The organism is Corynebacterium faecale, from assembly GCF_030408735.1.
In the GTDB taxonomy this organism is placed as follows: Bacteria; Actinomycetota; Actinomycetes; order Mycobacteriales; family Mycobacteriaceae; genus Corynebacterium; species Corynebacterium faecale.
This window is the reverse complement of the sequence record NZ_CP047204.1, coordinates 1,728,935-1,959,620: the sequence shown is the minus strand read 5'-3', so window position 1 is coordinate 1,959,620 and position 230,686 is coordinate 1,728,935. Positions and strand designations below refer to the sequence as shown.

202 protein-coding genes, 7 tRNA genes, 1 pseudogene and 1 riboswitch (2 of these 211 cut by a window edge) are annotated in these 230,686 nt (G+C 60.3%); of the genes and pseudogenes, 130 read left to right on the top strand and 80 right to left on the bottom strand.

Annotated features, from left to right (window positions below):
* From hisI to CFAEC_RS08900, 7 genes are all read left to right on the top strand, one after another.
* Positions 1–353: the 3' portion of a phosphoribosyl-AMP cyclohydrolase gene (hisI, locus tag CFAEC_RS08930; protein ID WP_290279854.1), read on the top strand. It extends 16 nt beyond the left edge of the window; 353 of the gene's 369 nt are visible here — the last part of the coding sequence; its start codon lies beyond the left edge, outside the window; the stop codon is at positions 351–353.
* Positions 354–424: 71 nt separating this feature from the next.
* Positions 425–1,093 (top strand): TIGR02234 family membrane protein, encoded by a 669-nt coding sequence (locus CFAEC_RS08925; RefSeq protein WP_290276118.1) that lies wholly within the window; start codon positions 425–427, stop codon positions 1,091–1,093.
* Positions 1,094–1,170: 77 nt separating this feature from the next.
* Positions 1,171–1,956: an indole-3-glycerol-phosphate synthase gene (locus tag CFAEC_RS08920; RefSeq protein WP_290276115.1), complete on the top strand. Its 786-nt coding sequence runs from the start codon at positions 1,171–1,173 to the stop codon at positions 1,954–1,956.
* A gap of 168 nt (positions 1,957–2,124) precedes the next feature.
* Positions 2,125–3,075 (top strand): prolipoprotein diacylglyceryl transferase, encoded by a 951-nt coding sequence (gene lgt, locus CFAEC_RS08915; RefSeq protein ID WP_290279853.1) that lies wholly within the window; start codon positions 2,125–2,127, stop codon positions 3,073–3,075.
* 234 nt (positions 3,076–3,309) lie between these two features.
* The gene (pyk, locus tag CFAEC_RS08910) at positions 3,310–4,734 is read left to right on the top strand and encodes a pyruvate kinase (RefSeq protein WP_290276114.1); all 1,425 of its coding nucleotides are present in this window, start codon (positions 3,310–3,312) and stop codon (positions 4,732–4,734) included.
* 147 nt (positions 4,735–4,881) lie between these two features.
* Positions 4,882–5,781, top strand: a complete 900-nt coding sequence (locus tag CFAEC_RS08905) for a VOC family protein (protein WP_290276113.1) — start codon at positions 4,882–4,884, stop codon at positions 5,779–5,781.
* A gap of 116 nt (positions 5,782–5,897) precedes the next feature.
* Positions 5,898–8,471, top strand: a complete 2,574-nt coding sequence (locus CFAEC_RS08900; RefSeq protein WP_290276111.1) for a glycosyltransferase family 1 protein — start codon at positions 5,898–5,900, stop codon at positions 8,469–8,471.
* 38 nt (positions 8,472–8,509) lie between these two features.
* Here the strand turns inward: CFAEC_RS08900 and CFAEC_RS08895 are convergent, their stop codons facing one another.
* Positions 8,510–9,790 carry an amidohydrolase gene (locus CFAEC_RS08895; protein WP_290276109.1) on the bottom strand — a complete coding sequence of 427 codons (1,281 nt, stop codon included), beginning with the start codon at positions 9,788–9,790 and terminating at the stop codon, positions 8,510–8,512.
* Positions 9,791–9,835: 45 nt separating this feature from the next.
* Positions 9,836–11,170 (bottom strand): DUF4921 family protein, encoded by a 1,335-nt coding sequence (locus CFAEC_RS08890; protein ID WP_290276107.1) that lies wholly within the window; start codon positions 11,168–11,170, stop codon positions 9,836–9,838.
* Positions 11,171–11,200: 30 nt separating this feature from the next.
* Here CFAEC_RS08890 and CFAEC_RS08885 point away from each other — a divergent pair, with 30 nt between their 5' ends.
* The gene (locus CFAEC_RS08885; RefSeq protein WP_290276105.1) at positions 11,201–11,599 is read left to right on the top strand and encodes a hypothetical protein; all 399 of its coding nucleotides are present in this window, start codon (positions 11,201–11,203) and stop codon (positions 11,597–11,599) included.
* Positions 11,600–11,611: 12 nt separating this feature from the next.
* Here CFAEC_RS08885 and CFAEC_RS08880 read toward each other — a convergent pair whose 3' ends face one another.
* A complete protein-coding gene (locus tag CFAEC_RS08880) occupies positions 11,612–12,712 on the bottom strand; it encodes a glycerate kinase (RefSeq protein WP_290276103.1) in 1,101 nt (366 codons plus the stop codon).
* A gap of 474 nt (positions 12,713–13,186) precedes the next feature.
* On the opposite strand from CFAEC_RS08880, the gene gdhA reads away from it, so the two are divergent.
* Entirely contained in the window at positions 13,187–14,530 is a 1,344-nt protein-coding gene (gene gdhA / locus CFAEC_RS08875; RefSeq protein WP_290276101.1) for an NADP-specific glutamate dehydrogenase, read from the top strand.
* Between the two features lie 79 nt (positions 14,531–14,609).
* Here gdhA and CFAEC_RS08870 read toward each other — a convergent pair whose 3' ends face one another.
* A complete protein-coding gene (locus tag CFAEC_RS08870) occupies positions 14,610–16,136 on the bottom strand; it encodes an ABC transporter ATP-binding protein (protein ID WP_290276098.1) in 1,527 nt (508 codons plus the stop codon).
* On the bottom strand, positions 16,133–17,767 hold the full coding sequence (locus tag CFAEC_RS08865; RefSeq protein ID WP_290276097.1) for an ATP-binding cassette domain-containing protein: 1,635 nt from the start codon (positions 17,765–17,767) through the stop codon (positions 16,133–16,135). The genes CFAEC_RS08870 and CFAEC_RS08865 overlap by 4 nt, the downstream gene beginning before the upstream one ends.
* A 165-nt stretch (positions 17,768–17,932) precedes the next feature.
* Between CFAEC_RS08865 and CFAEC_RS08860 the strand changes: the two genes are divergently transcribed.
* The 17 genes from CFAEC_RS08860 to CFAEC_RS08780 all read left to right on the top strand — a co-directional run bounded on the left by CFAEC_RS08860 (position 17,933) and on the right by CFAEC_RS08780 (position 43,334).
* The gene (locus CFAEC_RS08860) at positions 17,933–18,736 is read left to right on the top strand and encodes a DivIVA domain-containing protein (RefSeq protein WP_290276094.1); all 804 of its coding nucleotides are present in this window, start codon (positions 17,933–17,935) and stop codon (positions 18,734–18,736) included.
* A 152-nt stretch (positions 18,737–18,888) separates the two neighbouring features.
* Positions 18,889–19,434 (top strand): YceD family protein, encoded by a 546-nt coding sequence (locus CFAEC_RS08855; RefSeq protein WP_290276092.1) that lies wholly within the window; start codon positions 18,889–18,891, stop codon positions 19,432–19,434.
* The gene (rnc, locus tag CFAEC_RS08850) at positions 19,431–20,183 is read left to right on the top strand and encodes a ribonuclease III (protein ID WP_290276090.1); all 753 of its coding nucleotides are present in this window, start codon (positions 19,431–19,433) and stop codon (positions 20,181–20,183) included. The genes CFAEC_RS08855 and rnc overlap by 4 nt, the downstream gene beginning before the upstream one ends.
* Positions 20,167–21,024, top strand: coding sequence for a bifunctional DNA-formamidopyrimidine glycosylase/DNA-(apurinic or apyrimidinic site) lyase (gene mutM, locus CFAEC_RS08845; protein ID WP_290276088.1), 858 nt, complete (start codon positions 20,167–20,169; stop codon positions 21,022–21,024). The genes rnc and mutM overlap by 17 nt, the downstream gene beginning before the upstream one ends.
* A gap of 30 nt (positions 21,025–21,054) precedes the next feature.
* Positions 21,055–22,509: an alanine/glycine:cation symporter family protein gene (locus tag CFAEC_RS08840; protein ID WP_290276086.1), complete on the top strand. Its 1,455-nt coding sequence runs from the start codon at positions 21,055–21,057 to the stop codon at positions 22,507–22,509.
* Positions 22,510–22,693: 184 nt separating this feature from the next.
* On the top strand, positions 22,694–24,544 hold the full coding sequence (locus CFAEC_RS08835; protein WP_290276084.1) for a lipase family protein: 1,851 nt from the start codon (positions 22,694–22,696) through the stop codon (positions 24,542–24,544).
* Positions 24,545–24,615: 71 nt separating this feature from the next.
* Complete coding sequence (locus CFAEC_RS08830; protein ID WP_290276082.1) at positions 24,616–24,903, top strand: acylphosphatase; 288 nt, start codon at positions 24,616–24,618, stop codon at positions 24,901–24,903.
* Between the two features lie 14 nt (positions 24,904–24,917).
* Entirely contained in the window at positions 24,918–28,445 is a 3,528-nt protein-coding gene (gene smc / locus CFAEC_RS08825; protein ID WP_290276080.1) for a chromosome segregation protein SMC, read from the top strand.
* Between the two features lie 183 nt (positions 28,446–28,628).
* Positions 28,629–32,009, top strand: coding sequence for a hypothetical protein (locus CFAEC_RS08820; protein WP_290276078.1), 3,381 nt, complete (start codon positions 28,629–28,631; stop codon positions 32,007–32,009).
* A 130-nt stretch (positions 32,010–32,139) separates the two neighbouring features.
* A complete protein-coding gene (gene ftsY, locus CFAEC_RS08815; RefSeq protein ID WP_290276076.1) occupies positions 32,140–33,837 on the top strand; it encodes a signal recognition particle-docking protein FtsY in 1,698 nt (565 codons plus the stop codon).
* A gap of 548 nt (positions 33,838–34,385) precedes the next feature.
* Positions 34,386–35,702, top strand: a complete 1,317-nt coding sequence (locus CFAEC_RS08810) for an ammonium transporter (protein WP_290276074.1) — start codon at positions 34,386–34,388, stop codon at positions 35,700–35,702.
* 96 nt (positions 35,703–35,798) lie between these two features.
* Positions 35,799–36,137 (top strand): P-II family nitrogen regulator GlnK, encoded by a 339-nt coding sequence (glnK, locus tag CFAEC_RS08805; RefSeq protein ID WP_290276071.1) that lies wholly within the window; start codon positions 35,799–35,801, stop codon positions 36,135–36,137.
* 24 nt (positions 36,138–36,161) lie between these two features.
* Positions 36,162–38,240 carry a [protein-PII] uridylyltransferase gene (locus tag CFAEC_RS08800; RefSeq protein ID WP_290276069.1) on the top strand — a complete coding sequence of 693 codons (2,079 nt, stop codon included), beginning with the start codon at positions 36,162–36,164 and terminating at the stop codon, positions 38,238–38,240.
* A gap of 98 nt (positions 38,241–38,338) precedes the next feature.
* The gene (gene ffh, locus CFAEC_RS08795; RefSeq protein WP_290276067.1) at positions 38,339–39,970 is read left to right on the top strand and encodes a signal recognition particle protein; all 1,632 of its coding nucleotides are present in this window, start codon (positions 38,339–38,341) and stop codon (positions 39,968–39,970) included.
* 122 nt (positions 39,971–40,092) lie between these two features.
* Complete coding sequence (locus CFAEC_RS08790) at positions 40,093–41,505, top strand: MFS transporter (protein WP_290276065.1); 1,413 nt, start codon at positions 40,093–40,095, stop codon at positions 41,503–41,505.
* A 54-nt stretch (positions 41,506–41,559) separates the two neighbouring features.
* Positions 41,560–42,468 carry an ABC transporter ATP-binding protein gene (locus CFAEC_RS08785; RefSeq protein ID WP_290276063.1) on the top strand — a complete coding sequence of 303 codons (909 nt, stop codon included), beginning with the start codon at positions 41,560–41,562 and terminating at the stop codon, positions 42,466–42,468.
* The gene (locus tag CFAEC_RS08780) at positions 42,465–43,334 is read left to right on the top strand and encodes an ABC transporter permease (RefSeq protein WP_290276061.1); all 870 of its coding nucleotides are present in this window, start codon (positions 42,465–42,467) and stop codon (positions 43,332–43,334) included. The genes CFAEC_RS08785 and CFAEC_RS08780 overlap by 4 nt, the downstream gene beginning before the upstream one ends.
* Positions 43,335–43,368: 34 nt before the next feature.
* Here the strand turns inward: CFAEC_RS08780 and CFAEC_RS08775 are convergent, their stop codons facing one another.
* Complete coding sequence (locus CFAEC_RS08775) at positions 43,369–43,845, bottom strand: ankyrin repeat domain-containing protein (RefSeq protein ID WP_290276059.1); 477 nt, start codon at positions 43,843–43,845, stop codon at positions 43,369–43,371.
* 291 nt (positions 43,846–44,136) lie between these two features.
* Between CFAEC_RS08775 and rpsP the strand changes: the two genes are divergently transcribed.
* Entirely contained in the window at positions 44,137–44,655 is a 519-nt protein-coding gene (rpsP, locus tag CFAEC_RS08770) for a 30S ribosomal protein S16 (RefSeq protein ID WP_290276058.1), read from the top strand.
* 167 nt (positions 44,656–44,822) lie between these two features.
* Here rpsP and CFAEC_RS08765 read toward each other — a convergent pair whose 3' ends face one another.
* A complete protein-coding gene (locus tag CFAEC_RS08765) occupies positions 44,823–45,224 on the bottom strand; it encodes a cupin domain-containing protein (RefSeq protein WP_290276057.1) in 402 nt (133 codons plus the stop codon).
* A 171-nt stretch (positions 45,225–45,395) separates the two neighbouring features.
* Between CFAEC_RS08765 and rimM the strand changes: the two genes are divergently transcribed.
* The 7 genes from rimM to CFAEC_RS08730 all read left to right on the top strand — a co-directional run bounded on the left by rimM (position 45,396) and on the right by CFAEC_RS08730 (position 53,014).
* The gene (rimM, locus tag CFAEC_RS08760) at positions 45,396–45,908 is read left to right on the top strand and encodes a ribosome maturation factor RimM (protein WP_290276056.1); all 513 of its coding nucleotides are present in this window, start codon (positions 45,396–45,398) and stop codon (positions 45,906–45,908) included.
* Positions 45,909–45,935: 27 nt separating this feature from the next.
* Positions 45,936–46,811: a tRNA (guanosine(37)-N1)-methyltransferase TrmD gene (trmD, locus tag CFAEC_RS08755; RefSeq protein ID WP_290276054.1), complete on the top strand. Its 876-nt coding sequence runs from the start codon at positions 45,936–45,938 to the stop codon at positions 46,809–46,811.
* Positions 46,812–46,851: 40 nt separating this feature from the next.
* On the top strand, positions 46,852–47,586 hold the full coding sequence (locus CFAEC_RS08750; RefSeq protein ID WP_290276052.1) for a DedA family protein: 735 nt from the start codon (positions 46,852–46,854) through the stop codon (positions 47,584–47,586).
* A 98-nt stretch (positions 47,587–47,684) separates the two neighbouring features.
* Complete coding sequence (locus CFAEC_RS08745; protein ID WP_290276049.1) at positions 47,685–48,056, top strand: hypothetical protein; 372 nt, start codon at positions 47,685–47,687, stop codon at positions 48,054–48,056.
* An 85-nt stretch (positions 48,057–48,141) separates the two neighbouring features.
* On the top strand, positions 48,142–50,031 hold the full coding sequence (locus tag CFAEC_RS08740) for a heavy metal translocating P-type ATPase (protein ID WP_290276047.1): 1,890 nt from the start codon (positions 48,142–48,144) through the stop codon (positions 50,029–50,031).
* A 39-nt stretch (positions 50,032–50,070) separates the two neighbouring features.
* The gene (locus tag CFAEC_RS08735; protein ID WP_290276045.1) at positions 50,071–50,616 is read left to right on the top strand and encodes a hypothetical protein; all 546 of its coding nucleotides are present in this window, start codon (positions 50,071–50,073) and stop codon (positions 50,614–50,616) included.
* A gap of 61 nt (positions 50,617–50,677) precedes the next feature.
* Positions 50,678–53,014, top strand: coding sequence for a Tex family protein (locus tag CFAEC_RS08730; protein WP_290276042.1), 2,337 nt, complete (start codon positions 50,678–50,680; stop codon positions 53,012–53,014).
* Here CFAEC_RS08730 and CFAEC_RS08725 read toward each other — a convergent pair.
* The 5 genes from CFAEC_RS08725 to CFAEC_RS08705 all read right to left on the bottom strand — a co-directional run bounded on the left by CFAEC_RS08725 (position 53,011) and on the right by CFAEC_RS08705 (position 56,795).
* Complete coding sequence (locus CFAEC_RS08725) at positions 53,011–54,078, bottom strand: ThiF family adenylyltransferase (protein WP_290276041.1); 1,068 nt, start codon at positions 54,076–54,078, stop codon at positions 53,011–53,013. The genes CFAEC_RS08730 and CFAEC_RS08725 overlap by 4 nt on opposite strands.
* Positions 54,079–54,864: a thiazole synthase gene (locus CFAEC_RS08720; RefSeq protein ID WP_290276039.1), complete on the bottom strand. Its 786-nt coding sequence runs from the start codon at positions 54,862–54,864 to the stop codon at positions 54,079–54,081.
* Positions 54,865–54,868: 4 nt separating this feature from the next.
* Positions 54,869–55,069: a sulfur carrier protein ThiS gene (gene thiS, locus CFAEC_RS08715; RefSeq protein ID WP_290276037.1), complete on the bottom strand. Its 201-nt coding sequence runs from the start codon at positions 55,067–55,069 to the stop codon at positions 54,869–54,871.
* Entirely contained in the window at positions 55,066–56,148 is a 1,083-nt protein-coding gene (gene thiO, locus CFAEC_RS08710) for a glycine oxidase ThiO (RefSeq protein WP_290276034.1), read from the bottom strand. The genes thiS and thiO overlap by 4 nt, the downstream gene beginning before the upstream one ends.
* The gene (locus CFAEC_RS08705) at positions 56,145–56,795 is read right to left on the bottom strand and encodes a thiamine phosphate synthase (RefSeq protein WP_290276033.1); all 651 of its coding nucleotides are present in this window, start codon (positions 56,793–56,795) and stop codon (positions 56,145–56,147) included. Before CFAEC_RS08705 ends, thiO begins: the two co-directional genes overlap by 4 nt.
* Positions 56,793–56,906, bottom strand: a riboswitch (TPP riboswitch). (Overlaps the previous gene by 3 nt.)
* A 221-nt stretch (positions 56,907–57,127) precedes the next feature.
* Between CFAEC_RS08705 and rplS the strand changes: the two genes are divergently transcribed.
* A complete protein-coding gene (rplS, locus tag CFAEC_RS08700; protein WP_290276032.1) occupies positions 57,128–57,469 on the top strand; it encodes a 50S ribosomal protein L19 in 342 nt (113 codons plus the stop codon).
* Positions 57,470–57,835: 366 nt separating this feature from the next.
* Here rplS and CFAEC_RS08695 read toward each other — a convergent pair whose 3' ends face one another.
* Complete coding sequence (locus CFAEC_RS08695) at positions 57,836–58,177, bottom strand: helix-turn-helix domain-containing protein (protein WP_290276029.1); 342 nt, start codon at positions 58,175–58,177, stop codon at positions 57,836–57,838.
* A 73-nt stretch (positions 58,178–58,250) separates the two neighbouring features.
* The gene (locus tag CFAEC_RS08690; protein WP_290276027.1) at positions 58,251–58,613 is read right to left on the bottom strand and encodes a type II toxin-antitoxin system RelE/ParE family toxin; all 363 of its coding nucleotides are present in this window, start codon (positions 58,611–58,613) and stop codon (positions 58,251–58,253) included.
* 198 nt (positions 58,614–58,811) lie between these two features.
* On the opposite strand from CFAEC_RS08690, the pseudogene CFAEC_RS08685 reads away from it, so the two are divergent.
* Positions 58,812–59,460: pseudogene (locus CFAEC_RS08685) on the top strand (IS5 family transposase); the annotation flags it as partial.
* A gap of 166 nt (positions 59,461–59,626) precedes the next feature.
* A complete protein-coding gene (locus CFAEC_RS08680; protein ID WP_290276025.1) occupies positions 59,627–59,791 on the top strand; it encodes a hypothetical protein in 165 nt (54 codons plus the stop codon).
* A gap of 388 nt (positions 59,792–60,179) precedes the next feature.
* Here the strand turns inward: CFAEC_RS08680 and CFAEC_RS08675 are convergent, their stop codons facing one another.
* Positions 60,180–61,238 (bottom strand): CNNM domain-containing protein, encoded by a 1,059-nt coding sequence (locus tag CFAEC_RS08675; RefSeq protein ID WP_290276022.1) that lies wholly within the window; start codon positions 61,236–61,238, stop codon positions 60,180–60,182.
* A gap of 3 nt (positions 61,239–61,241) precedes the next feature.
* Complete coding sequence (locus CFAEC_RS08670; RefSeq protein ID WP_290276019.1) at positions 61,242–62,660, bottom strand: hemolysin family protein; 1,419 nt, start codon at positions 62,658–62,660, stop codon at positions 61,242–61,244.
* Between the two features lie 237 nt (positions 62,661–62,897).
* Between CFAEC_RS08670 and CFAEC_RS08665 the strand changes: the two genes are divergently transcribed.
* Positions 62,898–63,494 (top strand): hypothetical protein, encoded by a 597-nt coding sequence (locus CFAEC_RS08665; protein WP_290276017.1) that lies wholly within the window; start codon positions 62,898–62,900, stop codon positions 63,492–63,494.
* Positions 63,495–63,499: 5 nt separating this feature from the next.
* On the opposite strand, the gene CFAEC_RS08660 is transcribed toward CFAEC_RS08665, so the two are convergent.
* Positions 63,500–65,269 (bottom strand): ABC transporter ATP-binding protein, encoded by a 1,770-nt coding sequence (locus tag CFAEC_RS08660; protein WP_353960106.1) that lies wholly within the window; start codon positions 65,267–65,269, stop codon positions 63,500–63,502.
* 106 nt (positions 65,270–65,375) lie between these two features.
* On the opposite strand from CFAEC_RS08660, the gene lepB reads away from it, so the two are divergent.
* From lepB to CFAEC_RS08625, 7 genes are all read left to right on the top strand, one after another.
* On the top strand, positions 65,376–66,221 hold the full coding sequence (lepB, locus tag CFAEC_RS08655) for a signal peptidase I (RefSeq protein ID WP_290276016.1): 846 nt from the start codon (positions 65,376–65,378) through the stop codon (positions 66,219–66,221).
* Between the two features lie 79 nt (positions 66,222–66,300).
* A complete protein-coding gene (locus tag CFAEC_RS08650) occupies positions 66,301–66,981 on the top strand; it encodes a ribonuclease HII (protein ID WP_435384282.1) in 681 nt (226 codons plus the stop codon).
* Positions 66,978–67,283, top strand: a complete 306-nt coding sequence (locus tag CFAEC_RS08645) for a DUF2469 domain-containing protein (protein ID WP_290276013.1) — start codon at positions 66,978–66,980, stop codon at positions 67,281–67,283. The genes CFAEC_RS08650 and CFAEC_RS08645 overlap by 4 nt, the downstream gene beginning before the upstream one ends.
* Positions 67,284–67,439: 156 nt before the next feature.
* On the top strand, positions 67,440–67,808 hold the full coding sequence (locus CFAEC_RS08640; RefSeq protein ID WP_290276011.1) for a YraN family protein: 369 nt from the start codon (positions 67,440–67,442) through the stop codon (positions 67,806–67,808).
* Positions 67,795–69,318: a YifB family Mg chelatase-like AAA ATPase gene (locus tag CFAEC_RS08635; protein ID WP_290276009.1), complete on the top strand. Its 1,524-nt coding sequence runs from the start codon at positions 67,795–67,797 to the stop codon at positions 69,316–69,318. The genes CFAEC_RS08640 and CFAEC_RS08635 overlap by 14 nt, the downstream gene beginning before the upstream one ends.
* Complete coding sequence (gene dprA, locus CFAEC_RS08630) at positions 69,315–70,532, top strand: DNA-processing protein DprA (protein ID WP_290276008.1); 1,218 nt, start codon at positions 69,315–69,317, stop codon at positions 70,530–70,532. Before CFAEC_RS08635 ends, dprA begins: the two co-directional genes overlap by 4 nt.
* A gap of 309 nt (positions 70,533–70,841) precedes the next feature.
* On the top strand, positions 70,842–71,732 hold the full coding sequence (locus CFAEC_RS08625; RefSeq protein WP_290276007.1) for a tyrosine recombinase XerC: 891 nt from the start codon (positions 70,842–70,844) through the stop codon (positions 71,730–71,732).
* Here CFAEC_RS08625 and CFAEC_RS08620 read toward each other — a convergent pair.
* The gene (locus tag CFAEC_RS08620; protein ID WP_290276005.1) at positions 71,680–72,204 is read right to left on the bottom strand and encodes a M23 family metallopeptidase; all 525 of its coding nucleotides are present in this window, start codon (positions 72,202–72,204) and stop codon (positions 71,680–71,682) included. The two genes, CFAEC_RS08625 and CFAEC_RS08620, sit on opposite strands and share 53 nt — an antisense overlap.
* A gap of 480 nt (positions 72,205–72,684) precedes the next feature.
* On the opposite strand from CFAEC_RS08620, the gene rpsB reads away from it, so the two are divergent.
* The 5 genes from rpsB to CFAEC_RS08595 all read left to right on the top strand — a co-directional run bounded on the left by rpsB (position 72,685) and on the right by CFAEC_RS08595 (position 77,309).
* Positions 72,685–73,545 carry a 30S ribosomal protein S2 gene (gene rpsB / locus CFAEC_RS08615; protein WP_290276004.1) on the top strand — a complete coding sequence of 287 codons (861 nt, stop codon included), beginning with the start codon at positions 72,685–72,687 and terminating at the stop codon, positions 73,543–73,545.
* Positions 73,546–73,758: 213 nt separating this feature from the next.
* A complete protein-coding gene (gene tsf, locus CFAEC_RS08610) occupies positions 73,759–74,586 on the top strand; it encodes a translation elongation factor Ts (protein WP_290276003.1) in 828 nt (275 codons plus the stop codon).
* Between the two features lie 301 nt (positions 74,587–74,887).
* A complete protein-coding gene (gene pyrH / locus CFAEC_RS08605) occupies positions 74,888–75,619 on the top strand; it encodes a UMP kinase (protein WP_290276002.1) in 732 nt (243 codons plus the stop codon).
* Between the two features lie 67 nt (positions 75,620–75,686).
* A complete protein-coding gene (frr, locus tag CFAEC_RS08600; RefSeq protein WP_290276001.1) occupies positions 75,687–76,244 on the top strand; it encodes a ribosome recycling factor in 558 nt (185 codons plus the stop codon).
* Positions 76,245–76,415: 171 nt separating this feature from the next.
* On the top strand, positions 76,416–77,309 hold the full coding sequence (locus tag CFAEC_RS08595; RefSeq protein ID WP_290275998.1) for a phosphatidate cytidylyltransferase: 894 nt from the start codon (positions 76,416–76,418) through the stop codon (positions 77,307–77,309).
* 74 nt (positions 77,310–77,383) lie between these two features.
* Here the strand turns inward: CFAEC_RS08595 and CFAEC_RS08590 are convergent, their stop codons facing one another.
* The gene (locus tag CFAEC_RS08590) at positions 77,384–77,806 is read right to left on the bottom strand and encodes a LapA family protein (protein ID WP_290275996.1); all 423 of its coding nucleotides are present in this window, start codon (positions 77,804–77,806) and stop codon (positions 77,384–77,386) included.
* A 214-nt stretch (positions 77,807–78,020) separates the two neighbouring features.
* Here CFAEC_RS08590 and rlmN point away from each other — a divergent pair, with 214 nt between their 5' ends.
* From rlmN to CFAEC_RS08575, 3 genes are all read left to right on the top strand, one after another.
* Positions 78,021–79,118 (top strand): dual-specificity RNA methyltransferase RlmN, encoded by a 1,098-nt coding sequence (gene rlmN / locus CFAEC_RS08585; protein ID WP_290275994.1) that lies wholly within the window; start codon positions 78,021–78,023, stop codon positions 79,116–79,118.
* A 119-nt stretch (positions 79,119–79,237) separates the two neighbouring features.
* Positions 79,238–80,035, top strand: a complete 798-nt coding sequence (locus CFAEC_RS08580; protein WP_290275992.1) for an ABC transporter ATP-binding protein — start codon at positions 79,238–79,240, stop codon at positions 80,033–80,035.
* Positions 80,032–81,615: a hypothetical protein gene (locus CFAEC_RS08575; RefSeq protein WP_290275991.1), complete on the top strand. Its 1,584-nt coding sequence runs from the start codon at positions 80,032–80,034 to the stop codon at positions 81,613–81,615. Before CFAEC_RS08580 ends, CFAEC_RS08575 begins: the two co-directional genes overlap by 4 nt.
* Before the next feature lie 156 nt (positions 81,616–81,771).
* Here the strand turns inward: CFAEC_RS08575 and CFAEC_RS08570 are convergent, their stop codons facing one another.
* A complete protein-coding gene (locus tag CFAEC_RS08570; protein WP_290275989.1) occupies positions 81,772–82,200 on the bottom strand; it encodes a DUF2631 domain-containing protein in 429 nt (142 codons plus the stop codon).
* Positions 82,201–82,561: 361 nt separating this feature from the next.
* Here CFAEC_RS08570 and dxr point away from each other — a divergent pair, with 361 nt between their 5' ends.
* From dxr to ispG, 3 genes are all read left to right on the top strand, one after another.
* Positions 82,562–83,746 (top strand): 1-deoxy-D-xylulose-5-phosphate reductoisomerase, encoded by a 1,185-nt coding sequence (gene dxr / locus CFAEC_RS08565; protein ID WP_290275986.1) that lies wholly within the window; start codon positions 82,562–82,564, stop codon positions 83,744–83,746.
* Between the two features lie 86 nt (positions 83,747–83,832).
* Positions 83,833–85,047: a M50 family metallopeptidase gene (locus CFAEC_RS08560; protein ID WP_290275984.1), complete on the top strand. Its 1,215-nt coding sequence runs from the start codon at positions 83,833–83,835 to the stop codon at positions 85,045–85,047.
* Positions 85,048–85,190: 143 nt separating this feature from the next.
* Positions 85,191–86,372, top strand: coding sequence for a flavodoxin-dependent (E)-4-hydroxy-3-methylbut-2-enyl-diphosphate synthase (gene ispG / locus CFAEC_RS08555; RefSeq protein WP_290275982.1), 1,182 nt, complete (start codon positions 85,191–85,193; stop codon positions 86,370–86,372).
* A gap of 94 nt (positions 86,373–86,466) precedes the next feature.
* Here the strand turns inward: ispG and CFAEC_RS08550 are convergent, their stop codons facing one another.
* Both CFAEC_RS08550 and CFAEC_RS08545 read right to left on the bottom strand, forming a co-directional pair.
* A complete protein-coding gene (locus tag CFAEC_RS08550) occupies positions 86,467–87,180 on the bottom strand; it encodes an ABC transporter ATP-binding protein (protein ID WP_290275980.1) in 714 nt (237 codons plus the stop codon).
* A gap of 26 nt (positions 87,181–87,206) precedes the next feature.
* The gene (locus tag CFAEC_RS08545) at positions 87,207–88,202 is read right to left on the bottom strand and encodes an FtsX-like permease family protein (protein ID WP_290275977.1); all 996 of its coding nucleotides are present in this window, start codon (positions 88,200–88,202) and stop codon (positions 87,207–87,209) included.
* Between the two features lie 111 nt (positions 88,203–88,313).
* Between CFAEC_RS08545 and CFAEC_RS08540 the strand changes: the two genes are divergently transcribed.
* From CFAEC_RS08540 to CFAEC_RS08520, 5 genes are all read left to right on the top strand, one after another.
* Complete coding sequence (locus CFAEC_RS08540) at positions 88,314–89,546, top strand: sensor histidine kinase (RefSeq protein ID WP_290275975.1); 1,233 nt, start codon at positions 88,314–88,316, stop codon at positions 89,544–89,546.
* Positions 89,521–90,153 carry a LuxR C-terminal-related transcriptional regulator gene (locus CFAEC_RS08535; protein ID WP_290275972.1) on the top strand — a complete coding sequence of 211 codons (633 nt, stop codon included), beginning with the start codon at positions 89,521–89,523 and terminating at the stop codon, positions 90,151–90,153. Before CFAEC_RS08540 ends, CFAEC_RS08535 begins: the two co-directional genes overlap by 26 nt.
* Before the next feature lie 56 nt (positions 90,154–90,209).
* Positions 90,210–92,066 (top strand): penicillin-binding transpeptidase domain-containing protein, encoded by a 1,857-nt coding sequence (locus CFAEC_RS08530; protein WP_290275970.1) that lies wholly within the window; start codon positions 90,210–90,212, stop codon positions 92,064–92,066.
* Between the two features lie 74 nt (positions 92,067–92,140).
* Positions 92,141–93,016 carry a type I methionyl aminopeptidase gene (map, locus tag CFAEC_RS08525; protein ID WP_290275969.1) on the top strand — a complete coding sequence of 292 codons (876 nt, stop codon included), beginning with the start codon at positions 92,141–92,143 and terminating at the stop codon, positions 93,014–93,016.
* A gap of 2 nt (positions 93,017–93,018) precedes the next feature.
* Entirely contained in the window at positions 93,019–94,506 is a 1,488-nt protein-coding gene (locus CFAEC_RS08520) for a cobyric acid synthase (protein ID WP_290275966.1), read from the top strand.
* On the opposite strand, the gene CFAEC_RS08515 is transcribed toward CFAEC_RS08520, so the two are convergent.
* From CFAEC_RS08515 to CFAEC_RS08495, 5 genes are all read right to left on the bottom strand, one after another.
* A complete protein-coding gene (locus CFAEC_RS08515) occupies positions 94,446–95,201 on the bottom strand; it encodes a hypothetical protein (protein ID WP_290275964.1) in 756 nt (251 codons plus the stop codon). The genes CFAEC_RS08520 and CFAEC_RS08515 overlap by 61 nt on opposite strands.
* A 193-nt stretch (positions 95,202–95,394) precedes the next feature.
* A complete protein-coding gene (locus CFAEC_RS08510; RefSeq protein ID WP_290275962.1) occupies positions 95,395–95,775 on the bottom strand; it encodes a hypothetical protein in 381 nt (126 codons plus the stop codon).
* Positions 95,776–95,818: 43 nt separating this feature from the next.
* Complete coding sequence (locus CFAEC_RS08505) at positions 95,819–96,160, bottom strand: hypothetical protein (RefSeq protein ID WP_290275960.1); 342 nt, start codon at positions 96,158–96,160, stop codon at positions 95,819–95,821.
* Positions 96,161–96,584: 424 nt separating this feature from the next.
* Positions 96,585–97,994 (bottom strand): mycothione reductase, encoded by a 1,410-nt coding sequence (gene mtr / locus CFAEC_RS08500; RefSeq protein ID WP_290275958.1) that lies wholly within the window; start codon positions 97,992–97,994, stop codon positions 96,585–96,587.
* A 373-nt stretch (positions 97,995–98,367) separates the two neighbouring features.
* Positions 98,368–99,420 (bottom strand): alpha/beta hydrolase, encoded by a 1,053-nt coding sequence (locus tag CFAEC_RS08495; RefSeq protein ID WP_290275956.1) that lies wholly within the window; start codon positions 99,418–99,420, stop codon positions 98,368–98,370.
* A gap of 408 nt (positions 99,421–99,828) precedes the next feature.
* On the opposite strand from CFAEC_RS08495, the gene mqo reads away from it, so the two are divergent.
* From mqo to CFAEC_RS08480, 3 genes are all read left to right on the top strand, one after another.
* The gene (gene mqo / locus CFAEC_RS08490) at positions 99,829–101,331 is read left to right on the top strand and encodes a malate dehydrogenase (quinone) (RefSeq protein WP_290275953.1); all 1,503 of its coding nucleotides are present in this window, start codon (positions 99,829–99,831) and stop codon (positions 101,329–101,331) included.
* 381 nt (positions 101,332–101,712) lie between these two features.
* Entirely contained in the window at positions 101,713–102,333 is a 621-nt protein-coding gene (gene cobO / locus CFAEC_RS08485; RefSeq protein ID WP_290275951.1) for a cob(I)yrinic acid a,c-diamide adenosyltransferase, read from the top strand.
* Positions 102,327–103,439 carry a hypothetical protein gene (locus CFAEC_RS08480; protein ID WP_290275949.1) on the top strand — a complete coding sequence of 371 codons (1,113 nt, stop codon included), beginning with the start codon at positions 102,327–102,329 and terminating at the stop codon, positions 103,437–103,439. The genes cobO and CFAEC_RS08480 overlap by 7 nt, the downstream gene beginning before the upstream one ends.
* Here the strand turns inward: CFAEC_RS08480 and CFAEC_RS08475 are convergent.
* On the bottom strand, positions 103,424–104,899 hold the full coding sequence (locus CFAEC_RS08475) for a protein adenylyltransferase SelO (RefSeq protein WP_290275946.1): 1,476 nt from the start codon (positions 104,897–104,899) through the stop codon (positions 103,424–103,426). The genes CFAEC_RS08480 and CFAEC_RS08475 overlap by 16 nt on opposite strands.
* A gap of 41 nt (positions 104,900–104,940) precedes the next feature.
* Here CFAEC_RS08475 and cobA point away from each other — a divergent pair, with 41 nt between their 5' ends.
* The 3 genes from cobA (at position 104,941) to CFAEC_RS08460 (ending at position 107,822) form a co-directional block, all read left to right on the top strand.
* Positions 104,941–105,729 carry a uroporphyrinogen-III C-methyltransferase gene (gene cobA / locus CFAEC_RS08470; RefSeq protein WP_290275945.1) on the top strand — a complete coding sequence of 263 codons (789 nt, stop codon included), beginning with the start codon at positions 104,941–104,943 and terminating at the stop codon, positions 105,727–105,729.
* Positions 105,730–105,949: 220 nt separating this feature from the next.
* On the top strand, positions 105,950–107,056 hold the full coding sequence (locus CFAEC_RS08465; protein WP_290275942.1) for a magnesium chelatase ATPase subunit I: 1,107 nt from the start codon (positions 105,950–105,952) through the stop codon (positions 107,054–107,056).
* A 19-nt stretch (positions 107,057–107,075) separates the two neighbouring features.
* Positions 107,076–107,822 carry a vWA domain-containing protein gene (locus CFAEC_RS08460; RefSeq protein WP_290275941.1) on the top strand — a complete coding sequence of 249 codons (747 nt, stop codon included), beginning with the start codon at positions 107,076–107,078 and terminating at the stop codon, positions 107,820–107,822.
* Here CFAEC_RS08460 and yaaA read toward each other — a convergent pair.
* A complete protein-coding gene (gene yaaA / locus CFAEC_RS08455; protein ID WP_290275939.1) occupies positions 107,812–108,570 on the bottom strand; it encodes a peroxide stress protein YaaA in 759 nt (252 codons plus the stop codon). The genes CFAEC_RS08460 and yaaA overlap by 11 nt on opposite strands.
* Before the next feature lie 263 nt (positions 108,571–108,833).
* Between yaaA and CFAEC_RS08450 the strand changes: the two genes are divergently transcribed.
* Positions 108,834–110,600: a proline--tRNA ligase gene (locus CFAEC_RS08450; protein WP_290275937.1), complete on the top strand. Its 1,767-nt coding sequence runs from the start codon at positions 108,834–108,836 to the stop codon at positions 110,598–110,600.
* A 98-nt stretch (positions 110,601–110,698) separates the two neighbouring features.
* Here the strand turns inward: CFAEC_RS08450 and CFAEC_RS08445 are convergent, their stop codons facing one another.
* The 5 genes from CFAEC_RS08445 to CFAEC_RS08425 form a co-directional block, all read right to left on the bottom strand.
* Positions 110,699–112,441: a dipeptide ABC transporter ATP-binding protein gene (locus tag CFAEC_RS08445; protein ID WP_290275935.1), complete on the bottom strand. Its 1,743-nt coding sequence runs from the start codon at positions 112,439–112,441 to the stop codon at positions 110,699–110,701.
* Positions 112,438–113,475 carry an ABC transporter permease gene (locus CFAEC_RS08440; protein WP_290275933.1) on the bottom strand — a complete coding sequence of 346 codons (1,038 nt, stop codon included), beginning with the start codon at positions 113,473–113,475 and terminating at the stop codon, positions 112,438–112,440. Before CFAEC_RS08440 ends, CFAEC_RS08445 begins: the two co-directional genes overlap by 4 nt.
* On the bottom strand, positions 113,468–114,394 hold the full coding sequence (locus CFAEC_RS08435) for an ABC transporter permease (RefSeq protein ID WP_290275931.1): 927 nt from the start codon (positions 114,392–114,394) through the stop codon (positions 113,468–113,470). Before CFAEC_RS08435 ends, CFAEC_RS08440 begins: the two co-directional genes overlap by 8 nt.
* 233 nt (positions 114,395–114,627) lie before the next feature.
* The gene (locus tag CFAEC_RS08430) at positions 114,628–116,235 is read right to left on the bottom strand and encodes a peptide ABC transporter substrate-binding protein (RefSeq protein ID WP_290275930.1); all 1,608 of its coding nucleotides are present in this window, start codon (positions 116,233–116,235) and stop codon (positions 114,628–114,630) included.
* Positions 116,236–116,750: 515 nt separating this feature from the next.
* On the bottom strand, positions 116,751–117,590 hold the full coding sequence (locus tag CFAEC_RS08425) for a DUF4439 domain-containing protein (protein ID WP_290275929.1): 840 nt from the start codon (positions 117,588–117,590) through the stop codon (positions 116,751–116,753).
* Between the two features lie 88 nt (positions 117,591–117,678).
* Between CFAEC_RS08425 and rimP the strand changes: the two genes are divergently transcribed.
* The 9 genes from rimP to CFAEC_RS08380 all read left to right on the top strand — a co-directional run bounded on the left by rimP (position 117,679) and on the right by CFAEC_RS08380 (position 127,536).
* A complete protein-coding gene (rimP, locus tag CFAEC_RS08420) occupies positions 117,679–118,227 on the top strand; it encodes a ribosome maturation factor RimP (RefSeq protein ID WP_290275928.1) in 549 nt (182 codons plus the stop codon).
* Positions 118,228–118,254: 27 nt separating this feature from the next.
* A complete protein-coding gene (gene nusA, locus CFAEC_RS08415) occupies positions 118,255–119,253 on the top strand; it encodes a transcription termination factor NusA (protein WP_290275927.1) in 999 nt (332 codons plus the stop codon).
* A 334-nt stretch (positions 119,254–119,587) separates the two neighbouring features.
* Positions 119,588–119,842: a YlxR family protein gene (locus CFAEC_RS08410; protein WP_435384281.1), complete on the top strand. Its 255-nt coding sequence runs from the start codon at positions 119,588–119,590 to the stop codon at positions 119,840–119,842.
* Positions 119,843–119,947: 105 nt separating this feature from the next.
* On the top strand, positions 119,948–122,896 hold the full coding sequence (infB, locus tag CFAEC_RS08405; protein WP_290275924.1) for a translation initiation factor IF-2: 2,949 nt from the start codon (positions 119,948–119,950) through the stop codon (positions 122,894–122,896).
* Between the two features lie 242 nt (positions 122,897–123,138).
* Positions 123,139–123,588: a 30S ribosome-binding factor RbfA gene (gene rbfA, locus CFAEC_RS08400; protein WP_290275923.1), complete on the top strand. Its 450-nt coding sequence runs from the start codon at positions 123,139–123,141 to the stop codon at positions 123,586–123,588.
* A gap of 5 nt (positions 123,589–123,593) precedes the next feature.
* Complete coding sequence (locus CFAEC_RS08395) at positions 123,594–124,592, top strand: DHH family phosphoesterase (protein WP_290275921.1); 999 nt, start codon at positions 123,594–123,596, stop codon at positions 124,590–124,592.
* Positions 124,593–124,610: 18 nt separating this feature from the next.
* A complete protein-coding gene (locus CFAEC_RS08390) occupies positions 124,611–125,981 on the top strand; it encodes an MATE family efflux transporter (RefSeq protein ID WP_290275919.1) in 1,371 nt (456 codons plus the stop codon).
* A 102-nt stretch (positions 125,982–126,083) separates the two neighbouring features.
* Positions 126,084–126,890, top strand: a complete 807-nt coding sequence (locus CFAEC_RS08385) for a metallophosphoesterase family protein (RefSeq protein WP_290275918.1) — start codon at positions 126,084–126,086, stop codon at positions 126,888–126,890.
* Complete coding sequence (locus CFAEC_RS08380) at positions 126,880–127,536, top strand: 4'-phosphopantetheinyl transferase family protein (protein WP_290275916.1); 657 nt, start codon at positions 126,880–126,882, stop codon at positions 127,534–127,536. The genes CFAEC_RS08385 and CFAEC_RS08380 overlap by 11 nt, the downstream gene beginning before the upstream one ends.
* 10 nt (positions 127,537–127,546) lie before the next feature.
* Here the strand turns inward: CFAEC_RS08380 and truB are convergent, their stop codons facing one another.
* Complete coding sequence (truB, locus tag CFAEC_RS08375; RefSeq protein ID WP_290275914.1) at positions 127,547–128,440, bottom strand: tRNA pseudouridine(55) synthase TruB; 894 nt, start codon at positions 128,438–128,440, stop codon at positions 127,547–127,549.
* A 31-nt stretch (positions 128,441–128,471) separates the two neighbouring features.
* Here truB and CFAEC_RS08370 point away from each other — a divergent pair, with 31 nt between their 5' ends.
* From CFAEC_RS08370 to CFAEC_RS08355, 4 genes are all read left to right on the top strand, one after another.
* Positions 128,472–129,497, top strand: coding sequence for a bifunctional riboflavin kinase/FAD synthetase (locus CFAEC_RS08370; protein WP_290275911.1), 1,026 nt, complete (start codon positions 128,472–128,474; stop codon positions 129,495–129,497).
* A 70-nt stretch (positions 129,498–129,567) separates the two neighbouring features.
* Positions 129,568–130,518, top strand: coding sequence for a nucleoside hydrolase (locus tag CFAEC_RS08365; RefSeq protein WP_290275910.1), 951 nt, complete (start codon positions 129,568–129,570; stop codon positions 130,516–130,518).
* Between the two features lie 164 nt (positions 130,519–130,682).
* The gene (gene rpsO, locus CFAEC_RS08360) at positions 130,683–130,952 is read left to right on the top strand and encodes a 30S ribosomal protein S15 (RefSeq protein WP_290275908.1); all 270 of its coding nucleotides are present in this window, start codon (positions 130,683–130,685) and stop codon (positions 130,950–130,952) included.
* A 291-nt stretch (positions 130,953–131,243) separates the two neighbouring features.
* Positions 131,244–133,505 carry a polyribonucleotide nucleotidyltransferase gene (locus CFAEC_RS08355; protein WP_290279851.1) on the top strand — a complete coding sequence of 754 codons (2,262 nt, stop codon included), beginning with the start codon at positions 131,244–131,246 and terminating at the stop codon, positions 133,503–133,505.
* A 73-nt stretch (positions 133,506–133,578) separates the two neighbouring features.
* On the opposite strand, the gene CFAEC_RS08350 is transcribed toward CFAEC_RS08355, so the two are convergent.
* Positions 133,579–134,256, bottom strand: a complete 678-nt coding sequence (locus CFAEC_RS08350; protein WP_290275906.1) for an AMIN-like domain-containing (lipo)protein — start codon at positions 134,254–134,256, stop codon at positions 133,579–133,581.
* A 192-nt stretch (positions 134,257–134,448) separates the two neighbouring features.
* Here CFAEC_RS08350 and dapB point away from each other — a divergent pair, with 192 nt between their 5' ends.
* Positions 134,449–135,195 carry a 4-hydroxy-tetrahydrodipicolinate reductase gene (dapB, locus tag CFAEC_RS08345; protein WP_290275904.1) on the top strand — a complete coding sequence of 249 codons (747 nt, stop codon included), beginning with the start codon at positions 134,449–134,451 and terminating at the stop codon, positions 135,193–135,195.
* 62 nt (positions 135,196–135,257) lie between these two features.
* Positions 135,258–136,010: an FAD-dependent thymidylate synthase gene (gene thyX / locus CFAEC_RS08340; RefSeq protein WP_290275903.1), complete on the top strand. Its 753-nt coding sequence runs from the start codon at positions 135,258–135,260 to the stop codon at positions 136,008–136,010.
* Positions 136,011–136,066: 56 nt separating this feature from the next.
* Here the strand turns inward: thyX and CFAEC_RS08335 are convergent, their stop codons facing one another.
* Positions 136,067–136,231, bottom strand: a complete 165-nt coding sequence (locus tag CFAEC_RS08335; protein WP_290275901.1) for a hypothetical protein — start codon at positions 136,229–136,231, stop codon at positions 136,067–136,069.
* Positions 136,232–136,489: 258 nt separating this feature from the next.
* Here CFAEC_RS08335 and dapA point away from each other — a divergent pair, with 258 nt between their 5' ends.
* The 5 genes from dapA to CFAEC_RS08310 all read left to right on the top strand — a co-directional run bounded on the left by dapA (position 136,490) and on the right by CFAEC_RS08310 (position 144,928).
* On the top strand, positions 136,490–137,395 hold the full coding sequence (gene dapA / locus CFAEC_RS08330; protein ID WP_290275900.1) for a 4-hydroxy-tetrahydrodipicolinate synthase: 906 nt from the start codon (positions 136,490–136,492) through the stop codon (positions 137,393–137,395).
* A 2-nt stretch (positions 137,396–137,397) separates the two neighbouring features.
* Positions 137,398–139,503: a ribonuclease J gene (locus tag CFAEC_RS08325; RefSeq protein ID WP_290275899.1), complete on the top strand. Its 2,106-nt coding sequence runs from the start codon at positions 137,398–137,400 to the stop codon at positions 139,501–139,503.
* A 67-nt stretch (positions 139,504–139,570) separates the two neighbouring features.
* Positions 139,571–140,191 carry a TIGR03085 family metal-binding protein gene (locus CFAEC_RS08320; RefSeq protein WP_290275897.1) on the top strand — a complete coding sequence of 207 codons (621 nt, stop codon included), beginning with the start codon at positions 139,571–139,573 and terminating at the stop codon, positions 140,189–140,191.
* 90 nt (positions 140,192–140,281) lie between these two features.
* On the top strand, positions 140,282–143,359 hold the full coding sequence (locus CFAEC_RS08315) for a DNA translocase FtsK (protein ID WP_435384224.1): 3,078 nt from the start codon (positions 140,282–140,284) through the stop codon (positions 143,357–143,359).
* Between the two features lie 414 nt (positions 143,360–143,773).
* Positions 143,774–144,928 carry a TerC family protein gene (locus CFAEC_RS08310; protein WP_290275895.1) on the top strand — a complete coding sequence of 385 codons (1,155 nt, stop codon included), beginning with the start codon at positions 143,774–143,776 and terminating at the stop codon, positions 144,926–144,928.
* Between the two features lie 248 nt (positions 144,929–145,176).
* Here CFAEC_RS08310 and CFAEC_RS08305 read toward each other — a convergent pair whose 3' ends face one another.
* Positions 145,177–145,470, bottom strand: a complete 294-nt coding sequence (locus CFAEC_RS08305; protein WP_290275894.1) for a YciI family protein — start codon at positions 145,468–145,470, stop codon at positions 145,177–145,179.
* Between the two features lie 138 nt (positions 145,471–145,608).
* Between CFAEC_RS08305 and pgsA the strand changes: the two genes are divergently transcribed.
* The 4 genes from pgsA (at position 145,609) to CFAEC_RS08285 (ending at position 148,291) form a co-directional block, all read left to right on the top strand.
* Positions 145,609–146,232 (top strand): CDP-diacylglycerol--glycerol-3-phosphate 3-phosphatidyltransferase, encoded by a 624-nt coding sequence (gene pgsA / locus CFAEC_RS08300; protein WP_290275892.1) that lies wholly within the window; start codon positions 145,609–145,611, stop codon positions 146,230–146,232.
* A gap of 5 nt (positions 146,233–146,237) precedes the next feature.
* Positions 146,238–146,798: a CinA family protein gene (locus CFAEC_RS08295; RefSeq protein WP_290275891.1), complete on the top strand. Its 561-nt coding sequence runs from the start codon at positions 146,238–146,240 to the stop codon at positions 146,796–146,798.
* Positions 146,799–146,855: 57 nt separating this feature from the next.
* A complete protein-coding gene (locus CFAEC_RS08290; RefSeq protein ID WP_290275890.1) occupies positions 146,856–147,179 on the top strand; it encodes a helix-turn-helix domain-containing protein in 324 nt (107 codons plus the stop codon).
* 275 nt (positions 147,180–147,454) lie between these two features.
* On the top strand, positions 147,455–148,291 hold the full coding sequence (locus CFAEC_RS08285; RefSeq protein WP_290275888.1) for a PspA/IM30 family protein: 837 nt from the start codon (positions 147,455–147,457) through the stop codon (positions 148,289–148,291).
* Positions 148,292–148,437: 146 nt separating this feature from the next.
* On the opposite strand, the gene CFAEC_RS08280 is transcribed toward CFAEC_RS08285, so the two are convergent.
* The 3 genes from CFAEC_RS08280 to CFAEC_RS08270 form a co-directional block, all read right to left on the bottom strand.
* Entirely contained in the window at positions 148,438–149,049 is a 612-nt protein-coding gene (locus CFAEC_RS08280; protein WP_290275886.1) for an energy-coupling factor transporter transmembrane component T family protein, read from the bottom strand.
* Positions 149,049–149,738 (bottom strand): energy-coupling factor ABC transporter ATP-binding protein, encoded by a 690-nt coding sequence (locus CFAEC_RS08275; protein ID WP_290275884.1) that lies wholly within the window; start codon positions 149,736–149,738, stop codon positions 149,049–149,051. Before CFAEC_RS08275 ends, CFAEC_RS08280 begins: the two co-directional genes overlap by 1 nt.
* 107 nt (positions 149,739–149,845) lie before the next feature.
* Complete coding sequence (locus tag CFAEC_RS08270; protein ID WP_290275881.1) at positions 149,846–150,460, bottom strand: biotin transporter BioY; 615 nt, start codon at positions 150,458–150,460, stop codon at positions 149,846–149,848.
* Between the two features lie 105 nt (positions 150,461–150,565).
* Here CFAEC_RS08270 and CFAEC_RS08265 point away from each other — a divergent pair, with 105 nt between their 5' ends.
* The 3 genes from CFAEC_RS08265 (at position 150,566) to recX (ending at position 152,922) form a co-directional block, all read left to right on the top strand.
* Positions 150,566–150,781 (top strand): DUF3046 domain-containing protein, encoded by a 216-nt coding sequence (locus tag CFAEC_RS08265; RefSeq protein ID WP_290275879.1) that lies wholly within the window; start codon positions 150,566–150,568, stop codon positions 150,779–150,781.
* A gap of 248 nt (positions 150,782–151,029) precedes the next feature.
* Complete coding sequence (gene recA / locus CFAEC_RS08260) at positions 151,030–152,160, top strand: recombinase RecA (RefSeq protein WP_290275878.1); 1,131 nt, start codon at positions 151,030–151,032, stop codon at positions 152,158–152,160.
* 117 nt (positions 152,161–152,277) lie between these two features.
* Entirely contained in the window at positions 152,278–152,922 is a 645-nt protein-coding gene (recX, locus tag CFAEC_RS08255) for a recombination regulator RecX (protein ID WP_290275876.1), read from the top strand.
* Between the two features lie 127 nt (positions 152,923–153,049).
* Here the strand turns inward: recX and ccsB are convergent, their stop codons facing one another.
* The 5 genes from ccsB to CFAEC_RS08230 all read right to left on the bottom strand — a co-directional run bounded on the left by ccsB (position 153,050) and on the right by CFAEC_RS08230 (position 158,091).
* Positions 153,050–154,063, bottom strand: a complete 1,014-nt coding sequence (gene ccsB / locus CFAEC_RS08250) for a c-type cytochrome biogenesis protein CcsB (protein ID WP_290275874.1) — start codon at positions 154,061–154,063, stop codon at positions 153,050–153,052.
* Positions 154,064–154,169: 106 nt separating this feature from the next.
* A complete protein-coding gene (locus CFAEC_RS08245) occupies positions 154,170–155,849 on the bottom strand; it encodes a cytochrome c biogenesis protein ResB (protein WP_290275872.1) in 1,680 nt (559 codons plus the stop codon).
* 98 nt (positions 155,850–155,947) lie between these two features.
* On the bottom strand, positions 155,948–156,763 hold the full coding sequence (locus CFAEC_RS08240) for a cytochrome c biogenesis CcdA family protein (RefSeq protein WP_290275871.1): 816 nt from the start codon (positions 156,761–156,763) through the stop codon (positions 155,948–155,950).
* Entirely contained in the window at positions 156,760–157,374 is a 615-nt protein-coding gene (locus CFAEC_RS08235) for a TlpA family protein disulfide reductase (RefSeq protein WP_290275869.1), read from the bottom strand. Before CFAEC_RS08235 ends, CFAEC_RS08240 begins: the two co-directional genes overlap by 4 nt.
* Before the next feature lie 141 nt (positions 157,375–157,515).
* Complete coding sequence (locus CFAEC_RS08230) at positions 157,516–158,091, bottom strand: CueP family metal-binding protein (protein ID WP_290275867.1); 576 nt, start codon at positions 158,089–158,091, stop codon at positions 157,516–157,518.
* 394 nt (positions 158,092–158,485) lie between these two features.
* On the opposite strand from CFAEC_RS08230, the gene CFAEC_RS08225 reads away from it, so the two are divergent.
* The 5 genes from CFAEC_RS08225 to CFAEC_RS08205 all read left to right on the top strand — a co-directional run bounded on the left by CFAEC_RS08225 (position 158,486) and on the right by CFAEC_RS08205 (position 163,645).
* The gene (locus CFAEC_RS08225) at positions 158,486–159,208 is read left to right on the top strand and encodes a response regulator transcription factor (protein ID WP_290275865.1); all 723 of its coding nucleotides are present in this window, start codon (positions 158,486–158,488) and stop codon (positions 159,206–159,208) included.
* A complete protein-coding gene (locus CFAEC_RS08220) occupies positions 159,205–160,359 on the top strand; it encodes a sensor histidine kinase (protein WP_290275864.1) in 1,155 nt (384 codons plus the stop codon). The genes CFAEC_RS08225 and CFAEC_RS08220 overlap by 4 nt, the downstream gene beginning before the upstream one ends.
* A 72-nt stretch (positions 160,360–160,431) precedes the next feature.
* Positions 160,432–160,749, top strand: coding sequence for a heavy-metal-associated domain-containing protein (locus CFAEC_RS08215; RefSeq protein ID WP_290275863.1), 318 nt, complete (start codon positions 160,432–160,434; stop codon positions 160,747–160,749).
* A gap of 32 nt (positions 160,750–160,781) precedes the next feature.
* Positions 160,782–162,965, top strand: coding sequence for a copper-translocating P-type ATPase (locus tag CFAEC_RS08210; protein WP_290275862.1), 2,184 nt, complete (start codon positions 160,782–160,784; stop codon positions 162,963–162,965).
* Positions 162,966–163,063: 98 nt separating this feature from the next.
* The gene (locus tag CFAEC_RS08205; RefSeq protein WP_290275860.1) at positions 163,064–163,645 is read left to right on the top strand and encodes a YdhK family protein; all 582 of its coding nucleotides are present in this window, start codon (positions 163,064–163,066) and stop codon (positions 163,643–163,645) included.
* 124 nt (positions 163,646–163,769) lie between these two features.
* Here CFAEC_RS08205 and CFAEC_RS08200 read toward each other — a convergent pair whose 3' ends face one another.
* From CFAEC_RS08200 to gluA, 4 genes are all read right to left on the bottom strand, one after another.
* Complete coding sequence (locus CFAEC_RS08200; protein ID WP_435384223.1) at positions 163,770–164,720, bottom strand: amino acid ABC transporter permease; 951 nt, start codon at positions 164,718–164,720, stop codon at positions 163,770–163,772.
* On the bottom strand, positions 164,720–165,406 hold the full coding sequence (gluC, locus tag CFAEC_RS08195) for a glutamate ABC transporter permease GluC (protein ID WP_290275859.1): 687 nt from the start codon (positions 165,404–165,406) through the stop codon (positions 164,720–164,722). Before gluC ends, CFAEC_RS08200 begins: the two co-directional genes overlap by 1 nt.
* 111 nt (positions 165,407–165,517) lie before the next feature.
* Entirely contained in the window at positions 165,518–166,402 is an 885-nt protein-coding gene (gluB, locus tag CFAEC_RS08190; RefSeq protein WP_290275856.1) for a glutamate ABC transporter substrate-binding protein GluB, read from the bottom strand.
* A 69-nt stretch (positions 166,403–166,471) separates the two neighbouring features.
* Complete coding sequence (gene gluA, locus CFAEC_RS08185; RefSeq protein ID WP_290279848.1) at positions 166,472–167,200, bottom strand: glutamate ABC transporter ATP-binding protein GluA; 729 nt, start codon at positions 167,198–167,200, stop codon at positions 166,472–166,474.
* A 292-nt stretch (positions 167,201–167,492) separates the two neighbouring features.
* Here gluA and miaB point away from each other — a divergent pair, with 292 nt between their 5' ends.
* Both miaB and CFAEC_RS08175 read left to right on the top strand, forming a co-directional pair.
* Positions 167,493–169,142, top strand: a complete 1,650-nt coding sequence (miaB, locus tag CFAEC_RS08180; protein ID WP_435384222.1) for a tRNA (N6-isopentenyl adenosine(37)-C2)-methylthiotransferase MiaB — start codon at positions 167,493–167,495, stop codon at positions 169,140–169,142.
* 116 nt (positions 169,143–169,258) lie between these two features.
* Entirely contained in the window at positions 169,259–169,942 is a 684-nt protein-coding gene (locus CFAEC_RS08175; RefSeq protein WP_290275854.1) for an Rv2732c family membrane protein, read from the top strand.
* Here CFAEC_RS08175 and CFAEC_RS08170 read toward each other — a convergent pair.
* Positions 169,939–171,024: a GNAT family N-acetyltransferase gene (locus tag CFAEC_RS08170; protein WP_290275852.1), complete on the bottom strand. Its 1,086-nt coding sequence runs from the start codon at positions 171,022–171,024 to the stop codon at positions 169,939–169,941. The two genes, CFAEC_RS08175 and CFAEC_RS08170, sit on opposite strands and share 4 nt — an antisense overlap.
* 16 nt (positions 171,025–171,040) lie before the next feature.
* Entirely contained in the window at positions 171,041–172,399 is a 1,359-nt protein-coding gene (locus CFAEC_RS08165) for a DUF349 domain-containing protein (protein ID WP_290275850.1), read from the bottom strand.
* Positions 172,400–172,600: 201 nt separating this feature from the next.
* Here CFAEC_RS08165 and CFAEC_RS08160 point away from each other — a divergent pair, with 201 nt between their 5' ends.
* The 3 genes from CFAEC_RS08160 to dapF are packed head-to-tail and all read left to right on the top strand — an operon-like array spanning position 172,601 to position 175,008.
* Complete coding sequence (locus CFAEC_RS08160; RefSeq protein WP_290275847.1) at positions 172,601–173,236, top strand: hypothetical protein; 636 nt, start codon at positions 172,601–172,603, stop codon at positions 173,234–173,236.
* Positions 173,230–174,135, top strand: coding sequence for a tRNA (adenosine(37)-N6)-dimethylallyltransferase MiaA (miaA, locus tag CFAEC_RS08155; protein WP_290275844.1), 906 nt, complete (start codon positions 173,230–173,232; stop codon positions 174,133–174,135). The genes CFAEC_RS08160 and miaA overlap by 7 nt, the downstream gene beginning before the upstream one ends.
* Positions 174,136–174,168: 33 nt before the next feature.
* The gene (gene dapF, locus CFAEC_RS08150; RefSeq protein ID WP_290275843.1) at positions 174,169–175,008 is read left to right on the top strand and encodes a diaminopimelate epimerase; all 840 of its coding nucleotides are present in this window, start codon (positions 174,169–174,171) and stop codon (positions 175,006–175,008) included.
* Between the two features lie 153 nt (positions 175,009–175,161).
* On the opposite strand, the gene CFAEC_RS08145 is transcribed toward dapF, so the two are convergent.
* Together CFAEC_RS08145 and CFAEC_RS08140 are read right to left on the bottom strand one after the other, a co-directional pair.
* Complete coding sequence (locus tag CFAEC_RS08145; protein ID WP_290275842.1) at positions 175,162–175,716, bottom strand: hypothetical protein; 555 nt, start codon at positions 175,714–175,716, stop codon at positions 175,162–175,164.
* A gap of 154 nt (positions 175,717–175,870) precedes the next feature.
* Complete coding sequence (locus CFAEC_RS08140; protein WP_290275840.1) at positions 175,871–176,629, bottom strand: hypothetical protein; 759 nt, start codon at positions 176,627–176,629, stop codon at positions 175,871–175,873.
* A gap of 185 nt (positions 176,630–176,814) precedes the next feature.
* On the opposite strand from CFAEC_RS08140, the gene hflX reads away from it, so the two are divergent.
* The 3 genes from hflX (at position 176,815) to CFAEC_RS08125 (ending at position 180,568) form a co-directional block, all read left to right on the top strand.
* Positions 176,815–178,395, top strand: a complete 1,581-nt coding sequence (gene hflX / locus CFAEC_RS08135) for a GTPase HflX (protein ID WP_290275839.1) — start codon at positions 176,815–176,817, stop codon at positions 178,393–178,395.
* 138 nt (positions 178,396–178,533) lie between these two features.
* A complete protein-coding gene (locus CFAEC_RS08130) occupies positions 178,534–179,829 on the top strand; it encodes a uracil-xanthine permease family protein (RefSeq protein ID WP_290275838.1) in 1,296 nt (431 codons plus the stop codon).
* A gap of 214 nt (positions 179,830–180,043) precedes the next feature.
* Complete coding sequence (locus tag CFAEC_RS08125) at positions 180,044–180,568, top strand: GyrI-like domain-containing protein (protein WP_290275836.1); 525 nt, start codon at positions 180,044–180,046, stop codon at positions 180,566–180,568.
* A gap of 153 nt (positions 180,569–180,721) precedes the next feature.
* Here CFAEC_RS08125 and CFAEC_RS08120 read toward each other — a convergent pair whose 3' ends face one another.
* The 4 genes from CFAEC_RS08120 to CFAEC_RS08105 form a co-directional block, all read right to left on the bottom strand.
* Entirely contained in the window at positions 180,722–180,991 is a 270-nt protein-coding gene (locus CFAEC_RS08120; protein ID WP_290275834.1) for an HPr family phosphocarrier protein, read from the bottom strand.
* A 181-nt stretch (positions 180,992–181,172) separates the two neighbouring features.
* On the bottom strand, positions 181,173–183,260 hold the full coding sequence (locus CFAEC_RS08115; RefSeq protein ID WP_290275832.1) for a PTS fructose transporter subunit IIABC: 2,088 nt from the start codon (positions 183,258–183,260) through the stop codon (positions 181,173–181,175).
* A 12-nt stretch (positions 183,261–183,272) separates the two neighbouring features.
* On the bottom strand, positions 183,273–184,247 hold the full coding sequence (locus CFAEC_RS08110; protein WP_290275829.1) for a 1-phosphofructokinase: 975 nt from the start codon (positions 184,245–184,247) through the stop codon (positions 183,273–183,275).
* Complete coding sequence (locus CFAEC_RS08105; protein WP_290275827.1) at positions 184,244–185,014, bottom strand: DeoR/GlpR family DNA-binding transcription regulator; 771 nt, start codon at positions 185,012–185,014, stop codon at positions 184,244–184,246. The genes CFAEC_RS08110 and CFAEC_RS08105 overlap by 4 nt, the downstream gene beginning before the upstream one ends.
* 354 nt (positions 185,015–185,368) lie before the next feature.
* On the opposite strand from CFAEC_RS08105, the gene ptsP reads away from it, so the two are divergent.
* Positions 185,369–187,075 carry a phosphoenolpyruvate--protein phosphotransferase gene (gene ptsP / locus CFAEC_RS08100; RefSeq protein WP_435384221.1) on the top strand — a complete coding sequence of 569 codons (1,707 nt, stop codon included), beginning with the start codon at positions 185,369–185,371 and terminating at the stop codon, positions 187,073–187,075.
* A gap of 34 nt (positions 187,076–187,109) precedes the next feature.
* Here ptsP and CFAEC_RS08095 read toward each other — a convergent pair whose 3' ends face one another.
* The 3 genes from CFAEC_RS08095 to lexA form a co-directional block, all read right to left on the bottom strand.
* Positions 187,110–188,075 (bottom strand): 1-phosphofructokinase, encoded by a 966-nt coding sequence (locus CFAEC_RS08095; protein WP_290275823.1) that lies wholly within the window; start codon positions 188,073–188,075, stop codon positions 187,110–187,112.
* Complete coding sequence (gene sugR, locus CFAEC_RS08090; RefSeq protein WP_290275821.1) at positions 188,072–188,851, bottom strand: transcriptional regulator SugR; 780 nt, start codon at positions 188,849–188,851, stop codon at positions 188,072–188,074. The genes CFAEC_RS08095 and sugR overlap by 4 nt, the downstream gene beginning before the upstream one ends.
* Positions 188,852–189,157: 306 nt before the next feature.
* Positions 189,158–189,913: a transcriptional repressor LexA gene (gene lexA / locus CFAEC_RS08085; RefSeq protein ID WP_435384220.1), complete on the bottom strand. Its 756-nt coding sequence runs from the start codon at positions 189,911–189,913 to the stop codon at positions 189,158–189,160.
* Between the two features lie 879 nt (positions 189,914–190,792).
* Between lexA and nrdR the strand changes: the two genes are divergently transcribed.
* A complete protein-coding gene (gene nrdR / locus CFAEC_RS08080) occupies positions 190,793–191,248 on the top strand; it encodes a transcriptional regulator NrdR (RefSeq protein ID WP_290275819.1) in 456 nt (151 codons plus the stop codon).
* Between the two features lie 17 nt (positions 191,249–191,265).
* On the opposite strand, the gene hrpA is transcribed toward nrdR, so the two are convergent.
* On the bottom strand, positions 191,266–195,174 hold the full coding sequence (gene hrpA, locus CFAEC_RS08075; protein ID WP_290275817.1) for an ATP-dependent RNA helicase HrpA: 3,909 nt from the start codon (positions 195,172–195,174) through the stop codon (positions 191,266–191,268).
* A 161-nt stretch (positions 195,175–195,335) separates the two neighbouring features.
* Here hrpA and CFAEC_RS08070 point away from each other — a divergent pair, with 161 nt between their 5' ends.
* Positions 195,336–196,529: a DUF2189 domain-containing protein gene (locus tag CFAEC_RS08070; RefSeq protein WP_290275815.1), complete on the top strand. Its 1,194-nt coding sequence runs from the start codon at positions 195,336–195,338 to the stop codon at positions 196,527–196,529.
* Positions 196,530–196,695: 166 nt separating this feature from the next.
* On the opposite strand, the gene CFAEC_RS08065 is transcribed toward CFAEC_RS08070, so the two are convergent.
* The 3 genes from CFAEC_RS08065 to CFAEC_RS08055 all read right to left on the bottom strand — a co-directional run bounded on the left by CFAEC_RS08065 (position 196,696) and on the right by CFAEC_RS08055 (position 201,530).
* Positions 196,696–197,688, bottom strand: a complete 993-nt coding sequence (locus CFAEC_RS08065) for a hydrogen peroxide-inducible genes activator (RefSeq protein WP_290275813.1) — start codon at positions 197,686–197,688, stop codon at positions 196,696–196,698.
* Between the two features lie 203 nt (positions 197,689–197,891).
* Positions 197,892–200,432, bottom strand: coding sequence for a DEAD/DEAH box helicase (locus CFAEC_RS08060; RefSeq protein ID WP_290275810.1), 2,541 nt, complete (start codon positions 200,430–200,432; stop codon positions 197,892–197,894).
* 138 nt (positions 200,433–200,570) lie between these two features.
* Complete coding sequence (locus tag CFAEC_RS08055; RefSeq protein ID WP_290275808.1) at positions 200,571–201,530, bottom strand: PAC2 family protein; 960 nt, start codon at positions 201,528–201,530, stop codon at positions 200,571–200,573.
* Positions 201,531–201,938: 408 nt separating this feature from the next.
* Between CFAEC_RS08055 and CFAEC_RS08050 the strand changes: the two genes are divergently transcribed.
* A complete protein-coding gene (locus CFAEC_RS08050) occupies positions 201,939–203,087 on the top strand; it encodes a DUF4192 domain-containing protein (RefSeq protein ID WP_290275806.1) in 1,149 nt (382 codons plus the stop codon).
* Between the two features lie 22 nt (positions 203,088–203,109).
* On the opposite strand, the gene galE is transcribed toward CFAEC_RS08050, so the two are convergent.
* The 6 genes from galE to CFAEC_RS08020 all read right to left on the bottom strand — a co-directional run bounded on the left by galE (position 203,110) and on the right by CFAEC_RS08020 (position 208,888).
* Positions 203,110–204,096 carry a UDP-glucose 4-epimerase GalE gene (galE, locus tag CFAEC_RS08045; RefSeq protein ID WP_290275804.1) on the bottom strand — a complete coding sequence of 329 codons (987 nt, stop codon included), beginning with the start codon at positions 204,094–204,096 and terminating at the stop codon, positions 203,110–203,112.
* Positions 204,096–204,788 (bottom strand): metal-dependent transcriptional regulator, encoded by a 693-nt coding sequence (locus CFAEC_RS08040; RefSeq protein WP_290275803.1) that lies wholly within the window; start codon positions 204,786–204,788, stop codon positions 204,096–204,098. Before CFAEC_RS08040 ends, galE begins: the two co-directional genes overlap by 1 nt.
* Before the next feature lie 455 nt (positions 204,789–205,243).
* Entirely contained in the window at positions 205,244–206,239 is a 996-nt protein-coding gene (locus CFAEC_RS08035) for a sigma-70 family RNA polymerase sigma factor (RefSeq protein ID WP_290275800.1), read from the bottom strand.
* A gap of 213 nt (positions 206,240–206,452) precedes the next feature.
* Positions 206,453–206,887, bottom strand: a complete 435-nt coding sequence (gene dtd / locus CFAEC_RS08030; RefSeq protein WP_290275798.1) for a D-aminoacyl-tRNA deacylase — start codon at positions 206,885–206,887, stop codon at positions 206,453–206,455.
* Positions 206,887–208,443: a DUF7782 domain-containing protein gene (locus CFAEC_RS08025; RefSeq protein WP_290275795.1), complete on the bottom strand. Its 1,557-nt coding sequence runs from the start codon at positions 208,441–208,443 to the stop codon at positions 206,887–206,889. The genes dtd and CFAEC_RS08025 overlap by 1 nt, the downstream gene beginning before the upstream one ends.
* Positions 208,433–208,888: a DUF3099 domain-containing protein gene (locus CFAEC_RS08020; protein ID WP_290275793.1), complete on the bottom strand. Its 456-nt coding sequence runs from the start codon at positions 208,886–208,888 to the stop codon at positions 208,433–208,435. Before CFAEC_RS08020 ends, CFAEC_RS08025 begins: the two co-directional genes overlap by 11 nt.
* A 120-nt stretch (positions 208,889–209,008) precedes the next feature.
* On the opposite strand from CFAEC_RS08020, the gene CFAEC_RS08015 reads away from it, so the two are divergent.
* The 4 genes from CFAEC_RS08015 (at position 209,009) to CFAEC_RS08000 (ending at position 213,181) form a co-directional block, all read left to right on the top strand.
* Complete coding sequence (locus tag CFAEC_RS08015) at positions 209,009–209,248, top strand: DUF3039 domain-containing protein (RefSeq protein WP_290279845.1); 240 nt, start codon at positions 209,009–209,011, stop codon at positions 209,246–209,248.
* The gene (locus tag CFAEC_RS08010) at positions 209,245–210,960 is read left to right on the top strand and encodes a DEAD/DEAH box helicase (protein WP_290275790.1); all 1,716 of its coding nucleotides are present in this window, start codon (positions 209,245–209,247) and stop codon (positions 210,958–210,960) included. The genes CFAEC_RS08015 and CFAEC_RS08010 overlap by 4 nt, the downstream gene beginning before the upstream one ends.
* A gap of 144 nt (positions 210,961–211,104) precedes the next feature.
* Complete coding sequence (locus CFAEC_RS08005) at positions 211,105–211,707, top strand: hypothetical protein (protein ID WP_290275788.1); 603 nt, start codon at positions 211,105–211,107, stop codon at positions 211,705–211,707.
* 121 nt (positions 211,708–211,828) lie between these two features.
* A complete protein-coding gene (locus CFAEC_RS08000) occupies positions 211,829–213,181 on the top strand; it encodes a DUF418 domain-containing protein (protein WP_290275786.1) in 1,353 nt (450 codons plus the stop codon).
* 91 nt (positions 213,182–213,272) lie between these two features.
* On the opposite strand, the gene CFAEC_RS07995 is transcribed toward CFAEC_RS08000, so the two are convergent.
* Both CFAEC_RS07995 and ppgK read right to left on the bottom strand, forming a co-directional pair.
* Complete coding sequence (locus tag CFAEC_RS07995; RefSeq protein WP_290275784.1) at positions 213,273–214,772, bottom strand: RNA polymerase sigma factor; 1,500 nt, start codon at positions 214,770–214,772, stop codon at positions 213,273–213,275.
* Between the two features lie 477 nt (positions 214,773–215,249).
* Positions 215,250–216,002 (bottom strand): polyphosphate--glucose phosphotransferase, encoded by a 753-nt coding sequence (gene ppgK / locus CFAEC_RS07990; protein WP_290275782.1) that lies wholly within the window; start codon positions 216,000–216,002, stop codon positions 215,250–215,252.
* Between the two features lie 123 nt (positions 216,003–216,125).
* Between ppgK and CFAEC_RS07985 the strand changes: the two genes are divergently transcribed.
* A complete protein-coding gene (locus CFAEC_RS07985) occupies positions 216,126–216,983 on the top strand; it encodes an inositol monophosphatase family protein (protein WP_290275758.1) in 858 nt (285 codons plus the stop codon).
* A 164-nt stretch (positions 216,984–217,147) separates the two neighbouring features.
* Positions 217,148–217,438 carry a DUF4193 domain-containing protein gene (locus CFAEC_RS07980; protein WP_290275756.1) on the top strand — a complete coding sequence of 97 codons (291 nt, stop codon included), beginning with the start codon at positions 217,148–217,150 and terminating at the stop codon, positions 217,436–217,438.
* 89 nt (positions 217,439–217,527) lie between these two features.
* On the opposite strand, the gene CFAEC_RS07975 is transcribed toward CFAEC_RS07980, so the two are convergent.
* Positions 217,528–218,079, bottom strand: a complete 552-nt coding sequence (locus CFAEC_RS07975) for a DUF3093 domain-containing protein (protein WP_290275754.1) — start codon at positions 218,077–218,079, stop codon at positions 217,528–217,530.
* A gap of 125 nt (positions 218,080–218,204) precedes the next feature.
* Between CFAEC_RS07975 and dut the strand changes: the two genes are divergently transcribed.
* From dut to dxs, 4 genes are all read left to right on the top strand, one after another.
* Positions 218,205–218,660, top strand: coding sequence for a dUTP diphosphatase (dut, locus tag CFAEC_RS07970; protein ID WP_435384280.1), 456 nt, complete (start codon positions 218,205–218,207; stop codon positions 218,658–218,660).
* Between the two features lie 144 nt (positions 218,661–218,804).
* Complete coding sequence (locus CFAEC_RS07965; protein WP_290275749.1) at positions 218,805–219,611, top strand: DUF3710 domain-containing protein; 807 nt, start codon at positions 218,805–218,807, stop codon at positions 219,609–219,611.
* A gap of 93 nt (positions 219,612–219,704) precedes the next feature.
* Positions 219,705–220,946 carry a class I SAM-dependent RNA methyltransferase gene (locus tag CFAEC_RS07960; protein WP_290275747.1) on the top strand — a complete coding sequence of 414 codons (1,242 nt, stop codon included), beginning with the start codon at positions 219,705–219,707 and terminating at the stop codon, positions 220,944–220,946.
* Between the two features lie 205 nt (positions 220,947–221,151).
* A complete protein-coding gene (gene dxs, locus CFAEC_RS07955; protein WP_290275745.1) occupies positions 221,152–223,071 on the top strand; it encodes a 1-deoxy-D-xylulose-5-phosphate synthase in 1,920 nt (639 codons plus the stop codon).
* A gap of 27 nt (positions 223,072–223,098) precedes the next feature.
* Here dxs and CFAEC_RS07950 read toward each other — a convergent pair whose 3' ends face one another.
* Positions 223,099–224,310, bottom strand: a complete 1,212-nt coding sequence (locus CFAEC_RS07950) for an HRDC domain-containing protein (protein WP_290275742.1) — start codon at positions 224,308–224,310, stop codon at positions 223,099–223,101.
* Between the two features lie 22 nt (positions 224,311–224,332).
* Positions 224,333–224,950 (bottom strand): DUF3000 domain-containing protein, encoded by a 618-nt coding sequence (locus CFAEC_RS07945; protein ID WP_290275740.1) that lies wholly within the window; start codon positions 224,948–224,950, stop codon positions 224,333–224,335.
* Positions 224,951–225,260: 310 nt separating this feature from the next.
* Between CFAEC_RS07945 and hemQ the strand changes: the two genes are divergently transcribed.
* Positions 225,261–225,980 carry a hydrogen peroxide-dependent heme synthase gene (gene hemQ / locus CFAEC_RS07940; RefSeq protein ID WP_290275738.1) on the top strand — a complete coding sequence of 240 codons (720 nt, stop codon included), beginning with the start codon at positions 225,261–225,263 and terminating at the stop codon, positions 225,978–225,980.
* 117 nt (positions 225,981–226,097) lie between these two features.
* Here the strand turns inward: hemQ and msrB are convergent, their stop codons facing one another.
* From msrB to CFAEC_RS07920, 4 genes are all read right to left on the bottom strand, one after another.
* On the bottom strand, positions 226,098–226,514 hold the full coding sequence (gene msrB, locus CFAEC_RS07935) for a peptide-methionine (R)-S-oxide reductase MsrB (RefSeq protein WP_290275736.1): 417 nt from the start codon (positions 226,512–226,514) through the stop codon (positions 226,098–226,100).
* Positions 226,511–227,854, bottom strand: coding sequence for a glycosyltransferase family 87 protein (locus tag CFAEC_RS07930; RefSeq protein ID WP_435384219.1), 1,344 nt, complete (start codon positions 227,852–227,854; stop codon positions 226,511–226,513). The genes msrB and CFAEC_RS07930 overlap by 4 nt, the downstream gene beginning before the upstream one ends.
* 47 nt (positions 227,855–227,901) lie before the next feature.
* Positions 227,902–228,594, bottom strand: a complete 693-nt coding sequence (locus CFAEC_RS07925) for a pyrimidine reductase family protein (RefSeq protein ID WP_290275734.1) — start codon at positions 228,592–228,594, stop codon at positions 227,902–227,904.
* A gap of 715 nt (positions 228,595–229,309) precedes the next feature.
* A tRNA-Val gene (locus CFAEC_RS07920) sits at positions 229,310–229,381 on the bottom strand.
* 367 nt (positions 229,382–229,748) lie between these two features.
* On the opposite strand from CFAEC_RS07920, the gene CFAEC_RS07915 reads away from it, so the two are divergent.
* The 7 genes from CFAEC_RS07915 to CFAEC_RS07885 form a co-directional block, all read left to right on the top strand.
* A tRNA-Gly gene (locus tag CFAEC_RS07915) sits at positions 229,749–229,821 on the top strand.
* 41 nt (positions 229,822–229,862) lie between these two features.
* A tRNA-Cys gene (locus CFAEC_RS07910) sits at positions 229,863–229,933 on the top strand.
* 10 nt (positions 229,934–229,943) lie between these two features.
* Positions 229,944–230,018 (top strand) — tRNA-Val (locus CFAEC_RS07905).
* Positions 230,019–230,051: 33 nt separating this feature from the next.
* A tRNA-Gly gene (locus tag CFAEC_RS07900) sits at positions 230,052–230,124 on the top strand.
* A 36-nt stretch (positions 230,125–230,160) separates the two neighbouring features.
* Positions 230,161–230,235: transfer RNA gene (locus tag CFAEC_RS07895), tRNA-Val, on the top strand.
* Between the two features lie 33 nt (positions 230,236–230,268).
* Positions 230,269–230,341 (top strand) — tRNA-Gly (locus CFAEC_RS07890).
* 268 nt (positions 230,342–230,609) lie between these two features.
* Positions 230,610–230,686: the 5' portion of a copper resistance CopC family protein gene (locus tag CFAEC_RS07885; RefSeq protein WP_290275731.1), read on the top strand. Its footprint extends 538 nt past the window's final position; the window shows 77 of its 615 coding nt (coding positions 1–77); it begins with the start codon at positions 230,610–230,612; its stop codon lies beyond the right edge, outside the window.

The window sequence follows — 230,686 nt, the reverse complement described above, 5'->3', positions numbered from 1 at the left end:
CGGAGTTTGAGCTTGATCCGGCCATTGCCAACCGCCTCAAGTTCAACGACGCCGGGCTCATCCCGGCCATCGTTCAGGCCACGGATACCCGTGAAGTCCTCATGATGGCCTGGATGGATACCCACGCGCTTGCATACACCCTGGCCACCCGCAGGGGCACTTACTACTCCCGTTCCCGTGATGAATATTGGATCAAGGGGCTGACATCGGGCAATGTGCAGGAGGTGACGGGAGTGTCCCTGGATTGTGATGGTGATACCGTCCTGGTCACTGTCCACCAGACCGGAGGCGCCTGCCATACCGGCGACCGCACCTGCTTCGATGCAGACACCCTGCTGGGGCCGTCGGCGTAGCACGTCGATAAGCATCTGGCAGCGGGGCGTGCCACCGCACGCCGCACAACACAATGAGCAAAGGAATCACTATGAAACCCCGCGTGCTGGCAGCCTTGATGATCGGAGTTGGCGCCCTCGTGGTCTGGATCAGCTCCCGGATGAACTGGATCACGGTGGAGGCGTTCGATGACAAATCGGGCAGCTCCACCCAGTCGATCGTGGGAGCCGTGTGGTCCACGGAGATCATGGCTCTGGCGCTCGTCCTGGCTGCGGCGTGTGTGGCGGGATTGGTGCTGCGCAGCCTGGGCCGACGCATCATCGGTGTCATCTCAGCCGCAGTGGCCATCGCTGCGAGCCTGTCCCCGCTGTCGCTGCTGACCGGGGAGGCCACCGCCGAGGATGCAGAACGCGCCCGGACGCTGCTGACCTCAGGAGTGGCCAGCCAACAAGCCAACTCCGGCACCCTGTTGTCGGAATGGGCGGGGATCACCGATGTGAGCAATCATCCACTGGCTGCTGTGGTGGCGTTGATCGGTTGCGCGCTGGCCCTGTTCGGTGGTGTGCTGCTGGCCATGCGTCCCGGTACTGATCCGGCACAGGCGAGCCGCTATGAACGCCGTCAGGCGCGGGCAGAGAAGATCCGGACGGACCTGGAGACCGCACCCGATTCTGGACGTGTGATGTGGGACGCACTTGATGAGGACATTGATCCCACTGACGCTTCCGGGGGTAGTGGTAAAAGCACTGGTCGGAGCTAGAAACCGGAGACCTGATTTCTTAAGCCACCTGCACTCGGGATAACCTTATTCCTGCATGTGTAGGAAGGAGGTCGGGCATGGTTACAGTTGATAACCGCATTCTCCAGGATGTCGCAGCAGAAGTTGCGGCACGTGAGGAGAAGGTGTCGTTTCAGAATGTGAAGGCGAAGTCGCGGTCATCCAGTACTCCGGAAGTAATTGATGTCCGGTCGGTTCTCCTGCGGTCTGGCTGCAATGTGATTGCCGCCTTCGACCGAGTGGCCTCGGATTTTGCTGATCACCACAACCCAGTGGATTTCGCCGCACGTGTCGAGGAACTCGGGGCGGCGATGCTCAGCTACACGGTTCGGCGGGGACAGTTCGCCACGGCGGTGAAGGATATTGAGGATATCCGGTTGGCGGTGACGCTCCCTTTATTACTCGACGATCTGATCATTGATCCCTATCAGATTCACGAGGCGCGCGTGATGGGCGCCGATGCACTGCCACTCGCGGTCTGGGCCATGGATCAACACAAACTGGAATCACTGGTGGACCGCACCGAGGCCCTGGGCATGAGCGCCTTCGTCGAGGTGCGCAACCCCGATGAGGCCCGTCGTGCGGTGGCAGCCAGAGCGTCCGTGGTGGCCGTGGATGTGACCGGCTATCACGGTCCTAAAACTCTGCCCGAGGCCTTCGCGGGAATCTGTGAGGTGCTGCCGAAGGAGACGGTGCGTCTGGTGGTGGGGGGTTGTTGGACACCCAGGGAGTTGATGGCCTACGCCCGTCACTCCGCCGATGCCATCTACGTGCCACACAACCCGCTGGCCGCCACCAAATCGTTGGTGTCCGCCGGCATGCACCCCGCCTGCCCGTCACGCTGAAACCTGCTTATCGACGCCCCATCAGTCCACCCTGGTGGCGCCCCCAGCGGGCACCACGGTGGACTGGTGGTGGGGGCGCAGTCGCTCCCCGGGCGGGTGGCATTGCTAAGTTAGTGCTATTCATATTCTAGAATTCCGCACTGACACGTGACGAGGTTTGAAACAACTGTGGATGTCATGACACTGGCAGCAATCCCATCTCCACCCCAGGGCGTATGGCACCTGGGTTCCTTCCCGGTCCGTGCCTATGCCATATGCATCATCGTGGGCATCATCGTGGCCATCTGGCTCACCAGGAAGCGGTATGTCGCGCGTGGGGGCAATCCCGAGGTGGTGCTGGACGCCGCCATCGTGGCGGTTCCCGCAGGCATCATCGGCGCCCGGATTTACCACGTGATTACCGACAACCAGAAGTACTTCTGTGAAACCTGTGACCCGGTGGACGCCCTGAAGATCACCAACGGCGGTCTGGGTATCTGGGGAGGCATCATCCTGGGTGGCCTGGCCGTGTGGGGGTACTTCCGCTACAAGAAGCTGCCGCTCGGACCGTTCGCGGACGCTGTTGCGCCGGGCATCATCCTCGCCCAGGCGATCGGCAGGTTGGGCAACTGGTTCAACCAGGAGCTCTACGGCGCCGAGACCGATGTCCCGTGGGCATTGGAGATCTACTACCGGGTGGACGAGGACGGACGGTTCTCCCCGGTAATGGGCCGTTCCACCGGTGAGGTCATGGCCACCGTGCATCCCACCTTCCTTTATGAACTGTTGTGGAATCTGCTCATCTTCGCCCTGCTCATCTGGGCCGACCGGAGGTTCCGCCTGGGGCATGGGCGCGTCTTCGCCCTGTACGTCGCAGGTTATACCCTGGGCAGGTTCTGGATTGAACAGATGCGCACGGATGAGGCCACGATGGTGTTCGACATGCGTATCAACACGCTGGTGTCCGCGGTGGTCTTCATCGGTGCGGTCATTGTCTTCTTCCTGCTGAAGAAGGGGCGCGAATCGCCGGATGAGGTCGATCCATTCCACCAGGCGGCTCTCGCGGAGATGTCCGCAGGCGACATGAATGACGGCGATCCGACAGGGGGCGGGAGGAGATCACCCCGCTCCGAACATTAGATGTGACCATTATCGCCTGACTGCTTTTGTGGGCGATAGCGCACTGTCCGGTTGGTTTTGACAGTGCCCGATCTTGGGGTGATTTCGCCATGTCATCGGGTTATCCCGCCACTTTCGGTGGTGCTGTTCAGGTCTCCCCACGGTACTTATGCAGTGCGTACAGCTGATGAACTGCTGGCCAACTATCCGGACTCGTTGTAGCCGGTGGGAAGGGAAAGGGTTAGGCTGGTCAGTGTGGAAAGACGAACGAAGATTGTATGCACCCTTGGCCCGGCGGTTGCCAGCGCAGATGGAATTCTGCGACTCGTTCAGGACGGCATGAATGTTGCCCGACTGAACTTCTCCCATGGCGATCACCCTGATCATGAACAGAACTACAAGTGGGTCCGCGAGGCCACTGAAAAAACCGGTCGTGCCGTCGGCATTCTGGCTGACCTGCAGGGCCCCAAGATCCGTCTTGGGCGCTTCAAGGATGGCCCCACGGTATGGGAGACCGGTGAAACCGTCCGCATCACGGTCGATGAGGTGGAGGGCACCCATGACCGTGTCTCCACCACCTACAAGAACCTGGCCAGGGATGCCAAGCCAGGTGACCGCCTCCTGATCGATGACGGCAAGGTCGGCCTTGTCTGCGTGTCCGTCGAGGGCAATGACGTCATCTGCGAGGTCGTTGAAGGCGGCCCGGTCTCAAACAACAAGGGTGTCTCCCTGCCGGGCATGGACATCTCCGTTCCGGCGCTGTCCGAGAAGGACATCACCGACCTGCGTTTCGCGCTGAAGCTCGGCGTCGATTTCATTGCGCTCTCCTTCGTTCGCTCCCCGGCTGACGTTGAACTGGTCCATGCCATCATGGACGAGGAGGGACGCCGTGTCCCCGTTATTGCAAAACTGGAGAAGCCGGAAGCTGTCGCAGCACTTGAGTCCATCGTCCTGGCCTTCGACGCCGTGATGGTTGCCCGTGGTGACTTGGGCGTTGAGGTGCCACTGGAAGAGGTCCCGCTGGTTCAGAAGCGCGCCATCCAGATTGCCCGTGAGAATGCCAAGCCGGTCATCGTGGCCACCCAGATGCTTGACTCCATGATTGAAAACTCCCGTCCGACCCGCGCCGAGGCATCTGACGTTGCCAATGCGGTTCTCGACGGCGCAGATGCCGTGATGCTCTCCGGTGAGACCTCCGTGGGTAAGGATCCACACAACGTGGTCCGCACCATGTCCCGCATCGTCCGTTTCGCAGAGACCGACGGCCGCGTTCCGGATCTCACCCATATTCCACGCACCAAGCGTGGTGTCATCTCCTACTCCGCACGTGATATCGCCGAGCGGCTCAATGCCCGCGCACTGGTGGCGTTCACCACCTCCGGTGACACCGCCAAGAGGCTTGCGCGTCTGCATTCACATCTGCCGTTGCTCGTGTTCACTCCGGATCCGGATGTTCGTTCCCAGCTGGCGCTCACCTGGGGTACCCAGACGTTCCTGTGCCCGAAGGTGGATGACACCGACGATATGATGCGTGAGGTTGATCGCGCACTCCTGGCCATGGATGAGTACCAGAAGGACGACATGATGGTTGTTGTCGCAGGTTCCCCTCCCGGAGTGACCGGTAATACCAACATGATCCACGTCCATCTCCTGGGTGAGGATACCCGGGTTCCGAAGTAGATTTTCCCCTGCACTGGGCGCTGACAATCTTTGTCAGCGCCTTTTGTGTTTCCTGATGCTGCGTGAATTGCTTGACATGTCAACTAAATGGGCGTATAACTATAACTAACACCACAGCAGCAGTCAGCGAGAAGAGAGATAATCATCATGAGCACCCTGGAAAAGAACATCAACTCCGCAACCCACATGGACGCCGTCACCCTCCACGTCGGCGACCTGGAGAATATGTCCTCCTACTACGCAGCCATCCTGGACATGGATCCCATTGAAGAGAAATCCCGGGGCAGGGAAGTGCACCGGGTGCTCGGGCGCAACGGAGTACCACTGATGAGGTTGATCGCCACTCCGGACCTTCCGGGTGTTGATCCCCGCCAGGCAGGTCTTTATCACACCGCCTTCCTCTTCGAGACCCCTGCGTCCCTCGCGGCTACCGTTTACCGTGCAGCGCAGGACACGCGATCCAGCTTCGTCGGTTCCTCTGATCACCTCGTCTCCGAGGCGTTCTACTTCACCGATCCGGAGGGCAACGGCATCGAGCTGTACTTCGACCGGCCACGCGACGCCTGGACCTACACCGGCAACGACGTGGATATGGCCACGATCTACCTGGATCCGAACGCCTATCTGCAGAAGCACATGGACCAGAACATTCTGAATTCCACCTCGATCCAGCCAGCCACCATCGGACATGTCCACCTCCAGGTCGGTGACCTGAACCAGGCCTCCAACTTCTATATTGACCGCATCGGATTCGAGCGCACCACCTCCATCCCGGGTGCACTGTTCACCTCCGCCGGCGGATACCATCACCACGTGGCCATGAACACCTGGCATTCCGGTGGGGCTGGACCACGGGCAGCCACCCTGGGGCTTGCTGAGGTCTCCATCCTCGTGCCGGAGCGCAATGATCTGGACCTGCTTGTTGCACGGCTGGGGGACTGGGAGCACTCCGATAATGGAACCTCCATCATCATGAAGGATCCATGGGGAACCCCGGTGACGGTTTCCCTACCGGGAGTAACCACCGAAGAACTCCTCGAACGCTGAAAACCCACCGGTACGGAGGTGAACACCATACTCTCTGCCCCCGTAATTTCCTCCCTATAGGAATTGTGCAGCGATTCCGGTAGCAGGAGCGCCAAGTTCGGGCTAGGTTTGAGGGCGTGAAATCAGTAGGCACAATCCAGTTCAGTAATCAGCTCCCGACACAGCTTGAACCTCTGGTTCAGCTCGCGCACAATCTGCGCTGGTCCTGGCGGGAGGAAACCAAGCAGCTGTTCCGTGACATCGATCCGGAACTGTGGGGCAAGCTCAGCGAAGATCCCAAGCAGATGCTCCTCCAGGCACCCGCATCCCGTCTCCGCCAGTTGGCCACCGATGACGAGTACCTGGGTCGTATCAACGATGAGTCCCAGAACCTCAGCGACTACCTCAATGTCCCGCTCTGGTACCAGCAGACAGCTGGCAAGAAGGATTCCACCACCAACCCCATCGCCGCGTACTTCTCCATGGAATTCGGCATCCACCCGAGCCTGCCGATCTACTCCGGCGGACTCGGCGTCCTGGCCGGCGATCACATGAAGTCCGCATCTGATCTGGGTGTCCCACTGATCGGTGTCGGCCTGCTCTACACCCACGGATACTTCACCCAGTCCCTGTCCGCCGACGGCTGGCAGCAGGAGAAGTACGAATACCACGATCCGCAGCAGCTGCCGATCGTGGCTGTCACCGATAAAAACGGTGAGCAGGTCAAGGTCTCAGTCGCTTTCCCTGAGGGCCGCGAGATGAAGATCGCGCTGTGGGTGGCTAACGTCGGCCGCATCCCGCTGCTTCTGCTGGACAGCAACCTCGAGGAGAACCCAGAGGACATGCGTTCTGTCACCGACCGTCTCTACGGTGGTGACTCAGAGCACCGCATCAAGCAGGAGGTGGTGCTCGGTGTCGGTGGCGTCCGTGCCGTCGATGCATTCTGTGAGGCCCGCGGCCTGACCCGCCCGGGGGTTGCACACCTGAACGAAGGCCACGCAGGCTTCCTCACCCTGGAGCGCGTCCGTCAGCGCATGGAAAAGGGAATGGACTACGAGGCAGCCTTCGAGCAGGTCCGTGCCTCCAACATCTTCACCACCCACACCCCTGTTCCCGCTGGCATCGACCGCTTCGACATGTCCATGGTCCGCCGTTACCTCGGCGATGGACTCCCTGAAGATCAGCGTCTCTGCCCAGGTGTCCCAGTGGACAAGGCCATCGAGCTGGGCCGTGAGGATGACCCCTACCGCTTCAACATGGCGCACATGGGTCTGCGTTCCTCACAGCACGCCAATGGTGTGGCCAAGCTGCACGGTGATGTCTCCCGTGAGATGTTCGCCAACCTCTACCCGGGCTATGAGCCTGCTGAGGTTCCGATCGGCCATGTCACCAACGGTGTCCACCTCCCAACCTGGGTGAAGCCAGAGATGCTCGAGCTCATCGAGCGTGTCTCCGGCGGCGTTGACCTCGCCATCGCGGACAGCTGGGACAACGCGGACGCCGTGAGCTCCGAGCGGATCTGGGAGGTGCGCAACAAGCTGCGTGCCGACCTGGTTGATGTTGCCCGCGAGGCCACCAATGACTCCTGGGCCACCCGTGGACACAATGAGGCTCAGCTCGGCTGGACCCGTCGTGTCCTCGATCCAAACATCCTCACCATCGGTTTCGCCCGTCGTGTCTCCACCTATAAGCGTCTGACCCTGATGCTGCGCAACCCGGAGCGCCTGCGGTCCATCCTCCTCAACGAGGAACGCCCAGTCCAGTTCGTCATCGCCGGCAAGGCACACCCCCATGACATGGGCGGCAAGAAGCTGATGCAGGAGATCGTCCAGTTCGCAGACCAGGCCGGCGTCCGTGACCGCTTCCTGTTCCTGCCGGATTATGACATCAACCTTGCCAGCTACCTGATCTCCGGTACCGATGTCTGGCTGAACAACCCGGTCCGCCCACAGGAAGCCTCCGGCACCTCAGGCATGAAGGCCGTGATGAACGGTGGCCTCACCCTGTCCATCTCTGATGGTTGGTGGGATGAAATGCCACAGGAGGAGACCGGTTGGACCATTCCGACCGTGGAATCCCCTGACTTCGAGTACCGCGATCACCTTGAGTCCCAGGCGCTCTATGACCTGCTTGAGAACGAGGTTGCACCGCTGTTCTACGACCGCGATGAGAACGGTGTTCCACAGGGTTGGCTGGACCTGGTCCGTCGCTCCTGGACCATCCTGTCCCCGATGGTCACCTCCACCCGCATGGTCCGTGACTACACCACTGACTACTACCGCCCGACCAGGCACCAGGCTGAGCTCATCTCCAAGCCTGAGGCTGCCGGTGCCTATGCTGAATGGCTGAACACCGTGAAGAAGGAATGGCAGACGGTATCCCTGTCCAACCTGCGTTTCGGTGAAACCAGCGTGGAGCAGGATGCACACGCATCCACCGAGGTTGAGGTTGAGATCTCCGTGGAGGCATCCAAGGGTGAACTGCGCGAAGAAGACATCTGCGTTCAGGCCATCCTCGGAGCGACCGGCGACAACGGTGAGCTCATTGATCCGATCGTCTACGACATGGTCAATACCGGTGGCGACACCTATTCCGTGAAGGTCTGCCGTGATCTCCCGGGACGCTTCGGTTACACCGCGCGCGTGATCCCATGCAACGACATGCTGGTCAACGCCGCTGAGACCGGCCTGATCACCTACTACCAGGCATAACCCACGCGGTTCACGGTAGAGGGGGAAGCGGTTCGCAGTTACTGCGGACCGCTTCTTTTCGTAGCACCCAGATAAGTCAGAACCGCTGCCGCGGCCGCAGTGGTGGCAGCGGAAACCGTGGGTTCGAAATCCGGCACGAAGTCACCCATGTGATTGGCAGGGACATCCTGGGCAACACGGTCGGCTGCAACGGCCCGCGCCCAATCCCCAGCGGGGGTGGCCCCGATGGTCCAGTACAGATACGGACTGTTCAGCGCCATCGGGATATTCGGGAAATCCTCCGAGGCCGTCCACCGGTCACCGGTGAAGGAAGCAGGACCGAACACCTCATCAAAGGTGGGGCGGACGCGGGCGAACACTTCAACATCATTGTCGGTCAACTCACCGTGGGCGAAGTATTCAATGACCGGTTCGTGCTCGATTCCGGAAGCCAGGCACTCGCCCCGCACCACCCGCTCAATGGCGCGGTACACCTTCTTCTTGACCGTGTCATTATAGAAACGACAATTGAGCACCAGCCGGGCCTCACTCGGGATGGTGTTGTTGGAGTTTCCGGACTGCAGGGTGCCCACGGAGACCACGGCGAAGTCCTCTGGAGATACCTCCCTGCCCACGATGCCCTGGAGGCGGACCACGATCATGGCTGCGACATACGTCGGGTCAATGGAGTTGTGGGGCATGGATCCGTGTGCACTACGCCCCTGGATACGGATGTCAATGGAATCACAGGCTGCGAGTGCCGCGCCGGGCATGCTCATCACAGCACCGGCGGGGCCGGGCACCACATGCTGGCCGAAACACACATCAGGACGTGGGATCTTGTCCACCAGGCCGTCGGCAACCATGGCATTGGCACCACGGGCGTTTTCCTCCGACGGTTGGAACAAGGCGATGAAAGTGCCCTCCCAGGCGTCACGTCGTTCGTCGAGAAGCGCACAGGCCCCGAGCAGGGCCGTGGTGTGCATATCATGGCCGCATGCGTGCATGACCGGCACGTTGTTGCCGTTGAGGGGACGCACCCGCGTTGATGCCCAGGGCAGGCCGGTGGTCTCCTTGACCGGCAGGCCGTCAAAATCCGCGCGCATCAACGCGACCGGGTGGTTCTCATGATCACCGTTGCGGAAGATCGCCACCACACCATAACCACCCAGCGGTGAGATGATCTCACAATCAAATCGCTTCAACTGGGTGAGGATGGTGCGGGATGTCTCCATCTCGAATCCGGAGAGCTCCGGGTGCTCATGCAGGTCCTGGTAGACAGCCTCCTGCCAGGACAGATCGACACCATGGTTGCGCAACAGATCGGAGATATAACTCATACAGCTGATAGTAGGGCAATCGCACCGATAGGTCGGTGGGTGGTCCTAGTTCTGCAGCAGTGGATTGTACTTCAGACTGTTTCGTTCCACGGAGCATTCGGTGGCGATCTTCATATCAGCATCGATGGCACCTTCGTCCCGCAGACGGTACAACTCCTTCACCACACGATCCCGGACATTCTGAGGTGAGAGGGTATTGAGGTAGATCTTGGTGCCGCCCTCGAACCCGGCGAGAGTGGAGACACGCCACTTGATCATCACGCGCCAGGGCATCGGCATATCCACATCGATCGGTTTGTGCTGCCACTCCTCATTACAGGGAACATCGGGGCCGGTGGCGGCATGACAGGCATGGATGAGATCACTCATGCCGCGAATCTCCTCCCTGGACTGCAACCACGGTTCAGAGGTGGGGGACTTGGAGTAGATCTCCAGGGTGGGGTAGCGGTGCCCGAACCCGGCGAACGCCACGGCATGGTCATTCTCAGCGATGATGAGGTTGTGATAACCGGCGTAATCCACTGCCCACTCGTTGTACATATTGGGATTGCGACGCAGGTGAGCCAGCTCCACCTCATTCTGGTGTCCGCGTTCATCAATAGCAACGAGCTGCTTGTGGAGGTGGTCGAAGGACGCACCTGCTGGTTTCAACCAGTTCTGGAACACCACCACATAGGGCGCATAGCGGTTGCTGGCGTAGAGGGCGCGGATCCCGTCGACCGTGAACCGGATGAACGCCTCATGCTCCTCTGCCGTGAGCGTGCCAGACGACGCCAGCTGGGAGCTGTCAGTGGCGTCTTCGGTGAAATGGCGCCTGGCCACGATCACATCGTGCCCGCCGGAGAAATAGCCCGGGGCCTTCCCCAGGAGCTCCGCTTCGGTGAGCACGGTCGGGTCCTCACCGGCGGCATTCATGCGGGTACGGATAATGGCCAGGACGTGATCACGCCCTTCAGGATCGGCGAGGTAGGTGGCCATCCGCATGGCTGTATCCGGATCCATCTCGAATCCGAAGTTCTTGTTCCAATATTCATAGGTGACGATCTCGAACAGGTTGGGCACCCGTCGGAACTCTGCTGTCGTGCTGTGCAGATCGCCCGGCAGGACCCCGGGCAGGATGGTGAATCCGCCGTTGCTGTCCTTGACCATGCGGGTTTTCTCCGGGGGAGTGGACAGCTGTTTATCAGCGCAGAAGGCGCAATAGGTGGTGTGATCGTCTGCGGTCAGCGCAACCGGGTTGGAAGCGGAATGTGACAGCGGCCGGTTACCCCGTCCCGGCACCGTCCACACCTCCGTGCCGGTGAAGGGGTGAACCTGCTTGATGGTTCCATCCGCCATGGTGCGGATGGGGGTGGGTTGGGTGCTGAATGGGCTGTTCATGACTAACAGGTTATTGGCTAGTGTGATGTCATGCCGAAGATTCAATTTGATGTTCTCGTCCCCAATGACCAATCTATCGATCTCGCGGGGCGATTCACCGCAGTATCGGACTTCATCATCTCCAAGGGATTGATGGATTCCGGCCTCGTCATCCACGATCCAGTGGCACCCGTAGCCGGGGAAGTGGAGGAACAGTTGCGCCAGACCTACCGGGATGAACACGAGGATCTGGAGCTCGAGGAGGCTTCAGTCAACCGCTATCTCATCGAAGTGGACGGTGTGAAGGGATCCGTCAACCAGATCACCATGATCTTCGCCCGCCTCCTGACCCCACCTGCTGACCTGCCCAAGGACGCCTTCCTCCTTGAACAGGAGCTGCTGTATGAGGTACCCGCCCAGTACCCATGGACGGTGGAGATCCTCCGCTGATCAGCGGATCATTCAGCCACGGGAGATGAACTGCTCCGCGATCTTTCGTCCTGCGGTACGCAACTGGATCGACACATCAGCGTGGTTCTCCAATTCGACGGGAATGACTCCAACGGGTATGTCTCCGTCGATCTCTCCGGCGGCCACCGCCAGGGGGACCCCGGCCGCGTGGGCGAGGCCGTGGAGGGTCCCCACCACCTTTCCGGTGTAGGACTGGGCATCAAGTCTGCCCTCACCGGTGATGACCAGATCAGCGCGGGGAATCATCTCCTCGAGGCCGGTGGCACGTGCGATCAGGGGCGCACCGGGCAGCACATGAATGTGGTCATCGGAACCGTGGAGCAGAGTGGACAGCCACGTCAGGCCGACAGCGATGCCACCGGCGGCACCCATCCCAGGCTTGGTTCCGTCAACGCCGAGAACGTCGCACATGTGGGTCAGGCCCGCATCGAGCACCTCCACCTCATCCGGGGTCGCACCTTTTTGTGGTGCGAAGACCCGGGCGGCTCCGTCAGGGCCGGTGGCTGGGGCGGAGACATCGGTGAGCAGGATCCACTCTGCTGCGCCCGCCGGGATGTTGAGCATTGCGGTGTCGATGTTATCCAGACTGGCCAGGTCGACTCCACCTTGGCGCAGGCTGTAGCCCTCCCTGTTGCGTAAAACCGCGCCGAGGGCCACGAGGATGCCGCTGCCGCCGTCAGTGGTCGCTGTGCCGCCGAGGCCGAGTGTGATGCGTGTGGCGCCGCGGCTCACCGCATCTGCAATCAGCACACCGGTGCCATAGGTGTCGCCCGTGGTGGGGACTGGATTGTCTGCCACGGCTGGCAGTCCTGATGCGGCGGCGACGTCGATGTAGGCGGTGGCGGTTTCCTGATCGAGCGTGTAGCTGGCCTCGGTCAGGCGGCCGGCGGCATTGGTGGTGGGGAGCGTGATGGTTTCACCACCGAATACAGCGGCCGTTCCCTCACCGCCATCGGCCATGGGGGCCAGGATGATCTCAGCGTTGGGGAGTACCTCACGGATGCCTTCAGCCAGATGGGTGCTGGCCTCAGCCGCTGTTGCCGTTCCCTTAAAGGAATCCGGTGCGACGATGATGGTGGGAGTGGCTGTCATGAAGTGGTGTGCCTTTCATCTCAAACGGCGGTTTCCTACAAACCCTATCGTCTCAGGCAATCAGCTCCGCACACGCGGTGCTCCCCGGGGTGGCGGTTATACAAGTGTGGTGTGATCAGGCGATGTCAGTGGTATTAGAACCAGTGGGGGAAGAGGTTTCATATGCCGAGAGGGGAAAGTTGACGGGTTTACTTATTTCCCATGGATGTCGAGAGGCGAAGGGGCGGGGTTTCTCGGGTACTGTAATTTTATTGCCTTTGTGGTCATATCGTCATCAGGCTGACATAATTAGACGTGAGGACTGACCTGCCACTTGGGCATCTGTGAGCCAACTCTCATGGCAGGGAGTTGCTCTTTTAGCCCTCCGTGGTTTAAAACTATTAACCGTTAGGTATGACAAGCCGTGCAGGTGCGCAGCTGAAATTTCATCGCAAATTCAACTGCCCGCAGTGCCGAGATGGGAACGTTGAATTCATGACTGTAGATGAGCAGGTCTCCAACTACTACGACATGCTGCTGAAGCGCAACGCCGGTGAGCCAGAGTTCCACCAGGCCGTGGCAGAGGTTCTCGAATCTCTCAAGATCGTCCTGGAGAAGGATCCCCATTACGCCGATTATGGTCTGATCCAGCGTCTCTGCGAGCCGGAGCGCCAGCTGATCTTCCGCGTCCCTTGGGTTGATGACAATGGCAAGGTGCAGGTCAACCGTGGTTTCCGAGTCCAGTTCAACTCAGCTCTGGGTCCGTACAAGGGTGGCATCCGTTTCCATCCTTCTGTGAACCTGGGCATCGTCAAATTCCTCGGCTTTGAGCAGATCTTCAAGAACTCCCTGACCGGTCTGCCCATCGGTGGCGGCAAGGGTGGATCCGACTTTGACCCCAAGGGTAAGTCCGAGCTGGAGATCATGCGCTTCTGCCAGTCGTTCATGACCGAGCTCCACCGCCATATTGGTGAATACCGCGATGTTCCCGCCGGTGACATCGGAGTGGGCGGCCGTGAGATCGGTTACCTCTTCGGCCAGTATCGTCGCCTGGCCAACCAGCATGAGTCCGGCGTGCTCACCGGAAAGGGACTGACCTGGGGTGGATCCCTGGTCCGCACTGAGGCCACCGGCTTCGGCGCCGTCTACTTCGTGCAGGAGATGATCAAGGCCGAAGGTGAGTCCATCAGCGGCAAGAAGGTCATCGTTTCCGGTTCCGGAAATGTTGCCACCTACGCCATTCAGAAGGCACAGGAACTCGGTGCCATCGTGGTGGGATTCTCCGACTCCAGTGGTTGGGTCTCCACCCCGAACGGTGTGGATGTGTCCAAACTCCGCGAGATCAAAGAGTCCCGTCGCGCCCGTGTCTCCGTCTACGCCGATGAGATCGAGGGCGCAGAGTACCACACCGAGGGTTCCATCTGGGATCTTGCGGCTGATATCGCCCTGCCCTGCGCGACTCAGAATGAACTCGACGGCGACAACGCACGCACCCTGGCGGACAATGGCTGCCGCTTCGTCGCGGAGGGCGCGAACATGCCGTCCACCCCGGAAGCCATCGAGGTCTTCCGTGAGCGTGGCGTCCTGTTCGGACCTGGCAAGGCCGCCAATGCCGGCGGCGTGGCCACCTCGGCTCTGGAGATGCAGCAGAACGCCTCCAGGGATTCCTGGAGCTTCGAATACACCGATGAGCGCCTCCACCGCATCATGAAGAACATCTTCGCGTCCTGCGCTAACACCGCCAAGGAATATGGACACGAGAAGAACTACGTGGTCGGTGCCAACATCGCCGGTTTCCGTAAGGTCGCCGACGCCATGCTCGCACAGGGTGTCATCTAGGAACCCACACCTTCCTGACCAACAGCGCCGCCTCCCCAGTGGGGAAGCGGCGCTGTTGGGTTTTTCGTGCTTGCAGGTCTCAGGCCAATTCGATCACGCGATCCACTCCAGCCAGCGCAGCTCGGCGATGGGCAATGATGATCACGGTGGTATCTTCCAATGCAGACAGCGTTTTGGATAGTTCGGCCTGGTTGAGGGCATCCTGGTGGCTGGTGGCCTCATCCAGGATCAGGACGCGCGGGCGTCGCGCCAGTGCACGGGCGAGGCACACACGCTGACGTTGTCCGCCGGACAGTGCTACCGAATCGGTATCCAGTCCCACATCGCCGATGGAGGCCGCCCTCATGGCCCGCATGGCCTCATCCTCGGTGAGCGAGGTATTACCCACCCGGAGATTGTCCAACACCGTGCCACGGAACAGCGTGGAGGTCTGCTCCACGAAACAGACCGCGTCTCGCAGCTGTTCCAGGGAGACGTCCCTGACCTCGACTCCTCCGAGGAGGACCTGCCCATCGTCCACGTCGAGGAGACGGACCAGGGTGCTGGCCAGGGTGGATTTACCGCGGCCACTCGGTCCCACCAGTCCAACGTGTTCTCCTGCGGCCACGGTGGTGGTGAACTTCTCCAGCAGCGGTTGCCCGAATCCGAGGGTTACGTTGTCCCAGACGATGTCGAGTGGGCCATCGGGGAGTGCCACGGGTGTGGGAGTATCCGGGATGGTCACCGGAGCGTCGAGGATCGCGTAGAAACGCTGTGCACTGCCCAGCGCGGTGGGAAGGGTCCTGGCGAAACCCTCCACGGCATCCAGTGCCGGTGCCACGGCGAGAACCAGGATCGCCGCCACGACATCAGCGGTGGCCACCAGGATGAGTGTTGCCGTGATCCACGGCCACACCAGGGCCACTCCCTGTCGGATGCCCACCCGCACCCCCTGCGCTGTGACCGCCTGATCCAACCCTTTTTCGAGCGAGGTCAACTGCCGCAGCCGGTTGTCTTCCGCACGGTGTGAGCGGATCTCCAGGCGGCCCGCGGCATCCTCGGACAGATGCTGTGAGATTGAACTGCGCAAAGAGGCTTCTCCCGGCCCCGATGGAGCCCGCCCGGCAACCGGGATCACCCACCCGATGATGATGCCCACGCATCCGATGAGGCCGGCCATGGGATCCAGGAGAAACAGGGTCACCGTGGCCATGACGCTCAGTATCGCCGCCGTGACCGCGGGGCCGATCGTGTGGGCGAAGAACACCTCGATCGCATTGATGTCCCGGGTGGCCACAGCTAGAACGGCACCGCTACCTGACCTGACGCGTGGGGTACCTTGACGGACCAGGGCGTCGTAAAGCTCGACGCGCATGCGGGCAAGCAGAGTGAACGCGGCTCGGTGGCCGCATACCTGCTCGCCCCAGCGGCTCACTGCCGCGAGAAGCGCCAGGATGGACATGATGGCCCCGAGTGCCAGCAGGGAGATCTCTGCGTCAGTGGCAAACACCCAGGCGGGTACGAGAATGAGACCTGCGGTCCCCAGCTGGCTGAGCAAACGCAACATCGCGGATGCGATGAGCGTGCTTCGTACAGGAATGGCGGTTCGGAGCAGTCTGTTGATCATTGTTCCTCCTCCAGGATTCGGGTGAAGAAGCCGCCCTGAGCAGCCACATCCGCGGGCGGGCCGAATGCCTTGACCCCGCCGTTGTCCAGAACCATCACCAGATCGGCGTCGAGTGCCTCTGCTGGTCGGTGGGTGATTTCGATCAGGGAGATGCCGGTGCTCCGTGCGGTTGACCGCAATAATGCGGCGTTGTCGGTATCCAGATTGGCGGTCGCCTCATCCAGGACAATCAGGCTTGCCCCCTTGACCAGGCCGCGGGCCACGGAGATGCGTGCCGCCTGACCACCGGAGACTCCGCGTCCGGTTTCACCGATCTTCAGGTCCATCGGCAGGTGTGCATGTTCCAGGATCTGTCCTGTGCGGGTGGCATCCACACCCCGACCAGCCAGGTCCAGATTGCTGGCGAGCGTGCCCGAGAACAACGTCGCAGACTGCGGGACAAAGGCCACTGAACTGCGCAGATCACCGGCGGTGCAGACGGTGCCTCCGATGCGGATGCGTCCGGTGGATCCCTGGAGACCGGCCAGCGCCAGGGCCAGTGAGGACTTGCCGGCTCCACTGGGGCCGACGATAGCCAGGTGGGCGCCCTGGGGAAGGCCAAAGGAGACATCGTCGATCACGGTGTGACCACCGCGCGTGACGGTGAGGTTTTCTACGTCGACTGCGCCGTCTCGGAGTACACCCTCCGGGTTACCCGTGGGAGCAACAACCGGATTGTTCAACGCGGAGCGAATGGTGGCGAGAGAAGCCTTCCCCGCAGCGCCGGTGTAGAACGTCCGACCCATGCGGTTGACCGGATCGATGAGGAGGCGAGCCAGCAACACCACGGAGATGGCCTCACCGATGCCGAGCGTGCCGGTACCAAGGCCGTAGAGAGCCATGACGGCAGCTACCGCAGTGGTGGCGAGCCCGAAAGCACCATCGGTGACCAGGATCATCAACTGGTTGCGATACAGCAGACCCATGACCTGGGCACGCATGCGTTCGGCCATCGTGCGAATCCGGGCGCGTCGGTCACCGGTGGCATTGAGGATCATGGTGGTGCCCAACGTGCGCACCGATTCCAGGAACACACCGGCCAACTGGCCGGAAGCCCTGCCGTACCCGGCCCCTGCACCACGCAGCGTGCGAGTGGCCCAGCCCAGGATCACCGGGATGATGAGCATGCCCACGGACAACGCGGCGGCGATCGGCCACGACACGGCCCCGCCCAAGACCAGCAGCACCACCATCGGTGCGATCAGGGCAGCGAAGTAGGGGCCGAGGAAGAGCACCGTATACGTGGACGCCTTGGCGGTGGCATCGGTGGCTTCGGTGATCACCTGGGCATCATCGCGTGATGTATCCGGACCCAGCGACAGGCTGGCCCGAGCCAGACGCTCCCGCCACTGCGCCTCCTGTCGCGCACGGAGCCTCCCCGGCAGGATGTTTTCCACACTCAGGAGGGCACCTGCCAGCAGAGCGGAGATGCTGGTCAGAGCGAGGACGCCACCAGCGGGAGAATCGTTTAGCTGTGCGTCAATGACACCACCGAACCCCAGAATCATCAACGCCATCACTGCGGTGCGGATCGTGATCAGGGCGGTGAGTATCCAGCCGACCCGGGGGAAGTCCCTCAGAAGTGAACGCACAATGCGCACATCCTTTCACAAAGAAGAGCTTGCCCCGATCAGGTTAGCCGGTGGGGTGGACACGGACCCAGCTGGCAGGAAACCTTCAGGAATATTGGTGCATTCACAGCCACTGATCGGCGTTGGGCACGCACGGGCCCCGGGATTCTGGGTAGTGTTAAAGCCATGTACAAAGTCTTCGAGGCACTTGATGCACTAGTCCATAACGTCGAGCGCGCCTATGGCGTCCCCATGACCTCCAACTGCGTGGTTCCACGCCAGGACATGCTCGTACTCTTGGATGACCTGCGTGACGCACTGCCCACCGAACTCGATGACGCTCAGGATGTACTCGATCATCGTGACGGCCTGATCCGTGAGGCGGAAGAACGTGCGCGCGCGATCCTCGAGGATGCCGAGATAGAATCCCGGGATCTGCTCCAGCGGGCCACCGATGAGTCGGATGCCATGGTCGAGGATGCCACCAACCACGCCAATTCCGTGGTGGCGAAAGCCAATGACACCGCTGATCGCACCGTCACCGATGCACGACGTGAGGCGGATGCACTCACCGAACGTGCCCAGGCAGAATGTGATCGCCTTGTCGCTTCCGGCAATGATTCCTATCGCCGTGCCGTCGCCGAGGGGCAGGCTGAGCAGGAGCGGCTGATCAGTGAAGCGGAAGTGGTCCGCCGCGCGAATGAGGAAGCCCACCGGATTGTCGATGGCGCCCACGCCGATTCCAACAAGCTGCGCAATGAATGTGACGAGTACGTCGATTCCAAACTTGCCGAGTTCGAGACCTCCCTGTCCACCACCCTGCGGAGTGTCTCCGCGGACCGCACAGCACTGCGCCGCGGTGCCGGAGCAACCGGCCCCGCACGTGAGCCACGCGAGCCACGCGATGCCCGTGACTCCCGGGAAACCGCAGGCCGCGACTATGAACGCGAGTACGACCGCGAGCCCCGATCCTACGAGCGGGACTACTGAGCCACCTGACGCCACCCCCAGCCACTCTTAAAACACAATCAGCCACCCACTTCTAGCAGACCCCACGCAACGGGCCGCAGGCTTCCCGCCTGGCAGGTCAGCTCACCGCGATGCAGTCGGTGTCCCGGGGTGCGGGTAGGATCACCCAGGTCATGAAATCTCCTTTTGTATTTGATGTCGCAGCGCTGCTGCGCGGTAGCGGTATCCCAGAAAACATCCAGCAGTCAGGCCCCAGCCCGGCGCGTATCGGTCCTGAGATGATCGCTATCCCCGAGGGCGGCACCGTCGATGTAGACGCCCATTTCATTCCGCTCGGTGGAGGAATCTCCGTGCAGGCAACCATCCAGGCCCAGCTCCTGGGTCAGTGTTCGCGGTGCCTGCGTGAGCTCACCCCGCACACCAGCCTCAATATCTCCGAGGTGTTCGCAGTCGATGATGATTTCATCACAGGTGAACTGGCCGAGGACGAGGACGAGCTGCCACAGGTCCACCAGGATTCGGTGGATCTCCTGCAGTCCGTCATTGACGCAGCGGGTCTGAACCTGCCGTTCAACCCATTGTGTACTGAACTCGGATTCGATTCCTGTGATGACAGTGATGTCCCCGCACCGGATGGCACGGTGGACGCAGCGGGCAGGGCCGAAGACGGCGACGACCCGGTTGATCCGCGTTGGGCAGGCCTGGAGAAGTTCCTGTGAGCAGGAAAAGAAGCCGTCTGACCGGTGTTGATGCCCTGGAAGAGGCATTTGAGGCGGTTGACCATTCTCTTCTTCTGGAGCGCCTCGGCGTGGAGATCAAACGTGATCTTCTCATCCTGGCATTAACCCACCGGTCTTTCGCCAATGAGAACGGGATGCTCCCCAACAACGAGCGCCTGGAGTTCCTGGGTGATGCCGTGCTCGGTCTCTCCGTGGCCAACCGGCTCTATGAGCTCTACACCAGCAGCCCTGAGTCGGATATCTCCAAGATGCGTGCTTCCATCGTCAGTCGTTATGGGCTGGCTGATATCGCACGTGATATTGGTCTGGGTGAGTTCATTCTCCTGGGTAAGGGCGAACTGCTCACCGATGGACGCAGCAAGGAATCCATCCTCGCCGATACCACCGAAGCCCTCCTGGGCGCTATTTTCCGCCAGCATGGTTTCGAGGTCGCCCGCGATGTGGTGTTGCGTCTGTTCCATCACAAGATCAACCATGCATCCGCGAAGGGTATCCACCAGGACTGGAAAACCACCCTTCAGGAAGAACTTGCGCATCGGAAGAAGCCGATGGCGGAGTATGTCTCCACCTCGGTGGGGCCAGACCATGATCTGGTGTTCACCGCGAGCGTGACCCTTGAGGGTGATGAAATGGGCAGGGGAGTGGGCCCCAATAAGAAATTGGCTGAGCAGGAGGCCGCCCGACAGGCGTTCCTGAAGCTCAAGGAGAAACGTGCCGGAACTCCCTGAAGTTGAGGTTGTCCGTCTCGGATTGGACAGCCACCTGGTGGGGCGCACCATCGTGAGCGCCTCCGTGCTCTATCCACGTGCCGCCAGGAACCAGGTCGGCGGCGGGCGGGAGATCGAGGCTAATCTCACCGGCTTGAAGGTCAGTGCGGCCCGGCGGCGGGGAAAATTTCTGTGGCTGGAACTCGATGAGCCCACCGACGCCACCCCGACGGGATTGGCGCTGCTGGTCCACCTTGGCATGAGTGGACAGATGCTGGTCAAGTCCCCCGACGCGGAGCCCAACCGGCACCTGCGCGCGCGGATTGAGCTTGACGACGCCAATGAGGTCTGGTTCGTTGACCAGCGAACCTTCGGGTACTGGTGGCTCGGTGAGCTTGTCGACGGTGTCCCTGCCAGGCTTTCGCACATCGCCCCGGATCTGCTCGAAGAGGGTATTGACATACCCGCACTCGCAGCCACCCTCAAAAGCAAGAACACAGAAATCAAACGCCTCCTGCTCAACCAGGAGATTGTCTCCGGAATCGGAAATATCTACGCCGATGAAATGCTGTGGGAGGCGGGGATCCATCCACGGCAGCAGGCTTCCAGAGTATCGCTGAAGCGGTTGACGGCACTGCTGGAAACCGGCCGTGAGGTGATGCTCCGGGCCTTGGATCAGGGCGGGACGAGTTTTGATGCACTCTATGTCAACGTCAACGGCAACTCCGGATATTTCTCCCTGTCCCTCAATGCCTATGGGCAGACGGGGAAACCGTGTGCACGCTGCGCAAACCCGATCACTCGTGAAACATTCATGAACCGGGGAAGCCACTTCTGCAATCGATGCCAGAAAGTGTTTTAACTCACTGCGTTGATACGGTAGGTTTTCCGTATGGAATCCGTACTCAATGCTGTTACCGCAGTAAATGACAAACTCTGGCTGGTCGTTATCGTCGTGCTGGTCGGTTCGGGCATCTGGTTCTGCGCCACCACCCTTCTGGTGCAGATCAGATACATACCGGACATGTTCAAAGCAATCGTGGAGAAACCCTCCGACATCTCCGAGGGGCAAAAAGGCATCTCGGCCTTCAAAGCCTTCACCATCTCCGCCGCCTCGCGCGTGGGCACCGGAAACGTTGCCGGTGTGGCCATTGCTGTGGCCGTGGGTGGACCGGGTGCAGTGTTCTGGATGTGGATGATCGCCATCATCGGGGGCGCCACCAGTTTTGTGGAGTCAACCCTGGCACAGGTGTACAAGGTCCGGGACAAGGACTCCTATCGGGGTGGCCCGGCCTACTACATGACCAAGGCTCTCAACTGGAGGTGGCTGGCGGTCATCTTCGCCATCCTTATCTCTGTGACCTATGGCTTCGTATTCAACGCGGTACAGGCCAACTCCATCTCCGCTGCGGTAACCAACTCCTTCAGCACTGACGGCATGATGGCCAAGTGGATCGTCGGCCTGGTGCTGGCGGCACTGACCGCGGTGATTGTCTTCGGCGGTGTTCAGCGCATCGCCAGTGTCACCCAGGTCATTGTCCCCGTCATGGCGGTTCTCTATATCGCGATCGGTCTGATCGTGGTGGTCATCAATATCGGTGAGGTGCCGGCCATGCTCACCTCGATCGTCACCCATGCCTTCGGTATCCGTGAGTTCGCCGGTGCCACCCTCGGTGCGGTGATCATGCAGGGTGTCCGCCGTGGACTGTTCTCCAATGAGGCCGGTATGGGTTCTGTCCCGAATGCTGCCGCCACCGCATCGGTCTCCCACCCTGCCAAGCAGGGCCTGATTCAAACCCTGGGCGTGTATTTTGACACCCTGGTGGTCTGTTCCATCACCGCCTTCATCATCTTGTTGGCCAAGCCCGACCTGTATGAGTCCGACGGCGGCATGGAACTCACCCAGAACGCACTGGCCAGCTCGGTGGGTGAGTGGGGCATCCACTTTTTGACCGTGGTGATCATCTTCCTGGCGTTCTCCTCCGTCATCGGTAACTACTACTACGGGGAATCCAACATCGAGTTCCTGACCAACAACCGCGCCTACCTGCAGGGCTTCCGGGTCCTGGTCACCCTGTGTGTCCTGGGTGGCGCCATTGGTTCCGTGCCACTGGTCTGGGCACTGGCGGATGTATTTTCTGGTCTGATGGCCATCACCAACCTCGTGGCTGTGGTGCCATTGACCGGAGTGGCACTGGCTGTCCTGCGTAATTTCGCCCGTCAGCGCAAGCTGGGCCTGGATCCGGTATTCCACCGCGATGATGAGGAGATCAGAGGGCTCCGTGGCTGGGAGGGGATGGAATGCTGGGACGGGTCCGACCCCATCACCGTCAGAAAACCTCAATAACCGACTAGTCAACCGGCTGGTCAATGGAGCAGAGTACCGGAGGATATAAATTCCCTCGGCACTCTGCTTTTCACCAGGGGGGCTTTTTACCATGGGTGGAAAGCGCCCATGGTGTTTCCATGCCGTCAAATATGCTTGAAGGTACTTTTCCTCCCCTGATCGAACTCTGAATGGAAGGCTTTTCGTGGCTGAACAAACGGTTCTCCTGTTCCTGCATGGTGTGGGGACGGGAGATCTTCAGGACAACTGGCGAACCCGCCTGTCGGAGACTCTCGTAGGTATCGGCTTCCCCGCCCTCGACGAGGCGGAGACCCTGTCGCCGAAGTACAGCGATGTGTTGTTTGACGCCGATGAAGGCGTCACACTCCCTGAGATCACCATCAAAAACCCCTCCCGCGACGTGGCAAAGATCAAACGGAGGGAATTTGAGCAGAGCATTTCAGCCATGGAGTACCGGCTGGGGCGACACAACAGGGGTGGCGGTGGAGCCCTCACCAACGCCGTGGTGGATTTCGCGGTCGGTCTGCCCTGGTTTCGTCAGGCCCGCAACTACCTCTCCAAACCACATGTCCGGGCTCAGGTACTCAGCTGCATCCTGCAGCAGATACCGCAGTCCGGCTCCGTGGTTATCGTGGGCCACAGTCTGGGCTCGGTGATCGCTGCGGACCTTCTCAGGCGTCTTCCTGAGGAGGTTCAGGTCGTGGGGCTGGTGACGATCGGTAGTCCCCTGGCCAATGGCAATTTCAACGTGGATAAGTTGAAGGATGTCTTGCAGGAACCACCCGGGAATCTGGACTGGTGGGTGAATTTTTGGAGTGGCACCGACCCGGTGGCCGCCAAACGCGGGGTGTCCTCGGCGTTTCCGTGGATGCTGGATTTTCTCATCCACACCTCACCGGCCCCCGGCGCGGCGCATTCTGCCGCTCAGTACCTTGCTAATAAATCGGTGGCTGAAGCTATTGGGTTTGGTCTGTTCGGGTCGCGTTCCAAGGAGATTGTGGTTGCTGAGAAGGGAGTGGATATCGCACTCGATGAGCCTGAGCTGCTGGCTGTCCAGGCCCTGCGCTATTCCCACCTGATCAAACACCAGCTGAAGGGAGATGAGCTGAACCGTTATTCGGGCGCACTGCGACAGGTTCAAGCAGGACTCATTTCGGACCTCAAAGTCAGGAGTCATGAGGGGAATAGACCCATCCCGGGGGACATTTTGTCCCTGGAGTTTGATTTCCTTGATCCCCATGCGGAAGTACCTGAACCCCGCCCCAACCGGTATCTGTCCGGGGAGGAGGCTGTTCCACGTATTCTCGCGTTGGCTACCGAGAACCTGATCCGCCCTTTTGAGATCACCATCAAAGAGGAGGTCCGCTTGCGGGCCCTGAAGGATCTCACGGCGGAAATGGGGTTGGGAAGCCAATTCGGTGACCACGTGTTCAGCGCACTGAAAACTGCCAATAAGGTACTTTCACCAGGTAACCGCAGGCAGTGGGTCAAGTGGGGAGCATTAGGGGCCGGCGCGGTGGCCATCGTGGCTGCGAGCGGTGGCCTTGCTTTGGCTGCGGCCCCGGGTCTGACAGGTGCTGCTGTGATCACCAGTGCGCTGGCCAGTTTCGGGCCGGGCGGAATGGTCGGTGGCCTGCTGACTGCGGGCACACTGGTGTCTGCTGGTGGCGGGAGCATTGCCGTGGGGATGTTGAGCCCGAGCACCTCTGCGGAGTCCATGGAGGCGGTGGTGGAATATCAGCTGGCCATCGTCATTCTCCTGCAACTGCAACAACTGGAACAGGATCCCACGATCTGGAGTGATCTCACACAGACGGAGAGGAAACTACGCCGTGAGAAGGAACGCGTTGATGAGTTCTCTGATGAGCAGGCCCCCACCGTGATTGAACTGAAGCGCAAACTCGCAGCAGTGGAGAAGGCGCTCAAGTATATGACGGACAATAGGTTAGAACCAGGCGTTATCCCAGAAGAGCCAGAGGAACCAGAAGCCCCCCGATTGAAGATGATCGCCCCGAAGCTTCTCCGAGGGAGATGAGTTCGTCCCACACCCGTTGATACGCCATAGAATCGGGGGTATTTCAGAGAGCACACGTGAAAGGCTTCATCATGACTGACCAGACCCGTCTCACCGCTTTTGTCCACGGCCATGTCCAGGGCGTGGGTTTCCGGTGGTGGACCCGATCCCAGGCTTTGGCACTGGGATTGACCGGTTCTGCCACCAACCTTGATGATGGCCGCGTCTGTGTGGTTGCAGAGGGCCCCGAGGACCGGTGCCAGGAACTGCTCACCCGACTCAAGGAAAAACCCAGCCACCATAACCGGGTAGGAAAAGTTTCCACGGTGATCGATCAGTGGGGCGAGCCGCGTGGACTGGAGGGCTTTGTTGAACGCTAGACTTTGAAGCCGATATGTATCTGAAATCGTTGACGCTCAAAGGGTTTAAGTCCTTCGCATCTGCGACGACCCTGAAATTCGAACCAGGCATCTGCGCCGTGGTGGGTCCCAATGGCTCCGGCAAGTCCAATGTTGTTGATGCACTCGCCTGGGTCATGGGGGAGGGTTCAGCGAAAACCCTGCGTGGCGGCAAGATGGAGGATGTCATTTTCGCCGGCGCCGGTGACCGTAAACCACTGGGCCGTGCAGAAGTCACCCTCACCATCGACAACACCGATGGTGCACTGCCCATCGAATACACGGAAGTGTCCGTCACCCGTAGGATGTTCCGTGACGGTGCCAGCGAATATGAGATCAATGGTTCCAGGGCCCGGCTCATGGATATCCAGGAGTTGTTGTCGGATTCGGGTATCGGCCGGGAAATGCACATCATGGTGGGGCAGGGGAAACTCGCTGACATCCTGGAATCCCGCCCGGAGGAACGACGCGCCTATATCGAAGAAGCCGCAGGTGTACTCAAACACCGCCGCCGAAAGGAGAAGGCCCAGCGCAAACTCCAGGGGATGCAGGTCAACCTCGATCGTCTCATGGATCTGACCGAGGAGCTGCGCAGGCAACTTAAACCACTGGCCCGTCAGGCTGAGGCCGCGAGACGGGCGGCCACTGTCCAGGCGGATCTCCGGGATGCCCGTTTCCAGATCGCCGGTTTCGAGATCGTCCGGTTGTCAGAAAAGCTCGAGACCTCCACCGAGCGCGAGAAGATGATCCGTGAGCAGGTGGCAGCCGCTGAAGAGGCACTCGAGGATGCGTCAATCACCCAGGCTGAGTTGGAGACCGAACTGGCCGGGGTCACCCCACTGGCAGAGGCTGCACAACAACTGTGGTTTGACCTCTCCTCCCTTGCCGAGCGTGTCTCCGCCACCCTGCGTATCAGTGCGGACCGCGCGAGTTCTGGTGCCGTGGACACCGCCTATGCCGGCCAGGATCCGGAGGAGTTGCTGTACCGCGCAGAGCAGGCGGACCGTGACTTCGAGGATCTGCAGATGCAGGTGGACATGGCCAGGGACCGACTCGACTCCATCCGCGAGGAGGCGGAGTCACGCGCCGCCGAGGCGGAAGAGGCCGAACGTGAACACCTGGCGCAGGTCCGGGCCATCGCCGACCGACGCGAAGGGGTGGTCCGGTTATTGGCCGGTGAGGAATCCCTGCGTGCCAGGTTCCAGTCAGCAGAGGATGATGCACGGCGGTTGAGCGGGGATCGTGATGAATTTCTCGGACGCATCCTTGAAGTGGAACGCGAACAGCGTGCGGCCACCCAGCGTCAGAGGGAGATCATCTCTGAACGCGCACCCTTGGAAACCGCCCACAGGCAGGCACAGAAAGAGGCGCAGACGGCAGAGACCCGCCTGGAGGAACTCCGTGATCAACGCGGCAGCCTGGAGCGGGATGTCTCCCGTCTGGAATCGCGCATTGACACCCTCAACCAGAACCGCCCCCGCTCCAGGGCAGCGGACGTGGTGGACTTCCCACAGTTGGCGGGATTGATCCGTGCAGAGAAGGACGTGGACACGGCGTTGTCCGCAGCGCTGGAGGCCCATGCGGAGGCGCTCGTGGGCGAGGTGGGGGAGGGGGTCGTCGATAAGCTCCTTGAAGCGGGCGTGCCGCGCACCGTCATCGTTGAGGGCCAGGGCTCGGGAGGTGCCTGGCGCCTTGATGCGACCCTGCCCGCCGGAGTGACCTGGTTGCTTGACCACGTGGTGTTGGATGCGACGGTCTCCGCGCCGGTCAACCGGCTGCTCGCGGACGTTGTGCTTGTCGACGCCACCCCCACCGCACTCGAGGTGGTCGCAGGAGATCCACGCCTGAGGGCGGTCACCAGGGAGGGCGTACTCGTGGGCGCCGGGTGGGTGCAGCTCGGCACCGGAACCTCCACAGTGGAGATCACCGCGCAGATCGAGACCGCCCGGAAGGAACTGGCCGCCACCGCCCGCACACTCGACGATATCGCCGGAACCTTCGACGGTGCCCGACTGACCGCCGAGAACACCCGTGTTGAAGTCGCCGCACACACCGCGGCGCTGCGCGAACTCGACCTGGCCCTGGACAACGTGAACCGTGAACTCGGACGCCTGGAAAAACAGCGCCACGCCGTGGAGTCGGAACGCGCACGGCACCTGGAACGTCTCACCGCTGCGGAAAACCGCCGGGAGGAACTGCGGTCACAGCTCGCCGAGATCCGTGACCGGCTCTCCCGGGTCGAGGAAGATGCCGAGGTCGAGGAGCCATCAACCCAGGACCGCGACACGGCAACCGCTGCGCTCGCCCAGGTCCGCGCCATGGAGATGGAGGCACGTCTCGCCCTGCGCACCGCGGAGGAGCGCGCTGGGCAGGTCCGGGGCAGAGGTGACGGCCTGCGACGCCAGGCTGAGCATGAGCGGGAGGCGAAACTGCGTCATGACAAGGCTGTGGAGGCGCGGCGGCAACGCACGGAACTGGCTGCCACCGTGCACCGGGGGGCCCGCGATGTTGCGGAACGGGTCTCGGAGGCACTGGTGAAGGCTGCGACGGACCGTGATGCCCGCGCCCGGGAGAAAGCCTCACTGACCGCTCAGGCTGCCCGCGCCCGTGATGCCGTGAACGCCGCACGCCATCAGCTGGGGCGGCTCAGTGACAACGCCCATGCCATGGAACTGGCCCGGTCGCAGGCACAGATCCGCATGGAGGAGTCGGTGGCCAAGATCACCGAACAACTCGGTATCCCGGTGACGGATCTGCTCCGTGACTACACCCCGGATGAACATTTTGACGAGAAGCATCAGCGGGCCAGGCTGAAACAGGCGGAGAAGGACCTGGCCTCTCTGGGAAAGGTCAACCCGTTGGCGCTGGAGGAGTTCAAGGCCCTGGAGGAGCGCTATGATTTCCTGTCCACCCAGGTCAATGACGTGGAACAGGCCAGGACTGATCTCAACGGGGTGATCGACGACGTGGATGCCCAGATCCTGCAGCTGTTCACCGATGCCTGGCAGGATGTGGAACGCGAGTTCCCGAAGGTGTTCAACACTTTGTTCCCGGGTGGCGAGGGGCGTCTTCTACTCACCGACCCCACTGACATGCTCACCACGGGTATTGAGGTGGAGGCCCGCCCACCGGGCAAGAAGGTCAAGCGGTTGTCCCTGCTGTCCGGCGGTGAGAAATCACTGACCGCACTGGCCATGTTGGTGGCCATCTTCCGCGCCCGCCCCAGTCCGTTCTATGTGATGGATGAGGTGGAGGCCGCACTGGATGATGTGAACCTGCGTCGTCTGATTGCCCTGTTTGAGGAGCTGCGCCGGGACTCCCAGCTCATCGTGATCACCCACCAGAAGCCCACCATGGATGTGGCCAATGTGCTGTATGGCGTGACCATGCGTGGTGACGGCGTGACCCGTGTGATCTCCCAGCGCATGGAACGTGCCGGGGATATGCCGGTGCGTGGTCCCGTGATGGATGAAGAATCCCCCGCGGATGTGATGACGCTGGACACTCTCGGCCAGAGTGTCTGAACGGGCCTGCATCTGGTGACTGTGGGCTTGGTTACGTGACCTGGTGGGCCAAGGATCCGGGGCCTGCTCCCGGCGCGTTGACCCCGCCTGACGTGGGGTAAGGTGAAAGGGCATTTCAATGGCGCCTCTGCGCAGTCATTTCAGTTTCAATTCGGGACGCGGTTACGCGGGGAGAGTGTATTTATGCCTGGTGGCATTGCCGATTTCAATGATTCTTTGCTCGGATGGGCATCACAGACGGAGCTGGAACTGACCCAGCGTCTGAGGGGAGTGGACTACTTCGCCCAGGCGCAGCTCCGAAGCGATGAACTCGAGCGCATTGACCGTTTCTACGGCACCTTCCTGTCGCGTCAGCTGGCCGCCGGTGCCAATATGGCGGAACTTCTGGATATGACCCCGGGACTCACCGTGGCCACCCTGGTCTCACGTGCCGCCCGCATTGTTGATCCACAGGATTTCTTCGACGAATACTTCGGCGGCCTGGGCCTGGAACCGGAGCATTCCGCAGTGCTGGAATCAGAGGTGGAAAAACTCCTGGTCAAGGTGGGACTCACCGTTCCAGCCGATGAGGCAGACCCCATCGCCGTACTTTCGCTGCACTGTGGTGTCACCGGCAGGGAGGTGGCGCCGGTGCTCACCGAGGTGGAAACCGGCACCGAGGACTTCCCCTTCATGTTCGATACCCTCAGGCGGCTGGCCCCGGAGTGGGCTGAGGAGCTGCTCGGCGGTGTCCGTGCCCTGTGTGACTTCGCTGAAACCCATCCGACCTCCTGGTCTGATCGTGAGCGTGAGATCGCCCTCCCTGCCATGGTTGATGAGCTCTTCGTGGCGGAACTGCGTGAACGTCCGGTGGGTACCGCGGATCGTGAGAACTCGGTGGGTGTGGCCCTGCGTGAGCTGCGTCCCCGTCTGATCCTGGATGCAGAACGCCGCAAGGTGTGCCTGCGTCTCCCCGAACAGCGGGTCACCGATGGTGAGGTCTCCTGGCGGGTCAGCCTGGAGGGCACCACCCGGATCTACAGCACGGGACGTGCCTGGGGTGATACCTCCGGATATTCGGAGGCCCTCGATGTGACCGTGGAACGTCAGATCCGTGAAACCACCGTCACGGACACCACCAACCAGATCACCTGGGTGGTTCCGGTGGTGGACTTCACTGATCCGGTTCTGGTGTTCTCTGCGCGGGGTGAAAACCTCACTGACAAGGTCTCTCTGCACCACCAGGAGATCTATGTTCTGGCTCCGTCTGAATCCACCCTGGAAGATATTGTCACCGGGGAGAAGGTGCCTGTGCTCGACTCGTTTGAGGTCGAGGGTTGGTCCTCGTGGACCTGTTCCCGTGTGGACGCCCGCGGGTTGGCCTCCCTGAAGGTGAACAAGGAGGTGCGGTGCATTGATCCCCGCAGGCGGGTGGCCTTCCACCATCCGCAGCAGGCGTTGATCCCGCATGTGCGTTCCACCACGGGCCTGGCTGTGCATGCTGAATCCCTGATCGCGGAGTTCCCACCCACCCTGAGTGGCCGTGATGAGACCTGGATGCTCGCCATTTCCGCCTTCGCCGGTGTGGGCAGCGCCGGTGATGAGATCGCGGATCCGGAACCCCTGGAGGTTCCCGCCGAGGGTGGCGTGTTCTACATCTTTGATCCGGAGGCCTATGACGCACCCTGGGTCGGTGAATACCTGATCCGTCTGCGGGGGCCCCGCAATGAATCCTTCCGCCACGAATACGCCATCGTGGAGGGCATGACCACCGAATTGGAGATGGTCGGCGCGGACAGCTCCTTCCGTATCCCCACCACCGCTGGCCTGTCCGAGGCCACGCTACGTGTGCGTTCCGGTGAGAAACATTTCACGGCTGAGCCACGCGTGGTCGGGGTCGGAGCCACCGAACCTAATGCCAACTTCGTGGTGACCACCGATGAGGGTGACCAGATGCCCCTCCGGTTCGTGCCACCGCAGATCGCCATCGAACTACCCCTGACCACTGAACCACCGATGTGGCGTGTCACACGCACCGTGTGCCGCCCCCGCGACCTGGACGGTGGTGGTGAGCTGCGTATCCGCACCGGTGTCAATGTTGGTGATCCCCGGATCAGTGTGCGTAACCACCACGGTTCCCCGCTGCGCACCATCAAGATGACCACTCCGGACAATGGCCGCACCTGGGTCGCGCCCATGAAGGAGGTGGCCGCCAGTACCCTCGTTGTGCCCCGGGGCTCCATCGAATTCGACTGGACGGAACTACGTGCTGACCGTCGTCTCAGCGTGACCATCGCGGTACTGGACAAGGTGGAGCATTCCACCGGTATCACCATCGAGGGTTCCGAACTCGTCTTCGATGAGTTGGCCGCCGGACGCAGGTTGGGAGCCTGGATCTGGCCGACCACCGCGCCGTGGATCCGTGCCGTTGAGGTACCGGTGACCAGTGACCGTGTCGAGCTGCCCGAATCGCTGGTGGGTGCCGGTCCGTTGTTGGTGCAGCTGCATGTCGCGGATCGTTTCACCACCCTGCTCACCCCGCTGTCACCCGGTATCACCGCCGTGACCGTGGAGCAGGAGGGTTTCTACGCCAACCAGCCTGAGGAGTTCGCGCAGCTGTCCGCGTTCTTCGGTGGAGTGGTGGAAGAACCACCAGTATCTGAGGCTGTGGTCCCGGCGCTGTGGGATGTGTCCCATATCTGGTCTGAGCAGGGCAACACCGAACACCTGCCGGTGGTGAACACTGCCCTGCGTGCGCATCCGGCGGCGGCCCTGAAGGGCCTGTCCGCATCCCTGGTTCCGGCGCATGCCCTGCCCGGTAAGGTGATTTCCTCCGGTCTGGCGGCCTCGCCGTTCACCACGGACACCCCGGCCACCGAAATTCACCGGACCGCGTGGATCGGCACCCTTCAGTTGCTTGGTGCGCTGCCCGGGGCATTCCGGGAAGCGGAGGAGGTGGGCAACCGAACCCCGCTGTTGCCGATCCTGTCGCAGTTGGAGGAGGTGGCGGGCAGGAATATCCTCTCCACCCTGGCCACCGGCCGTGACTCCACGCTGGACACCGCCTGCGTGGACCAGTCCACCGTGGCGATCGCCAGCATGAATGAGACCCAGCAGGCCGCTCTGCTGGAGATGTTCTTCAGCAATGCCGATATCGTTCCGGGTCCCCTCATGGCGGATAACACCCGGTTGATGGCTGTGTTCGAAACCTTCAAGAAGCGGGAACAGCTCAACGAGGTCCTGCAGGCCGAGGGCCTGATGAAGACCGCTGTTGACCTGCTCCGTGCCATGCGGGGTACACAGCGTCAACTGTATTCCTCGGCCCGTATCCGTTTTGACAAGCTCGACGGTGTGGACACTGAGAAGCCGGAGAACATGTGGGCGCTCACCCCGGTGGTGTCCCTGGTATTCGCCCTGTCATCCCGTCTGCATGCCCACGAGCTCATCGGCAAGACCCGGACGCTTGACCGCGCTGCCGCTGGATGGGGCAGGATCGCGGATCTGGTTCCGGATCTGGTCACCGGTGACCTGATTTCTGCAGAGGCCATGGTGCTCGGTGTGACCAACCCGGGCCTGGTGGACTAGATAAATCCCCCAGCCAGCTTCAATCTCCCCGCATGCGGTCGCACACTGCATGCGGGGTTTTTGGCATCTTCGGCAGGAAAAGCGTGGGCTGTCGATGTGCGCCGAGGGGAAACCTGCCACTATAGAGGGCATGGATACAACCTTTTGGATTGTTGGACTAGTAGCCCTCCTCATTCTGGTGATCATCATTGTGCTGATTGTCGGAAAGAAACGAGGCGAATCAAAGACGGTTAGTTTTGAAAAACCTGCTGAGGAGGAGAAGAAACAACTCACCCAGCAGGAGAAATCCGGTAACTATCAGGCGCAGGGCGGTTTCAACTTCGCTCCGGCCCAACCTGATGAGCAGAAGGAACCGGTGCTCCGTGATGATCAGAAGCTGACTGCACCCAGCCCGATCATCCCTGCGCCGATCCCCACCCCGGAACCAGCCCCGGAGAAGGAACCCCTGGTTGTCCCGGAGCCGCCTCAGCAGCCTGAGTCTGAGGCCACCGAGGAAACCACCCCGGTCAATCATCCCGTCGAGGCTAAGCCGGAGGAGAAGGAAACCGACGCTTTCCCCGTCCAGGAGGATGCCCTGACCCCGGAGCCTGAGGTGGTCGAGGAAGAGGTGGTCGTCGTGGATGAGCCAGACGATGTGGCCGTCGAGCCTGAGGCCGTGCCGGAGGAATTGTCCGTGGATGCAGCTGCGGCGCTTGCTGAGGCTCCGGAGGAGCCGGTTGAGGAACCTGTCGAAATCCTGGCGGGGCCGGAGGAGGAAACCCCGGCTGAGTCCAACGCCGTGCAGGACGAGGCTGTGGAGGCGGCCGAGGCTGCTCAGGTGACCGCGGAGTTCGCTGAGGCTGCCCGCGAACAGACCCCGGTTCCGGATGTGGCCCCTGAGCCGGCACCCGAGCCACTGGATGAGATCGCACCGGCTGCGGGGCGTATCGGCAAGCTGCGTGGACGTCTGGCACGCTCGCAGAATGTGTTCGGCAAGTCCGTGCTGGGAATCCTCACCGCCGGTGAACTGGATGAGGATGCCTGGGAGGACATCGAGGCGATGCTCATCAAGGCGGACCTGGGAACCACCATCACCATGCGTGTGGTCGATGAGCTGCGCGACAAGATCGCCGCGCACGGTGTGGGCAGCGAGGCTGAGGCGCGCGCGATGCTGCGCCAGACGCTTATCGACGCCTGCCGTCCCGACCTTGATCGTTCCATCCGGGCCATGCCGTATGAAGGCAAACCAGCGGTCGTGCTCGTAGTCGGCGTCAACGGCACGGGCAAGACCACCACCACCGGCAAGCTCGCCCGCGTCCTGGTGTCCATGGGGCATAAGGTGCTGCTGGGTGCAGCTGACACCTTCCGTGCAGCGGCTGCTGACCAGCTGGAGACCTGGGGTCGTCGCGTCGGTGCCACCACCGTCCGCGGCGCCGAGGGAGCCGATCCGGCCTCCGTTGCCTTCGATGCTGTGGCCAGAGGCGTGGAGCAGCAGGCTGATGTCGTGCTCGTTGACACCGCGGGCCGCCTGCACACCTCAACCGGCCTGATGGATCAGTTGGGCAAGGTCAAGCGTGTGGTGGAGAAGAAGGCACCGGTGGATGAGGTTCTGCTGGTCCTGGATGCCACCGTCGGCCAGAACGGTATGCAGCAGGCGCGGATCTTCCGTGATGTTGTGGACATCACCGGTGTGGTTCTGACCAAGCTGGATGGCACCGCCAAGGGCGGCATCGTGTTCCAGGTTCAGGAGGAACTGGGTGTTCCGGTCAAGCTCGTCGGCCTCGGTGAGGGTGCCGATGACCTCGCTCCCTTCGAGGTGGAGGGCTTCGTGGACGCCCTGCTGGGTTAAGAGGTTCCGCAGGCTTATAACCCGGTGGAGGGCTGGTTGAGGGGGGAAATATCTCCCGGATAACCAGTCATCCACCGGGTTCTTTCATGCGCGGGGAGGAGTGACTGCTCAAGGGGGCAGTGGGGTGAAGGTAGGGGAGACCGGGTGGGTGATCACCGATGTTGGGCTGTGGGCGACACTTTGGCCACAGCCCAACATCTGTTTCCTGGCACCACGGAAACCATCAGGTTCCGGCTGGTCTCACAGCGTTCAGGGCCGGGAAACTTAAAAGGGGATAACCCCGGATTACCCTCCTGTGCCTGAGTTCACATATGGGCATAAATACCTGTTGAGCAATCGAATTGGCACGCCCAGGGGCGTGGGCGCTGCAGAAATGGATTCTGTAGAGCTATCGAAACTCTTTCTATAGATCTATAGTTAAACCAGGATATGCGGCGCTGGCCAGCGCTAACCCCGTGGTTTCTCCCACCGCGAAAAACGGCGTGCTGTCACGTTCCGCATAACCGCCCATCGGACACTCGACCCAAGATTCAAGGAGGTCACCTGACATGACCGCTGAACAGATCGCTGCTACATCGGGAAATGCGTCGTGGATGCTCATATCCGCGTCACTGGTCCTGCTCATGACACCGGCGCTGGCATTGTTCTACGGGGGGATGTCCCGCCAGAAATCCGTCCTCAACATGATGATGATGTCCTTCGGCACACTGGGTGTGGTCTCAGTGGTGTACATCCTGTGGGGTTGGTCGATGTCGTACGGCACCCAGTCGCTGGCCGGGATCGTGGCCAATCCCTTCGAGATGCTCGGGCTGCGTGACTCGATCACCGATGCCCAGGGCAACTACCTGGAAGGAGCCTCCGGGTACGCGAATGTCATTGACATCGGCTTCCAGCTCACCTTCGCCGTGATCTCCACGGCATTGATCTCCGGTGCGCTCGCTGAACGCGTGAAGTTCTCCACCTGGCTGACCTTCACCGCTCTGTGGTCCACCTTCGTCTACTTCCCCCTGGCACACATGGTCTGGGGTGGGGGACTGCTCGCCCACAACGAGGTGGGTTTCGCGGCATGGCTTTTCGGGGTCACCGACGGTGAGGCCACCATCGCACCCATCGACTTCGCAGGCGGCACCGTGGTGCATATCTCCGCGGGTACGGCCGCACTCGTGCTTGCCCTGATCATCGGGAAGCGCAGAACCTTCCCGACTGTGGCGGCACGACCACACAACCTTCCCCTCGTCATGCTGGGCGCAGCGCTGCTGTGGTTCGGGTGGTTTGGTTTCAATGGTGGATCCGCCTTCGCCGCTGATGGGCTGGCGGGGCTGGCCTGGATCAACACCACCGCCGCCACAGCCGCCGCCATGCTGGGCTGGCTGGCCGTTGAACGACTCCGCGATGGACACGCCACGTCTCTGGGCGCAGCTTCCGGTGTGGTCGCCGGCCTGGTCACCATCACCCCGGCTGCGGGTGCCCTGACTCCCGTGACCTCCCTGATCCTCGGTGTGATCGGCGGTGGACTGGCCTGCCTGGGCGTGGGCCTGAAGTACCGCTTCGGCTTCGATGACTCACTGGATGTGGTGGGTGTCCACCTGGTGGCGGGCCTGTGGGGAACCATCGGGGTGGGCCTGTTGGCAACAGATACCGGCTGGTTCACCGGTGGTGGCACCGAGGGCTTTAAACTCTTTATCATCCAGATTGTCATCGCGCTGGTAGCCATGGTGTTCGCAGCCGTGGTCACCGGGATCATCGCCGTCATCCTCAAGGTGACGATGGGGTGGAGAATCGATGGGGACAAGGAGCAGCAGGGTATTGACACCACCGAACACAGAGAATCCGCCTATGACACCGCCGGACCGGAAATTCGTTAGATTCGAAGGACGGCACAGGTTAACAACCTGTAGGTAGCCGCCTGCGGGCGGCAGGCACCGTCGACAAGCATCATCAGAACTCCAGGAGCACAGGACATGAAACTGATCACCGCCATCATCAAGCCCTTCACGTTGACCGACGTCAAGGAGGCCCTCGAACAGGTGGGCGTGCAGGGTATGACCGTCACCGAAACCCAGGGTTTCGGCCAGCAGAAGGGGCACACCGAGGTATACCGCGGCGCTGAGTACGCCGTGGATTTCGTACCCAAGGTCAAAATTGAGGTCATCGTCGCTGATGATCAGCTCGCCGAGGTCACCGAAGTCATTGTCAACACCGCCCGCACCGGAAAGATGGGCGACGGCAAGGTCTGGGTCACCCACGTGGAGGAGCTCATCCGCGTGCGCACCGGCGAACGCGGCAACGACGCACTCTGATTCCACAAGGGACCCACCCATCGCATGAATGATCCCACCCAACTCCGGAGCGACACCGAGACCGCAACCCTGGCACTGCTCGGATCCCTCATACTGCCCGCCGGCACCGCGCTCGCGGCCACCGGGTCGCTCGCCCGCGGGGAGATGACACCCTATTCCGACATTGATCTGATCCTGCTGCATCCCGCCGGCGTCACGCCGCCGGGTGTGGAGGATCTCTGGTACTCGATCTGGGATGCCAAGAAGCGGTTGGATTATGCGGTGCGCACTCCGGCGGAGTGCGCGGAGATGATCTCCGCGGATTCCACAGCGGCGCTGGCCATGCTGGATCTCCGCTTCATTGCCGGGGGCCGGGAGCTTTTCGACGACACACGCACCCGCATCATCACCAAGTGGCGCCGTGAACTCCACCGTAATTTCAATGCGGTGGCCGACACCGCCATCGCCCGGTGGCGTCGGTCGGGTCCGGTGGTGGCCATGACCCGGCCGGATCTGAAACATGGCAGGGGAGGGCTGCGCGATTATGAACTGATCAACGCGTTGGCGCTGGGGAACCTCTGCGATCTGCCCAGGCTGGATGAGCAGCACCGGCTCCTGCTTGATGTGCGCACCCTGCTGCATGTGCATGCGCGACGCTCCCGGGATGTGCTGGACCCGGAGTTCGCCGTTGATGTCGCCCTGGATCTGGGCTACACCGACCGTTATCATCTGGGCCGGGAGATTGCCGATGCAGCCAGATCCATTGATGACGCCCTCAATGATGCCCTCGCCACCGCCCGTGGACTTCTTCCGCGCCGCACCGGGCTGGGATACCGCACCGCCCAGCGGCGCCCCTTAGACCTGGACGTGGTGGATATCTCCGGCACCATCGGGCTCTCCCGCAATGCAGACCTCACCGATCCTGCCCTCCCACTGCGTGTGGCCGCAGCCTCGGCCAAGACAGGTCTGCCCGTCGCCGAGGCCACGTGGAAAAGACTCACAGAGTGCCCCACGCTGCCCGATCCCTGGCCGGCCGCTGTTGCCGGTGACTTCTTCCGTGCGCTCTCCAGTCCGGAGAACTCACGGCGTGTGGTCAAACAGATGGACCGTCACGGACTCTGGGCACGTTTTGTTCCGGAGTGGGATAACATCCGTGGCCTCATGCCCCGGGAACCCAGCCATGTGTCCACCATCGATGAGCACAGCCTCAACACCGTGGCCAACTGTGCGTTGGAAACCGTCGCGGTTGCCCGTCCTGACCTGCTGCTTCTGGGAGCGCTTTACCACGACATCGGTAAGGGGACATCACGGCCGCATGAACAGGTCGGCGCGGAGATGGTGGCACGAACCGCCCGCCGGATGGGCCTGAACCTGCGTGACCGGGCGTGTGTGCAAACTCTTGTCGCGGAACACACCACCATCGCACGCATTGTCCAACGGATGGACCCGTACTCCGAGGAGGCGCTGGATATCCTCCTCGACGCAGTACGTTTTGACCTGGTCACCCTGAACCTGCTCGAGGTGCTCACCGAAGCAGACGCCCGGGCCACCGGCCCGGGGGTGTGGACACCGACGCTGCAGCGTGCGCTCGGTGCGGTGTGCTCCCGCGCCCGCAGACGGCTTGTCGACGTCCGACCCACCGCCCCCATGGTTGCTCCCCGTCAGGATATCGGACTGCGGATGAGGCACGGGGTGCCCACCGTCTTCTGGCACGGTACTGATCTCCGACACATCATGAGTGTCATCGCAGCCAAAGGTTGGATGATCGATAACAGCAGGATGATCGTCGACGGCCTGTGGCACTGTGAATTCGATGTTCGCGCGAACGGTCCTCAGGATTTCGATCCGCAGTCCTTCCTCCAGGCCTTGAAATCCGGGGTGTACTCGGAAGTGCCCGTCCCGGAACCGGGTATCACCGCCACCTTCTGGCATGGCGACACCGTGGAGGTGCGGACCAGACTCCGGACCGGGGCGATCTTCGCCCTGCTGGGTGCTTTACCTGAGGTGTCGTGGATCTCCACGTCCACACCGGGTGCCACCCTGGTGATCCAGGCAGCACTGCGCCCCGGGTTTGACCGGGTGACGGTCGAACGGGATATCAACCGGGTCCTGGCGGGTAGCTGAGCCGTGGAAACCACCAGCTGACGTGACCTGGGTGGGGATGACCGGCTACCATAGGGGGATTAGAAACCCCGCACTCTAGAACCACTGGGAGTTCATTCGTGTTTGAGTCACTGTCCGATCGGTTGAACAATGCCCTCAAGGGCCTTCGCGGCAAAGGCAAGCTCACCGAGGCAGACATCAATGCAACCGCACGTGAGATCCGGCTTGCCCTGCTTGAAGCCGACGTCTCGCTCACCGTCGTGCGATCCTTCATCAACCGCATCAAGGAACGCGCAGTTGGCGCCGAGGTCTCCCAGGCGCTGAATCCCGCCCAGCAGGTCATCAAGATCGTCAACGAGGAACTGGTCAGGATCCTCGGTGGTGAGACCCGCCGCCTGCAGCTGGCCAAGAACCCACCGACCGTGATCATGCTCGCCGGTCTACAGGGTGCAGGTAAGACCACACTTGCCGGAAAGCTCTCCAAGCACCTGGCTGCCCAGGGACACACCCCGATGCTGGTCGCCTGTGACCTGCAGCGACCAGGTGCGGTCCAGCAGCTTCAGATCGTGGGTGAGCGTGCAGGTGTCACCACCTTCGCACCGGACCCCGGCACCAGCATCGACTCCTTCGAGCACGAGATGGGCACCAGCCACGGCGACCCCGTCGCTGTCGCCCAGGCAGGCATTGAAGAAGCCAGGCGGACCCAGCATGACATCGTGATCGTGGATACCGCCGGCCGTCTCGGCATCGATGACACGCTGATGACACAGGCCCGGAACATCCGTGACGCCGTCAACCCGGATGAGGTCCTCTTCGTCATCGATTCGATGATCGGTCAGGACGCCGTGGACACCGCGGAGGCCTTCCGCGATGGTGTTGATTTCACCGGTGTGGTGCTCACCAAACTTGATGGCGATGCCCGCGGTGGTGCGGCGCTGTCCATCCGTGAAGTGACCGGCAAGCCGATCATGTTCGCCTCCACCGGTGAGAAGCTCGAGGACTTCGATGTCTTCCACCCTGAGCGCATGGCCAGCCGCATCCTCGGCATGGGCGATATGCTCTCGCTCATCGAGCAGGCCGAATCCGTCATGGATCAGGACAAGGCTGAAGCCGCAGCCAAAAAGCTGGGGTCCGGTGAACTGACCCTGGAGGACTTCCTCGAGCAGATGCTCATGATCCGCCGCATGGGTCCGATCGGCAATATCCTCAAGATGCTGCCCGGTGGCAAGCAGATGACCGATATGGCGGACATGGTGGATGAGAAGCACCTGGACCGCATCCAGGCCATCATCCGCGGCATGACCCCGGCGGAGCGCGATGATCCCAAGATCCTCAACGCCTCCCGTCGCAAGCGTATCGCCGGTGGTTCCGGTGTGACCGTCTCCGATGTGAATCAGCTGGTGGAGCGGTTCTTCGAAGCCAAGAAGATGATGGGCAAGATGGCTGGCCAGTTCGGCATGGGTCCAGCCGGACGCAGCGCCACCAAGAAGCAGGCGAAGGGCCGCAAGGGCAAGAACGGCAAACGCAAACCCGCGAAGAAGGGCCCAACCCAGCCAAGGATGCCGATGGGTGGCATGCCGGGAATGCCAGGTATGCCGGGCATGCCGGGCATGGGTGGGCCCGGAATGCCTGACCTCGCGGAGCTGCAGAAGCAGCTCGGTGGGGCGGGTGGCGGTATGCCGGGTATGCCGAAGCTGCCGAAGGGTATGGAGAACATCGATCTCAACAACCTGGACTTTGGCAAGAAATAGCCCGCACGCCGGGTGAACCCAAGCGGGGCACTGATGAGGACTTCCTCATCAGTGCCCCGCTTTCACCTGCCCGTGGGTCTATATTGAATAGGTCAATCAAGTATGGAGGGCTTCACGTGGCGGTGGCACGGACACTGGATGAACTGAGCGGCAGAGGCAGGACGATTCTGCTCTACACCTGCTGTCTGAGCGTCTTCATCGTCAGCATGGATGGCTATGCCGTCAGCGTGGCGCTGCCCGCCATCGGTGAGTCACTGGACGCCAGTGTCTCCCAGTTGCAGTGGGTACTCAGTGCGTATTCGTTATCCACCGCAGGTTTCCTCATGCTCGCCGGATCTGTTGCGGACCGGATCGGCCGCCGCAGGGTGTTCCAGTTCGGGTTGTCCATGTTCACCGTGGGTTCCCTCCTGAGTTCCCTGGCTCCTAATGCTGAGATCCTCATCGCAGCCCGTGTTCTGCAGGGCCTGGGTGGCTCCATGCTCAATCCGGTCGCCCTGTCGATCATCTCCAACACCTTCACCGAACCGGGAACCCGGGCACGGGCACTGGGCACCTGGAGCAGCGTGATCGGTGTATCGATGGCACTGGGACCACCCATAGGCGGGCTCCTCGTTGATCTGATCAGCTGGCGGGCCGTATTCTGGCTCAACATCCCGATCGCGATCACAGCGATTGTGCTCTCAGCCAGGTTCATCCCTGAATCCAAGGCCCGTACGCACAGGCGTCTCGACCCACCGGGACAGATCCTGATGATCCTCTTCCTTGTGGGGCTCAATATCGCTCTGATCCAGGGTGGTGCGCTCGGTTGGGATCATCTCCTGGTCCTTGGCGCCTTCGCGCTGGCAGGCATATCGATCGGCGCATTCATCTGGTGGGAGAACCACACCGACGAGCCTTTGTTGGCACCGGCGTTCTTCCGGTCCAGGTCCTTCAGCGTGGCTGTGATCTCTGCGGTGCTGGCCTTCATCTCCACCACGGGCACCCTGTTCAGCATCACATTGTTTCTGCAGGATCTCCGCGGGCTCACCCCGATGGAAGCCGGGCTCATGCTCCTACCGCTGGCCGTGATGGTGGCGATCTTCTCCCCGGTATCCGGTCGGCTGGTGGCAAGCTACGGTCCCGCCCCCTCGCTCATGATCGCCGGAGCAGTCATGTCTGTTGGAGGTTTTCTTCTCACCTTCTTAAGCGCCAGCACCCCACTGTGGTATCTGGGACTTGCTTTTGCGGTGTACGGGGTCGGTTTCGGAATTGTGAACACCCCGATCACCAACGCTGCCGTATCCGGACTCCCCAGGGACCAAGCCGGTACCGCAGCGGCCGTGACCTCCACCGCGAGGCAGGGTGGAAACTCCCTTGGCGCAGCAATCTTCGGTTCCATCCTCCTCGCGGGGATGGGGGATACTACGTCCACTGATCCTTCCCAGGCCTGGACCCCGTTGTGGTGGATCGTCACCGGCGTGGGGCTGGTCATACTGCTGTGTGGCTGGTTTGTAAGGAGTCGCCCCCGTGAGCAACAATCAGAGGTAGTACGTTAATCACAGGTGGAAGACACGAGGATGGCTTTCCCTGAAACCTCTTGAGAAGGTGGCATGACTACGATCCTGCGAGTTGAAAACCTGGTGAAGAAATACGGCGAGAATGTCGCCGTGGATTCTTTGAGTTTCGCTGTTCAAAAAGGATCGGTATTTGCGTTCCTGGGGGAAAACGGGGCAGGAAAGACCACCACCATCTCGTGCCTGACCGGCATCATCACCCCCACCTCCGGTCAGGTTGAGATCCTCGGTCAGGGGCCGTCTGCCCAGTCAATCGGCGTGGTATTCCAGCAGTCAGTGCTGGACCCGCTCCTCACCGCCCGCGAGAACCTGGAATCACGGGCGCGGTTATACCCGGGGGTTGATGGCATGAGGATTGATGAGGTGATTGACCGCATCGGTATCACCGGCTTCGCCGATCGCCGATACGGACTGCTCTCCGGTGGCGAGAAGCGCCGCACCGATATCGCCCGGGCACTGCTGCATAACCCGGTTATCCTCTTTCTTGATGAGCCGTCAGCCGGTCTGGATCCGCGATCCCGGCACCAGGTGTGGGAGACGATCAACTCCCTGCGCGATGATGCCGGCCTGACCGTGTTTTTGACCACACATTATATGGAGGAGACCGAATTGGCGGATGATGTCCTCATCATCGACGGTGGCCGGGAGGTTGCAGCTGGCACACCCATGCAGCTGCGTGCCCAGTATTCACCTACCCAGCTGGTACTCCGCACCGACCATCCACGATGGGTGGCCGCACAGCTGCCGGGCCGGGAGGTCACCATTGACGGTGACCGCGTCAGGGTGGTGGTGGACGACGGACTCGAGGCTGCCCGGATCGCGCTGGGCCTGGATCATATCCTCGATGTGGAGATCCGCCATGGATCCATGGATGATGTTTTCCTCTCAGTTACCGGCACACCCGGAACCCATGTATCCGGACCTGTCGCAGGAGTGGCATCATGATCTGGTCATTGACACGCCGCCACCTGATGTGTTTCTTCCGAGACCGTTGGGCGGTGTTGTTCTCCGTGTTGGGTGCACTCGTCCTGTTTGTCCTCTATGTCCTCTTCCTGGGCAAGATGCAGATCGATTCCCTCTCGGAAAGCCTGCCGCCTGAAGCCCGCGATGACGTTTCCACCTTCGTTCTCAACTGGGTGTTCTCCGGAATACTTGTCACCTCCGCGATCACCGTGCCTCAAGCAGGGCTCGGCGTGTTGGTGGAGGACCGCACCCAGGGCAGGGTGAAGGATTTCCTGGTGTCCCCGGTGAGCCGGATGCAACTCACCTTCTCCTATATCCTCGCGGCGATCATCATCACCATGGTGATCCTCACCGTCGAGGTGGTGGTCGGGGTCACCGCGCTGACCCTGCTGGGGCATGCCACGCTCACCCTCAGCGGTCTGGTGGAGCTGTACGGCGTCCTGATCCTGCTCACGGCGGCGTTCTCCGGGATCGCCGCGTTCCTGGTGACCCTGGTGACCTCGCAGGCGGCGATGTCCGGTCTGGCCAGTCTGGTGGGTACGCTGGCTGGCTTCCTGGCTGGTGCTTATATCCCACCGCTTGCGCTGCCGGACATGGTGATCAACTTCATGAACATCATGCCGTTCGCCCCGGCTGCCATGCTCGTTCGAGGACCTGTTGCAGAACCAGCCCTGGAAGGGGTGGGTTTCCCACCGGAGATGTTCGAGGAACTGCAATTCGGATACGGCACCCGCATCGACTTGTTTGGAACTGAGATCACACCGTTGATGACCGTTGCCATCATCGCGGCCTGGGGCCTGGTCTTCGGTGGCATCGCCATGTCCCGCATGCGCAGCGTCATCCGCTGATACACACACTGCCAGCGGATGGGGAGGTAGTGCTTCACATCAGATCATCGGGACTTACACCGTTGATGTCCCGGTGCCGGGGATTTGCTCCGGCGCGGAGCAGAACCTCCACCACGGCGGAGTCGGGAAGATGATTGGCGGCGGCGTGCCACAGGGGAGTGCGGTGCTGACTGTCCAGGGAATCCACAGGAGCACCAGCATGGATGAGGATCTCCACAACACCGTCATCACCTGCCACTGCGGCCAGGTGTACCGCGGTGGTGCCCTGTGGATCTGTCAGGGTGGGGTCTGCGCCGAGATCCAGCAGGCGGGCGACCACCATCAGATTTCCCGCCTCAGCGGCGCGCATGAGCACAGTGCGGTCGTGGTCATCGCGGGCATCAGGGCCGGCGTTGGTGAGGAACCTGCCAATTCCGGTGAGGTCACCGGTGAGCATGATTTCATCAAAACGTCCACCATCGACATGGTTGATCAGGTTATGGTCATCATTACCAGAGGCAATTGGAAGCACACTAAGGAATCTACTCGTTGAGCGGGATGCACGCACGTGTCTGAAAAACCTCACACCGCGGCATTTTCGATGTGAATCACGGGGATTTCGTTTTCTGTTTGTCAACCGCTAAAGTTGTTTAGGTTGTCTGCGCCCGGATGGGTGCGGCATCACCAAGACTTTCCTGCGTCATACCGCCAACGACCCCGGTCGTCCGGTGTAGTCACACGCAGGTTAAATAAGAAGGGTTGAACCGGCTCACCGACAAGAGGTGGGTGTCTGTACTGCCCAGTGACCACGTGAGGAAAACACATGGCTGTCAAGATCAAGCTCCAGCGTCTCGGAAAGATCCGTACCCCGCACTACCGCGTTGTCATCGCTGATGCACGCAACAAGCGCGACGGTAAGGTCATCGAGAACATCGGTATCTACGAGCCGAAGCAGGAGCCATCTGTTATCAAGATCGACTCCGAGCGCGCTCAGTACTGGCTCTCCGTTGGCGCACAGCCAACCGAGTCCGTTGCTGCACTGCTCAAGGTGACCGGTGACTGGCAGAAGTTCAAGGGCATCGATGGCGCCGAGGGTACCCTGCGTGTCGCCGAGGAGAAGCCATCCAAGCTTGAGCTCTTCAACCAGGCTCTGGCTGAGGCCAACAACGGTCCTACCGCTGAGGCCATCACCGAGAAGAAGAAGAAGGCCCGCGAGGAGAAGGAAGCCAAGGAGGCAGCTGAGAAGGCTGCTGCTGAGAAGGCTGCCGCTGCAGAAGCTGCTGCAGAATCCACCGAGGCTGAGGAAGCTCCAGCTGAAGAGGCTGCTTCCGAAGAGGCATAAACCCTGCCCAGCTTAAAACCCGTTCCTCCCTTCGTGGGTGGAATGGGTTTTTGCGTTCCTACCCTTGATAAAACCTGCATAACGTCACAGGAATCCCGGACTTATGGGGTGTTTTCCCGCGAAGCTTGTGACGTAATGCAGGGCCGGGAAGGTCCGGGCCGTCACCGCTAGGCCGAGACCGGATTTCCTCCTGTGACTACCTGGTTTACCGTGCCCCCCCGCTCACCGGTGAGGAGACTGACCAGGATGGTGGCGGGTTCCGTGGCTTCCGGGGTTGCCTGAACATGATGGGGGATTCCCTCCTCCAGATGCAGCAGCATGCCTGCCTCCATGCGCAAGGTGGTTCCCTCGACACTGAAATCCACCTCACCGTTCAGGCACTGGACAGTGATGGGGTACGGCGCACTGTGGTCACCGAGGACCTGGTCGGGGGAGAAGGTGAAACTGATCATATCCACACCATCTGCCTTGAGGATGCGTCTGGTGGCGGGGAGCTTGCGATCCGTGTCCGGGACCGCGCTGGCTTCTGGGAGGTTGACCGTGGTCAGACCTTCGATGTCGGTGCTCATGAGATGTGGGGTGTCCTTTCATCCTGGCTGCAATGGAGTGGGCTTGAGTGCCCACGATAGTCTTTAACACGGATCGACTGCGGTTAAATCATCCCGGATGGGAGCCGTCGGTTTCTCACTTGGTCGGGCGGACTGCCACTATCAGCCCCCGGTGGCCTAGAATTTCTACCCATGACAGAAGAGCTGCAGATCGGCAAAGTGATCAAGTCCCACGGCATCCGGGGGGAAGTTGTGGTTGAGGTGACCACGGACGATCCTGATATCCGTTATGCCCTGGGCGAGGTGCTGCAGGGGCGGCAGGCGGGTAAGGAACATACCCTCACCATCGATGGTGCGCGTGCACACCAGGGGCGTCTGTTGGTGAAATTCCGTGAAGTTGCAGACCGCAACACAGCCGATTCTCTTCGTGGCACCCGGTTCTTCGCCGCCCCCATGGAGCGCGAGGACGGCGATGATGAGGCCTACTACGACCACGAGCTCGAGGGTCTGCGCATCATCCATGAAGGTGCGGATATCGGTGTGGTCACCGGTGTCATGCACGGGCCTGCCGGTGAGATCCTGGAGGTGGAATTGGCATCGGGCAAGGAGGTTCTCATCCCGTTCGTCCATGCCATTGTTCCGGATGTGGATCTGGAGGAGGGGACCGCCACGATCACCCCGCCGGAGGGCCTGTTGGATCTGTAGTCAAAGCCACCGGAGGTCATTGGTAGATTGAATGCCGTGACTAGTGCCAACGACAATGCCGATACCCGCCGCCTCCGCCTGGACGTGGTGACCATCTTCCCGGAATACCTGGATCCGCTGCGCCATGCCCTGCTGGGTAAGGCCATCGAGGATGATTATCTGGAGGTGGGGGTGCATGATCTGCGTGGCTGGGCCACCGGTGGGCACAAGTCCGTGGATGATACACCTTATGGCGGTGGCCCCGGCATGGTGATGAAGCCGGATGTCTGGGGCCCGGCACTCGATGATGTCGCCGCTGGCCGGGTGGCTGGCTGGCAACTGGAGTCCGCGACCCCGCACAGAAACGTTGCGCGCCACGACGAGCTGGCGGGCGTCGACAAGCACTCTTATGAGGGCGAGGATGCAGATTTACCGCTGCTGCTGGTGCCCACCCCGGCGGGGGCGCCGTTCACGCAGGCAGATGCGCAGGCGTGGTCGAATGAGCGCCATATCGTTTTTGCCTGCGGCCGGTATGAGGGCATTGACCAGCGCGTGATCGATGATGCGCGCAACCGGTACCGTGTCCGGGAGGTCTCCATCGGTGATTATGTGCTCATCGGCGGTGAGGTGGCCGTGCTGGTCATCGCTGAAGCCGTGGTGCGCCTGATCCCCGGTGTGCTGGGCAACCGCCGCTCGCACGAGGAGGACAGTTTCTCAGACGGGTTGCTCGAAGGCCCGTCCTACACCAAACCACGCACCTGGCGCGGGCTGGACGTGCCGGAGGTGCTGTTCTCCGGCAACCACGCCAAGGTGGACCGGTGGCGCCGTGACCAGTCCCTGTTGCGCACCCAGCGGGTGCGGCCTGAGCTTCTCGACGCCGTGGATCTCACCGCGCAGGACCGCACAGTCCTCGGACTGGACTAACATCAGCGCAGTTACCACCATCAACCTTTAAGGACCACGTGTGACCGAGAAGTCAGAAGACACCGCAGAGCACGGCGAAAACCAGTCCACCGGGGAGCCCACTGAGGCCCCTGCCCAGGATCTGCCCACGTTCCTCTCCAACCCGGGGAAGACGGACATCGCGCTCTTCATTGCGCTGATGGCCATGGGTATCTTCGCAATTGCCCTGATTCCCCTGCGTGCCTGGTTGCTCTCGCATCCGCTGGCCTACACCTTGCTGGTGGGTGGTTATACCAGCGCCGTGGTCGGTGGGGCCAACGCATCGGTGGGCAATGGCGTGTTCTGGGTGTACCTCCTGTGCACCGTGGTGGGCGCCGTGAAGTTCATGCCCATCTACTGGCTCATGGGCAGGCGCTGGGGCATGGAGTTCATCGAGATGTCGCTCCAGTACATGCCGCGTGCCCACCGGGTGTTCAAGAATGCCGTGGAGAAGGAATCACCCACGATGTATAGGTGGGTCCTCGGCCTGATCCCGGTGGGGTATCTGCCCGGTCCGGTGCCTGGAACTATTCTCAATGCCGTGGCGGGTCTGCTGAAGATCGGGCTGTCGGTGATGCTGGCCTGGAATGTGGTGAGCATCCTCGTGATCAACGGTCTGATGATGTGGCTGGGTTATACCTTCGGTGAAGAGGTGCTGGAGGTGGTCAATGTGATCAACCGTTACCTGTTGTGGATCACCCTGGCCCTGGTTGCGATCGCGGTACTCCGGGCCCGTAAGCAGGCAAAGAAGATATAGGAAACTTTGCGGAAGACCCAGTCCTGAACCCCTGTTGTGGGATCAGTGGGCAGGGTACGGTTGGCACTATAAAAGCACCAGCTGAATGGAGTCCTGCGATGCGTGTAGTTTCCACTGACCTCAATATCCTCATCCGACCTGAGGAATGGACCAGGGCGTTAACCGCCATGCCGGATGGGTTGAAGAAGGTCGGGTATAACGTCTCTGAGATCCATGCGCAGCCCGTTGATCTCACCTGCGAACCGGATAATATGCTGGTCACCCATTTCGCCCAGACCGAAGGTTACCCACCCATCGTGGAGGTGCTCCACCGGGTGGTGGTCAATGGTGAGTCCAACGCTGATCTCAAGGATCTGACCCAGTTCGTGGTGAAGTCGCTTCCCAAGGGTACGTATTGGTACGGGACCTCCCTCGAGGGCGCCACCCAGCCAGGTGTGACCGCGTCATGCGCATGGCAACATGGCAATTAGTCGGAGGGGTTCGATGGACATAAATCCCATAAGGTAATCCTATCCAGGTTGGTGAGGGCGATTTTCGGACGCTATGCTTGGGGGTATGGGCACCGCTACCAAACTCCAGGTCCACCATCTTGAACAACCCAACCGTTTCCGTGATTTCTTCAGCTCCCGGGATGGCGTCATCGCCACCGCCACACTGGTGGCGATCGCGGTTTACCTCATCCTCCGTTTTGTCCTCGGGCTGGAGGGGTTTGCCGCGTCCTGGCCTCTGATGGCGATCATCATTGGCGGCGGCATCCCCTTGGGTATGGATGTGATGAAATCCGCCATCGCCACCCGCGGTGGGGCGGACACCCTGGCGGCGGTGTCCATCATCGCCTCGGTTCTGCTCGGGGAATGGTTGGTGGCGGCCATCGTTGTGCTGATGCTCTCCGGTGGTGAGGCACTGGAGGAGGCGGCCTCCAAGAGGGCCTCGGCCACCTTGGACGCACTGGCCAGGCGTGCTCCCCAGATCGCCCACCGCAGACTGAGTGACGGCACCACGCAGGACATCGCGATCGATGATGTCCGAATGGGCGATGCACTGGTGGTATTACCCCATGAACTGTGTCCGGTGGACGGCGAGGTGATCTCCGGACATGGCGCGATGGATGAGTCCTATCTGACCGGTGAGCCCTATGTGGTGAGTAAATCCGAAGGGTCCGAGGTCATGTCGGGTGCCATCAACGCTGATGACGCCCTGGTGATCAGGGCGACCGCCCTGGCAGAGGACTCCCGCTATGCCACCATCGTGGGTGTGCTGCGTGAGGCGGAGATGAACCGTCCGCAGATGCGCCGGCTCGCTGACCGCCTGGGGGCGTGGTACACCGTGTTGGCACTGGCGATGGGAGCGATCGGCTGGATCATTTCCGGTGACCCCACCCGTTTCCTGGCGGTGGTGGTGATCGCCACGCCGTGTCCGCTGCTCATCGGTGTACCGGTAGCCATCATCGGTGCGATCAATCTGGCTGCCAAGCGGGGCATCATCATTAAGAACCCGGGCATCCTGGAAGAAGTGTCCAAGGTGGATACCGTCATGTTCGATAAGACAGGAACCTTGACATATGGGCGCCCCAGGATCACCCACTTCCAGACAGCTGAGGGGTTGGACGATGATTATGCGCTGTCGCTCGCTGCAGCCGTGGAACGCTATTCACGCCACCCGCTGGCCACGGCCATCGTCGCCGAGGCGGATGACCGGGGCGTTGAGACGCTCCTGGTCACCTCCGTGTCAGAGAAACCAGGCCAGGGTCTCACCGGAATGGTGGACGGGCATGAAATCAGATTAACCAACCGCAAAGGTCTGTCGGACTCATCGTTTCTCCCGCAGGACCAGGCGGGCATGGAGTCGGTGATGCTGATTAACGGCCAGTTCGCCGCCTTCATCCAGTTCCGCGATGAACCCCGGAAATCAGCAGCTGATTTCATCTCCCACCTGGGCAGGAAACACGGAACGACCGAGACCATGATCATCTCCGGTGACCGCGCCTCCGAGGTGGAATACCTGGCGGGCAAAGTGGGCATCGACACCGTCCACGCGGGTGTCAGCCCCGAGGGGAAACTGGCTCTGGTCCGTGAACACAATGAGCATGGCTCCACGATGTTCCTCGGCGACGGCATCAACGATGCCCCCGCGATGGCGGCGGCAACCGTGGGGGTGGCCTTCGGTGCGGGATCCGATGTGACCATCGAGGCTGCTGACGCGGTGGTGCTGGATTCCTCCCTGGAACGCCTGGATAACCTGATCCACATCGGCAAACGCATGCGACGGATCGCGTTGCAGACCGCGATCGGGGGCATGGTGTTGTCCTTCCTCGGCATGGTGCTGGCGGTATTCGGCTGGCTCACCCCGCTCATGGGGGCGATTGCCCAGGAGATCATCGATGTGGTGGCCATCCTCAACGCCGCACGCGTGCCCTTTACCAAGGATAAACTCAGCGATTTCTAATCCCGTGGCGGATCGAGGGGGGGACTGTAACCTTGAGCAATGACACGTCCCTTCTCCCTTGCAGCCAGTGCGGCATGCGCAGTATTGGCACTGACTGGGCTCACCTCCTGCGGCAACCTCATCACAGCCGATGTCCGGGGCGAGACAGCCTTTTCTGTGAATGACCGTGGTGAGTTGATCGTTCACGTGATCACCTGTGAGTACGCCGTGACCGAGGTCCACATCGTGGCGGGCCGGGAGCACCTGCGGGACAGTGAGGTCAACCCCACCCTGGGAACCGTGGTTGCTGATCAGCCACAACAAGGGACCTTAGCCGTGAACATGAACGCCCCAGAATCACCCTGGAGTGTGGGCCAGTCCCTGGAAGCCAGGGAGAGTCCCGACCTGCTCATCATTTCGTCCGTGAGAACCGATGGGTCGGTTAAGGGCAAGGATGAGGCCATCCCACAGGTATCGGCCACCATGACTGACATCATGGCGCTGGCACCCGGAGAGGTGCTGGTCAACGAGTGGGTGGGCGGGGATGAACTGATCCGCAATGTGGCCATTGCCGAAGCTGATCTATCCGCCCCCTGTGGGTTCTAACCACGCCAGGTGATCCACCCACCCGGGCGTGCACCCCGCACTCCACGCTAGAATCGCCAGAATGTCAGTGATCTCAATTCCCAGCGCAATCGCCCGCGAACTCGGTGTCAGGGAGGAGCAGGTGGTTGCGGCCATCAAGCTTCTCGACGAAGGGAACACCGTCCCCTTCATCTCCCGTTACCGCAAGGAAGTCACCGGCGGTCTGGATGACACCCAGCTGCGACAGCTGGAGGAGCGCCTGACCTATCTCCGTGAATTGGAAGACCGTAAGCAGGCAATTCTGACTGCAATCGAGGAGCAGGGCCAGCTCACCGAGGACCTGCGGGCACTGATCCTCGGGTGTGAGACCAAGGCCCGCCTGGAGGATCTCTACCTGCCGTTCAAGAAACGACGCAGGACCAAGGCGGATATCGCACGGGAGGCCGGTCTGGAAGAGTTGGTGGATAAGCTCATCCACGCCCCGGCAACCGATGCATCTGATGCGGCCAGTTCCTTCATCACCGAAGGTTTCGAGGACACCAAAAAGGTCCTGGAGGGGGCCCGAGCCATCCTCATTGACCGCTTCGCCCTGGACGCTGACCTCGTGGGTGGGGTGCGTGAACAGATGTACAAACGTGGCTCCATGACCGCTTCCGTGGTGGCAGGAAAAGAAACTGAAGGGTCCAAGTTCAAGGACTACTTCGAATTCAATGAATCCTTTGAGTCCCTGCCCTCACACCGCATCCTGGCGCTGCTCCGCGGTGAGAACGAGGGAGTGCTCCAACTGAACCTGGATGCAGGGGAGGACACCCTGTACGAGGGCATGATTACGGACCGTTTTGATCTGGACACCTCCCGCTCCAGCTGGCTGGCTGAAGCAGTGCGCTGGGGTTGGCGCACCAAGCTCTACGTGTCCTCCAGCCTGGATGTACGCATGCGCCTGAAGGAAAAAGCCGAGGCCGGGGCACTGGATATCTTCGCCACCAACCTCCGTGATGTGCTGTTGGCGGCCCCCGCAGGTCAGCGCGCCACCATCGGTCTGGACCCGGGTTTCCGCAATGGTGTGAAGGTGGCTGTGGTGGACTCCACCGGTAAGGCACTGGATACCACGATCGTCTACCCGCATCAGCCACAGAACCGGTGGACCGATGCGGTGCAGGAACTGGCGGGCCTCTGCGCCACCCACGGAGTGGAGTTGATGGCGGTGGGCAATGGCACCGCCTCCCGTGAGACCGAGAAGCTCGCTAGTGAGGTTGCTGACCTGATCAAACAGGCCGGCGGTACCCGCCCCACCCCGGTGGTGGTCTCTGAGTCGGGTGCCTCGGTGTATTCCGCCTCCGGGATTGCAGCCGATGAGTTCCCCGACATGGATGTGTCCCTGCGCGGTGCAGTCTCGATTGCCCGGCGCCTGCAGGATCCTCTGGCTGAGCTGGTCAAGATCGAACCCAAAGCCATCGGCGTGGGGCAGTACCAGCATGATGTGAACCAACATGCTTTGGCCAAAACCCTCGACGCCGTGGTCGAGGATGCCGTGAACGCAGTCGGCGTCAACCTCAACACCGCCTCCGCACCACTGCTCACCCGGGTGGCCGGTGTCAGTTCCACCCTGGCGAATAACATCGTGGCCTACCGCGATGACAACGGGGGTTTCACCTCCCGCAAGGAATTGAACAAGGTGCCGCGCCTGGGACCGAAGGCCTTTGAACAGTGCGCCGGCTTCCTGCGTATCAATGGGAGTAAAGACCCACTGGACGCCTCCGCGGTGCACCCCGAGGCCTACCCGGTGGTGCGTCGCATCGTAGAGGCCACCGGAGTGGGGATGGACAACCTCATCGGCAATTCAGCCCTGCTGGCCACACTGCGCCCAGCTGATTTCGCCGATGAGAAATTCGGCATCCCGACCGTGACCGATATCATCGCGGAGCTGGATAAACCAGGCCGTGACCCGCGCCCGGAGTTCAAGACCGCCACCTTCAAGGAAGGCGTGGAGAAACTCTCCGACTTAAACCCCGGCATGATCCTCGAGGGAACCGTGACCAACGTGGCAGCCTTCGGGGCCTTCGTGGACGTGGGAGTCCACCAGGACGGACTTGTCCATGTCTCCGCGATGAGTGACAAGTTCATCTCCGACCCGCATGAAGTGGTCCGCTCGGGCCAGGTGGTGAAGGTCAAGGTCATGGACGTGGATGTGGACCGCAAACGCATCGGTCTGTCACTGCGCCTGACCGATGAACCCGGCGCGCCCGCACCGAAGCGCAAGAACCAGAATTCAGGCCAGCGCCGTGACAAACAGACTGACAACCGTTCCGCCGGCAGGGCGGGGGACCGTGGCGGGCAGGGGCAGCGTCGACAAGCACAGCCAACGCCTGCGGGTGGCGCGATGGCCGACGCACTCAAACGCGCCGGGCTTGGGCGTTAAACCAACCCGTTGATGCCACCGGGCAGGTTGAGCAGCTCATGATCCAGGTCCGAGTACTGGTCACAGAAGGTTGCGCTGCGCACACCGGAGGCGCAGTGCACCACAACGCGCCGGGCATCCCCGAGTGCCTGCTCAACCGTTTCCCGGCCAGAGATCGCCGAGAGCGGCAACCGCACCGGTGTCAGCTCAGCCAGTGAATCATTGAGCAGATACTCATGGGGCTCACGGATATCCAGCAGGACTGCCGCGCCGGAGCGGACCTCATCCAGCAGCTCTGTTGGAGTCGGCCCGAGGGCACACACCGCATCGGCATAGGTCGCCTGTAGTTCCGTCACCCGGGGGCGCGCCGGGTCAGCGGTCACGGTGAAGCTGCGGGTGGTGGCGGTCAGGGCATCGTAGCTGAGCATCCGTCCCGGTTGGGTGGGTAAACCAGCGAGGAACTTGATGGTCTCGGTGGCCATGAGCGCGCCGATGATGGCGGTGGTGGCACCGAGCACCCCGGCGGTGGCGCAGTCGGGGATGGAATCACCGGTGGGTTGGGCGGGGAAGAGATCACGCAGCCCCACACCATCGGTGAAGAGACAGATATCACCGCGGAAGCGCAGCACCGTGCCCCAGACCAGGGGAGTGCCGGTGATCTCTGCGGCATCCGCCACGAGGTATTTGGTGGTGAAGGAATCAGAGCCATCGAGGACCAGATCAACCTCACCGAGCAGCTCCACCGCGTTTTCCACGGTCAGCCGCTTCTGCAATGGGGTGACCGTGATGTCGGGTTGAAGTTCGTGCAGACGCTGCGCCACCACCTCCACCTTGGGCCGGCCCACATCGGAGGCACCGAAGAGGATCTGGCGGTGGATGTTGGTGATGTCCACGGTGTCATCATCAATGACGGTGATGTGCCCGACCCCGGCAGATGCCAGTGATTGCATGGCGGGACAACCCAGGCCACCGCCGCCGATGACCAGCACGTGGGCATTGTGCAGGCGTTCTTGCTGCCAGGTTCCCCAACCAGGCAGGGCGAGTTGGCGGGCGGTGCGGCGCAGTTCGGTATCCGGAAGTGTCATCTACAGCACCTGATCCGACCAGGACACCAGTCCATCAAAACTAGAGGAGGCCACGGCATGGTCGCGTTTGGGGATGCGCCCGGCTGTGCGGGCGAGGTGTCCGGCATCCACGGCTAACCGCATCGCGCGGGCCATGGTCACCGGGTCCTGACAACGGTTGACCGCAGACGCCAGCAACACGCCATCGCATCCGAGCTCCATCGCGAGTGCCGCATCGGAGGCGGTACCCACGCCGGCATCCAGGAGCACCGGCACGGTCGCGCGCGAACAGATCAATTCAATATTGTGCGGGTTGAGGATGCCCAGGCCGGTGCCGATGGGGGAGCCCAGGGGCATGACCGCGGCACATCCGACATCCTCCAGGCGCTTGGCCACCACGGGATCATCGGAGGTATAGGCCAGGACAATAAACCCTTCGGCGACCAGTAGTTCGCAGGCGTCGATGAGTTCAACCACATCGGGGAGCAGGGTGTGCTCATCGGCGATGACCTCAACCTTGACCCAGTTGGTGCCCAATGCTTCACGGGCAAGTTTCGCGGTGATGACAGCATCGCGGGCGGTGCGGCACCCGGCGGTGTTGGGTAGCGGTGCGATGTTGAGACGCCGCAGCATCTCGAAGACGGATTCACCACCATCCCCGGCGGTGGCGGCGTGACGGCGCATGGCCACCGTGGTCAGTTCCGTCCCGGAGGCAACAAGGGAATCTTCCAGCATGGCCATCGAAGTGGCACCACCGGTGCCCATGATCAGGCGGGAGTCAAAGGTGCGGTCGGCGATGGTGAGCATCTGTTCAGCCTCCCTGGACGGCGGTGAGAATATCGATGGTGAGGCCGCTTTCGAGGTCGCGGTTCCACTGGGAACGGGGCACCACGTCACCGTCGACGGCCACGGCCACGCCGGCCTCGGGAAGCCTGCCGAGGGTCTCCTCGACCAGGCCCTCCAGCGTGGTGGCATCGGTGGTCACGGACTGGTTGTTCACGGTCAGGTTCATGATGAAACTCCTTGCTTTGAAACAGGTTTATGGTGTCGGTGCGGGTGGCAGGCGCGCAGGTCAATGCCTGGATCGCGGCCCTCCACCAGCGCCAGGGTGGCATCTGCGGCCAGCGCCGTCAGTAGGATCCCGTGGCGGAAATAGCCGGTGGAGATGATCAGCTGCTCATCCACCCTTCCCAAGTAGGGGAGATCATCCGGGGTGCCCGGGCGGGCCCCGGTGGTGGCCTCTAGGAAATCGCACTCCTCAATGCCGGGCACCAGGCGGATGGCATCACGCAGCAGATCATGCACGGCGCTGGCACGCGGGATGGGACGGTTATCCTCCCGCGAGGTGGCACCGATGGCGAGTGTGTTATCAGTGCGTGGGATGAGATAGACAGGCCGATCCTCCACGAAGCCGCGCACCACGCGGGTGAGCAGGGGCTGCAGATGATCAGGAACACCCAGGCGCAGGATATCGCCGTAAACCGGGCGCAAGTGGAGTCCGGGATACAGCTCGCCGGCACCCAGACCATTGGCCAGTACCACCTGTTCATCATCGGGCAGCGCGGTGGCGCGTTCCCGCACTACGGTGACGCCGAGGTTGTGCAGCGCATCCAGCAGTGCTGTGGCGAACATCCGCGGATTAACCTGGTGATCTCCCGGGATCAGCACGGCTCCAGCCAACTGGGGACTCAGCGCCGGTTCCAGTGCGCGTGCCTGACGCACCGGCAGGCGCTCAACCGCCATACCGTGGGTGGCCTGGTAGTCCGCCAACTCCGATAGATGCGCTGAATCCGCCCGGTCCGCGGCCACCACCATGGTGCCCTCCCTCCGGTACCCGGTGGGCAGGTCCGTGTGCTTTGCGACGACCTCCAGCAGCCCCGGATACAACTCCGCCGAGCGCACCATCAGCGGAAACAGATCCTCCTGCCGGTAGACCACCTCAGCCACAGGTGCGAGCATGCCACCGGCGTGATGGGTGGCCCCGGATGCGGGGGAGGGATCCATCAAGGTGACGGTGTGCCCGGCATCCGCCAGACGCAGGGCTGACGCCAGACCAATGAGCCCTCCGCCGATAACAGTGACGCTGCTCATCGGCTTCCCGCCTCGAATCCGGTGAGTAGGCGCCTAGCATAGGCAGTGGGATCATCAGCATCCATGAGTCCACGGACAACGGCCAGACCGGCGACTCCGGTGGCAGCGAGGGACTGGGCATCATCGGCGGTGACATCGCCGATGGCCACCACCGGTACCCGTGACAGCCTCACCAGTTCGCGGTAACCCTCGATGCCAAGGGGCGTGCGGCCGGAATCCTTGGTGGGGGTGGGGCGGAAAGGTCCGGCACCGATGTAGTCGATCGCATCGGCGAACTCATTGGCCTGCTCCACCAGCTCGCGGGTGCCGGTGGTGAGGCCGATGAGGGCATCCTCGCCGAGCAGCGCACGGATATCGCGGACATGCAGGTCATCCTGCCCGACGTGCACCCCGTGGACCGGGAGTCCGCGGCGGCGCAGGGCCAGGGCGATGTCCACGCGGTCGTCGACAAGCACATGGGCGGTATCGCCCACCGCACGGGCGACGGCTTCGGTCAGCGCATGGAGATCGCGCGCGGAGATGGGTTTGCTGCGCACCTGCACCATCCGGGCTCCACCGGCAACAGCCTTGCGGGCCACGTCCACGACATGCTCCGTGGATCCGTGGCCGGTGATGAGATAACACTGCAGATCAGGGATGGGTCGCATGGGACCAGCCTCTCTTCCTTCGCTGGTGCTAACCAGACAGGTTCATACGGTTCTCGCGCGGAACTGCAGCGCGATCTCAGCCTGATACCTCAGGCACCCGTGGGGGTTTGGCCCTTCAGTGTAGATGATCCGATGGTGGCGGAGGGGATTTGGCATTGCCCTGAGAACATGAAAGAATATCCAGGTTGACTGTGCATATCGCTCTGCCTCATTTGAGGTTGCGGTACGTGGCAGCGGCGCAAAACTGAAACGGATACGAACCGGCCGAGCGCCCCACATCAGGGGAAGTGCCGCCAGGCTCCTCTTTCCCTTGACTGTCAAAGGACATTTTCATGAACATTCTGGATAAGGTCGACTCCGCATACCTGCGCGACGACGTTCCTGCTTTCCGCCCCGGTGACACCCTCGACGTTCACGTCAAGGTCATCGAAGGCACCACCACCCGTACCCAGCTCTTCAAGGGTGTTGTCATCCGCCGTCAGGGCAGTGGTATCCGTGAGACCTTCACCGTGCGTAAGGTTTCCTTCGGTATCGGTGTCGAGCGTACCTTCCCGGTTCACTCCCCGAACCTGGAGTCCATCGAGGTCATCCGTCGTGGCGATGTTCGTCGCGCCAAGCTGTACTACCTGCGCGAACTGCGCGGTAAGGCTGCCCGCATCAAGGAGAAGCGCTAATCAATAGCGTGAGGTCACTGAATTAAACCCCATTGACCAGCCCCCGGTTCATCACCCAGCGTGAGAACCGGGGGTTTTTTCCTGCTCCATCCCGCCAAATAGGAATATGCCTAAGAATGCCCCCTCGTCTGAACACATCAGGTGGGGGGATCAGCGCGGCGAACTGGTCCCAGAGGGAGGGGCGATGATGGATGATGGAACGGCTACGCTCGAGTGCTCCTGAGACATGTACGTTTTCCTGGTCGAATCCGTATGTGCCAGGCCTCGTGCCTGCTCTTATCCACACCACCCCGTAACCCCAAAGGTTAAACGACAAGCTTAGAGAAGTCTCGCATGAAGGGGGATCCCAGGCTGTGTCTTTAGGTGTTATTTGGCGTCTGCCAGACCTTCCTGTTCCTCTTCGACCGGGAGAGTGACGGTGCTTCCGTCGGCTCGCTTAACGGTGAGCTCGAGGCTGCCGCCGAGAGCCTCAACATACTTCTGGATGGTGGACACTCGGGCTGAGGTGAGGTGACCGTGCTCCATCTGGGAAATCCGGTTCTGTCCTACCCCGATCTTTTTCGCCAGGGACTCTTGGGTGAGACCAGAATCCTCGCGGAGGGTGCGGAGGCGATAGGCCCTGGCGTCGGCGTACATGCCGGCCTTGATCCGATCGATGTTTTCGCGATTGCCGGGGCGGCGTCGATGCAGGTCATTGAGTGAAGTCATGGGGTTCTCCTTAAGGGCTATGGGGAAGCGGTATCTGTCATCGGGTGGGGCAGGGTGTTTACGCAGGTAACTGTTAGCTGCCTTTCTTGAGTTGCTTGAGGTGGTGGTCAAATCGTTCATCCGCGAGGGGAATGTTCTTGCTGTACCACTTATTCCATTGGCCGGTCTTGTCTCCGGCGACCAAGAAAATTGCTTGCCGGTGGGGATCGAAGGCAAATAAGATCCTGATGTTCTTAGCGACTGATTTTTTACGGGGCCGCAGCTCTTTCATGTTCTTGTGTCTGGATTGCGAGATGGTATCAACGAATGGACGGCCGCAGGTCGGCCCCTGCTCGGCAAGGTACTCAATGGCGGCAAGCACTGCGTCATAGACGTCGTCGCTGAGCGAGTCCAGCCAAGTATCAATGAAGTCGGTTCGGATTTCCCAGCTTGCCATGCTGCCAGGTTATCAGTCAGAGATGATATCAGCAATAACTGATGATCGTCCTAAGCTGCCAGGAACGGCTTAGAGATCGCGCGGACAGGGCTCCAGGCGGGGTAATGAAATAAGGCAAGCACGAGGCCTGGTAGATAAGAATTCGACCAAGAATTCATCATTATCCAGGAGCACTCGAGCGTGGCCCTTCCACCATTCATCTTCGACAAACTCATCCACGTCCTGGTGTTCGGTGTCTCCTATGCCAAGATCGCTGATTCGACCTGTTCGGCCACCACCTTGCGCACCCGTCGGGATGAATGGATCACCGCTGGGATTTTCGAGAAGCTGGAGCAGATCTGCCTAGAGTCCTACGACAGGATCGTCGGGCTGGAACTCTATAACCTCAGCGTGGACGGGTGCATTGTTACAGCCCCGTGTGGTGGTGACGCAGCCGGGAAATCCCCGGTTGACCGGGGAAAACAAGGAACGAAGCGTTCGTTGATGGTTGATGGCAACGGTATCCCGATCGGGTGTGTGATCGCCGGGGCGAACCGGAATGATTCACCCTTGTTGGCCCCGACGTTGGAGAAACTCGACCGCTTCGGGTTTCACCTGCCCGAGGAGATCACCGTGCATTTAGATGCCGATTACGACTCAAGCAAGACCCGCAGCCTACTCACTGAACTCGGCTGCGATTGGGAGATCAGCACCAAGGGTGAGCCCTTGCAGGCTGGTGCCCGGTGGGTGGTGGAGCGGAGGACTTCCTGGCATAACCGGGGCTTTAAAAAGCTGCTGGTGTGCACCGAGCGTCGTACCCTGGGTCATCGAGGCGTTTATTGCGTTAGCGAACGCGGTGATCATCGTCTATTGATCAACCCGATTAAGGGCAGTTAACCCGCCGTGCTCTTTTGGCAGGTAAAAAGTCGGCCAAACACAATCACAGGCCTTAACTTATTGTTGTGGCAGGCCGCCGGGGCTGAGACTTCTGAATATGGATACCCCTTCACTAACTCAGTGTTGGCTTCAGCCTCATGTTCGACCCATCCAGGTTGATGATCTCTGCGCCATCCACAATCCGATTCAACAATGACTCCGCCACGACCTTGTCCGCCATCGTCAGGGTCGCTGGAGATCAGGAGAGAATCAAGGAGCTCCCGGCGATTGCGGGCGGCAATCCGCTCATCGTCGTTGTCTAAAAAGATCAAGCCCTGGTTGGACTGTGGGAGGGATCAAAAGGTTCCCGTTCCATCCCGCAAAAATCCCGCACCAGCGCGCAAACACCACGGTTCAGGCGACCAGGGCAACCCGGGTGACCACTCTTGACCTGGTGTTTCACAAACCCCCAGGTCAAGAAAGCGGATCCAAAGATCAAGGAGAAGCGCTAAACATTGCGCTGATGATCAGCACAGGCATGGCGGCTGTGGCTTCCTGACCTGCCCTGCATCAGGCCCCCTGTTTCCTCTGGATTTTATTCGGGGAGACAGGGGGTTTTCTATTGTGGTTTTACGCGCACCTTGGAGAATGAGAAACAGGCCCATGCGTGGGTGGGGTTTTAATCCACCGACACATGGGCCCGGCATGTTGTTAGCCCCGGCGGTGCCCAGGTGAGCGGTCGAGTTGTTTCTCAATGCTCGGCCACAGCTGCCTGAGGATGTAGTCCCAGGTGATCACACCGCGGACGGTATAACCATTGTTGACGGTGATGACCACGGCGAGCTGTTCGTTCTCGGCGCGCATCCTATCCAGGGCTTCCTGGATGGTGGTGGTCTCCGGAAGGGAGAGCGCCGGCCGGGACCATTCAACTGCGGCTGCAGTACTGTCCGCCAGGAGTGTGTCTCGTGCATGCACCACCCGGGGAACATCCCAGGAAGGGTCATTGAGCAGCACACGCAGCTGACCGGTGGTCTTGGCGGCGATCTGGATATCGTGGACCGTCGCCGTGGCGGGCAGGATGTTGACTTCATTGCCGGGGGAGTCGGTGGCCTGACCGATGGTGGTCAACTCCAGCTCGATGACACCGGCGATCTGGGTGGCGGATGCATCATCGAGGGTGCCTGTGAGGCGGGAATGCTCGACGAGCATACGAAGCGTGTCGGCATCGTAGCCTCGTGCGGCTGCCCGCTCCACCGGTTTCTCACCGGTGGATTCCACCAGGCGGTTGGCGATGCGGTTGATCCAGGCCAGCAGTGGACGGAAGATGTTGATGAATCCACGGGCAGGCAGAGCGATGATCTTGATCGCGGATTCGGGGTGGGTGATCGCCCAGGACTTCGGAGCCATCTCACCGATCACCAGGTGGAGGAAGGTGACAACGAACAGCGCCAGGATGAAGGCGATGACATCGGCCACGGCGAGGGGAACCCCCAGGGCCTCAAAGGCTGGCATCATCGAATAATGAACCCAGGGTTTGGTGATCGCACCCAGGGCAAAGGTACAGACGGTGATACCCAGCTGGGCACCGGCGAGCATGAGGGTTAGTTCGTTGAGGCTGCGCAGAGCCGCGCGGGAGGATGCGGAGGTTTCCGCGGTTTCCTCCAGGCGGTTGCGCCGGGCGGCGAGCAGGGCGAATTCAATGATCACGAAGAATGCGGACAGCGCGATGAGCAGGATGGTCGCGGGAAGTGCGATATACCAGTCAGTCATGAGTTAGCGACCCTCCTCGGTGTCAGTAGTTTCCGGTTCATCTGAATCAGTCCGGTCATCAGTGGTTGAAGCATGTTCGATCAGGTTGAGCCGGACACTCGCCGGGACGTGGCGTTCGATCGCCTCGATCTTGATGCGGAGGATACGCAGGGGTGGTTCGCTACTTTCAATGAAATCGTCGGGTTCGGCGGCCAGTTCGATGTCGTGGATCTCTCCGGCCTCAACAAGGCCCCCGGCATGGGACAGGACAAGTCCGGAAATGGTTTCAAAGTCACCTTCGGGGAGGTCATGCCCGATGACACGTTCAACCTCATCGAGTGGGATATCGCCGTCGACCAGCCACTCGTGATCACTCATGGGTGTGATGTCCTCGGAGTGGGGGAGATCGTGTTCGTCGGTGACATCACCCAGGATCTCCTCAGCCAGATCCTCCATCGTGATGATGCCGATGAAGCCACCGTATTCATCAATGACACAGGCGAGTTTCTCTCCCTGTGTTGTCAGCTCATCCACCACATCCGGGAGGGTCATCGGTTCAGGAACCACCACCGCTACCCGGAGGAGCTCGGTGACCGGGGTGGTGTCCGGCAGGTCGGTATCCAGGACGTCAAGGAGATGGAGAACTCCGAGCGGGATGTGTTCATCATCGATCACGGGATAGCGGCTGTGGGCGCTGGCCATCAGATCCCGTGCCTCACCGATGGTGGCAGCGGGGGTCAGCACGTCGGTGCGTGACCGGGGGATCATCGCGTGGCCGACGTTTTGATCAGGGAAGTCCAGCAGGCGATCCAACACGAGGAAGGTCCGGTCATCCAGATCACCGCTCAGGCGGGAACTGCTGACAATGTGCTCCAGGTCTTCCGCTGTGGCGGAGGAGTCAATATCCTCGACCGGTTCGATCCGCAGGAGGCGCAGCAGGGCGTTGGAGGAGAGATCGAAGAACTTGATCATCCATCCGGTGAGCTTCAGGTAGATCGAGGTCGACGGGGCCAGGGCAAGGGAGGATTTCATCGGCGCGGCGATGGTGTAGTTCTTGGGGAACAGCTCACCGAAGATCATCTGCACGATCGTGGATAAGGTCAGTGCCAGGATGGTGCCCACACCAACGGACACGGCAGTGGGGACTCCCACACCGCCGAGTAGGACGCCGAGGCTTTCGCCGACCAGTGGTTCCGCGATGAAACCCACCAGCAGACCTGTAACAGTGATGCCCAACTGGGCACCGGAGAGCATGAAGGACGTTCGGTCAGTGATGGCCAGTGCCTGGGATGCCTTCTTATCCCCTGATTCAGCACGGGAGCGCAGCTGAGTTCGGTCTACGGACATGTAGGCGAATTCCTGGGCCACGAAATAACCGTTGATAACGATGATGACCGCGATCACCAGTATGCCGAAGAGCAGGGTGAGAACAGCGCCTACCATGATGTCACCCGCCTCAACACGTCAAAATCACTGTGGGCGGGCCAGATAGATCGCTCGGGGGGCTCCATAGGGAGGAGTAACCTCTTTTTCTCTTGTGCAGGGAAACAGGCAGATCCATGGGGGTCAGCCTGTCGGGATTGCGACTATTTTACACAAAAGTTTCTATTGGGTGCAGTGGAATAAAAAGTCAGTGGTCACTGGCCACCGATGCCCGCCCACATCACTAGTCTGGAATGCATGATCATTGCAGTAGAGGGGCCGAGCGCCGCGGGCAAGACCACGTTCTGCCGGGGTCTGGATCAGACTTTCGTGGCGGAATACCAGGCCACCGGTAAGGAGCCCGAAGGTGAAGGCATGCAGGTCCAGGCTCATTATTGGACGAATGTGAATACCACGCGGTGGAACAGCGCCAGGTCGTTGGAGAGCGAGACCGGTCTGGCCTACTGTGATTCTGATCCCATGAAGCTGCACTATTCGTGGTCTCTGGCACGGATCGGCGAGGATTCCATCGAGCGCTTCGAGTTCGAATGCACTCTGGTGCGGGAGGCGATCGTGGAAAAACGCATCGGCTTTGTTGATGCGGTGCTGGTGGATTTCCCTTCCCTGGACACGCTGACCAGGCAGAAGGACAATGACGCCACCCGGAATCGTAAATCCTTTGACCTGCATGCCCGTCTCACTGATCCACTGCGTGAATGGTATGACGCGCTGGAGAAGGCGGATCCCGGCCGGGTGCACCCGTGGGACGTTGATCTGGACGCGCTGCGTCCCAGGCAGCGCCGCTATGACGCGACGCTTCTCGACGCCCTCCTGGCCAACCTCCCCTCCCTCTGAGGGAATTAACCGTCCAGGAGTTGGCGGGATGCCAGATCCTTGTAGATAGGGCTGGTGGACAACAGTTCCGTATGGGTACCGGTGGCAGCCACACGCCCCTCATCAATCACGATGATCTGATCAGCGTCTGTCACCGTGGACAGCCGGTGGGCCACCACCACGAGGGTGCGGTCCTCGGCGATGGCATCGATGGAATCGAGGATCAGCTGTTCGTTGTGGGAATCCACTGCACTGGTGGGTTCATCGAGTAGGAGGACAGGGGTGTCCATGAGAAGCATGCGGGCCAGTGCCAACCGCTGCCGTTGACCGCCGGACAGGCTGAGGCCACGATCACCGAGGACGGTGTCCAACCCATCCGCCTCCTCGACCCGGGAACGTAGATTCACCTGGTCCAGGGCCTGCCAGCAGCGATCATCGGTGGCGGCTGCGGCACCTAACTGGAGATTTTCCCTCACCGTTCCGGACAGCACCGCGGCTTCCTGTTCCACATATCCAATGATGCTGCGGATAGAGGCTCTCGACAGTTCGGCGGTGTCCTGGTCACCCAGCAGGATCCGACCTGAATCCACATCGTAGAACCGTTCGATCAGGGCGAGGGTGGTGGATTTACCCGATCCGGAAGGCCCGACAAAGGCGGTTTTCTTACCCGCCGGGATGTGGAAGCTGACATCCTTCAGCACATCCGTGTGACCGTCATAGCTGAAGGTGACGTGGTCAAAGGTGATGTCGCGTGCCGGCCGGGCAGGTGCCCCGTGGGTGGATTCCGGTTCCTCGTCCATGATCTCCGAGATGCGCTCGATGGCACCCATGGCTTGGCGTACCGTGGTGATGGCGCCGAAGATCTGTCCCAGGGGCATGGACACCATGAACAGGTACAGCACGAAGGAGACCAGGTCGGCCACCGTGATCTCACCGGCGGCCACCCGTGCACCACCAATTCCCAGGACCACCAGGAAACTACCCTGCATGGCCAGGCCTGTGGCGGGGCGGAGAGCTGCACCGATCTTCGCCACCACCACGCCCATATCAAAGGCCTCCCGGGCATCGGCATTCAATCCATCCTCCACCCGGGGTGCTGCGCCGGTCGCGCGGATCGTGCGGATGGCACCCAGTGCGCGGTCCATGTCAGCTCCGAGTTCACCCACCGCTGCCTGGGCCTTCTTGGTGTATTTCTGAATGAACCTGGATACACCGATCACCACCACCATGGTGAGCACAACCACGCCCAGGACGATCCCCAACATCATCGGATCAATCAGCGCCATGAGGATGATTGCGCCGACCATCATCACTGAGCCACCGATTGCGTCGATAAGCCCACCTGTAAACGCAGCACGGATGAGGGTGGTGTCAGACCCCAGCCGTGTGACCAGGTCACCGGCACGGTGACTGTCGTAGACCGGGATCGGCAGGCGGAGCATGCGGGCCACCAGCTGTTTTCTTGTGCTCAGTACAGCCGCCTCGGCGGTCAGGGTCATCACATAGAGCTGGAGAGCCGTCACCACGGATGACACCACCAGCAACCCAACGAGCCCCCAGACCAAGGGGGCGATCGGTGCTTCGTTGATGCGGGAAATGATGGTGTTGATCAGCATCGGCTGGAGCAGTGACAACACCGCCCCCAGCACGGATAACCCCAATGCCAGCGACAAGGCACCTTTGTGGTGGGCGAGCATGGTCAAGAGCACCCGGAACGGTGAGCGTTGGGTCATGGTTTCGGTTGTCATCCCAGCTGAACTCATGGGTGCAGACGAAGAAGAATCGTTGGTGGACACAGCTGATCAGTCTACGTGTCCAACCTGGGAGGGCCTGCGGGGTCCCTGTCGGTGTCCTTGCGTGGCTTGAGCAGTGATGATCGGTGCGCTGCTAGAGTGAGACATCGTGACTGATCTTCCTGGTGCATCCAACGCTGACGATTCCTCCCGCAACCCCGCCGAGGGAGAACGGGCAGAAGGCCGGTCCCGTAATTCAGGATCAGCGAACAGCGGCAGTACGCGCGCCGGGAAGTCCGAAGACGGTGCCAAGGCGAAGTCGACCCCGTGGTACATCGAGATCCCGATCGTGGTGGTGCTCACCCTGGTGCTGATCTTCGTGCTGCAGACCTTCGTGGGTCGGCCCTACATGATCCCCAGTGGATCGATGGAACCCACCCTCCACGGTTGTGAGGGGTGTACTGGTGACCGCATCATGGTGGAGAAGGTGTCCTACTATTTCACGGATCCGGAACCGGGTGATGTGGTGGTGTTCAAGGGTACTGATTCCTGGAATGTCGGTTTCACCACCCAGCGTTCCGATAATGCAGCCGTCCGCGGCCTGCAGAACCTGGGTTCCTATGTCGGCCTGATTGCCCCGGATGAAAATGATCTGGTCAAGCGCATCATCGCCACAGGTGGACAGACCGTGTCCTGCCAGGAAGGTGATCCAGGTGTGATGGTTGACGGGGCTGCGGTGGATGACAGCTACACCCTCCAGCCGCTGCAGTATCCGGTGAACCCCAATACCGGTTCCGAGGCTTGCGGTGGTGACTACTTTGGTCCACTCACCGTTCCTGAGGGCAATTACTTCATGATGGGCGATAACCGCACCAACTCCCTCGACTCCCGCGCCCACATCGGCGATGAGCACCAGGGCACCATCCCGGAGGAGAACATCAAAGGCAAGGTCCAGTTCATCTTCCTGCCGTTCAGCCGCATCGGTGGCGTGGATAACCCGGACATCCAGGGTTAAAAACCTGCTTATCGACGCCCCACCTCCCGCACCTTTAACTCATATCTTCTAACCAGATTGGTGGTCCAGCTTGGCAACGCTGCGTCGCCTGAAGCAGCTGCGCACCTTTGAGGTTGCGCTGTCGCGCCACGGGCTGGGGCCCGTCGCCGGTGTTGATGAAGCAGGCCGTGGTGCCTGCTGCGGTCCGATCACCATCGCCGCCTGTATCCTCCCGGACAACCCGATTGCGGAGCTTGCCGCGCTGACGGACTCCAAGCAGCTTTCTGCCGGGCTGCGGGCCCAGCTGATGCCCCTGGTGAAAAAACATGCTCTGGCCTGGTCAATAATAAGTATCTCCGCTGCAGACATTGATAATTCTGGGATCCAGCATGCGAATATCTCCGGCATGCGGCGGGCGGTGGCAGGGTTGTCGGTGCGCCCCGGATATGTCCTGACCGATGCCTATCAGATCCCCGGATTACCCTGTCCGTCCCTGCCGGTCATCGGCGGGGATGCGGCGGCGCGGTGTATCGCTGCAGCCAGCGTGCTGGCGAAACAAACCCGCGATGAGATCATGATCGGAATGTCTGTGGATTATCCCGAGTATGGTCTGGACGGGCACAAGGGATACAGCACCAAGGTGCACATGGATGCGGTGCGCCGTCACGGCGCAAGCCCCCAGCACCGTTATAGTTATGCAAATGTGGCGAAAGCGCACCGCGAATGGTTGCGTGATCGCCCTCTGACGCAGGCGGATGAACAGATGGAAGGTGGAGTATGAGCGCTGAGGAACTCGACAATTATGAGGCCGAGGTTGAGCTGTCGCTGTACCGCGAATACCGCGATGTGGTCAGCCAGTTCTCCTATGTTGTGGAAACTGAGCGACGCTTCTACCTGGCCAACGCCGTACAGCTGATCCCTCACAACGACGGCAAGGATATCTACTACGAAGTCCGCATGTCGGATGCCTGGGTATGGGACATGTACCGCTCTGCCCGCTTCGTGCGCTATGTCCGCGTGATCACGTACAAGGATGTCAATATCGAAGAACTGGACAAGCCGGACATCATCATCCCGGAGTAAGTTCCAGCTCTTCCTGTCAAGCCCCGCAGGGTTCTGCCTGTGGATGAATCGCACTCATCCCCAGCCCACCTGTGGGGCTTTTCCCATGCCCTTGTGCGTCACAGGTTATCTGCGGTGAGATCAGGGCACATTAACTGATCGACAAGGGGGAATGAGATGCACACGAGCAATAATGATTTAGGTGCGGTGGGGGAGAACCTGGTGGCCGCCCGGTATTTCCGGCAGGGCTATCAGGTGCTGGAACGCAACGTCCGCTATCCATTCGGCGAGATCGATCTCGTCGTCGAGGACCCCGATGGCACCACGGTTTTCGTGGAGGTGAAAACCAGACGGGGTGAAGGATTCGGGGTCGCGGAATCAGTGACACCGAGGAAACTCTCCCGGATGAGACACGTCGCTGCAGCCTGGCTGAAGGGGAAACCATATCGGGACATCCGCTTCGATGTGGTGACCGTGAGGGTTGAACCCCACACCGGCCACTTTGTGGTGGACTGTTTTGAGGGGGTCACCCATGGCGCTCGGTAGATCACTGACCACGGCACCGTCTGGAGTGACAGCGATGGTGGTGACAGTGGAGGCCAATGTCGGCCCCGGTCTGCCGGGAACCTTCGTGGTGGGCCTGGCAGATGCCTCCATCACAGAAAGCCGTGACCGTATCAGGACAGCGGTGGCGAACAGCTCGTTGGCCTGGCCCAAAACCAAAGTCATCATCAGCCTATCCCCGGCATCGGTGCGAAAGAGTGGCTCCCACCTCGATCTGGCCATGGCGGTTGCCGTTCTGGCGGCGCAGAGTAAGGACCGGGATTTTCAGCGGAACGCCGCAGCCACCATGTTTCTGGGAGAGGTGGCACTGGACGGAACCCTGGTCCCCGTCACGGGTATCCTGCCGGCGCTGCTCGCTGCCCGTGACACGGGCGTGGACACCGTGGTGATTCCCGCGGGTAACCATGCAGAAGCCGGTTTGATGGATCAGCCGCGGGTATATCTGGCGGACAACCTCCGGGATATTGTCGGTTGGTTGGATGGACTGGTGGATCTGGATCAGGCTCCGCGGCGCCTGGAACTCCCTTCGGAATCACACCCCGATATGCGTGATGTGGTGGGGCAACCGGAGGCCAGGTTCGCAGCTGAGGTGGCTGCGGCCGGGGGCCACCACATGATGATGCTGGGCCCTCCGGGTTCGGGGAAGTCGATGATCGCCCAGCGGCTTCCCGGTCTCCTGCCCCCCCTGGATGAACAACAACGCATTGAGGCCACCGTGGTGCATTCGGTGGCAGGCAGGACTTTCGACGGCCCCGTACTTCAAGCACCGTTCGTGGCTCCACACCACAGTGTGAGTAGAGCTGCACTGTTGGGCGGGGGATCGGGTAACCCCCTGCCCGGTGCAGTCAGCTTGGCTCATCATGGAGTCCTGTTTCTGGATGAGGTCAGTGAGATTCCAGCATCCATCCTTGACACCCTTCGCACGCCCTTGGAGTGCGGCACAGTCCGGATAGTCCGCTCCCGGCAGGACATCACCTTCCCCGCCAGTTTCCAGCTGGTCATGGCGGCCAATCTTTGCAGATGTGGGGCTGAGCAACCCACCGACTGCACCTGCACCGGATCAGCCCGCGCGAACTATCTCAACAATCTCTCCGGGCCACTTCGGGATCGTCTGGATCTCATGGTACAGACGCATGCCCGCGGTGCAGTCCTGAGTAACACCGGGGAGGAGGCCACCGCGCCGATCGCGGAACGGGTGCGGGAGGCCAGGCATCGACAAGCAGTCAGGTGGTCGCGCGCCGGGTTGCGCGACACGGTCAACGCCACCGTCGACCCACACCGCCTGAGGCGGGAATTCCCGGCTGATGAGGGGGCCATGGCGTATCTCGGGGTGTTCCTGGCTGACGGGGCGGTCTCCCAGAGAGGCGTGGACCGGGCTTTGAAACTGTCCTGGACCCTATGTGACTTGGAGGGCGGGGATCGCCCGAACCTGGACCATGTGGCGCGGGCACTTCAATTGCGTGGAACCACCAGCCTGGAGGTAGTGGCATGAGCGCCACCATCACCGACCGGCTGAAGGCCTGGGCATACCTTTCCCGGGTGGTGGAGGGGCCGAGTGCCCATCTCCACTACCTGCTCACACAGGGCAGGGACCCAGAGGCGATCGCCCACGGGGTCCGTCACCGGGAGCCCTGGATCGGGGATCTGCTGAAAGAAACAGCCTCCCGCCATGACTGGGATACCGCTCAACAGGATCTGGAGAAACTCCTCGCGATGGATGGGCGCCTCATCACCCCGGAGGACCGGGAGTGGCCCACGGCAGAATTTGATCATGCCTTCGGGTTCGCGGCATCAGGGATGAGCGAGCATGTCCGCACCTACCAGGAGGATGCCGTGCCACCCCATGCGCTGTGGGTGCGCGGCAGGGACCTGCAGTCATTGACCTCCCAGGCTGTGGCCATCGTGGGCACCCGAGCAGTCAGCCACTATGGCCGGGATGTCACGCGCATGATGGTGGACACCCTGGTGCCCCACCAGTGGACGATCATCTCGGGGGGCGCGCTCGGGGTGGATACCGTCGCCCATACTTCTGCGGTGCACGCCGGGGGAAGCACGGTGATGGTCGCCGCATGCGGACTGGACCGGTCCTATCCGGCGCGCAACCAGGCGCTTTTTAATGAGATCGTGCAGAAGAAGGCCGGGGCGATCATCAGCGAGTACCCACCGGGGACCCCTCCACAGCGTCATCGGTTCCTCACCCGTAACCGCCTGGTGGCGGCGTTGTCACAGGGCACGGTGGTCACAGAGGCGGCCTGGCGCTCTGGTGCCTTGAATACCCTCAGTTGGGCTTCAGGGCTGGGGCGGGTGGCCATGGCCGTGCCCGGGCCGGTCACCACCGCCGGTTCGCTGGGGTGCCATGAGAGAATCCGGACGGGGCAGGCAGAGATGGTGTGCAGCGGTGATGAGGTTCGTTCACTGCTCGGTGCCATCGGTGGCCTGGATCCGCATGAACAATATGAGCTCAACTTTGCCGCCAACCCCATTCAGGGACTGAGCCGGAATGAATTGCGTGTCTTTGATTCATTGGGATCTCTGCCCAGGGAGGTGAGCGACATCGCCTCCGATACCGGGCTGTCCCTCGCTCTGGTGGTTCACCTTCTCGTGGAATTGGATAAACGGGGTGTGATCACCCGCGAAGGCACCAGGTGGGGCAGGGTGGTTCCTTCCGGCGGAGAAGCGCCAGGTGACAGGGCTATAGGGGACTGAGATTAATTTCGGGAAAAGGCTTGCGGAGGTCACTCACGCACATTAAAGTATGTGAGGCAAGCCTAAGTGAAGTTCTCTGGGGTTCGGGCTGGTTCCCTGGAGAATGCAGTGACCGCCCCTGTCGAGGTGGGGGCGCAACACGCTAGGGTTGTGCAGTATGGGTGAGTCAGAAGTGAAGGCGGCATGGATCGTGTGTCCCGTGTCGCCTTCCACCATTCTTGAAGCCAAATTTGAAACTATGGTTGAAGCTTTGTTCGAAGCGGGGAGCGGGCATCGGGAACGGGCAACCCGGTACAGGGTGGTGAGCCCATGACCGCCGCACCTGAATCCACCCAGATGCTCACCGCCATTGATGATTTCTGTGACTACCTCACGCTCGTCGTCGGCAGATCCGAGGCGACGGTGCGGGGATATCGTTCTGACCTGCGCAGCCTGGCGGCATCGATCCAGGACCTGAGTTCCTTTACCCTGAGCAATCTCCGCGCATGGCTCGGGCAGGCCGTGGAGGAAGGCAAGACCCGGGCAACGCTCGCGCGCCGTACAGCGTCCGTGAAATCATTCTCCACCTGGGCTGTGAAGAATGGCTTCATTGACACAGATGAAGCCGCCCGCCTGGTATCACCCCGGGTCAGCCGGGACCTCCCTAAAATTCTCGGGCAGACCCAGGCCGGCGAGTTTGTGGCGAATGCGGCGTCATCGACTGAAGAGGAATACCGCCGTGACTCCGCGATCCTTGAACTGCTCTATGCCACCGGCATGCGCGTGTCGGAGTTGTGCGGTCTGGATCTGGATGATGTGGACCGTCACCGCAGAATGGTGCGGGTATTGGGCAAGGGCAATAAGGAACGTATGATCCCCTTCGGCGAGGCTGCTGATGACGCCGTGGGGCAGTGGCTGGATGTGCGTTGTCAGATGGCCAAGGTTGATGATGCCCTGTTCGTGGGGGTTCGCGGCAAACGGATCGATACCCGCCAGATTCGGCGCATCGTGGACCGTGCTGCAATGGTGTCGGGAGTGGATCACCTCTCACCCCACTCACTGCGTCACACCGCGGCCACCCACCTTCTTGATGGTGGGGCGGATCTCCGCCAGGTCCAGGAAATGCTGGGGCATTCCTCCCTGCAGACCACACAGATCTACACCCACGTCAGTTCCCAACGCCTACTCGATGCGTTCCGGCAGGCACACCCACGGGCGTGACGGGTTTCAGCCGGATGGTCGGGGTGGGAAGTAATCCGATCGGATTGATGTACTCCCCGTCGATGCGCGCACCCCATTGCAAGCCGGGGTAGGGCGTGGTCGGATGCCCCAAAGAGCCAATCCTCTGCTTTGCGACGACCCGGTCCCCGGTGGAGACGTGGGCATGAACCGGTTGGTAGGTGGTTCTCACTCCGTCATCATGATCAATGGACACCGTCGGGGTGCCCACCACCACGCCGGTGAAAGCAACCACGCCGCCGCCGGCGCTGAAAACATCCGCACCGATGTCCAGGGGGAGATCGACCCCGCGGTGTCCGGGTAACCAGTTGAACTCCGGTTTATCAAAGGCTCTGATCACGGTTCCTGCCCGTGGCAGTCCCGAGGTGGGATTGACGTAGGTGGAGGGCGTGCCGGAAGGCCCCGAGGTGCCTGACGCCTCAGAGGTGGGGATTGTGAAAAGTGCGCCAGTCATGAGAATCAGCACCGCGGCCAGCGATGCGCAGGATTTTCTACCAGGGTGTTCCAGTCGTGCCTTTGTGTGCAGGGTCGGTGGTCTCCTGTTTTTCATGATCTGAGCATCGTCTGAAAATGGGTTCTTGGCACCATGGCGTTTCCCGCCTGTGGATAATGAATCAGTTGTGACGGATGGGAATTGGCCTGGAATGGGTTATCCACAGCCCTTTTTTCATCGTTTGGAAGTGCAGGTCAGCCTGTGTAAACTGTTTCCAGCAGTGTGCCCGGATTGTCTGCGTTCATGCGTATGGCGATCCAGCTTCATTGACTACGCGCGGTGGCATTTTTGGAGGTCTCTTCAAAAGCCCAGCTCAACCAGGTCCCACAGCACTCTCGGGTGTACGGGTGTTGAGTAGGTAACCCATCGCTAGGGTGCAGGATTAAAACCTGCACAAATCTTTCAAAACCGAAATTCAAGACTTAAAGAAAGGGGCTTACCATGGCAGTTGTAACCATGCGAGAGCTTCTCGATGCTGGTGTGCACTTCGGCCACCAGACCCGCCGCTGGAACCCGAAGATGCGTCGTTTCATCTTCACCGAGCGCAACGGCATCTACATCATCGATCTCCAGCAGACCCTGACCTACATCGATCAGGCCTTCGAGTTCGTCAAGGAGACCGTTGCCCACGGCGGCACCGTTCTGTTCGTAGGCACCAAGAAGCAGGCTCAGGAAGCTGTTCAGGTTGAGGCGGACCGCGTTGGTATGCCTTATGTGAACCACCGTTGGCTCGGCGGAATGCTGACCAACTTCCAGACCGTTTCCAAGCGTCTGCACCGCATGAAGGAACTCCAGGCAATGGACGCTGCTGAGGGTGGCTACGATGGCCGCACCAAGCGCGAGACCCTCATGCTCACCCGCGAGCGCACCAAGCTGGAGCGCGTCCTCGGCGGTATCGCCGAAATGACCCGCATCCCTTCCGCTCTGTGGATCATTGACACCAACAAGGAGCACATCGCTGTCTCCGAGGCTCACAAGCTGAACATCCCGGTTGTTGCCATCCTGGACACCAACTGTGACCCTGACGTTGTTGACTTCCCGGTTCCGGGTAACGACGACGCCATCCGCTCCACCGCTCTGCTCTCCCGCGTCATCTCCACCGCTGTGGAAGAGGGCAAGAAGGCACGCGAGGAGCGCCAGCTGGCCGCCGCACGCGAAGCTGCAGGCGAGCCAAAGGGCGAGGAAGCACCAGCAGAGGAAGCCGCTCAGGCTGAGACTGCAACCGAAGCTCCGGCTGAGGCTCCAGCAGAGGTTGCAGCAGAGGTTGCAACCGAAGCTGCACCGGAGACCGCAGCTGAATAAGCTGTAGTACCAGCTGCACTTTCTCAAGGCCCCCACGACGATGGAACTTTTCACCTAAAATTTCATGCGGCGTGGGGGCTTTTGTGCAGCCCTCCGCACACCCGTTGAGTGATACATGTACGATCACGTGAAGACGGGCAGGTATGGGGCCGAGTGCCCTGACCTAAGCTTGTAAAGCATTAATTATCCATACATAAGGAGGATCGCCCCCTAATGGCGAACTACACCGCTGCGGATGTTAAGAAGCTCCGCGAACTCACCGGTTCCGGCATGCTCGACTGCAAGAAGGCACTGGAGGAGTCCGCTGGCGACTTCGACAAGGCTGTTGAGATCCTGCGCATCAAGGGTGCCAAGGACGTGGGCAAGCGCGCAGAGCGCAACGCCACCGAGGGCCTGGTTGCCGTCTCCGGTAACACCATGATCGAGGTCAACTCTGAGACCGACTTCGTGGCCAAGAACGATGACTTCAAGAACTTCGCCGCGAAGATCGCTGAGGCTGCCGCTGCAGCCAAGGCCAACTCCGCTGAAGAGCTTGCTGCTGTCGACGTTGATGGACAGTCCGCACAGGATGCACTCCAGGAATTCTCCGCCAAGATCGGCGAGAAGCTCGAACTGCGCCGTGCAGTCACCCTCGATGGTGACAAAGTCGCTGTTTACCTCCACCAGCGTTCCGCTGACCTGCCACCGGCAGTCGGCGTCCTGGTTGCTTTCTCCGGCGAAGGCGAAGAAGCCGAAGCTGCTGCCCGTCAGGCTGCCATGCAGATCGCTGCTCTGCGTGCGTCCTACCTGACCCGCGAGGACGTCCCAGCTGACGTCATCGAGAAGGAGCGCTCCATCGCCGAGCAGATCACCCGCGACGAGGGCAAGCCTGAGCAGGCTATCCCGAAGATCGTCGAGGGACGTCTGAACGGCTTCTACAAGGAGAACGTCCTGCTGGAGCAGGCTTCTGTTGCTGACAGCAAGAAGACCGTCAAGGCTATCCTGGACGAGGCTGGCGCCAACGTCACCTCCTTCGCCCGTTTCGAGGTCGGCCAGGCTTAAGCTCCTCGCCACTTCACTTTGACCATGTCTTTGTGAATGAAGGCATGAACCCGGATCCCGGATTCATGCCAGCAATCAGCCCCGCGCATCAATATCCACCCGATGCCCGGGGCTGAATTGTATGCATCTTTCCCCGGCACCCACCATGGTGATCTGGGAAACGGCTGCACCTGTCCTCCGTTAAGCCGGAGACACTGTAAGATTAGGACCCAGAAATAGGGAACACTGTCGAAGTGTTCCCCAGCGACGTACAGGAAGCCACAAAGTCCTGTCCATCCATCAACCGAAGGAGAACACCCCGGTGACCACCCCGAGTGAAGAACCCCGCACCAGCTACAAGCGCGTGATGTTGAAGCTCGGAGGTGAAATGTTCGGTGGAGGAAAAGTCGGCGTTGACCCGGATGTGGTGGACAACGTCGCCCGTCAGATCGCCGAGGTGGCCAAGAGCGGCGCAGAGATCGCGGTCGTCATCGGTGGCGGTAACTTCTTCCGTGGTGCTGAGCTGCAGCAGCGTGGCATGGACCGGGCTCGTTCCGACTACATGGGCATGCTCGGAACTGTGATGAACTGCCTGGCTCTCCAGGACTTCCTCGGTCAGCACGGGGTGGACTGCCGCGTCCAGACCGCCATCAACATGGCTCAGGTCGCGGAGCCATATCTGCCGTTGCGCGCGGAACGCCACCTGGAGAAGGGCCGTGTGGTCATCTTCGGTGCCGGCATGGGTATGCCGTACTTCTCCACTGACACCACCGCCGCGCAGCGTGCACTGGAAATCGGTTGCGATGTCCTGCTCATGGCCAAGGCCGTGGACGGGGTCTACAGCGCCGACCCACGCACCAACCCGGATGCTGAGCTTTTCGACGAGATCACCCCGAAGGAAGTCATCGAGAAGGGCCTCAAGGTCGCCGACGCCACCGCATTCAGCCTCTGCATGGACAACAACATGCCGATTCTGGTGTTCAACCTGCTGACAGATGGCAACATTGCACGTGCGGTCAACGGCGAGCGTATCGGCACACTGGTCGAGTCCTGATAGATTTACCAATGAACATGGCTTCCGCAAGAAGTCTCTCAACTGCGAAGGCACAGGAGAAAAGCTAATGATCGATGAGATCCTCTTCGAGTCCGAAGATCGTATGTCCAACACCGTGGAGCACACCCGCGAGGACCTGATCACCATCCGCACCGGTCGCGCCAACCCGGCGATGTTCAACCGCGTCACCGCTGATTACTATGGCGTGCCCACCCCGATCACCCAGATGTCGAGTATCTCCGTACCGGAGCCCCGCATGCTGCTGATCAAGCCCTATGAGATGACTTCCATGGGGGCGATTGAGAATGCCATCCGTAACTCGGACCTCGGCGTCAACCCGACCAATGACGGCCAGGTTCTGCGTGTGACCATTCCCCAGCTCACCGAGGAGCGCCGTAGGGACATGGTCAAGATGGCCAAGGGTAAAGGCGAGGACGGAAAGATCGCCGTCCGCAATATTCGCCGTAAAGGCATGGAGCAGCTGAAGAAGCTCCAGAAGGACGGCGACTTCGGTGAAGATGAAGTCGTGGCAGCAGAGAAGGAGCTGGACAAGGTCACTGCACGTTATATCGAGCAGGTCGACGAGATCGTGTCCAGGAAGGAAGCCGAGCTGATGGAGGTCTAGGGACCGACATCACCTCACGGAATAATCCGTCGTTTCATCGTCCGCCGAGACGGGGGAGCGACGCTTTATTCTGTCGGGCCACCCCTCACCATCAGCCAGCATCAGGAGGGCGGGGGAGCCCACTCCGGCACTAGCTGCCATCAGAGACTCACAACGAACGAGGAGAACCCCATGAGTGATCCGGAGCATCATCACCGGACCATGCGGATGCCCAAACCCAAAAACAGTGCGGGCAGAGACCTGAAGGCCGCCATCGGCGTAGGCGTGGGCCTCGCTCTCCTGGTGGTCGTGGGCATCCTGCTCAGCCCATGGGGTTGGTATCTTCTCGTTGCAGGCGCCATCGCTGTGGCCACCTGGGAGGTGGGTGGCAGGCTCAAGGAGTCCGGGTATCACCTCCCCATGCCGATCATGATCATCGGTGGGCAGGCGATGGTGTGGTTCTCGTGGGCGTTCGAAACCTCCGGAATCCTCTCCTCCTATGTGGCTACGGTTCTGGTTCTGATGTTCTTCCGGATCTTCTACAATGGTCCGGAAAAGGAAGCGAAGAACTACCTGCGTGACACGTCGGTAGGAATTTTTGTTCTCACGTGGATTCCGCTTTTCGGAAGCTTCGCGGCGATGTTGTCCCTTATGGAGAACAATGATGTGCCGGGGATCTTCTTCATTCTCACCTTCATGCTGTGCGTGGTGGGCTCTGATGTGGGTGGCTATATCGCAGGTGTGTTCTTCGGCTCGCATCCGATGGCGCCAGCGGTCAGCCCGAAGAAATCCTGGGAGGGTTTCGCCGGCTCGATCCTGCTGGGTTCGGCCACGGGAGCCCTCGCCGTGCACTTCCTCCTCAATCACCACTGGTGGCTGGGTGTCATTCTCGGCATCTGCCTGGTGATCTGCGCAACCCTGGGTGACCTGGTGGAATCCCAGTTCAAGCGGGATCTGGGTATCAAGGACATGTCCAATCTGTTGCCCGGCCACGGAGGGCTCATGGACCGTCTCGATGGCATGCTGCCCTCGGCTATGGTGACCTGGCTGATCCTGAGTGCGGTCAGCAGCTCCTACGCGGGTTGAGTTCACCTCACCGCCCAAGGGGGCCTACACGGGAATTAATCCGGTGTAGGCCCCTTCGTCATGGTCATAGTGTGTCAGGACAGAACCTTTTCCATCTTTTTGATTTTGCGTTTGTACTCGAACATCCGGACGCCGCCCACAATGGCCATGATCAGCGCCCCGGTGACTGCGCACAGCAAGAAGCCAATGCCTGCGGGGAATTCAAATGACCAGGTGAATATGTTCATTTCCACGGGGTCCTGATTCTGCAGGATGAATGCCAGCAGGATGATCAACAGCAGGGCACCCACGACCAGTGACACCCAGGTTCCACCGGCCACGGTGCGGGTGGAACCGGAACGCGCATCTGATTTCGGTTGCTTGGGTTCGCTGTTTGGCTGGTTCTCCTCCCTGATGGCGGGGACCGCCGGGGTGTGAGGGGTGACGGTGGGGTCCGGATCGAGACCGGGACCGGTTTCGGGCAACGGCTCGTTGGTGCGTCCTGGTTCAGTAGTCATAGTCCTATTGAACTCCCGGTTTATGGGTTCCGCCACATATTCCCCCCTATTGATATTGAATTGATTGATAGTGAGGTGGGTCGTCGACAAGCACAGGCCGCCTCAAGCGGCCACCGCGCGGTGGAACCGGATCAGGTCACACCGCCGGCCCTGCGGTGATCCTGCCCGCGGAAGTTAGACTGTTGGGCCACCGACGTGCAACAATGGGATCATTATGGCTACACCCTTACCATTGGTATTTTCTGCCCCCAAGCGCGGTATGCCACCAGCTCACTTCGCTGATCTCTCCGATGAACAACGGATCGAGGCGCTTTCTGAACTAGGCCTGCCCAAATTTCGACTGAACCAGATCGCCCGTCACTACTACGGCCGTCTTGAAGCCGACCCGACCACCATGACTGACCTGCCTGAAGCGGTCCGCTCCAAGGTCAAAGAGGCCCTGTTCCCGACGCTGATGGAACCTCTGCGCGTCGTGGAGGCCGATGATGAGGACACCCAGAAGACGCTGTGGAAACTCCACGACGGCACCCTTCTGGAGTCTGTGCTCATGCGCTACCCGGACCGCGCCACCCTGTGTATCTCCTCGCAGGCGGGTTGTGGCATGGCCTGTCCATTCTGCGCCACCGGTCAGGGCGGCCTCGACCGCAACCTGTCCATCGGCGAGATCGTGGATCAGGTTCGCAATGCCGCCGCCACCATGCATGCCGAGGGGGGTCGTCTCTCCAATATCGTGTTCATGGGCATGGGTGAGCCCCTGGCCAACTATAAGCGTGTGGTCTCCGCAGTACGTCAGATCACGCAGCCGTCTCCGGAGGGTTTCGGCATCTCCCAGCGCAGTGTCACCGTGTCCACCGTCGGTCTGGCTCCGGCCATCCGCAAGCTTGCCGACGAAGACATGTCCGTCACCCTCGCGGTATCCCTGCACACCCCGGATGATGAACTCCGCGATGAACTCGTCCCGGTGAACAATCGCTGGTCTGTCGCCGAGGTTCTGGATGCGGCACGCTACTACGCTGATAAATCCGGTCGACGTGTTTCCATCGAGTACGCCCTGATCCGGGATATCAATGATCAGGATTGGCGCGCTGACATGCTGGGTGAGAAGCTGCACAAGGCGCTCGGTTCCCGGGTCCACGTGAACCTCATCCCGCTGAACCCGACCCCGGGTTCCAAGTGGGATGCATCCCCCAGGGACCGCCAGGAAGAATTCGTCCGTCGCGTCATCGCCAAGGGCGTTCCGTGCACGGTGCGGGATACCAAGGGCCAGGAGATCGCGGCAGCCTGTGGGCAGCTCGCGGCTGAGGAGAAATAATCCTTTTATCCTGATTATCCGCCGCTCATCTTCGGGCAGGCGCTGGTAATCTCGGGCGGGACTATCCATCACGTGGGTAGTCCCGCCCGATTGTTGTTTGATGGAAAGCTGATGAGCTGATGACTGATCCCACCACCCAGGCACTCGCCGTGAGAGATCTGACCAAGATATACGGGAATCAAGCCGCGGCGGACAGCATTAACCTGGACATTCCACGGGGTGCCATTTACGGCATCGTTGGCCCCAACGGCGCAGGAAAAACCACCATGTTGTCCATGGCCACCGGCCTGGTGCGCCCGACCCGTGGCGCCGCATGGGTTGCAGGTGCCAACGTATGGGAGAGCCCGTTGCGCGCCAAGCGTGCAATGGGGCTGCTTGCCGACGGCCTGCCCATCTTCGACCGACTCACCGGCCGCGAACTCCTTAGTTATGTGGGAGCCTTACGCGGGCTTGAGGAGACGGTGATCCAACAACGCAGCGCCGAACTTCTCCAGGCACTGGGTCTTGCGGATGCGGGATCAAAGAGAATCGTTGATTACTCAGCAGGCATGACCAAGAAGATTCTGCTCGCCCAGGCCCTGCTGCACAACCCCGAGGTACTGATCCTGGATGAGCCACTGGAGGCCGTCGATCCCGTGTCAGGTCGCCTCATCCAGGAGATCCTGCGGAATTTCGCGGCAGCCGGTGGCACCGTGGTGTTGAGTTCCCATGTGATGGAACTGGTCGAGGGGTTGTGTGACCACGTGGCCATCATCAACCAGGGGCACGTGGTGGTTGCTGGACATGCCGATGACGTCCGGAGTGGACGATCCCTGACCGACGTGTTCGTGGACATCGTCGGAGGCGCAGCCCTGGGGGAGGGCTCACTCTCGTGGCTCGGTACGCGAGAGGACCGCGGCGAGGGGGAATCCCGGTGACCGGTACACTGCTCAAACTTCAGGGCACGATGTGGAAGCGGACTGTCTCCGGTAACAACGCCGCCATCACCATGATCGTCCTGGTGTCCATCTATGGACTCATCGGACTCCTCAGTTTCATGGTGCTGCTCGGTCAGGGATTGTCTGAAGGTTCGATGGGGATACTCGCCGGCATCGTGGCGTCCGGAACCATCGCGTATGCCATCGCCGCCATCATGTGGCCCTCCGGGGAGGGGCAGCTCGCTCCATCGTCTTTCGCCATCATGCCCCTCGCAGCCAGGGATATCCTCCCGGCGATGGCGGTGGCCACCCTGATGCAGTCGCGGGGAATCCTCGCGGTGATCTGCACGGTCACCACGGCGGTGGTGGCGTTGCTGATCTATCCACCGGTGATGATCCCGGTGGTGTGGGTGATGTTGGCCTGTGCTCTGGTGATGACGCTTCTGCTGGGGGAGCTGGTCAGCTCGCTCGGCTCCAGTTCCTCATCCAGGGTCAGTCGGGAACGCACCAGCCTGTATGCCTCCCTCGGCTTCATGCTGGTGATCGTGGCTTATCAACTGATGACCAGCCAGGGTGCCTCGACACACGTGGATACCTTCGGCCAGATCGTCAGGTGGACCCCCTTCGCTTCGGCTGCCGGTGTCATCGAGGCTGTCGCAGCAGGGCACTGGGTGATGGCTGCGGTATTTTTCGTTCTGACAGGGTTATATCTCGGCCTGGGCATCCGGTTGTGGGTGACGTTGATCAACCGTGCGTTGACGGCGCCCCTGGACAACGGAGCCACGTCGGTCAAAGAGCGGAAAGCGCACACAGATCCCCGGGCGGGTCGCCTGATTCCTGCGGCGTTCCCCCTGACTCCTTTCTGGGCAGTTTATTTCCGCTCCCTGGTTTACCTGGTTCGTGATTCACGACTTCTGACATCGCTGATCATGTTCCCGATGCTCGCAGCGATCTTCCTCGTGCAGAGTTTCACGATCGAATCCTTCATCATCTACCTCGGCCTCATCATCCTGGCGATATTCGGAGGGGCTGTCGCCACGAATGATTTCGGATATGACGGCCCATCCACCTGGCTGAACATCGTGTCCGGTGCTTCGAGCCGCACCTTATTGATGGGCCGTCACCTGGCCCACATGACACCCGTGACCGTTGGTGTACTCCTGTTCGCGATCCTCACCCTGGTGATCGGTGAAGATGCATATCTCAGTCTGCTCATCATCGTGATCGCCGTGGGGGTACTGGCCACCACGGCAGGCATTGCGCTTGCAGCCACCACCTTCAACCCATTCGCCACCGCAAAACCCGGTACCAGTCCCTGGGGCGACCGCAGTGGGTACTCAGGTGCTGCGTTCGTTTCTGCTTTTGCCACCATGCTGCTCGGATGGATTCCGTCCCTGCCGGCCATCATCCTCACCATTTTCGGGTATTCCGCTGGCGTCACCTGGGCTGTGGTCCTCGGTCAGCTGCTCGCGCTCGCCCTTCCGGGTGCGTTCTACGCCCTGATGATCCGACTGTGTTCCAGACGGGTGGATGCCGGGATGCCCGAGATCTTCAACAAGGTGAAAAGCCACGTGGGATAGTGGGACAACCCCCGGGTGCACCATGCCACCCCTGGATCTGTCAGTATCTTCTCCAGCGGTGGTGCGGCGACCTCGGTGGGTTCCAGCGGGGGCGGGGCAGCAAAAAAGGAGCCTGATGGGAATCAGACTCCTTGAAATGCCAGCTAAGAGAAGTGTTTACTTCTTCTCCTCCAGGCGCAGGTGACGAACGCGCTCAGGATCAATGTTGACAGAACGCAGCTGCGCATCAGTCAGCTCACCCCAGGTGCCGGACAGTGTGCCCTGGTCGTAGGACCAGTCAGGCTCAACATGTCCGACAGGCTTGTTGCGAGAAGTCAGGGTACGAACCTGGGAAAGCTTTGGCTCGAAGAGGTGAATGAGAAGGCCGATGGCGATCAGTGCGGCGAAGGCATTCAGCCAGATGGTCTCAACGTGACCCTGGTGGTTACCGAAGTTCATGCCGAGCAGGAACAGCACCGATATCCAACCGGAAATCTGAACGGCATTGCGTCCGATGTCATGCCAGCCCCATGCGGCCGATGGCTCATCAAGGGTGGAGACACCGTTGTAGATCTCAGGCTCAATCTTGTGGGAGGAACCAGCCACGTCATACTCCTTCATTCGCGCACCGCACATGAAAACCGGCGCGCACCTACAGAATTGGTTTTACTTCGTTCATGTTCTCATATTTCCCCTGGCGACGCTAAAAAACGGGTAGGGCAGATATCGTTGCGAACTGGGCCAACAGCAGTCTTCTGCTGGGCTTTTACTAACAGGGGTCAAGAACCCCTCCCTAAGTATTGCCCCAAACGGGTGTAGTGCATTGTGAATTAGGCAGGCAGTGACTTTCACACCAGTGCATTCACTCTGTGGTGCGTGACTGATGAGCAGCGTCAATTTTGCGCAGCAGGATGTCGCTCCGACAACTACAACCAGATGACCACTGGATCCAGGAGAGGGTGCAAGAATGGTCATCGTGACTACTAAAATCCTCATCCTCGGCAGCACCGGCTCCATTGGAACCCAGGCGCTGGAGGTCATTGCAGACAACCCAGACCTGTTCACCCTCGTTGGGATCGCTGCGGGCGGATCCAACCCCGCCCTGGTGATCGAACAGGCCCGCGCCTTCCAACTCTCGCCCCAGCAGGTGGCGGTGGCGGGGGAGCAGGCAGCAGCGGAGGTGGGTCGCGCGCTCGGCGGTACCGTCATCGACGGGCCTGATGCAGCGAGGATCCTCGTTGAATCCACCCAGGTGTCCAACCCTGCTGATACGGTTCTCAACGCCCTCGTTGGCTCCCTGGGGCTGGGAGCCACCCTGGCCACCCTCAAGTCCGGTGCGAAGCTGGCACTGGCAAACAAGGAGTCACTGGTGGCCGGCGGTGATTTCGTGATGTCCCAGGCCGCACCAGGCCAGATCATCCCGGTTGATTCGGAGCACTCCGCGATGGCGCAGTGTCTGCGCAGCGGTACTGCCGATGAGGTTGCCCGCATCGTGCTGACCGCCTCAGGTGGGCCTTTCCGGGGTTGGACCAGGGAGGCGATGTGGGATGTGACCCCGGAGCAGGCTGCTGCCCACCCAACGTGGTCAATGGGGCAGATGAACACCCTGAACTCAGCGACGTTGATCAATAAGGGACTAGAGCTGATTGAGGCCACGTTGCTCTTCAACACTGATCCCGATCTCATTGATGTCTCGGTGCACCCCCAGTCGATCATCCACTCCATGATCACCTTCAAGGATGGCGGGACAATCGCACAGGCATCGCCTCCGTCGATGAAGCTCCCGATCGCACTGGCCATGAACTGGCCCCACCGGGTCACCGGGGCTCAGCACGCACTTGATTTCACGCAGGCGCACACCTGGACCTTCGAGCCTGTGGATGACGTTGCCTTCCCCGCGGTGCAGCTGGCCAGGCAGGCCGCCAAGATGAGAGGAACCTTTCCTGCGGTCTATAATGCCGCCAACGAGGAGGCGGCTGCGGCCTTCCTTGGTGGACGGATTCGCTTTCCCCAGATTGTGGATGTGGTGGAGGAGATACTCCAAGGGGCTTCCCAGTTTGCTGGTGTATCCTCAAATCTCGATGACATCCTGGCCACTGAGGTAGAGGCCCGTGCACGGGCCAACCAGTTGATCGACAAGCTGGCGGATTAAATTCCGCGGGCTCCACGACGCCTGAACCGCGCACGATCCTGCCCAGGAACCAGAACCAGACAGTAGTTAGTAAGGAGCTCCACCGCGTGGCAGCCTATCTCGCCGGTATGGTGCTGTTTTTCCTCGGCATCGCAGTAACCATCGCGCTTCATGAGTGGGGCCATTACATCACCGCCCGCATGTTCGGGATGAAGGTCCGGCGCTTCTTCATCGGTTTCGGCCCCAAAGTTTTCTCCGTCCGCAGAGGCGAGACGGAGTACGGCGTGAAAGCAGTCCCGCTCGGTGGATTCTGCGAGATCGCAGGCATGACCGCGCAGGATGTCCTGGAGCCGGATGAAGTGAACAGGGCCATGTACCTCAAGCCCTGGTGGCAGCGCATCATCGTGCTGTCAGGCGGCGTGATCATGAACATCCTGGTGGGTTTCGTGGTTCTCTACGGGGTCGCCGTGAGTTCGGGCATTCCCAACCCGGATGCGGACTTCACCGCCACTGTCGCTTCGGTGCAGTGTGTGCCGGACAGTCAGCTCGATGCCTCCACCCTGTCGGACTGCATCGGCACCGGTCCCGCCGGTGAGGCGGGGGTCCGGGAAGGTGACCGGATCCTGGCGGTCGATGACCGGGATGTGGCCACCTTCCAGGAGGTTCGCGATACCGTATGGTCGCTGCCGGGCGAGACGGTCACACTCACCATTGAGCGCGGACAGGAACTTGTCCGCCTCCCTGTCACTGTCGACGAGGTCACCCGGTTCAATGCCGCCGGCCAGGACGTGACCGTGGGGGCCATCGGTGTGACAAGTCAACCGCCGACCGATGTGTACAAGAAATTCGGCCCGGTCGAAGGTGTGGGAGCAACTGCACGTTTCACCGGCGACATGATTGAGGCCACATTCGAAGGGTTGATGGCGTTCCCCGCCAAGATCCCGGGTGTTGTTGCCTCCATCTTCGGTGCTGAGCGTGATATCGAGGGGCCGATGAGTGTGGTGGGGGCATCCCGCATCGGCGGTGAACTTGTCGAGCGCTCCATGTGGGACATGTTCATGATGATGCTCGCCAGCCTGAATTTCTTCCTTGCCCTGTTCAACCTGGTTCCGCTGCCACCACTGGATGGCGGCCACATCGCGGTTGTCCTCTATGAGCGCATCCGTGACTTCTTCCGGAAACTGCGTGGCAAGACTCCCGGCGGCCCGGCGGATTACACCCGCCTGATGCCGATCACCGTCGGGGTCGCTGCATTGCTGCTGTCGATCGGTGCTGTTGTCATCGTCGCTGATGTGGTGAATCCAATCAGATTGTTCGGATAGATACTGCCACCACGTCCTGACGGATCTACCAAATGCTTATCCAGTGATAGACTTTCGTCCCATAGCTGACTTCCACCCAGAACGTTTCACGGTAGTTCTCCACCGCATCTCGGTGCTCACTGCCGCTTCAAGGAGCATGTAACTTGTCTACCCCAATCGGCCTCGGTCTTCCTCCAACCCCACCACCAGTGCTGGCGCCGCGGCGTCAGACCCGACAGCTGATGGTCGGAGCGGTCGGGGTTGGCTCCGATCACCCGATCTCGGTGCAGTCGATGACCACCACCAAGACCCACGACATCAACGCCACGCTGCAGCAGATTGCACAGCTGACCGCGAGTGGTTGCGATATCGTGCGCGTTGCCTGCCCGATGCCGATTGACGCTGAGGCGCTGCCGATCATCGCGAAGAAGTCCCCGATCCCGGTGATCGCGGATATCCACTTCCAGCCGAAGTACATTTTCTCCGCCATCGACGCGGGTTGTGCCGCTGTCCGTGTGAACCCGGGCAACATCAAGGAATTTGATGGTCGGGTCAAGGAGGTGGCCAAGGCCGCAGGTGATGCCGGCATCCCCATCCGCATCGGTGTCAACGGTGGTTCCCTGGATAAGCGCATCCTGGACAAGTATCACGGCAAGGCGACTCCGGAGGCACTCGTGGAGTCCGCGCTGTGGGAGGCTGGACTCTTTGAGGAACACGGTTATGGCGATATCGCCATTTCAGTGAAGCACTCCGACCCGGTGCTCATGGTGGAGGCTTATCGCCAGCTCGCCGAAAAGTGCGATTACCCACTGCACCTGGGTGTCACCGAAGCAGGACCGAAGTTCATGGGCACCATCAAGTCTTCGGTGGCTTTCGGCGCACTGTTGTCCCAGGGTATCGGTGACACCATCCGTGTCTCCCTGTCTGCTGATCCGGTGGAGGAGATCAAGGTCGGTGACCAGATCCTGCAGTCGATGAATCTGCGCCCCCGCAAGCTGGAGATCGTCTCCTGCCCATCTTGTGGCCGGGCACAGGTTGATGTGTACAAGCTGGCTGAGGAGGTCACCGAAGGGCTTGATGGTCTCGAGGTGCCACTGCGTGTCGCCGTCATGGGCTGCGTGGTTAACGGACCGGGTGAAGCACGTGACGCTGACCTGGGTGTTGCCTCCGGCAATGGCAAGGGCCAGATCTTTGTCAAGGGCGAGATCATCAAGACTGTCCCTGAATCCCAGATCGTGCAGACCCTCATCGAAGAAGCCATGCGCATCGCGGAGAGCATGGACCCTGAGGTCCTGGCTGCCGCTGAAGCATCCGGAATGAAGGCAGAAGTCAAGGTCACCAGGTAGACCAGCTGGTCCTATGTCTCTGATTGAGGCAGAGAAACCGGCCATCAGACACCCCCGGTGTGTGTGATGGCCGGTTTTCCTTTATCCCTGGCACTCAGATGCGGGAGCTCTCCCGGATGCGACCGTCGACCAGGGTGATCCGCCGGTCCACAGCAGCCATCTGCTCCGGGTCATGGCTGACTAAGAGTGTGGCTGCGCGGTAGGTCCGGGCCATGTCGGCGATCAGGGTGGTGACTTCTGCTGCGCTGTGCTGATCCAGGGCGGCGGTGGGTTCGTCGATAAGCAGCAGGCTGGGGCCGTGCATGAGCGCACGGGCCAGGTTGACCCGGGCCTGCTGACCGCCAGAAAGCGTGCCGACCGGACGCTGCGCCAGGTTGAGCAGACCGACGGCGTGGAGAAGCTCATCAGCCTTGGCACGCGCGGCGTGGCGCCCGGCGCGCGACGGTGGCCACACGCGACCGAGACGTGTCACCAGGATCAGTTGATCGCGCACACTCAGCGCGGGGATGAGATTGGGCTGCTGGAACACGATGCCGATGTGGTGGCGACGGATCCGGGCGGCATCGGTGCCGGAGACCTCACCTGTCAGGTGGATGTCTCTGTCGTGGGTGTGCAGCACCGCGGTCCCGGAATCGGCCTGCTGCAGGCAGCCGAGAACCCCGAGCAGGGTGGATTTTCCGGATCCGGATGGCCCGGTGATACCGAGGATCTCACCCGGGTCCACCTCGAAGGAGATATCACGCAGCAGATGCCGGTCGGTGGAGCCGTCACGAACGCTGAGGCTGAGGTCGGAAACAGTCAATGACACGGTGTTGATCCTTTTCTTGAGGGGTGTTAAGCGTTGACCAGTGCAGCACGTGGTGAGACTGCGAGCACCGGTTTAAGGGAGACCGCGGCTCCGGCCAGACCGCAGGCAGCCAGAATGAGAGCAGGGTAGATGGTGGTCGCCGGGGAAATGACCACGGGCAACGCATCAGAGGCCAGACCCGCCATGGCCACGGTGAGCAGAGTGCCTGAGGTGATGCCGAGCGCCAACACGATCACGGCCTGACCGAGGGCATCGGCCACCAGAACCCGGCGTGCGGCACCAAGCGCTGAGGTGATTGCGATGCCCCGTAGACGCTGGATGGTCCAGACTGTGAAAAATGCCCCCAGCACCAGACCGGAGATGACATAGAGCATCACGATCATGAGGTTGAGTGACATCTGTTCGCCCTGGTGGGAGGCCGAGGCGTTCCACCGCTCAGAACCGGTGAGAGTGATTGTGCCCTCAATCGACGGGCTACCGTCGCCGGAGTTCTCCTGCGACAGGAAGGCCCCGGCAGGCCCGGGAATACCACGGGATGATGCCACGTCGGCCACATCCACGGTGGACATCAGCACCACGGGCAGATGGTCGAGATAGAGATCATTGTCCGTGTTGATTACCGTGCCCGCACGCTGACCAGGTGCGCTGTCGGCGAACTCCGCTGCGGAGATCTCGACCGGCAGGGATACCTCGCCAGGTGCCAGATCCGGAGAGTTCAACAACAACACCGGGATGTCGGCGATACGGTCACGGACCTGCCAGAGGATGGTGGCACCGGAATCTGCAAGGTCAGCGGAGATCTCCTCACTCAGTGTGGAAGCCGACAGTGTGGCGGAGCCGGAGTCGGCGAGGACGAGATCGTCATCCCCTGCAAGTTCCTTGAGCGCGGACACTGACTGGTGCCCCAGACCCGCGGTGAGCGCAGATAAGAAGGTGACCAATACAGCTATCAACCCGACGGTGACGGTGATCAACAGGGTGCGACCTTTAGCCGCCTTGAGTTCTTTCAGTCCTTGAAACATGACATCCAGTCTCACCGGTAGAACTCGCCAGGGAATCGGGCCCAGGTCCAGTTCCCGTCTCCGACCTAAGTCGGATTCCCCCTCCACCCCGCCGCGTTAGGCTTGGGCGTGATGACCAACAGCCAGATCACCCTCGACCGGATCCGCCGGATTCACACCGCCTTGAGGTGGGGCCTTCATCTGCTGATCGCGGTGCTGCTGATTCTGGTGGTGTGGCGCGCCGGGCACTGGAGTGTCTGGTTGCTGTCGGCCCTGTTTGCCGCGGTGTACTTTTTCGGTGCTCTGCCTGCGGATATGAGGCCCCCAGGTCCGTTGCGGCAACGTCAGCTCCTGTGGTTGGGGGCGCTCATCATGGTCTGGGCGGGGTTGATCTGGGATGGCCCGGAGCCGGCGTATCTGGCCTTCCCGCTGTTTTTTCTCATCGTCATGGTGACCACCCCGGCGGTCTCCGCTGTGGTTATTCTCCTCATCACCGCCGTTGCCATCGGTGCGCTGGTCGGCCATCTCGGTTGGTCGGTCGGTGTGGCCACCGGCCCCATCCTCGGTGCTGCGGTGGCGTGGACCCTGGGCACCGGCTTCCGCCTGCTGGGGGATACGGTTACAGAGCTTGTCGACGCCCGCGCCGCAGCCCTTGAGGCCTCCCGGAATGCAGGGGAGATGGAGGAGCGTGCCCGGATCGCCGGGGATATCCATGACACCGTGGCGCAGGGGTTATCCTCCATCCAGATGCTGCTGCACGCAGCCGAGAAACGGATCAGTGATCCACAGGCTCGGGCACAGATCCAACTGGCCAGAGACACCACGGCTGACAACCTGGCTGAAACCCGCAACATCATCGCGGCTCTCCAGCCACAACCGCTGGTGGGCGCATCCCTCCCGGTCGCACTGGCCAGGATCGCCTCCACGACACCGATGGGGGAAGCCATCACCTTCGAGGTGGACGGGGTGCCGAGGGAACTGCCTGAACGGGTGGATCATGAGCTGGTCCGAATCGCACAGACACTCCTGGGCAATGTGATCCGGCATTCCGGTGCCTCCCGGGCGAGACTGACCCTGACCTACCAGGATGATCAGATCCTGTTGGATGTGCTGGACAATGGACGGGGTTTTGATCCCACCACCGTGCGGGAAACCCCGGACACCAGAGATACCGGCACCGGATTCGGACTACCCACTGCACGACGGCGATTACAGGAACTGGGGGGCAGGTTGATCATTGAGTCCGCCCCCGGTGCCGGCACCGGGATCTCCGCCCGTATCCCCGACCTCAGCACTACTTTCAGTACCACCCCCATGCCATCAATAGAAAGAGGAGAACATGATCAGGATCCTGCTGGCAGATGACCACCCCGTGGTGCGCGCCGGATTGGCCTCGCTTTTGGCTGATCAACCGGACATGAAGATCGTCGGCATGGTTGACAGTCCCGGTGATGCGGTGGCGGCTGCTGCCGCTGGTGGCATCGATCTGGTGTTGATGGATTTACGGTTCGGTGACAGCCCCGGTTCCGGTGAGGCCGGCGGCGTTGATGCCACCCGCCGGATCCGGAAGCTGGAGGATCCACCCCATGTTCTGGTGGTGACCAACTATTCCACTGACGGTGATGTGGTGGGGGCGGTGTCTGCAGGGGCGGTGGGGTATCTGCTGAAAGACAGCAGTCCGGAAGATCTCATCAACGGTGTCCGGGATGCGGCACGGGGAGAATCGGTGCTGTCGCGCCAGGTCGCCAGCAAGATCATGGGACGGATGAATAACCCCCTGACCGCGCTCACACCCCGGGAGATCGAGGTGTTGACACTGGTGGCCCAGGGGCAAAGCAACCGCGAGATCGGTACCCAGCTCTTCCTCACCGAGGCGACCGTGAAGAGCCACATGGGCCATGTTTTCAACAAACTGGACGTCACCTCACGCACTGCGGCGGTGGCGGCCGCCCGGGAGCGTGGAATCATCTGAAACAACTGCCGGTGTGGGAGTCTAAACCTTCGATTGAGCTTTGTTAATCTGCACGCATGAACAAGGTGTGGCGGAGATCCGTGCTGGCAGCGGTGATGGCAACAGTGATGGCCTCAGGAGGTCTTGTCGCGTGCACCCCACGTCCTGACACCGCCGACCCGGTAGCCCAGGAGTTCCTCGAATCCTGGTCGGAGCAGGACTATGAATCCGTCGCGGCCCTCACCGATCAGGGGACCACTGCCACAGACATCATGGAAACCACCTTTGAGGGGCTCCAGGCAGAGGATGTGGATCTCACCCTGGATTCAGTGGACTCCCGGGAGACGATCGCCACCGCCAATTACACCGTCACCTGGAAACTGCCCCGGGAACGGGAGCTGAGCTATGACGCTTCCCTGACATTGACCAAGATGCGTGATGAGTGGACTGTCCGGTGGCGCCCCTCACTGGTGCATCCCCGGCTGGGTGCCAACCAGCATCTGGAGCTCCGCGCCATCAATGCGCAGCGTGCCAACGTGATCTCATCGGATGGTGCACCTGTTCTCCAGCCGGGCACCATCTACCGCATCCTGGTGGATCCCTCACAATCCACCGATGCCGCTGCAGCGGTGAAACGGGTGGCGGTTAAATTGGACGAGGCTAATTTCCGGGATGCCAACGTCCCACAGATTGATGTGGACAGTGTCCTGGAGAGTCTGGGGGAGCGGCCCTACTCGCTGGTCACGGTGGATGAGAAACTGGGCGAGCGGTTGTCTCAGGAACTCGCCGGTGTTCCCGGCCTGATCTTCAATGACGAGGCCGCGATGGTGGCCACAGATCCGGGGTTCTCACCGGATATCGTCTCCCGCGTCGCCCGGATCGTGGATGAGGAACTGGACGGTTCCAACGGTTGGCGGGTCTCCATCGTGACCGCGAACGGTGCCATCATCGACGATGTTATCTACAACGCCCCTGAACTCGCCCCCAGCGTGCGGATCAGTCTCGATCATGATGTCCAGCGAGCAGCCCAGGAGGCAGTGGACCTGCGCGAGGAGATGAAGGCGATGGTGGTGGCCATGCGTCCCTCCACCGGTGAGATACTCGCCGTCGCGCAGACCCGTGAAGCAGATAAGGATGGCGATATCGCCCTCATGGGACTGTATCCCCCCGGATCCACCTTCAAGATCATCACCGCCGCCGCCGGTATTCAGAATCAGGGCCTGACACCCGGCACCACGGTGCCCTGCCCCGGCACCATGAACATCTTCGGCCGGGTGGTGACCAACTACAACGGCTTCTCCCTGGGAAACACCTCCCTGGACCGGGCATTCGCCTCCTCCTGCAACACCACATTCGCAGACATGTCCAACCGCCTGGCACCCGGGGAACTCCAGGATGTGGCCAAGCAGTTCGGACTGGGCATTGACTACAAGATTCCGGGACTGGACACCATTACCGGCAGCGTTCCTGAGGGGGAGACCTCACTGGATCGCACCGAAGCCGGTTATGGCCAGGGTCTGGACCTGGCCAGCCCCTTCGGAATGGCGCTGGTGTCCGCGACGGCGGCTGCCGGGCGTACACCCACCCCGGTCCTCATCTCCGGTCACGAGACCACCGCCAGTGAGGACGTTCCTGATCCGGATCCGGCGATGATCACCCAGCTGCAGGGCATGATGGCATCCGTGGTCAATACCGGAACCGGGCGGGGTATGCAGCAGACCGGTGGCCAGGTCTACGCCAAGACCGGTGAGGCTGAGATCAATGAGGGATCCCATGCGTGGTTCACCGGTTACCGTGAGGATGACATCGCGTTTGCCACCCTGGTGGTCATGGGTGGTGGATCGGAGGTCGCCACAGCTGTGACAGATCGCTTTTTCATCCGCCTGGATGAGATGAGGGCGGGGCGCGAGATCATCCCGGCGCCTGACGCATAGGTTCGCGCCCCACGGTTGAGCAGGGCAACCCCCTGGTTCGGCTCGGGTGGGGGCAGGGGACTAGCATGGTGTCCATGTCTACCTTGCGTGCACCTCTAGTTCCAGGAAAACCAACCCCTATCAGGCAGGTTCCAGCCCACATTGAGCGACCTGAATATGTGTGGAAGGACGAGGTACAGGAAGCCATCGGGGAGCCGTTCGTCCAGACACCAGAGGTGATCGAAGCGATGCGCGAGACTTCCCGTATCGCTGCGAACGCATTGAAGGTCGCTGGCGCGGCTGTGCAGCCCGGCGTGACCACCGATGAGATTGACCGTGTTGCGCATGAGTACATGTGCGATAACGGTGCATACCCCTCGGATCTGGGTTACCGGGGATTCACCAAATCTGTCTGTGTCTCCCTCAACGAGATTGTCTGCCACGGCATCCCGGACACCACGGTCATCCAGGACGGGGATATCGTCAACATCGACGTCACGGCCTTCAAACACGGTGTCCACGGTGACTGTAATGCCACCTTCCTCTCCGGGAATGTCGCCGAGGAGCACCGCCTGCTGGTGGAACGCACCGAGGAGGCCATGATGCGCAGTATCCGAGCGGCCAAACCGGGACGTGAAATCAACGTGATCGGCCGGGTCATCGAGTCTTATGCCAAGCGTTTCGGTTACCAGGTGGTCCGTGATTTCACCGGCCACGGCATCGGACCCACCTTCCACAACGGCCTGGTGGTCCTTCACTATGACAACACCCAGTACCGTGACATCCTCGTACCGGGCATGACGTTGACCATTGAACCGATGATCAACATCGGATCCCTGGACTATGAGATCTGGGATGACGGATGGACGGTGCAGAACACCGACCGGAAGTTCACCGCCCAGTTTGAACACACCATCGTCATCACCGAGGACGGCAATGAGATCCTCACCCTTCCGGATGAAAATATCTGACCTTGGCTGAAGGACTCGCCGTGCTGATCGCCGGCACCACCTCGGATGCCGGGAAGTCGGTGATCACGGCTGGTCTGTGCCGGGCGTTTGCCAGGGCCGGGTTGAAAGTGGCCCCCTTCAAGGCGCAGAACATGTCCAATAACTCCATGGTCACCCCAGACGGTGGAGAGATCGGCCGTGCCCAGGCCCTGCAGGCTCTCGCGTGCGGTCTGGAGCCGTCGGTGGCCTTTAACCCCATCCTGCTGAAACCGGGGTCTGATCAACGTTCACAGCTGGTGATCATGGGTAGGGCTGAGGGCGAGGTGGGGGCCCGGGACTATATTCACCACCGACATGATCTGCGGGGGATTGCCGCCGCACAATTGGCAGAACTACGCAGACGCTTCGATATTGTGATCTGTGAGGGGGCTGGCTCACCCGCTGAGATCAATCTCCGTGCCACGGATGTGGCTAATTTCGGGCTGGCGCAGGAAGCCAGGATGCCTGTGTACATCGTCGGTGACATCGACCGGGGTGGTGTGATCGCACACCTCTTCGGCACCCATGCGATCGTGTCCCCGGAGGACCGCGGCTTGATCCAGGGTTTTGTGATCAATAAATTCCGTGGGGATCAGGGCCTGTTGGATCCCGGATTGATCCAGCTGGAGGAACTCACCGGGGTGGAAACCAAAGCCGTCATCCCGTATCTCGACGGCATCTGGATCGACGCGGAGGATTCCCTGCAGTCAGCGGTGGGGCGTGTGGTCGGACCGGGTGGGGCGCAGCCCCTGGGCACCCAGCGGCTCACCGTTGCAGCGATCCGGCTGCCACGGGTCTCCAACGCCACGGATGTGGAGGCACTGGCCGCTGAACCCGGGGTCTCGGTGACCTGGGTTCAGGACGTGGGCCAGGTAAGTGATGCAGACCTGGTGATCATCCCGGGTACCCGTGCCACGGTTGCCGATCTGGCCTGGTTGCGCGCGCAGGGTCTTGACCGGGCCCTGATGGAGCGCGCGGCGGAGAACCGCCCCATTCTGGGGCTGTGCGGGGGCTATCAGATGATGGCCAGGTCAATCACGGACGCGGTGGAATCCACGTCCAGCTCGCCCGTGGCCGGGCTCGGGCTTTTCCACGTCCACATCACCTTCGTGCAGGAAAAAACCCTGATCAACCATGGTGACGGATCCTATGAGGTGCACCACGGACAGGTGAGCCGACACCGCGAACAAACCTGGATCGAGGGGGAGGGGGCGCGTCGACAAGCATTGTTTGGAACCCATCGACACGGCTACCTGGAAAATGACACGGCGCGTCGGAGGTTTCTCGCCGAGGTGGCGGCACTGGCGGGCAAACCGGGGTTTGTGGTCAGCCAGGACACCTCCTACGAGGGGATCCGCCTCCAGCAGTTGGACATGATCGCCGATGCCTTGGAAAAGCATTGGGACCTGGATCAATTCCTCGATGAGGTGAGTAACCCCGCAAATGTTGCCAGCAACCCTGACACCATGTAAGTCCAGGCGACCACCACCGGTGACAACCAGGGCAGAAGATCAGGCAGAAGTGCGCGCCCGATCATGACGAACATGAGAATGGCCATCATCAGTGCCGGCAGGGGGATGATCCATCCGGGGAGGGTGGTGGGGGGCTTCTTCACCGCCCTGATGACGGGGAACGCGCAACCGGCGATGGACAGGGCGGCAGCCAGTGTGATCAGGAGATTCGTCTGGCCGGCACCTGGCCCCAGTGACAACCATGCCGTTGTTGCTGCTCCACCGGTGGCCATCAACACCGGTCCAGCCCACTTCACCGGAAACTGCCCCAGCCCGCCGATGTAGCAGGCAAGGACCGCGACCGGCATGAGGTAGATGGTAGACACCATTCCGGCGGTGACCAGTAACGGTGAGGCGCCGATCCGCGCAATAGCCACCAGCAACCCGATGAAGAGGATGACGAATCCGCCGAGCGCGGATAGCCACTGGTAGATCCGTGGTGGCTTGCGGTGGCGGAGCTGGAATATGACGGAGGCAGCCCCGAATGCCACGCCGGCGGCAGTGAGCAGCGCGTAGAAGGGGCTGCCCGGTACCAGCGCCGCTGCTATCACCGCCAAGAGGACCGCACCGGCGGTGGCGATGCTGGCGGTGCCCGCCCGGATGTCACGGTCACGGGGTAGTGGGGTCAGGGATCCGTGAAGAGAAGTGGTCGACACGTTATGGTTTCTGGTTTCTTCCAAAAGGGGGAGACAGGGCGGGCAGAAGGGTGGGCTGCTCGAACGGATCCCAGTCTACCCAGAGCCCGATTCCGTCCAGGGAAGGAGCCACCCGGTAATGGAGTGGCACAACAGCAGAGGGGCACCCACCATATGGTGGGTGCCCCTCAGAACTAACTACTGAAGCAGTGGATTACTGAATGATGCCGTTGTACTTCAGGAAGTTGATGACTGGGAATACGATCATGCCGAGAACGCCGCCGACGGTGACGATATCGAAAGCCCTCTCCCAGGCGCGCAGCCAGCGTGGGACGTCATTGCCGGAGTCCTCGCGGGAGGAACCGAATGCATCGGTGCCGTAGCCTGGCTCATCAGCGTTGAGGTCCTCGCCCCACTTCCAGGCGGTGGAACCGTTGGAGGAGAGCATGGAGGACAGACCTGGATCTTCGTTGGTCTCGACGATGGGGGTCTCCTGGTCGATGTCACCGTCCTGGGCGGTGGCAGCGGTCATGCCACCGAGGGAGATGGCAGCAGCGGAGACGATTGCAATTGCAGAGTTGCGGAACTTACGCATTGTAGTGCGGACCTTTCGGATCGTGCAGAAGTGGGGAGGTTACTTACTTGAGAACGCCGGTGTAGACCAGGTAGTTGTAAGCAGGGAAGACGATGACGCCCAGGACGGACGCGATGGCGCCGATCCAGGTCAGGTCGTACATGTTCTGAACCCAGGAAGGGGCGTCTTCACGGTTTTCAACTTCACCGAAAGTGTCTTCGCCGGTGACAGGCTCATCGGCATCCCAAGCCTCGCCCACGCCAGCGAAGCCGCCGGATGAGAGAGCGGAGAAACCGGAGGAAAGGTCAGCGCGGGTGTCTTCCTGAGCGGAAGCGATGGAGGTGGTGCCCAGGGTCAGGGCAAGTGCAGTAACGCCGGCGACTGCAGCGGTGCGGAAAGAACGCATGAGAAAGTCCTTTGAAATTAGTAGCATCTTCCCGCCCTCGCGGGCGGGACTGAACATAGTAATCAGCGACTTCAAACCAACGAAGTGTCGATTTCAGATGACGCCTAGCGATTAGTTTACCCAGAGTCCGAGGAGTTTGTTGGGAACAACTGTTAGAAGTTGATGAAACCAATAAAAGCCTGGATTCTGTAACCAGATCTTCCTAACTGGCTGTCAGGTAATCCAACAGAGGTCAGTTTAACCACATTTGCTGACCCTTCAACGGGCGGGGGCATCCAAAGGGGTGATACTTTCCGATAAAGCGCCACAGTCGGCTATGTGTTCCCTGGGGAAATCATGGGAGGGCCGGCTCTGCCTGGGAATATTTGACACGTAAAGTTAATCGTGCACTGTCCAAGACGGGATTTTTAAGCGTTTCCGCAGCTCAGAAATCTAAGCCGAGAAGTGCATTTTCCACGACCTCCGGCAGAGCCGGGTGGATCCAGTATTGATTGCCCGCTACCTCCCGGACATCCAGATTGAAGGCCATGACGGTGATGAGCTGCTGGATCAGGCTTGCTGCCTGCGGTCCAATGAGATGGGCCCCCAGGAGCTTTCCGGAATCCTTGTCTGCGATCAATTTCACAAACCCGGAGGTGTCCTCCATTGCCCAGCCGTAGGCGACATCTCCGTAATTCTGGATTTTGACTGTCAGATTGAACCCGGCGGCGTGTGCCTCGGTTTCTGTCAACCCGACCATGGCGATCTGCGGATTGGTGAACACCGCTGACGGCACGTGGTCATGAGGCATTGGGCGCAGGTCCTCAGGATTGAGGAGATTATGCTTCACTGCGCGCATCTCAGCATTGGCCACGTGCTTCAACTTGTAGGGGCTGGAGACATCCCCCAATGCCCACACCCCCGGTGATGAGGTGCGACCGAATTCATCCACCCGGATACGTCGCCCGATCATGTCGATGCCACCCTTGTCCAGATCCATCTGATCACCATTGGGCGTCCGGCCGGTGGCAACCAGCAGCACCCCGGTGTTGATGCTCTCCCCGGAATCAAGGGTGATGGTGATGGATCCATCGGACTGTTCATTGAGGTCGGTGATCGACGTGGAGAGCCGTACATCCAGACGTTGCCCGGTGATCTCACCGATCCTGGCCGAAATGTCCTCATCGGAGTCCCGGAGCAGGACATCAGAACGATTGATCAGTGTGACAGCGGTGCCAAGGGATGCGAAGACGTGGGCGAATTCCAGGGCGATGAAGCCACCGCCCACAATGACAAGATTCTCAGGCAGATCCGGAAGGCGCATGATGTCTTCATTGGTGTAGTACCGCACTCCCGACTCTTTGATCACCGGCGGGATGAAAGGACGGGAACCGGTGGCGATGACGATTTGGTCACCCGTGATGATCTTTTCCTCCCCTGCCTGGCCGGTGGAGATGGTCTTGTCATCGATGAACCGGGCATGCATGTCATAGACATCGATGTTGGGGGTTTCAGGTCCACGACGGTAGGCCTCGCCACCCTGCGCGATCGGATCAATGCGATTAGCAAACACCCGCTGCACAATCGACGGCCAGTCGACGCTGTTGTAGCTGGCATCAATGCCGAGTTTCGCTGCTTCCCGGATCTCCCGGGCGACATCCGCCGCGTAGACGAACATCTTGGTGGGAATGCACCCCACATTCAGACAGGTGCCTCCGAACACACCCTTCTCCACAATGGCGATGGACTTGTCATCGAACTCCGGGCCCGGGATCGAGTTTCCTGAACCCGTACCGATGATGATGAGGTCATAGTGCTGAGCGGCAGAGGTGGAACCGGGCGTGGAATCGGACATGGAAGTAGAACTCCTGATCTGAGAAAGTGATGCGAACCTGGGGAAGGGGTAACCGGGGGCCTGGGACAAACAGAGGGGAGATGCCATCGTGGTCAACACCGATGGCCAAACTCCCTATGGCGACACAGATAATCGTAGAACCTAATCGTAGAACCACACGCGGGACACCGTGGCTCCATCCAGGGTTGTTGTCACCGTCTGGACCTGTCGCCGTGATTCAGGCTGTCGGCTGTTTCCCCACACAGGTCAACAACCGGGTGCCGGTTTTTCTTCCCCTTGAGTATTCCAGAGATCATCCCCGGGGCCAGTTCAGTGGGGCCCCGAGGGGGTTTCCCAGGCGCAGATACCTGGGGCATACCCTGGGACGCACGCTTCAGAATGATGTGAGCCAGTTCAGCATGACCCGCATGGCCTCCTCGCGAACAGGTTTCCGGGAGAGGAACACATCATGGCGTGCCCCGTCGAGCTGGTGAATGGTCACCTGCCGGGGAGGGGAATTCAACATGGGGGAGTACTTCTCCATATGACGGATGTCCAGGACGGTATCGGAGGAATCCACCTCCGGGGTCTGTTCACGTTTGAACCAGGATCGGGCAGATGACAGGGTGAGCACACTGACACCCACGTTGACCTGGCCTGACTGTACCGACCGGTGTCCTGCCATCACAGCTCTTAGCCAACCGAACTTCTTGGGGTGTCCCTCCACGGGTTTCATCGTCATATCGAAGTCCCATTCGCCGAGGTGATCCCGGTGGATGGACCTGCCGTAGGTTCCCAGGCCATCGCGGGGGAGCGTCCAGAGGGGTTTTTTCCGGCCAATCAGGTCAATGACGGGGCCGATGATCCGCACCACCGGGGAGGGGTACATCATGGCCAGCCAAGGACTGTTGAGTACTAGCGCAGACACCCGGGAGTGCCGATCGGGATCGGACGTGCGCAGCTGATCCAGCCACAGGGGTGCGATCAGGCCACCGGTTGAGTGCCCGACCGGGATGACAGCGGGATGGGTCGCGGAAAGGATATCCAGGGCTGCCGTGAGATCAGGGAAATAGTGTGACAGATCAGTGGTGTAGTGCCACTGTTGTCCCGGGCGGTGGGAACGCCCACATTTGCGCAGGTCCAGCCCGTACACCGCATAACCCTGGGAATGGAAGAACTCGGCAAACTCCGTGTGGAAGAAGTAGTCGGTCATGCCGTGGATCCACAGCAGGGCAGGTCGTTGACTGAAGTCGCTTAGGTTCGTGGATCCCTGTCCCGAGTCGGTGGGAAGGTGTCGAACCAGGGTGGCTTCCACGTCGGTTTCATTGTCCGGGTCCGGACCCAGGGGCAGTGTGAATTTCTGGTAGTCATCGCCGAGAAGATCCTCGGTCCAACCACCATCCGGTGAACCCGCACCAGCCCGGTTTTCTTCGCTGAATGAACCCATTCTCTAGAGATTAGTTAAATCTGACCATTCGGGGAAGACCGGGGTCCGGAGCCGGTCTTTCCACCGGGGACTGCGGTGGTCCCGCCCGGTGAATCAGGGCGGGTCAGTGTGAAAACACGTGTGGATCATGGGGCGGATGTGGACAATGGTGGGCTTGGGGGTGGTGGAAGGGGGAGAATAACAGCTGGTTGGTGGGTTTATCTGGTGGGTATTTACGTGCCCTCTCACCTGCAGGCGTACACTATTCAGCTACGGACAGCGGGCACCTGCGTCTCCCGGTGAGGATGACGGCAGGTGTTCACCAGAGTCGCAACCAATCCACCCTGTAAGCATGCAGTGTGGAATGCCGGGCGCGATGCGCATGTTGGTGTTCGGCAGACAACTCGCGGAGATAAAAGGAAGTTGAACATGTCAGATTCCCCGAAGAACGCACACAAGATCACCGATGAGGTTGATGTAGTCCTCGTTGGTGCTGGAATCATGAGCGCCACCCTCGGCGCGATGCTGCGCCAGCTGGAGCCCAGCTGGTCCCAGGTGATCTTTGAGCGTCTGGATGGAGCGGCACAGGAGTCGTCCTCCCCGTGGAACAACGCCGGCACCGGACACTCCGCTCTGTGCGAGCTGAACTACACGCCGGAGAAGAACGGCAAGATCGATATTTCCAAGGCCGTTGGCATCAACGAGAAGTTCCAGGTCTCCCGTCAGTTCTGGTCCCACCAGGTGGATGAGGGCATCCTCTCCGATCCTGCTGAGTTCATCAGCGCTGTTCCACACGTGTCCTTCGGACACGGCGCTGACCAGGTCGCCTACATTAAGAACCGCTTCAATGCATTGAAGGATCACCCTCTCTTCCAGGGTATGGAGTACACCGAGGACGAGGCCGTCTTCTCCGAGAAGCTGCCACTGATGGCTGAGGGACGCGACTTCTCTGAGCAGGTTGCCATCTCCTGGATCAACGAGGGCACCGACATCAACTACGGCTCCCAGGCCAAGCAGTTCCTCAAGGCTGCTGCTGATGGCGGCACCGAGATCCGTTATGGCCATGAGGTCAAGGACATCACCAAGGACGGTGCGAAGTGGAAGGTCACCATCAAGAACGTCCACACCGGTGATACCCAGACCATCCGCGCGAACTTCGTCTTCGTGGGTGCAGGTGGCATGGCTCTGCCACTGCTGCAGAAGTCCGGAATCCCTGAGATCCGCGGATTCGGTGGCTTCCCTGTTTCCGGCCAGTGGCTGCGCTGCACCAACGAGGAACTCATTGAACAGCACGGTGCCAAGGTCTATGGCAAGGCATCCGTCGGCGCCCCGCCGATGTCTGTCCCACACCTGGACACCCGCGTCATCGATGGCCAGAAGGGTCTGCTCTTCGGCCCCTACGCTGGCTGGACCCCGAAGTTCCTGAAGGAAGGCTCCAACCTGGACCTCTTCAGCTCCCTGCGTCCGACCAACCTGGCGTCCCTGCTGGGTGTCGGTGTGCAGGAGCTGGGTCTGACCAAGTACCTGATCACCGAGGTGGTCAAGGACATGAACGCGCGCATGGAAGCACTGCGCGAGTACATGCCTGAGGCCCGTGAAGAGGACTGGGAGCTCATCACCGCCGGTCAGCGTGTCCAGGTGATCAAGCCAGTCGACGCGCCACGCTTCGGTTCCCTCGAATTTGGCACCACCCTGATCAGCAACTCCGAAGGCACTATCGCAGGTCTGCTCGGTGCATCCCCGGGTGCGTCCATCGCGCCGGCGGCCATGATCGAGCTGCTGGAGCGTTGCTTCGGCGAGCGCATGATCGAGTGGGGCGACAAGCTCCAGGAGATGGTCCCGTCTTATGGCAAGAAGCTCTCCAACGAGCCTGAGATGTTCGCTGAGCTCTGGGAGTACACCCAGAAGACCCTCAAGCTGGAAGAAGTCTAAACCTTTTCGGTCTAGGTTCACTCCCTCCCCCTTCCGTCCGTGTCAACGGGCGGGAGGGGGAGTTTTTCGTCGATAAGCGCCCCTCTAGTGAGGGGGACATTGCTGGAATACAGACGAGGTTGCCGCCTTCTATGACTATGTCGTTGAACCTGCCCCCTGGGTGGGGTAACCATCCGGTCGGTCGAGCGGTATCAGAAGCAGGGGTTATTAAGGGGATAGCGGGCTGCCGCTTCATGCTCAATTTCGATTCGCTCATGGGGATGAAGAAGATCGAGATCGACGGGTTCAATAACTAGCCCGGCACATGCGGACTTAGGATGGGATGACCGACAGAGGAGCAACTCCATGCCCTCAGGTGTTGTCTAAACAAGGAGCAAGAACATGGCTGAAGGCCAACTCGATCCGGCGTCCATCCCCGATGATGGCCTGACCACCCGGGAGCGTCGACTGCTCCCCATCACCGCGGTCCACACCGGCCCGGGGAAGGGGAAATCCACCGCCGCCTTCGGTATGGCGATGCGTGCTTGGAACAACGGTATGGATATCGCCGTGTTCCAATTCATCAAATCGGGCAAGTGGAAGGTGGGGGAGCAGGCCGTACTGACCCGACTGGGGGAACTCCACCGAGACACCGGTGAGGGTGGCCCTGTGGAGTGGCACACCATGGGTGCGGGCTGGTCCTGGTCCAGGAAGCGTGGCACGGAAGAGGATCACGCGCTTGATGCACAGGAAGGCTGGGAAGAGATCAAGCGCCGACTCGCATCAGAACAGCATGACATGTACATCCTCGATGAATTCACCTACCCACTGACCTGGGGCTGGGTGGATGCCGGTGAAGTCGCGGAGGTGCTCCAGAACCGGCCCGGAACGCAGCATGTGATCATCACCGGCAGGAATGCTGATCCCCGGATCGTCGAGGTCGCTGATCTGGTGACGGAGATGACCAAGATCAAACACCCCATGGATGTGGGGCGCATGGGGCAGAAGGGCATCGAGTGGTAGCACCCGCTGGCTTGGTTCTAGCTGGTCTCACCGCCAGGAGCGGTCAGGTCGGAATCGCGGCTGAACTGATCAACGCCCGCGGTGGAGTCCGTTTCAGCGTGGGGTCCCCACAACAGGGCTGTTGGCTGCTTGATCCGGTTATGTGCGGTCCGGAGCGGATCAGGGATCTTTATGCGCAAGGCAGCCGGGGTGCTGACCTTGCGGTCATCACGGGAACCGGTGGGCTTTTCGACGCCCGCACCGTCCCCGGTGGCTTCGTGGAGGGCACAGCGCCGGGATCACCAGCCCATGTGGCAATCCTGCTGGGATTGCCGGTGGTACTCGTCATTGATCTCAGTGGGATGTCACAGACTGTGGGTGCTGTCATCAAAGGAATCACCAGCATGGATACGTCGGTGCGTATCGCCGGGGTGGTGTTGCTCGGCTGGAGTGGTGAAACCCACCGGGAGACGTGTCGAAGTGCCGTGGAGGCGCAGGGCATACCCGTTGTGGATGACCTCGACGGCATCGCTGCCTTGGCCGAACACCCGGCAACCGGTAGGGAGCGGGGCGCAGGGGCCAGCGTGAAGAAGCATCCGGACAACCCTGTGATCGCGGTGGCTACCGGAACACAGCCGGAATGGGCGTACCTGCTCAGCGCGGAAGGTGCACAGGTGGTCGACTTTGATCCGCGGACCGACCAGACTCCTGACTGTGATGGTCTGATCATCACCGGTGGGATTGCCCCGGATCTGCGCACGCATGTCGCATCTGGAAAACCTCTGTATGTAGAGGGACTGGCCGCAGGGCAGCTGGCGAAGCAACTGAAGCTGGATCTGTCCAGTGGCGATTATGACGCTGATGTCTACCGGGAGGCGGTGGCCCTGGACCATTCACTGATGTGTGAGGCGGGCCAACGGGTGATCGGGGTGGACCGCGCGAAGGCCGTGTCAGTTACTTCTCCCGGGTGGGCACCGATGTGGGGCTGGCGGACAACCACAAGGCTGGTCCGGGAGGGATTCCAGCGTGGAAACGTATCCGCCACCAGCCTGGGCATCCATCCCGCGGGTGTGGCCGGGGCAGTGGAACGCTTCGTGGCAGCCTGTGCGGGTCAGGTGCCGCAATAGGTCATGTAGTCATCCTCGAACCCCTCCGGGCTGGGTTGTTCAAACCTCTCGTGGCCAGGTCGATGCTCAAAGGGGTTGGTGACCAGTGATAGCAGGGTGTGGAAGGCCTCCCAGTCACCCTCGGTGGCATCATCGAGTGCCTCTTCAACGAGGTGGTTGCGTGGTACATAGATCGGGTTGATCCGCTGCATGGCCTCAAGATCTGGAGTGAAACTCCACCAGTGGGTGATCCACTCCCCGAAACCCTCCGGTGCCACCGAATCCTCAGACCAATCGCTCAACGCCCGGTTGAGCATGGTCAGATCGGGGGAATGGGCGCGTAGGAGGGAAACGTAGGCCCCGATGAGTTCCTCGGCCCCCGGGGCATCAGGACTCACTCCGAGGCTTCCGGCCATCTCCCGGTGGAATGCCTTCTGGTAGCGGTCGGCGTAGGTCCCCATCAACTCCTGGGCGGTGTCCATGCCGTCATCTGGTGTCTCTCCCAATAGTGGGAGCAGGGTTTCTACCAGGCGGGCCAGGTTCCATCCGATGATCGCGGGCTGGCTGGAATATCTGTACCGGCCATGGGTGTCAATGGAGCTGAACACGGCACCGTCCCGGTAGCGCTCCATGAATGCGCATGGACCGTAATCAATGGTTTCGCCGGAAATCAGGGTGTTATCAGTGTTCATGACACCGTGGATGAATCCGAGGCGCATCCACTGGGCCACCGTCTGATTCTGGGCATCCATCACGCGGTTGAACATACCGACATATCGATCAGGGCCCTCGGTGCGGGGTTCATCCAGCTCCGGGAAATGTCGGCTGATCGCATGGTCAGCCAGGCGGCGGGACAGGTCGATGCCACCGGTGATGTTGGCGTATTGGAAGGAACCCACCCGGATGTGACTGGTAGCGACGCGCACCAATACCGCACCCGGCACGACCTGTCCGCGCTGGATCTTCCTTCCGGTGGTCAGCACCGCCAGAGAACGGGTGGTGGGAACCCCCAGGGCATGCATGGCCTCGGAGATGATGTACTCACGCAGGATGGGCCCCAGAGCCGCCCGGCCATCAGCACCACGGGAAAACTGTGTGCGTCCGGAACCCTTGAGGTGGAGATCGCGGAGTGTGCCGTCCGGGGCCTGGATCTCCCCGAGAAGCAGGGCACGTCCATCGCCCAGACTGGGGACGAACTGGCCGAACTGGTGGCCGGCATAACCCTGGGCCACCATCTTCGTGGTGGGGCTGGGATTCAGGCCGAGCAGGAACTCAACGCCGGCGGGTGTCCGGAGCCAGTCCGGGTCCAGGCCGAGCAGGTGGGCCAGGTCCTCATTGAGCAGCATCAGTTCCGGGGCGGGCTGTTCTTCACCCTGCCAGGCAGCGGACATTTCCGGGAGATCGCTGGCGAAGCGGGCTTCCAACTTGAAGGGGGCCGGGCTGGGTGCAGGAAATCGGTCCGTGTTCGTTGGGGTACTCATGGTGCCAGCCTAGCCATATGCACCGGCTAGGATATTGAGCCATGAGTCTCGATGAATCAACCCCGGTCACCACACCTGCACCCAGCGCGGCACCCACTGTCGCGCTCATCGGCGGTGGACCGGGTGCCTGGGATCTGATCACCGTGCGTGGAATGAGACGCCTGCAGGACGCCGATGTCATCCTGACTGACCATCTCGGCCCCACCAGCGAACTGGACAGGTTGTGCGATGTGACCACCAAGGAGGTGGTTGATGTATCCAAGCTTCCCTATGGCCGGCAGGTGGCACAATCCCGCACCAATGAGATGCTGGTGGAATATGCCTCAGCAGGTAAGAAAGTGGTCCGCCTAAAAGGCGGGGATCCCTATGTGTTCGGTCGTGGTTTCGAAGAACTGCAGTACCTCGCCGAGCACGGTATCGCCTGTGAAGTGATCCCCGGTGTCACCAGCGCGATCTCTGTTCCGGGAGCTGCCGATGTGCCGATCACCCAGCGGGGAGTGGTGCACTCCTTCACGGTGATCTCTGGACATCTTCCACCCGGTCACCCCAGTTCGCTCCTCGACTGGGATGCGCTGGCGAAGACGGGCAGCACCTTGTCCATCATCATGGGTGTGAAGAATGCGGGAAAGATCGCTGATGCACTCATGAGTGGCGGGCTACCTGGCTCAACACCAGCTGCCATCATCCAGGAAGGCACCATGGATACCCAGAAATCAGTGCGGTGCACACTGGGCACCCTGGGGGACACCATGAAATCTGAGAATATCAAGCCACCAGCGGTATATGTGGTGGGTGCCGTTGCAGGCCTTGAGGTTGCCCCCAACGCGTAAAACCAGGCTTTCAGGTTCGCCATAGAACCAGGAGTGTTCACATTCGGGGGTGAAAAACCTGTGGTGACAAGCCACGTTCCCGCAATCTGGGCCGGTGGCTCACCCTCTGGGTAGGGTATCCCAATAATCCCCGGCAGAGCACAGTGTCGCCATGCCGCGACACCGATCTCTTACGGTAACCATGTGAAAAACATCGTGTGAAAGGTTTGAACCCACTCCAATGTCCCCCAGCCAGGTTGTCCGGTATCCGTTCTCAGCAGTGGTGGGCCAGGATGAGCTCCGGCTCGCCCTGATCCTCACCGCCATCTCCCCGCGCATCGGTGGCGTGGTGATCCGTGGTGAGAAGGGCACCGCCAAAACCACCACCGTCCGCGCCTTCGCCGGCCTGCTTGGTGACGCCCCGCTGGTGAACCTCCCGCTCGGCGCCACCGAGGACCGGGTGGTTGGTTCCCTCAAAATGGAAACCGTGCTCACCACCGGCAGAGCCGAGTATCAGCCCGGTCTGCTTGCGCAGGCAGACGGGGGCGTTCTCTACGTGGATGAGGTCAACCTGCTCGCCGACCACCTGGTGGATGCCCTGCTCGACGCAGCCGCCAGCGGCCGGGTATCCATCGAACGCGATGGCATCTCCCATTCCTCACCGGCCAACTTCGTGCTGGTGGGAACCATGAATCCCGAGGAAGGGGAACTGCGCCCCCAGCTGCTGGACCGCTTCGGTCTGTCCGTGGACGTGGTGGCCTCCAACAATCCGGATACCCGCGTGGAGATCATCCGCAGGCGCCTGGCTTATGAAGCGAATCCGGAGCAGTTCATCGAACGGTGGGCAGGCCAGGATGCTGAAACGTCAGAACGCATCCACCGGGCCAAGGAGATCCTCCCCGATGTTGAACTGCCGGAGGAAATCCTCGCCCAGATCGCCTGGCTGTGTGCCCGCATCGAGGTGGACGGCATGCGCGCTGATCTTGTGATCACCCGCACCGCGCTGGCACATACGGCCTGGCAGGGAAGAACCCGCATCACCGATGAGGATGTGGAGGTTGCCGCCCGCCTGGCACTGCCACACCGTCGACGCCGTAATCCTTTTGACGCCCCGGAGATGGAGGAACGCAAACTTCAGGAGGTACTCCAGGAGGCACGCAACTTCTACAAGGACACCACCAAACAAGGCCCGGCAGCAGAGATCACCGACGAGGACACCGGCGCCACCGCGCTGGCGGACACCGATACTCCCACCGATGATCAGGGTCTTCAGGGAACCGCACAGGCCAAGGCCCAGACGACCGGAAAGGTAGGTACAGCCGGCCACGGCGATACCTTTCGCTCCTAGAATCTTCCGTTTCAACTCGATGGGTGATGAGGACTCCACCCCGGGCCGCCGGTCAAAGGCCTATTCCCGCCAGGGCGCGGATGTGCGTCCGAAGAAGGACGGTCACGGGATCAACCTCGTCGGCACTCTCATGGCGGCCGCCGACCGCGGCGCCGCCGTGGTAGACGGACTGGTGGATTTCCGGCCAGAGGATCTACGGGGCTCACTGCGCCGCGGTCGGGAAGCCAACCTGATCGTGTTCGTGGTGGACACCTCAGGTTCCATGGCGGCCCGGTCCCGTGTTCGTGCAGTGACCGCGGCGATCCTGTCCATGCTCACCGACGCCTACCAGCGCCGGGACAAGGTGGCCGTCATCGCCGTCAACGGCAATAAACCCACCCTGGTGTTGTCACCGACCAGTTCGGTGGACATGGCGCAAAAAGCCCTGGACGCCATGCCGATGGGTGGACGTACCCCGCTGGCGGAGGGGCTGCTCATGGCTAAGGAACTCATGGAGCGACAGCACCGGAAGGAACCCTCCCGACGCCCGCTGCTCGTGGTCATGACCGATGGCGAGGACACCTCGGACGCAGGGGAGGCCGGCATCGCCACCGCAGCTCAGGCCGTGGTGAAATCCAGTCTCTCCGGCAACCTGGTCATCGACTGCGAGGGCAGGCTCAAGATCCGCAGGGAACGTGCAGCAGTCCTCGCAGAGATGCTCGGCGGGGTGTGCGTGAGACTGTCGGATATGAACGGTGACAACATCAAAACCGTCATCAACGCGTAGGAACCGCTGACGCCACCACCAGCGTCAGGGTCTCCTTCGCGCCGGGGTTCTCCTCGACGGTCATTCCGGCGCGACGTGCGATCTGGGCAACCTCGCCGGCGGTGGTGGCATCCTCAGGGGCTTCCGCAAGGATCCGGGCCAGTTCGCCCTTGTAGAACTTGTTGAAGTGGCTGACCACCTTGCGGCTGCCATCATCCATGAGGGATTCCACTCTCACCGTCACAGCACCCGGGACACGACCCAGCTGTTGGTAGGTGCCACTGCGCAGATCGATGATCAGTTCATCCACCCCAGTGAGCGCGTCGGTGATGACCGAACCCCAGCGGGCTTTCATCGTGGGTGCGGAGGTATCAGGACGGGGTAGTTTGGTGCCACCGGAGAGTCGGTAGTGGGGGATCGGGTCAGAGGCGCGGACCACACCGAATAGTGCTGAGCCGATGGCCAGACGGTTAATTCCCGCCTCTGAAAGGGTGCCGGCGGAGAGGGCGTCGTAAAGCACACCGGAATACCGCAACACCGCAGGCATGGTGGGGGCGGTGGTCAACTCGGTGTTGGCAACGGCCTCCGGCCGGAGTTTTTCTGAGATGCCCAGGATGGGCAGGGCCTCATCGGGGGACAGTTGCTCCAGGTCGTTGATGATGGTTTCCCGCACGTGGTTGAGTTCCGGGAAGCTCATCGCGGGCAGGTCCAGCGGGGCACCCTGGCCGCCGGGTGTCTTGGTTTCGGAAGGCGGTAGGAGGATCAGCATGGGTATCAGCGTACAAAATGCCCTCATGGGGCGGGGTCGGTGGGCACCGGACCATGGGGTGGGTGTGCGCAGGAGCATGGGGTGGGTGTGCGCAGGAGCATGGGGTGGGTGTGCGCAGGAGCATGGGGTGGGGACTGGGGATGCGATTTGGAGGGGACTGGGATTGGCGCCGGGGTGGGGCGTACGGTGGGCGTTAACGGGGGAAACTCATAAACACCGCCCTGCAGTGGGCACACCCAGTTGAAGGGGTATATTTTACACTCATGATCACACGTCTTTCCACGCTCTTCCTGCGCACGCTGCGCGAAGACCCGGCCGATGCCGAGGTCCCGAGCCACAAGCTGCTCGTCCGCGCCGGTTATATCCGTCGCGTCGCACCGGGAATTTACTCCTGGCTTCCGCTCGGTCTCCGGGCACTGCGCAACATTGAACATGTTGTCCGCGAGGAAATGGATGCCATCGGTGGCCAGGAACTGCTGTTCCCGGGCCTCCTGCCACGTGAGCCGTATGAGACCACCCAGCGTTGGACCGAATACGGTGACTCCCTGTTCCGTCTGAAGGATCGTAAGGGCGCGGACTACCTCCTGGGCCCCACCCACGAGGAGATGTTCGCCTCCACGGTGAAGGATCTCTACAGCTCCTACAAGGATTTCCCCGTCACCCTGTACCAGGTGCAGACCAAGTACCGTGATGAGGAACGCCCCCGCGCCGGTATCCTGCGTGGTCGTGAGTTCGTGATGAAGGATTCTTATTCCTTCGACATGTCAGATGCGGGCCTGGAGGAATCCTATGCTCGTCACCGTGGTGCCTACCAGCGCATCTTCGATCGTCTGGGCATTGATTATGTGATTTGTAAGGCCACCTCCGGTGCCATGGGCGGATCAGCGTCTGAGGAGTTCCTCGCTGTTTCCGCCAACGGTGAGGACACCTTCGTCCGCGCCACCGATGGTGATTACGCCGCCAATGTGGAAGCAGTGGTCACCCAGCCGGGTCAGGAGCACTCCATCGAGGGCCTGCCTGAAGCCGTGGTGCATGAGACCCCGGTGTCAGAGACCATCGAAGCGCTCGTGGCCTGGGCTAACTCCATCGGTGTGGAGATCAACGGCCACGCTGTTGAAGCCTCTGACACCCTCAAGTGCGTGGTGGTCAAGACCCGCGAACCGGGTGCAGAGGACTGGGAGCTCACCGGCGTCCTCATCCCGGGTGACCGCGAAGTGGACATGAAGCGTCTCGAGGCCTCCCTCGAACCCGCTGAGGTTGAACTGGCCGTGGAGTCGGATTTTGCCAAGAATCCGTTCCTGGTCAAGGGCTATGTTGGGCCTGTCGGACTGGCGGAGAACGGTGTCCGTGTGCTCGCTGACCCACGTGTGGTCACCGGCACCTCCTGGATCACCGGCGCTGATGCGAAGGAACGTCACGTGGTCGGACTGGTCGCGGGCCGCGATTTCACACCGGATGGTTTCATCGAGGCCGCCGAGATCCGGGAGGGCGATCCCGCACCGGCGGGGCAGGGCACTCTGACGCTGGCCCGTGGCATCGAGATTGGCCATATCTTCCAGCTGGGCCGCAAGTACACCGAGGCCTTTGACGTGCAGATCCTGGATGAGAATGGCAAGCGCGCCATTCCCACCATGGGTTCCTATGGCATCGGCGTGTCCCGTCTGCTGGCGGTCATGGCTGAGCAGAACCACGATGACGCCGGCCTTAACTGGCCCGTCAATGTGGCCCCGTACCAGGTCCACGTGGTGGCCGCGAACAAGGACGCCGCAGCCATCGAGGCAGCTGAGCGCTACGCCAGCGAGCTGTCCCAGGCCGGCATCGATGTGCTTTTCGACGACCGCGCCAAGGTCAGCCCCGGAGTTAAGTTCAAGGATGCTGAACTGCTCGGAATGCCCTTCGCCCTGATCCTTGGCCGTGGTTATGCCGAGGGCACCGTGGAACTCCGTGTCCGTGGTGGGGAAAAGACAGAACTGTCCCTGGATGAGGCAGTGGACACCATCGTCCGTCTGGTCAACGAGGCCCGCGCGTAGTTCGTCTTCTGCTGGATATACAACAGCACCCGCTCCTTATCCCACCTTCAACGAGGGAGGGGAGCGGGTGCTGTTGCGTTATTCCTGGTTCCGGTGGGCTATTCGGTTACTCCGAGATTCTCCCCGGTACCCAGTTCAATACCCAGACCGGGCACCGAGTTGATGAGATTGCTGGTGTATTCCTGCTGGGGATTGTTGAAGATATCATCGGTGACCCCGGATTCCACCACGCGGCCCTTCTTCATCACCACCACATCATCAGCGGTCTGTCGAACCACCGCCAGGTCATGGGTGATGAACAGATAGGTCAGAGACAACTCATGCTGGAGCTCAGCCAACAGACGCAGGATCTGGTTCTGCACCAGCACATCCAAGGCGGAGACGGCCTCGTCCAGAACAATGACCTCGGGATTGAGCGCGAGGGCCCGTGCGATGGCGATGCGCTGACGCTGGCCGCCGGAAAGCTCGTTGGGGTAACGGCGCATGGCAGATCGTGGCATGGACACCATGTCCAGCAGCTCCGCGACACGCTTCTCCCGCGCCTTGCGGTCACCGCCCACTTTGTGGATCACCAGCGGTTCCTCGATGCACCGGTAAATCGAAAACATCGGATCCAGTGAGCCATAGGGGTTCTGGAACACCACCTGCAGTTTGCGGCGCATGTTGAACAGTTCCTTGCTGCGCAGCGTGGACAGATCGGTGCCGTTGTAGAGCACCTGGCCGCTGGTGGGTTCCAAGAGACTCAACACCATGTTGGCAACGGTTGACTTACCTGACCCGGATTCGCCCACCAGGGCGGTGGTGGTGCCCTTGTTAACAAAGAAGGACACGTCATCTACAGCCTTGAGTGTCTTCTTATCCCCACGGGAGCCACGGATGTTGAATTCCTTGGTCAGGTTTTTCACCTCGATCACACGTTCCTGCTTCGCCGGGTCAACTGTCGATCCCGCGGTGAGCAGCTCAGCAGTTTCCACTCCCTGTGCCTGGGCACTCTGGATTCGGGCAGAGGCCAGGGATGGGGCTGCCTTGACCAGACGCTGGGTATACGGGTGCCGTGGGTTGCGCAGGATCTGCAGTGAAGGTCCGGATTCCACGATGCGGCCCCGGTGCATGACCACGAGATGCTCGGCACGTTCGGCGGCCAGGCCCAGGTCGTGCGTGATGAACAGAACCGCGGTGCCCAGTTCCTTGGTCAAACCCTCCAGGTGGTCGAGGATCTGACGTTGGACGGTTACATCCAGCGCAGAGGTGGGCTCATCCGCGATGAGCAGTTTGGGTCGTGCTGCCAGCCCCATGCCGATGAGGGCACGTTGACGCATACCGCCGGAGAACTCATGTGGGTACTGCTTTGCGCGACGCTCTGCGTCGGGCAGACCGGCTTCCTCAAGAAGCTGGGCGACGCGTGCGTCCATCTCGGATCCGGGAACCACGTTATTTGCCCGGAGGGCTTCTTTGACCTGGGATCCGATCTTCCACACCGGGTTCAGGTTGGTCATCGGATCCTGGGGGACCAGTCCGATCTCTGAACCGCGGTACTTCTCCATCTGCTTATTCGACAGACCGGTGATGTCCTGACCATCAAAGATGATCTGTCCGGCGGTGACCTTACCCGTGCCGGGCAGGAGTCCGATGATGGACATCGCGGTGGTGGACTTTCCTGATCCGGATTCGCCCACGATAGCCACGGACTGACCGGGGTAGATGGCCAGGTTCGCGCCGCGGACTGCGTTGACCACGCCTGTGGAACTGGTGAAGGAGATCTCCAGATCACGCAGTTCCAGCAGTGGTTCATCACCGGCGTGATCAGGGGTGTTCGGGGTGATGGTACGTGGGTCGGTCATCGCTTCCTCGCCTTCGGATCAAGAGCATCGCGGACAACATCGCCCATCATGATGAAGCTCAAAACGGTCAGTGCCAGTGCCATGGCGGGATAGAACAGCACCATCGGCTGGGTACGCAGGGAGGTCTGGGCCTTGGCGATATCAGCTCCCCACGAGACGATGCTCGGCGGTAGGCCGATACCCAGGAAGGACAGGGTGGCTTCGGCCACGATGAAGGTGCCCAGTGCCACGGTGGCGTACACAATGATCGGGGCTGCGGCATTCGGCATGATGTGGGAAATCAACTGCTTCATTTTCGACGCACCGAGCGCCCGTGCGGAGGTGACAAACTCCTCGTTCTTCACTGACATGACCGCGCCACGGGTGATGCGTGCGATATTGGTCCATCCGAACAACCCGAGGACCAGGACCACCGTGATGATGGTGCGTTGTTCCTTGAACATCTGCATGACCACGATGGCGGCGAGCACCAGTGGGATGGCGAAGAACATGTCGGTAATGCGGGACAGGATGGTGTCCATCCAACCACCGAAGAAACCAGCGAGGGCGCCGAAGACAGTGCCGATCAGCAGCACCAGCAATGTGGTGAGAACACCGACGGCCACCGACGCGCGTGCACCGTAGACGGTGCGGGCGAAGATATCGCAACCCTGCCGGTCAAAACCGAAGGGGTGACCTGGCTGGGGGCCGTCCAGGGAATTGGAGAGCACACAGTACTGCGGGTCGGTGGAGGTGAACAACTGTGGCACGAGTGCCAGGGCCAGGGCCAGCAGAATGAGGGTGGAGGACACCCAGAACAAAGGGCGGCTGCGGAGGTAGCGCCAGGCCTCACCCCACATGGACGTGGGTGCGGAGTCATCTGCCACAGCATCGACTGCACCCAGACCGGTCTCATCGGTGTCAGCGATGAAGTGTTGTTGGCCTGGACGCACCAGTGCCGACTCACCCCGGCCTGATGGGAAGAACTGGGCGTTGTCGTGGGTCTGGTCGTCCTGACCGAACGCCTTATTGGTATGGAATTCGTTGTTAGGCATAGCGGATCCTCGGGTCGAGCACGGCGTAGATCAGGTCCACGACGAGGTTGGCGATGATGTAGACAATCACCAGGACGGTGACAATGGACACCACCGTGGTGGGCTCACCCTTGAGGATGGCCTGGTACAGGGTGCCGCCGACACCATTGATGCCGAAGATACCCTCCGTGACGATCGCGCCACCCATGAGCGCACCCAGGTCAGCTCCCAGAAAGGTCGCCACCGGGATCAGGGAGTTACGGAGCACATGGCGGTTCATCACGGTGAAGTTGGACAGCCCCTTGGCGCGGGCGGTGCGAACATAATCCGCCCGGAGATTTTCGCTGACGGACTGCCTGGTGAGCCGAAGGACATAGGCGAAGGAAACGGCACCCAATACGAACGCCGGCATGAGCAGGGCCCTGAAGGTCTCATTCGAACCGACGGTGACGGGGAGCAGTCCCCATTCCACACCCACCACGAACTGGAGAACGAAGCCGATGACGAAGGTCGGTACGGCGATGACCACCAGGGACAGGACGAGGACGGTGGAATCGAAGATGCCACCGCGGCGCATTCCGGCGTAAACACCGAACGCGATACCGAAGACGGACTCGAAGGCGAGGGCCATGAGGGCCAGTTTGATGGTCACTGGGAAGGCATTGGCCATGACCTCGATGACCGGCTGCCCGGAGAATGTGGTTCCGAAGTCTAGTACGAAGATGCCCTGGATGTAGAGCAGGTACTGGATGAGGAACGGTTGGTCCAGGTTGTATTCCTCCCGGATTCTCTGGGCTGCGGCCTCGGTAAGACCGCGGTCACCGCCGAGAGCCTGGACCGGGTCGCCAGGCATGAGGAAAACAAGAGCGTAGATCAGCAGGGTTGCTCCGAAGAAGACCGGAATCATCTGGAGCAATCGCCGCCCGACATAACGAAGCATGAGCGTGGGTGTCCTTGCTTGCTGTGGGTGGATGGTGGAAATGGGGTGATTGGGGCCGTGTGGTTTACCCATCCCGCCGCGCGGTGGTGGAATCCCACCTGCGGAGGGGATCGGTCAAACGACACGGACCGAGAAGGGGTGGGCGACGGCCTAAAGGCCCAGGAGGTGTTTCAAGGGTCCTGGGCCAGTGGTGCTTGAGTGATTCAAGCTCGGTCGTCGACAGCGTTCAGATCCTACTGCTTGGTGATCTGGTAGTACGCCGGCTGGGAGTTCCACATGAACTCCACATTGTCCACATTGCTGGAGTAACCGCCAACAGCGTTGGAGTACCAGGTTGGGATGGCAGGGAGATCCTGGAGGAGGATTTCCTGGGCTTCGTTGTAAGCGTTGATGGCCTGCTCCGGATCATCGGCGCCGGCAGCTTCAGCGAGCTTGGCGTCGAAATCAGGGTTGGAGTAGTCACCGTCGTTGGAACCTGCGCCGGTGCCGTAGAGAGGTCCGAGGAAGTTACCCAGGGATGGGTAGTCAGCCTGCCAGCCGGTACGGAAAGCGCCGGAGATGGTTCGGTTTGTCACGTCATCGCGGAGAGACTTGAAGTCTGGGTATGGGCTGCCGATGGCGTCAATGCCCAGGGTGTTGCGGATGGAGTTGGCTACCGCGTCGACCCAGGCCTGGTGGCCGCCGTCAGCGTTGTAGGAAAGGGTGAATTCACCACTCCATGGTGCGATCTCATCGGCCTCTGCCCACAGTTCCTGTGCGCGCTCGGGATCGTACTCGAGGACCTCGGCGCCCGCGAGGGAATCGGAGTGGCCGTCGATGACCGGGGAAGCGAAGTCGGTGGCTGGGGTACGGGTGCCCTCGAAGATGGTGTCGGTGATCTGTTCACGGTCGATTGCCAGGGACAGAGCTTGACGACGCAGTGCACCTTCTTCGCCGGAGAAGTGCTCGAGGCTCTCCGGAATGGTGAAGGACTGGAAAACTGCGGACGGCTGGTTGATGGAGCGGCCCTGCAGTTCATCCTCATAGGAGGCGAATGCGAAGTCAGGGATGGCATCCAGGACATCGAGGTTGTCGGACAGCAGGTCCGCGTATGCGGAATCGAAGGTCGGGTAGAAGACGAACTTCACACCGTCGTTCTGAGGCGCACGGCCACCGTCATAGTCCTCATTCGGAACGATGAAGGCATCCTGGTTGTGATTCCATTCTGCAAGCTTGTACGGTCCGTTGCCCACAGGGTTCTCACCGAAGGCACTCATGTCATCGAATGCTGATTCCGGCAGTGGGTAGAAAGCAGAGTAACCCAGGCGCAGGGGGAAGTCAGCCTCAGGCTGGTTCAGCTCGATGGTGAAGGTGGTGTCATCGATTACCTCGAGGCCTTCCATTTCCTCAACCCCCTCTTCATAGCCCATGATCGGCTCGAAGAAGTAGGAGGAGAGCTGAGCATTGGCGACAGCATAGTTCCAGGCGTTGACGAAGCTGTCCGCGGTGACGGGGGAGCCGTCGGTGAAGGTCTTGCCTTCCTTGAGAGTGACCCGGAAGGTCTTCTCGCCTTCGAGCTCGATCGATTCAGCGAGATCGTTTTCCACAGAGCCGTCGACGTTGTAGTAGACGAGCCCGGCGAAGATGGAGTCGACGATGCGTCCGCCGCCCACCTCGTTGGTGTTGGCGGGAACCAGCGGGTTCTGAGGTTCGGTTCCATTGACGATCACATAGTTGTCACCGCCGGATGCGGAATCACCATTTGCGCCTGCGGAGTCAGAATCGGAATCCGAGGAGCACGCTGCGAGGCTCAGTGCCAGGGCTGCTGCCGTGGTGACGGCAAGAGACTTCTTCAAAGTCATTTGGGACCTCCATGAGTATTAGGTTGATCCCATCTGTGTGATTTCAGATGGAACCCCGTGCCTGAATACTAAATGTGACTCACATCGCAACCAAACCGTTTTGAGATCCATCTCTTGTTTTGTTTTTTGTGTAAAACTAAAGGATTGAGAGATAAATCCATCTCTAGCTGCGCAATTGTGAAATTGACTGTCGTTCCCGGTAGGAATCCATTGTCTGATTTGTTATCATTTCTACCCCCGTAGGTGGGGCACATCCATAGAGATTTATCTGTACATCCCGGAAACGTTTGCGTGCCGTGGTGACCAGCCATCACGACTGACTGCGATGGCTGCTCCAACCCGTCCCCGCCGTCCCCGCCTATCTCTGCCTATCTCTGCCCGGATCTGGCAGGGAAACGATGCTCCCGATGTCCAGAATGGCCCAGGTGTTCCATCCTGTTAGTGCTGTGTGGGCCTGCCAACCGCGGGGGCTGTGTCAGTCAGCGGCACTGCGTGATGCCTCAGTTGAAGGGACCTCAGTCGAAGGGAACGGAATCTTTGGCGATGGCACCGGCGATCTGGGTGGCGAGAGACCGCCAACCAGGGTCGGTGGCGGTACCTGCTGCGTGGTGCCATTCGGCAAGGGAGTGGCTCTGAACTTCAGTGACCATGATCGCCGCGGAGTCCGGGTCAACGGCCTCTGTGAGATGGTCAAGGTCATAACCGGGCTCGGACGGGGAGGTCTCGGCGAAGGGATCAATGGTGGTGCGGAGCAGGGCCGCATACTCACGGTGACGGTCTATTGCGGCCTGGGTGACGGTCGCCAGATCCGGGGAGACATGGGGGAGCGCCACACCGAGGGCCCATGCCGCGGCATATTCTCCGGCCAGCAGGTCCTGTGCTGCTGCCAGGTCTGCGTCCGATAGCGTGACACCGTTTTGAACATCGATGCCACTAACCACCGGACCCAGGCGCGCCTGTTCAATATAGTGCTCAGTGATCAGCGGAATGGACTCCTCTGGCACTTCAGTCAACTTGTTGAGGATCCGCACCTGACTGTCCCCGATCCGGTAATCAGGGTTGCCTTCCGGGGCTGCACCGATCGTGGGAATCTCAAATGTGCACGACTCGGGCAGCTCGCCTTCGTCAGTAAACCCGCACAGGCGCTGGATTTCCGCATTGATCTCTGTGGCGTGATCCTGACGTAGTGCGGAGACGTCCGGAGCAGACTGAGCCAGCGCCTGCGCATCAAACAGTGCGTCCTGATGCATCGACACCAGCACCTCATCGGGCTTTGGTGAAGGGGTGCATGCGGCGAGGCTGCCGATGGTGAACATCCCGAGGGCGATGATGGTGAACTGCTTGGAGGCGCGCATGCGGTGAAGTCTAATAGGTGGGGCGGATCTCTCCGGAGACCACTCCGATGTCCGGGCGCGTGAGGGGGTGCAGGCTATCCTGATGGGTATGGCATTTCCCACCGTAGAAGAACTCACTGCGCTCATCACCCCGCTGGCAGCTTCCCACCACCTGGATGTGGAAGGTATCCGCGTCACTAAAGCCGGCCCCAAGTCAACCGTGGCCATTAAACTTGATTCCGATTCCCGCCCGGATCTGGATCTGCTCGAGCTGGTCAGCCAGGAGACTGGTGAGCTTTTCGACGCCGCCGAGGCCCGCGGTGAACTCAACTTCGGGGCGGGCTACCTGCTCGAGGTGTCCACGCCGGGCGTGGACACCCCGCTGACCGAACCGCGCCACTGGCGCCGTAACCGTGGCCGCCTGGTTGCCGTGGGGGAGTCCGATCCGAAGCGTATTGCCCGCATCGGCGCACTCAATGGCGAGGAAACCGCCGTCGTGCTCGTGGAACGGGACAAGAAGAAACTCACTGTGTCGGTGATGGAATTGGCTAATTCCCCTCGGGCGGTGGTAGAAATTGAGTTTGCGAAACCTGCGCAGGATGAATTGGACCTGACGGGTCTCACATTTGACGAAGCCGTGGATGAACACAACCACTAGTTCCACGGAAGCTTGAGAGGAAGATAAGTGAATATTGATGTCCAGGCTCTGAAAGCCATCGAGTCTGAAAAGGGAATCAGGGTAGCGGACCTGGTCCGTACCATCGCCGATGCGCTGCTGCATTCCTACCTGGATTACCAGGAGACTGACACACCTGAGGACTCCAGGGCCCGCGTGGACATTGATACCGCCACGGGCGCCGTGTCAGTCATTGTCACAGAATTTGATGCTGATGGCGTCATGACTTCCGAATACGATGATACGCCCTCCAACTTCGGGCGCATCTCCGCGCGTGCAGTCCGCGAGGCCATTGTCCGTCGCCTGCGTGAAGCCGAAGCGGATCGTGCATTCGTTGCCTACGCTGATTATGAAGGCACGGTCATGTCCGGCATCGTCCAGGCTGACTCCCGCGCCAGCGAGCGTGGAATCATCGTGGTCCAGCTTGGTACAGAGGCCGACAGTCAGGACGGCATTCTGCTGCCCGCGGAGCAGATTCCGGGGGAAAAGCTCAAGCACGGCGACCGCGTCAAGAGTTATGTCGTTGGCGTGGGTAAGGGGCCCGTGGGTATTCAGGTCAACCTGTCCCGCACGCACCCGGAACTGGTCCGGAAGCTCTTCGAGTTGGAGATCCCTGAGGTTGCTGATGGTTCCGTGGAGATCGTCTCCATCTCCCGTGAAGCCGGCCACCGTTCCAAGGTTGCTGTCCAGGCGACGGTGAAGAATCTTAACGCGAAGGGCGCATGCATCGGTCCTCGCGGTCAGCGTGTGTCCAACATCATGCGTGAGCTCGGTGGGGAGAAGATCGACATCATCGACTACTCCGACGACCCGGCCACTTTCGTCGGAAATGCATTGGCGCCGTCAAAGGTGGTCAAGGTGGAGATCGTGGATGCCGAGCAGCAGACCGCACGCGTCGTTGTTCCTGATTACCAGCTTTCCCTGGCCATCGGCAAGGAGGGCCAGAATGCCCGCCTCGCCGCTCGCTTGACCGGATGGAAGATCGATATCCACTCCGATATGGATTAATCATCACTTAAATCGCCCGGAACTTCGTCTGAAAATAACCTCGATGTAACCAGGGTTAAGGCGGGGTGAAAATTGGATTCTGTGACTTATCCCGTCACAGGTTCCAATTTTTGGTCTTTATAGCGTAATATTGGAAAAGGCCCACGTGCGGCCTGTGGATTCTGTTCCGATCAAACCGGAACAGACGGTAGTCAAAGTATGAGAAAGGGATTGAATGCAGCTGGCCCCCGATACCGGTGTGGACGACGTCAGAGACGTAAGTGCACCTGTTGCTGAGGCGAATGCTGTGAAGAAATCAATCCGGATCCGTACCTGTGTTGCCACGAAGAGGCAGATGAAAGATGTCGATCTCCTCCGTGTAGTTCAACATCCGGGACAACCCGGTGTGATCCTTCCTGATCCGAAGCGTCGGATGCAGGGCAGGGGAGCATGGCTGACCCCCACCATCGCCGCATTGGAGCTTGCTGAACAGCGTCGTGCCTTTGGCAGAGCGCTGAGGGTGTCCACCGTGGTGGATACAGGTCACGTACGCACGTACCTGGTGGACAATGCCACCGGACCCAACATTGTAAGGAAGACCGAACACTGATGAGCACACGATGAAGCATCAGCGATGAACGTCAATAATCACTGCTAGAGTTCACGGGTCCCGTTTTTGGGCCTTTGACCTCTGGCGGAAAACTAGAGGAGAAAAGTGCCCGGAAAGCTACGTGTACACGAGCTCGCAAAGAAGCTCGGTATTACCAGCAAGGAACTACTCACCACGCTCAAAGAGCAGGGCGAGTTCGTTAAAACCGCATCATCCACCATTGAACCCCCCGTGGTGAAGAAGATGCAGGAACATTTTGAAGCATCCGGTGCGGTCAAGCCCGCCACCGATAACAAGCCGGCCCCGGCTAAGCCAGCAGCTAAGCCAGGTGCGCCTGCTCCTAAGCCGGGTGCAGCCGCTGCGAAGCCAGCAGCTCCAGCCCCAACGCCGGATGCTGTAGCCACACCTAAGCCGGGTGCAGCCGCTGCGAAGCCTGCCCCAACCAAGCCTGTCGCGCCTGCCCCAACCCCAGCCGCTGCAGCAAAGCCAACTCCCGCAAAGCCTGCTCCCGCAAAGCCTGCGGCTCCTAAGCCGGCCACACCAGCATTCTCCGGTCCTACTCCGGGCGACGCTGCCAAGAAGGCCACTGAGGAGAAGTCTGCTGTTAAGCCAGGTGGCGAAGCGCCACGCCCGAACGCCATGCCGCGTCCGATGGCAAAGCCTGGCCCGAAGCCGGGCGCACGTGCACCACGTGTGGCAAACAACCCGTTCTCCACTGGTGGAGGAGACCGCCCGGCACCCCGTCCGGGTGGCGGCGGACCTCGCCCCGGTGGCGGCCCACGCCCACAGGGTGGTGGACCTCGCCCCGGTGGCGGTCCTCGCCCACAGGGTGGACAGCGTGATGGCCAGGAGCGTCAGGGTGGCCGTCCAGGTCAGCGCCCCGGACCAGGTGCCGGCGGTCCTCGCCCACAGGGTGGCAACGCTCAGGGTGGAGCATCCCAGGAGCGTCAGGGTGGCGGACGTCGTCCATCACCAGCGATGATGCCTCCGACCCCAGGTCAGATGCCAGCTAAGGCACCCGGTAAGGGTGGCCGTGGCGGTGGCCAGGGTGGACCAGGTGGCGGCGCAGGTGGCTTCAACCGTCCAGGTGGCGGTGGCGGCGGCGCAGGTCGCGGCGGACGTCGCGGAGGCACCGCAGGTGCATTCGGACGCCCGGGTGGCGCACCACGTCGTGGGCGCAAGTCCAAGCGTCAGAAGCGTAATGAGTACGAATCAATGCAGGCTCCGAACGTCATTGGTGGCGTTCGTCTGCCGGATGGCCGTGGCCAGACCCTGCGTCTCGCCCGTGGCGCGTCCCTGTCTGATTTCGCCGATAAGGTCGGCGCCGATGCATCAGCATTGGTTCAGGCACTGTTCAACCTGGGTGAAATGGTCACCGCAACCGCATCGGTCTCTGATGAAACCCTGATGCTGCTCGGTGATGAGATGAACTTCAAGGTTGAGGTCGTCTCCCCTGAGGATGAAGATCGCGAGCTCCTCCAGAGCTTTGATCTGCAGTTCGGTGCTGACGCCGGTGGCGAAGACGATCTGGCTAAGCGTCCTCCCGTGGTCACCGTCATGGGTCACGTTGACCACGGTAAGACCCGACTCCTGGATACGATCCGTAAGGCCAACGTCGGTTCCGACGAAGCCGGCGGCATCACCCAGGGCATCGGTGCATACCAGGTCAAGGTTGATGTCGAGGGTGCCGAGCGCACCATCACGTTCCTGGATACCCCGGGCCACGAGGCGTTCACCGCCATGCGTGCCCGTGGTGCCAAGTCCACAGACATCGCCGTCCTCGTCGTCGCAGCCGATGACGGAGTCATGCCTCAGACCGTGGAAGCCATCAACCACGCCAAGGCGGCAGACGTTCCGATCGTGGTCGCAGTGAACAAGATCGATAAGCCAGAGGCATCCCCGGACAAGATCCGTGGACAGCTGACCGAATACGGTCTGGTTCCCGAAGAATACGGTGGAGACACCATCTTCGTTGATATCTCTGCGAAGCAGGGTCTCAACATCGACGAGCTGCTGGCTTCAGTCTGCCTGACTGCAGATGCCGAGCTGGATCTCGTTGCCAACCCGGATATGGATGCACAGGGTGTTGCTATTGAAGCCCACCTTGACCGTGGCCGTGGCCCAGTTGCCACCGTCATTGTCCAGCGCGGTACCCTCCGCGTCGGTGACTCCATCGTTGCCGGTGACGCATACGGACGTGTTCGTCGCATGGTTGATGAGTACGGTCGCGATGTCGACGAGGCCGGACCATCCCGTCCGGTTCAGGTCCAGGGCCTCAATGGAGTTCCCGGTGCCGGCGACAACCTCCTTGTTGTCGAGGATGACCGTCTGGCACGCCAGATCGCAAACCAGCGTAACGCCCGTAAGCGCAATGCCATGGCTGCGCGTTCCCGCAAGCGCGTCTCCCTCGAGGATCTGGATTCGGTACTCAAGGAAACCTCGGTCCTCAACCTCATCCTCAAGGGTGACAACGCAGGTTCCGTGGAAGCTCTTGAAGAAGCGCTGCTCAAGATCGAGATGGAAGATGAAGTTGAGCTCAACATCATCGACCGTGGCGTGGGTGCTGTGACCCAGACCAACGTCACCCTTGCGGCTGCGTCTGACGCTGTGATCATTGCCTTCAACGTCCGTGCTGAAGGTAAGGCCACAGAGGAAGCCAACACTGAAGGTGTGGATGTTCGTTACTACACCATCATCTACCGCGCCATCGAAGAGGTGGAGGCTGCTCTCAAGGGCATGCTCAAGCCGATCTACGAAGAGCGCGAAGTTGGTAAGGCCGAGATCCGTGCGATCTTCAAGGCTTCTGCCGTCGGCCTCATCGCAGGTTGCATGGTGGAAGAGGGCAAGGTGCGCCGCAATGCGACCGCCCGCATCATTCGCGATGGCAACGTGGTCGCTCCGAACGCAAAGATCGTCTCCCTGCGTCGCGAGAAGGACGATGCCACCGAGGTCTCAGCAGGCTACGAGTGCGGTATGGTTCTGTCCTACCCGGACATCGCAGTCGGCGATAAGATCGAGGTCTTCGAAATGGTCGAGGTTCCACGCGAAGCGTAAATCCTTCGTGTAAACCCTTAAAGTCCGCTTCCCTCCGGTACACCACCGGAGGGAAGCGGACTTTGGTCTTTCCCCTCATCACGCCGCTTGATCGACACGATCGTGAGCTGGTGGTGGCGGGATACTGTGGAGATCGGCACGAAACGGGTGTTTTCCGTGGCTGGATACAAAAACCGAAGCTTGACAGGGTAGAATCTTCGGAGAATCAGTACAACTGTAGTTTAAAGAGGGAGTGGTCCTACATGGCGGACAACGCACGCGCGGCACGGATGGCAAAGCGCATTCAGACCATCGTGGCCAGCGCAATTGAGCGCGAGATCAAGGACCGTCGTCTTGAGTTCATCACCGTCACCGATGTCACCATGACCGGTGACCTCCACGACGCCACCATCTTCTACACCGTCCGTGGTGAAAACGTCGGCGATGAACCGGACGTGGATGCCGCAGCAGAAGCACTCCACCGCGCCCGTGGCCAGCTCCGCAAGATCGTCGGTGAGCAGCTCGGTGTCCGCTTCACCCCGACCCTGAGCTACCGCGTGGACACCGTTCCGGAGGCATCGGCACACATGGAGGCTCTCCTCGAGCGGGCACGTCAGCGCGATGCTGAACTGGCCAAGCTGAAAGAGAATGCAGTGCCAGCTGGAGACCCTAATCCGTACCGCACGGATTCAGTTAAAGAGGATGAGGCATAACGCCAGTGACATCACATCCTGAATTCCGTGCAGCATCGGAATTGGTGTCGGCAGCTCACACCATCAACGTGGTGGGGCACCTGCGACCTGATGCCGATGCCATCGGAAGCATCAGTGCCACCGTGGAGGCTCTGAGGCAGTTGGGGAAGACGGCGCAGGGTTTCATCGGGCAGGTTGAGTCCATGCCTGCCAATCTGTTGTCCATTCCCGGTGCCGCTGACATCATCTTCTCCTCTGATCTGCCGGATTCTGACCTGATCATCGTCGTTGACTGTGGTTCGCAGGAACGAACCGGCGACTTCGAGGACACGATCGTGTCCAGGCGTTCCTCCACCATCGTGGTAGATCACCATGCCACGAACCCGGGTTTTGGCCGGGTCAATCTTATTGATACCGAGGCTGAATCCACCACCACGATCCTGTTCGCCTGGTTGGAGCACCTGGGTGTGCGCACTACCCAATCCATCGCACATGGTCTTTATGCCGGTCTCCTCACCGACACCGGGTGTTTCCGGTGGGGACGTCCAGAGATGCACATCATGGCCAAGGAGCTCATGGAGTTCGGTCTTGATATCCGTCAGATCTCTGCGGAACTGATTGATAAGACCTCCCTGGAGGATCTCCGCCTGGTTGGTCAGATCATGTCCAAGATCGAGACGCACAGCGCCGGGCCCTACCGGTTAGCGGTGTTGGTGGCGGACCACGCGACCATCAACGGTCACTCCAAGGCTGCGGTGGAGGGACTCATCGAGACCGTCCGTGCGGTGGACGGGGCTGACTTCGGCGCGGTGTTCAAGGAGTATGAACCGGGAGTGTTCACCGTTTCGCTCAGATCATCCAAGTTGAGTGTGGGATCCCTTGCGGTCCACCTCGGCGGGGGCGGACATGTTCCAGCCGCCGGTTATACCGCCCGTGGCACCGAGCTCGAAGCACTGGACACCCTCATCACCGCCGCGGTGGAGCTCGGGGAAACCCTCAACTGCTCCTCCGTGGTCAGCAACTAGGGCGGCGGAGTCCCACCCATGTCGTCCGACCCCCTCATACCGAGGAAGGCCAGCTCCGAAGCGGAGTCCCACGAGGCAGACCGCAGGGATTTGAGCCAGGTCACCGCCCGGCAGATCTTCGCCCTGGCGCTGCCCGCCCTCGGTGTGCTGGCTGCGATGCCCCTGTATCTGCTTCTCGATACCGCCGTGGTCGGCCGTCTGGGTGGTTTTGAGCTTGCTGCGCTCGGTGCCGCTGTCACCATCCAATCCCAGGTCACCACCCAACTCACCTTTCTGTCCTACGGCACCACAGCGCGGTCTTCCAGGCTCTTCGGAGCGGGGGATCGCCGTGGGGCCATAGCCGAGGGGGTGCAGGCCACCTGGGTCGCGGTGTTTGTCGGGACCGGGATTGCTCTGACCATGATCATTTTTGCACCGTGGTTCACGTTGTGGCTTTCCGGAAACCGGGAGGTGGCGGATGCCGCCGCGGAATGGTTGCGCGCGGCAGCCCTCGCCGTGCCACTCGTGCTCATCATCATGGCGGGCAACGGGTGGCTGCGTGGAATTCAGAACACCAGATTGCCCCTGTACTTCACACTGGCGGGTGTGGTGCCCGGCGCCATTCTCATTCCCGTGATGGTCAACCGCTACGGCCTGGTGGGATCTGCCTATGCCAATGTGATCGCGGAGGGCATCACGGCTGCTTTGTTCCTCCTCGCCCTGGCCAAATACCACAAGGGTCCCTGGCGACCCCGGTGGAGCATTATCCGGCGACAGTTATCTCTGGGGCGGGACCTGATCATGAGGTCGCTGAGTTTCCAGGTGGCGTTCCTGTCTGCAGCGGCGGTCGCGGCACGGTTCGGAACCGCATCGCTGGCTGCCCACCAGGTGATGTTGCAGCTGTGGAATTTCATCACCCTGGTTCTGGACTCCCTGGCGATCGCCGCCCAGACCCTGACCGGGGCAGCTCTGGGCGCAGGGTCTGCACAACTCGCCCGCAAGGTGGGCAACCGGGTGATCATCTATTCCATGGTGTTCGCCGGCGGCCTGGGATTGTTCTTCGCCGCGCTGTACCAGGTGATCCCCAGGATCTTCACCCGGGATGAGGTTGTTCTGGAGGCGATCGCTGATCCCTGGTGGGTCATGATAGTGATGATCATTCTCGGTGGGGTGGTCTTCGCCATCGACGGAGTGCTGCTGGGGGCGTCGGACGCGGTCTTTTTGCGTAATGCCTCCATCCTGGCGGTGCTTCTCGGTTTCCTGCCGGGGGTGTGGATCTCCTACCTGCTCGACGGTGGTCTCACAGGGGTCTGGTTGGGCCTCCTGGCTTTCATCGCTATCCGTTTGTTTGCGGTGGTGTGGCGGTTCAGCTCCATGCGCTGGGCCCGGGCAGGCGCCACGGTATCCTGATGGGTGTTCCGCCACGGACTGTGAACGTCTTCGCGTAAACTGTCACAACTAGACCGAGGGCCGGTGTTGACACCGGAGGACTGACGGAAGGTAGAGGTGGACGTGACCACAACGCTCTGGGCGGTCGCAGACCTCCATGCGGCGGTGAAGGCCAACGCAGATCCCATAGAGAACATCCAGCCGAGGGACCCCTCGGACTGGTTGATTGTCGCCGGAGATGTAGCCGAACGCACCGAGCTGGTGTTGTCTGTTCTGGCCCGGCTCCGCAAGCGGTTTGCCAAGGTCATTTGGGTTCCGGGAAACCATGAGTTGTTCTCCCGGTCCCAGGATCGTTATCAGGGCAGGGACAAATACACCGAGTTGGTGGAGGGGTGCCGCAGGATTGATGTGCTGACCCCTGAGGATCCCTACTTAACCTTCGGCGGAGTCACCATCGTCCCGTTGTTCACGCTCTATGACTATTCCTTCCGCCGTCCCGGGTTCACTGTGGAACAGGCGGTGCAGGCTGCCCGTGACAGACAGGTCATGATGACCGATGAGTTTTCCATCGCCCCCTTCGTGGATATCCGTGCCTGGTGCTGGGACCGGTTGGCCTATTCGATCAAACGTCTGTCCAAGATCAACGGCCCGACCATCCTCATCAACCACTGGCCGCTGGTGGTGGAACCCACCCAGCAGATGAGGTGGCAGGAACTGGCATTGTGGTGCGGAACCAGGCATACCCGGGGATGGGCTGAGCGGTACAACGCCCAGGCGGTGGTGTACGGGCACCTGCATATTCCGGGGGTGCAGAAGATCAACGGTGTCAAACACATCGAGGTGTCCCTGGGTTATCCGAGGGAATGGGAACAGTGGGGGACAGGCCATGTGTGGCCCTACCCGGTGATGGAGGTGGATCATGCTGGATGACTCCCTGTTCCCCAGTTCCGCTAAGTTCTCCTTCCTCAGAACCGAGGATAAAGGCACCAACCTGGATAATTTCCACAAGCTGCATCCACTGGAGAAGGCCTTGGTGGCTCATTCGGTGGATATCCGCAAGGCGGAATTCGGCGATGCCCGTTGGTGCGCGCACCAGGCATTGCGTGAACTCGGCCGGGACAGCGGTGATCCGATACTGCGCGGTGAGCGCGGGATGCCATTGTGGCCGTCGTCGGTGTCTGGGTCCCTGACCCACACTGACGGTTTCCGGGCAGCTGTGGTGGCTCCCCGTCTGCTCGTGCGGTCCATGGGCCTGGACGCTGAACCTGCGGAACCACTACCCAGGGATGTCCTGGGTTCCATCGCGCGGGTGGGGGAGATGCCTCAACTGGCGCGGCTGGAGGCCAACGGGGTCCATTGCGCTGACCGGCTGTTGTTCTGTGCGAAGGAAGCCACCTACAAGGCATGGTTCCCGCTGACACACCGCTGGTTGGGTTTCGAACAGGCTGAGATCGATCTCCGCGATGACGGCACCTTCGTCTCCTACCTGTTGGTGCGGCCAACACCGGTGCCGTTCATTTCAGGCAAATGGGTGTTGCGGGACGGTTATGTCATCGCGGCCACCGCAGTTACCTGAAGCAGTCCGGTCAGAGGGTATTGGGACGCGCTACGAACACGGTTGCCAGGCGTTTTCCCTTTTCCTCGATCAGGGCGATCGCCTGCCCCGAAGGAGTGACGGCGGCGTGGACACCTGTCAGGCCACGTGGCTCCAGCCACTTACCCATGGACAGTGCCTCGCCCTCCTCCTCGGTGATGTGAAGGACGGGATAGGACCGCGAGAGTGCCTCATCCAGGTTGAGCGACAGGCGGGCATTGTCCTGCAGATCAGCGAGTGGAATGGCATCGTCCAGGGTGAAGGGGCCGACCTCGGTGCGTCGCAGCGCGGTCAGATGCCCACCCACACCCAGGGCCGCGCCCAGGTCACGGGCCAGGGAACGGATATAGGTTCCAGAGGAGCAGTGCACGCGCACATCAAGATCCACGAACCCGCCCTCACGGCGACGATCCAGCACATCGAACACACTCACCGTCACCGGGCGTGCCGGGATATCCACGGTCTCGCCCTCGCGGACCCGTTCGTGCGCCCGTTTACCGTCGATCTTGATGGCTGACACACTGGCGGGTTTCTGCATGATGTCACCGGTGAGGTCGACTACTGCGGCGGTGATCTTTTCGTCGATAAGCTCTGAAGCGTCCGCCGTGGAGATAACCTCGCCCTCGCGGTCATCGGTGGTGGTCGCCGCTCCGAGTCGGATGGTGGCGTCATACGCCTTGGTGGTGGCCACCAGGTGTGCGAGGAAGCGGGTGCCGCGCTCGATGCCGACCACCAGCACGCCGGTGGCCATGGGGTCGAGGGTGCCGGCGTGGCCCACCTTGCGTGTGGAAAACGCTCGACGGAGTTTGGACACCACATCATGGGATGTCATGCCGGCGGGCTTGTCCACCACCACGAGGCCTGAATTCTTGACGGGATCATTCATGATTGGGAAGTCTATGCCGTAACCTGTAGCCGTGGATATTTGGCGTGGTTTAACAGAAGTCCCAGCCGACCTGACGGGTGCGGTTGTCACGATCGGCGTATTCGACGGTGTACACCGTGGGCATCAGACACTCATGAACGAGGCTTCCCGGCAGGCCCGTGAACTGGGTGTGCCCTGCGTGATGGTCACCTTCGACCCACATCCGATCTCGGTGTTTCTCCCAGGCCGTCAGCCCACGCGCCTGGCGCCGTTGGATTACCGCATCACCCTCGCCGAGGCGGAGGGGGTGGACGCCGCGCTGATCATTGATTTCACCCGCGAACTCGCAGGAGTGTCCCCGGCGGAGTACTTCACATCCCTGCTGGTGGAGACGTTGCACGCCAGGGCGATCGTGGTGGGGGAGAACTTCACCTTTGGCACCAACGGCGACGGCACCGAGGCCACCATGCGTGAGCTGGGCAGGGAGCACGGCGTGGATGTGACCATCATGCCGTTGCTGCACGATGATGACGTGTGCATCTGCTCCACCCTGGTGCGGAAGTTCCTCACCACAGGTGAGGTTGCGCGCGCCAACTGGGCCCTCGGGCGACGGTATTCCGTGCGTGGCGAGGTCGTGCGCGGTGCCGGGCGCGGTGGCAAGGAGCTCGGGTACCCCACGGCCAACCTCTACCTGCCGGAATCCGTGGCGTTGCCCGCTGACGGTGTGTACGCCGGCTGGTTCACCATCACCGATGACCGCAAGATCGACCAGGAGATCTCCCGTGACATCGACGGCGACATGATTCCCGGTGTCCGTTATCCCACCGCAGTATCCGTGGGCACCAACCCCACCTTCGGCGATAACCGCCGCAGTGTCGAGGCTTTCGTCCTCGACCGCGAAGCTGACCTCTACGGGCATCACGTGATGGTGGAGTTTGTTGATCACCTGCGCCCCATGGTCAAGTTCAACGGCATTGATGAGCTCATGGAGGCGATGGCCAATGATGTGAGCCGGACCCGGGAGATTCTGGAAAAAGACAGTGAGCTTTTCGACGACGCGGCCACCCCGGCTGATTAAGGCCCGCGACGCGGGCCTTAAGATGGTTGGTTGAGAGACCGCTGAACACTGACGGAAAGGCATGCTCACCATGACCAAGAAAGCCATCCTGGATCTGGACACCGGCATCGATGATGCCCTCGCACTGGCGTACGCCCTGGGATCCCCGGAGCTTGAGGTCATCGGCGTGACCTGTACCTACGGCAATGTCCTGATGGAAAACGGAGCCGCCAACGACCTCGCCCTCCTGGAGCTCTTCGGAGCCCCGGAGGTCCCGGTCTACCTCGGGGAGCCACACGCCCAGACCAAGGACGGTTTCGAGGTCCTGGAGATCTCCGCGTTCATCCACGGACAGAACGGCATCGGTGAAGTCGCCCTGGCCAAGGCCGCGGCAGAGGCACGCCCGGGTGCGGTTGATTTCCTCATTGAATCCGTCCGCGAACATGGTGATGATCTGGTCATCATCGCCACCGGCCCCATGACCAACCTGGCTGCCGCCGCCGCCAAGGATCAGGCTTTCGCAGAGAACGCCCACATCGTCATCATGGGTGGTGCCCTCACCGTTCCGGGCAATGTCAGCCCCTGGGCGGAAGCCAACATCAACCAGGACCCCGATGCCGCCAATGATCTCTTCCATGCGGCATCCGATGTCACGATGATCGGCCTGGACGTGACCCTCCAGACGCTGTTGACCAGGCAGCACACCGCCCAGTGGCGCGCACTGGGCACCCCGGCGGCCATCGCGTTGGCTGACATGACCGACTACTACATCAAGGCCTATGACACCACCGCCCCGCACCTGGGTGGCTGCGGACTGCATGACCCGTTGGCCGTTGGTGTGGCCGTGGATCCGAGCCTGGTGACCCTGCTGCCCATCAACCTCAAGGTGGATGTGGACGGCGAAACCCGCGGACGCACCATCGGTGATGAACTCCGACTCAATGATCCGGTGCGTACCGCCCGTGCAGCGGTGGCTGTTGATGTGGAGCGTTTCCTTGCTGAGTTCATGACCCGCGTTGGACGTGTGGCCGCGGGGCAGTAGGAACATAAAGGCCAGTCATTTGGGTCGGGTAACCTGCTGGTGCTAAGCTGACCGATGGTTTTGTGACTGTGGTCCGCAGCAGTTACAGAAAGTACAGTGTGTGCCCACTTCCTGGGTGCATGGTGAAAACTTTTCATGTGGACTGAAATAACTAGGAGAATTCCATGGCTCTTACGTCCGAGCAGAAGAAGTCCATCCTTGCCGAGTACGGTCTGCACGAGACCGACACCGGCTCCCCAGAGGCACAGATCGCGATGCTGACCAATCGCATCAACACCCTCACCGAGCACCTGAAGTTCCACAAGCACGACCACCACTCCCGTCGTGGTCTGCTGCTGCTCGTTGGTCGTCGTCGCAGCATGCTGAAGTACCTGGCAGACAACAACGTCACCCGCTACCGTGACCTGATCGCACGCCTCGGCCTGCGTCGCTAATTTCACGGTGAGCGCATCACCGTTCCTCATCTGAGGATGAGACGGTGATCGTGCGACGTACCTGCAACCACCCCACATCCCCTCGGTCATCCGGCCGGGGGATGTGGGGTGGTTTCTTCATGCCATACCGGCATTGTCAGCTCGCGGTCAGTACCCCGGTCAGTTGCTGAAAAATAGTACTGGGGGAATCGGTGTTGAGCTGGTAGAGTTTTTAAACGTTGTATGAAGACAGCATTAACGGTGACACCGATGATCACCGGAAGCACTGAAAATGAGGAGAACAACTCGCATATGAGCGAAGTTAAGTATTTCGAAGACACCGACTATGGCGTTATTGAAGCCATTGCAACCATTGATAATGGTGACTTCGGAACCCGCACCATCCGTTTCGAGACCGGCCAGCTGGCCCGCCAGGCAGACGGTGCAGTAACCACTTACCTTGATGATGAAACGATGCTGCTGGCCACCACCACCGCATCAAACCAGCCACGCGAGGGCTTTGACTTCTTCCCACTCACCGTGGATGTTGAAGAACGCATGTACGCCGCAGGCCGTATCCCCGGATCATTCTTCCGCCGTGAGGGACGCCCCTCCACCGAAGCGATCCTCGCCTGCCGTCTGATCGACCGCCCGCTGCGTCCTACCTTTGCCAAGGGTCTGCGCAATGATGTCCAGATCGTGGTCACGGTCATGTCCATCAACCCACAGGACAGCTATGATGTCGTGGCCATCAACGGTGCATCCGCAGCCACCCGCATCTCGGGTCTGCCGGTTTCCGGTGCCGTCGGCGGTGTCCGCATGGCACTGATCACCGATGAGAAGCACAAGGACGGCCAGTGGGTGGCATTCCCCACCGTGGAGCAGCAGAAGCAGTCCGTCTTCGAGCTGGTTGTCGCCGGTCGCCTGGTTGACCGCAAGCGTGGAAACAAGACCTTCTCCGATGTCGCTGTGATGATGGTGGAGGCAGGCGCCTCCGACACCGTTGTTGAGCGTGTCAAGGACGGCGCTCCGGCACCGACCGAGAAGATCGTCGCGGAGGGCCTCGAGGCAGCCAAGCCATTCATCGACATCCTGTGCCGTGCACAGGAGGGACTGGCACAGCGTGTGGCCAAGGAGCCCAAGCAGCTGCCTGTGTTCCCACCGTACGCTGATGATGTTTATGCAGCAGTGGAGAAGAAGGCGTCCACCAAACTCGCTGAGCTGCTCACCATCAAGGGCAAGCACGAGCGCGAGGATGCCACCAACGCGCACATGGAACAGGTTGAGACACAGCTGCTTGGCCAGTTCAAGGATTCTTATGATTCCACTTCCGCGGCATCGAAGGAGATCCGTGCAGCGTACAACTCCCTGATGAAGAAGATCGTGCGCACCAAGATCCTCACCGAGGGTTTCCGCATCGACGGCCGTGGAGTCTCCGACATCCGTGACCTGGGTGTTGAGGTCGAACTGATCCCGCGGGCACACGGTTCCTCCCTGTTCGAGCGTGGAGAGACCCAGATCATGGGTGTCACCACCCTGGACATGCTCAAGATGGAGCAGCAGATCGATTCCCTGGCGCCGGTTGATTCCAAGCGCTACATGCACCACTACAACTTCCCGCCGTACTCCACCGGTGAGACCGGCCGCGTCGGATCCCCGAAGCGCCGCGAAATCGGCCATGGTGCCCTCGCAGAACGCGCAGTGTTGCCGGTGATCCCGTCCCGCGAAGAGTTCCCTTATGCCATCCGTCAGGTCTCTGAGGCACTAAGCTCCAACGGTTCCACCTCCATGGGTTCCGTCTGTGCATCCACTCTGTCCCTGTACAACGCAGGTGTGCCATTGAAGGCACCGGTTGCCGGTATCGCCATGGGTCTTGTTTCTGATGAGGTTGATGGCAAGACCAAGTACGTGGCACTGACCGATATCCTCGGTGCTGAGGATGCCTTCGGCGATATGGACTTCAAGGTCGCTGGTACCTCCGAGTTCATCACCGCCCTGCAGCTGGACACCAAGCTCGATGGCATTCCCACCCAGGTTCTCACCGATGCTCTGGAGCAGGCACGCGATGCCCGTCTGGCCATTCTTGAGACCATGGCTGAGGTCATCGACAGCCCGGATGAGATGAGCCAGTTCGCACCACGCATCACCACCGTGCAGATCCCGGTCTCCAAGATCGGCGAGCTGATCGGGCCGAAGGGCAAGAACATCAACGCCCTGACCGAGGAGACCGGCGCGAACATCTCCATTGAAGATGACGGCACCGTGTTCATCTCCGCATCCAGCGGTGAGGCTGCAGAAGCTGCGATCGAGAAGATCAACGCACTGGCCAACCCACAGCTGCCTAAGGTCGGCGAGCGTTTCCTGGGCACCGTGGTCAAGACCACCGCCTTCGGCGCCTTCGTCTCCCTGCTGCCGGGCCGTGATGGTCTGATTCACATCTCCAAGCTCGGCAACGGCAAGCGCGTGGAGAAGGTCGAGGACGTGGTCAGCGTCGGACAGAAGCTCCAGGTGGAGATCGCCGATATTGACAACCGCGGCAAGATCTCCCTCGTCCCGGTGGTTGAGGAAGACTAGAACCCTCCTCACCCCAGCAACAACGGCGGCCCCTCAAGGAACTTCTCCTTGAGGGGCCGCCCTTGTTGTTTTCCTAGTGCACCAGGTCAACCACCACTCTGGTCGGCTCCTGCAGCAGTGTTATCGAATATTCACGCGGATGATCCGAGACACCTATGTAGAACTGCGCTCGGGCCTCAAAGATGGTGGTCAGGACCACTTCATCCACGATCCCCGCACCACCGAAGGAACCCATGTTCACACCCTGGACCTCGGCATCGGGTGGCAGTGCGATGCCGTCCAGACTGACCTCCAGGAAGGAATCACCGGAAACGTACACGGGGAGACCCGAGGCCTGCTGCGTTGCCTCGGCGGTGTAACCCGCCCACCAACCAGGCATTCCGGTCCCGTGGAAATCAAAAACCACGCGCGTGAACGCTTCATGCTCGGCCATGCGGACATCCATCACCGTCAGATCATAGGCACCCTCCGGCGGCTGCATCGTGCGCCCCAGGCCCGGGCTGCCGAGCGGCTGGGTGACTGGCACGGTTGGATCAGGCTTATCGACGCCCGTCCCCGACGTCTGCGACGCCGTAACGGTGGTTGTTTCACCGTTGGTACCCGTGATGGCGGTGCCGGGGCCCGGAGAAGCAGCGGTGGTGGGCGCGGTGACCGTGGTGGTGCCACTGGCATCGCCGTTGTCCGTACATCCAGTCATGGTGAACAGCGCAGCGGTGGCGACCAAAGCTAGGGACGTGGATATCGCTTTCATATATAAACTTTAAGCCGGGTGAATAATTTTGAACAGTGCCGGTAGGAAACCGTGCGTGAATCGTTGTACGCCGGGGGACACTGGGGCGCCGGTGGGGCGTCGACAAGCCTTCAAGGAGGTGGCACGCACCAGCGTGCGAACAGCCAGTGTCTAGACTGGTGGAGGTTAACCACACAACAAGAAGGAGTTTTCATGGCAATCAAGGTTGGTGTCCTGGGCGCTAAGGGCCGGGTTGGTCAGACGATTGTGGCAGCAGTCAACGAGACCGATGATCTGGAGCTTGTGGCAGAGGTTGATCACGATGATGACTTGTCCGTCCTCGTGGATGCCGGTGCGCAGGTGGTCGTCGATTTCACCACGCCTAATGCTGTCATGGGCAACCTGGACTTCTGCATCAACAATGGGATCTCCGCCGTGGTGGGTACCACCGGTTTTGATGAGGACCGTCTGAACCAGGTGCGCACCTGGTGTGAAGACAATGACGGCGTGGGTGTTCTCATCGCCCCCAACTTTGCCATCTCCGCAGTACTGACCATGGTGTTCGCCAAGCAGGCGGCCAAATTCTTCGAATCCGCCGAAGTGATTGAACTGCATCACCCGAACAAGCTCGATGCACCGTCGGGAACCGCCATCCACACCGCGCAGGGCATCGCCGATGCACGTCGAGAGGCCGGCATGGATGAGCAGCCGGACGCCACCGAACAGGCACTTGACGGATCCCGCGGCGCCAGCGTTGACGGCATCCCCGTTCACGCGGTACGCATGACCGGCATGGTCGCACATGAAGCCGTCATCTTCGGCACCCAGGGCCAGACCCTGACCATCAAGCAGGACTCCTATGACCGTAATTCCTTTGCACCGGGCGTCCTGGTGGGCGTGCGCAACATCGCGCAGCACCCGGGTCTGACCATCGGGTTGGAGCACTACCTGGATCTCTAAGAGATCCCTCCCCGGAGTCAGATCGACATAATCCCTGTTTTGAGTGAAGGAGCCGAGAACGCGTGGCAGAACCGGTTGAACTGAAGGTTGAACTGATTGCATGCACAGCATTCACCCCACCCACATCCGTGGACTGGGACACCGATGCGACGGGAGCCGAGGCGCTCATTGAGTTCGCGGGGCGTGCCTGTTATGAGACCTTTGACAAACCTAATCCCCGGACAGCCACCAACGCGGCCTATCTCCGCCACATCATGGAGGTCGGCCACACCGCCCTTTTGGAACATGCCAGCGCGACCATGTATCTCCGGGGCATCTCACGATCAGCCACCCATGAGTTGGTCAGGCACCGGCATTTCTCCTTCTCCCAGCTCTCCCAGCGTTTTGTGCATGAGGGGGAACAGGAGGTCATCATCCCCGGAGTGATCAATGATGATCCGGAGCTACGCTCGCTTTTTCTCCGCTCAATGGATGAGAACAGGTTCATTTACAATGAACTACTCGCCGCGTTGGAGGAAAAACTGGAAGGCGAGCCGAACGCCCTGCTGCGCAAGAAACAGGCCCGGCAGGCGGCGCGGTCGGTTCTGCCCAATGCCACAGAATCCCGGATTGTGGTCACAGGCAACTTCCGGTCCTGGCGCCACTTCTTCGGGATGCGGGCCAGTGAACACGCCGACGTGGAGATCCGCAACGTTGCTGTGGAATGCCTCAAACTTCTCCGGGTCCAGGCACCCACGGCGTTCGGGGATTTTGAGATTGAAAAGCTCGCCGACGGCACCGAGATGGCCACCAGCCCCTACGTGGCTGACTTCTGATCGAAGCCCCAGTTAATCGTGATCCAGTGCAGGGCGCTTGGACCATCATGGGTGGGTTACTGGCTCGGTGGGTAGGGGTTGCTGGACATGTTTCCCCAGGCACTGGATAACATAGCCAGGTAATCCGGGTCCAGAATATCCCCGGTGGCGAAGCCACCAAACACACCCAGGGTGATCCACGTGGCGAAATTCCACAGGAACCAGCTCAGAGCTTCTGACATGGGCTGATTCTCCTTCCTTTCCAGGACGGCAGGTTGGATGTTCTATGTTTCCACATTTCTGATCGAAAGAACATGCCGGTGGATCCCGTACAGCCACGTCTGGCATGTGCGGAACGGTAGGATGCGCTGTAATACAGGCTGTATCCTGGCCGGAATTGGCCCCGTGGGATAGGGGCGTCAGAACAATTTTTAAGACTTGATGGAAAATCGAGGGGTTGGTAAACCCCAGAGTAAGGGAAGAAGGTAACCTTGGTGTCCATGAGCACAGGTTTAGCAGCGAAGACCGAAGTTGAGCACTTCGGCACGGTCGGAGTGGCCATGGTTACTCCGTTCACTGAATCCGGCGATCTTGATCTAGCCACTGGGCGTCGCGTTGCAGCCCATCTGGTGGATAACGGAGTGGATTCCCTGATCCTGGCGGGCACCACCGGTGAATCCCCGACCACAACCACCGCTGAAAAACTTGAACTGCTCAAGGCCGTTCGCGAAGAAGTGGGGGACCGCGCCAAGCTCATCGCGGGCTCCGGAACGAATGACACCCGTTCATCGATTGAATTGGCACAGGCCTCCGCGGAGGCAGGCGCAGACGGCCTTCTGGTGGTCACCCCCTATTACTCGAAACCGAGTCAGGAGGGGTTGTTCCGTCATTTCTCGGAAATCGCCCACGCAACGGATCTGCCGATCTGTCTCTATGACATCCCTGGTCGTTCAGGCATTCCCATTGAGTCTGATACCATCAGACGTCTAAGCGAATTGCCCACCATCCGTGCAATGAAGGATGCGAAGGGTGATCTCGTCGCAGCGGCGGCTCTGATTCAGGAGACCGGGCTTGCCTGGTATTCAGGAGATGACCCACTCAATCTCCCGTGGTTGGCGATGGGCGGCTCCGGCTTCATTTCCGTCATCGGTCATGCAGCCCCTAACGCTCTGCGTGAGCTGTACACAAGCTTCGAGGAAGGCGACCTCGCCCGCGCGCGGGAAATCAACGCCACACTATCCCCGCTGATAGCTGCCCAGGGTCGCCTGGGTGGTGTCAGCATGGCCAAGGCTGCTCTGCAACTGCAGGGCATCAACGTAGGAGAACCCCGACTTCCGATTGTTGCTCCCAACGAGCAGGAACTCGAGGATCTCCGTGCAGACATGAAAAAAGCTGGAGTTCTATAAATATGAATGAATCCCGTAATCGCGCCCGGAAGGTCACCCGCAAGGCGGGTCCGCCGGAGGCTGGACAGGAAGCGGTAGCGGACACCCCGGTGTTCCAGGCTCCTGAGGCATCAGCCGCCCAAGAAACGGACAAAGCACCTGCCTCCGGAAACGACAACCGGGACTCCAACGGGTCCGACTCGTCGTCGAACCGGGGCGGTAACAACTCCGGCCGTGGACGTTCCTCGTCCAACAGCCGTGGTGGACGTAGCCGCCGTGGTGGAGGCAACCAGGGCCAGGACGGTCAGGGTAACCGTGGTCAGCGTAACCCGGCTCAGCGTAACCAGGGTGGTCGCCGCAATGTGGTCAAGTCCATGCAGGGCGCGGACCTGACCCAGCGTCTGCCCGACCCACCGAAGGCTCCATCCAACGGGCTGCGTATCTACGCACTGGGTGGTATTTCCGAGATCGGTCGCAACATGACCGTGTTCGAATACAACAACCGTCTTCTCATCGTTGACTGTGGTGTGCTGTTCCCGTCATCAGGCGAACCTGGCGTGGATTTGATCCTGCCGGACTTCGGTCCGATCGAGAACAACCTCGACCGCGTTGAGGCACTCGTGGTCACCCACGGGCATGAGGACCACATCGGAGCGATCCCGTGGCTGCTCAAGCTGCGCAGTGACATCCCCATCATCGGATCCCGTTTCACACTCGCGCTCATCGCAGCCAAGTGCAAGGAGCACCGACTGCGTCCGAAGCTGATCGAGGTCAACGAGCAGTCCAATGAGAACCGCGGACCGTTCAACATTCGCTTCTGGGCAGTCAACCACTCCATCCCAGACTGCCTGGGCCTCGCCATCAAGACCCCTGCCGGACTTGTCATCCACACCGGTGACATCAAGCTGGATCAGACCCCAACCGATGGTCGTCCAACCGACCTGCCGGCACTGTCCCGGTTCGGTGACGAAGGCGTCGACCTGATGCTGTGTGACTCCACCAACGCAACCACCCCGGGCGTATCAGGTTCCGAGGCGGAGATCGCCCCGACGCTGAAGCGTCTGGTCACTGAAGCCAAGCAGCGCGTCATCCTCGCCTCCTTCGCCTCAAACGTCTACCGTGTCCAGGCTGCTGTCGATGCCGCTGTCGCAGCAGGTCGCAAGGTGGCTTTCAACGGTCGCTCCATGATCCGGAACATGGAGATCGCCGAGAAGATGGGCTACCTCAAGGCACCACGCGGAACGATCGTCTCCATGGACGATGCCTCCCGCATGGCACCGCACAAGGTCATGCTCATCACCACCGGCACCCAGGGTGAGCCCATGGCGGCGTTGTCCCGGATGGCACGCCGTGAACACCGTCAGATCACCGTCCGCGACGGCGACCTGATCATCCTGTCCTCCTCGCTCGTTCCGGGTAATGAGGAAGCTGTCTTCGGTGTGATCAACATGCTGGCCCAGATCGGCGCAACCGTGATCACAGGCCGCGACGCCAAGGTGCACACCTCTGGCCACGCATACTCAGGCGAGCTGCTGTTCCTGTACAACGCTGCGCGCCCGAAGAACGCCATGCCTGTGCACGGCGAGTGGCGTCACCTGCGTGCCAACAAGGAACTGGCGATCTCCACCGGTGTGCAGCGCGACAACGTCGTGCTCGCACAGAATGGTGTAGTCGTTGACCTGGTCAACGGACATGCCAAGGTTGTGGGTCAGATTCCAGTCGGTAACCTCTATGTCGATGGTGTCACCATGGGTGATATCGATGCAGACATCCTGGCGGACCGTACCTCCCTCGGCGAGGGTGGACTGATCTCCATCACGTGTGTCATCGACAACCGCACGGGTCGACTCCTTGAGAGCCCACGGGTTGAAACCACTGGTTTCTCCGAGGATTCCAAGGCAATGATGACTGAGGTCACCGAGCTGGCTGAGAACACTATGAACGATCTTGCCGCCGAAGGTGAAAACGATCCTTACCGCATGGTTCAGCAGATGCGTCGTAAGCTTTCCCGTTTCGTGGAGCAGAAGTGGAAGCGCCAGCCGGTCATCATGCCTACCGTCATCCCGATGACCTCGGATAACGTGAGCATTAATGATGATGAGGTTCGTGCCTCCAGGGAATCCCTCTAACCACTGAGTAGGTTTCCCAACGAGTGAACCCCAACCTGGCGTGAGAAAAGCGCTTAGGCTGGGGTTCATGACTTTTTCTAATAGTGAGCGCGAAGCCCTGGCCCAATCTCTTCTGGACAAGGGGCCTGATGCTCCCACGCTGTGCGAGGGGTGGACAACGAGGGATCTGGCGGAGCATCTCCGGGACCGTGAGCAGAACCCGTTGTCGAAGCTTCGGGCACTGGTGCCGATCGGTGGTGGCGATGAGCAGCCTGAGACGGGTTCATACGATGACCTCGTCCGGAACTGGGCCGCTGGGCCCTCGGGCCTTAATCCATGGCGGGTCCTTGACCGTGTGGCCAATGGGGTCGAGCACTTTGTCCATCATGAAGATGTCCGCCGTGGTGCCCTGGCCCCCGGTGATGCCGTTGACGAGCGCGAGCTTGCTGAAGAACACCAACGTTATCTGTACCGCGCACTGAAGATGATGGCTGGCCGGGTGCTCAAAGCTGATCGCCCGGTCATCCTTGCCCCTGAAGGGTTTGAACGGATCATCGTCAATGAAAAGCCGGGTGTATCCCCGGACGGCGAGGCGGTCGTCCGAATCAGCGGTGGAGTGGGAGAGTTCGTCCTGTGGGCTTTCGGGCGGGACGTGGTCAATCTGGACATTTCCGGTGATGATTCTTCAGTGAAGAGGCTTAATCTGTAGTAGGGAATAGAACAAGGGTTCCTGAAAAACCAGCTGGATCAGCGTGGTGCAGCTGTGATAGTTGTGGTTGGTGCGACTAGTCTGGGAGCCATGACTGTCAGAAACGGCGCACCCAAGCGGGGAAGCTCACGGGCATCTGGAAAGTCGACGGGGCCGAAAACCACCGCGACCACCCGGAGGACCAAGCCCACTCAGAGAACCGGTCGAGCTGAGAACACGGCTCCGACGACTTCGATGACTGCACGTCGCGCTGCCGAGACCTCCGAAGAGAGGACCGGCAGCGCATTTCATGCTGTGGGTACCGGCATCGGAAGTCTGTTTTCTGCTACTGCCGGCGGACTGGGGAAGATGACCCGATCCATCGGTGAACTCGGCCGGCGACGGGGCGATGCCCTGGACGATGATTTTGATGATTTTGAGGAGGAGATCCCTACGAAGCCCAAGGCTCGTACATCTAGCCGACGATCCAAAACGGACGATTTTGAAGATGTTGCCGTGGCGGATAATGAAGAGCAACATGATTCATCCTGGCGCCGTGCAGGTGCCTATATGGATGAGCACGCCGACGGTATCGCACTGACTCTGGTTGGCACAGCCATTGTCCTCGGTGCCGCGGTGTGGTTCAGCATTGGTGGCCCGGTCGGCACTTTCATCGCCGACATCGTCCACCTGACCATCGGGGCGGGAGCGTGGATTCTTCCACTCGCTCTCATCGCGGCTGCGGTTGCACTGATGCTCAACTACACCCCGAACCCGGAATCCCGGGTCAGGGTGGGAATCGGCGTTGTGATCATCCTGCTGTGCATGCTGGGTCTCGTGCACCTCTTCGCAGGCAACCCCGGTGACTGGGCAGGTCGTAAAACAGCTGGTGGTGCACTGGGTGCCTGGGTCGGTAGTCCATTGGAGCTCGGCTTCAGTGTCTATCTTGCGGTACCGATTCTGTTCCTGGTGTTGTTCTATGGGGCACTGAAAACCACCGGTATCACGATTCGGGAGTTCGGCGGCTTCATCAATGGCTTCTTTGGCTTCGGACGGTCCGGGGAGGATGATTATGAGGACGAAGAGGACGACCTCTACGGTCACGTCAACCACGAGATCGAGAGTCGCGCCTCTGGCCGCGCACTTCCAAAGGCCCCAGCTGCTCCAGCGCGTGCCACCCGGGTGACACCCCGTCGCACCACCGACACTCCACGCCGGGCGGCGGCGTCGCTGGAACGCTACCCGGCTGACAACGCGGGCGGTGAACCCGCCGCAGAGCGTGATGGGAAGCTGACGGAGGCGTCGATAAGCGGTGAACCCTCACTGTTCTCTAAGCCGGAGCGGTCTAAACCCTCGGTGTCAGAAACCGATGAGTTCCCCGCCATCACCGAGAAGGTGGAACCACCTGCGACTCCGGCCCCCGCCCCCACCCGTGATGCGGTGGCGGCATCGCGTGAGAATGTCCGACAGGCCATCATTCAACGCTCCGGAATGGACCCGGCAGGACCGGCGACGGAGGAGGCTGAGCCCCCGGCCGCCGTTACCGTCAGCGACGGGGACAGTTTCTATGAGCTTCCCAGCGCTGATCTCCTGATCCCGGGCGCGCCGGCGAAGACACGATCAGAGACCAACGACCGGATCATCGAAGCCATTACCGATGTCTTCCGTGAATTCAACGTGGATGCCACTGTCACCGGATTCTCACGCGGGCCGACAGTGACGCGGTACGAGATCGAGCTGGGCCCTGGCGTGAAGGTTTCCAAGATCACCAATCTGCAGTCCAATATTGCCTACGCGGTGGCGACTGAGAATGTCCGGTTGCTCACGCCTATTCCCGGCAAGTCGGCCGTGGGAATTGAGGTACCGAATGCGGACCGTGAAATGGTGCGACTCGGTGATGTGCTGAATGCGCCAGTCACCGTGGACAACAAAGACCCCATGCTGGTGGGACTGGGCAAGGACATTGAAGGTGATTTCGTCTCCTATTCAGTTCAGAAGATGCCCCACCTTCTTGTGGCCGGTTCCACAGGTTCCGGTAAATCCGCTTTTGTGAACTCCCTGCTGGTATCCCTGCTGACCCGTGCGCGCCCTGAAGATGTGCGCCTGATCCTTGTTGACCCCAAGATGGTGGAACTGACCCCCTACGAGGGGATCCCCCATCTGATCACCCCGATCATCACACAGCCGAAGAAGGCTGCGGCAGCACTGCAGTGGCTGGTCGAGGAGATGGAACAGCGTTATATGGACATGAAGCAGACCCGTGTGCGCCACATCAAGGACTTCAACCGCAAGATTAAATCCGGTGAGATCGTGACCCCGATGGGATCAAAGCGTGAATACCGGGCGTATCCGTACATCATCTGTGTCGTCGACGAGCTCGCCGATCTGATGATGACCGCGCCGAAAGAAATCGAAGAATCAATCGTGCGCATCACCCAGAAGGCCCGCGCCGCGGGCATCCACCTCGTGCTGGCGACGCAGCGCCCCTCCGTGGACGTGGTGACCGGCCTGATCAAGACCAACGTGCCATCCCGACTGGCCTTCGCCACCTCCTCGCTCACGGACTCCCGCGTGATCCTGGACCAGGGTGGTGCGGAGAAGCTCATCGGTATGGGCGATGCACTGTTCATCCCGCAGGGTGCCGGCAGACCACAGCGTATCCAGGGTGCCTTCGTCACCGATGAGGAAATCCAAGCCGTGGTCGAGGCGTCGAAGGTGCAGGCTGCGCCTGACTACACCGACGGAGTGACCGAGGACAAGGCCGGTGAAGCCAAGAAGATCGATGCCGACATCGGAGATGACCTGGACGATCTGCTGGAAGCGGTGGATCTGGTGGTCACCTCACAGATCGGCTCCACTTCCATGCTGCAGCGTAAACTCCGCATCGGTTTTGCCAAGGCCGGCCGTCTCATGGACCTGATGGAAACCCGCGGAGTGGTGGGACCATCGGAGGGCTCCAAGGCACGTGAGGTTCTGGTCAAGCCTGAAGAACTGGAAACCATCATCTGGATGCTCAAGGGCGCTGACCCAGCCGATGCCCCGAAGGAAGACCAGTGGGGTGACGATGGTTATGCAGAACCCGTGGGAGAGGTGAATACCGGCACCACCCCGGGGTCCGGTGAAGGAAACGGGTCAGATGGCGGAGACACCAACATCGTCCGGGCTAATCCATCCGGTGGGGTGTTCTGATTCGAATAGCCAGAGCGGCAAGGTCAGAGCAACAAGGTCAGAGCAACAACGTCGGGGCAGCTGCCACTGAGTCGCTGAGCTGAGGGCGGGAAACGAGCCGAAAACGGGCTGAAAACGGGCCGAAAACCACAGATCTTTGTGGGGTTCGGCCCGTTTTCCTGTTGGGGCGGGCAACATTCGTGAGGAATGTCCATCGTCGAATACTGGCGATCGAAGGAAAAATGGGTTATAGTGGCACTCCGTAATGGAGGGGAGTACCCCGTCTACGGCATTGATCGTCAACACGGCAATCAGCATCTGTGTTACCCGTTGTAACCCGATGTGTGATTCCCGGTCATGCTGGCCCACCAACACCTGGGTGGGGGAGACCTCCGGTTCTTACACGACTACCAAGAGCCGGAGGTTCTTTTCTCAATGGAAGTTAACTTAACAGTCTGGTTGATCACCGGTGCGGTGATCCTGGGCTTTTTCATCTTCGATTTCTACTCCCACGTTCGCACACCTCATGAACCAACGCTGAAGGAATCAGCGTGGTGGAGCGTCTTCTACGTGGCGCTCGCCTGTGTCTTCGGAGTATTTCTCTGGCTCACCTGGGGTGAGCCGGGCAATCCACATCAGCACGGCATCGAGTTCTTCACAGGTTATGTGACCGAGAAGGCCCTCAGCGTGGATAACCTGTTCATCTTCGCGCTGATCATGAGCTCCTTCAAGATCCCGCGTAAGTACCAGCAGAAGGTTCTCCTCATCGGTATCGCGATGGCCTTGATCTTCCGCCTGGTGTTCATCCTTCTCGGCGCCGCCGTGATCGAGGCCTGGTCCGATGTGTTCTACATCTTCGCGATCTGGTTGATCTACACCGCGGTCAAACTGCTGTGGGACGAGATCCGGGATACCCCGGAAACCGATCCGAACGATATGTTCATCATCAAGGCGTTACGCAAGGTCATTCCGGTCACCGAGGGCTACCACGGTGACAAGCTGACCCACCGCATCGGTGGCAAATTGAGCCTGACCCCACTCTTCGTGGCGATCATCTCGATCGGCATGGTGGATCTGATGTTCGCTCTGGACTCCATCCCAGCCATCTACGGCATCACCGAGGAACCCTATATCGTCTTCACCACCAACGCCTTCGCGCTGCTGGGTCTGCGTCAGATGTACTTCCTCCTTGATGGACTGCTGGACCGCCTCGTCTACCTGCCGTACGGACTGGGCCTCATTCTCGCCTTCATCGGTGTGAAACTGGCGCTGCACGCACTCCATGAAAACAACCTGCCGTTCATCAACGGCGGCGAGAACGTCCCCGTGCCTGAGGTTGACACGCTCTGGTCACTGTTCTTCATCATGGGTGTTCTCGTAATCACGGTGGTGGCCTCCATCATCAAGAACAAGCGAGATGAGAACATGGGCGGTATCCCACCGAAGTGGAACACCGCCAAGCACCTGGGCGACACCTGGTCCACCGGTGAGGAAGAAGACAGCGCCCGGGACGGTGCGGAGAACTCCACTGTGTCACCGGCCTCTTCCACTCCGCGTTCATCCGACGAGGAGCCGGGCAAGGATCGTTAAGGATTCAGAAGACCGTGCCTGAGCTTCAAACAGGTACAGGCAGGCACTGATGCTGAGCAAGTGAGCGGGAGATCGTTCGCTGCAAAGAAGCGCAAACAGGACACCACCTTCAAATAAGAAGGTGGTGCCCTGTCTGCTTTCCAGGTGTGAGTCAGTCCATACGTTGGACACTGCTCTTGGGGTGGAACCCGTGGTTTTCGCTGGTTTCCCGTCGGTTCTTTTCCAGCTACTCGCTGTCTACTCGCCGGCTATTCGCCAAAAACCTTGGTGACCGGATTCCAGACCCGGATGGAACGATTCTCCAAAACGTTCTCGGTGTGGAAGGGATCGCTGTTCATGAGTGCTTCCGCGTCTGCGAGAGTGGATCCATCCTCGAGTTCGATGACAATGAGCGCGCCACCCTCACCGTCGGTGAAAGGGCCCGAACCGACGATCTGACCATTCTCGTGGAGTTGTGTGATGAACTCGCGGTGGGTTGGGCGGAGGTTGATGATCTCCTCGCTGTCAGGGCTGTAGGTATAGGTAACGGCAAAATAGGTCATGAGTACAGATTGTAGGCAACGATGCATTCCGGATGAGGATGCGGAGTGCAGAAACCCTACGATCCGCGGGGAGTGGTAGGTCTGGTGAGTATCGGTCAGACATTGTCGAATCAGATGTGCAGGGTAGGGTGTTAAATCGTGAGTGATGTTTCAGCAGGCGCGATGGGCGCCCCCGAAGGCCAATCGAAGGCACAACAGTCCGACGCAACCTCCACGGAGCCGTCGAATTGGAACCTGCCCAACTTCCTGACCAGCCTGCGCATCATCGTCATTCCGCTGTTCGCCTGGCTGACTTTAGAGGGCGGAGCAGAGAACAACGCATACGCGTGGTGGGCCCTCGTGGTGTTTGTCCTCCTCATGATCACCGACAAGCTGGATGGTGACATCGCACGGGCCAGGGGACTGGTCACCAACTTTGGCAAGATTGCTGATCCGATTGCGGATAAGGCTTTGATGACCACAGCTTTCGTCTGTTTCAACATCATCGGTATCCTTCCCTGGTGGGTGACGGCTCTCATCGTCCTCCGTGAATTCGGTATCACGATCTGGCGTTTCGTCCAGTTGAGGCAGGGCAATGTCGTGCCGGCCAGCAAGGGCGGAAAGCTGAAGACCGCGTTGCAGACGCTGGCGGTTGCGCTCTATCTGTGTCCTCTGCCAGGCTGGATGAGCATCCCGAGCCAGGTTGTCATGTATGCCGCACTGGTGGTTACTGTGGTCACCGGAATCCAGTACATCGTGGATTCGAAGAAAGCACAGGCCTGATCTTCATGGGCAGCCAGCAGATGAGCAGCCAGCAGACGGGTAGCCAGCAAGAGTTGCTCCGGCTGCTTCAGCAGGCGGGGCAAACCATCTCCTTCTGTGAATCACTGACAGCCGGGCTGGCGGCGGCCACGTTTGCGGAGGTGCCGGGTGCGTCAACCGCACTCCGGGGCGGTCTGGTCACCTACGCAACCGAGGTGAAGATTGATCTGGCGGGAGTAGATCAGGAAATCATCACGGAGCACGGTGTGATCTCAGCTCAATGTGCTGAGGCCATGGCTCGTGGGGCGCGGAAGCGGTGCACGTCTGACTGGGCGCTCGCAGTGACGGGGGTCGCTGGACCGGATGAGCAGGAGGGGCACCCAGTCGGAGAGGTATGGATAGGTATTGCAGGTCCTGATGGAACTGCTGAATCCATCCGGGCGTTTAACCAACAGGAACAACGTGAATGTGCCGAGCTCGCCGTGGCCAGTCCTCTGAAGGCTCGGGAACGCATTCGTAAAGATGCAGTACAACGCTGTTTCGAGGTCTTGATTTTACGTATTTCCCAGCCCCTTGAGTCAAAGTGACTCAGGTTCCAAGGTAAACTGGGAACAAACTCGAGGGAAAGAGAGTTGAACCTAGTGATGGTTACTTACACAGCCCTTCTCGATAAGCCAATAGCCGAGGCTGCCAGGCGGACCGCACCGGAACCGCTGCTTCGTGAGGCCCTTGGTGCAGCACTACGATCATTCCGGTCGGACAAGGGGATCACCCTCCGCGAACTAGCGGAAGCTTCTCGCGTCTCGCCCGGATACCTGTCCGAACTTGAACGTGGGCGCAAGGAAGTCTCCTCGGAGCTCTTGGCCTCCGTCTGTCACGCACTGGGTGCCAGTGTCTCGGATGTTCTCATCGAAGCCGCCGGCTCGATGGCTCTCCAGGCAGCACAGGAAGACCTCGCGCGCGTCTGACCCCGCTGGAATCAGTCGCCAGATCCATCAAGGGATGTGGTGATGATGATGCAGCATGAGCTGCGGGCACATCGGGGGACTCGGAATGAGAGACTGCGGCACCCGAACAGGTCTGCGCGCACAAATTGTCTCCTGCCATGTCCACACCCATGACATCCGCCCGCTACTATGGTGTCAAAGTGCGCGCTCTACAACTGCCGCGGTTATCGCCACGTGCTAGAAATGTAGTCAGCGAAAATATCTGTTAAAGAAATTCAGGAAGGCTCAACTTCAACATGGCTAACCCATTTGTCAAGGCATGGAAGTACCTCATGGCGTTGTTCGACTCGAAGATTGAGGAGAACGCAGACCCGAAGGTGCAGATTCAGCAGGCCATTGAAGATGCACAGCGTCAGCACCAGGAGCTGTCCCAGCAGGCGGCTGCGGTCATCGGCAACCAGCGTCAGCTGGAGATGCAGCTGAACCGCCGCCTCGGTGAGATTGAGAAGTTGCAGGGCAACACCCGCCAGGCTCTGCAGCTTTCTGATAAGGCCCGCGCTGAGGGTGACATGAAGAAGGCCACTGAATACGAGAACGCCGCTGAAGCCTTCGCGGCCCAGCTGGTCACCGCAGAGCAGTCTGTGGAAGATACCAAGCAGCTGCATGACCAGGCCCTCCAGCAGGCAGACCAAGCGAAGAAGGCTGTGGAGCGCAACTCCATGGCCCTGCAGCAGAAGGTTGCCGAGCGCACCAAGCTGCTCAGCCAGCTTGAGCAGGCCAAGATGCAGGAGAAGGTCTCAGAATCTCTCAAGTCCATGAACTCCCTTACCTCATCCGGTAGCACCCCGAACCTGGATCAGGTCCGCGAGAAGATCGAGCGCCGTTATGCTAACGCCCTCGGGCAGGCGGAACTTGCTCAGGATTCCGTTGAGGGTCGCATGGCTGAGGTCGAGCAGGCCGGAGTCCACATGGCAGGCCACTCGCGTCTTGAGCAGATCCGTGCTGAAATGACCGGTGGTGGACAGTTGGCCTCCGGTCAGGCCCAGGATTCCATCGAGTCCGGTTCTGCCTCCTCAAACGTCACCGATGATGCGGTGGCCCAGCGTATGCGTGAGCTGCGCGGCGAGGCTTAAAGCCCTACCACATCGTTTCAAGGCTGCTCCATGACTCCCACGCGGGAGCCTCGGAGCAGCCTTTGCGTTTGTGTGCGGGTTGGCGCACCGATGCTTGTCGACGCACACCCCGCCCCTGTTTCAACCTGGGGCTGTTTAGGTGGGCCCTAATCGCCTGCGCCACGAGCTAACAGCGCATCACCAATGTTGCGGGCACGTCTGATGGAACGGACTAACACCGGAGTGCCGAAGGCGACTATGGAGAAGCCGGCGCCCCGCGCCTTTCGGGCATCGAGCACCTCGATCACGGTGGCTAGTTGAAGCGGTATGAGACGAATGGTCAGGGAGATTGCCAGGGTGATGGTTTCCACTGGTAAGCCGAATCGCTCGAAGGGTTTGAGCATCCTCTCAACGGTATCCATCATCTCCTCAAGCCTGGTGGTGAGCGTGAGGAGCATGGCGGCCATCAGCGCGGAGAAGATGACCATGACTGTGGTCGCCGCGAACGGCAGGCCGCGCTGCCACCATTGGAAGGCTCCTAACACCAATAGCACCGGCAACACCGGCCACCACTGACTCCACGCAGTGCGTAGCGGTATCCGTGCGACAATATATAAGACTCCCATGGTGATAACCAGCGCGCCCGCCGCCGCCGGGGACTTGGCCAGGATCGTGCCACCGATGATGAACAGCAGCAGTAGTGGAAACTTCCAGCGTGCAGTAAGCCGGTGTACGGGAGAGTCCGCATCCACATACACACCGAGTGGAATGTTGCGCATCAGACCGACTCCGTCATCAGCTGAACATAGTGGGGGATGGTCTCAGATGGGGGTCCATCCATCGCGATCCGGTGGTTTTCAATGCAGATGACCCGGTCGAAGTCGTCGAGAAAGTCCAGATCATGGCTCACCACGATCAGTTGTTGGGGAAGTGAACGGAACACCTCCCGGATAAGTAGCCGGTTTTTCAGATCCAGCAGGGTAGTGGGTTCATCCGCGATGATGATGTCAGGTTCGATGATGAGGACTGCTGCGAGGGCGAGCAGTTGTTTCTGCCCACCGGACAACGTGTGCGGTGACTGATCTGCATGCTCAGTCAGGTTGAATCGTTCCATCATCGCGTTCACTCGTTGCTGTTTCTCTGCGCGGGAGATCTTGAAGCGGCGCAACGAGAAGGCAATATCCTCCCGCACCGTAGGCATGACAATCTGGCTTTCAGCATCGGAGAAAACGAAGCCGACCTTTTTTCTCACTTCCCGGCCTTTGGCAGCGACATCGAGTCCATCAACGAGGACCCGTCCACCGCTGGGGTCCCCGAGCCCGTTGATCATTCTGATCAGCGTTGATTTTCCGCCACCGTTGGCACCGATGATACCGATCCGTTGTTCGCGGAGAGTGAGTGAAATGGGTTCAAGAACCCGGACGTCGTCATAGGACACTTCCGCGGATTCGAAGATGATCTCGGGCATAGTCGCCAATTCTATGGAGTAGTGGGGTGGAACGAAAAGAGACCAGCCACCACGGGGTGACGGTGGACTAGTCGATTCTGTGTGGGGCAGATGGGTTTAACCGATTCTTATCTGCGCCGCAGATCAGGGAACGCGGCGTGAACGCCGGCCGCGATGATGATCATGACCGCGAACTTGCCCATGTCGGGAAGGATGAACGGTGCCTGGGATACGGTGGCCTCCACGAAACTGAGCCCTGCCCTTAAGGTCAGTCCGATGATGCCGGACAGGTATTGCACCAACAGGCCTACCAGCGCCGCGAGGGTGAAGACGGCGAACATGCCGGCACCCTTCTTCTTTGGGGCACGGTAAGCAATGACACCGGTAATAAAGGCAGAGATCAGGTAACCCACGATATAACCGACGGTGACACCGGCCAGTGCTGCGATGGTGCTTCTGCCACCAGCGAGTACTGGTAGACCTATCATTCCCAACGCCAGGAACAACAGAACAGAAAGGAATCCACGACGGCCACCCAGGACCAGACCTGCGAGAACGACTGCCGCGTTCTGGAGCACGATTGGGACACCGGCCGCACCAACCGGGATCTGGACGAAGGCGAGCACAATGATGAGTGCGGCGAAAACGGCGATAAGCGCGAGATCCTGCAGGCGCTTTCTGCTCGACGCCGAAGGAGTGGCTTTCTCCCTGGCGGAAGCGTTGATGGTTGTCTCTGTTTGCATGGGCAAAGTATACAACTGAACACTGTTCAAGAAGCAAGTGGGCGATGGGGTCGGATTCGCTCGGGGGTGACTCGGGTAGCGGTCGGACACGGTACTATCGTCCCCATGCGTTTATCGGAGTTTCGGCAGTTGATCGAGGATGAGTTCGGGCAGGTTAAGGGGGAATGGATCGCACATTCCCATGTTCTTGGATCTTTCGGCAAGACTGTGGACGACGCAGTGGAATCAGGTGAAGATCTCCGGGATGTATGGATACGGCTCTGTGATGACTTTGAAGTGCCCGAGGAGCGTCGACTGGGCAAGGATGACCCACGCGCTTAGGTGGGCGCTGTCAAGGTGTAAAGAAAATTCGAGTTCGAACAGTTGTGCGTGTAAGGTGTGGATCATGCTATTCCGATCCACGCCATGTTCTAGGATTTCCCCCACAGGTTAAGAAACTTGGGGCAGGCTGGGACCCCATTCCTGGTTCGCGGGGTCTAACAGAGTAGATCCGTCCGGAATCCTCCCACTAAAGGGCGGCGTCGGGCACCACATCATGAAAACAGATCTAAAACGGATAGGACTAAAAAATGGCACCGAAAAAGACAACCAAGGCCGCCTCCAAGGGCGATGATCGTCAGAAGGCACTTGACGCTGCCCTCGCACTTATTGAGAAAGACTTCGGCAAGGGCGCCGTGATGCGCCTGGGGGATGAGAACCGTCCGCCCATCCAGGTCATCTCCTCCGGCAACACCGCCATTGATATTGCTCTCGGCATCGGTGGGTTCCCGCGCGGCCGCGTCGTCGAGGTTTATGGTCCAGAGTCCTCCGGTAAAACCACCGTTGCACTCCACGCAATTGCGCAGGCACAGAAAGCCGGCGGTATTGCAGCATTCATCGATGCCGAGCACGCCCTGGATCCTGATTATGCCCGCAAACTCGGTGTTGATACCGATGCGTTGCTGGTCTCTCAGCCAGACACCGGTGAGCAGGCACTGGAGATCGCCGATATGCTCGTCCGTTCCGGGGCCATCGATATCATCGTCATTGACTCTGTGGCAGCCCTGACCCCCAAGGCTGAGATTGAGGGTGAGATGGGCGATAGTCACGTCGGCCTCCAGGCTCGCCTGATGTCCCAGGCGCTCCGCAAGATGACCGGAGCACTGTACAACTCCGGTACGACTGCGATCTTCATTAACCAGCTGCGTGAGAAGATCGGCGTGATGTTCGGCTCTCCCGAGACCACCACTGGCGGTAAGGCACTGAAGTTCTATGCCTCCATCCGTCTCGATGTCCGTCGTATCCAGACCCTCAAGGACGGACAGGATGCGATCGGTAACCGCACCCGCGTCAAGGTGGTCAAGAATAAAGTGTCTCCACCGTTCAAGATCGCTGAGTTCGACATCATGTACGGCGAGGGAATCTCACGTGAATCCTCCGTTATTGACCTGGCAGTGGACAACGGCATTGTGAAAAAGTCGGGCTCTTGGTTTACCTATGAAGGCGACCAACTCGGACAGGGTAAAGAAAAATCCCGACTGTTCCTCAAGGAGAATCAGGAACTGACGGATGAGATCGAGGAGAAGATCTTCCGCAAACTCGGTGTCGGAAAATTTGCCAACGTTGCGGACGAGCTCACCGACGATCCGGTGGAGCTGATCCCGAATGTTGATTTTGATGATGAAGAAGCCGATGAGGTTGTCGGAGCAGCTGAGAAATAGAATCTCAGCGGTCAGCGTTGAACTGACCTTTATCTGAATGGCGGCGCATCGGAAGATTCTCATCCTGATGTGCCGCCCTTTTCACCTATTCATGTGACACCGGAAGTGCAGTCGTTGATGAACAACCACCAGAAAACCACCGCAGCCAAGACGGCAGTAGCCAGCCAGGCTGAAAAACTCGAGAAGCTCCGATCTGCGCTGGAGGAGTTCACCAAGCGGCAGGAGGCTGGTGAGGGTGGTTCACTCTTCGACCATGAAGCGGAGGAGAAGAAGGCGGAAGTCCGCCGGCGCGCTTTATTGCTCTTGGACCAACGGGCCCGTTCCAAGGCGGAGCTCCGACAGCGACTCACGTCCCTCGAGTTCGATCCAGTTGTCATCGATGAAGTTATCGCGGATCTCACCCGGGCCAAACTCCTGGATGATGAGGACTTTGCCCGGGAGTGGGTCCGCCAGCGTGCCCAGCGCAGAGGGAAATCCGCACGCGCCCTTGACCGGGAGCTTCAGGACAAGGGTGTTGATTCGCACACTCGCATGGTCGCCCTCGAACAAATTGATGCCGATGATGAACGCGAAACAGCGCGAGTCGTCGCCCAGAAGAAAGCCCGCAGTGAAACCCGGATCCCAGCAGACCGTGCGGAATATGACAAAGCTCTGCGACGCGTCGTCGGTGCTCTCGCGCGTCGTGGTTTTCCCTCAGCCCTGTCCATGGAACTGTCACGGGAGGCCCTGGATGAGCGTCTTGAGGAGCTGAAATCCTCCTGAAAAACCTGAATCCCCTCTATGGTGCATCCACCGGGTAGATCCTCCACAACCGTTCTACGCAACCTACCCACTGAGCCCAATGCCACGGCACTTCGTGCTCGATGACTGGTCGTTGACAGGGCTCGGGTTAGTTCAGTCCAGCGTAGGAATGCAGGCCAGACACGACCAGGTTGATGAAGAACAGGTTGAAGATCATCACAGCTAGCGCCAGGATATTGATCCACGCAGCCTTGTGGTCACGCCAACCTGCCGTGGCCCGTGCATGCAGATAGGCGGCGTACAGGATCCAGGAGATGAAGGAGGCTGTTTCCTTCGGGTCCCAACCCCAGAAGCGGCCCCAGGCAGCTTCTGCCCAGATCGCCCCGAGAACAATACCCAGGCCGAGAACCGGCAGAGTGATGATGGCTGATTTATACGCCAACCCGTCAAGTTTCTGCGCATGGGGCAGGGGTTTCGCCACCGCGCCGAAGAAACCGCGCTCTTTGCCCTGTGGCTGTTTGATCCGCAGGAGATACAGAAGAGACGCGATACCGGAGACCATGCCGATCGCCGCACCGAGTGAGACTGTGGAGACATGGATGGGAAGCCAGTAGGACTGTAGTGCCGGGACCACTGGTGCCGACACCGAGTACAGGTTGGTGCCACCGAAGAAGAGCAGTACAAGGATGGGAAGCAGCAACCACGGCCAAAAACTGCGCCATTCCTTGCGCTGGATCACAATCGCTGCGGTGATCACTGACAGCATAGAGATCATGGAGATGTACTCGTACATATTTCCCAGTGGGAAGCGGTCGGTGGCCAGTCCACGAAGGATCACCGAAACCAGGTGAACGATAGCCCCGAGGTATACCAGTCCCTGGGTCATGCCACCGAACTTGTCGGTGGCGTTCTTCTTCCTGGTGAATTCTTCTTCGCTGAGGGCCTCGACGTTCATACCGCTGGCCGTCTCCACCTCATGGTTGTCGCCAGCGGTGGAGACCAGTGTTCTGGTCGTGGCCTTTTCACGTGCACGGTGGGCATCGATGACTCCCTGGAGCTTCACGTAGTAGATCAGTGCGAGCACCAGTGCGAGGAGATAGATGACGAACGCTGTCTGGAAGGCGGTGTCAGAGAATGTGGACAAGGTTTGATTAACCGGCATGGGGATGTGGATTCCTTTTGCAGAACATCGGATGTGGAGCTACGGGAAGGTCAAGGGCGGTTCAAGTCATGAGAGAGTGCGCCGTTCTCGGTGGATAGATGAGGGATCAGTTTTTCAACCCAGACTGGGCAAACCAGGAGTCATCCTCGGTTTGTTCCGCCACATCATCGGGGTCGGGCAGGTTGAATAGTGCGCGGTGGAGTTTCTCGAACTCCTGTCCTCCACCGGCGTTATCGGTTCGCGCCAGGCCGGCGATCTCCACGGTGGTGGTGTTGTCCGTGGGACCGGGGTGGAGTCGAATCCAGACACGACGACGCTTGATCAACAGGGAGCTGACCAACGAGATGAGCATGACCCCTGTGGTCACCAGTACCCACGGTTGGAAGGGGTCGTAGCTGATCTGGAAGTTGGCAAATTCACTGGCTCCGTCGAACCTGATGGTGGTTCCGTCATCAAGCGTGACATCATCGCCCTGTTCAAGATTTACTCGTTCTATCTTCTGTAACTGCCCGCTGGCGATCAGCGTGGGGTCGAGTTCAAAGATGGACTGGGCGCGCCCGGTATCCAGGCCGGCATCTCCACGGTAGATATCAATGGCCACCGCGGGATCACGCATGGCAGGGAAGGCTGATGTCAGTAATTCACCGCTGTCCCCACCCCATGCCGCAGTGGGGGCAAAGAGACCTTGGAGTGCAATCTGGTGCTGGCGGCGCTCGTAGATTTCGGGATACATTCCAGCCGGTGGATCAAATCGCATCACCCCAGATGAGAGGAAGAATGTCGGGTCGTCGGGTCCGAACTGGATGGTTTGAGTACGGGTTTCTCCGTTGGGCCAGGTCACGGTGAACGTTGGGGCGTACCCGTGTCCCATCAGATACACGCGGTCACCGGCCAGCCGCAGAGGATGGTTTACCTGTAGTTGATAATCCGTCCACTCCTCCTTAGATCGGTGAATATCCTCGCCCACGGCATAGGAGATATTGGAGGTGAACATCTCCGCCTGGCCGTTGCGAAGGTAGTCTGCAGAAAAATCATGGGCGTCAAAGCAGAAGGTATTCAATCCTGTCCCATCGAAAACGGGACCTGCCCGGAAGGAGTCGAAGTTGGCGGTGGAGGTATTACAGAACTCGGTGCTCTGTTCAACAGGTGGGGTGTCGTAGTTACCTGATTCGGTGACAATGATGACCATGCCCTCGTAGTAGACCATCCGGCCGGCAGCGATCGTTGCGAGCATGCCCACGAGGCTGAGGTGAAACACGAGGTTCGCCAGTTCCCGGGCGTACCCACGTTCCGCGGAGAGGGAGAATTTACCGGCCCGATCCTGGTCGGGCTGGTACTCGGACACTTTCCACCGTTTGAGCAGCTGGTGTGCATCATGCGTGACGTGTTCCAGTGGCTTGTCGACGGTGCCCCTCGCATGAAATGGGAGCCGTTCAAGACGCTTCGGAGCGCGGGTCGGCGGAGTTTTCAGCGCCTTGTAGTGCTCCCAGGAGCGGGGCAGGATGCAACCGATGAGAGAAATCGTCAGGAGCATGAAAATTGAATTGAACCAGGTTGATTCGAAAACGTCGAAGAGTTGGAGTTGATCGTAGAATTCAGCGATTCGACCGTTGTTGGCGATGTAATCTGCGACATTTCCTGCATTGAGGCTGCGCTGGGGCAGCACAGTACCGGGAATTGCCGCGATAGCCAGGATGAACAGCAGGGCCAGCGCGGTGCGCATGCTGGTCAACCATCGCCAAGCCTTTTTGAGATACGTCCAGAAGGTGCGTATCAGGGTAATCATGATTGATCCTCTTCAGAGTTTCCAGCCCGACCGGACGAGATGGTTGATATAGATGTCAGATGTGGTGGTATCGCCTGGACTGCCACTGATTCCGTGGATCAGATCAGGGTGGCGCCGTACTCCACGGTCCACTGGCGAACCCAGTTGATGAAGTGGGCCCACGCTCCGCTGGCCAGTGCGACACCGACCAGAACCATCAGTGCTCCACCGAAGAGTTGGATCTTGCGGGAGTGTTTCCCTAACCAACCAAAGGTGCGCATCGCCTTGGCGGAGCCGAATGCCATGAGCAGGAAGGGCAGGCCCAATCCCAGGCAGTAACCGATGATGAGAATGACACCGCGCGCGGCGGTCATCCCTTCGGTGCCGGCTGAAACAGAGATGATTGCGGCAAGCGTTGGTCCCAGGCATGGTGTCCATCCCAATGCGAAGACCCCTCCGAGTAGGGGCGCACCGAGCCAGGTGGACCATTTCTTCGGGGCCATCCTGGTGTCGCGTTGCAGGGCGGGGACCATCCCCATGAAAGCTAGGCCCATGAGGATGGTGATCACTCCGCCAATGCGCATGAGAGTGTCGGCATTGAGGGTGAGCAGGCTGATTGCTCCGAAAACGGTGACGGTGGCCAGCACAAAAACGACAGTGAAGCCGAGGATGAAAAGACCTGCTGCGCCGGCCACTGCCCATTGGCGCTTCTTCGTCACCACGGAACCGTATTGGGAGTCGTATTCCACCTCACCTCCCACCACACTGGCCAGGTAGGACATGTAACCGGGCACGAGGGGAACTACACAGGGGGAAGCAAAGGAAATGAGACCGGCGGCTGCAGCAGCAAAGATTCCGAGAAGCAGGGGACCAGAGGCTGCAACATCGGCGAACTGCTGACCGATGGATAACTGGGCCATCACATCAATGGTCATGATTGAGGTGCCTCTTCAGTTAGTGGTAGTGCAACGTCAAGGATGTCATCGGCATCGACTTCACGGAGGAACACCGCAGCGGGGCGGTGTTCCCGGTCCAGAATGATCGTTGTCGGGACCACAGAAGTCGGTACTCCACCCAAAGACGCAGCGGTGCGGAAGGGTGGGTCATAGATCGAGGGGTAGGTTACGCCGTTGTCGAGGATAAAATCCTGGGCGATGGTCTGGTTATAGTCACGGACGTTGATGCCCAGCACGGTGCCACCGAGTGGCTCGAGAGTGTCCTGGGCGATCTGGAGATCATCAACTTCTGCGCGGCAGGGCGCACACCATTGTCCCCAGGCGTTGAGGACAACAACCTCGCCCTCAAAATCTGACAGATTGATCTGTTTGCCGTCTTCCATGAGAGATTGTCCGGAGAAGTTCGGCAGTGGTGCGCGTTGCTCCTCGGTGTAGAAGATCTCGGTCTGCCCACCGGGGGAGTGAAACTGGAATGTGCCTCCGAGGGCGACAGCATTCTGTGCTGCCTCTCCGGAAGTACACGCTGTCAGCGTCAGGGTGGTGAGCACCGCCAGTGCTGCGGTGATGACACCGGGGCGAACTCTCGACATGGATCAGGCACTCCTCATTATGGGATGGCAGGTAAAGATGACCGGTGTTCGGGGTTTCCCAAGGGGCGATGAGGGCACCGGTTATGTTCATGCTGGGTAATAAGCCTTTGGGGATGAGGATGCTCCTCATCCTGGGATTCATCAGGTCAGACGCAGGTTGGTCACACAGGTGGCACCGTCGTCGGTGGTGCTGAAGTCAACAGTTCCGGTAGATCCCTGGTGGTTTACTTCAATGATTCCTTCGGCATCATCCGGGAGCCAGAAGCCGACGAACCCGTTGTCGAATGTGGTTGTCTCCTCATTGACCAGAACCTCTCCGGAGGCCTCATCTGTGATCTTCACGTGGACCCGTTCATTGCCGAGTTCACCCTGGCAGGTGGTCAGGCTGTGATAGAAGCAGTCATGTGTCTGGTTCAGGTAGGGGGCTATGGATATGTAGGTCAGATTCTCCGGTAAATCCAGGGCCATTTCCCGGGACTGATCCGAGAGGATGAGTTGATCGGTGCGTACCGAGGCGATGAAATCAGTGGGACGATCGGCGAGAGCCTGTTGATCAAGTTCCTCAATGATTTCCCGGGCGTCCATTCCGGCCAGGCCTTGGGAAACCAGAAGATCCTGCCCACCTACCTGCCCAGCCACCGCGGAGTCGGATTCGGTTGTTGCACATCCCGCCAAGCCGAGGCTGATGGCAGCAAGAACGATCGCAGCGCGTTTCATCTCAAAATCTCCTAAGAACGAGGTTTCACACCACCGTCGACATGGCGGAGGTACATGGTCTTTTTAACATGCATCTTCACCGGGAGGAAAATTAAAAACCCTGCTCAGCGTGTAGAAATGAGGAAATATCTACGCTGGGTAGTGGCCGGGGTCACCTACGCATCTCACGTCCGGGCAGCAACTGAATTGTGCGCAGACACTGGTGATGCGGTGGAGTGGCCGCTGACTCAATGGTGGGAGCACTTTTCCTGGTCCAGGCGGCCTTGAGTCAGTCGGAGGGGAGAGGCCACAAGCCGCAACCCCGGCCTGCCATATTTAAAGATTTGGCAAAGATTCAGCTCATCAGTGTTGTCCGGGGCCTAAATGGGCAGGTGCCGGGGTGATACTGGGAGCCATGAGTGAGTACACAAAGACACCCCAGGACTCGGTCGGAAGGGTGTTGGTCGTAGATGATGAACAAGCCCTGGCCCAGATGATTGAGAGTTATCTGGTGCGGGCAGGTTTTGAGGCCACCCAGGCCCATAACGGTCTCCATGCGGTGGAGCTGGCGCGTGAATGGGCGCCGGATGTGGTGGTGCTCGATCTGGGGCTGCCCGGCCTGGATGGAATGGAGGTCTGCAGGCGGATCAGGGAATTCTCGGATTGTTATATTCTCATGCTCACTGCGCGAAGCAATGAGGATGACAAAATAGCGGGGTTGACCACGGGTGCTGATGATTACATCACAAAGCCCTTCAGCATCCGTGAGCTGGTTACCCGCATCCGGGCGGTGCTCCGGCGCCCACGTGTCTCCACCAGTGGAACCGGGATGAGTTCTGTCAGGGTGTTCGGGGAACTCGTGGTGGATTCGCAGGCTCATGAGGCACGGGTCAGTGGTTCCCAGGTCGCTCTCACCCGCACGGAGTTTGCGATTCTGTCAGCCCTGGCCACCAATCCAGGTCAGGTTCTCACCCGGCAGGAACTCATCACTGATGTCTGGGATACCTCCTGGATAGGGGATGAACGCATCATTGATGTCCATATCGGCAATGTGCGCCGCAAGCTGGATGTTGATGGCACCGGCCAGGGATATATCGATACCGTCCGTGGAGTTGGCTACCGAATGGCGCGGTCATGACCCAGGGAGCGAATCTGACCCTCCGGTTTCTTGTGGCCCAGGCTGTGGTTGTGGTCATCAGCCTGTTGTCCGCAGTGGCTGTGGCATCGCTGGTGGGCCCACCGTTGTTCCATGATCACCTTTTGATGGCTGATCGCGCGGATGAGCTGCGCCATGTTGAGCAGGCATATCAGGATGCGGGGTTGATCACCCTGGCTGTGGCGGTCCCGATTGCATTCGGGTCTGCGCTGTTGGCCAGCTTCTGGCTTGCCCGGAAGATCCAGACACCCCTGCGTGGTCTGACCAGGGCTGCGACTGCGGTCGCCGGAGGAAACTATGACGTGAAGGTGCCCACCGGTGATGCGGGTCCAGAGGTGACGACACTGGCCGTGGCGTTCAATACGATGGCTGATCGCTTGGCACACACCGAAGAGGTGCGACGCCAGTTGTTATCTGACCTTGCGCATGAAATGGGCACTCCCGTGTCTGTGCTCACGGTTTACCTTGACGGTCTGCAGGATGAGATTGTCGAGTGGAGCCCGGAGACTCAGACGGTGATGTCTGAACAGCTTCAGCGACTGACCCGGTTGATTGAGGACCTCGATGACGTCTCCCGCGCCCAGGAAGACCGCATCGAACTGGACAGTACCGAACTGCCGCTGGGTGAACTGATTCACTCGAGTGCCACTGCGGCTCAGGAGGCGTATGCAACGAAAGGGGTAAGCCTGCAGGCGGTTCCTGTCACCACTCCGGTGTCGATATTTGTAGACCGCCAGCGATTCGGCCAGGTCATGGGGAATCTGCTCTCCAATGCGTTGCGCCATACCCCTGCTGGTGGGCAGGTCACTATCAGCGCACGTCGACAAGGTGCAGGAACGGTGTTGATTGATGTAGCGGATAACGGGGAAGGGTTGACCAGCGACCAGCTGGGGCACATCTTCGAAAGATTTTACCGGGGTGATGCTGCCCGAAACAGGGATCACGGTGGTTCTGGGATTGGTCTGACGATCTCCAAGGCACTGGTCGAAGCCCACGGTGGAACCCTCACCGCTTCATCGGCGGGATCGGGATTCGGGACGACGCTGACGATCCGCCTCCCGCTTTCCACACCGTCGACAAGCATCCCCGCCGTCGGCGGGCATCCGCAAGGTACCTCGAGGCCCAACCCCTAGCTTTTATACCCCAGGGGGGTATATGGTGGTAGGTGAGAACCTCCCCAGCCCACTCTTATCAGGAGCTTGAAAATGACCACCCTGCTGCCATTGACCTCCACCCAGCCCACTGGCTGCGGGTGCTGCGGTCCTGCCGGATCGGATGCAGCTTCTGCCCCCAGAAATGAGGCGGCCGCTGAATCCATGACCCGATATCGAGTATCTGGTTTGTCCTGCACCGGGTGTGTCAACACTGTCACCGCCGCCCTCTGGGAGGTGCCCCAGGTCACTTCGGTTGATAGTGAACTGATCAAGGGTGGTGTCTCCACGATCACCGTGACCGGAACCGCATCCCGGAAAACCATCACACAGGCCATTGAACAAGCCGGCTATGCCATCGCCCCTTCCTGATCCGACCACCCCCAGAGAAAGACAGGAGTTTCATGAGTACCCCACATCATCACGGTGATCACACCGGACATGAACAGCACGACGATGCTGCCACCCACGGCCAGGCCATGCCCCAGGATCACCCCCACTCCGCAATCGACGAGCACCACGGCCACGGGCATAGCGACGATGCCGGCCATGATCACGACGATGATCACCATGTCCACGGCCACGGTGACCACGCCGGCCACAGCGTTGCGATGTTCAGAGATAAATTCTGGTGGACGCTGATTCTCTCCGTGCCGGTCGTGTTCTTCAGCCCGATGTTCGCCGATATCATCGGTTACCAGATCCCCGAGTTTCCGGGTGCCACCTGGATCGCCCCGATACTGGGAACCATCATCTTCATCTACGGCGGAGCCCCGTTTCTCAAAGGCGGGGTCGCCGAGCTGAAATCCCGCCAACCAGGCATGATGCTGCTGATCGCCATGGCCATCACCGTGGCATTCGTCGCGTCCTGGGTGACCACCTTAGGGATTGGCGGGTTCTATCTGGATTTCTGGTGGGAACTGGCGCTGCTGGTGACCATCATGTTGCTGGGCCACTGGATGGAAATGCGGGCCTTGGGCTCAGCATCCTCCGCACTTGACGCCCTGGCGGCTCTTCTACCCGACGAAGCGGAGAAGATCGACGGCGATACCACCAGGACCGTGCCCATCGCCGAATTGTCTGTGGATGATGTTGTTCTGGTACGCGCTGGTGGTCGCGTGCCCGCGGATGGAACCGTGATCGACGGTTCCGCCGAGTTCGACGAAGCAATGATCACCGGCGAATCCCGCCCCGTGTTTCGTGATGTCGGCGCGCATGTGGTCGCCGGAACTGTGGCCACCGACAACTCCGTGCGCGTCCGCGTTGAGGCGGTCGGTACCGACACGGCACTGGCGGGGATCCAGCGTATGGTCGCTGATGCCCAGGAATCCTCCTCCCGCGCCCAGGCACTGGCTGACCGGGCTGCTGCATTATTGTTCTGGTTCGCGCTGATCGCAGCACTGATCACCGCGGTGGTCTGGTCGATTGTCGGCAGCCCGGATGACGCCGTGATCCGGACTGTGACGGTGCTGGTCATTGCCTGCCCGCATGCACTAGGCCTGGCTATCCCGCTGGTCATCGCCATCTCCACGGAACGCGCAGCCAAGTCCGGTGTGCTGATCAAGGACCGGATGGCGCTGGAGCGCATGCGCACCATCGATATCGTGCTTTTTGATAAAACAGGTACCTTGACTGAAGGTGCCCACGCTGTCACCGGCGTGGCACCTGCAACAGGTACCTCGGAAGGCCAGCTGCTGGCTTTGGCCGCTGCAGCTGAGGCTGATAGTGAACACCCCGTGGCCAGGGCCATCGTCTCCGCTGCCAGCGAACACGAAGAAGCCTCCGGCCAGCCGATGCGCGCAACCGGTTTCACCGCGGCCACCGGCCGCGGAGTCCGAGCGCTTGTCGACGGTACTGAAATCCTCGTCGGCGGACCCAACATGTTGCGAGAATTCAATCTCACCATCCCCGGCGAATTGGATGAACAGATTGAATCCTGGGAACAGCGCGGTGCTGGTGTGCTGCATGTCGTCCGGGACGAACAGATCATCGGAGCACTCGCGGTCGAGGACAAGATCCGTCCCGAGTCCCGCGCCGCCGTACAGGCGTTGCAGGCACGAGGTGTCAAGGTTGCGCTGATCACCGGTGATGCCAGCCAGGTCGCTAACGCCGTCGGCAGGGATCTGGGCATTGATGAGGTCTTCGCCGAGGTCCTTCCTCAGGACAAGGACACCAAGGTCGCGGAGCTTCAGGACCGTGGACTGCGTGTGGCGATGGTCGGTGACGGCGTCAATGACGCGCCTGCCCTGGCCCGGGCAGAGGTGGGCATCGCCATCGGTGCCGGCACCGATGTGGCCATGGAATCTGCCGGGGTGGTGCTTGCCAGTGACGATCCCCGAGCAGTCCTATCGATGATCGAACTCTCCAAGGCCAGCTACGCCAAGATGGTCCAGAACCTGATCTGGGCTTCTGGATATAACATCCTCGCCGTTCCCTTAGCTGCCGGAGTACTCGCCCCGATTGGGTTTGTGCTCTCCCCGGCAGTTGGCGCGATCCTGATGTCAGCCTCGACCATCGTGGTTGCCTTAAACGCCCAGCTACTGCGCCGGATCAACCTTGATCCTGCTCATCTGGCTCCTGGCAAGTAGAAGGAGAAGATCCAGTGGGTCGACATCCCCCTAACGAATATTGACCATCCTGGTCACTCGGCCCCCAGTTCTATCACTATTCCTTGAAAGGAACGATCATGAAACGCACCATCACCATTGCGGCCCTCGCATTGACATCAACCCTTGTGCTGAGCGCCTGTAGCGACGACACCAGTGATTCCGAGGGCACCGACTCCGTCGCCACCACGACAGCATCCACAGATGACGGTGGACATCACATGGATCATCCAGAAGACGGTGGTCCAGCTCCCGAAGGCATCGTGGAAGCCGTCAATCCAACCTACCCGGTCGGGTCGGCGGTCATTCTCACGGCTGATCACATGCCTGGCATGGACGGAGCACAAGCCACAATCTCCGGTGCTTTTGACACCACCACGTATTCGGTCAGTTACACCCCGGTTGACGGTGGTGACCCGATCACCGATCACCGTTGGGTGGTCCACGAGGAACTGGTGGATCCAGGCGAGGCACCGCTGGCTGACGGCGCCGAAGTGGTCATCGATGCAGAACACATGTCAGGGATGAAGGGTGCCACCGCCAGCATCGACTACTCAACGGATGAAACTGTCTACATGGTGGACCTGACCACCGACGACATGACCATGACCATGACCAATCATAAATGGGTTACTGAGAGTGAGATTCAGCCAGCAAACTGATCCTGCCCCCACGGGTAGATCCCTCGTAGATGAGAGTCGGTCTGAAATTAAGAAACAACCCGGTTGGTCGTACCCATGCAATATGGGTGCGTCCAACCGGGTTGTGTTCAGTTTTGAAAGGGGATCAGACCGGGGGTCCCGGGTGCTTGACCTCCTTGTAATCAGGGTCGCGCCAATCAACGTTGACGTTGTCCTTGGTGTCAAGGCCCTGGTCAGGTTGCTCAGGAACCTTGGCCACGATGTTCTTCCGGGCTCGTCCGGCACGCAGCTGGCGTTCAATACGCTGGGCGAGTGCGGTCAGGCCGAAGTTGATGATGATCATGATGATCGCCACGACAACCAGTGCAGCGAGGTAGTTGCGGTTGACGGATGCGGACTGGATACCGGAACGGACAACCTCGATGTAGCCGATCTGGTAGCCGAGTGCGGAGTCCTTCAGCGCAATGACCATCTGGGCGATCAGAGCCGGCAGCATGGCTGCAACGGCCTGGGGGAGCAGGATCGACCAGGTGGTCTGTCGCGAGGACAGCCCCAGGGCGATGGCGGCTTCCCGCTGTCCGCGGGGGAGTGAGGCGATGCCGGAACGGAGGATCTCTGCGATGACCGAACCGTTGTACATGGTCAGTCCGAAGACGACGGCGGCGAATGCCAGCTGACTGGAGGGAACCAGTTGATAACGGGCGAAGAGCTGGTAGGCGAAGATCATCAGGATCAGCACCGGGATGGCGCGGAAGGTTTCGATGATGATGGCACAGAACCAACGGAGAAGGGCGATCTCAGAGATTCGTCCCAGTCCCAGCAGTGTTCCCATGACCAGTGCGAGGAGCACTGAGGCGACGGCGGACTTCAGCGTTCCCCAGAGGCCGGGGAGCAGGTAGGTGGTCCAGGTCTGCGAATCAAGGAAGGGGCTCCACTTGTCGCCGTCGAGCTGGCCGTTATCGTAGAGGATCCGTCCCGCCCAGAAGATGACGATGAGGGCGACCAGCGTGGCCGCGGCGGTGATGATCAGGTTGAAGCGGCGTCCCTTGGGGCCGGGGGCATCGTAGAGGACTGTTGCGCGTACTGAAGATGACATTATTTCTTCACCGCCATTTTCTCAGCGAGCTTACCCAGGCCGAGGCCCATGGGGAGGGTGAGGATCATGAAGCCGACCGCGAAGATCGCGAACACGAGGAAGAGCATGTTGGCATGATTTTCAATGGTGGACTTCATCAACAGGGAGGCTTCGCCCACACCGATGACCGAGGCGATGGTGGTGTTCTTGGTCAGTGCGATGAGGGTGTTTCCGAGTGGGACAATGGCCGCTCGAAGCGCCTGGGGAAAGATGATGGACCGGAAGATATCGGAGAATCCGAGTCCGATGGAACGGGCTGCCTCAGCTTGTCCGAAGTGGACGGTGTTGATTCCGGAACGTAGTGATTCCGCCACGAACGTGGACGTGTAGAGAATGAATCCCAGGACCGCGAGACGGAAGTTGTTATCCATCAGGAAGGTGGAGCTGTCCCGGGAGGCGAGCGCCAGTCCCAGGTTCTGATAGAGACCGAAGGAACAGAACAGGATCACCAGGGTCAGCGGGGTGTTGCGGACCGTGTTGATGTAGGCGGTGGACATGGTGCGGAGAATCTTCACGGGTGAGACCCTCATTGCGGTGAGGATGGTGCCCAGAATCATGGATCCGATGGCGGAATAGATGGTGAGTTTGATGGTCACCCAGAATGCTGGAAGAAGCGACGGACCCAGATCCGCCCACAATGTGCTCATGTGGAAGTTCTCCTTGATAAGGAATGGAAGGGCTTGAACAAGAAAGAAAGCGTGGCGCCCCGAGGGGGTCGAAGCGCCACGCTGTGCTGTCAGGCTTCTAACCCTGAGGGGTTAGCTGTCCAGGAAGGAGAGATCACCCGGGGTGCCCTCTTCCACAACCACGGAGTCCTGGCCGAGGTTGTCAGTGAGGAAGCGCTGGAAGGAACCATCGGCGTACATGCGCTCAAGTGCGGCGTTGATGGCGTCGGTTGCTTCCGCATCGTCCTTGGTGATGCCGATGCCGTAGTACTCGTTGGTGAATGGCTCACCGTCCTGCTCCATCTCCACCACGCGGAATTCACCTTCACGCTGCTGCGCGTAGCCGAAGAGGATGGTGGCGTCGGTGGTCATTGCATCCACATTGCCCTGGCTGAGTGCTTCCACACAGGAGGAGTAGGTGTCATATTCCTGGAGCTGGACTCCGGGGAGGACATCCTTGACCTTCTGGGCCGGGGTGGAGCCGGTGACGGAGCAGAGGATGAGGCCGTCCTCAAGGTCCTCCAGGGTTTCAATGCGGTCATCGTCCTGGCGCACCAGGAGAGCCTGGTGGGTCAAAAGGTAGGGGCCACCGAAGTTGACTGACTCGGATCGTCCCGGGTTGATGGAGTAGGTGGCGGCGATCATATCCACCTCGCCATTCTGGATGAGGGTCTCACGCTGTGCGGATGGGGTTTCACGCCAGTCCACGGAGGGGTGGTCCCAGCCGTTGTCATCAGCGATGGAGTTGACCACATACTCTGCTACATCAACGTCGAGTCCGGTCATGGAGTTGTCCGGATTACGGAGTCCGAGACCGGGCTGATCATACTTGGTTCCGATGGTGACGGAGCCATCTTCAATGGCTGCGAGAAGGCCGTCTCCACCGCTGGATTCGCCACATGCGGTGAGTGTGACGCCGGTGAGGGCAGCTGCACTGGCAAGTGCTGCGATACGAGTGAACATGCGCTTTGTGGACATGGTTGCTCCTAGGGCTCTTGAATGCTGATTTCAGCCAGCGGGGGATATGTGGTGATGTGGTGCGCGAATCTAGTGGGCGAGGATCTTGCCCAGGAAGTCCTTCGCGCGGTCGGTCTGTGGATTGGTGAAGAAGGAATCCGGGTCGGTGTCTTCAACGATGGCTCCGTCGGACATGAACAGAACCCGGTCTGCTGCTCTGCGTGCGAAGCCCATCTCGTGGGTCACGCACACCATGGTCATGCCTTCCTTGGCCAGACTCGCCATGACGTCAAGGACTTCATTGACCATTTCGGGGTCGAGGGCGGAGGTCGGTTCGTCGAAAAGCATGATCTTTGGGTTCATCGCCAGCGCGCGGGCGATGGCCACACGTTGTTGCTGACCACCCGAGAGCTGAGCCGGGTATTTTTCGGCCTGATTTGCGATACCGACGCGTTCCAACAATTTCATCGCCAGATCAGAAGCCTCGGACTTTTTCATCTTCCGGACCTTGATCGGCCCAAGGGTGACATTGTCCTTGATTGTCAGATGGGGAAAGAGGTTGAAGGACTGGAAAACCATTCCCACATCCGCCCGGAGTTTGGCCAGGCCCTTGCCTTCCTCTGGAAGAAGCTGGCCGTCAATTTCAATTGTGCCCTCCTCGATGGTCTCGAGGCGGTTGATGGTGCGGCACAGGGTTGACTTTCCGGACCCGGACGGACCCAACACAACAACAACCTGGCCAGCCGGGACCTCCAGGTTAATGTCCGTCAAGGCCTGGAAGTCATCGAAAAATTTCTGCACTCCCGCCATCTTGATCATCGGATGATTTGTGGTCTGCGTCATAGGGGTAGCATAAGGCAATGTTGGGTCATGTGGTTCGTTTTCTGTGATTGAGTCCATATCGAAATCTATTTAGCGTGTTTCACTCCTATTTACCCAGCTAGGGCAGGGGGTATCTATGGGGGTATCTGCCGTTTCTGTCCGGAAATATATCTATAGGCCAATAGGTGAAGTCTTGTGAATGACGAGTGGCGAATCCGTCAGGCCCGTACTCGAACCCCACCTCACACCACTCCCACGTCCCATCGATGGACCCTGCTGTCACGCGTTTATGTCAGCCCGCACTGGGCGGATACAATCAATTGCCGTGACGCAGCAGATTGATACCCAGCAGAAAAACACCCCTCCGGTGGACTCCCATGCCTTTGACTCCCGACCGGAGTCCACGGACATCGGCGCCCCCGTCACTGCCCGAACCTACGAGGTGCGTACCTTCGGCTGCCAGATGAATGTCCACGATTCCGAGCGCCTGTCGGGCCTGCTCGAAGAGGCCGGCTATGTCGCCGTGGAGAATGTGGAGAATGCGGAGAATGAAGCCCCGGATCTCATCGTGTTCAACACCTGCGCTGTCCGTGAGAATGCGGACAAGCGCCTCTATGGAACCCTGGGCAATCTGCGTGCGGTGAAAGAGAACAAGCCCGGCATGCAGATCGCCGTGGGCGGATGTCTGGCGCAGAAGGATAAGGACACGGTGGTGAAGAAGGCACCGTGGGTGGATGTGGTCTTCGGTACCCACAACATCGGATCTCTTCCGACCCTGCTTGACCGGGCCTCCCACAACGCCACGGCGGAGGTGGAGATCGTTGATTCGCTCGAACAGTTCCCCTCGGTGCTGCCAGCGAAGCGGGAATCCGCCTACGCCGGTTGGGTATCGGTGTCTGTCGGCTGTAACAACACCTGTACCTTCTGCATCGTGCCGAGCCTGCGTGGCAAGGAACAGGACCGTCGGCCGGGGGATATCCTCGCCGAGGTGCAGGCACTCGTTGACCAGGGTGTCTCTGAGGTGACCCTCCTGGGGCAGAATGTCAACGCCTATGGTGTGAATTTCGTGGATCCCGAGTTGGAGCGTGACCGTTCCGCTTTTTCCAAACTGCTGCGTGCCTGCGGTGATATCGAGGGCCTGGAGCGGGTCCGTTTCACCAGCCCCCACCCGGCTGAGTTCACCTCTGATGTCATCGACGCCATGGCCGAGACCCCAAACATCTGCCCGCAGCTGCACATGCCACTGCAGTCCGGTTCCGACAAGGTGCTGAAGGAGATGCGCCGGTCGTATCGTTCAGCCAAGTTCCTGTCCATCCTGGATGAGGTCCGGGCGAAGATTCCCCATGCCTCCATCACCACGGACATCATCGTCGGATTCCCGGGCGAAACCGAGCAGGACTTCCAGGACACCCTGGACGTGGTGGAAAAGGCCCGTTTCACCTCCGCCTACACCTTCCAGTACAGTCCGCGGCCCGGAACCCCGGCTGCCGAGTATGAGAACCAGGTGCCCAAGGAGGTTGTCCAGGAACGCTATGAGCGCCTCATGGTCCTCCAGGAGCGCATCTGCGAGGAAGAAAACCAGTCATTCATCGGATCCGAGGTGGAGCTGTTGGTCCAGGCAGGTGGTGGGCGCAAGAATGAAGTCACCAAACGCATGTCCGGTCGGGCCCGTGACGGACGCCTCGTCCACTTCGCGCCCAATGGTCACCTCGACGGTGAGATCCGCCCGGGTGATGTTGTCACCGTTGAGGTCACCGATGCCAAGCCCTTCTTCCTCATCGCCGATGCCGGTGTGCTCACCCACCGCCGGACCCGTGCGGGTGATAACTCCGCTGTGGGCCAGGTTCCGACCACAGCACCGATCGGTGTTGGGCTGGGGCTGCCGAAGGTCGGCACCCCGGTGGCCCAGCCTGCGCCGGCAAACGCCTGTGGCTGCTGATCACACGTCTTGACACCCACGGGGGCCACTTCTTCTACCGCGGCGGGCACTTAGGGCAAAGGGCTGTAGACCGACTACGATTAGGTACCGAACCCAACAAGGAGTTGAACATTCAAGTGAGTGAACAGAAGCTGAGCGGTCGGGAACTGGCGGCGATGGAGAAGGAGGCCGCCAAGACGCTGGAGCTGGGCGATAAGAAGTGGTACCTCATTGCTGCGGTGGCACTGTATGCCGTATCCCTGGCGCTTCCCCATATCCGTGGTGTGGCCGGCTGGCAGGTGCTCTTCTTCACCGATACCGCCTCCGAGGCCGGCATCCGGCTTGCGGAGTATGTGTTTTATGTCCTCGGCGCGATCGGGGTTTTCCTCTTCACCCTCGGCGCCGTGACACTCAAGCGGACATGGATGGCCTGGGTGGCGTGGATTTTCTCATGTGTGACCCTGGTGTATGCAGTCCTGGCGGCATGGATGCGCCAGACCTCCACCAGCACGGACAACACCTTCGTCCACATCGGCATGCTGGTTGCCACCATCGCTGCGATCGCCGCGGTGTGGGGGCTGTCCACCACCATCCTCGCGCGCAGTGATTACCAGCTTGATGTAGCACGGATGCGTGCGGAGAACACGGAACTCTCGGCCGTGGAATCAGCCCAGAAGGACCTGCTGCGCCAGCAGCAGAACGATCCGGAGACCAACCCCCTGCTTGTCGACGACCGCCGCGCCCGCATCGCGCGACGCCGTAACGCGGCTAGCGGTGAGCAGGAGGAAACTGAGACGAAGGGCGAGCCGGACAAGGCTTAGATCTTCTTCTCCCACAGGGTGGTCCGGGATATCTCCCGGGCACCCAGAGCGCGGTTGATGGCCAGCATTCCCTGGTTATCAACCGCGTTTGACGTTGCCACCCTCCTCACCGCTGGATGGCGGTCGCGCAGGAGATTCAGACAGGCGAGTTTCACTGCTCGCCCCAGCTGCCGCCCGCGGGCCCGGGGATGAACGATGGTCAAACCCTGTTCAGCCACATCTGGATTGGACCCCGGAGGAAGTGACACGGTGGACATCGCCACCACACCCACGGCGTCGGTGAACACCACCGTCAGCAGCTGTGCGCCGGTCTGCCGGATCCGCTCTGACTGTTCAGCGAGCCTCCGTGGTGACCACCGCGCCGGGTCGGTGGTGAGTGTGCCATGGGGGATATCGGTGGCCGCGAGGTCCTGCAGCTCCACGATGCCGTCGATGAGGTCGGTGGGGAAGTCAGTGCCGAGGATACGGTGCACCGTCATACCCGGCGCGTCCCAATCGGGGCTGACGCCACTGAGGTCCACCACTTGTTGGATCTCCTCGTGGGCGGCGCTGTAGCCTGCGCGGATCAGGCGGGTGCAATAGTCGCAGACCCGGGTGTCGGCACCGGCCTTGTGCATGTGCGCCGTGTGGAGGATGCTCCGTGACCACGGTGGTGCCCCCGCGACGGTCTCCGCATGGACGAGGAGGGTGTGGATAAGCTCTCCGGCCTCATCGGTCAGCGGTTGGTCGGGGAGGGGCTGATGGCCGGCATCGAGGGTGATCTCCAGGCTGGCGGAGGCGGTGTCATCGATCAGCGGCAGGTTGATCTTCACCCAACCTTCGGCTTCGATCCAGGGCTCATCATCGGTGCCTGCCGGCACGGTGGCGTGGAGCGGGACAGCGTCATCCAGAGTGGCCACGAACAACTGTGACACCAGCTCTGTGGATCCGGCGAGATCGGTGATGATGCGTTCAACGGAGACGGAGATATCCCGTTCGCCGGAGGTTTCCTGTGACGCCAGATTGGACATGAACACAAAAGAGCGGACCTGATCCCCGGGCTCCTGCCCGGGGATCGGATCCGCAATCTTGATAATTTTCAAGGTTTCAACCTGGACTTTAGAGCTGGTCCACGGCCTCATGGGCGGTCTTGGCCCACTCTGACCACTGCTCGGCCTGGGCGCGCAGCTTCTCGGCCTTCTTGGTGTTGCCCTTGGCTGCGGCGGCTTCGGCCTGAGCGGTGAACTCCTTGGCCTTGGCGGTGAACTGGTCGGCCCGGGCCTGTGCCTCCGGGTCGGTGCGACGCCACTGGGTCTCCTCGGCCTCGGTGACGCGCTTTTCAAAGACGCCGATCTTGTCCTCGAAGTCACGGACCTGACCACGTGGTACGAAACCGATCTCCTCCCACTTCTCCTGGAGCTCGCGCAGCTTGGCACGGGCACCGTCGAGGTTCTTCGCAGGATCAATCTGTGAATCGTACTCGGCCAGCAGAGCGGTCTTGGCCTCTGCGTTGGCTTCGAATTCCTGGTCGCGTTCCTTGGCTACCGCATTGCGCTTGTCAAAGAAGTAATCCTGGGCACCCTTGAATGCGGACCACAGCTTGTCATCCACCTCGCGTGGGGCGCGGCCAGCGGCCTTCCACTCCTGCATGAGGTCGCGGAAGGCACGGGCGGTGTCATTCCACTCCGTGGACTCCTTGATCGCCTCGGCGCGCTCCACCAGCGTTTCCTTGAGGCTTCGTGCGGTGGCGCGACCACGGTCCAGCTCAGCGAAGTGGGCACCCCGGCGACGGTTGAAGGCATCGCGTGCACGGGAGTAACGCTTCCACAGCTCATCATCAGTTTTGCGCTCGATGCCGTGGATGGTCTTCCACTCATCCAGGATCGCGCGGATACGGTCGCCGGCGACCTTCCAGTCGGAGGCGTTCTCAGCGATGTCCTCGGCTTCGGTGGCGAGAGCTTCCTTGCGGGTGATCGCCTGCTCCCGACGCTTGGCCTTCTCCTCCTTGGCGCGCTCATTGGCCGCCTCTGAGGAATCCACGATGCGGCCCAGACGGGTATCCAGCGCATCCAGGTCGCCGATGGCGGCAACGGTGGACAGCGAAGCGCGGATCTCCTCCGCCTTGGTGCGGATGGAGTTGGCATCATCGGGATGGGATGCCAGACGCTGCTCGAGCAGCTCCACCTCGGTGGCCAGATCATCAAAGCGGGTGCCGTAGTGTGCCAGGCCCTCTTCCGGGGTGCCGGCCTGCCAGGAACCGATCAGACGCTCACCTGCGGAGGTGGTGACATAGGCAGAACCATCGGCCTCCACGCGACCGAACTTGGAAGGATCATTGCTCTTGATGGCAGGGGACGGGGTGACCACCGCTGCGGGTTTGGTTGCCGCCTGAGTACCAGGGCGGGGGCCGGGCCTTGGGCCGGGGCGGGGACCTGGCTTCGGAGCGGTGGTGGAGCTGGGGGTCTGGTTCTCAGTCATGGAGTGTCGGTCCTCATCACTTGCATTGTCGTAGCCGCGCGTCACGGCTGCCGAAAGTCGAATTACGTTCTACAAACATACCGCGCACACCCGTAGGTGTCAGGTGGATAGGGTGCCTTAACACGCACAGTTCCACCTTAATGATGCTTTTCGACGGTCCACCCGTCTGCCCGTTCCCCTGCGCAGGCTAGGGTGGGAGCCGTGAAAACAACGCTGATCATCATGCCGGGGAGTCCCGCTCTGGTCCGGGGGTTAGCACCCACCGACACGGAAGGGGCACGCCTTCTGGAGCAGGTGGAGAGCCTTCTCCACGAGCATCTGGGTGACACATCTGCACCTGTTGATCTCGTGGGATCCCGGGATGACCGTTGGTACACCTCCCACACCGGAAGCCTGCGGGCCTGGGGAGCCCCCGGGATCAAGGTGGGAGGAGGCAATCATCTGCCCGAGCTTCTCCAGCGCCATGCTTTGGGGGGATACCGTGATCGTATCCGCGCAACCTCTGACCGTCTGACTGATCCCTCGGCAGATGCGATCACCCTCATGGCCGTGGATGGTCCCACGGGACTGACCCCCAGGGCGCCTTCCTCCATGGTCGAGGGGGCCGATGAGATCGATCACTGGTGTCGTGCGCTGCTCGGAGGTGAGCAGGTGGCTTCCCGAACGGAGCAGGATCTCATGAACGCGTCTCTGCGCGAACCTGCCCTGTGGACGGACCTCGTCCATCTTCTGGAGCGGGTGGAAACAGCCCACCTCCTGGCTGTGGACACCTCCCACGGTGTTGGCCGGTACGTGGCGGTATGGACATTAAAAAGAACTGGAGATAGTAAATGGTGACCCCCATTGCCGTTGTCGGGCCCACCGCATCCGGGAAATCAGCCCTGGGCATTGAACTGGCCAGGCGCCTCGACGGTGAAGTGGTCAACGTCGACTCCATGCAGCTCTACCGTGGCATGGACATCGGCACCGCCAAGCTCACCGTGGAGGAACGGGAAGGGATCCCGCACCATCAGCTTGATGTTCTCGATGTCACGGAAACCGCCTCCGTGGCCCGTTACCAGCAGGAGGCCGTGGCCGATGTGGAGGCCATCATGGCGCGGGGGAGAACCCCGATCCTCGTGGGGGGTTCGATGCTTTATGTGCAATCGCTGGTTGATGATTGGCAGTTTCCACCCACCGATCCCTCGGTGCGTGCCCGCTGGGAGACACGTCTAACCGAGATCGGGGTCAGCGCCCTGCATGCCGAACTGGCTGCCCTGGACCCGGAGGCGGCCGCCATCATCGAAAATAACGATCCCCGCCGCACCGTCCGTGCGCTGGAGGTCATCGAGTTGACCGGCCAACCCTTTCAGGCCAGCCAACCACCCAAGGATGCGCCACCCCGGTGGGGCACCGTGATCCTGGGCCTGCGGACCACGCCGGAATGGCTGAACCCTCGCATCGAACTCCGCACCAACCTCATGTTTGAACGAGGCTTCGTGGAGGAAGTTGAGGAGCTGGTAAAGAACCACAACTTGATTCCTGAATCCACCGCGGGCCGCGCCATTGGTTACGCTCAGGTCCTGGATGCCATGGCCGGCACATTGACCAAAGAAGAAGCCGTGGAACGAACCATCACCGGCACCCGTCGTTATGTGCGCCGGCAGCGGGCCTGGTTCAACCGGGACCACCGCATCCACTGGCTTGATGCCTCCGCGGACACCGCCTCCCAGGCCCGGGAGATTCTTGGCTACTGAGTCGCTCGTGTTACAGCGCCTATACTGAACCAGGTGAAAAAAGAGATCGCCTTCGCCAAAGGTCATGCCACCGAGAATGATTTCATCATCATCGAAGACCCGGATGACTTGATCAGTCTGACAGCTGCGGATGTTTCCAGGCTTTGTGACCGCCGCGCCGGGATCGGTGCCGACGGTATTCTCCGCGTGGTCCGCGCCGGGGCGCTGGGGGAGACCGTGGCAGGGGTTGATCCGGAACTGTGGTTCATGGATTACCGCAATGCCGATGGCTCCTTGGCTGAGATGTGCGGCAACGGTGTGCGACTGTTTGCCCACTGGGTCTACTCACGGGGACTGGTGAGTGCCCCTGAATTCACCATCGGTACGCGTGCCGGCGTGCGAGGGGTGACGGTGTTGTCGGCGGATCACGATGCGGCTGTGATTCAGGTGGATATGGGCCCAGCCGAGGTGACCGGGGTATCCACGTGCACGATCGGGGAGAAGTCCTTTGCCGGGCTTGCAGTGGACCTGGGTAATCCCCATCTGGCGTGTGTGGTTCCAGGCATGGATGGCGCCGGCCTGGCCGGGCTGGAGTTACATGCTCCGTTGTTTGATGGTGAGTTTTTCCCGAGCGGCGTGAACGTGGAGTTGGTGACTGAACTGGCGGCAGGCACGGTGGACATGCGGGTATGGGAACGCGGGGTCGGGGAGACCCGATCCTGTGGCACCGGAACCGTAGCTGCAGCCCGCGCAGCACTGGCTGATGCCGGTGAATCAGTCGGGGAGGTGACAGTCCGGATTCCCGGTGGAGAGGTCCAGGTGACTATCAGCCAGGATTCCTCGACGTTGACCGGGCCGAGTCAAATTGTGGCCAGGGGGATCGTTCGGTTCTAAACCTCTACGGGGTCACTGCAGGTGGGCCATTTGGCGCAATCGCCTCCAGTCAGCAGCGGGTACCGCCACAGCAGTGATCCCGGTGATCAACAACATGGTCACTCCCGCCACCATCACGTGGGGCCCCTGGAGCGGGTGTAATCAGACCCCCGCTTATTCGATGCCCGGGGGAGGGCCGGAATCATAACCGGGCCCCAGACGGTGGGCCGCCTGCCGGGCAACCAACCAGGATTCCCGGAGATCCAGGGCTCGGGCATCGGTGACTTTCAAGATACCCTCCAGTTGCGGCACGCTCAGATTGCCTTCCAGACGAGCATCCAGACGGCTGAGGAATCTCTGGGCGTTGGCCATGGTGAAGTGGAATTTCTGGATATCCGGGTCGTGGCAGTCGGGATCAGCCAACGCAGGCCGGTGCAGGGTGCGGTCGGCGAGTGCATCCGCTGACGTGCCGTCCAGGTAGTTGTTCCACTCCTGTTCGATGTCAAGGATGTCATCAGCGGACAGTTGGATGGAAGTGAGCAATGAGGTGACTTCGGTGGACACCGGCCGCAGTCTGGAAACACCCACGACTGCGGCGACGATCAGACCGGAGATGATCAATCCGGGTAGTTTCAACCATAAAATAAGCAAGAGACAAGAGATCCCTATGAGCACGATGGGCCAGGTGGGGACCTGTCGTCCATCTTCATAGGGAACCAGATCGGGCATGATGGGGGTCGTTGTCCTGCCGGTCGTAGAATCGTGTCGGGTGGTTGTCAACACCAAGGATGATCAATCAACAAGGGGTATCTCTCCGCCATATTCTACGCGTTTTCGAGGATCCCCGGGGAGGCGTCGACAAGCGCTTGAAAGCGACGTGCGGCTAGTGGCCGCCGCAGCCGCAGGAACCCGAACCACAGCCGCCGCCGTCACTACCGCAGCCGCCACCGGCCTGCGGAATGACCGAGGCGGTGAGCAGCACCTTGCCGGAGATGATCGAATCGCGGGCGGGCAGTTCAGGGGCATCAGGCAGGCACAGGTCGAAGGCGAAATAGCCATCGACGGTGGCGTGGATGAAGCGCTGCCCGGTCAGTGCGTTGGTGCGGTACTCAGACGAGAGGACGCGGGCGGAGAACTCCGCTGAGGCATCAGGGATGGACGCTCCACTGCCACTGGCGACCTGGAGTGCCCCCTCAGAGGTGAGCATGCCCACCACTTCACCGCCGTTGAGCAGATACTCATCCGCGTTGGCGTGGATATCAACGTCCATGGCCAACGCGGTTACCGCCAGCATCTGCCAGCGCTGCAGTGGCTCATCAACGAGGAGGGGGCCCTGCGCCAGGTTCACGGTGACGGTGGTGACATTGTTACCGAATGGATCGATGATATCGACGAGCGCGAGAACATCATTGATCATGCTCACATGGCCATAGGCGACTGTGCTGGAGGAGAATCCGGCGAAGGTGGCGAAGGGTTCCACCGCCAGGATGTTGATCTGGGCTCCGGAGTCATCTGAAAACTGGATGAGCTGCCCACCGCGGACCTCGCCGGTCACCTCCAGACGCTCGGAGGCGATGGCCGCCTCCACGGCGTCCTGCCAGCGCGCAAAATCCATACCGATACTCTTGAGATCCCTAGTCATGCGGATCAGTGTATCCCGTGGCACAGGGCCCAGTCACGTTGCGGTCGGGTGATCTGTGACAGCCCCGGAACCGGGAATAAGGGCACCCGTTATCGTGTTCGCCCAGGGCGTCTGCCGCAGTGTTCGCTAGCAGCGTTGTGAAAGGTCTGGCCCTGCAGGTCAGATACATGGAACAATGGTCAACAATGGATGAAAAGAAGAAGATAGACCACGAGGATCTCCTCGCCCAGGCTTTCCATGATCATGTCAAGCGGGAGCCACTTACTGAAACCACCGGATATGATCTGTCCGGCCTGATCCACGCGGATCGCCCGACACGGTCATCTGACGCACCATCATCAGATGCCGATGCACCCTCGGTCGGAGAACTCGACCTTGAGGCCCGCGAAGCGCTCAGGCGCAGCGAAACCACCATCCACTCCGATGATGCCGCTGACATCTACGAGGTGGAGTACCGAAAGCTCCGGCTGGAACGTGTGATTCTGGTCGGGGTATGGACTGAAGGCACCACCGCCGAGATTGATGCCAACCTCGCCGAACTCGCCGCACTGGCTGACACTGCAGGTGCGCAGGTGATCGATTCGCTCTACCAGAAGCGGGACAAGCCTGATCCCGGTACCTATATCGGTTCCGGCAAGGTCCGTGAACTTAAAGAGATCATTGAGGCCACCGGAGCGGACACCGTGGTGTGCGATGGTGAACTCAGCCCGTCTCAGCTGGTGGCTCTCGAACGCGAACTCAATATCAAGGTCATTGACCGCACCATGCTGGTGTTGGACATCTTTGCGCAGCACGCCAAGTCCCGTGAGGGCAAGTCACAGGTGGCACTCGCACAGATGGAATATCTCATTTCACGTGTGCGTGGCTGGGGTGGCAACCTGTCCCGTCAGGCAGGTGGCCGTGCCGGTTCCAACGGTGGTGTGGGTCTGCGTGGTCCTGGTGAGACCAAGATCGAGGCGGACCGTCGTCGTCTGCGCTCTGACATGGCGCGTCTGCGCCGGGAGCTCGCCGGCATGGACACCGCCCGTAGCGTCAAGCGTTCACAGCGCTCTGAGTCCCTGGTTCCGCAGATCGCCATCGCCGGGTATACCAACGCCGGTAAGTCCTCGCTCATCAACGCGATGACAGGTGCGGGCGTTCTTGTGGAGAATGCACTCTTCGCCACGCTGGACCCCACGACACGCAAGGCGGAGCTGGCCGACGGCCGGCACGTGGTTTTCACCGACACGGTCGGATTCATCCGGCACCTGCCCACGTCGCTTGTGGAGGCGTTCAAGTCCACCCTCGAGGAGGTCGTGGAGGCTGATCTCATGCTGCATGTCGTGGATGGATCTGATCCGTTCCCGCTCAAGCAGATCGAGGCTGTCAACACGGTCATCAGCGATATCGTGCGCACCACCGGTGAGACTCCGCCCCCGGAGATCATCGTGGTGAACAAGATCGACCAGGCGGATCCACTCGCGCTGGCTGAACTGCGCCACGCCATCGATGATGTGGTGTTTGTCTCCGCACTGACCGGGGAAGGGATCAAGGAACTGGAGGCTCGCATCGAGCTGTTCCTCAACGCCCGCGACACCCATCTGTTGCTGTTGATCCCCTTCACCCGCGGGGACATTGTGTCCCGTCTCCACCAGCACGGAACCGTGCTGTCGGAGGAATACACAGGTGAGGGCACGTTAATCGATGTGCGCATCCCTGCCCAGTTGGCATCGGAGCTGAAAGACTACGAGGTCACCCGGGAAGAGGAAGAGCGGCCCGCGGTGTAGATGCCACCGGGTAGACGCTGCCAGTGGGCAGGGGATTGCGGATGGTGACTGCACTCAGCAGGAACTTTTCCGCCCATAACAATCTGCCCACAAAACATCATACGATTTTCCAAACGGGCACTATGTAGAAGATAATAAGTGTTCGTGACTTCAACTTGGGGATGGACCGTCCACGGAGACGGCAAAAGAATCGAACCCGGCGCAGTCGTCGCTCCACGCGAGCGACTGAGCTGGGGCCGCACACTAGGCATCGGAATGCAGCATGTGATCGCCATGTTTGGTGCGACGCTGCTGGTTCCCACACTCACCGGATTCCCGGTCAACACCACCCTGCTCTTCTCTGGCCTGGGAACGATCTTCTTCCTCCTGATCACCCGGAACCGGCTGCCCTCCTACCTGGGCAGTTCCTTCGCGTTCATCGCGCCCCTGACCGCCACACAGGCGGAGGGGATCGCCGTTCAGATCGGTGGTGTCCTGGTCTCTGGGCTGGTGCTCATCGCAGTAGGCTTCCTGGTCAAGGCTGCCGGCCGACGCGTGATCGATGCCGTGATGCCGCCCACGGTCACCGGCGCGATCGTGGCCCTGATCGGGTTGAACCTGGCACCGACGGCAGCAACCAATTTCCAGTCCCAGCCACTGGTGGCCGCGGTCACCCTCATGGTCATCCTGGTCGCCACCGTGGCGGGACGGGGCATGATCGCGCGTCTGGGCATCCTCATCGGTGTGGTGGTCGGTTGGATCTTCGCCGCCCTCACCGGAAACCTCGCTGAAGGCTCCACCGGGACGATCCAATCCTCCGCATGGTTCGGCCTTCCAGAGTTCCACACCCCGGAGTTCCAGCTGTCGGCCATCCTGGTGACACTTCCAGTGGTCATCGTCCTGATCGCGGAGAACGTGGGACACGTCAAGGCCGTGTCCGAGATGACCGGAGAGAACCTGGATGATCTGGCCGGTGATGCCCTCATCGCCGACGGTCTGGCCACCTCGGTTGCCGGTGGTTTCGGCGGATCAGGCACCACCACCTATGCAGAGAACATCGGTGTCATGGCCGCCACCCGTGTGTACTCCACCGCCGCCTATTGGGTCGCTGCGTTCACAGCGATCGCCCTGGCGTTCATTCCTAAATTCGGTGCCCTCATCTTCACCATCCCCGCGGGTGTGCTCGGTGGTGCGACACTCGTGTTGTACGGACTGATCGGCATGTTGGGTATCCGCATCTGGCAGGACAACAAGGTTAATTTCAATAACCCGGTCAACCTCACCATGGCTGCTGTCGCCCTGGTCGCCGGCATCGGAAATCTGACGCTCACCGTTTTCGGCGTGACCCTGGAGGGTATCGCCTGGGGTTCTGTGGGCATCATTGTCCTGTACCCGATTATGAAGTGGTTGTATGTCACCATCGGTGAGGGCAAAGGCGCGAAATTCTACAACTGATCCGACCGACGAATCCTTGATCACGGGGGCAAGAGGCCAAGGGGTGAGATGAACACCCCCAGGAAATGCTGGTCAGGGACACAGGAAAAAGTGATGGTTTCGTCTCGGGCGAAACGAGAGTACTCTGCTTTTCCATCACCTGATCAGACCTTCATGATCAACCCCGGTCGCCCTCCGCGGTCCGGGACGCTCACGTCACTTAGGAATCTTTACATTGCTCACTGATACCCAGTTTGAAAAGATCCCCGCCCATGACATCGTGGGCATCAGGGTGATTCTTCAGCCTGAGGAACTGACCGAACTCTATGACCGTGGCTTCTCCGAGATCCTCAAGATGCTTGCCACGGAGGGCATTGTCCCAGGAGGCCCGGCCAGGGCCTACTACTTCGGTGAAATCTCCGACACGGTGGACATCCTGGTCGGATACCCGGTGTCCCCGGTAGCTGCCGATACTCTGCGCCGTGGTGCCCTGAGCCAGTCAGGTGGAGACATCGATGACATCGCACTCCACCACTTCCGTGACATGAAGGTCTTCCACAGTCAGCACACCGGGACCTATGAGGGCCTTCAGGAAACCTGGAGCCAGGCCTTCACCGATATCGCGGAGGCCGGGTGCAGGCTTCCCGCCAATACCATTGGCTGGGAGGAGTACGTGACCCAACCGACAGTCATGGAAAACCCGGATGATCTGATCACGGATGTCTACGTCCAGGTCTGTCAGGCACCGGTGCACGCGTAGCGCAAGCCCGCCCATCCCTGGCTGCACCATCTGCCCAGCCACGTACCTGAAAATGATCCCGGTTTCCCACCCCGCACAGCCCACCTCACTCTTGAGGTGGTCCGTGCAGAAAGGGAAACCGGGATCGTTGTGTTGCAGGTAGTCGGGAGGACCTTATTCGGCGTCCAGGTCCTGCTCGATCATGGAGGCGATCTTGTCCACAGCCTCGGCGTTATCGGAGGTGACGGTGACCTGATCGCCATTCTCGGCACCGAGGGCCATGATCATGAGGGATGAGGATGCATCGGTTTCCTCATCATCATCGGAACCGACGAGGGTCAGGAAGATGTCATCGTCGAACTCTGCGGCGGCCTCGGCGATGAGGGATGCCGGGCGGGCGTGGAGTCCAACGGAGGAACCAACGGTAACGGTCTTGGAAGCCATGGAGAAGTCCTTTCACTGTGCCGTGATCATGTGCTGATCCACAGCGGGTTTATCCTGATGCCGACCCCGTGGTGGGGTGGTGGCATCGTGGTCATTTGTTTCAGTCTAGTTATCCGCACCGGTGCCTGCCATCACGACAGGCCATAAGCGCAAACGTTTCCAAAATATCTCGGGGTAGTTCCTAGCCGGTGGCCCCTGCCGGTACCGGTTGAGCACCGCTGGCGGCGTTGGCCTCTGCCGCAGCTGCCGCGTCCTCAATTGCCTTATTGGGCCAGAATTGTTTGAGCGCCAACACCGCGATGGTGGACACGAGCGTGCCGGCCACCAGGGCGATTATCCAACCCCACCATGGTTCGACGGCCCACACCACGAAGATGCCGCCGTGTGGTGCACGGGATCCGACTCCCAGCGCCATGGAGATGGCACCGGTGGTGGCTCCACCCAGCATCATGGAGGGGATCACACGCAGCGGGTCGGCTGCGGCGAACGGGATGGCACCCTCGGAGACGAACGCCAACCCCAGCAGCCAGGAGGACTTGCCGTTTTCCTGTTCCGCCGGAGTGAAGAGCCGGGCGCGCAGGATGGTGGCGATCGACATCGCGATCGGTGGCACCATACCGGCTGCCATGATGGCAGCCATGATCTCCATGGAAGCCTGATCTCCCGTGGACAGTCCTGCCGTACCAAAGAGGTAGGCCGCCTTGTTCACCGGTCCGCCCAGGTCGAAACACATCATCAGACCGAGGATCACGCCGAGCAGCACCGCTGAAGAACCGGACATGGAGCCCAGCCAGTCCTGCAGGGTGGTCATGATCCAGGCAAGTGGACGACCGAGCAGGAAGAACATCACCAGACCCACCACAAGGGAGGTCAGCAGCGGAATGATCACCACAGGCATGAGCGACTGCACCACGCGTGGCACCTTCCAGGAACCGATCCACATGGCGACCAGACCGGCGAGGATACCGGTGACCAGACCACCGATGAAACCCGCGCCGATGGTGACAGAGATGGCGCCGCCGACAAAGCCCGGTGCGATGCCGGGACGACCGGCAAGCGCGTAGGCGGTGTAACCGGACAGCGCAGCCACGATGAAGCCCATCGCACCCTGACCGGTGGCGAACAGGACCGCTCCCAGATAGAGCAGGAAACCGGAACGGGAGAAGTCCATCACCTCCCCGTCCACCTCGATGGAGTTACCGGGAAGATTGGTCAGTGAGTGATCCGCCACGATCGCAGACCACGCATTGGACATGTCATAACCTCCGAAGAGGAAACCCAGGGCCAGGAGCAGTCCGCCGGCGGCGACGAACGGCACCATGTAGGACACACCGGTCATCACAGCCTGCTGGATGCGCTTACCCCAACCCAGCTGCGCACCTGCCTCCTCTGCGGAGGACGCGGCGGCCTGACCACCTGACACACGGCGGGCATTGGGATTCTTCGACGCGGCGACAGCCTCATCAAGCATCTTCGCTGGTTCATTGATGGCCCGTTTCACACCGGATTCAATGACGGGTTTCCCCGCAAACCGTTCCCGATCCTTCACACCGACATCGGTGGCGAAAATCACGGCATCCGCCTGCTCAATGATGGCAGGTTCCAGCGGAGTGACAGCGGAGGAACCCTGCGTCTCCACATGGAACTCCACATCATCACGACCATCAGCCTGCTGCTTCAGCGCATCCGCCGCCATGTAGGTGTGTGCGATGCCGGTCGGGCAGGCGGTGATGGCCACAATCCGGGTGATGCTTTGCGACGCCTGGCTGGTTGCCGCCTCAGCCACCGGCGCGGCCGGTGCTGCCTCCGCCTTCGGGGCGGGGTTGAGCACGGCATCGACGAGCTCAACGATCTCTTCCTCAGTCTGAGCGTTGTTGAGCGACTCGATGAAGTCCTTCTTCACCAGGTTGCGTGCCAGCTTGGACAGGATCTTCAGATGCTCTTTGCCACCACCGGCGGGTGCAGCGATGAGGAAGATGATGTTGGCATCGCCATCCGGGCCGCTGAAATCCACCGGACGGCTCAACCTGGCGAAGGCCAGGGTGGCGGTCTCCACGGCCTCAGACCGACAGTGCGGGATGGCGACACCACCGGGGACACCGGTGCCCGCCTTCGCCTCGCGATCCAGGGCATCGGCGGCGAGTGCCTCAGCGGAGGTGGCACGCCCCGCCGAAGAAACGACGGCAGCGAGATTATTGATGACATCGGTGGTGGTATCACCGAAGTCGACATCCAACCTCACCAGGGAGGTGGAGATGACATTATTCATGATGACCTTTTCCTAAATGACTTTTCTGACCTCAGCACCAACACTGGTGATCTGATCGGGACGTGGAATAGTGGTGCCCGGCAGCGACGTGGCGGCCGATCCGTAGGACACCGCCTGGAGTACCGCCTCGGGGATGTCCATCCCCTTCTGGCGGGCGAGAACAAAACCGGCGAGGGCGCAGTCACCTGCACCCACCGTGGACACCACGGTGATCTCCGGGGTGGTGGACACCCAGGCGCCTTCAGCATTGACGAGTACAGCGCCCGCCTCACCGAGGGTGATCAGAACCTGCTCAATACCGCGTTCGACCAGACGCGAGGCTGAATCGATGATGGGGGAGTAATCACCGCGACGGGCACGATCCTCAAGATCCCGGCCGTCCACACCGACCAGCTGCCCGAGCTCCAGACCATTGGGTTTGATCAGGTCCGGGGCGGCGCCCGGAACTCCCAGATGCCTGCCCAGTTCCTGCAGCGGGGCATCGGAGGTGTCGACCGCCACCCGGACATCGGCTCGTGTGTCATGGATGAGAGCCGTCAAACGGGAGTACCAGTCAAGGGGAGCTCCCGGAGGGAGCGACCCGGCCAGGACAACCCAGGAGACGTCGGGCACGAGGGCGTCGATAAGCGTTTGTTCAAGCATCTCAACATGCTCGCGCCCAAGAGCTGCGCCCGGACCGTTGAGTTTGGTTGTGGTGCCGTCCGGTTCGGTGACGGTGGTGTTCGTTCGGACGTTGGTGGAGATGCGCACCGTCCTGATCGGGAAACCGATCTCCTGAACCAGGGGCACGAAGGGATCCAGGCGGCCCGCCGGGAAAATGGCGGTGGTCTCCACTCCGGCCAGGTGCACGGCATGAGCCACATTGATGCCCTTGCCGCCGGCCACCGCCGTCACGGACTCCAGTCGTTGGACCGCACCTTTTAACAGCTCCCCGCCGAGGGTGAGCGTGGAATCGATGCTGGGGTTGGGGGTGAATGTGACAATCAAGGGATAACCACCTGGAGATCGCTAGTGGACAGGAATAATAGAGTCGGATCATTGATATCGGCATCCGTGACCAGGACATCAGCCTCGCTGATGTGGCCGAAAGTAACTCCGCGCTGTTGCCGGAGGGACGCCTCGGGATAAACGAGAACAGTAAAGGAAGAGCTGGTGATCATGGCGCGCCGGGTCGCTCCGGCTTCCGGATCAAGGCTGGTCAGACTGTGACCATCCACCAGACCGTCGGGGAAGATGAAAGCGATCTCGGCACGCAGTGCGCCAATCATTTCCACCGCCCGACTGCCGGTGAGGGACTGGCTTTGAGCGGATAACCGCCCGCCCACCATCCCGATGCGGGGCATATCTTTTCTGGCGAGCACGATGCCGGCGAGGGGGGAGGTGGTCACGACTGTCCAGTTACCTCCCTCGGAGATTTCTCCCAATACGGTTGCCAGGGCGACGCCGGTGGGTCCGGAGTCAAGGAAGATGCTTCGCGTATCAGGTCGGATCAGCGCGACTGCTGATCTTGCGAGGGCGATCATGTCGGCGGTCGGTGGATACCCCTTGACCTCCTGTGGGCGAGACGATGGTTGTGTCACCTCCGGTGTGATGGCACCGCCATGTACCCGTTGGACAAGTCCGAGCTTCTCCAGCGCACGGAGGTCCCGCCTGATGGTTTCCGATGTGACATCGAAATGCCGGGCGAGCAGCTCCACGCCGACTCTTCCTGTCGGGGACAGGAGGGAAACAATCTCCTCCTGGCGCCTATGCACAGAGACCACGTCCACCTCCGGGGGTCTGGTTCGAATTCTGGGCCTAGACTTAAAATAATGATGCGTGGGAATCGTCGGGTATCCGACGTTTCCGCTGGGTGGTTGAGTTACCCAGCCCGAAATGTAGCCTGGGTCACTATGATGTAGGGTGACCCACGGGGCGCCAGGTGCCCATCAGGGATCATGGCATGTGGTGTGGGTCTCAGTGTTTCTGGTTCTGTGACCCGCTTTCCTTAATTTATGTTGTTACGTGTTTGTTTGTCAATCTTTTTATGTTGGTTTTGTTGCGTAACTGTTGATTTTATGGTGATCTGGTAAAAAGGGAAATCACAACTGTGAGGGCAGGTGGCTAACGTGGCTGATGTGAGTCATGGCACTGTATTTAAAGGCGCCGGAGTCGTGGGCGGTATCCGCTACGCGCGTGCGGTGTGGATCAGCTCGAGGCCGGAACTGCCCGAGGCTGGCGCAGTAATCGCCGAAGAGGTGCGTGAGCACGAACAGGCACGCTTTGACACGGCAGCGGAGATCGTGGCAGATCGCCTGCTGGCGCGCTCCGAGGTGGCCAGCGGCGCGGCGGCAGAAGTGTTGAAAGCCACCGCGGGCATGGTCAATGACCGCGGTTGGCGCAAGGCTGTGGCCAAGGGGGTCAGACAAGGGCACCCGGCTGAATATGCGGTGGTCGCCGCCACCGACAAGTTCATCGTGATGTTCGAGAAAGCCGGGGGGATCATCGCCGAGCGCACCACGGATCTCCGGGATATCCGGGACCGTGTGATTGCCGAGCTGCGCGGTGAGCCGGAACCCGGCCTCCCCGATGTGGAAGGCCAGGTGATCCTCTTCGCTGATGATCTGTCTCCTGCAGACACCGCTGCTCTGGACACTGATCTCTTCGTGGGGCTGGTCACTGAATTGGGTGGCCCCACCAGCCACACCGCGATCATCGCACGTCAACTCAATGTGCCCTGCATCGTCGCCGCGGGCAGAACCATCTCCACGATCGAGTCCGGAACGAAAGTGCTCATCGACGGCTCCCTCGGCACCATTGTTCTTGACGCAGACGAAGCCGACGCACTCGCCCAGGTGGAGGAATCCATAGAACAGGCAGCCAGGATCGCTGAGTGGCGGGGGCCCGCCCAGACCAGTGATGGACACCGCGTCCAGCTCTTAGCCAACGTGCAGGATGGTGCCACGTCACAGACCGCAGCGGACACGGAGGCAGAAGGAATCGGGCTCTTCCGCACGGAACTGTGCTTCCTCTCCGCGACTGAAGAACCCTCCGTGGAGGAGCAGGCACACATCTACTCCCAGGTTCTCGAAGCATTCCCTGAGTCCAAAGTGGTCGTGCGCACGCTGGATGCAGGTTCTGACAAACCCGTCCCGTTCACATCGATGCCTGATGAAATGAACCCGGCCCTCGGCGTCCGTGGTCTGCGTATTGCACGTGAGAACACCGGGCTGATGACCCGCCAGTTGGACGCGGTGGCCAAGGCCGCCACCGATCTGGGCCGCGGATATGAAGCACCCACCTGGGTGATGGCACCGATGGTGGCCACCGCGGATGAGGCGAAGTGGTTTGCTGAGCTGTGCCGTGAACGCGGTCTGATCGCCGGTGCCATGGTTGAGGTTCCAGCTGTGGCGCTGATGGCGGATAAGATCATGCCCCATCTCGATTTTGTGTCCATTGGCACCAATGACCTCACCCAGTACGCGATGGCGGCGGATCGCATGTCCCCGGAACTGGCCTACCTGACCGACCCCTGGCAGCCAGCGGTCCTCCGGCTCATCAAGATGACCTGTGATGAGGGACAACGCCAGGATGTTCCAGTGGGGATCTGTGGTGAGGCCGCCGCCGACCCGCTGCTGGCGGTCGTGCTCACAGGGTTCGGAGTCAATTCACTGTCCGCAGCTTCATCTGCGCTTGCAGCAGTGGGGGCACAGCTCGCTGAGGTTGATCTGGGCACCTGCCGGAAAGCAGCTGAGGTGGCACTTGATTCTGAGGGGGCCGCCGAGGCACGTGATGCTGTTCGAGCCATTCTCCGCGCGGCGGCTGATTCAAGGTGATGAGCACATCCTCCGGTGACACCGGAGGATGTTATCAACGGTATTCGACGGTGTGGACCAGTTCCGTGTTCACCTGATCCGGGGTGGGAACGAAATTGTCCCATTCGCTGCCCGGGGCATTGGCGTAGGCCACGGCGTAGGTCAGCTGTTCCTCCGGGCTGCGCCCCTGCTCAGCTGCGGAGAGGAAACCAGCCACGAAGGATTCCCGCCAGGAGATTCCCTGCTTGCCGGGTTCACCGGTGAACTTGGACAGATAGGCATGGTCCCCGGTGATCAGGAGGGCTTCGTCGCGGGTGATGGTGACCAACAGCTCGGAGATGCCCTTGGCGATCACAGTCCGGGCCGCTTCCACGACCATGCTGCTGTCTCCGGCTCTCCATGCCGCCCTGAGCACACCGGGTTCCATCCCGCAGCTGGCCTCCAGGTCTTCACCTGTCAGGAACAGCAGATCGGGCTGGGAGGCCGCCAGCTGGCGGATGACCGCGCGCAGCGGAGCACCGGTTGTTGCGATCGCCACACGCACATTCGAGTGGTACAGGGTCAAGGAACGTACCACATCCACGAACCATGCTGCCGGCGCAATGGCGGGAAGTTGACCACCCAACAGCACCCAGGTGGCTTCTTCTGCCTGCCGTACCACCAGGTCCCGGAGCATGGCCAGCTGCGAGGCATCAAGCGGCATGGGGGAGTCCTTGAACTCCGTTTCATTACCCGCGGGATCGCGCATGGTCAGATGCATCGGAATCGGGCCGGCGACCTGAATGAACTCGTGGGGGAGGCCGGACACCTTCACCAGCCGGAGATAATGGGATATCTCAGGAGAGGGAAAGATCGAGCGGGTCTCCAGCCCCCCGAGAAACAAGGTGTTGGCCACACCCGCACCGAATCCTCCGGCGACAGTGGACGCCTGCTTCATGGCATTGGCACCACCGATATCGATGGTGGACTCCAGATCGTTGGTGCTCAGAAGATAGGGACTCGCAGTGACTGTGAGGATCATTCTGCAATCACAACCTCTACATCGCGTTCCCGCAGCTGCTGCACGAAACTCTCCGGTGCGGCGGAGTCGGTGACCACGACATCAATATCATCGATCGAGCCGAAGCTGACCAGGTAGTCCGTGCCCATTTTGGTGGAGTCACACAACACAACCACCTTGTGGGCATTGGTGATCATCGCTGATTTCATGGCCGCCTCCTGTGAATCGGCGGTGGATAATCCATGATCGAGTGTCAGGGCGTTCGTCCCGATGAACACCACATCAGCCCGCATGAGTGCCAGGGTGCGCAACGCCGTGTCGCCCACGACCGCCTGCGTGATCGCCCGGACGCTTCCACCCAGGAGTTGAACATCATCGAGTCCGGCATTGGCCAGACTGAGAGCTATGGGTAGGCAGTTGGTCACAATCGACCACTGATTGGCGTTGGGGTGCTCAGAGATCAGGTCCGCCAGAGCAGTCACTGTGGTTCCCGCATCAAGGAACATTCCCCCGTGTGCGGGCGGGAGGAACTGCATGGCAGCCTTGGAAATCGAGTACTTTGCGGACGATGCGGAGCGGAACCGGGTATCCAGGCTGAGTTCGGTGGTCTGGAACGACTGGGTGGCCACCGCACCTCCATGGACACGGTGGACGATGCCCTCCCGATCAAGAACCGCCAGATCTCTGCGGATAGTTTCAGCGGTGACATCGAAACGGCCTGCAAGTTCGGTGACGTTGACCCGTCCTTCAACCGCCGTCAGTGAGGCGATCTGACGACGTCGTTCCTCTGCGTACATGCCGCTCCTTAAAGCAAAAAGTTCATTTCGGATATATGTCCGATATTGGTTTCTATTATTTCACTATTCAACGTCCGATTCCTGCTTTAAGTTGCGGGAAGGTAGCCCCTCTAAGCCTAAATCACACTAGATCGGGCAGGACCAATGCAAAAGTAAGCCCCGGACTATGAGAAACCCACAATAAACCCAATAGTGTGAGGATGATTTACGAAGAAGGTTTACCACCCCCGAAATAGGTCAGCTAGAGAAAAACCCGTTTGCACAACCGATCGGAAGCACAAACGGGGTGTGTGGGTGGGGTGCTGTCTAGAGCTTGCGCATCACTGAGACGACCTTGCCCATGATCTCAGCGTTTTCTCCTGGTATCGGGGCGAAGGAATCATTATGTGGAAGCAGCCAGATTCCCGAAGAGTCCTTGTGGAATTCCTTCACGGTAGCCTCACCATCGATCATGGCGGCGACGAACTCGCCCTGTTCGGCGACGGGCTGGGAACGCACCACCACCCAGTCACCGTCAAGGATTCCGGCGTCCTTCATGGATTCACCCACCACCTGGAGCATGTACAGCTCACCATCACCGACGATGTCCGAGGGGAGCGGGTAGTACTCTTCGATATTCTGCTCCGCGAGGATGGGATTGCCTGCAGCGATCTTGCCCACCACGGGAACCAGAGAAGCGCCTACTGCGAGTTCCGACTTGGCAACATCGCCGGCCGTTGCCTTCGCTTTGACCTTGGGGCCAACCTTTGGTCGGCTGTCCGTATCTGGAAGGTGCCGGACATCTACGGCCCGGGGCTTGTTGGGATCACGACGCAGGAAACCCTTTTTCTCAAGCTCCTTCAGCTGATAGGCCACCGACGAGGTTGATTGAAGGCCGGCAGCGTCTCCGATCTCGCGGATGCTTGGCGGGTACCCCCTCAGGACAACAGCATCTCTGATGACTTCCAGGATCCTCCGCTGCCTGTCTGACAGGCTCGCAGGATCTGGCTTGCCGTTGGGAAGCATCTTCACCGTGCGGCTACCACGACTGCCGCGGGCCTTGGAGGTCTTCTCGGTGGTCATGATAACTAAGGTCCTTCCAGTTGTTGGTTGAGGGGCATAAAGGGCCCGTCATGCATTGGCCGTCGGTCTGCCCGGCGCTTCACAACGGTGGGGAACCGTGCGGTTACGCGGAACAGAGTGTTCGAACCAGACGCTATCTCGCTTTTCTTAACCATACATGCTCTCCTGCGGAAATGGTACGGGTGTTCGACATTTTCGGCCCAGATATAGACATCCGGCGCTCCCGGTGATATAAATCGAACGTAGAAGCTAGTCGAACACCTGAACGATAATGATGTTCGATTGTGTCAGGCCCGCACCGTACAATCGGGGCAAAAGGATGGGAGAATGTCATGGTGATGTCAATCGACGCAGGTGAACGCAGTGATAACGGGGTTGTCCGGGCTGGTGTTGTTGTGCCCCCGGCAGCGGTGTGGGCTGGTGGGCGGGCTGAGATGTTCTGCGCGAATCCCGTACATATTCGAACGCTAGGGGATTCGAATAGGGTTATCTCCAAAACCCAGGCGGGCCGCCGGAATCGTAGTTTTAACCAATCGAACACAGGCTTCCAGGTCAAAGACGCCCGTTCAGTTGAGAATTCTTCGGCTGGGCACGGGAATGACTCTCCGCGTTCGATTGCGGAGAACCTGAAACAGTGGGCAGGTGGGGCTTTATTCGGGTTGGCGATCTTCGGCGGAATACTCTTCGCCCAGCATGGGCAGGAGGAGCCACTGCCCACCTTTAGTGAATCCCAGCTGGCGGGCGTGGATGTCACATCATCAGAGATGAACTGACGCTGGTGGTGATGGAACAGTAACGGCGTGGTGGCCTACACTGACAGGCAGGTTTGCCCCCCTCTGACAGAGCTGTCGGGAAACCTGGAGGGAAGGAACTCACCACATGTACTGCCCGTTTTGCCAGCACGGACATTCCAAGGTCATCGATTCACGTGTGATTGAAACTGGAAGCGCTATCCGGCGTCGACGCGAATGCAGCGAATGCGAAGGTCGTTTCACCACCATCGAGAAGGCAGTTCTCCTGGTGCTGAAACGCAATGGAGTCACGGAACCGTTCAGCCGAGAGAAGGTGGTCACAGGAGTCAGGCGAGCATGCCAGGGGAGGGATGTCTCCGATGACGCACTTAAACGCCTGGCCCAGCAGGTGGAGGAAACAGTCAGAGGCAGCGGCAGTTCGCAGATCCGGGCCAATGATATCGGCCTGGCCATCCTGGACCCGCTTCGTGAGTTGGATGAAGTTGCCTACCTGCGGTTTGCCTCCGTGTATAAATCCTTCGAGAGCGCAGATGATTTTGAGAAAGAGATCCGGCTCATGCGTCGTCGTGAACGAGAGGACTAAACCGCCCCCGACCACCGTCAGCGGAGTTTGTCCACCATCTTCCGCACCCGCTGGGCTGAGACAGGTGTGGGGGTTCCCAGACGCTGGGCGAACAGACTCACCCTCAGCTCCTGTACCTGCCACAGGATGTCCTTGACCTCCCGGGTAGTACGTCGGTTGTTGGGGAGCTTGGACAGTCGGGTCTCAAGATAGGCCTCCACCTCGTTGATTTCCGCCTGGCGGTCAGCGTCCCGGTCCGGATCCCGGTTCATCTCCTCGAGACGAACCGTCATGGCATGCAGGTACCGGGGTAGATGACGAAGACGTTTGATGCCGTGAATGCTGATCGCCTGTTTCGGCAGGAGGAAATCCAACTGGGCCCCCATGTCATCGATCGCCGGCCCGGTCCAACCATCCAGCTCTGATGTGACATTGGCATAGAGCACCAGCGCTGGAGCAAGATCGACGACAGTCCGGCGCACCTCACCGGCCACCGCGGGTTTGACCACAGCGAGCAGTTGATCGAAGGCCTCCGGTGTCCGGACAGCGCCACCGTTGGCAAACATCAGATCACGGATGGTGGCGATGCGTGCGTCTGAGACCAGCCCCTCTGAGCCGCCGTGCGGGTAGTTATCCACTGCAACCCGTTGCTGGAGCGGCAGGCCCTTGACCATCTGCTTCGGATTGACCTCAATCTCCCGCATGAGGAGAGTCAAAGTGGAGGTGATCATCGAGGCATCTGCAGCGGCACGGGTGGGAAACACCTTTACCGAGACACCGGTGGGTGTAACCACCAGGGCGGGGAAAGCGGCGACCTTCTGCCCGTCGACCACCGTCTCGATCTCATCGTCGATGGATCCGAGTGTCTCCGGGGTCCAGGATGGAGCTTCATCCTGTTCAGAGGTGCTGGCCACACGGGAAACAGATGCGCGGATCTGGTTGGCGCGACGCTGTTTGAGCTGCTCCAGGTCCTTGTCGCGGTCGATGATCTTGCCACGTTTATCCACTGCGGCGTAGGTGATCCTGAGATGGTCGGGGAGTTTGGTGAGGGAGAAGTCCGAATCATTGATCCCGGCACCACCGAGGGTGTGCAGGGCGTCTGCCAGCTGAAGTGTCAGGGGTGACATATAAGGGCGCAGCATGGGCATCGCGCGTGAGGCGAATTCGGGGGCGGGGACGACGGAGCGTCGTAAAGCTTTGGGGAGCGTGCGGATGAGCTCGGTGACAAGGTCGAGGCGGACGCCGGGGACAAGCCAATCAAAGCCGTCGGTATCCAGGCCGCCCAGCACCGGCACCGGAATGAGGACGGTGACACCGTCATCCCGGTGCCCAGGTTCGAAGTGGTAGCTCAGATCAAAGATGAGCCCACCCTTTTGCCACTTATCCGGGAATGCCTCCTCCGTGATGGTGCCGGCATCGGCATTCATCAGTTCCTCTGGATCAAAATCCAGCAGGTCAGGTTGGGTGCGGGAGGTTTTCTTCCACCAGGAATCGAAATGGCGGGAGGTGGTGGCGTTCGCGGGCAGGCGGGAATCATAGAAGTCGAAGAGGGTGTCCTCGTCCACGATGATGTCGCGTCGTCTGGCTTTGGCTTCCAGCTCTGCCAGATCATTGAGCTTGCCGGCGTTGTCGTGGAAGAACCTGTGATGGGTGGTCCACTCACCCTGGACGAGAGCGTGACGGATGAACAGGTCACGGGCTGCCACCGGGTCAACCGTATGGTACGGAACCACCTTGTCGGCGATGATGGTGACACCGTAGAGGGTGGATTTTTGATGCACCATGGCCGAACCCCGCTTGGTGGACCAGTACGGCTCTGAATACTGATGTTTAAGGAGGGAACCGGCTAGTTTCTCCACCCACTCCGGTTCAATCCGTGCAACGTCGCGGGCCCAGAGACGGGAGGTCTCCACGAGTTGGCCAGCCATCACAAACAGTGGTGGTTTCTTGGCCAGCGAGGAGCCTGGGAAGATCATGAACTTGGAGCCACGGGAACCCGTGAACTCCCGACTCTCACCGTCACGGGAGCCGATCTGGGATAACAGTCCGGACAGCAGAGACTGGTGAATGATATCCGGGCTTGCGGTGCCTGCGACGTTCTCCTTGGCGGACCATCCCAGCTGCTGGCCGACCTGTTCCAGTTGGCGCACCAGATCCCACCATTCGCGGATCCGCATGTAGTGGAGGAATTCCTTCTTCATCTGCTTGCGGAAGGCGTTGCCACTGCTCAGCTCCCGTTGGTCGCTGATGTACTCCCACAATTTGAGAAAACTGAGGAAGTCACTGGTGGTGTCCTTGAAACGTGCGTGGGCCTGGTCCGCCTGTGCCTGGAACTCCAGCGGGCGTTCGCGGACATCCTGGATGGTCATGGCTGCGACGATGACCATGACCGGATGCAGCGCACCGAGGGTGTTGGCCTCGACCAGCATGCGGGCCATGCGGGGATCAACCGGGATAGTGGCGATATCCCGACCGATGGGGGTCAGCTTCGGGGAACCGTCCTCTGCGGCATCCTCGGCCAGTGCACCCAATTCATGGAGCAGGAGGAGACCATCACGGATGGAACGCTGTTCGGGCACCTGGACGAAGGGAAAATCATTGATATCGCCCAGACGCAGTGATGCCATACGCAGGATCACACTGGCCAGGTTGGTGCGTAGAATCTCCGGATCGGTGAACTCAGGCCGGGAGAGGAAATCCTCCTCGGAGTAGAGGCGGATCGCGATACCGTCGGCGACACGGCCACAACGGCCTGAACGCTGATTGGCGCTGGCCTGTGAGACCGGTTCAATGGGAAGACGCTGCACCTTGGTGCGCACCGAATACCGGGAAATACGGGCGGTTCCGGTGTCCACCACATAGTGGATTCCGGGGACGGTGAGGGACGTCTCAGCAATGTTGGTGGACAACACGATGCGCCGCCCGGAATGAGGACTGAACACCCGGTGCTGTTCCTGGTTGGAGAGCCTGCCGAACAGGGGAGTGACTTCAACACCTCGCCATTTGCGGCCGTCGATGGCCTCCATGGCATCCCGGATGTCACGCTCACCCGGGAAGAAGCACAGGATGTCACCCTTGCCCTCCTCCATGAGTTCCTCAAGCGCGTTGCAGAGCCCGTCGAGGGGGTCGATGTCAATGACTTTATCCCCCTGTACCACCTCAAGCGGACGGTAGCGGATTTCCACGGGGAAGGTTCGCCCGGAGACCTCGATGATGGGGGCTGGCTTTCCGTCTGCATCTGCGAAATGGCTGGCGAAGCGTTCCGGGTCGATCGTGGCGGAGGTGATGATCACCTTGAGATCCGGGCGTTTCGGTAGCAGCTGACGCAGATATCCCAGCAGGAAGTCGATGTTGAGGGAACGCTCGTGGGCCTCGTCGATGATGATCGTGTCATAGGCGTTGAGGAAGCGGTCACGTTGCATCTCCGCGAGGAGGATGCCGTCAGTCATCAACTTCACCGCGGTGGAGGATGAGACGCGGTCGTCGAAACGGATCGCGTAACCGACGGTCTCACCGATACCCTGGCCGAGTTCATCGGCGATACGTTCAGCAACGGTGCGTGCTGCTAGACGACGCGGTTGTGTATGCCCGATCAGACCTCTGCGCCCGCGTCCGAGCTCGAGACAGATCTTGGGGATCTGGGTGGTTTTACCTGAACCGGTCTCACCCGCGATGATGACGACCTGGTTGTTGCTGATCGCCTCGGCGATGTCATCCCGGCGCGCGCTGACCGGCAACGTCTCCGGGTAGGTGATCTGGGGGACGCGGGTTGCCCGGGCGTCGACAAGCGCTGTGGCCCGGTCGATATCGGCCTTGATGGCCGTGAGTGCCCGGGGGGAGCGTGCCTTGTTCAGGCGTCGCCGGAAGGCGCGCTCATCGGTGAGTGAGACGCGCTCGAGGAGTTCATACAGTTCAGCTCGCGTGGGAGCTTTCTCAGGTGTAGTCATGGCTAGCTGGCCATTCTACTTGTTGCGCAGTGCTCGTTCGAGTCCGGCTGCGAGTAGTGTGATACCTGGATGTGTCGTGTTTCACCGTCATGTGGCCAGTGGGCTGCGGATACATGGGGCGGTGTGACGCCACGAACTGTGAAGAGGAGAGATCGAAGAAGATGAACCGCGACGAGGATTCGCCAGACTTCAACCCCGATGGCCCCGATGGCCGTGATGATCATGGTGGGAACGGTGATCATGGTGGAAATGGTGGCCGGGAGGACCGTGGAGAATCCGGACATTCTCCTCTGGATCCCCCGTCCAGTGATGGTTATGAACGCGGAGCGGGCAGCGGGCGCGGTGAGGAGGGTGCGGCGCCGGACCGTTACCGGCCCACCAACCACCCCGAGGACGCCCCCGGTGGTTTTAATCCCGGCTACGGTACATCGAACTACGGTGGTGCCGGCGCCTCCGCTTATTCCGGTTATGAGCCGTACCCCGGCACCACCGGAGATGGACAGGCGAATGCCAACGCCTATGGCGGATATGAGACCGGGACTTTTGGTCAGTATGCCGGTCCGGATGGCAACGGCAGGCCTCTGGAAACCGCCGATGGCCGCATCAACATCATGAGGGCCGTCCGTTTCGGCTTCAAGTCGGTGTTCTCCAACCCTGCTGTCTGGATCCTGGGCACCGTGATCGTCGGCCTGGCGTTCCTCGTTCTGTCCATCATGCTGGGATTTTTGATGGTCGCGCTTGATCCCCAGGCGGTCATGGACAATGATCCCTGGGCACCTGTGAATATCATCATCAACGTGGTGATCTCGGTGCTTGCGTGGCTCATCTTCATCGCGGCCATGCGCGGGGCGCTCATTGAGACAGACGGCCGCAGGGCGCGACTAAAGGATTTCTTCCACCCGATCAATGCTGGCCAGACCGCTATCCTGCTCATCATCTTCACGCTGTTGGGGATGGTGCTCAGCCTCATCGTCCAGAGTGACACCCAGAGTGCCGTCATGGTGAATGAGCTGACCGGAGAGGTGGCACTGGACAGTGGACTTCTCGGCCGCCTGGCCCTGTTCGTGATCATCGCAGGTCTGATCAATCCCCTGTACAGCTACTGGGTGTACTACACCTCCGACGGCCGTGAGAATGCGGTGGGTGCAGCCAAGAACGGATTCGCTGACGCAGTCAGGAACTACCCGAAATTGCTGCTGTACAGCGTCCTCAGCGGTGTGGTGATCATGGTCTTCGGACCGTTGACCCTGTTCCTCGGATTGGTCATCTTCCTTCCAGTCAGTGTGTTGATCTCCGCTCATCTGTACCGCCAGATGAGTGGTGGCAAGGTGCCGGTGGATTCCAGCGGCAGGTGACCGCGGTAGACGGCCCGCCCCCCATGCCGACAATGCCAAAGCCCTTCCTCACCTGCCCCACACCCAGCCTTGTTCAGGCGGGGCGTGAGGGAGGGTGAGGAAGGGCTTTAGTTGTTGGTCTCTACTGCGTGAGCCTCAAGGTGAGTTGATCAGAGGCTTATGGAGATCAGGCATCAACCGGGAGGATGCTCTCATTGTTCTTCAGTTCAATTCCGGTGTCCCTGGCACGTGACATTGCTTCCTGGAAAGCACGCTGGAGGATCTGGGCGAACTGTTCGAATTCCTCCGCGCGTGAGGAGGACGAGCGGTACACCAGTCCGACCCGACGGTTAGCGGTGACATCTGGGCCGAAGTTGGCGGTGGAGAGTCCATCGCGGGTGCACTCCCAGGGAACCGCACTGACCGGCACCAGGGTGGAACCGAGGCCGGCCACCACCAGCTGCATCACGGTGGTGAGGCTGGATGCGCGGGTGACTGCTGTCGTCGAACTGATCGGGTTGATATCGGCCCTGCGACACAGGTCCACGATCTGGTCATGGAGGCAGTGGCCATCATCGAGGAGGAGAAGTTCCAGTTCCTCCAGAGCTGAGAGCTGGAGATCCTGGCGGCCTGCGAAGACATGATTCTCTGGAACCACGACGACGAAGTCCTCGTCATACAGGGGGATTTCCTTCATGCCCGGGGTTTCCGAGGGTAGGGCCATCAGGGCGACATCGATGGCACCGTCACGCAGGAGTGAGAGCAGATGCTTGGTCTGATCCTCCACGATGTGGGGTTCAAGTTCGGAGAATTCGGTATCGACGATATTGAGCAGGGGTGGCAGGATGTAGGGGGCAACGGTGGGGATGATGCCGATGGTCAGTGGGCCAGTCAAGGATCCGTTGGCGCCGCGGGCGTGGGCGAGGAACGACTCTGCCGCATCCAGTGTGGACTTGGCGTAGGGGAGGAGTTTTTCGCCCGCCGGGGTGACAATCACCTTCCTGGTGGATCGTTCGATCAACTGCACACCGAGGCCGGTCTCCAGGGCTACGAGTGCCTGGGAGAGGGAAGGTTGGGAAATGGATAGTTTGGATGCAGCGGTGCCGAAATGTTTGCACTCGGCGATCGTCGCGAATGTACGAAGCTGCGCGAGAGTGGGCCGGTACTCCTTATTACTCATGCCTATAACCTTAACCTCTTAGTGGAGGAAATGGTAATGAAACAGGGCCCTTCTTTAGCGAATAAGCTCGGTAAATAGGTAAAACCGCTGAATGAACTGCGGTTATGTCAACAACATCATTTTCCCGAGATTGTATTTAAAGAAGGATGCCGCCGGGGAAGACATGTATCCGGCGGGTTTTCACCCGAACCGGGTGGGTTACGTCAGTTCTGCTGGATGTCCAGGGAGGAGAAGCGTACCTCTCCGGCCTCATCAGAGGCATCCAGATCCACCACACCCACAAACGCGAAGGAATTATCACCTTCCGGATCCTTGATAGTCTGTCGGACAGCCCACGCCCTGCCACTCTGCTCGACTTTAAAGAATTCAGCTCCACGGGCAGCGGGGCCGGTATCCAGGTCTGCATACTCATCGAAGTACGCATCCATGGCAGCGGGGAAGTCCGGTTTCTCATCAAGGTGCTCGGTCATGAGGGCAAGCTGGTCTTCCTTCTCATAGGCGAACAGCTCAACGAGGCGGAACATCGCGTTGCGGATCATGATGGTGAAGGCACGGCGGTTGGCTGTCAGTGCAGTGGGGTCTTCCACCCCGAAGGCCAGTTCGCGCGCCAGGGTTTCCTTGTCAATCGGTGCATCCGGGTCGGCCATCTGGGCCCATTCATCCACCAGTGATGAGTCAACCTGACGGATGAGCTCCCCCAACCACACCACCACATCATCCAATTCCTCGGTGGAATGGTCGCGGGGGAGGGAATGCTGGAGGGTACGCCAGGCGTCGGTGAGGTACCGCAGGGCCACACCCTCAGAACGGGCGACACCGTAGGTTGCCACCAGATCAGAGAAGGTCATGCCGTGTTCGATCATGTCGCGGACCACTGATTTCGGGCTGAGCTCGAATTCCTTCGCCCAGGGGTGCCCCTCGCGGAAGGTTTCGAAGGCCTGCCCCAGCTCCTCCTCCAGGGGCTTGGGCCAGGTCACGTCCTCGATGATCGCCATGCGCTCGCTGTAATCCACCCCTTCTGCCTTGAGTGCTTCAATCTCCTCACCGCGCCGGGCCTTCTGCTGGGCGATGAGGATCTGCCGGGGATCATCCAGAATGGATTCAAACACACTGATCACGTCGAGTGTGTAGGTTTCGGACTCTTTGTCCAGCAGGGTCAGGGCTGCCAAGGCGAACGGTGCCAGTGGCTGGTTGAGCGCGAAGTCACGTTGGAGATCCTGTGTCAGGGCATAAACCCGCCCGGTTTCATCGGGACCGTTTTCAACCTTGTCGATGATCTGGGCGTTGACCAGCCCCCGGAACAATTCCAGGGCGGTGAGTATGTCCTTGTTCTGTTTGTTCCGGGTGTCGTGGTTGCTCCGCAGCAGGTGCCTGAGGTGGTCATAACCGTCACCGGGGCGGGCGATCACATTGAGGAGCATGGAGTTGCTGATCTTGAACTGGCTGGTGAGCTGTTCCGGTTCGGCGGTGGTGAGACGCTCATAGGTTTTCGATGTCCAGGTGACTTCACCGGGGCGGGTGGCCTTGAGTCGGAGTTTCTTCAACTTCTTCGGATCGGAACCGGCTTTTTCCCGGAGACGGAAGTTCTCGATCTCGTGTTCAGGAGCCTGGATCACCACATGCCCCACGGTGTCATACCCGGCACGCCCGGCACGGCCCGCAATCTGGTGAAATTCCCGGGACTTCAACACGCGTTCACGGGAACCGTCGAACTTCACCAGACCGGTCATCAACACTGTCCTGATGGGCACGTTGATGCCCACACCCAGAGTGTCGGTTCCGCAGATCACCTTCAATAATCCTGTCTGAGAGAGTTTTTCCACCAACCGGCGGTATTTGGGCAGCATGCCGGCATGGTGAACGCCGATACCACGACGAACCAGTTTGGATAGCGTCTTGCCAAAGGTGGTGGTGAAACGGAAATCACCGATCTCGTCTGCGATGCGGTCCTTTTCCTCCTTGGTGATCACCGTCATGGAGGTCATCGCCTGGGCCCGTTCAATGGCGTCCCGCTGGGTGAAGTGCACCACGTAGACGGGGGCTTTCTTCTCGGTGAGGAGCTGCTCGATGGTCTCATGCACCGGGGTGTACACATAGGAGAACTCCAGTGGCACCGGGCGTTCGGTGTTGCCCACGAAGCTGGTGGTCCGGCCGGTTCGTTTGGTGAGATCCTCTTCCAACCACCCGGTATCACCCAGGGTGGCGGACATCAGCAGGAATTGTGCGCGTGGTAATTCCAGAAGGGGAACCTGCCATGCCCAGCCACGGTCAGGTTCGGAATAGTAGTGGAACTCATCCATCACCACCTGATCGATGGCTGCCGAGGCTCCGTCACGCAGAGCGATATTGGCCACGATTTCTGCTGTGGCACAAATGATCGGGGCACCACCATTGACGGTGGCATCTCCCGTCATCATGCCGACATTCTCTGCGCCGAAAATCTCACACAGGGAGAAGAATTTCTCACTCACCAGTGCTTTGATCGGGGCGGTGTAGAAGCTGCGCTGCCCACGTGCCATCGCGATGAAGTGTGCGGCGATGGCCACCATGGATTTACCAGAACCGGTCGGGGTCGCCAGAATGACATTGTCGCCGGTGAGAATGCCCAGGGAGGCTTCTTCCTGCGCAGGGTACAGGCCGATGCCCCGGGTGCTCGTCCACGCCAGAAATGAATCGAAGATGGATTCATCCAGCAGGCTCTCTGGAACATCGGAAAGGTCAGGCAACATCTGGGAAAGGTTCACGGTTACCAAGCGTAGCCAACGCACCGGACACCGGGGGCACCCGCATGCTTGTCGACGAAAAGACCGACCGCCCCACTCCTTGCGCATCTTCCGGTGCGCAAGGAGTGGGGCGGGTTTCCGCCTCGTGCGTGAGGAGGACTAATCCTCCGGATTGTCCTGCTTATCCGGATCATCGGTGTCATCCAGGCCAGCGAGGAACTTCTCAAACTCCGCACCGATTTCATCACCTGATGGAACCGGGGTTTCACCTGGGAGAACCGCCTGCGGATTCTTCTCACGGTAACGCTCGAGCTCATCGTCATACTGCTGTTCCAAGGCACCCACCACGTGCTGGATCTCCGTGGAATCAGCAGTCTGTTCAGTGAGTTGACGCTGGACCTTGTCCGCATCACGTTCAATGGCCAGCAACGGCAGGTTCAGCTGAGCGGTGTCCGCGACAGCCTGCAGCAATTTCAATGTTGCTGCGGGGTACGGTGAGGCAGCGACATAGTGGGGTACATGCACCGTGTAGCCGGCAACATTCTTGCCCTGGGTGTGCAGCAGCCTCTCCAGCTTCAGCGATGCGGAACCGGGTACCGAGATACGCGCATCGATGTTGAACTGTGACTTCAACAGATCAGCAGAGTTACCGTGGGCAGAGACCACAGTGGGACGGGTATGCGGAACCGTCATGGGTGCGGCATAAAGGCAGATGGTCTTATCCACGCCGAACTTGTCCACGAGATCAGATACCGCCTGGGTGAAGGCACCCCACCGGAGATCCGGCTCAGGCCCGGCCAGCACGAGGAAGGGCTTGTTGTCCGAGTCACGCACCACATGCAGGCCCAGCTCAAGGTTCTCCATCCCGGTCACCTCGTTGTGATCAATGACCACGGTGGGGCGGCGGGAACGGTAATCAATCAACTCATCGTTGTTGAAGGACGCGATGAGCCGGTGATCCAGTGCAGCCATCAGATGTGAAGCGCTGGACTCCACCGCATGGCCTGCATCGGCATAACCCTGAAGAGCAACAATGAGGGTAGGGCCTTCCGATCCGTTCCCGCTCACCTCAGGTGACGGGTATTCAAGTTCGTACATTGGTTCCTTGTTATCCGACATTATTCCTCCTCAATCTCACTAAACATTCATCGTTTCAGGGTTGACCCCTGGCGGTTGGTCGTTGTTAAAAAATTAGACCGAATTCCGTATCAGGGATGGTCTTATTGAGTTCAACGCACAGTCACTGAGAATTAATCCCCTCATTCATATCAATGTGCTATTCCAGCTCCGAATCATCCCGAGTCTAGTCGATGCCGGTTCGAACAAGAGTCAACGCCTGGCCACGCCCACGCCAACATCAACAGGATCCACTTCCTCGATCACCACCATCCCGGAACCCGGCTTGACCTGCCCTTTGGCAACAACATCTCACTATGGGCTGTGGATAGAGATCACTCCAGGTATCAGAACCTGTGGATGGAGGGCCACAGCCTACCGGAGGCAGCAAAACTCCCACATACTGAGCGCATGCCAGAAAATAACAATCCATCATCCACACCAGTCCTGGGTACACCAGGGGATCTCATTGCCAACATCCCGGGAATTCTCGGATTCTTTCCCACCGAATCACTCGTTTTCGCCGCCATGTTCCGGGAGGGCTCAGGCCCCAGACACACCCTCGGCCCAGTGATAAGAGTCAACATCGACGAACTTCACCTCCTACCAGAGCTAGGTCAGGCCATCACCTCGGTGGAAGCCGACCTCATCTTCTGCTTCGCCATCACGGAGCAGTCCAACAGTGCGGCGATCGAGGAAACCGTGGACAAGCTTTTCGACGCCGCAGAGGCCGGCACCGTCCCCATCACCGCCTGCTGGGTCACCGCAGGTATCTACAGCGGTGAAACCTATCAGCTCGCCTTCGGCCCTTCCCCTGAGGAACTGGGCAGCACCTGCCGGGGACTATCCGAATGGGAACATGGACGAATCGCGCCCATCACGCAGGCGCTGGCCACGCAGAACCTCCTGGAACACGGACACCTTCCAGAACTCACCAGGACTGACGCCTACTCCGCCTACGACCGGGACAACCGCTTCCTCACCAGCGAAGGGATCGCCGATCTCACCGCACAGGCACGTGAGATCGGCGAAGACATCCTCCGTGCCATCAGAACCAACCCCGATGGCGGTGCCTTTGATGCGGCACTCGATGGATTCGACACGATCATGCACCGCGCCACCACCAGGTCACCGGGGACCAACCACACCGCCCTGCTGCAAAAACCGGGCCTCCTACGTGATGCGGCCGCCTACCTCACCTCGTTGCTGCTCCGGGATGCCATACTCCATCACGCTGTCCACACCCCGGATGTGGCATCCGATCTCTTCCTCGCTGTGGCCAAGACCTTCAACGGAACCATCCGGTCCAACGCCCTGTGCCTGTTCGCGATCAGCGCCATCCAGCGTCGCCTGGGGATGAAAGCGATCCCAGCCTTGGAAGCCGCCCAGGTCACCGACCCGGGGCACAGTTTCTCAGCACTGCTGCAACGAGGGCTCATGGACGGACAGTCCGATTCGATGGTGGATGCCTGTATGCGTGGCAATGACATGGTCCGCACCCACTATGGCACAAGGGCAGGTGCAGACCCGGATGAGTCTGAACCTGCCCAAGCTGCCTGATGATGCAGAGAAATATAGAGTCCTAACGTCGCCGGGCGCTGTGCGCGAGATCCCCCAGCTGGGAGGTGAATACCCACGCATCCTCCACGATGGTCCGCAGATCGGTGTGGGACGGGGCCCAACCCAGTTCGCGACGGGCCTTGTCCGATGAAGCGATCAGCGTGGCCGGGTCGCCGGCGCGCCGGGGTGCGATCTCAGCAGGGATCGGGTGGCCGGTGACCTCGCGGCACATCTCCACAACCTGTTTCACGCTGTAACCATCACCGGATCCGAGGTTGAAGATGCGGTGTGACCCTCCGGCATTGGATTCGAGGGCCAGGACGTGGGCTTCCGCGAGATCAAGGATGTGGATGTAATCACGGACCGCGGTGCCGTCATGGGTGGGCCAATCGTCACCAAACATGGAGATCTTCTCGCGGTGGCCTAGTGCGACCTGGAGAACCAGCGGGATCAGATGTGTCTCCACGTCACGGTTCTCGCCGATCGAACCATAGGCTCCAGCCACATTGAAATAACGAAGGCTCGTCGCCCCGAGGCCATAAGCATGGGCGTAGGAGGTGATGGCGTAGTCAATTGCCAGTTTGGACGCCCCATAGGGGTTGGTGGGGGCCGTCGGCATGTCTTCGGTGATCGGGACCTGTTCAGGTTCACCGTAGGTTGCTGCGGTGGATGAGAAGACGAGGTTATTCACGCCGTTGTGTCTCATCGCCTCAAGGAGGGTCAGGGTGGTCACCACGTTGTGCTGCCAATAATCAGCGGGCTGGCTCACTGATTCGCCTACGAGGGACCGGGCGGCGAAGTGGACCACACCATCAAAGTCCCCGCTGGCGAGAACCTCATGGGCGACATCGTGCACGTCGCCTTCCACCAGGGTGGCCCCTGCGGGGATCGCTTCGCGGTTGCCGGTGGTGAAGTTGTCGATGATCGTGACATCGTGTCCACGCTCCACCAGGACGGCGGCACAGACACTACCCACGTAGCCGGCACCTCCGGTAACCAGAAGCTTCATCAGTTGAGACCCTCAATCTTTTCCACCCGGACCGCATGAGCAAGATCATCGATGAGTTCCACGACCATGCCGTTGTGCGTAATCATCACGCGGCCCTGTTCATTGGTGATCTCCACCTCGGTTCCCATTTTGATGCCGGCAGCGGTGAGGATCTGGAACTGCTCCTGATCCACCTGGAGAATCTCATTGAGCTGGACAATACGAACCCGGAGGGTTTCCCCGTGGGGGAGGTCGATGGCACGGACACCTGAGTCGGGTTCGCGATCCTGATCAAAGCCGATGTCGGTCAGACCCGGGATGGGGTTGCCGAAGGGGGAGCGCGAGACATCATCAAGAACCTCGACGAGGCGACGCTCCACCTCATCACTCATGACGTGCTCCCAGCGGCAGGCCTCGTCGTGGACCTTGTGGATGTCCAGTCCGATGATGTCGGTGAGCAGGCGCTCGGCCAGGCGGTGCTTGCGCATGACTGCAATGGCGAGGGCACGACCCTCGGGAGTCATCTCGAGGCTGCGATCCGGACTGACATGGACCAGACCATCGCGCTCCATTCGGGCAACAGTCTGGCTCACGGTGGGGCCGGACTGCTCGAGGCGCTCTGCAATGCGCGCACGGAGCGGGATGATGCCCTCCTCCTCGAGTTCATAAATGGTGCGCAGATACATTTCAGTGGTATCGACCAGATCCTTCACAGGAGACTGCCTTCCTTGTAAATTCCAAACACAACTGGAAAACCGCCCCGTGTGGGAAGCGGTTTACCCCTGACCCAATTCCAACCCCGAAAGTTGGTGAGGCGCTGTTTGATGGATATATCCATCTCTTCAAACGCATTCTACCGGTGTTCATTCCCCAGGAGAAAGCCAACGCTAATAATTCCCCTGAATTTCCAGGATTGAAACCTATAAATCTGTGGGCATCCGCCCGCATGCTGCGATTTCTGAGCACGGTTTCTAAGCACGGGGGAGAATGCCGGATGAACTCATCTCAGCTTAGCCAAACTTTAAGGGGAGCACCCGCCGACGTTCCCGGCCTGAACCAGCTGGAAGTGCGCTTCCCCAATCAATAGGGAACCGAAAAGCCGGGAAACTCCCAGGGAGTTTCCCGGCCGACAGGTCTCAGGAGCTAACCACGCCCACGGGGATCTGCATCAGATGGCGTACTCGCGGAGTCTGGATGCACGCTCGCCATCACGGAGTTTGCTCATGACCTCGCGCTCAATCTGGCGGACACGCTCGCGGGAGAGTCCGAAACGGCGGCCGATCTGATCCAGGGTGCGCGGAACTCCATCGTCGAGTCCGTAACGGAGGCGGATCACGTCCTGCTCACGCTGATCCAGGGTGCTGAGCACAGAGCGGATATCAGAATGGCGCATGGATGCGACCACAGCGGTCTCGGCGTCAGTGGCCTCGGAGTCTTCGATGAAGTCACCGAGTGGGGCTTCCTCATCTGCACCGACAGGCATGTCCAGGCTCACCGGGTCACGGGACTGGCGGAGCAGCATCTCAATCTTGGACTCATCGATCCCGGATTCCTCGGCGAGCTCCTCATTGGTGGCCTCTCGCCCCAGGTGCTGGTACATCTCACGCTTGATGCGAGACAGCTTGTTCACCTGCTCCACGAGGTGGACGGGGAGCCGGATGGTCCGGGACTGGTCAGCCATGCCGCGGGTGATGGCCTGACGGATCCACCAGGTGGCGTACGTGGAGAACTTGAAGCCCTTGGTGTAATCGAACTTCTCCATGGCGCGGATCAGTCCGAGATTGCCTTCCTGGATAAGGTCCAGCAGGGGCATGCCCCGGCCGGTATAACGCTTCGCCAGGGAGACAACAAGGCGGAGGTTGGCCTCGAGCAGGTGGGCACGGGCCTTTTTGCCCTCCTTGGCCAGGACCTTGAGGTCGCGCTTCATGGCGCGGGTCAGTGGCTCTCCGGCACGCTTGAGCTTGTATTCGGAATAAAGGCCGACCTCAATGGTCTGGGCCAACTCAACTTCATCCTCCGCGGTGAGCAGAGCTGTTTTTCCGATGCCATTGAGATAAACGCGAACAAGGTCCTGTGATGGATTGTCGTTGGTTTGACCTCGCCTGCTTCCGGGGTCTACTTCCCGATCATTACCTGTGAGATCCTGCGTGGACGGTTGAGTCATAACTGGCCTCCTAATTTCGCGGTTCACTTGGTTCAACGGGGCGACCAGTGTGAAAGTTCCCACATTGTTCAATAAAAAATGACACACCCCCGAAGGTTTATCAATCAAGACTCAAGTGTTGACGCAGGGGTGGCCAAAGGAGGTTTCTTTATGAATATATTGCAAACGGAAACTTTTCCGGGTGGGGTCAAACTCCGAACTTAATGCACCTTGCTAGCACTCCACCAGGACGGTGAACGGCCCTTCATTCACCGAGGTCACCTGCATCATCGCGCCGAAGCGGCCTTCCTCCACCTGGATTCCACGGGCACGTAAACCGTCCGCGATCTTCCTGATCACTGGTTCTGCCATGTCACCGGGTGCGGCATCAGACCACGATGGACGACGGCCCTTGGCTGTTCTGCCCATGAGGGTGAACTGGCTGACCAGCAGGACCGGCGCGCCGGCGTCACTGACAGATTTCTCCTCATCCAGGATGCGCAGCTCGGCAATTTTCCGCACCATGGTCTCCCACGCATCGGGGGCATCTTCCGAGCCCACACCCACCAGGGCCAAAAGACCACCCGTTTCGGGGCAGTCGATCTGACCGACCACGTCACCGTCAACGGTCACACTCGCAGAACTCACCCGGGTCAATACAGCTTTCATCAGAACTCACCCGCGATCAGATCCACAGGAAGCACCAGCCCGTGCCGGACGAGGTCCACCACCGCGGCGATCGCACTGTTGTGCAGAGCCTGCTCATCCACCCCGTTGGCCATGGCGTAGAGGCCAAGGGTCTCCTCCAGATTCAGTCCATCCGGGTTGAGGCCGGACAGCACCGCCGCGAGGTGGTGGTCAACATCATGTGACCACCGTGGGCCGTCGGTGCGGGTGAGGCGCCTGGCCACCGGCGCGAACCCCATTCCTTCCTCGGCATCTGCCAGACTCACCTCCTCCTGCGCCACGCCGGGTCGCACCCGGTAGCGCGATTCCAGGAGGGACTCACGGGTCTGGTCTCGCAACCACGCGATACGGGCAAAGTATTCGGAGACTTCCGGGCCGAGGGGATCCTCAAAGTACTGGGTCATCTCTTCCGCCAGGATGTCGGACTTTGTTTCCTGTTCGTCTGATCCCAGCCTGTGGATGGCGATGAAACCGAACCCCACACCCGTGACCCCGGCGTTGTCGAAGTGGCGCAGCCAGGCGGAGGTGCGCTCGGAAGCCTCCGGGCTGCGCAGATCCAGGGATTCATCAGACAACCAGGTGCCCACATACTGGGAGGGCGTCACGGCATCGCGCTGGATGATCCACGCGGCGACACCCTCATCGGGCAGCCATTCCGCCACCCGCTGCTGCCAGGACTGTTCCGTTGAGTGCACCCAGGCGCCCAGCAGGTGTGCGGTGCCGCCGGGGGCGAGATGCCTGCAGGCCTCTTCCGCGACCAGTCTGGTGGCACCGTCCAGATCCATTCCGGAATCGCGGTAGACATGGCCGATCTCCGGCGGGCCAACCACAAACGGTGGGTTGGCGATGATCCGGTCGAATTCCCGTCCCTCGACCGGGGCGAACCAGCTGCCTTCAATGAGTTCGACATCCACCCCGGAATCCACCAGCGTGGCCTCAGCGAAGTCGAGGGCGCGGGGATGCACGTCGGTGGCGGTGATGGTGGAGGCCAGTCCTGCCTGTCCCAGCACCTGAATGCCGGACCCGGTGCCCAGATCCAGCACCCGGTCGGTGGGGGAGGTCGGGGTGGCCTGCAGCAGGGATAAGCTGGCTGCTCCCACACCCAGGACATGATCGGGGCCGGGCACATGTTGCGTCATTGACGCATCCGCATCGGAGAACACCCACTGCTGACGACCCGCGATCAGATGAGGACGGATATCAATCAGTAACCGCACGCTGCCATCGGCGGTCTCGCGGGCAAAGCCGGCGTCGATAAGCGTGATCATGGTGCCCTCACCGAGAAGCGCGGAGAGCTTGTCGACGCGCACCGGGTCGCGCAGAACCAAGGCCCGTAGGGCGAGGCTGAGGTTGCAGGCGGGCAGGGTGTCCAGGTGGTAGCGGACAGCGGCCGGCTGTCCCGCGTGCATGGCCTGGGTGAAGTCAGGACCGAGCAGATCGGCGATGCCGGAGGTGGTGTAGCCGATCTCCCGGAAGGTTTTCTTCAGCTCGCGCGCGACCTGGGTCAACGGTGAACGGCGGGGGGTGCTATTGGTCATTCTTATCGTCCTTGTCCTGATCCTCGTCAGCGTCAATGGTGATGCCCTCGAAATTGCGGATGAGGTCCACCTCCTTGCCCTCATTCGAGGGTGGGGTGGCCTCTAACGCACGCGCCCGCTCAGCCTCCAACCGGGCCTGTGCCTGCATTTCTCGGGCGAGTCCGGGTTTGTACACCGCCTTCTCCCGTGGGTCACGGGGCTGGCCCTGGCCATTGGCAATGACCACCGCCACCCACGGCAGCGGGACGGAGACGATGAAGATGATGATGGCCAGCCACCACAGGCCCCAGATCATCCAACACAGACCAGCCAGGGCCAGGAGGGGGATACGCACAGCCTGGATCACGTTGTAGATGCGTCGCCGGTGGCGCAGATCCTGCATGGGGGTGCGCTTCTTGTCGGTGATGAGAAGGACTTCATTGCGATGGAGAACCCGTTTGAACATCCTGCTTTTTGACGATCCCGACGAACCCTTCGGCCTGTTATGTCGAGATTTCCGCTGGTTCATACGGCAAAGGGTAGTCCGTTTATGGCCAACACAGGAATTTGGGGCATGATGGGATGGGTGAGAACGACAACGAAGACTATTGAACGCCCAGATGTCAGGGAAGATAACGCCACCAGCGACGACACCCCGAAGTTCTTCCACTATGTGAAGAAAGACCAGATCGTAGACTCTGCCGTCAATGGTCGCATGGTTGTTGCGCTGTGTGGAGAGACCTTTCCTGTGACTAAACAAGCCAAGCCCGGTTCACCTGTGTGCCCGGACTGCGAGAGAATTTTTAAGGGTCTGCGTAAGAAGTGAGTAACAATCTAAGGGCCTGGCAGCGCGCAGCCCTGGATAAATATCTCGCTGAAAAGCCCCGTGATTTCCTGGCTGTGGCTACCCCCGGCGCAGGTAAGACCACGTTTGCGTTGCGCGTGGCCACGGAACTAAAGGTATCCCGGACCGTTGACCGGATCATCGTTGTTGTCCCGACCGAGCACCTGAAAACGCAGTGGTCGCAGGCAGCAGCGAGGGTCGGTCTGTCCCTTGACTCCGAGTTCAAGAACTCCGGCAGCGTCAATCCCGCCTATGACGGTATCTGCGTGACCTATGCGCAGGTGTCGATGCACCCGTTCAAGCATTATCAGGTGACCATGGCGCGCCGATCCCTGGTCATCCTCGATGAGATCCACCACGGCGGCGATGCCAAGAGCTGGGGCGAGGGCATCAGCCAGGCCTACCGGGATGCTGAACACCGACTGGCGCTGACCGGTACCCCGTTCCGTTCCGATGATTCGCCGATTCCCTTTGTCCGCTACACCGAGGATGAACACGGCCACATGGTGTCGCGTTCCGACCACACCTACGGCTACTCCGAGGCGCTTGCCGACGGCGTGGTCAGGCCTGTGGTCTTCCTCGCCTATTCGGGCGAGGCACGCTGGCGGGACAGCGCTGGTGAGGAATACGCGGCCCGCCTCGGCGAGCCCCTCAACGCCGAGCAGACCGCCAAGGCGTGGCGCACCGCCCTGGACCCCACGGGGGACTGGATCCCCGCTGTGCTCTCAGCAGCCCATACCCGGCTGATGCAGCTGCGCCAGAACATCCCTGATGCCGGTGGCCTGGTGATCGCCTCCGATACCAAGACTGCCCGGGCATATGCGAAGGTTCTGAAGGAACTATCCTCCACTCCGGTGGCCATCGTTTTGTCCGATGAACCGGGAGCTTCCGCGAGAATTGAAGAGTTTTCTGCCTCCACCGATGAGTGGATGGTGGCGGTACGCATGGTGTCTGAAGGCGTGGACGTTCCGCGGCTTGCGGTGGGGGTGTATGCCACCTCGGCATCCACACCACTGTTCTTCGCCCAGGCCATCGGACGTTTTGTGCGTTCCCGTATGCCGGGTGAGACCGCATCGGTATTCCTCCCGTCAGTGCCAGTGTTGCTGGACCTGGCTGCCAAGCTCGAGGTGTCCCGTGATCACGTTCTGGGTAAGCCAGACCGCCCCAAGGAAGGGTGGGATGACGAGCTCCTCCAGGAGGCCAACCGCAAGGAGAGCGAACCAGATCTGCTGCCAGCCTATGAGTCCCTGGGTGCGGAAGCAGAGCTGGACTCCCTGATCTATGACGGTTCCACCTATGGCACCGCCACATTCTCAGGCTCTGCGGAAGAGGCTGATTATCTGGGTCTACCGGGACTGCTGGATGCTGAGCAGATGCGCGAGCTGCTGCGAAAGCGTCAGGAGGAACAGCTGGATGCCCGCGATGTGGAGGAGAGGCGACGCAAGGAAGAGGCGCGTCAGAAACAGCGGGAGGCGGAGATCCATGAGCAGGCCTCAGCCGATGAGGTGGCCAGCGATGAGATTCCGCGTCTGCGCAAGGAACTGAACACCATCGTGTCGATCACCTCCGGTCGGACCGGGCGGCCACATGGTGCGATCCACACCGAAGCGCGCAAGAATTGTGGTGGCCCTCCGACGGCACTGTGTTCAGCACAGCAGCTCAGGGATCGGATCGCCTATCTCCGGCAGTGGTAGCGGATAAAGTTTCCATATCAAAATACATACCCTCGCGGCCCACACCTGGCTGTGAGGGTAGTCTTATCTGGCAGAGCAACCGCGAAACCAATAAAGTTCTTCGCGGGTACAACCTGAACCACATCACCGAGGAAGGCACCAATCATGACCAATCCCAACTACCCTTACGGCGATCCGGGCAATACAGGTGGTAATACAGGTGGCAACCCAGGTGGCGGCAACCCGGGGAATCCCGGGGCCACACCGGATTATGGTTCATATGGTTCCACCGGTGGGGCAGGGGGTGGCGAACAGTTCTCCGGTGGTTACCCGGGTGCAGGTGGGGCGCAGGACCCCTATGGTACCAATTACGGTGGCGGTTTTGAGAACTCCCCGATGAACGCTAAAAAGAACAAGCTCGCCGCGTGGGCTCTCGGGCTGGGTATCGCCAGCATCGTGGTCTTCTTCACCGTCTTCGCCGGCCCTCTCGCCGTGTTGATTCTTGCAGCTCCCTTCATTGCGGTGGCCGGTCTGATCGTCTCCATCGTGGCGCTCATCCGTGGCAAGAACTACCAGGGATCGAATAAACGCACCGGCTGGTCTGTCGGCGGGCTCATCCTGTCCATTATCAGCCTGATCATCGTGGCCTTCTTCGCCATCATCGTGGTGCTGTTCCTCAACAGCGGCATCATGGACTGTTTCACCGACAACTCCACCACCGCCGCACAGCAGGCCTGTGTGGAGCAGTTCATGAATGAAAACTTCTAGCAGTTGCTCCACCACCCCGCATGAAGGCCCCGCAGATCTGTGGGGCCTTCTCATTGCGCTTCACTGCCCTTTATAGCGTTCTGTCCAGCCACATCGACCTTGACATGTGAGGATGTTTGACATGATCACACGCCCCCCTGACCGTTCCGCTCAGCAACACCGGATACTCTCACCCGACCTTGCCCGTGGAATCGCCCTGCTGGGAATCGCGCTGGCCAATGTGGCCACAGCATGGCTCCCCTCTGATACCAGCTATCAGGCCCACCGCCTCGGCGGGATGGTCTCCGGTTCCCTATGGGAACAGATCGCTGTGGTCATCAGCGCGATGTTCATCCATGTCCGTGGACTTCCGATGTTCTCCGCGATGCTGGGTTATGGCGTGGGCATGATCGTGACCAGTCTCTGGCGCAGGCAGTACCCGGAAGGTAGAGCACGGGGAATTCTGGCGCGGCGGTACGGATTCCTGGCCCTATTCGGCCTCCTCCACATGGTGTTTCTGTTCTGGGGTGACATCATGTTCTTCTACGGTGTGGCAGGCATGATCTTCGCGGCGATGATGACACTCCGTGACAAATCCCTGTGGTGGTTTGCCGGGGTGATGTTCGCCGTCTACTCCATCGGAACCGTGATGGTCTCCGTGGCCCTCCCCATGATGATGGGTGATGGTGCAGCGTCTGATTTCACTGCGATGACCCAGGCACCTGAGAGCTACGGCGGCTACCTCCTTTTCGCGCTGCTCATGGTGGTTGGGCAGGTAGTCGCGATCCCCGTGGAGATCCTCATGCTCATGCCGGTGATGATCGTCGGATTCATCGCTGCACGTCACCGGGTGTTGAGCAGGGTGGATGAATTTCGCAGGCAGCTATGGGCAGCGGTGGGTGTCATGCTTGCCGTCGTGGTGCTGGTCGGATTGCCGTGGGGTCTGGCGGAGATCGGGGTGCTGCCCACCTCATGGGCGCCGATGCTTTCGGGACTCAACCAGGCCTTCGGTGTTCTCACCGGCCCGGGAATCGTCGCCGCGGTGGCCCTGCTGGCCCAGCCTTTGCAGCGCCGTCTCAATGAACAGGCCGCGCAGGGGGAGACCGCGCAGGGGAAGGCCGTCAGGTTGCCTCTGTTCCCACGGATGATCGCGGCGCTCGGTGCGCGGTCCATGAGTGGCTACGTTTTCCAGTCGTTCCTGCTGCTCATCATCACCCAGTCGTTCACACTGGGCCTGGGAATTGGCCAGGGGATCCTGGGTGCGTCGGCTGTCGCGGCAGGGGTGTGGCTGATCACCATGTTCCTGGCGTTCGCGCTGGAACTCGCCGGACGCCGCGGTCCCTTCGAAGCCGTACATCGTCGCATTTCCTACGGCAAGAATGGTCTGCAGGATCCCTATGTGGATCCACAGAGCTCCTCTTATGCCGACATCCCCGGTGCTCGTCCTCTCGGAAGCAACACATATGAGAATGACAGCAACCTGGACCGGCGTTGATCTGACGGATTAACGGAACGCAGAAGGCGCCCGCACCCTCGTTGTTTCACGAGAGCGCGGGCGCCTTGATGCTTTTTACCAGGGGCTCATTCTAGTCCAGGTAGTCGCGCAGCACCTGGGACCGTGATGGGTGGCGCAGCTTGGACATGGTCTTGGACTCGATCTGGCGGATGCGTTCACGGGTCACACCATAAACCTGGCCGATTTCATCCAGGGTGCGTGGCATGCCGTCGGTCAGGCCGAAGCGCAGCTTGACCACACCTGCTTCACGCTCAGACAGGGTTTCCAGAACATCCTGGAGTTGATCCTGGAGGAGTGTGAAGGAGACGGCGTCAACGGCGACAACTGCTTCAGAGTCCTCAATGAAGTCACCGAGCTGGGAGTCACCCTCATCACCGATGGTCTGGTCCAGGGAGATCGGCTCACGTGCGTACTGCTGGATCTCCAGGACTTTCTCCTCGGAGATATCCATCTCCTTGGACAGCTCCTGCGGGGTGGGCTCACGGCCGAGCTCCTGCAGCAGTTCACGCTGGATGCGTCCCAGCTTGTTGATGACCTCAACCATGTGAACCGGAATACGGATGGTTCGGGCCTGGTCAGCCATGGCGCGGGTGATGGCCTGACGGATCCACCAGGTGGCGTAGGTGGAGAACTTATAACCCTTGGAGTAGTCGAACTTCTCCACGGCACGGATCAGGCCCAGGTTGCCTTCCTGGATGAGGTCCAGGAAAGCCATGCCACGGCCGGTATAACGCTTGGCCAGGGACACCACGAGACGGAGGTTGGCTTCCAAGAGATGGTTCTTAGCCTTGCGGCCATCACGGGCGATGGCACGCAGGTCGCGTTTGACCGCAGGGGTCAACTTCGCGTCCTTGTCACCGGCAGCGAATGCTTCCTCCATCTCCTCCATCTTGTGCGTGGCGTAGAGGCCGGCCTCAATGCGCTTGGCCAGGGAGACCTCCTGCTCGGCATTGAGCAGGGCGACCTTGCCGATCTGCTTGAGGTAGGCGCGCACAGAGTCAGCGGAGGCTGTGAGTTCGGCATCCTTGCGGGCCTGGCGGAGAGTTGCGGATTCATCCTCATCCCAGACGGAGGAACCGTCGTCCTCTTCCTCCTCGGTTTCTGCACCGAGGGGCTCGACGCCGTCCTCTTCTTCTTCGACCAGGTCGGTGTCAATGAAGTCGGGATCCTCCTCGTCCTCAACGACCTTCCCCCCAGCATCATCTTCGATGGTCGGATCGATCACCTTCGGGGCAGCCTTGGCCGGAGTGGCCTTGGTTGCGGTCTTCCGGGCGGGAGCCTTCTTTGCCGTGGTCTTCTTGGCTGCAGCCTTGCGGACGGTCTTTTTCGCCGTCTTCTTCGCAGGTGCCTTCTTGGCTGCGGTGGTGGTCTCTGCGGCAGTGCTGCCCGTGTCAGTGGTGGCGGTTTCGACGGTGGCGTCAATGGCCGCAGGTGCCGGGGTAGCGGAAGGTGCGTCGGTCGGACTGTCCTGAGTCCCGAGGGGTGCTGCAACCCGGGGTGCCGCCTTGCGCGCTGTCTTACGTGCGGTCTTCTTAGCGACCGTCTTTTTAGCTACGTTATTTTCTACCATGCTGCTCTCCACGGCTCCTGGTGCATTTTCATCGACGTCTTCGACTGATCCGAGCGATGCTGTGAGGATTCAGTGGTTACCACTAATGTCCTTTCGCCTTGCTTTTCCGGGTGATGGTTTCAGGTATAAGTACATATATCCAACAACAGGAATGATTATTTGTTCCCGAGAAACGCCGAATAAAAGCACCCAGACTTGAAATACATCGTTTTAAGAAATGGTCAGCCGATCAATTGCTCCATGTCCCTGCTGCCGTATCCCGGAAAGTCTCATTGGCATCCACTGGTTGGGATAATGCTCTGAGTCATAGGTTTCTTGGGAAGTCACAAGGGCGAATCAATCTCATGGTTAACTCTTGTCCACGATCAGCAGCCCAGTATAGATGATCGGCTGCAGGGGTGTCACAGTGGGGCCAGGTTGCGTTACCCCAACGGTCGCCTCGAATCAAGGTCCCCGTTACCCCGGATGTACCCGGCGCTAAGGCGCCAGATGCTTTGCGACGGCCATCGCGGCGCCGACAATTCCGGCACGGTTCCTGAGCTCAGCCGGTACAACGTCTGTCTCCACATCCAGGAGGGGAATCCACTTCTCATGCTTGCGTGAGATGCCACCCCCCACGATGATCAGGTGAGGATAGAACAGTCGCTCATACTCGTTGATGACCTTAGACACCTGTTTTGCCCACTTCTTCCACGACAGATCCTCATTTTCCTTGACTGCCGCTGAAGCACGGTGCTCCGCCTCCTCGCCATCGACGATGAGGTGGCCGAGTTCGGTGTTGGGAAAGAGCTCGCCGTCCATCAGGAAGGCAGAACCGATTCCAGTACCGAGTGTGAGCAGGATGACCGATCCCTCGCGTGCCTTCGGGTTGCCGAAGGTGGCTTCTGCGATGCCGGCGGCATCGGCGTCATTGAGCACAGTGATTTCCCTGTCACCCAGATGCCGCTGGAACAACTCGTGCACATCAGTGCCGATCCACTTCTTATCAATATTGGCTGCTGTGAGCGCCACCTGACCGCGAACGACCGCTGGAACGGTGATGCCGACCGGTCCGTCCCAGTCGGCCTGCGTGAGGATCTCGGCGACGACCTCTGCAACGGCATCAGGCGTCGCCGGTTGGGGAGTGGCTATCTTGATGCGCTCACCGATGAATTCACCGGTGGACAGATCCACTCTCGCCCCTTTAATGCCGGAGCCTCCAATATCGATCCCAAATCCCGTTTCAGTCATGGGCCCAAGTGTACAAACCAGTCGGCGTTTCGGCAGGGAACCACCAGCAATCGCACCATGAGTCAGGGAACTGGTTGTTCATCTCCCTGACGGTGAAGGGAAAAACCAACAATGATGGTGTGTATGGGACCTACATCAGCACAGACCTACTCCTTCAATGAACTCCGGGCCATCGCCTCAGAGACAGCCACGTTGACCGCCGCACGGATCCGGGACAAGCGTGCGGAGCTGGGCAACCTCTGGGATTACACCAACACCAAGAGTTCCTCCGTTGATCCGGTGACCATCGTGGATACCCTGGCTGAGGATTTCATCGCCAACCGTATTCAGGAACTGCGTCCGGAAGATGGTCTGATCGGTGAGGAGGGGACCGGTGCACCTTCGCTCAGCGGAGTCACATGGATCGTGGATCCCATCGACGGCACCGTGAATTTTGTTTATGGCCTTCCCCAATATGCGGTCTCCATCGCCGCAGCAGTTGACGGCGTGGTGGTGGCCGGCGCGGTCATCAATGTGGACACCGGTGTTCTCTACAGCGCTGCGCGTGGCGAAGGTGCCTATAAGTACCTTCCCGAGAAAGATGAGATCGTGCTCCTGCGCGTCAATGATGTCTCCGACCTGAGTCAGGCTCTGGTGGCTACCGGATTCAGTTATTCCGCCACGCGCCGTGGGCACCAGGCCGAGGTGCTCACTTCGGTGCTCCCCGCGGTTCGCGATATCAGACGGCTGGGCAGCGCTGCCCTCGATCTCTGCCTCCTTGCTGATGGGCAGGTGGATGTGTATTACGAGCACGGTCTCAACTGCTGGGATTATGCCGCGGGAATTCTCATCGCGGAGGAGGCCGGTGCCCTCGTGCATGCCCCCGGGTTGTCCATTCCGGGTCAGTCCGGTGAAATTCTGTATGCTGCGCCACAGCTGGTTTTTGACGCGGTGGAGGCACTATTTTCCGGAATCGGTGCTCTCAAGCCTCTCAGAGCGTGATGTCACTAATTAAACCTATTTGATGTTGCCTTAATTAAGGCCCTCTGACCAGCGAGTATGACAAGCGGACTTTTCTCATTTACTATGCGCGCTAAACGCTGCATGACATTTGCTGAAGTGCGCAAAGTTGAGAGATGACACCAACCCACTCGGGAGGAAACCAGATGGCCACCGATTACGATGCTCCGCGCCGCCGCGTCGAAGATGAACTGGAGACAGACTCCCTGGAGGGATTGAAGGCGGTTGAAACCGCCAATGACATGGATGATGACGGCGAGATCGTGGAGTCCTTTGAGATTCCCAATATCGATCTCTCCGGAGAGGAACTCAACGTTGACGTGGTGCCACGTCGCGAGAACGAGTTCACCTGCGCCAGCTGCTTCCTGGTTCAGCGCAATAACCGTAAGTCACACACCGAGGCGGACGGTTCAGTCATCTGCCTTGACTGCGCCTGATCACCCTCAGCTGCATCAATCAAATAACCCCGTCCCAACAACCCATGCTTCGATGGGGTGGAGACGGGGTTTCGTGACTTCCGGGTGGCTTATTTGAAGTCAGCCAGGGCATTTTCCGCCTGGTCTGGCACGAAGGCGCGCAGCAGGGCTTCTGGGTCCCGGCTGCCGATCAGCCAGTAGGGGGTGGGGTCTTCGGGATCATCGAGTACCAGCATCACCATCTCGTGTACCCACCCATGCGACACCACGAAGGCTGCCGGGTCCAGCTGGCGACCCATCGCATTGCGTTTCGCGGTGGCCGGTACCGCCAATGAGCGGGACACCACATCATGGGGGAGGTTGGCCTGCCCTGCGATCAGCCATCGGGTGCCGTCTGCATCCTCCTCCACCGAAATGATCGTGTTGGACATGGTCAGCAGAACCCAGACAGCGATGACGGTGAGCACCACAGCGGGGACGTAGACCCACAGATCACTGCGGTTGAGGCCGAACTGGGCCGTCAGGAGAGCCACCAGGCCGGCCATGGCCAGCCACCAGTACCACGGGACCCACTGCCGCTCGCGGTAGATGACGCGGGCACCTGAGCCCGTGTTCTCGGGGCCGGTGGGGTTCACAGAATCAGCACGATGGGAATCAGTCACAATAGGCAATCCTATCTCACCCCGACCACAGCACCATTTTCCGAGTACGGAGCCTTAATGCACACGGGGGTCTCCGGTATGGGGTGCCGGGGGGTACTGAGTATTCTGATCCTGTGACTGAGAACCTGAAACCCATTGACAATGTCCGTCTTCAGAGGCTGGACAAAGACCTGCCGATGCCGCGCCGTGCGCACCGCGGTGACGCCGGGGTGGATTTACATGCCACCGCCGATGTCATCATCCCTCCAGGCCACAGGGAACTGGTGGGTACGGGTGTGGCCATTGCCCTGCCACTGGGAACGGTTGGCCTCGTGCACCCCCGTTCTGGTTTGGCTGCACGGGAGGGGTTGAGCATCGTCAACGCCCCGGGCACCATCGATGCGGATTATCGAGGGGAGATCAAGGTCTGCCTGATCAACCTGGACCCGGAGACTCCGATCGAGATCAGCCGCGGTGACCGCATCGCCCAGCTGATCATCCAGCGTGTTGAGCTGGTTGACTTCATTGAGGTGGAGCAGCTTGACCAGACCATCCGCGGTGACCGGGGCCATGGCTCCACCGGGGTGAACGCAGATTCCTGAGGTGGTCTGCGGTGGCGGGAAATCCCCAGGCCCCTAGACTTGAGCGGATCGCGTGGGAGACAACAATCCGCGGAGAAGCTGACTACCGTGGTGAACGTAACGCCCCCCGCGCATCGTTAATGAGAAGGGACCGAAAGGGAGATCATGGCACTGTGGCCGTTTGGAAAGAAGAAGGATTCTGCACCCGACCAGCACATGGAGGAGCAGGAGACTCATTACAACGATGTACCCACCCAGGCGGAGGAGACAGCCCCAGCTGAGGTCACTGCCACCGATGAGCCTTTAGATGATCAACCGGATCCCATCCATGACGCGGTGAACGGGGCCTCAGGTCCATATGATGCTGGCGAGGTCAACTTCGATGACTTCGATTTCTCGGATTTCTCCAAGGGCACACTGGATCTCGGTTCCTTGAAGATCCCTCTGCCGAAGGACTCCGAGGTGCAGGTGGAAATGGGGGAGCAGGGCCCCAGGATGCTCCATGTGGTGACCCGTTACGGCAGGATCACCCCTGTCGCCTTCGCCGGCCGTAGCTCAGCTGGACAGTGGCGCGAGGCCACGAAGGAGATCGCCGAGGGAATGCGCAAGGACGGACTCACCGTCCGCGTTGAACAGGGCCCGTGGGGCAGGGAGGTTGTTGGTGAGGCCAATGACCGTCAGATCCGCATCGCCGGTGTGGATGGCCCGCGGTGGATGCTGCGCATGACCATGATCAGCCCCGCGGACCGATCCGAGGAAATGAAGGAGCTTGGCCGCGAGGTGATTGCGCGCACCTTCGTCAACCGTGGGGATGCCCCGATCCTGGCGGGAAGTCCACTGCCCGTGGCCCTGCCTCAGCAGTTCGCCGATCAGATCCAACAGGCGATGGCTAAGCGTGCAGAACAGCAGAAGCAGGGTCTGCAGCAGAACAACCCTGGTGACAATGCAGGTAATGCGACCCCGGCAGGGTAGTGTTGTCTGCTTCTGCAGCCCACGCGATGGGCTGGATGCCATGTCTGATCGTGCACATGGTCCGAGATCAACAAGAAAGAAGGGACCAGTCACATGACTGATACCGCCGAACTCAACAAGGGTGACATCATCACCGTCGAGGTCATCCGCCCTGCCCATGGTGGCGAGGGAATCGGACACCACGGTGGGCGCGTCATCTTCGTCCACGGCGGCATCCCCGGTGATGACGTGGACGTGGAGATCACCCAGGTGAAGAAGCGTTTCGCCCGTGGCGCCGTGGTGAAGGTCAACGCTGCTTCGCCGCAGCGTGTGGACTCCCGGTGCCCGGCTGCCGCTGCAGGGGCCGGTTGCTGCGATTACGCGGAGCTGTCGCCGGAGGCAGAGCTGGATCTCAAGGTCCGGGTTGTCACCGACCAGCTGGAACGAATCGGTGGCCTCAGCAACGTGGAGGCACCCGAGCGGGTTGAGCTGGCACCCGCACAGGGCTGGCGCACCCGCGTGCGGCTCGGCGTGGATGCCTCCGGTCGTGCAGGGTTCCGCAAGGTGAAGTCGAATGATCTGGTCACCGATGTTGCCTGCTCCCAGGTGGCCCCGGAGCTTCTCCGTGGACTGGTGGGCCCTGATGCCCGGAAGTTCACCCCCGGAGCTGAAGTGATCGCAGCCATCGATGACCGCGGTCAGCGAACCGTCGTTGAGTCCCGTAAGGCCTCACGTGGACGCCGTGCCGAGACCATCCTCGATGTGATCGAGGGGGATGGCAATGTTCAGCAGACTGTTGGCGACCACACCTGGACATTCCCGGTCACTGGTTTCTGGCAGGCACATGAAGCGGCTCCCCGTGCCTACTCTGATTTCATCGCCGAGGTACTCGCCGGAACAGAGCTGGTGGACGTCGATAAGCGTGGCCCGGTCGCCTGGGACCTGTACGGGGGTGTCGGCCTGTTCGTGCCTGCAATGGCCCGTGAGCTCGGCGCGCACGTGCATTCCGTGGAGCTGTCCGAGGGATCCGCTGAGGCGGGGGATCAGGCCCTGGAGGGGCTGCCCGTCACCTTCCACAATGGGAAGGTGGAGTCGGTTGCTTCCCAGTTGCCCAAGCCTGATGTGGTCGTGCTCGACCCGCCGCGCACCGGTGCGGGTTCCCAGGTGCTCGGTGTCATCGCCGAGGCGAAACCACAGCTGGTCATCCACATTGGTTGCGATCCAGCGACCTTCGCCCGTGACGTGGCCGACTGGTCCACCAATGGCTACACCCTGGATCGCCTGGCCGTTTTCAACGCTTTCCCCGGCACCCACCACTGTGAAACCATTGGTGTTTTCAGCCGGACGGTGTCATAGAAACCTGGCCATGAGCCAGTCGGTTACCCGCTAACATCCGGGTACAGAGTAAGATAGCCACAATATTGCAGGTGATTGTGTACGGCTTGTTTCCCAGGTTCGTACCCCGATCGCCTGCCGACTTGCATGTTGCCTCCCCAACACCGCAGGACAAGTAGTAAATTTCCGTCCGTTTCCGAGAAGCAAAGGTGCCAGACTCACGCCCATGGGAATCCTGAATCGCATCTCAACACCTGCTGACCTCAAAGCCCTCAGAGAAGAGGATCTGGAGCCCCTGGCGAAGGAGATCCGTACCTTCCTGGTGGACAAGGTCGCAGCCACCGGTGGGCACCTCGGCCCCAATCTCGGGGTGGTGGAACTGACCATCGGTATGCACCGGGTGTTTGATTCGCCACGTGAACCGATCATCTTTGACACCTCTCATCAGTCCTATGTGCACAAGATCCTCACGGGACGCGCGGATGACTTCGACTCCCTCCGCCAGCAGGGTGGCCTGTCCGGCTACACCAGCCGTGCGGAAAGCGACCATGACTGGACCGAATCCTCCCACGCATCAGCAGCCCTGTCCTATGCGGACGGAATGTCGAAAGCATTCCAGCTGGATGGGGACAAAGATCGCAATGTGGTGGCTGTGGTGGGTGACGGAGCCCTCACCGGCGGCATGTGCTGGGAAGCTCTGAACAACATCGCCGCAGGTAAGGACCGTAATGTGGTGGTGGTGGTCAATGACAACGGACGCAGTTACTCACCGACCATCGGAGGTTTCGCCGAGAATCTCGCCGAACTCCGCATGGAACCTTTTTATGACCGCGTCATGGAACAGGGCAAATCCACCCTCAAATCCATGGGCTGGGTGGGGGAGCGCACCTTCGAGGCACTCCATGCCTTCAAGGAGGGCGTGAAGAGCACCGTCATCCCCACCGAGATGTTCCCGGAACTGGGTATGAAGTATGTGGGCCCGGTTGATGGACATGACCAGAAGGCCGTGGACAACGCACTGGCCTACGCCCGTGATTTCGAGGGCCCGATCATTGTTCATGTGGTCACCGAGAAGGGGCGCGGTTACGCCCCTGCTGAGCAGGACCTCGCTGAGCTCATGCACGCAACGGGTGTGATGGATCCCCTGACCGGAATCCCGGTGTCCACCTCCAAGCCCGGTTGGACATCAGTGTTCAGTGATGAGCTGGTGCAACTCGGTGGACGCCGCGACGATATCGTTGCGATCACCGCAGCCATGGCAGGTCCAACCGGACTCTCAAAATTCGCAGCCAATTTCCCGGAGCGGTTCTACGACGTGGGCATCGCTGAACAGCATGCGATGACCTCTGCAGCCGGATTGGCGCTCGCCGGTAAACATCCGGTGGTGGCGATCTACTCCACCTTCCTCAACCGTGCCTTTGACCAGCTCCTCATGGATGTGGGCCTGCTCAACCTGCCGGTGACCCTGGTGCTGGACCGCTCCGGGATCACGGGTAGTGACGGAGCCAGCCACAATGGTGTGTGGGACATGGCTCTGACCTCGATCGTCCCCGGTATTCGTGTCGCCGCCCCACGGGATGAGAACGCATTGCGCGAGCTGCTGGCTGAGGCCGTGGAGATCAACGATGGCCCCACCGTTGTCCGTTTCCCCAAGGGTGATCTTCCGGTTCCGCTGGATGCCGTTCACACCCTGGAGGATGGGGTCGACATCCTGACCTACCTGGAGGCGGAATCCGCCGAGGATGCTCCGGATGTTCTCATCGTAGCCGTAGGCGAGCGCGCCACCGCGGCAGCTGAGCTGGCCAACCGCATCGTGGCCTCCGGTGTCAACGTGACGGTGGTTGACCCGCGGTGGGTAATTCCAATCCCGCAGTCCCTCGTGGCCATGGCCGCTGATCATGATCTGGTGATCACCATCGAGGACGGGGTGATCCACGGTGGCGTGGGTTCACTGCTCTCAGATGCTTTGAATGCCGCAGAGGTGGACACCCCGCGCCGACAGATCGCCGTGCCACAGAAATTCCTTGATCACGCCAGCCGCGGCGAGGTTCAGGCTGCCCACGGTCTGGATGCTGACAGCATGGAAGCCACCGTCGCCGGCTGGATGGACCGACTCTTCGGCGGGGACGATCAGGCCGAGGACTAGATCGAGGACCAGACCGACGACTAGACCTTATCGGGTCAGAAGGCCGTCGATGAGAATCGGCGAGACCTGTTCCACCTGCCATGGGCGCACATCATAACTGTGAAGTGCGCCCATCAGGCTTTCTTGATCATGGATTTCACCGGTGTTGGTGGCCATCCACACCACTGCCCGCAGGCTGGCGGGTTGGATGAGGTTCTCACCCGGCATATTGAGCTCTGCACCCAGGTCATCGATGTCAGCACGAACAGCCTGCAGCACCTCATACTCCTCGGAATAGAAGGAGCTCCAATAGCGACGGTCCGGAACGGACTCGGTGCGGGGCAGGGGGCGCGGCCAGGTCTGTCTCGGTGATGCCAGCGCGCGGTTGATAATACGCATCCACCGCTTCACCGTATTGGCGTTTCGTCCCGGGAAGCCCTTGACCTGAGCCAGCGCGTTCGGGGAGCGCGGTAGTGTGCGTGCGGTTTCCACAATGACCTTGTTGGAGAGAACCCGGCCGGCCGCCAGATCACGGCCGGAGGCATAGGCATCGCGTTCCATCCACATTTCCCGGGCCACCACCCGCTGTTCCGGACGCTTGAGGGTGGAGATTCCCTTCATATCAGTCCACGCCGGTGTCGGGGGTTCAGTGGTATCGGCGAACCGGGAGCGGATATGATCAAATTCCTGCTCAGCCCAACCGAGTTTCCCCTGCTGATCCAGCATCTCGGCCATGACATCAGCCAGTTCCGGGAGCATCTCCACATCGAGCGCGGCATAGTTCAGCCAGTCATCGGGGAGCGGGCGTTGAGACCAGTCTTCCGCCCCGTGGCCTTTACGGAGGTGGAGATCAAAGATCTGCTCCACCATGGATGCCAGGTTGACGTGTTCGAAGCCGGCGAGACGCCCCGCGAGCTCAGTATCAAAAAGCTTGCCCGGACGGAGGTCGAGCCATGCCAGACTGGGCAGATCCGTGGCAGCCGCATGGATGATCCATTCCTGCTTATTGATCACCGGTCCGAGTGTCCGTGATAACTCAGGACGGAATGATTCAGGATCAAACAGGAGGGTGCCCGAACCTCTGCGACGGATCTGGATGAGGAACGCACGGTCGTCGTAGCGAAACCCTGATGCCCGCTCTGTGTCGATTGCGAAGGGACCAGTTCCACCGGCCAGCACATCCGCCGCCGCTTCAAATTCTGCGGGGGTGGAAAGCAGTGGTGGAATGCCGTCGCGGGGCTGAAGTAGATCGGAAGCCATGGCTACCAACTTACCTTCGTACCTACCTGTGGAGTTCAGTCACACCCTCTGGCGGGAGACCCGCCACGGAGGAGAGCACGGTGGCGAATGCCTCCACATGTGCGGTGAGGTCAGTGCCGGTGGCGGTCCAGGATGCCCGCATCTCCACCTGATAGGCACTGGGGGGTCCACCGATCTCGCCGAAGCGAACTGAGGTGGTGGAGGTGACGGTGCCACCGAGATTGGTGTGCTCGGCACCGTTGCGCGCCAGACCTTCGGTGAGCCATTGCCAGGCCACCTCAGGAAGGAGCGGATCGGAGGCCACGGCGTGGTCCATGTCTGCCTGGATATAGGCGACCAGACGCATGGTGCCCTCCCAGGTTTCTTCCGCACCTGGGTCATGGAGGAGGATGAGTCGACCGAAGGAGTCGCCGTCACTGTCCTGCGCAACAATGTCCTGCTCGTCCGGTACGTTTACCTCCAAACCGATGGCATGGGAAAACGGAGCCAGACGCTGAGGGGGCCTGATTGTTCCCAGAGTTATTTCCGGGCGCAGGCGTGCTCTGTGCATGGACTCTACCGCCGCGGAGAACTCGGCGGGAGTGCCCTCAGCCTGCTGTGCTGGCGTCGTGTGCTGAGAGGTCGCTTCGGAATCGATCACAGTGTGAAACTTACTGGGAGACTGTTGTAGTAGGGGGAGGCGCGCCGTTCAATCCTTTATTGAGCAAATATCTGTGAATTTTCATGCGTATTATCCTCGCACCTATCACTATGGAAGCCCATCACTGGCAGCGTGACGGTTCTCCCTTTTGGGGGTCGATTGTCCACGGGCACCCAATCAAACTTATGATGGACACGATGGTGCGAGTTTTCAACCCCGTTCCGCCGATTGGGTCATGGACTGGAACCGTGGCGGTTCGCACCAGATTCTCTCGTCCGCAATCGGATCACCGTCGGAACAGATGGGATCCATGAAAGGAAGAAAACCTGTGAGTGAGCTCGACTACGACAAGCTCAATGATGTGCAGCGCTACACCCAGTGGGCGATTTTCCGAGCAATCCCCGGAGCCCTGGATGATGACCGCACCGCGGTGATCGAGCAGGCACGCACGTTCTTCGACAACCTTGTGGCAGAAGGCAAGGTGGTCATCCGTGGTATCTACGATGCCACCGGTCTGCGCGCGGATGCCGATTACATGATCTGGTGGCATGCGGAGGAGTTCTCTGATCTTCAGAAGGCCTTCTCAGACTTCCGTCGCACCACCATCCTGGGCCAGGTGTCCGAGGTGTTCTGGATCGGCAATGGCATCCACCGCCCATCCGAGTTCAACAAGCAGCACCTCCCAGCCTTCATCATGGGTGAGGAGCCGAAGGAATGGATGACGGTCTACCCCTTCGTCCGTTCCTATGACTGGTACATCCTGGAGCCGGCCAAGCGTGGTCGTATCCTGGTGGAGCACGGTCAGGCTGCGGCTGACTTCGCGGATGTCCGCGCCAACACCGTCAGCGCCTTCTCCCTCGGTGACTACGAGTGGATGCTGGCTTTCGAGGCCGATGAGTTGGACCGCATCGTCGACCTCATGCACAAGATGCGTTATACCGAGGCCCGCATGTACGTCCGTGAGGAACTGCCGTTCGTCTCCGGGCGTCGTGTTGCAGACATCGCTGAGCTGATTGAGGTTCTTCCTTAGTACTTTAAGTACTTCAGCCGCGCTCAGCGTCGGTCATAAAAGGTGCCTCTGGCACTGCCTGGAAATCGGCGGTGTCAGAGGCACCTTCTTATGTTTGATCGGTGGCAGAAGTCCCGATTATTGCTCGGTGACCGGACGTTCCTCCAGGGTCAGGGAGAGGGAGTTGATGCAATAACGCAGATCAGTCGGGGTGTTGAAGCCTTCACCCTCGAAGACGTGGCCCATGTGGGAACCACAGTTGGCGCAGAGTACCTCAACGCGGCGCATGCCCAGGGAGAGGTCTTCCTTCTCAATGATCTTGTCACCGGCCAGCGGGGAGAAGAAGGAGGGCCAGCCACAGTGGGCATCAAATTTCTCTGTGGAGCGGAACAGCTCGTCACCGCAGGCACGGCAGCTGTAGACACCCTCGGTGGTGGTGTCGGTGTATTCGCCCACATGGGGAGGCTCGGTGCCGGCCTGGCGCAGCACGTGGTATTCCTGCGGATTGAGTCGCTCGCGCCATTCCGCATCGGTGATCAGCTTGAAGTCGGTCATGTCGTCCTCTCGTTGTGGTCAGATAGTGTGCTTGCCGCGGTTGCTCCGCCGGTGAAGTATCCGGAGCTGGGTGGTGCGGTGGTCTCGGGGACCACGACCACGCGTTTGCTGCGGATATCCATAACGAACCAGATTACCGTCGATACAAATGTGACTGCTATCAATAGACCCCAACCAGCGGTGGCCCGGAAAAATTCCATCCAGCGTGCGATATCCGGCCAGTGCGGTGACGCGAACGTAGATGGCGTGAGGAAGAAGAAGGCCGCCACCCACGCCAACCAGTTATGGAACACCGACCGAGAACCCAGCAGGGTGAAGATCATCGGGAAGATCATCATCGAGTAGTACATCTGCCCCAGGGAAGACAGGAAGAACACACCCGTGAGCAGGACACCGGAAGTGGTGGCGGCCCAGAAGAACGGTTCGGTATTGCGGAAGCGCAGCAGCGCCAACACCGAGACACCCACCATCACACCGAACACCAGGAACCAGGTCAGTTCCATCCACCCGGGCATGCCGAAGTAGATAGCCAGACCAGGTAGCGAACTGTTGGCGAAGTCACGGGTCTCACCCAGGTAGGGGACCGTGCGGGTGATGTAGTCCGAGGCGCCGGGAACCAGCGGCCAGGCGATGACATTGAAAATCACCGGGATGAGAACGCCCACGATCAGCGCGCCCCACTGCTTCTTTACCAATGGCAGGAACAACAGCGGCAGGAACATCGGCTTAACCAGGATGGCTAAACCGATGATGAGCCCGCCAATCCAAGATTTTTTATGGATCACACACCACAGGAACAGCACCATCATCAGCAGCAGGATGCCATTGATATTGGAGAAGATCAGGGTGTTCTGCACCGTTTCGGTAAGCATGGCCAGCGCGATGGACAGCGGCCACACCATGCTGCGCAACGCGAACCCGACCATGCGGGTCAGCAGGCCCAGCGCAAGGACGATCGCTAGAAGGTTAACCGCGATGAACGCCAGGCGTGCCATTGTGAAATCACCGATATACCCCAGGGGTGCCAACAGGAGGGTGGCGCCGGGGTTGTAGAGATAATGGGGATCCACGTGGTGGTAGATCTCGTTGTACACCGGTGTGCCCTCGATGAAGCGACGCAGCGCACTGTAGACGGTGGTGAAATCATCAGTGACGGAACCGTTGACCGCCCGGATGAAGAACCGGTGCCCCATCAGAAGGATCGCCAGGGGCCATCCGACGGCGTTGCCGATCCGGTCCCAGGAACTGCGGCGCGGTTGCGGGCGGGGAACGTCCGGGAGGGGTGCGGGGGGCGTGGACAAGCTTTCATTGTCTGAAGGCAGATTTACTGGGGAACTCACCGTTTCAATCTAGCCAATGGTGTGGAGACGTTTGTAGTCCAACACCCCTAGCTACGCCGGTATCGCAGAAATAGCGTGCTATCCGGGTCCACGTGGGTGTGCTCCAACCGCATCCGGGTGGCAGCGGTACTGCCCCCACGTACGGCGGGTTTCTCCACAGACCCGGACACAGTCGGATCAATCGTCTGATGCCAGACATCGACTACATCCGCTTCCACTGCCTGTGCGTAGACAAAGGCGCCGCCCTCGCAGCTAATTCGGGCAAAGCCCTCATCATTGAGCTTATCGACGATTGCCCCGACCCCAAGGTGGTCAAGGCGCATCAGGCGCGCCCCGGCATCCTCAAGTACACCGAGCTTGTCCTGATCGGTGCTATCAGTGATGATGATCGGCGGAGTGGGGGACCGGAAGAACTGTGCGGTGGGATCGAAATCAAGTGATGAGGAGATCACCGCGATCGGCGGGACCGGCTCCTGGCCACGTGCCCGGCGTTTGTGTTGGTCGCTTTCGCTGACCATCACTCCGCCATAATCCTCAGCCTTGATGGTAGACGAACCCACCAGCACCACATCCGACCATTGCCGCAACCCGAGCAGCAGCGCGGTGTCAGTCTCATTGCCCATCCGGCCCGAGGTACCGCCTGCCGCGGTTGATCCAACGATGGAGGTCACCAACACAACCCGGAACTCTGGTGTAGCGACCGGGAGAACCGGGCCTATGAGATCATCAATATGTGCCATCCGTTTGAGCTTAGCGAGCACCCACTGATGACGGTGAATTCTTATGTACAGAACTCATGGGAGTGTGCATAATCCAGTGATACTGACTGTGCACAAGGTGTTGATACTTTCACACCCGAGACTATGCGGGTTCAATATCATACGCTGGTGCCCGGCGCACGGGCCATCCCCACCTGAGTGGGGAGAACAGTGCTGACTTAGGGGAACCGGTGTCATCGCGGGGGCCATCCCCACCTAGGCGGGGAGAACGCTGTTGAATTGACGCAGCGCATAATCGACTTGGGGCCATCCCCACCTAAGCGGGGAGAACGCTGTTGAATTGACGCAGCGCATAATGGACTTGGGGCCATCCCCACCTAAGCGGGGAGAACGCTAAATTGCCAGCGGAAATGTCAGGCCCGAAGGCTATTTTACATCACTTTGCCCTGTGGCTGCGGTTTGCCAGTTGTCTAGAGGCTGCTGACCACCCGAATTTCATGGAATCCTGCGCGGTCGTCACTGGGTGGCGCATGAGCCTAACTCCATCGAAATGATTACCTCCCAGTGGCTGCGATTAATGCGCACCTCATAACCTTGTTGGGTATATCGCGAAGGGTAAGTCATGATTGCGTAAAAGTGCCTGTAATGAAAACACTTACCCCACGTTCGCCCCACAAACGCGTGGTTTTTTGACCCTGGAAATGAAAAAACCCCCTGATTCCAGGGGGTTTAACTGTGGTCCTAGCTGGGTTCGAACCAGCGACCTTTCCGGTGTGAACGGAACGCTCTTCCACTGAGCCATAGGACCGCAACTGAAGAGGTAAACCTCATCGGTGCAATTCGAAGTTAACACGAGGGTGTGGAAAGTTCCTAATTCAGGATGATTCCAATTTGAATCCACACTCTATCTAATAGGGGTGTTCCACGGCGGTGGGGAACAATAGTTTCTGGATGGTCTCCCGGCGGGGGATTGGCACTATGCCTATTGGGCGGAAAAGCCGGTGTACTGCGGAACTACGCATGTGTAATTCACCTTTCGCTCGTTTCCGTGGTTCCAGTGATGGGGGATTTGTCGGTTTAGCTGGCGATTTGTGTTGTTTAAGCTGTTCGGGCTAAAGTTGGATCTCGCACCGCAGAGAGCGATTGAAACAAGATCAGATTCTCCAGTGGTGCATGCGGATGTAGCGCAGTTGGTAGCGCATCACCTTGCCAAGGTGAGGGTCGCGAGTTCGAGTCTCGTCATCCGCTCTGGTACGTTTATTCGTACCTGAGGCGGGAATTACCGCCACGGTGGAATGGCCGAGTGGTGAGGCAACGGTCTGCAAAACCGTGCACACGGGTTCGATTCCCGTTTCCACCTCGTAGTTCAAGCGCGTTTAGCTCAGCGGGAGAGCGCTTCCCTGACACGGAAGAGGTCACTGGTTCAATCCCAGTATCGCGCACCAAGAGTATGAACTTACTCTTTAAACCAGGTTCATGCGGATGTAGCGCAGTTGGTAGCGCATCACCTTGCCAAGGTGAGGGTCGCGAGTTCGAGTCTCGTCATCCGCTCTCATTTCACCGGGCCAATCGGTAAGAAATGAACCCGCGCGTTTAGCTCAGCGGGAGAGCGCTTCCCTGACACGGAAGAGGTCACTGGTTCAATCCCAGTATCGCGCACCAAGAGTATGAACTTACTCTTTAAACCAGGTTCATGCGGATGTAGCGCAGTTGGTAGCGCATCACCTTGCCAAGGTGAGGGTCGCGAGTTCGAGTCTCGTCATCCGCTCAATAAGATTTAAGACCATCGTAGTTTTCTACGGTGGTCTTTTTCGTCTCCGCTCAGCGGGCGCTCAACTGGTAGTAGTTCAGATCACATTGTTTCTGTTTGTGCCCCTGAACTGGTTAGACTTTGGTCAATTCACCGAAACCCCCTGATCAGGCACGGGAGGGTGGGAACTAAGTGGGTGCGGTTTTCGACAACTGAGCGGACCTGAAAATACTTCAGGTTCCGATGCGCACTTTATAACGTGATATCGACAAGTTGAGAGGATCTCATGGCACAAATCGAGACAGGCATCATTCAGCGAGTGGGCGGCTGGAACGGATTCAGACTCCGGAAGGCCTCGGCTGT

What these genes read in the sequence shown, in the direction of transcription:
- CFAEC_RS08925 (WP_290276118.1), top strand. Translation starts at nt 425, where the DNA reads ATGAAACCCCGCGTGCTGGCAGCCTTGATGATCGGAGTTGGCGCCCTC.
- CFAEC_RS08920 (WP_290276115.1), top strand. Translation starts at nt 1,171, where the DNA reads ATGGTTACAGTTGATAACCGCATTCTCCAGGATGTCGCAGCAGAAGTT.
- CFAEC_RS08905 (WP_290276113.1), top strand. Translation starts at nt 4,882, where the DNA reads ATGAGCACCCTGGAAAAGAACATCAACTCCGCAACCCACATGGACGCC.
- CFAEC_RS08895 (WP_290276109.1), bottom strand. Translation starts at nt 9,790, where the DNA reads ATGAGTTATATCTCCGATCTGTTGCGCAACCATGGTGTCGATCTGTCC.
- CFAEC_RS08890 (WP_290276107.1), bottom strand. Translation starts at nt 11,170, where the DNA reads ATGAACAGCCCATTCAGCACCCAACCCACCCCCATCCGCACCATGGCG.
- CFAEC_RS08885 (WP_290276105.1), top strand. Translation starts at nt 11,201, where the DNA reads ATGCCGAAGATTCAATTTGATGTTCTCGTCCCCAATGACCAATCTATC.
- CFAEC_RS08880 (WP_290276103.1), bottom strand. Translation starts at nt 12,712, where the DNA reads ATGACAGCCACTCCCACCATCATCGTCGCACCGGATTCCTTTAAGGGA.
- gdhA (WP_290276101.1), top strand. Translation starts at nt 13,187, where the DNA reads ATGACTGTAGATGAGCAGGTCTCCAACTACTACGACATGCTGCTGAAG.
- CFAEC_RS08870 (WP_290276098.1), bottom strand. Translation starts at nt 16,136, where the DNA reads ATGATCAACAGACTGCTCCGAACCGCCATTCCTGTACGAAGCACGCTC.
- CFAEC_RS08860 (WP_290276094.1), top strand. Translation starts at nt 17,933, where the DNA reads ATGTACAAAGTCTTCGAGGCACTTGATGCACTAGTCCATAACGTCGAG.
- CFAEC_RS08855 (WP_290276092.1), top strand. Translation starts at nt 18,889, where the DNA reads ATGAAATCTCCTTTTGTATTTGATGTCGCAGCGCTGCTGCGCGGTAGC.
- CFAEC_RS08840 (WP_290276086.1), top strand. Translation starts at nt 21,055, where the DNA reads ATGGAATCCGTACTCAATGCTGTTACCGCAGTAAATGACAAACTCTGG.
- CFAEC_RS08830 (WP_290276082.1), top strand. Translation starts at nt 24,616, where the DNA reads ATGACTGACCAGACCCGTCTCACCGCTTTTGTCCACGGCCATGTCCAG.
- smc (WP_290276080.1), top strand. Translation starts at nt 24,918, where the DNA reads ATGTATCTGAAATCGTTGACGCTCAAAGGGTTTAAGTCCTTCGCATCT.
- CFAEC_RS08820 (WP_290276078.1), top strand. Translation starts at nt 28,629, where the DNA reads ATGCCTGGTGGCATTGCCGATTTCAATGATTCTTTGCTCGGATGGGCA.
- ftsY (WP_290276076.1), top strand. Translation starts at nt 32,140, where the DNA reads ATGGATACAACCTTTTGGATTGTTGGACTAGTAGCCCTCCTCATTCTG.
- CFAEC_RS08810 (WP_290276074.1), top strand. Translation starts at nt 34,386, where the DNA reads ATGACCGCTGAACAGATCGCTGCTACATCGGGAAATGCGTCGTGGATG.
- glnK (WP_290276071.1), top strand. Translation starts at nt 35,799, where the DNA reads ATGAAACTGATCACCGCCATCATCAAGCCCTTCACGTTGACCGACGTC.
- CFAEC_RS08800 (WP_290276069.1), top strand. Translation starts at nt 36,162, where the DNA reads ATGAATGATCCCACCCAACTCCGGAGCGACACCGAGACCGCAACCCTG.
- CFAEC_RS08785 (WP_290276063.1), top strand. Translation starts at nt 41,560, where the DNA reads ATGACTACGATCCTGCGAGTTGAAAACCTGGTGAAGAAATACGGCGAG.
- CFAEC_RS08780 (WP_290276061.1), top strand. Translation starts at nt 42,465, where the DNA reads ATGATCTGGTCATTGACACGCCGCCACCTGATGTGTTTCTTCCGAGAC.
- rpsP (WP_290276058.1), top strand. Translation starts at nt 44,137, where the DNA reads ATGGCTGTCAAGATCAAGCTCCAGCGTCTCGGAAAGATCCGTACCCCG.
- CFAEC_RS08765 (WP_290276057.1), bottom strand. Translation starts at nt 45,224, where the DNA reads ATGAGCACCGACATCGAAGGTCTGACCACGGTCAACCTCCCAGAAGCC.
- rimM (WP_290276056.1), top strand. Translation starts at nt 45,396, where the DNA reads ATGACAGAAGAGCTGCAGATCGGCAAAGTGATCAAGTCCCACGGCATC.
- CFAEC_RS08745 (WP_290276049.1), top strand. Translation starts at nt 47,685, where the DNA reads ATGCGTGTAGTTTCCACTGACCTCAATATCCTCATCCGACCTGAGGAA.
- CFAEC_RS08740 (WP_290276047.1), top strand. Translation starts at nt 48,142, where the DNA reads ATGGGCACCGCTACCAAACTCCAGGTCCACCATCTTGAACAACCCAAC.
- CFAEC_RS08735 (WP_290276045.1), top strand. Translation starts at nt 50,071, where the DNA reads ATGACACGTCCCTTCTCCCTTGCAGCCAGTGCGGCATGCGCAGTATTG.
- CFAEC_RS08730 (WP_290276042.1), top strand. Translation starts at nt 50,678, where the DNA reads ATGTCAGTGATCTCAATTCCCAGCGCAATCGCCCGCGAACTCGGTGTC.
- CFAEC_RS08725 (WP_290276041.1), bottom strand. Translation starts at nt 54,078, where the DNA reads ATGACACTTCCGGATACCGAACTGCGCCGCACCGCCCGCCAACTCGCC.
- CFAEC_RS08720 (WP_290276039.1), bottom strand. Translation starts at nt 54,864, where the DNA reads ATGCTCACCATCGCCGACCGCACCTTTGACTCCCGCCTGATCATGGGC.
- thiS (WP_290276037.1), bottom strand. Translation starts at nt 55,069, where the DNA reads ATGAACCTGACCGTGAACAACCAGTCCGTGACCACCGATGCCACCACG.
- thiO (WP_290276034.1), bottom strand. Translation starts at nt 56,148, where the DNA reads ATGAGCAGCGTCACTGTTATCGGCGGAGGGCTCATTGGTCTGGCGTCA.
- CFAEC_RS08705 (WP_290276033.1), bottom strand. Translation starts at nt 56,795, where the DNA reads ATGCGACCCATCCCTGATCTGCAGTGTTATCTCATCACCGGCCACGGA.
- rplS (WP_290276032.1), top strand. Translation starts at nt 57,128, where the DNA reads ATGAACATTCTGGATAAGGTCGACTCCGCATACCTGCGCGACGACGTT.
- CFAEC_RS08695 (WP_290276029.1), bottom strand. Translation starts at nt 58,177, where the DNA reads ATGACTTCACTCAATGACCTGCATCGACGCCGCCCCGGCAATCGCGAA.
- CFAEC_RS08690 (WP_290276027.1), bottom strand. Translation starts at nt 58,613, where the DNA reads ATGGCAAGCTGGGAAATCCGAACCGACTTCATTGATACTTGGCTGGAC.
- CFAEC_RS08680 (WP_290276025.1), top strand. Translation starts at nt 59,627, where the DNA reads ATGTTCGACCCATCCAGGTTGATGATCTCTGCGCCATCCACAATCCGA.
- CFAEC_RS08675 (WP_290276022.1), bottom strand. Translation starts at nt 61,238, where the DNA reads ATGACTGACTGGTATATCGCACTTCCCGCGACCATCCTGCTCATCGCG.
- CFAEC_RS08670 (WP_290276019.1), bottom strand. Translation starts at nt 62,660, where the DNA reads ATGGTAGGCGCTGTTCTCACCCTGCTCTTCGGCATACTGGTGATCGCG.
- CFAEC_RS08665 (WP_290276017.1), top strand. Translation starts at nt 62,898, where the DNA reads ATGATCATTGCAGTAGAGGGGCCGAGCGCCGCGGGCAAGACCACGTTC.
- CFAEC_RS08645 (WP_290276013.1), top strand. Translation starts at nt 66,978, where the DNA reads ATGAGCGCTGAGGAACTCGACAATTATGAGGCCGAGGTTGAGCTGTCG.
- CFAEC_RS08640 (WP_290276011.1), top strand. Translation starts at nt 67,440, where the DNA reads ATGCACACGAGCAATAATGATTTAGGTGCGGTGGGGGAGAACCTGGTG.
- CFAEC_RS08635 (WP_290276009.1), top strand. Translation starts at nt 67,795, where the DNA reads ATGGCGCTCGGTAGATCACTGACCACGGCACCGTCTGGAGTGACAGCG.
- dprA (WP_290276008.1), top strand. Translation starts at nt 69,315, where the DNA reads ATGAGCGCCACCATCACCGACCGGCTGAAGGCCTGGGCATACCTTTCC.
- CFAEC_RS08625 (WP_290276007.1), top strand. Translation starts at nt 70,842, where the DNA reads ATGACCGCCGCACCTGAATCCACCCAGATGCTCACCGCCATTGATGAT.
- CFAEC_RS08620 (WP_290276005.1), bottom strand. Translation starts at nt 72,204, where the DNA reads ATGACTGGCGCACTTTTCACAATCCCCACCTCTGAGGCGTCAGGCACC.
- rpsB (WP_290276004.1), top strand. Translation starts at nt 72,685, where the DNA reads ATGGCAGTTGTAACCATGCGAGAGCTTCTCGATGCTGGTGTGCACTTC.
- tsf (WP_290276003.1), top strand. Translation starts at nt 73,759, where the DNA reads ATGGCGAACTACACCGCTGCGGATGTTAAGAAGCTCCGCGAACTCACC.
- frr (WP_290276001.1), top strand. Translation starts at nt 75,687, where the DNA reads ATGATCGATGAGATCCTCTTCGAGTCCGAAGATCGTATGTCCAACACC.
- CFAEC_RS08595 (WP_290275998.1), top strand. Translation starts at nt 76,416, where the DNA reads ATGAGTGATCCGGAGCATCATCACCGGACCATGCGGATGCCCAAACCC.
- CFAEC_RS08590 (WP_290275996.1), bottom strand. Translation starts at nt 77,806, where the DNA reads ATGACTACTGAACCAGGACGCACCAACGAGCCGTTGCCCGAAACCGGT.
- rlmN (WP_290275994.1), top strand. Translation starts at nt 78,021, where the DNA reads ATGGCTACACCCTTACCATTGGTATTTTCTGCCCCCAAGCGCGGTATG.
- CFAEC_RS08580 (WP_290275992.1), top strand. Translation starts at nt 79,238, where the DNA reads ATGACTGATCCCACCACCCAGGCACTCGCCGTGAGAGATCTGACCAAG.
- dxr (WP_290275986.1), top strand. Translation starts at nt 82,562, where the DNA reads ATGGTCATCGTGACTACTAAAATCCTCATCCTCGGCAGCACCGGCTCC.
- CFAEC_RS08545 (WP_290275977.1), bottom strand. Translation starts at nt 88,202, where the DNA reads ATGTTTCAAGGACTGAAAGAACTCAAGGCGGCTAAAGGTCGCACCCTG.
- CFAEC_RS08540 (WP_290275975.1), top strand. Translation starts at nt 88,314, where the DNA reads ATGACCAACAGCCAGATCACCCTCGACCGGATCCGCCGGATTCACACC.
- CFAEC_RS08535 (WP_290275972.1), top strand. Translation starts at nt 89,521, where the DNA reads ATGATCAGGATCCTGCTGGCAGATGACCACCCCGTGGTGCGCGCCGGA.
- CFAEC_RS08530 (WP_290275970.1), top strand. Translation starts at nt 90,210, where the DNA reads ATGAACAAGGTGTGGCGGAGATCCGTGCTGGCAGCGGTGATGGCAACA.
- map (WP_290275969.1), top strand. Translation starts at nt 92,141, where the DNA reads ATGTCTACCTTGCGTGCACCTCTAGTTCCAGGAAAACCAACCCCTATC.
- CFAEC_RS08510 (WP_290275962.1), bottom strand. Translation starts at nt 95,775, where the DNA reads ATGCGTAAGTTCCGCAACTCTGCAATTGCAATCGTCTCCGCTGCTGCC.
- CFAEC_RS08505 (WP_290275960.1), bottom strand. Translation starts at nt 96,160, where the DNA reads ATGCGTTCTTTCCGCACCGCTGCAGTCGCCGGCGTTACTGCACTTGCC.
- mtr (WP_290275958.1), bottom strand. Translation starts at nt 97,994, where the DNA reads ATGTCCGATTCCACGCCCGGTTCCACCTCTGCCGCTCAGCACTATGAC.
- CFAEC_RS08495 (WP_290275956.1), bottom strand. Translation starts at nt 99,420, where the DNA reads ATGGGTTCATTCAGCGAAGAAAACCGGGCTGGTGCGGGTTCACCGGAT.
- mqo (WP_290275953.1), top strand. Translation starts at nt 99,829, where the DNA reads ATGTCAGATTCCCCGAAGAACGCACACAAGATCACCGATGAGGTTGAT.
- cobO (WP_290275951.1), top strand. Translation starts at nt 101,713, where the DNA reads ATGGCTGAAGGCCAACTCGATCCGGCGTCCATCCCCGATGATGGCCTG.
- CFAEC_RS08475 (WP_290275946.1), bottom strand. Translation starts at nt 104,899, where the DNA reads ATGAGTACCCCAACGAACACGGACCGATTTCCTGCACCCAGCCCGGCC.
- cobA (WP_290275945.1), top strand. Translation starts at nt 104,941, where the DNA reads ATGAGTCTCGATGAATCAACCCCGGTCACCACACCTGCACCCAGCGCG.
- CFAEC_RS08465 (WP_290275942.1), top strand. Translation starts at nt 105,950, where the DNA reads ATGTCCCCCAGCCAGGTTGTCCGGTATCCGTTCTCAGCAGTGGTGGGC.
- CFAEC_RS08460 (WP_290275941.1), top strand. Translation starts at nt 107,076, where the DNA reads ATGGGTGATGAGGACTCCACCCCGGGCCGCCGGTCAAAGGCCTATTCC.
- yaaA (WP_290275939.1), bottom strand. Translation starts at nt 108,570, where the DNA reads ATGCTGATCCTCCTACCGCCTTCCGAAACCAAGACACCCGGCGGCCAG.
- CFAEC_RS08450 (WP_290275937.1), top strand. Translation starts at nt 108,834, where the DNA reads ATGATCACACGTCTTTCCACGCTCTTCCTGCGCACGCTGCGCGAAGAC.
- CFAEC_RS08445 (WP_290275935.1), bottom strand. Translation starts at nt 112,441, where the DNA reads ATGACCGACCCACGTACCATCACCCCGAACACCCCTGATCACGCCGGT.
- CFAEC_RS08440 (WP_290275933.1), bottom strand. Translation starts at nt 113,475, where the DNA reads ATGCCTAACAACGAATTCCATACCAATAAGGCGTTCGGTCAGGACGAC.
- CFAEC_RS08435 (WP_290275931.1), bottom strand. Translation starts at nt 114,394, where the DNA reads ATGCTTCGTTATGTCGGGCGGCGATTGCTCCAGATGATTCCGGTCTTC.
- CFAEC_RS08430 (WP_290275930.1), bottom strand. Translation starts at nt 116,235, where the DNA reads ATGACTTTGAAGAAGTCTCTTGCCGTCACCACGGCAGCAGCCCTGGCA.
- CFAEC_RS08425 (WP_290275929.1), bottom strand. Translation starts at nt 117,590, where the DNA reads ATGCGCGCCTCCAAGCAGTTCACCATCATCGCCCTCGGGATGTTCACC.
- rimP (WP_290275928.1), top strand. Translation starts at nt 117,679, where the DNA reads ATGGCATTTCCCACCGTAGAAGAACTCACTGCGCTCATCACCCCGCTG.
- CFAEC_RS08410 (WP_435384281.1), top strand. Translation starts at nt 119,588, where the DNA reads ATGAAAGATGTCGATCTCCTCCGTGTAGTTCAACATCCGGGACAACCC.
- rbfA (WP_290275923.1), top strand. Translation starts at nt 123,139, where the DNA reads ATGGCGGACAACGCACGCGCGGCACGGATGGCAAAGCGCATTCAGACC.
- CFAEC_RS08390 (WP_290275919.1), top strand. Translation starts at nt 124,611, where the DNA reads ATGTCGTCCGACCCCCTCATACCGAGGAAGGCCAGCTCCGAAGCGGAG.
- CFAEC_RS08380 (WP_290275916.1), top strand. Translation starts at nt 126,880, where the DNA reads ATGCTGGATGACTCCCTGTTCCCCAGTTCCGCTAAGTTCTCCTTCCTC.
- truB (WP_290275914.1), bottom strand. Translation starts at nt 128,440, where the DNA reads ATGAATGATCCCGTCAAGAATTCAGGCCTCGTGGTGGTGGACAAGCCC.
- CFAEC_RS08365 (WP_290275910.1), top strand. Translation starts at nt 129,568, where the DNA reads ATGACCAAGAAAGCCATCCTGGATCTGGACACCGGCATCGATGATGCC.
- rpsO (WP_290275908.1), top strand. Translation starts at nt 130,683, where the DNA reads ATGGCTCTTACGTCCGAGCAGAAGAAGTCCATCCTTGCCGAGTACGGT.
- CFAEC_RS08355 (WP_290279851.1), top strand. Translation starts at nt 131,244, where the DNA reads ATGAGCGAAGTTAAGTATTTCGAAGACACCGACTATGGCGTTATTGAA.
- CFAEC_RS08350 (WP_290275906.1), bottom strand. Translation starts at nt 134,256, where the DNA reads ATGAAAGCGATATCCACGTCCCTAGCTTTGGTCGCCACCGCTGCGCTG.
- dapB (WP_290275904.1), top strand. Translation starts at nt 134,449, where the DNA reads ATGGCAATCAAGGTTGGTGTCCTGGGCGCTAAGGGCCGGGTTGGTCAG.
- CFAEC_RS08335 (WP_290275901.1), bottom strand. Translation starts at nt 136,231, where the DNA reads ATGTCAGAAGCTCTGAGCTGGTTCCTGTGGAATTTCGCCACGTGGATC.
- dapA (WP_290275900.1), top strand. Translation starts at nt 136,490, where the DNA reads ATGAGCACAGGTTTAGCAGCGAAGACCGAAGTTGAGCACTTCGGCACG.
- CFAEC_RS08325 (WP_290275899.1), top strand. Translation starts at nt 137,398, where the DNA reads ATGAATGAATCCCGTAATCGCGCCCGGAAGGTCACCCGCAAGGCGGGT.
- CFAEC_RS08320 (WP_290275897.1), top strand. Translation starts at nt 139,571, where the DNA reads ATGACTTTTTCTAATAGTGAGCGCGAAGCCCTGGCCCAATCTCTTCTG.
- CFAEC_RS08315 (WP_435384224.1), top strand. Translation starts at nt 140,282, where the DNA reads ATGACTGTCAGAAACGGCGCACCCAAGCGGGGAAGCTCACGGGCATCT.
- CFAEC_RS08310 (WP_290275895.1), top strand. Translation starts at nt 143,774, where the DNA reads ATGGAAGTTAACTTAACAGTCTGGTTGATCACCGGTGCGGTGATCCTG.
- CFAEC_RS08305 (WP_290275894.1), bottom strand. Translation starts at nt 145,470, where the DNA reads ATGACCTATTTTGCCGTTACCTATACCTACAGCCCTGACAGCGAGGAG.
- CFAEC_RS08295 (WP_290275891.1), top strand. Translation starts at nt 146,238, where the DNA reads ATGGGCAGCCAGCAGATGAGCAGCCAGCAGACGGGTAGCCAGCAAGAG.
- CFAEC_RS08290 (WP_290275890.1), top strand. Translation starts at nt 146,856, where the DNA reads ATGGTTACTTACACAGCCCTTCTCGATAAGCCAATAGCCGAGGCTGCC.
- CFAEC_RS08285 (WP_290275888.1), top strand. Translation starts at nt 147,455, where the DNA reads ATGGCTAACCCATTTGTCAAGGCATGGAAGTACCTCATGGCGTTGTTC.
- CFAEC_RS08280 (WP_290275886.1), bottom strand. Translation starts at nt 149,049, where the DNA reads ATGCGCAACATTCCACTCGGTGTGTATGTGGATGCGGACTCTCCCGTA.
- CFAEC_RS08275 (WP_290275884.1), bottom strand. Translation starts at nt 149,738, where the DNA reads ATGCCCGAGATCATCTTCGAATCCGCGGAAGTGTCCTATGACGACGTC.
- CFAEC_RS08270 (WP_290275881.1), bottom strand. Translation starts at nt 150,460, where the DNA reads ATGCAAACAGAGACAACCATCAACGCTTCCGCCAGGGAGAAAGCCACT.
- CFAEC_RS08265 (WP_290275879.1), top strand. Translation starts at nt 150,566, where the DNA reads ATGCGTTTATCGGAGTTTCGGCAGTTGATCGAGGATGAGTTCGGGCAG.
- recA (WP_290275878.1), top strand. Translation starts at nt 151,030, where the DNA reads ATGGCACCGAAAAAGACAACCAAGGCCGCCTCCAAGGGCGATGATCGT.
- recX (WP_290275876.1), top strand. Translation starts at nt 152,278, where the DNA reads ATGAACAACCACCAGAAAACCACCGCAGCCAAGACGGCAGTAGCCAGC.
- ccsB (WP_290275874.1), bottom strand. Translation starts at nt 154,063, where the DNA reads ATGCCGGTTAATCAAACCTTGTCCACATTCTCTGACACCGCCTTCCAG.
- CFAEC_RS08245 (WP_290275872.1), bottom strand. Translation starts at nt 155,849, where the DNA reads ATGATTACCCTGATACGCACCTTCTGGACGTATCTCAAAAAGGCTTGG.
- CFAEC_RS08240 (WP_290275871.1), bottom strand. Translation starts at nt 156,763, where the DNA reads ATGACCATTGATGTGATGGCCCAGTTATCCATCGGTCAGCAGTTCGCC.
- CFAEC_RS08235 (WP_290275869.1), bottom strand. Translation starts at nt 157,374, where the DNA reads ATGTCGAGAGTTCGCCCCGGTGTCATCACCGCAGCACTGGCGGTGCTC.
- CFAEC_RS08230 (WP_290275867.1), bottom strand. Translation starts at nt 158,091, where the DNA reads ATGAAACGCGCTGCGATCGTTCTTGCTGCCATCAGCCTCGGCTTGGCG.
- CFAEC_RS08225 (WP_290275865.1), top strand. Translation starts at nt 158,486, where the DNA reads ATGAGTGAGTACACAAAGACACCCCAGGACTCGGTCGGAAGGGTGTTG.
- CFAEC_RS08220 (WP_290275864.1), top strand. Translation starts at nt 159,205, where the DNA reads ATGACCCAGGGAGCGAATCTGACCCTCCGGTTTCTTGTGGCCCAGGCT.
- CFAEC_RS08215 (WP_290275863.1), top strand. Translation starts at nt 160,432, where the DNA reads ATGACCACCCTGCTGCCATTGACCTCCACCCAGCCCACTGGCTGCGGG.
- CFAEC_RS08210 (WP_290275862.1), top strand. Translation starts at nt 160,782, where the DNA reads ATGAGTACCCCACATCATCACGGTGATCACACCGGACATGAACAGCAC.
- CFAEC_RS08205 (WP_290275860.1), top strand. Translation starts at nt 163,064, where the DNA reads ATGAAACGCACCATCACCATTGCGGCCCTCGCATTGACATCAACCCTT.
- CFAEC_RS08200 (WP_435384223.1), bottom strand. Translation starts at nt 164,720, where the DNA reads ATGTCATCTTCAGTACGCGCAACAGTCCTCTACGATGCCCCCGGCCCC.
- gluC (WP_290275859.1), bottom strand. Translation starts at nt 165,406, where the DNA reads ATGAGCACATTGTGGGCGGATCTGGGTCCGTCGCTTCTTCCAGCATTC.
- gluB (WP_290275856.1), bottom strand. Translation starts at nt 166,402, where the DNA reads ATGTCCACAAAGCGCATGTTCACTCGTATCGCAGCACTTGCCAGTGCA.
- gluA (WP_290279848.1), bottom strand. Translation starts at nt 167,200, where the DNA reads ATGATCAAGATGGCGGGAGTGCAGAAATTTTTCGATGACTTCCAGGCC.
- miaB (WP_435384222.1), top strand. Translation starts at nt 167,493, where the DNA reads ATGTCAGCCCGCACTGGGCGGATACAATCAATTGCCGTGACGCAGCAG.
- CFAEC_RS08165 (WP_290275850.1), bottom strand. Translation starts at nt 172,399, where the DNA reads ATGACTGAGAACCAGACCCCCAGCTCCACCACCGCTCCGAAGCCAGGT.
- miaA (WP_290275844.1), top strand. Translation starts at nt 173,230, where the DNA reads ATGGTGACCCCCATTGCCGTTGTCGGGCCCACCGCATCCGGGAAATCA.
- CFAEC_RS08145 (WP_290275842.1), bottom strand. Translation starts at nt 175,716, where the DNA reads ATGCCCGATCTGGTTCCCTATGAAGATGGACGACAGGTCCCCACCTGG.
- CFAEC_RS08140 (WP_290275840.1), bottom strand. Translation starts at nt 176,629, where the DNA reads ATGACTAGGGATCTCAAGAGTATCGGTATGGATTTTGCGCGCTGGCAG.
- hflX (WP_290275839.1), top strand. Translation starts at nt 176,815, where the DNA reads ATGGATGAAAAGAAGAAGATAGACCACGAGGATCTCCTCGCCCAGGCT.
- CFAEC_RS08120 (WP_290275834.1), bottom strand. Translation starts at nt 180,991, where the DNA reads ATGGCTTCCAAGACCGTTACCGTTGGTTCCTCCGTTGGACTCCACGCC.
- CFAEC_RS08115 (WP_290275832.1), bottom strand. Translation starts at nt 183,260, where the DNA reads ATGAATAATGTCATCTCCACCTCCCTGGTGAGGTTGGATGTCGACTTC.
- CFAEC_RS08095 (WP_290275823.1), bottom strand. Translation starts at nt 188,075, where the DNA reads ATGATCCTCACAGTCACTGCGAGTCCCTATCTTCTGAGCACCAACGAT.
- sugR (WP_290275821.1), bottom strand. Translation starts at nt 188,851, where the DNA reads ATGTACGCAGAGGAACGACGTCGTCAGATCGCCTCACTGACGGCGGTT.
- lexA (WP_435384220.1), bottom strand. Translation starts at nt 189,913, where the DNA reads ATGACCACCGAGAAGACCTCCAAGGCCCGCGGCAGTCGTGGTAGCCGC.
- nrdR (WP_290275819.1), top strand. Translation starts at nt 190,793, where the DNA reads ATGTACTGCCCGTTTTGCCAGCACGGACATTCCAAGGTCATCGATTCA.
- hrpA (WP_290275817.1), bottom strand. Translation starts at nt 195,174, where the DNA reads ATGACTACACCTGAGAAAGCTCCCACGCGAGCTGAACTGTATGAACTC.
- CFAEC_RS08070 (WP_290275815.1), top strand. Translation starts at nt 195,336, where the DNA reads ATGAACCGCGACGAGGATTCGCCAGACTTCAACCCCGATGGCCCCGAT.
- CFAEC_RS08065 (WP_290275813.1), bottom strand. Translation starts at nt 197,688, where the DNA reads ATGAGTAATAAGGAGTACCGGCCCACTCTCGCGCAGCTTCGTACATTC.
- CFAEC_RS08055 (WP_290275808.1), bottom strand. Translation starts at nt 201,530, where the DNA reads ATGTCGGATAACAAGGAACCAATGTACGAACTTGAATACCCGTCACCT.
- CFAEC_RS08050 (WP_290275806.1), top strand. Translation starts at nt 201,939, where the DNA reads ATGCCAGAAAATAACAATCCATCATCCACACCAGTCCTGGGTACACCA.
- galE (WP_290275804.1), bottom strand. Translation starts at nt 204,096, where the DNA reads ATGAAGCTTCTGGTTACCGGAGGTGCCGGCTACGTGGGTAGTGTCTGT.
- CFAEC_RS08035 (WP_290275800.1), bottom strand. Translation starts at nt 206,239, where the DNA reads ATGACTCAACCGTCCACGCAGGATCTCACAGGTAATGATCGGGAAGTA.
- dtd (WP_290275798.1), bottom strand. Translation starts at nt 206,887, where the DNA reads ATGAAAGCTGTATTGACCCGGGTGAGTTCTGCGAGTGTGACCGTTGAC.
- CFAEC_RS08025 (WP_290275795.1), bottom strand. Translation starts at nt 208,443, where the DNA reads ATGACCAATAGCACCCCCCGCCGTTCACCGTTGACCCAGGTCGCGCGC.
- CFAEC_RS08020 (WP_290275793.1), bottom strand. Translation starts at nt 208,888, where the DNA reads ATGTTCAAACGGGTTCTCCATCGCAATGAAGTCCTTCTCATCACCGAC.
- CFAEC_RS08005 (WP_290275788.1), top strand. Translation starts at nt 211,105, where the DNA reads ATGACCAATCCCAACTACCCTTACGGCGATCCGGGCAATACAGGTGGT.
- CFAEC_RS08000 (WP_290275786.1), top strand. Translation starts at nt 211,829, where the DNA reads ATGATCACACGCCCCCCTGACCGTTCCGCTCAGCAACACCGGATACTC.
- CFAEC_RS07995 (WP_290275784.1), bottom strand. Translation starts at nt 214,772, where the DNA reads ATGGTAGAAAATAACGTAGCTAAAAAGACGGTCGCTAAGAAGACCGCA.
- ppgK (WP_290275782.1), bottom strand. Translation starts at nt 216,002, where the DNA reads ATGACTGAAACGGGATTTGGGATCGATATTGGAGGCTCCGGCATTAAA.
- CFAEC_RS07985 (WP_290275758.1), top strand. Translation starts at nt 216,126, where the DNA reads ATGGGACCTACATCAGCACAGACCTACTCCTTCAATGAACTCCGGGCC.
- CFAEC_RS07980 (WP_290275756.1), top strand. Translation starts at nt 217,148, where the DNA reads ATGGCCACCGATTACGATGCTCCGCGCCGCCGCGTCGAAGATGAACTG.
- CFAEC_RS07965 (WP_290275749.1), top strand. Translation starts at nt 218,805, where the DNA reads ATGGCACTGTGGCCGTTTGGAAAGAAGAAGGATTCTGCACCCGACCAG.
- CFAEC_RS07960 (WP_290275747.1), top strand. Translation starts at nt 219,705, where the DNA reads ATGACTGATACCGCCGAACTCAACAAGGGTGACATCATCACCGTCGAG.
- dxs (WP_290275745.1), top strand. Translation starts at nt 221,152, where the DNA reads ATGGGAATCCTGAATCGCATCTCAACACCTGCTGACCTCAAAGCCCTC.
- CFAEC_RS07950 (WP_290275742.1), bottom strand. Translation starts at nt 224,310, where the DNA reads ATGGCTTCCGATCTACTTCAGCCCCGCGACGGCATTCCACCACTGCTT.
- hemQ (WP_290275738.1), top strand. Translation starts at nt 225,261, where the DNA reads ATGAAAGGAAGAAAACCTGTGAGTGAGCTCGACTACGACAAGCTCAAT.
- msrB (WP_290275736.1), bottom strand. Translation starts at nt 226,514, where the DNA reads ATGACCGACTTCAAGCTGATCACCGATGCGGAATGGCGCGAGCGACTC.
- CFAEC_RS07925 (WP_290275734.1), bottom strand. Translation starts at nt 228,594, where the DNA reads ATGGCACATATTGATGATCTCATAGGCCCGGTTCTCCCGGTCGCTACA.